186 protein-coding genes and 1 pseudogene (2 of these 187 only partly in view) are annotated in these 230686 nt (G+C 62.7%); 93 read left to right on the plus strand and 94 right to left on the minus strand.

What is annotated here, in order from left to right; all coding sequences use genetic code 11:
• The 6 genes and pseudogenes from J3P88_RS14080 to J3P88_RS14105 all read left to right on the plus strand — a co-directional run.
• On the plus strand, positions 1-101 hold the end of the coding sequence (locus J3P88_RS14080; RefSeq protein WP_186704873.1) for a rhomboid family intramembrane serine protease. The gene continues 772 nt to the left of window position 1, outside the view; only the last 101 of its 873 coding nucleotides appear in the window; the start codon falls outside the window, past its left edge; the stop codon is at positions 99-101.
• Between the two features lie 45 nt (positions 102-146).
• Entirely contained in the window at positions 147-407 is a 261-nt protein-coding gene (locus J3P88_RS14085) for a YeaC family protein (RefSeq protein WP_030142618.1), read from the plus strand.
• Positions 404-1234 carry a DUF2797 domain-containing protein gene (locus tag J3P88_RS14090; protein WP_186704875.1) on the plus strand — a complete coding sequence of 277 codons (831 nt, stop codon included), beginning with the start codon at positions 404-406 and terminating at the stop codon, positions 1232-1234. Before J3P88_RS14085 ends, J3P88_RS14090 begins: the two co-directional genes overlap by 4 nt.
• A gap of 13 nt (positions 1235-1247) precedes the next feature.
• The gene (gene pepN / locus J3P88_RS14095) at positions 1248-3905 is read left to right on the plus strand and encodes an aminopeptidase N (RefSeq protein ID WP_434575971.1); all 2658 of its coding nucleotides are present in this window, start codon (positions 1248-1250) and stop codon (positions 3903-3905) included.
• A 358-nt stretch (positions 3906-4263) separates the two neighbouring features.
• Positions 4264-5316: a WD40/YVTN/BNR-like repeat-containing protein gene (locus J3P88_RS14100; RefSeq protein ID WP_434575973.1), complete on the plus strand. Its 1053-nt coding sequence runs from the start codon at positions 4264-4266 to the stop codon at positions 5314-5316.
• A gap of 43 nt (positions 5317-5359) precedes the next feature.
• Positions 5360-7733, plus strand: a pseudogene (locus tag J3P88_RS14105) (efflux RND transporter permease subunit).
• A gap of 297 nt (positions 7734-8030) precedes the next feature.
• Here the strand turns inward: J3P88_RS14105 and J3P88_RS14110 are convergent.
• The 3 genes from J3P88_RS14110 to J3P88_RS14120 form a co-directional block, all read right to left on the minus strand.
• Positions 8031-12704 (minus strand): dermonecrotic toxin domain-containing protein, encoded by a 4674-nt coding sequence (locus tag J3P88_RS14110; RefSeq protein WP_434575975.1) that lies wholly within the window; start codon positions 12702-12704, stop codon positions 8031-8033.
• A gap of 113 nt (positions 12705-12817) precedes the next feature.
• A complete protein-coding gene (locus J3P88_RS14115) occupies positions 12818-13543 on the minus strand; it encodes a FadR/GntR family transcriptional regulator (protein ID WP_434575977.1) in 726 nt (241 codons plus the stop codon).
• Positions 13544-13797: 254 nt separating this feature from the next.
• A complete protein-coding gene (locus J3P88_RS14120) occupies positions 13798-15534 on the minus strand; it encodes an IlvD/Edd family dehydratase (RefSeq protein WP_434575979.1) in 1737 nt (578 codons plus the stop codon).
• A gap of 193 nt (positions 15535-15727) precedes the next feature.
• Here J3P88_RS14120 and J3P88_RS14125 point away from each other — a divergent pair, with 193 nt between their 5' ends.
• From J3P88_RS14125 to J3P88_RS14155, 7 genes are all read left to right on the plus strand, one after another.
• Complete coding sequence (locus tag J3P88_RS14125; RefSeq protein WP_434575981.1) at positions 15728-17050, plus strand: MFS transporter; 1323 nt, start codon at positions 15728-15730, stop codon at positions 17048-17050.
• A 206-nt stretch (positions 17051-17256) separates the two neighbouring features.
• On the plus strand, positions 17257-18249 hold the full coding sequence (gene araD1 / locus J3P88_RS14130) for an AraD1 family protein (protein WP_434575983.1): 993 nt from the start codon (positions 17257-17259) through the stop codon (positions 18247-18249).
• 12 nt (positions 18250-18261) lie between these two features.
• Positions 18262-19842, plus strand: coding sequence for an aldehyde dehydrogenase (NADP(+)) (locus J3P88_RS14135; RefSeq protein WP_434575985.1), 1581 nt, complete (start codon positions 18262-18264; stop codon positions 19840-19842).
• A gap of 237 nt (positions 19843-20079) precedes the next feature.
• Positions 20080-20376, plus strand: coding sequence for a DUF5629 family protein (locus J3P88_RS14140; protein WP_186704884.1), 297 nt, complete (start codon positions 20080-20082; stop codon positions 20374-20376).
• On the plus strand, positions 20363-21538 hold the full coding sequence (locus J3P88_RS14145) for a lactonase family protein (protein ID WP_434575987.1): 1176 nt from the start codon (positions 20363-20365) through the stop codon (positions 21536-21538). The genes J3P88_RS14140 and J3P88_RS14145 overlap by 14 nt, the downstream gene beginning before the upstream one ends.
• A gap of 156 nt (positions 21539-21694) precedes the next feature.
• Complete coding sequence (locus J3P88_RS14150; protein WP_018611529.1) at positions 21695-21874, plus strand: hypothetical protein; 180 nt, start codon at positions 21695-21697, stop codon at positions 21872-21874.
• A gap of 173 nt (positions 21875-22047) precedes the next feature.
• Positions 22048-22173, plus strand: coding sequence for a hypothetical protein (locus J3P88_RS14155; protein WP_272971873.1), 126 nt, complete (start codon positions 22048-22050; stop codon positions 22171-22173).
• 206 nt (positions 22174-22379) lie between these two features.
• On the opposite strand, the gene J3P88_RS14160 is transcribed toward J3P88_RS14155, so the two are convergent.
• Genes J3P88_RS14160 through J3P88_RS14170 form a run of 3 tightly spaced genes read right to left on the minus strand, consistent with a single transcriptional unit; the run spans position 22380 to position 27861 of the window.
• On the minus strand, positions 22380-22982 hold the full coding sequence (locus J3P88_RS14160) for a glutathione S-transferase (protein ID WP_434575989.1): 603 nt from the start codon (positions 22980-22982) through the stop codon (positions 22380-22382).
• Entirely contained in the window at positions 22979-26620 is a 3642-nt protein-coding gene (locus J3P88_RS14165) for an SbcC/MukB-like Walker B domain-containing protein (RefSeq protein WP_434575991.1), read from the minus strand. Before J3P88_RS14165 ends, J3P88_RS14160 begins: the two co-directional genes overlap by 4 nt.
• Entirely contained in the window at positions 26617-27861 is a 1245-nt protein-coding gene (locus J3P88_RS14170; protein ID WP_186704889.1) for an exonuclease SbcCD subunit D C-terminal domain-containing protein, read from the minus strand. Before J3P88_RS14170 ends, J3P88_RS14165 begins: the two co-directional genes overlap by 4 nt.
• 572 nt (positions 27862-28433) lie before the next feature.
• On the opposite strand from J3P88_RS14170, the gene J3P88_RS14175 reads away from it, so the two are divergent.
• From J3P88_RS14175 to J3P88_RS14215, 9 genes are all read left to right on the plus strand, one after another.
• A complete protein-coding gene (locus tag J3P88_RS14175; protein WP_434575992.1) occupies positions 28434-30824 on the plus strand; it encodes a type VI secretion system Vgr family protein in 2391 nt (796 codons plus the stop codon).
• A gap of 13 nt (positions 30825-30837) precedes the next feature.
• Entirely contained in the window at positions 30838-31602 is a 765-nt protein-coding gene (locus J3P88_RS14180) for a DUF4123 domain-containing protein (protein ID WP_434575994.1), read from the plus strand.
• A 120-nt stretch (positions 31603-31722) separates the two neighbouring features.
• Positions 31723-32235, plus strand: coding sequence for a DUF3304 domain-containing protein (locus tag J3P88_RS14185; protein ID WP_434576456.1), 513 nt, complete (start codon positions 31723-31725; stop codon positions 32233-32235).
• An 86-nt stretch (positions 32236-32321) separates the two neighbouring features.
• Positions 32322-32780, plus strand: a complete 459-nt coding sequence (locus tag J3P88_RS14190) for a DUF3304 domain-containing protein (RefSeq protein ID WP_434576458.1) — start codon at positions 32322-32324, stop codon at positions 32778-32780.
• Complete coding sequence (locus J3P88_RS14195; RefSeq protein WP_434575996.1) at positions 32768-35146, plus strand: T6SS phospholipase effector Tle1-like catalytic domain-containing protein; 2379 nt, start codon at positions 32768-32770, stop codon at positions 35144-35146. Before J3P88_RS14190 ends, J3P88_RS14195 begins: the two co-directional genes overlap by 13 nt.
• Entirely contained in the window at positions 35143-35406 is a 264-nt protein-coding gene (locus tag J3P88_RS14200) for a PAAR domain-containing protein (protein WP_434575998.1), read from the plus strand. Before J3P88_RS14195 ends, J3P88_RS14200 begins: the two co-directional genes overlap by 4 nt.
• A 140-nt stretch (positions 35407-35546) precedes the next feature.
• The gene (locus J3P88_RS14205; RefSeq protein WP_434576461.1) at positions 35547-36536 is read left to right on the plus strand and encodes a hypothetical protein; all 990 of its coding nucleotides are present in this window, start codon (positions 35547-35549) and stop codon (positions 36534-36536) included.
• On the plus strand, positions 36523-39900 hold the full coding sequence (locus J3P88_RS14210) for an ImcF-related family protein (protein ID WP_434576000.1): 3378 nt from the start codon (positions 36523-36525) through the stop codon (positions 39898-39900). Before J3P88_RS14205 ends, J3P88_RS14210 begins: the two co-directional genes overlap by 14 nt.
• 306 nt (positions 39901-40206) lie before the next feature.
• A complete protein-coding gene (locus J3P88_RS14215) occupies positions 40207-41790 on the plus strand; it encodes an ABC-F family ATP-binding cassette domain-containing protein (RefSeq protein WP_434576002.1) in 1584 nt (527 codons plus the stop codon).
• 34 nt (positions 41791-41824) lie between these two features.
• Here the strand turns inward: J3P88_RS14215 and J3P88_RS14220 are convergent, their stop codons facing one another.
• The 13 genes from J3P88_RS14220 to J3P88_RS14280 all read right to left on the minus strand — a co-directional run bounded on the left by J3P88_RS14220 (position 41825) and on the right by J3P88_RS14280 (position 57857).
• A complete protein-coding gene (locus J3P88_RS14220; protein WP_434576004.1) occupies positions 41825-43462 on the minus strand; it encodes a BatD family protein in 1638 nt (545 codons plus the stop codon).
• Positions 43459-45195 (minus strand): tetratricopeptide repeat protein, encoded by a 1737-nt coding sequence (locus tag J3P88_RS14225; protein ID WP_434576005.1) that lies wholly within the window; start codon positions 45193-45195, stop codon positions 43459-43461. Before J3P88_RS14225 ends, J3P88_RS14220 begins: the two co-directional genes overlap by 4 nt.
• Positions 45192-46271 carry a vWA domain-containing protein gene (locus J3P88_RS14230; RefSeq protein ID WP_434576007.1) on the minus strand — a complete coding sequence of 360 codons (1080 nt, stop codon included), beginning with the start codon at positions 46269-46271 and terminating at the stop codon, positions 45192-45194. The genes J3P88_RS14225 and J3P88_RS14230 overlap by 4 nt, the downstream gene beginning before the upstream one ends.
• Positions 46264-46758 (minus strand): DUF4381 domain-containing protein, encoded by a 495-nt coding sequence (locus J3P88_RS14235; RefSeq protein WP_186704893.1) that lies wholly within the window; start codon positions 46756-46758, stop codon positions 46264-46266. The genes J3P88_RS14230 and J3P88_RS14235 overlap by 8 nt, the downstream gene beginning before the upstream one ends.
• On the minus strand, positions 46755-47699 hold the full coding sequence (locus J3P88_RS14240; protein WP_434576009.1) for a DUF58 domain-containing protein: 945 nt from the start codon (positions 47697-47699) through the stop codon (positions 46755-46757). The genes J3P88_RS14235 and J3P88_RS14240 overlap by 4 nt, the downstream gene beginning before the upstream one ends.
• A gap of 9 nt (positions 47700-47708) precedes the next feature.
• The gene (locus tag J3P88_RS14245) at positions 47709-48668 is read right to left on the minus strand and encodes an AAA family ATPase (protein ID WP_039589986.1); all 960 of its coding nucleotides are present in this window, start codon (positions 48666-48668) and stop codon (positions 47709-47711) included.
• Positions 48669-49113: 445 nt separating this feature from the next.
• Complete coding sequence (locus J3P88_RS14250; RefSeq protein ID WP_434576011.1) at positions 49114-50829, minus strand: ATP-binding cassette domain-containing protein; 1716 nt, start codon at positions 50827-50829, stop codon at positions 49114-49116.
• 337 nt (positions 50830-51166) lie between these two features.
• Positions 51167-52030: a YcaO-like family protein gene (locus J3P88_RS14255; protein ID WP_434576012.1), complete on the minus strand. Its 864-nt coding sequence runs from the start codon at positions 52028-52030 to the stop codon at positions 51167-51169.
• 570 nt (positions 52031-52600) lie between these two features.
• Entirely contained in the window at positions 52601-53578 is a 978-nt protein-coding gene (locus tag J3P88_RS14260) for an NAD(P)-dependent oxidoreductase (RefSeq protein WP_186728545.1), read from the minus strand.
• 15 nt (positions 53579-53593) lie between these two features.
• Positions 53594-54892, minus strand: coding sequence for an MFS transporter (locus J3P88_RS14265; RefSeq protein WP_434576014.1), 1299 nt, complete (start codon positions 54890-54892; stop codon positions 53594-53596).
• Between the two features lie 85 nt (positions 54893-54977).
• On the minus strand, positions 54978-55958 hold the full coding sequence (locus J3P88_RS14270) for a sugar kinase (protein WP_434576015.1): 981 nt from the start codon (positions 55956-55958) through the stop codon (positions 54978-54980).
• Entirely contained in the window at positions 55951-56733 is a 783-nt protein-coding gene (locus tag J3P88_RS14275) for a sugar phosphate isomerase/epimerase family protein (RefSeq protein WP_434576017.1), read from the minus strand. The genes J3P88_RS14270 and J3P88_RS14275 overlap by 8 nt, the downstream gene beginning before the upstream one ends.
• A gap of 86 nt (positions 56734-56819) precedes the next feature.
• Complete coding sequence (locus J3P88_RS14280; protein ID WP_434576018.1) at positions 56820-57857, minus strand: LacI family DNA-binding transcriptional regulator; 1038 nt, start codon at positions 57855-57857, stop codon at positions 56820-56822.
• 233 nt (positions 57858-58090) lie between these two features.
• Here J3P88_RS14280 and J3P88_RS14285 point away from each other — a divergent pair, with 233 nt between their 5' ends.
• The gene (locus J3P88_RS14285; protein WP_434576020.1) at positions 58091-60244 is read left to right on the plus strand and encodes a WG repeat-containing protein; all 2154 of its coding nucleotides are present in this window, start codon (positions 58091-58093) and stop codon (positions 60242-60244) included.
• 206 nt (positions 60245-60450) lie between these two features.
• On the opposite strand, the gene J3P88_RS14290 is transcribed toward J3P88_RS14285, so the two are convergent.
• Positions 60451-60804 (minus strand): hypothetical protein, encoded by a 354-nt coding sequence (locus J3P88_RS14290; protein ID WP_434576022.1) that lies wholly within the window; start codon positions 60802-60804, stop codon positions 60451-60453.
• A gap of 429 nt (positions 60805-61233) precedes the next feature.
• On the opposite strand from J3P88_RS14290, the gene J3P88_RS14295 reads away from it, so the two are divergent.
• Positions 61234-66102: an NAD-glutamate dehydrogenase gene (locus tag J3P88_RS14295; RefSeq protein ID WP_434576024.1), complete on the plus strand. Its 4869-nt coding sequence runs from the start codon at positions 61234-61236 to the stop codon at positions 66100-66102.
• Between the two features lie 186 nt (positions 66103-66288).
• On the opposite strand, the gene J3P88_RS14300 is transcribed toward J3P88_RS14295, so the two are convergent.
• The 3 genes from J3P88_RS14300 to J3P88_RS14310 all read right to left on the minus strand — a co-directional run bounded on the left by J3P88_RS14300 (position 66289) and on the right by J3P88_RS14310 (position 68843).
• Complete coding sequence (locus tag J3P88_RS14300; protein WP_434576026.1) at positions 66289-66693, minus strand: cupin domain-containing protein; 405 nt, start codon at positions 66691-66693, stop codon at positions 66289-66291.
• Between the two features lie 301 nt (positions 66694-66994).
• The gene (locus tag J3P88_RS14305) at positions 66995-67288 is read right to left on the minus strand and encodes a putative quinol monooxygenase (protein ID WP_122566412.1); all 294 of its coding nucleotides are present in this window, start codon (positions 67286-67288) and stop codon (positions 66995-66997) included.
• Between the two features lie 121 nt (positions 67289-67409).
• Positions 67410-68843, minus strand: coding sequence for a PLP-dependent aminotransferase family protein (locus J3P88_RS14310; protein ID WP_434576028.1), 1434 nt, complete (start codon positions 68841-68843; stop codon positions 67410-67412).
• A gap of 195 nt (positions 68844-69038) precedes the next feature.
• Between J3P88_RS14310 and J3P88_RS14315 the strand changes: the two genes are divergently transcribed.
• Positions 69039-69479, plus strand: coding sequence for a carboxymuconolactone decarboxylase family protein (locus J3P88_RS14315; protein WP_186704905.1), 441 nt, complete (start codon positions 69039-69041; stop codon positions 69477-69479).
• Between the two features lie 136 nt (positions 69480-69615).
• Here the strand turns inward: J3P88_RS14315 and J3P88_RS14320 are convergent, their stop codons facing one another.
• Positions 69616-69957 carry a hypothetical protein gene (locus tag J3P88_RS14320; protein ID WP_434576030.1) on the minus strand — a complete coding sequence of 114 codons (342 nt, stop codon included), beginning with the start codon at positions 69955-69957 and terminating at the stop codon, positions 69616-69618.
• 205 nt (positions 69958-70162) lie between these two features.
• Here J3P88_RS14320 and J3P88_RS14325 point away from each other — a divergent pair, with 205 nt between their 5' ends.
• Genes J3P88_RS14325 through J3P88_RS14335 form a run of 3 tightly spaced genes read left to right on the plus strand, consistent with a single transcriptional unit; the run spans position 70163 to position 72316 of the window.
• Complete coding sequence (locus J3P88_RS14325) at positions 70163-70795, plus strand: secretin and TonB N-terminal domain-containing protein (RefSeq protein ID WP_186704980.1); 633 nt, start codon at positions 70163-70165, stop codon at positions 70793-70795.
• Positions 70792-71337 (plus strand): sigma-70 family RNA polymerase sigma factor, encoded by a 546-nt coding sequence (locus tag J3P88_RS14330; RefSeq protein WP_053119708.1) that lies wholly within the window; start codon positions 70792-70794, stop codon positions 71335-71337. The genes J3P88_RS14325 and J3P88_RS14330 overlap by 4 nt, the downstream gene beginning before the upstream one ends.
• A 37-nt stretch (positions 71338-71374) precedes the next feature.
• The gene (locus tag J3P88_RS14335; protein ID WP_411387500.1) at positions 71375-72316 is read left to right on the plus strand and encodes a FecR family protein; all 942 of its coding nucleotides are present in this window, start codon (positions 71375-71377) and stop codon (positions 72314-72316) included.
• A gap of 253 nt (positions 72317-72569) precedes the next feature.
• Here J3P88_RS14335 and J3P88_RS14340 read toward each other — a convergent pair whose 3' ends face one another.
• Positions 72570-73181: a PulJ/GspJ family protein gene (locus J3P88_RS14340; RefSeq protein ID WP_434576032.1), complete on the minus strand. Its 612-nt coding sequence runs from the start codon at positions 73179-73181 to the stop codon at positions 72570-72572.
• Positions 73178-73630, minus strand: coding sequence for a type II secretion system minor pseudopilin GspH (gene gspH / locus J3P88_RS14345; RefSeq protein WP_186704908.1), 453 nt, complete (start codon positions 73628-73630; stop codon positions 73178-73180). The genes J3P88_RS14340 and gspH overlap by 4 nt, the downstream gene beginning before the upstream one ends.
• A gap of 117 nt (positions 73631-73747) precedes the next feature.
• On the opposite strand from gspH, the gene J3P88_RS14350 reads away from it, so the two are divergent.
• Entirely contained in the window at positions 73748-74191 is a 444-nt protein-coding gene (locus J3P88_RS14350; RefSeq protein ID WP_434576034.1) for a type II secretion system protein N, read from the plus strand.
• Positions 74192-74322: 131 nt separating this feature from the next.
• On the opposite strand, the gene gspI is transcribed toward J3P88_RS14350, so the two are convergent.
• Entirely contained in the window at positions 74323-74697 is a 375-nt protein-coding gene (gene gspI / locus J3P88_RS14355) for a type II secretion system minor pseudopilin GspI (protein ID WP_434576036.1), read from the minus strand.
• A 148-nt stretch (positions 74698-74845) separates the two neighbouring features.
• On the opposite strand from gspI, the gene gspG reads away from it, so the two are divergent.
• From gspG to gspF, 7 genes are all read left to right on the plus strand, one after another.
• On the plus strand, positions 74846-75295 hold the full coding sequence (gspG, locus tag J3P88_RS14360; RefSeq protein ID WP_186704911.1) for a type II secretion system major pseudopilin GspG: 450 nt from the start codon (positions 74846-74848) through the stop codon (positions 75293-75295).
• 8 nt (positions 75296-75303) lie between these two features.
• On the plus strand, positions 75304-76290 hold the full coding sequence (gene gspK / locus J3P88_RS14365; RefSeq protein ID WP_434576038.1) for a type II secretion system minor pseudopilin GspK: 987 nt from the start codon (positions 75304-75306) through the stop codon (positions 76288-76290).
• The gene (gene gspL, locus J3P88_RS14370) at positions 76287-77459 is read left to right on the plus strand and encodes a type II secretion system protein GspL (RefSeq protein WP_434576040.1); all 1173 of its coding nucleotides are present in this window, start codon (positions 76287-76289) and stop codon (positions 77457-77459) included. Before gspK ends, gspL begins: the two co-directional genes overlap by 4 nt.
• On the plus strand, positions 77452-78021 hold the full coding sequence (gspM, locus tag J3P88_RS14375) for a type II secretion system protein GspM (RefSeq protein WP_186704914.1): 570 nt from the start codon (positions 77452-77454) through the stop codon (positions 78019-78021). Before gspL ends, gspM begins: the two co-directional genes overlap by 8 nt.
• Positions 78018-80384: a type II secretion system secretin GspD gene (gene gspD / locus J3P88_RS14380; protein ID WP_434576042.1), complete on the plus strand. Its 2367-nt coding sequence runs from the start codon at positions 78018-78020 to the stop codon at positions 80382-80384. The genes gspM and gspD overlap by 4 nt, the downstream gene beginning before the upstream one ends.
• 169 nt (positions 80385-80553) lie before the next feature.
• The gene (gene gspE, locus J3P88_RS14385; protein WP_186728561.1) at positions 80554-81972 is read left to right on the plus strand and encodes a type II secretion system ATPase GspE; all 1419 of its coding nucleotides are present in this window, start codon (positions 80554-80556) and stop codon (positions 81970-81972) included.
• The gene (gene gspF / locus J3P88_RS14390; protein ID WP_434576044.1) at positions 81972-83183 is read left to right on the plus strand and encodes a type II secretion system inner membrane protein GspF; all 1212 of its coding nucleotides are present in this window, start codon (positions 81972-81974) and stop codon (positions 83181-83183) included. Before gspE ends, gspF begins: the two co-directional genes overlap by 1 nt.
• Before the next feature lie 496 nt (positions 83184-83679).
• Here the strand turns inward: gspF and J3P88_RS14395 are convergent, their stop codons facing one another.
• The gene (locus J3P88_RS14395) at positions 83680-84186 is read right to left on the minus strand and encodes a toxin-activating lysine-acyltransferase (protein WP_434576046.1); all 507 of its coding nucleotides are present in this window, start codon (positions 84184-84186) and stop codon (positions 83680-83682) included.
• A 499-nt stretch (positions 84187-84685) separates the two neighbouring features.
• On the opposite strand from J3P88_RS14395, the gene J3P88_RS14400 reads away from it, so the two are divergent.
• Entirely contained in the window at positions 84686-85867 is a 1182-nt protein-coding gene (locus J3P88_RS14400; protein WP_434576048.1) for a substrate-binding domain-containing protein, read from the plus strand.
• Positions 85868-86146: 279 nt separating this feature from the next.
• A complete protein-coding gene (locus J3P88_RS14405; RefSeq protein ID WP_434576049.1) occupies positions 86147-98608 on the plus strand; it encodes a filamentous haemagglutinin family protein in 12462 nt (4153 codons plus the stop codon).
• Between the two features lie 288 nt (positions 98609-98896).
• On the opposite strand, the gene J3P88_RS14410 is transcribed toward J3P88_RS14405, so the two are convergent.
• The 3 genes from J3P88_RS14410 to J3P88_RS14420 form a co-directional block, all read right to left on the minus strand.
• Positions 98897-101470 carry a bifunctional diguanylate cyclase/phosphodiesterase gene (locus tag J3P88_RS14410; protein WP_434576051.1) on the minus strand — a complete coding sequence of 858 codons (2574 nt, stop codon included), beginning with the start codon at positions 101468-101470 and terminating at the stop codon, positions 98897-98899.
• Between the two features lie 107 nt (positions 101471-101577).
• The gene (locus tag J3P88_RS14415; protein WP_434576053.1) at positions 101578-102258 is read right to left on the minus strand and encodes a DUF2238 domain-containing protein; all 681 of its coding nucleotides are present in this window, start codon (positions 102256-102258) and stop codon (positions 101578-101580) included.
• Positions 102259-102269: 11 nt separating this feature from the next.
• Positions 102270-104069, minus strand: coding sequence for a thiamine pyrophosphate-requiring protein (locus J3P88_RS14420; RefSeq protein ID WP_186704922.1), 1800 nt, complete (start codon positions 104067-104069; stop codon positions 102270-102272).
• A 428-nt stretch (positions 104070-104497) separates the two neighbouring features.
• Between J3P88_RS14420 and J3P88_RS14425 the strand changes: the two genes are divergently transcribed.
• The 3 genes from J3P88_RS14425 to J3P88_RS14435 all read left to right on the plus strand — a co-directional run bounded on the left by J3P88_RS14425 (position 104498) and on the right by J3P88_RS14435 (position 106721).
• Positions 104498-104884, plus strand: coding sequence for an HvfA family oxazolone/thioamide-modified RiPP metallophore (locus J3P88_RS14425; RefSeq protein ID WP_072404447.1), 387 nt, complete (start codon positions 104498-104500; stop codon positions 104882-104884).
• A gap of 249 nt (positions 104885-105133) precedes the next feature.
• On the plus strand, positions 105134-105979 hold the full coding sequence (locus J3P88_RS14430) for an HvfB family MNIO-type RiPP peptide maturase (RefSeq protein ID WP_434576056.1): 846 nt from the start codon (positions 105134-105136) through the stop codon (positions 105977-105979).
• Positions 105972-106721 carry an HvfC family RiPP maturation protein gene (locus J3P88_RS14435; RefSeq protein ID WP_434576058.1) on the plus strand — a complete coding sequence of 250 codons (750 nt, stop codon included), beginning with the start codon at positions 105972-105974 and terminating at the stop codon, positions 106719-106721. Before J3P88_RS14430 ends, J3P88_RS14435 begins: the two co-directional genes overlap by 8 nt.
• A gap of 152 nt (positions 106722-106873) precedes the next feature.
• Here J3P88_RS14435 and J3P88_RS14440 read toward each other — a convergent pair whose 3' ends face one another.
• The 4 genes from J3P88_RS14440 to J3P88_RS14455 form a co-directional block, all read right to left on the minus strand.
• Positions 106874-107380, minus strand: a complete 507-nt coding sequence (locus J3P88_RS14440; RefSeq protein ID WP_434576060.1) for an HvfX family Cu-binding RiPP maturation protein — start codon at positions 107378-107380, stop codon at positions 106874-106876.
• A gap of 17 nt (positions 107381-107397) precedes the next feature.
• Positions 107398-108033, minus strand: a complete 636-nt coding sequence (locus J3P88_RS14445; protein WP_207965207.1) for a ferric reductase-like transmembrane domain-containing protein — start codon at positions 108031-108033, stop codon at positions 107398-107400.
• A 1113-nt stretch (positions 108034-109146) separates the two neighbouring features.
• Positions 109147-110457, minus strand: a complete 1311-nt coding sequence (locus J3P88_RS14450; RefSeq protein ID WP_411387406.1) for an ATP-binding protein — start codon at positions 110455-110457, stop codon at positions 109147-109149.
• Entirely contained in the window at positions 110454-111194 is a 741-nt protein-coding gene (locus J3P88_RS14455; RefSeq protein WP_003202589.1) for a response regulator, read from the minus strand. The genes J3P88_RS14450 and J3P88_RS14455 overlap by 4 nt, the downstream gene beginning before the upstream one ends.
• A gap of 224 nt (positions 111195-111418) precedes the next feature.
• Between J3P88_RS14455 and J3P88_RS14460 the strand changes: the two genes are divergently transcribed.
• From J3P88_RS14460 to J3P88_RS14470, 3 genes are all read left to right on the plus strand, one after another.
• The gene (locus J3P88_RS14460; RefSeq protein ID WP_186728570.1) at positions 111419-111682 is read left to right on the plus strand and encodes a DUF2790 domain-containing protein; all 264 of its coding nucleotides are present in this window, start codon (positions 111419-111421) and stop codon (positions 111680-111682) included.
• A 169-nt stretch (positions 111683-111851) separates the two neighbouring features.
• Positions 111852-113072: a cytochrome c biogenesis protein DipZ gene (locus J3P88_RS14465; protein WP_434576061.1), complete on the plus strand. Its 1221-nt coding sequence runs from the start codon at positions 111852-111854 to the stop codon at positions 113070-113072.
• Between the two features lie 330 nt (positions 113073-113402).
• On the plus strand, positions 113403-113732 hold the full coding sequence (locus J3P88_RS14470; RefSeq protein ID WP_053119980.1) for a hypothetical protein: 330 nt from the start codon (positions 113403-113405) through the stop codon (positions 113730-113732).
• A 4-nt stretch (positions 113733-113736) separates the two neighbouring features.
• On the opposite strand, the gene J3P88_RS14475 is transcribed toward J3P88_RS14470, so the two are convergent.
• The gene (locus J3P88_RS14475; protein WP_434576063.1) at positions 113737-115602 is read right to left on the minus strand and encodes a sigma-54-dependent Fis family transcriptional regulator; all 1866 of its coding nucleotides are present in this window, start codon (positions 115600-115602) and stop codon (positions 113737-113739) included.
• Positions 115603-115942: 340 nt separating this feature from the next.
• Here J3P88_RS14475 and J3P88_RS14480 point away from each other — a divergent pair, with 340 nt between their 5' ends.
• The 5 genes from J3P88_RS14480 to J3P88_RS14500 all read left to right on the plus strand — a co-directional run bounded on the left by J3P88_RS14480 (position 115943) and on the right by J3P88_RS14500 (position 121307).
• Positions 115943-117016, plus strand: coding sequence for an ATP-NAD kinase family protein (locus tag J3P88_RS14480; protein WP_411387409.1), 1074 nt, complete (start codon positions 115943-115945; stop codon positions 117014-117016).
• A gap of 2 nt (positions 117017-117018) precedes the next feature.
• Entirely contained in the window at positions 117019-117996 is a 978-nt protein-coding gene (locus J3P88_RS14485) for a thiamine pyrophosphate-dependent dehydrogenase E1 component subunit alpha (RefSeq protein WP_053119650.1), read from the plus strand.
• A gap of 34 nt (positions 117997-118030) precedes the next feature.
• A complete protein-coding gene (locus J3P88_RS14490; protein WP_186704933.1) occupies positions 118031-119047 on the plus strand; it encodes an alpha-ketoacid dehydrogenase subunit beta in 1017 nt (338 codons plus the stop codon).
• A complete protein-coding gene (locus J3P88_RS14495) occupies positions 119047-120159 on the plus strand; it encodes an acetoin dehydrogenase dihydrolipoyllysine-residue acetyltransferase subunit (protein ID WP_434576066.1) in 1113 nt (370 codons plus the stop codon). Before J3P88_RS14490 ends, J3P88_RS14495 begins: the two co-directional genes overlap by 1 nt.
• Positions 120160-120242: 83 nt before the next feature.
• Positions 120243-121307: a 2,3-butanediol dehydrogenase gene (locus J3P88_RS14500; RefSeq protein WP_434576464.1), complete on the plus strand. Its 1065-nt coding sequence runs from the start codon at positions 120243-120245 to the stop codon at positions 121305-121307.
• A gap of 64 nt (positions 121308-121371) precedes the next feature.
• Here J3P88_RS14500 and J3P88_RS14505 read toward each other — a convergent pair whose 3' ends face one another.
• The 17 genes from J3P88_RS14505 to J3P88_RS14585 all read right to left on the minus strand — a co-directional run bounded on the left by J3P88_RS14505 (position 121372) and on the right by J3P88_RS14585 (position 137271).
• Entirely contained in the window at positions 121372-121875 is a 504-nt protein-coding gene (locus J3P88_RS14505) for a DUF6644 family protein (protein ID WP_434576068.1), read from the minus strand.
• Positions 121875-122225, minus strand: coding sequence for a DUF6152 family protein (locus J3P88_RS14510; protein WP_186704935.1), 351 nt, complete (start codon positions 122223-122225; stop codon positions 121875-121877). The genes J3P88_RS14505 and J3P88_RS14510 overlap by 1 nt, the downstream gene beginning before the upstream one ends.
• A 27-nt stretch (positions 122226-122252) precedes the next feature.
• Positions 122253-122807, minus strand: a complete 555-nt coding sequence (locus tag J3P88_RS14515; protein ID WP_434576070.1) for a DinB family protein — start codon at positions 122805-122807, stop codon at positions 122253-122255.
• A 290-nt stretch (positions 122808-123097) separates the two neighbouring features.
• Entirely contained in the window at positions 123098-124015 is a 918-nt protein-coding gene (locus J3P88_RS14520; protein ID WP_434576072.1) for a dihydrodipicolinate synthase family protein, read from the minus strand.
• Between the two features lie 211 nt (positions 124016-124226).
• Complete coding sequence (locus tag J3P88_RS14525) at positions 124227-125255, minus strand: trans-3-hydroxy-L-proline dehydratase (RefSeq protein ID WP_434576074.1); 1029 nt, start codon at positions 125253-125255, stop codon at positions 124227-124229.
• A gap of 156 nt (positions 125256-125411) precedes the next feature.
• On the minus strand, positions 125412-126134 hold the full coding sequence (locus J3P88_RS14530; protein WP_092172955.1) for an amino acid ABC transporter ATP-binding protein: 723 nt from the start codon (positions 126132-126134) through the stop codon (positions 125412-125414).
• Positions 126127-126777: an amino acid ABC transporter permease gene (locus tag J3P88_RS14535; RefSeq protein ID WP_186704939.1), complete on the minus strand. Its 651-nt coding sequence runs from the start codon at positions 126775-126777 to the stop codon at positions 126127-126129. Before J3P88_RS14535 ends, J3P88_RS14530 begins: the two co-directional genes overlap by 8 nt.
• 9 nt (positions 126778-126786) lie before the next feature.
• Positions 126787-127452 (minus strand): amino acid ABC transporter permease, encoded by a 666-nt coding sequence (locus J3P88_RS14540; RefSeq protein ID WP_057452167.1) that lies wholly within the window; start codon positions 127450-127452, stop codon positions 126787-126789.
• On the minus strand, positions 127445-129223 hold the full coding sequence (gene lhpI / locus J3P88_RS14545; RefSeq protein WP_434576077.1) for a cis-3-hydroxy-L-proline dehydratase: 1779 nt from the start codon (positions 129221-129223) through the stop codon (positions 127445-127447). Before lhpI ends, J3P88_RS14540 begins: the two co-directional genes overlap by 8 nt.
• 10 nt (positions 129224-129233) lie before the next feature.
• Positions 129234-130052, minus strand: a complete 819-nt coding sequence (locus J3P88_RS14550; protein ID WP_186728578.1) for an ABC transporter substrate-binding protein — start codon at positions 130050-130052, stop codon at positions 129234-129236.
• Positions 130053-130285: 233 nt separating this feature from the next.
• Positions 130286-131035 carry an AraC family transcriptional regulator gene (locus tag J3P88_RS14555; protein WP_186704942.1) on the minus strand — a complete coding sequence of 250 codons (750 nt, stop codon included), beginning with the start codon at positions 131033-131035 and terminating at the stop codon, positions 130286-130288.
• A 354-nt stretch (positions 131036-131389) separates the two neighbouring features.
• Complete coding sequence (locus J3P88_RS14560; RefSeq protein WP_434576079.1) at positions 131390-132646, minus strand: FAD-dependent oxidoreductase; 1257 nt, start codon at positions 132644-132646, stop codon at positions 131390-131392.
• Positions 132643-132879 (minus strand): 2Fe-2S iron-sulfur cluster-binding protein, encoded by a 237-nt coding sequence (locus J3P88_RS14565; RefSeq protein ID WP_434576081.1) that lies wholly within the window; start codon positions 132877-132879, stop codon positions 132643-132645. Before J3P88_RS14565 ends, J3P88_RS14560 begins: the two co-directional genes overlap by 4 nt.
• 191 nt (positions 132880-133070) lie before the next feature.
• The gene (locus J3P88_RS14570) at positions 133071-134186 is read right to left on the minus strand and encodes an NAD(P)/FAD-dependent oxidoreductase (protein ID WP_434576083.1); all 1116 of its coding nucleotides are present in this window, start codon (positions 134184-134186) and stop codon (positions 133071-133073) included.
• Complete coding sequence (locus J3P88_RS14575) at positions 134183-135115, minus strand: 4-hydroxyproline epimerase (RefSeq protein ID WP_186704946.1); 933 nt, start codon at positions 135113-135115, stop codon at positions 134183-134185. Before J3P88_RS14575 ends, J3P88_RS14570 begins: the two co-directional genes overlap by 4 nt.
• A gap of 112 nt (positions 135116-135227) precedes the next feature.
• Positions 135228-135899: an FCD domain-containing protein gene (locus J3P88_RS14580; RefSeq protein ID WP_186704947.1), complete on the minus strand. Its 672-nt coding sequence runs from the start codon at positions 135897-135899 to the stop codon at positions 135228-135230.
• 205 nt (positions 135900-136104) lie between these two features.
• A complete protein-coding gene (locus tag J3P88_RS14585) occupies positions 136105-137271 on the minus strand; it encodes an MFS transporter (protein ID WP_434576085.1) in 1167 nt (388 codons plus the stop codon).
• A gap of 137 nt (positions 137272-137408) precedes the next feature.
• On the opposite strand from J3P88_RS14585, the gene J3P88_RS14590 reads away from it, so the two are divergent.
• Positions 137409-138800: a PLP-dependent aminotransferase family protein gene (locus J3P88_RS14590; RefSeq protein ID WP_434576087.1), complete on the plus strand. Its 1392-nt coding sequence runs from the start codon at positions 137409-137411 to the stop codon at positions 138798-138800.
• A 260-nt stretch (positions 138801-139060) separates the two neighbouring features.
• Positions 139061-141202: a TonB-dependent siderophore receptor gene (locus J3P88_RS14595; protein ID WP_434576089.1), complete on the plus strand. Its 2142-nt coding sequence runs from the start codon at positions 139061-139063 to the stop codon at positions 141200-141202.
• 67 nt (positions 141203-141269) lie between these two features.
• Here J3P88_RS14595 and J3P88_RS14600 read toward each other — a convergent pair whose 3' ends face one another.
• On the minus strand, positions 141270-142004 hold the full coding sequence (locus J3P88_RS14600) for an SDR family NAD(P)-dependent oxidoreductase (protein ID WP_186728586.1): 735 nt from the start codon (positions 142002-142004) through the stop codon (positions 141270-141272).
• Positions 142005-142441: 437 nt separating this feature from the next.
• Positions 142442-142648, minus strand: a complete 207-nt coding sequence (locus J3P88_RS14605; protein ID WP_025213530.1) for a tautomerase family protein — start codon at positions 142646-142648, stop codon at positions 142442-142444.
• 128 nt (positions 142649-142776) lie between these two features.
• Between J3P88_RS14605 and J3P88_RS14610 the strand changes: the two genes are divergently transcribed.
• Positions 142777-143700 (plus strand): LysR family transcriptional regulator, encoded by a 924-nt coding sequence (locus J3P88_RS14610; protein ID WP_434576092.1) that lies wholly within the window; start codon positions 142777-142779, stop codon positions 143698-143700.
• A gap of 185 nt (positions 143701-143885) precedes the next feature.
• On the opposite strand, the gene J3P88_RS14615 is transcribed toward J3P88_RS14610, so the two are convergent.
• A complete protein-coding gene (locus J3P88_RS14615) occupies positions 143886-144320 on the minus strand; it encodes a nuclear transport factor 2 family protein (protein WP_434576094.1) in 435 nt (144 codons plus the stop codon).
• A 283-nt stretch (positions 144321-144603) separates the two neighbouring features.
• Entirely contained in the window at positions 144604-145500 is an 897-nt protein-coding gene (locus J3P88_RS14620; RefSeq protein ID WP_434576096.1) for a LysR substrate-binding domain-containing protein, read from the minus strand.
• A 103-nt stretch (positions 145501-145603) separates the two neighbouring features.
• Here J3P88_RS14620 and J3P88_RS14625 point away from each other — a divergent pair, with 103 nt between their 5' ends.
• The gene (locus tag J3P88_RS14625) at positions 145604-146878 is read left to right on the plus strand and encodes a glucarate dehydratase family protein (protein WP_434576098.1); all 1275 of its coding nucleotides are present in this window, start codon (positions 145604-145606) and stop codon (positions 146876-146878) included.
• A gap of 369 nt (positions 146879-147247) precedes the next feature.
• Positions 147248-148432 (plus strand): porin, encoded by a 1185-nt coding sequence (locus J3P88_RS14630; RefSeq protein WP_434576100.1) that lies wholly within the window; start codon positions 147248-147250, stop codon positions 148430-148432.
• A gap of 239 nt (positions 148433-148671) precedes the next feature.
• On the opposite strand, the gene J3P88_RS14635 is transcribed toward J3P88_RS14630, so the two are convergent.
• The 11 genes from J3P88_RS14635 to nirS form a co-directional block, all read right to left on the minus strand.
• Entirely contained in the window at positions 148672-150168 is a 1497-nt protein-coding gene (locus J3P88_RS14635; RefSeq protein WP_434576102.1) for a cytochrome D1 domain-containing protein, read from the minus strand.
• Positions 150165-151007 (minus strand): uroporphyrinogen-III C-methyltransferase, encoded by an 843-nt coding sequence (gene cobA / locus J3P88_RS14640; RefSeq protein ID WP_434576104.1) that lies wholly within the window; start codon positions 151005-151007, stop codon positions 150165-150167. The genes J3P88_RS14635 and cobA overlap by 4 nt, the downstream gene beginning before the upstream one ends.
• Before the next feature lie 40 nt (positions 151008-151047).
• Positions 151048-152226, minus strand: coding sequence for a heme d1 biosynthesis radical SAM protein NirJ (nirJ, locus tag J3P88_RS14645; RefSeq protein WP_434576106.1), 1179 nt, complete (start codon positions 152224-152226; stop codon positions 151048-151050).
• The gene (gene ahbB, locus J3P88_RS14650) at positions 152220-152846 is read right to left on the minus strand and encodes a siroheme decarboxylase subunit beta (protein ID WP_411387432.1); all 627 of its coding nucleotides are present in this window, start codon (positions 152844-152846) and stop codon (positions 152220-152222) included. Before ahbB (J3P88_RS14650) ends, nirJ begins: the two co-directional genes overlap by 7 nt.
• Entirely contained in the window at positions 152821-153264 is a 444-nt protein-coding gene (locus J3P88_RS14655) for an Lrp/AsnC family transcriptional regulator (RefSeq protein WP_434576108.1), read from the minus strand. The genes ahbB (J3P88_RS14650) and J3P88_RS14655 overlap by 26 nt, the downstream gene beginning before the upstream one ends.
• Positions 153257-153769, minus strand: a complete 513-nt coding sequence (gene ahbB / locus J3P88_RS14660) for a siroheme decarboxylase subunit beta (RefSeq protein WP_434576109.1) — start codon at positions 153767-153769, stop codon at positions 153257-153259. Before ahbB (J3P88_RS14660) ends, J3P88_RS14655 begins: the two co-directional genes overlap by 8 nt.
• Positions 153766-154224, minus strand: a complete 459-nt coding sequence (locus tag J3P88_RS14665) for an Lrp/AsnC family transcriptional regulator (RefSeq protein ID WP_434576111.1) — start codon at positions 154222-154224, stop codon at positions 153766-153768. Before J3P88_RS14665 ends, ahbB (J3P88_RS14660) begins: the two co-directional genes overlap by 4 nt.
• Before the next feature lie 2 nt (positions 154225-154226).
• Entirely contained in the window at positions 154227-155405 is a 1179-nt protein-coding gene (locus J3P88_RS14670; protein WP_434576113.1) for a cytochrome D1 domain-containing protein, read from the minus strand.
• On the minus strand, positions 155402-155731 hold the full coding sequence (locus J3P88_RS14675) for a c-type cytochrome (protein ID WP_434576115.1): 330 nt from the start codon (positions 155729-155731) through the stop codon (positions 155402-155404). The genes J3P88_RS14670 and J3P88_RS14675 overlap by 4 nt, the downstream gene beginning before the upstream one ends.
• 180 nt (positions 155732-155911) lie before the next feature.
• Positions 155912-156220: a c-type cytochrome gene (locus J3P88_RS14680; protein ID WP_186632792.1), complete on the minus strand. Its 309-nt coding sequence runs from the start codon at positions 156218-156220 to the stop codon at positions 155912-155914.
• A 24-nt stretch (positions 156221-156244) separates the two neighbouring features.
• A complete protein-coding gene (gene nirS, locus J3P88_RS14685) occupies positions 156245-157924 on the minus strand; it encodes a nitrite reductase (protein ID WP_186704968.1) in 1680 nt (559 codons plus the stop codon).
• Between the two features lie 268 nt (positions 157925-158192).
• Here nirS and J3P88_RS14690 point away from each other — a divergent pair, with 268 nt between their 5' ends.
• From J3P88_RS14690 to J3P88_RS14715, 6 genes are all read left to right on the plus strand, one after another.
• Positions 158193-158927 carry a CbbQ/NirQ/NorQ/GpvN family protein gene (locus J3P88_RS14690; RefSeq protein WP_371856181.1) on the plus strand — a complete coding sequence of 245 codons (735 nt, stop codon included), beginning with the start codon at positions 158193-158195 and terminating at the stop codon, positions 158925-158927.
• On the plus strand, positions 158911-159495 hold the full coding sequence (locus J3P88_RS14695) for a cytochrome c oxidase subunit 3 family protein (protein WP_186704969.1): 585 nt from the start codon (positions 158911-158913) through the stop codon (positions 159493-159495). The genes J3P88_RS14690 and J3P88_RS14695 overlap by 17 nt, the downstream gene beginning before the upstream one ends.
• Before the next feature lie 12 nt (positions 159496-159507).
• Complete coding sequence (locus tag J3P88_RS14700) at positions 159508-159753, plus strand: cytochrome C oxidase subunit IV family protein (RefSeq protein WP_186704970.1); 246 nt, start codon at positions 159508-159510, stop codon at positions 159751-159753.
• Between the two features lie 328 nt (positions 159754-160081).
• The gene (locus J3P88_RS14705) at positions 160082-160522 is read left to right on the plus strand and encodes a c-type cytochrome (RefSeq protein ID WP_003202495.1); all 441 of its coding nucleotides are present in this window, start codon (positions 160082-160084) and stop codon (positions 160520-160522) included.
• A 3-nt stretch (positions 160523-160525) separates the two neighbouring features.
• Positions 160526-161953, plus strand: a complete 1428-nt coding sequence (locus J3P88_RS14710; protein ID WP_186705766.1) for a cbb3-type cytochrome c oxidase subunit I — start codon at positions 160526-160528, stop codon at positions 161951-161953.
• A 178-nt stretch (positions 161954-162131) separates the two neighbouring features.
• Positions 162132-163970: a nitric oxide reductase activation protein NorD gene (locus J3P88_RS14715; protein ID WP_434576118.1), complete on the plus strand. Its 1839-nt coding sequence runs from the start codon at positions 162132-162134 to the stop codon at positions 163968-163970.
• Between the two features lie 4 nt (positions 163971-163974).
• Here the strand turns inward: J3P88_RS14715 and J3P88_RS14720 are convergent, their stop codons facing one another.
• The gene (locus J3P88_RS14720; RefSeq protein WP_186729263.1) at positions 163975-164175 is read right to left on the minus strand and encodes a protein DnrP; all 201 of its coding nucleotides are present in this window, start codon (positions 164173-164175) and stop codon (positions 163975-163977) included.
• On the minus strand, positions 164172-164855 hold the full coding sequence (locus J3P88_RS14725; protein WP_186705769.1) for a Crp/Fnr family transcriptional regulator: 684 nt from the start codon (positions 164853-164855) through the stop codon (positions 164172-164174). Before J3P88_RS14725 ends, J3P88_RS14720 begins: the two co-directional genes overlap by 4 nt.
• A 665-nt stretch (positions 164856-165520) precedes the next feature.
• On the opposite strand from J3P88_RS14725, the gene J3P88_RS14730 reads away from it, so the two are divergent.
• Entirely contained in the window at positions 165521-166711 is a 1191-nt protein-coding gene (locus J3P88_RS14730) for an NnrS family protein (protein ID WP_434576121.1), read from the plus strand.
• A 25-nt stretch (positions 166712-166736) separates the two neighbouring features.
• On the plus strand, positions 166737-167174 hold the full coding sequence (locus tag J3P88_RS14735) for a hypothetical protein (protein WP_434576123.1): 438 nt from the start codon (positions 166737-166739) through the stop codon (positions 167172-167174).
• 135 nt (positions 167175-167309) lie between these two features.
• On the opposite strand, the gene ytfE is transcribed toward J3P88_RS14735, so the two are convergent.
• Positions 167310-167984, minus strand: coding sequence for an iron-sulfur cluster repair protein YtfE (gene ytfE / locus J3P88_RS14740; protein ID WP_186705772.1), 675 nt, complete (start codon positions 167982-167984; stop codon positions 167310-167312).
• Between the two features lie 160 nt (positions 167985-168144).
• Here ytfE and norR point away from each other — a divergent pair, with 160 nt between their 5' ends.
• The 7 genes from norR to ubiT all read left to right on the plus strand — a co-directional run bounded on the left by norR (position 168145) and on the right by ubiT (position 174990).
• A complete protein-coding gene (gene norR, locus J3P88_RS14745; RefSeq protein ID WP_186705773.1) occupies positions 168145-169677 on the plus strand; it encodes a nitric oxide reductase transcriptional regulator NorR in 1533 nt (510 codons plus the stop codon).
• Between the two features lie 215 nt (positions 169678-169892).
• Positions 169893-170540 (plus strand): pyridoxamine 5'-phosphate oxidase, encoded by a 648-nt coding sequence (pdxH, locus tag J3P88_RS14750; protein ID WP_434576125.1) that lies wholly within the window; start codon positions 169893-169895, stop codon positions 170538-170540.
• 221 nt (positions 170541-170761) lie between these two features.
• Positions 170762-171316: a molybdenum cofactor biosynthesis protein B gene (moaB, locus tag J3P88_RS14755; protein WP_434576127.1), complete on the plus strand. Its 555-nt coding sequence runs from the start codon at positions 170762-170764 to the stop codon at positions 171314-171316.
• A complete protein-coding gene (locus J3P88_RS14760; protein ID WP_434576129.1) occupies positions 171313-172548 on the plus strand; it encodes a molybdopterin molybdotransferase MoeA in 1236 nt (411 codons plus the stop codon). The genes moaB and J3P88_RS14760 overlap by 4 nt, the downstream gene beginning before the upstream one ends.
• Before the next feature lie 81 nt (positions 172549-172629).
• Positions 172630-173625, plus strand: coding sequence for a ubiquinone anaerobic biosynthesis protein UbiU (ubiU, locus tag J3P88_RS14765; RefSeq protein WP_053119545.1), 996 nt, complete (start codon positions 172630-172632; stop codon positions 173623-173625).
• Positions 173626-173635: 10 nt separating this feature from the next.
• Positions 173636-174526, plus strand: a complete 891-nt coding sequence (locus J3P88_RS14770; RefSeq protein ID WP_186705777.1) for a U32 family peptidase — start codon at positions 173636-173638, stop codon at positions 174524-174526.
• The gene (gene ubiT / locus J3P88_RS14775) at positions 174520-174990 is read left to right on the plus strand and encodes a ubiquinone anaerobic biosynthesis accessory factor UbiT (protein ID WP_092347921.1); all 471 of its coding nucleotides are present in this window, start codon (positions 174520-174522) and stop codon (positions 174988-174990) included. Before J3P88_RS14770 ends, ubiT begins: the two co-directional genes overlap by 7 nt.
• Before the next feature lie 219 nt (positions 174991-175209).
• Here the strand turns inward: ubiT and J3P88_RS14780 are convergent, their stop codons facing one another.
• The 5 genes from J3P88_RS14780 to J3P88_RS14800 all read right to left on the minus strand — a co-directional run bounded on the left by J3P88_RS14780 (position 175210) and on the right by J3P88_RS14800 (position 180855).
• Entirely contained in the window at positions 175210-176514 is a 1305-nt protein-coding gene (locus J3P88_RS14780) for an MFS transporter (protein WP_434576132.1), read from the minus strand.
• Between the two features lie 492 nt (positions 176515-177006).
• Positions 177007-177393 carry a putative zinc-binding protein gene (locus J3P88_RS14785; RefSeq protein ID WP_434576134.1) on the minus strand — a complete coding sequence of 129 codons (387 nt, stop codon included), beginning with the start codon at positions 177391-177393 and terminating at the stop codon, positions 177007-177009.
• An 85-nt stretch (positions 177394-177478) separates the two neighbouring features.
• The gene (locus J3P88_RS14790; RefSeq protein WP_186729269.1) at positions 177479-178156 is read right to left on the minus strand and encodes a Crp/Fnr family transcriptional regulator; all 678 of its coding nucleotides are present in this window, start codon (positions 178154-178156) and stop codon (positions 177479-177481) included.
• A 255-nt stretch (positions 178157-178411) separates the two neighbouring features.
• A complete protein-coding gene (narL, locus tag J3P88_RS14795) occupies positions 178412-179059 on the minus strand; it encodes a two-component system response regulator NarL (protein WP_186705780.1) in 648 nt (215 codons plus the stop codon).
• The gene (locus J3P88_RS14800) at positions 179056-180855 is read right to left on the minus strand and encodes a HAMP domain-containing protein (protein WP_186705781.1); all 1800 of its coding nucleotides are present in this window, start codon (positions 180853-180855) and stop codon (positions 179056-179058) included. Before J3P88_RS14800 ends, narL begins: the two co-directional genes overlap by 4 nt.
• Before the next feature lie 307 nt (positions 180856-181162).
• Between J3P88_RS14800 and J3P88_RS14805 the strand changes: the two genes are divergently transcribed.
• The 11 genes from J3P88_RS14805 to J3P88_RS14855 all read left to right on the plus strand — a co-directional run bounded on the left by J3P88_RS14805 (position 181163) and on the right by J3P88_RS14855 (position 195964).
• Complete coding sequence (locus J3P88_RS14805) at positions 181163-182464, plus strand: MFS transporter (protein ID WP_434576137.1); 1302 nt, start codon at positions 181163-181165, stop codon at positions 182462-182464.
• Positions 182442-183839: a NarK family nitrate/nitrite MFS transporter gene (locus J3P88_RS14810; RefSeq protein ID WP_434576139.1), complete on the plus strand. Its 1398-nt coding sequence runs from the start codon at positions 182442-182444 to the stop codon at positions 183837-183839. The genes J3P88_RS14805 and J3P88_RS14810 overlap by 23 nt, the downstream gene beginning before the upstream one ends.
• A 64-nt stretch (positions 183840-183903) precedes the next feature.
• Positions 183904-187677: a nitrate reductase subunit alpha gene (locus J3P88_RS14815; protein WP_434576141.1), complete on the plus strand. Its 3774-nt coding sequence runs from the start codon at positions 183904-183906 to the stop codon at positions 187675-187677.
• A 1-nt stretch (position 187678) separates the two neighbouring features.
• Positions 187679-189217, plus strand: a complete 1539-nt coding sequence (gene narH, locus J3P88_RS14820; protein ID WP_186705785.1) for a nitrate reductase subunit beta — start codon at positions 187679-187681, stop codon at positions 189215-189217.
• 2 nt (positions 189218-189219) lie between these two features.
• Positions 189220-189975, plus strand: a complete 756-nt coding sequence (narJ, locus tag J3P88_RS14825; RefSeq protein ID WP_186705786.1) for a nitrate reductase molybdenum cofactor assembly chaperone — start codon at positions 189220-189222, stop codon at positions 189973-189975.
• Positions 189968-190648 carry a respiratory nitrate reductase subunit gamma gene (narI, locus tag J3P88_RS14830; protein WP_186705787.1) on the plus strand — a complete coding sequence of 227 codons (681 nt, stop codon included), beginning with the start codon at positions 189968-189970 and terminating at the stop codon, positions 190646-190648. The genes narJ and narI overlap by 8 nt, the downstream gene beginning before the upstream one ends.
• Before the next feature lie 10 nt (positions 190649-190658).
• The gene (locus J3P88_RS14835) at positions 190659-191612 is read left to right on the plus strand and encodes a peptidylprolyl isomerase (protein ID WP_434576144.1); all 954 of its coding nucleotides are present in this window, start codon (positions 190659-190661) and stop codon (positions 191610-191612) included.
• 25 nt (positions 191613-191637) lie between these two features.
• The gene (gene moaA, locus J3P88_RS14840) at positions 191638-192630 is read left to right on the plus strand and encodes a GTP 3',8-cyclase MoaA (RefSeq protein WP_186705789.1); all 993 of its coding nucleotides are present in this window, start codon (positions 191638-191640) and stop codon (positions 192628-192630) included.
• Positions 192631-193063: 433 nt separating this feature from the next.
• Positions 193064-195079: a ribonucleoside triphosphate reductase gene (locus tag J3P88_RS14845; protein WP_434576147.1), complete on the plus strand. Its 2016-nt coding sequence runs from the start codon at positions 193064-193066 to the stop codon at positions 195077-195079.
• A gap of 31 nt (positions 195080-195110) precedes the next feature.
• Positions 195111-195272, plus strand: coding sequence for an anaerobic ribonucleoside-triphosphate reductase (gene nrdD, locus J3P88_RS14850; protein ID WP_030137643.1), 162 nt, complete (start codon positions 195111-195113; stop codon positions 195270-195272).
• Positions 195269-195964, plus strand: coding sequence for an anaerobic ribonucleoside-triphosphate reductase activating protein (locus J3P88_RS14855; protein WP_225917587.1), 696 nt, complete (start codon positions 195269-195271; stop codon positions 195962-195964). The genes nrdD and J3P88_RS14855 overlap by 4 nt, the downstream gene beginning before the upstream one ends.
• 256 nt (positions 195965-196220) lie before the next feature.
• Here J3P88_RS14855 and J3P88_RS14860 read toward each other — a convergent pair whose 3' ends face one another.
• The 4 genes from J3P88_RS14860 to J3P88_RS14875 are packed head-to-tail and all read right to left on the minus strand — an operon-like array spanning position 196221 to position 199330.
• On the minus strand, positions 196221-197588 hold the full coding sequence (locus J3P88_RS14860) for a 4Fe-4S binding protein (RefSeq protein ID WP_434576150.1): 1368 nt from the start codon (positions 197586-197588) through the stop codon (positions 196221-196223).
• On the minus strand, positions 197576-198430 hold the full coding sequence (locus J3P88_RS14865; protein ID WP_434576152.1) for an FTR1 family iron permease: 855 nt from the start codon (positions 198428-198430) through the stop codon (positions 197576-197578). The genes J3P88_RS14860 and J3P88_RS14865 overlap by 13 nt, the downstream gene beginning before the upstream one ends.
• 22 nt (positions 198431-198452) lie before the next feature.
• Entirely contained in the window at positions 198453-198797 is a 345-nt protein-coding gene (locus tag J3P88_RS14870; protein ID WP_434576154.1) for a cupredoxin domain-containing protein, read from the minus strand.
• Between the two features lie 2 nt (positions 198798-198799).
• On the minus strand, positions 198800-199330 hold the full coding sequence (locus tag J3P88_RS14875; protein WP_434576156.1) for an iron transporter: 531 nt from the start codon (positions 199328-199330) through the stop codon (positions 198800-198802).
• 204 nt (positions 199331-199534) lie between these two features.
• Between J3P88_RS14875 and J3P88_RS14880 the strand changes: the two genes are divergently transcribed.
• Entirely contained in the window at positions 199535-199762 is a 228-nt protein-coding gene (locus tag J3P88_RS14880) for a DUF3079 domain-containing protein (RefSeq protein WP_186705795.1), read from the plus strand.
• 158 nt (positions 199763-199920) lie between these two features.
• Here J3P88_RS14880 and J3P88_RS14885 read toward each other — a convergent pair whose 3' ends face one another.
• The 3 genes from J3P88_RS14885 to J3P88_RS14895 form a co-directional block, all read right to left on the minus strand.
• Positions 199921-201660, minus strand: a complete 1740-nt coding sequence (locus J3P88_RS14885) for a dipeptidase (protein ID WP_434576158.1) — start codon at positions 201658-201660, stop codon at positions 199921-199923.
• A 318-nt stretch (positions 201661-201978) separates the two neighbouring features.
• Positions 201979-203979 carry a peptidase U32 family protein gene (locus J3P88_RS14890; protein ID WP_434576160.1) on the minus strand — a complete coding sequence of 667 codons (2001 nt, stop codon included), beginning with the start codon at positions 203977-203979 and terminating at the stop codon, positions 201979-201981.
• Between the two features lie 118 nt (positions 203980-204097).
• Positions 204098-205666, minus strand: coding sequence for a sensor domain-containing diguanylate cyclase (locus J3P88_RS14895; RefSeq protein ID WP_434576162.1), 1569 nt, complete (start codon positions 205664-205666; stop codon positions 204098-204100).
• Positions 205667-205793: 127 nt separating this feature from the next.
• Between J3P88_RS14895 and J3P88_RS14900 the strand changes: the two genes are divergently transcribed.
• On the plus strand, positions 205794-206252 hold the full coding sequence (locus J3P88_RS14900; RefSeq protein WP_434576164.1) for a metallophosphoesterase family protein: 459 nt from the start codon (positions 205794-205796) through the stop codon (positions 206250-206252).
• Between the two features lie 4 nt (positions 206253-206256).
• Here the strand turns inward: J3P88_RS14900 and J3P88_RS14905 are convergent, their stop codons facing one another.
• From J3P88_RS14905 to J3P88_RS14915, 3 genes are all read right to left on the minus strand, one after another.
• Positions 206257-207159, minus strand: coding sequence for a sugar phosphate isomerase/epimerase family protein (locus J3P88_RS14905; RefSeq protein ID WP_434576166.1), 903 nt, complete (start codon positions 207157-207159; stop codon positions 206257-206259).
• 152 nt (positions 207160-207311) lie between these two features.
• Positions 207312-208481 (minus strand): Gfo/Idh/MocA family protein, encoded by a 1170-nt coding sequence (locus tag J3P88_RS14910; RefSeq protein WP_434576168.1) that lies wholly within the window; start codon positions 208479-208481, stop codon positions 207312-207314.
• An 18-nt stretch (positions 208482-208499) separates the two neighbouring features.
• Entirely contained in the window at positions 208500-209423 is a 924-nt protein-coding gene (locus J3P88_RS14915) for a TIM barrel protein (RefSeq protein ID WP_434576170.1), read from the minus strand.
• A 127-nt stretch (positions 209424-209550) separates the two neighbouring features.
• Between J3P88_RS14915 and J3P88_RS14920 the strand changes: the two genes are divergently transcribed.
• On the plus strand, positions 209551-210603 hold the full coding sequence (locus J3P88_RS14920; RefSeq protein WP_434576172.1) for a LacI family DNA-binding transcriptional regulator: 1053 nt from the start codon (positions 209551-209553) through the stop codon (positions 210601-210603).
• Positions 210604-211490: 887 nt separating this feature from the next.
• Here the strand turns inward: J3P88_RS14920 and J3P88_RS14925 are convergent.
• Positions 211491-212585: an alkene reductase gene (locus tag J3P88_RS14925; protein WP_434576174.1), complete on the minus strand. Its 1095-nt coding sequence runs from the start codon at positions 212583-212585 to the stop codon at positions 211491-211493.
• 51 nt (positions 212586-212636) lie between these two features.
• Positions 212637-213476 carry a pirin family protein gene (locus tag J3P88_RS14930; RefSeq protein ID WP_186705805.1) on the minus strand — a complete coding sequence of 280 codons (840 nt, stop codon included), beginning with the start codon at positions 213474-213476 and terminating at the stop codon, positions 212637-212639.
• Between the two features lie 123 nt (positions 213477-213599).
• On the opposite strand from J3P88_RS14930, the gene J3P88_RS14935 reads away from it, so the two are divergent.
• The 6 genes from J3P88_RS14935 (at position 213600) to J3P88_RS14960 (ending at position 219751) form a co-directional block, all read left to right on the plus strand.
• Positions 213600-214514, plus strand: a complete 915-nt coding sequence (locus J3P88_RS14935; RefSeq protein WP_434576176.1) for a LysR family transcriptional regulator — start codon at positions 213600-213602, stop codon at positions 214512-214514.
• Between the two features lie 430 nt (positions 214515-214944).
• Positions 214945-216270, plus strand: coding sequence for a flavin-containing monooxygenase (locus J3P88_RS14940; protein ID WP_434576178.1), 1326 nt, complete (start codon positions 214945-214947; stop codon positions 216268-216270).
• Positions 216270-216680, plus strand: a complete 411-nt coding sequence (locus J3P88_RS14945) for a RidA family protein (RefSeq protein ID WP_003201555.1) — start codon at positions 216270-216272, stop codon at positions 216678-216680. The genes J3P88_RS14940 and J3P88_RS14945 overlap by 1 nt, the downstream gene beginning before the upstream one ends.
• A 10-nt stretch (positions 216681-216690) precedes the next feature.
• Positions 216691-217365 (plus strand): DUF1028 domain-containing protein, encoded by a 675-nt coding sequence (locus J3P88_RS14950; RefSeq protein ID WP_186729291.1) that lies wholly within the window; start codon positions 216691-216693, stop codon positions 217363-217365.
• The gene (gene argE / locus J3P88_RS14955) at positions 217358-218527 is read left to right on the plus strand and encodes an acetylornithine deacetylase (protein ID WP_434576181.1); all 1170 of its coding nucleotides are present in this window, start codon (positions 217358-217360) and stop codon (positions 218525-218527) included. Before J3P88_RS14950 ends, argE begins: the two co-directional genes overlap by 8 nt.
• Positions 218528-218770: 243 nt before the next feature.
• Entirely contained in the window at positions 218771-219751 is a 981-nt protein-coding gene (locus tag J3P88_RS14960; RefSeq protein ID WP_434576468.1) for an ABC transporter substrate-binding protein, read from the plus strand.
• 714 nt (positions 219752-220465) lie between these two features.
• Here the strand turns inward: J3P88_RS14960 and J3P88_RS14965 are convergent.
• From J3P88_RS14965 to J3P88_RS14985, 5 genes are all read right to left on the minus strand, one after another.
• Positions 220466-221377, minus strand: coding sequence for a LysR substrate-binding domain-containing protein (locus J3P88_RS14965; RefSeq protein ID WP_186705812.1), 912 nt, complete (start codon positions 221375-221377; stop codon positions 220466-220468).
• Between the two features lie 211 nt (positions 221378-221588).
• Positions 221589-222791, minus strand: coding sequence for an NAD(P)/FAD-dependent oxidoreductase (locus J3P88_RS14970; RefSeq protein ID WP_434576183.1), 1203 nt, complete (start codon positions 222789-222791; stop codon positions 221589-221591).
• 236 nt (positions 222792-223027) lie between these two features.
• A complete protein-coding gene (locus J3P88_RS14975; RefSeq protein WP_186705814.1) occupies positions 223028-223402 on the minus strand; it encodes a response regulator transcription factor in 375 nt (124 codons plus the stop codon).
• 101 nt (positions 223403-223503) lie between these two features.
• Positions 223504-224148, minus strand: coding sequence for a response regulator transcription factor (locus J3P88_RS14980; RefSeq protein WP_434576185.1), 645 nt, complete (start codon positions 224146-224148; stop codon positions 223504-223506).
• Positions 224145-225596: a sensor histidine kinase gene (locus tag J3P88_RS14985; protein ID WP_434576470.1), complete on the minus strand. Its 1452-nt coding sequence runs from the start codon at positions 225594-225596 to the stop codon at positions 224145-224147. Before J3P88_RS14985 ends, J3P88_RS14980 begins: the two co-directional genes overlap by 4 nt.
• 678 nt (positions 225597-226274) lie before the next feature.
• Between J3P88_RS14985 and J3P88_RS14990 the strand changes: the two genes are divergently transcribed.
• The gene (locus J3P88_RS14990) at positions 226275-227216 is read left to right on the plus strand and encodes a LysR family transcriptional regulator (RefSeq protein WP_434576187.1); all 942 of its coding nucleotides are present in this window, start codon (positions 226275-226277) and stop codon (positions 227214-227216) included.
• A gap of 25 nt (positions 227217-227241) precedes the next feature.
• On the opposite strand, the gene J3P88_RS14995 is transcribed toward J3P88_RS14990, so the two are convergent.
• Positions 227242-228252: a GlxA family transcriptional regulator gene (locus J3P88_RS14995; RefSeq protein WP_434576473.1), complete on the minus strand. Its 1011-nt coding sequence runs from the start codon at positions 228250-228252 to the stop codon at positions 227242-227244.
• 150 nt (positions 228253-228402) lie between these two features.
• On the opposite strand from J3P88_RS14995, the gene J3P88_RS15000 reads away from it, so the two are divergent.
• The 3 genes from J3P88_RS15000 to J3P88_RS15010 form a co-directional block, all read left to right on the plus strand.
• Complete coding sequence (locus J3P88_RS15000) at positions 228403-229395, plus strand: helix-turn-helix domain-containing protein (RefSeq protein WP_186729295.1); 993 nt, start codon at positions 228403-228405, stop codon at positions 229393-229395.
• Positions 229396-229465: 70 nt separating this feature from the next.
• On the plus strand, positions 229466-230398 hold the full coding sequence (locus tag J3P88_RS15005; protein WP_186705817.1) for a SphA family protein: 933 nt from the start codon (positions 229466-229468) through the stop codon (positions 230396-230398).
• 12 nt (positions 230399-230410) lie between these two features.
• Positions 230411-230686: the 5' end (the start) of an MFS transporter gene (locus J3P88_RS15010; RefSeq protein WP_434576189.1), read on the plus strand. The gene runs 981 nt beyond the window's last position; 276 of the gene's 1257 nt are visible here — the first part of the coding sequence; the start codon lies at positions 230411-230413; the stop codon falls past the right edge of the window.

Here is a 230686-nt window from a genome sequence, read left to right on the forward strand (position 1 = left end):
TTGGTGAGATCGCCAACGCGGCTCACGTCGGCGGGCTGCTCGTCGGCTGCTTCACTGGGTTATTGGGCGGGCTGTTCGCTCGCCGTAAAATGGCCCTTTGACCGGCGCCTGTGTCTTTTGAGAATGCGCGATTGCGCGGAGAACCCATGTCTTCCTTCAACGAAATGATCCAGAACATCACCCCCGACATCTACCGCAGCCTGAAGCTTGCCGTGGAAATCGGTAAATGGGCCGATGGCAACAAGCTCACCGCCGAGCAGCGCGAACTGTCCTTGCAGGCGATGATCGCCTGGGAAATCCAGAACCTGCCCGAAGAAGAGCGCACCGGCTACATGGGGCCGCAGGAGTGCCAGTCGAAAGCCACCGAAGTGCCGAATATCCTGTTCAAGTCGGACGCCATCCATTGATCGAGATTGGCCGCGGTGCAATCAGCAAGATGTCGGCGCGCCTTGACGGGCCGACTGTTCAATACGCCTTTCGCCTGGGCGAGGTCGAGGTGCCGGTCAATCCATTGATCGGCAGCACGATCCGCCTGGAATACCTCGGTGCGATCCACTGCACCCATTGCGGGCGCCGGACCAAGACCAGCTTCAGCCAGGGTTATTGCTACCCGTGCATGACCAAGCTGGCCCAGTGCGACCTGTGCATCATGAGCCCCGAGCGTTGCCATTTCGACGCCGGCACGTGCCGTGATCCGGCCTGGGGCGAGCAGTTCTGCATGACCGATCATGTGGTCTACCTGGCCAACTCCTCGGGCGTGAAAGTCGGCATCACCCGTGCCACCCAGTTGCCGACCCGCTGGCTCGACCAGGGCGCGAGCCAGGCGCTGCCGATCCTGCGCGTCGCCACCCGCCAGCAGTCGGGCTTCGTCGAAGACCTGTTTCGCAGCCAGGTAGCGGACAAGACCAACTGGCGCGCCTTGCTCAAGGGCGACGCGGCGGCGGTGGATTTGCCGGCGATCCGCGACGCGCTGTTCGACAGCTGCGCCCAGGGATTGCAGGGCTTGCAGGAACGATTCGGCCTGCAAGCGATCCAGACCATAGCGGACGTCGAACCCATCGAGATCCGTTATCCGGTGGAGCAATACCCGACCAAGATCGTCAGCTTCAACCTGGACAAGAACCCGATCGCCGAGGGCACGCTGCTGGGGATCAAGGGCCAGTACCTGATTTTCGACACCGGCGTGATCAACATTCGTAAATACACGGCCTACCAGCTCGCCGTGCATCAGTAGAAGGATTCGACCCATGCGCACCGAACAACCGAAGATGATTTACCTCAAGGATTATCAGGCCCCCGAGTACCTGATCGACGAAACACACCTGACCTTCGAGTTGTTCGAGGACCACAGCCTGGTCCATGCGCAACTGGTGATGCGCCGCAACCCCGAGCGCGGCGCCGGGCTGCCGCCGCTGGTGCTCGATGGCCAGCACCTGGAACTGGTCTCGCTCAAGCTCGACGATGCCGACCTGGGGCAGGGCGACTATCAGGTGGACGACAGTCACCTGACGTTGCAGCCCAAGGCCCAGGCCTTTACGCTCGACACCACCGTGCGGATCCACCCGGAAACCAACACCGCCCTGGAAGGCCTGTACAAGTCCGGCAGCATGTTCTGCACCCAGTGCGAGGCCGAAGGGTTCCGCAAGATCACTTATTACCTCGACCGCCCGGACGTGATGAGCAAGTTCACCACCACCGTGGTGGCCGAGCAGCACAGCTATCCGGTGCTGCTGTCCAACGGCAACCCGATTGCCAGCGGCCCCGGCGAAGACGGCCGGCACTGGGCGACCTGGGAAGACCCGTTCAAGAAACCGGCCTACCTGTTTGCCCTGGTGGCCGGTGACTTGTGGTGCGTCGAAGACACTTTCACCACCCTGAGCGAGCGCACCGTGGCGCTACGCATCTATGTCGAGCCGGAAAACATCGACAAGTGCCAGCACGCCATGACCAGCCTGAAGAAGTCGATGCGCTGGGACGAAGAGGTGTACGGGCGCGAGTACGACCTGGACATCTTCATGATCGTCGCGGTCAACGATTTCAACATGGGCGCCATGGAGAACAAGGGCCTCAACATCTTCAACTCCAGCGCCGTGCTGGCCCGCGCCGAAACCGCCACCGATGCCGCGCACCAACGGGTCGAAGCGATCGTTGCCCACGAGTATTTCCACAACTGGTCGGGCAACCGCGTGACCTGCCGCGACTGGTTCCAACTGTCGCTCAAGGAAGGCTTCACGGTGTTCCGCGACGCCGGGTTCTCGGCGGACATGAACTCGGCCACCGTCAAGCGTATCCAGGACGTGGCCTACCTGCGCACCCATCAGTTTGCCGAAGACGCCGGCCCGATGGCCCACCCGGTTCGCCCGGACAGCTTCATCGAGATCTCCAACTTCTACACCTTGACCGTGTACGAAAAGGGCTCGGAAGTGGTTGGCATGATCCACACGTTGCTGGGGCCTGAGGGCTTTCGCAAGGGCAGCGACCTGTACTTCGAGCGCCACGACGGCCAGGCCGTGACCTGTGACGATTTCATCAAGGCCATGGAAGATGCCAATGGCGTCGACCTGACCCAGTTCAAGCGCTGGTACAGCCAGGCCGGCACACCACGCCTGGCGGTGAGCGAGTCCTACGACGCCGCCGCCAAGACCTACAGCCTGACCTTCCGCCAGAGCTGTCCGCCGACCCCGGACAAGATGGAAAAACTGCCGTTCGTGATTCCCGTGGAGCTTGGCCTGCTGGACAGCCAGGGCGCCGAGATCCCGTTGCGCCTGGCCGGTGAAGCGGCGGCAAACGGTACGTCCCGGGTCATCTCGGTGACCGAGGCCGAGCAGACCTTCACCTTCGTCGATATCCCTGAACAACCGCTGCCTTCGTTGCTGCGTGGGTTCTCGGCGCCGGTGAAACTGAGCTTCCCGTACAACCGCGACCAGTTGATGTTCCTGATGCAACACGACAGCGACGGCTTCAACCGGTGGGATGCCGGCCAGCAGTTGTCGGTGCAGGTGTTGCAGGAACTGATCGCCCAGCATCAGCAGGGCGCCAGCCTGACGCTGGATCCGCGCCTGGTCAGTGCGCTGCGCAGCGTACTGTCGGACGAATCCCTGGACCAGGCCATGGTCGCGGAAATGCTCTCGCTGCCAAGCGAAGCCTACCTGACGGAAATCAGCGAAGTGGCCGACGTCGAGGCGATCCACGTCGCCCGTGAGTTCGCCCGCCAGCAGTTGGCCGAGAACCTGTTTGAAGGCCTGTGGCTGCGTTATGAAGCCAATCGCGACCTGTCGAAACGCACGCCATACATGGCCGAGGCCGAGCATTTCGCCCGCCGCGCGCTGCAAAATATTGCGTTGTCGTATCTGATGCTGACCGACAAGCCGGAAGTGCTGAGTGCGACCTTGGAACAATTCGACACCGCCGACAACATGACCGAGCGCCTGACTGCGCTGGCGGTGCTGGTCAACTCGCCATTCGAGACCGAGAAGGCCAAGGCACTGGAAGTGTTCGCGGAAAACTTCAAGGGCAATCCGTTGGTCATGGACCAGTGGTTCAGCGTCCAGGCCGGCAGCCCATTGCCGGGTGGGCTGGCGCGGGTCAAGGCGCTCATGGAGCACCCGGCGTTCAACATCAAGAACCCGAACAAGGTGCGGGCCCTGATCGGTGCGTTTGCCGGGCAGAACCTGATCAACTTCCACGCCGCTGACGGCTCGGGTTATCGCTTCCTGGCGGACCTGGTCATCCAGCTCAATGGCTTCAACCCGCAGATCGCCTCGCGACAACTGGCCCCGCTGACCCGCTGGCGCAAATACGACAGCGCCCGCCAGGCGCTAATGAAAGCCGAGCTGGAACGCATCCTCGCGTCCGGCGGGCTTTCCGCCGATGTGTTCGAGGTGGTGAGCAAGAGCTTGGCATAAACAGGCTTGGCGCTGCCTTTTGTGGCGAGGGAGCTTGCTCCCGCTGGCCTGCGAAGCAGGCCCGATCTTGATTCATTTCGCCAGAGAAGGCGTGCGAACCAAGATCAGGGAGTCCTTCGGCCTCCAGCGGGAGCAAGCTCCCTCGCCACATCCATCACCCTCACGAATGTCTTCTGATTCACCCTTGATCGATATCCCCCCGGTTAACAAAAGATAACGCGGCGTCGATTGTCAGACCTTTCGAAAGCCCGATAGGATAACGCCAGCTTCCGAAGTGGCTCTAGATTGCAGGTTTCAGGACTATGCTCCAAGACCGGCAACGTACCAAGCCATAACAATAATAATGGGGGAAAGGTCTATGAATGAGCCTGTCATGGCTGTGGGCCGCTGCCGGCCGCCGCTGCTGCGCAGAGTCGCGCTGCTGGCTTCGGCGCTGTCGCTGCTGGGCTCTGCGCTGTTGTCGGCGCCGGTGATGGCCGTTGCGGCGTCGACGTCCGATGTCATCTATTCCGTCGAATCGGCCAAGGCCAGCAAAACCCTGATGCTTGATGTGGCCCATGCCGGGCAGCGCCTGGTGGCGGTCGGTGATCGGGGGCACATTGTCTATTCCGATGACCAGGGCACTTCCTGGACTCAGGCCAAGGTGCCGACCCGCCAACTGCTCACCGCAGTCTTTTTCGTTGACGACAAGCACGGCTGGGCGGTGGGGCACGACGCGCAGATCCTCGCCAGTGTTGACGGCGGCAGCACCTGGACCAAGCAATTCGAAGACCTCACCCGTGAAGCGCCGCTGTTGGATGTCTGGTTCAAGGACGCCGGCAATGGTTTTGCCGTGGGTGCGTATGGCGCGTTGTACGAGACCACCGACGGCGGCAAGCACTGGGAAGACGCCAGCGACCGCCTCGAAAACGAAGACCAGTTCCACCTCAATGCGATCGCGGCCGTGAAAGACGCCGGGCTGTTCATTGTCGGCGAGGCCGGCAGCATGTTCCGCTCCGCCGACTGGGGCCAGACCTGGGAAAAGGTCGAAGGCCCGTACGAAGGCTCGCTGTTCGGTGTCATCGGTACCGCCCAACCTTCGACGCTGCTGGCCTACGGTTTGCGCGGCAACCTGTACCGTTCCACCGATTTTGGCGGCACCTGGGAGCAAGTCGAGCTCAAGGCCGCCCGTGGAACGCTGGAGTTCGGCCTGTCCGGCGCCACGTTGCTGGCGGACGGTTCCATCGTGATTGTCGGCAACGGCGGCAGCGTGGTGCGCAGCACCGATGATGGCGAGACCTTCAGCGTGTTCAACCGCCCGGACCGAATCTCCGTGGCGGCCGTCACGGCGGCAGGCAATGGCAACCTGATCCTGGCAGGGCAAGGCGGCGTGCGCGCCACCACGTCCACCGGCGCCGAACTGAGCAAATGAGTCAGGCCTGCGAGACGGGCATAAAAACAAGAAGGCGGACCCCATGAGCAGTCATCACCAAGACAAGGCAACGTTTCTCGAGCGCCTGATTTTCAACAACCGCCCGGCAGTAATCGTCATTTGCCTGCTGGTCAGCGTTTTCCTGTTCTGGCAGGCCACGCTGATCCGTCCCTCCACCAGTTTCGAAAAAATGATTCCCCTCGAGCATCCTTTTATCGAGAAGATGCTTGAGCACCGCAACGACCTGGCGAACCTGGGCAACACGGTGCGTATTTCCGTGGAAGCCACTAACGGCGATATTTTCTCCAAGGACTACATGGAGACCCTGCGCCAGATCCATGACGAGGTGTTCTACATCTCCGGTGTCGATCGTTCCGGGCTCAAGTCGTTGTGGAGCCCCAGCGTGCGTTGGACCGAAGTGACGGAGGAGGGCTTCGCCGGCGGCGAGGTGATCCCCCAGAGCTATAACGGCTCGGCCGACAGCCTCGACCTGTTGCGCAACAACGTGCTCAAGTCCGGCCAGGTCGGGCCTGGTGGCCAACGACTTCAAGTCGAGCATCATCGATATCCCATTGCTGGAGTCCTATCCCGACCCGCAGGACCAGGGCAAGTTGCTCGCCCTCGACTACCGCAAGTTCTCCCATGAGCTTGAAGAAAAGATTCGAAACAAGTTCGAAGCCCAGAACCCGAATGTGCAGATCCATATCGTCGGCTTCGCCAAGAAAGTCGGCGACTTGATCGACGGCCTGGTCATGGTGGTGCTGTTCTTCGGCGTGGCCTTCGTCATCACCTTGGTCCTGCTGTACTGGTTTACCAACTGCATGCGCAGCACCGTTGCGGTGCTGAGCACCACCCTGGTGGCGGTAGTCTGGCAGTTGGGGCTGATGCATGCGGCCGGCTTTGGCCTTGACCCGTACTCGATGCTGGTGCCGTTCCTGATCTTCGCTATCGGCATTTCCCATGGCGTGCAGAAGATCAACGGCATCGCCTTGCAGTCCAGCGAGGCGGACAATGCCCTGACGGCGGCGCGGCGTACCTTCCGCCAGTTGTTCCTGCCGGGGATGATCGCGATCCTGGCGGATGCCGTGGGCTTCATCACCTTGCTGATCATCGACATCGGCGTGATCCGTGAGCTGGCCATCGGCGCCTCCATCGGCGTGGCGGTGATCGTGTTCACCAACCTGATCCTGCTGCCGGTGGCGATCTCTTACGTCGGCATCAGTAAGCGGGCGGTCGAGCGCAGCAAGAAAGACGCGACCCGTGAACACCCGTTCTGGCGCCTGCTGTCGAGTTTCGCCAGCGCCAAGGTTGCGCCGGTGTCCATTGCCCTGGCGGTGATCGCCTTTGGCGGTGGCCTCTGGTACAGCCAGAACCTGAAGATCGGCGACCTGGACCAGGGCGCGCCGGAACTGCGTCCGGATTCGCGCTACAACCAGGACAACAATTTCATCATCAGCAACTATTCCACCAGTTCCGATGTGCTGGTGGTGATGGTCAAGACCAAGGCCGAAGGCTGCTCGCGCTATGAGGCCATGGCACCGATCGACGAGCTGATGTGGAAGATGCAGAACACCGAGGGGGTGCAGTCGGCGATTTCCCTGGTGACCGTGTCCAAGCAAATGATCAAGGGCATGAACGAGGGCAACCTGAAATGGGAAACCCTGTCGCGCAACCCTGACGTGCTGAACAACTCCATCGCCCGGGCCGATGGCCTGTACAACAACAGTTGCTCCCTGGCGCCGGTGCTGGTGTTCCTCAACGATCACAAGGCCGAGACCCTGGACCGCGCGGTGAAGGCGGTGCAGGATTTTGCCAAGGACAACAACCGCGAGGGCCTGGAGTTCATCCTGGCTGCCGGTAACGCCGGCATCGAGGCGGCCACCAACGAGGTGATCAAGGAATCGGAACTGACCATCCTGATCCTGGTGTACATCTGCGTGGCAACCATGTGCATGATCACCTTCCGTTCCTGGGCGGCGACGCTGTGCATCGTGTTGCCGCTGGTGCTGACCTCGGTGCTGGGCAACGCATTGATGGCGTTCATGGGCATTGGCGTGAAGGTCGCGACCTTGCCAGTGGTGGCCCTGGGCGTGGGCATAGGCGTGGACTACGGCATCTACATCTACAGCCGCCTGGAAAGTTTCCTGCGGGCCGGCTTGCCGTTGCAGGAGGCTTACTACCAGACGCTGAAATCCACCGGTAAAGCCGTGTTGTTCACCGGCCTGTGCCTGGCGATTGGCGTGTGCACCTGGATCTTCTCGGCGATCAAGTTCCAGGCCGACATGGGGCTGATGTTGACGTTCATGTTGCTGTGGAACATGTTCGGCGCGCTGTGGCTGCTGCCGGCACTGGCGCGGTTCCTGATCAAGCCCGAGAAGCTGGCGGGGCAGAAGGGCAATTCATTGTTTGCCCATTGATGGATGGGCAGGACCTGCCCGGCACAGCCCTGGTGGCGACCCCATGTGGGAGCGAGGTTGCTCGCGATAGCGGTGTGACAGTCAATGAAGGTGTTGAATGTCCGTCCGCCATCGCGAGCAAGCTCGCTCCCACAGGCTTTTTGTCGCTCAGGTACTGATCATTCCTGCCTAAACACACCCTCTGTGGCGAGGGAGCTTGCTCCCGCTGGACTGCGAAGCAGGCCCCTCGGGCGGTCGCTGCGCAACCGAGCGGGAGCAAGCTCCCTCGCCACGATCACACCCGCTTGAAGTGAACCATCAGGGCGCCAACGGCAGAAACTTGTCGCGGGCCAAGGATTTGCCAATCTGCCCGCGATGCACGTTCACCACCGCATAGGGGCTGTCCGCCTTGGCGAGCAGCGAATGATAGTGCTCCCGACGCTGCTCCTTGGTCTTGAGATGGGCGACGCTGTAATCGGCTTTCAGTGTCCCGGCGGTTTCGTAGTGAAAGTGCGCGTACCAGAGGGGGAAGCCGTTACGGTCGTTGATCGCGTATTCCTGCAGGAAGTCCTTGCGAGTTCCTTTCAAGGCTTTGCGTTCGCCCAGTCGCGCAACTTGTATCAGGTTCTTTTCGAACAGGTAGCGAAGGTTGCCATCGGTGGGAGGCAGTTGCAGGCTCAGCTCGGTGCGCAGGGCGCTGCCCTTGGCCTTCAGGTGGGTGATGGCATCTGCCAGCTGTTTGACCAGCGCCTGTTCAGCGGCAGTCGCCGGTGTTTTCGACAACATCAGGGCGCGATCCAACTCCTCTGCCAGTTTTGCGAATCTACTCGCCTCGTTGTTCATGATCTCCTCGATTTCCTGAGGATGACGGCAACGTTTTTTGTAGCCTTCAGCCCGGCGCAAGCGTTCATCCAATTCATCGAGCAGTTTTTGGGCGTCAGCCTTGATTGCCTTGACCTGTCGAGTGCTTGGGGAGGGCGCTGGGCGGCGTACTTCGATGACATCCCAGACATCGTCATGACGCGAATAGGACGCCAGCACGGTGTCCTCGACCTGGGAGCGCAGCTCGACGACGTCGATCGGCATGCTCTCGTCGGCTGGTTTCAGATCACCGATCAGCACACCGTTTTTGCGGGTATTGATCACTTTTTTTCGAAGGCGCCCGGTAGCCGTTCCGGTGTGCTGGGGCGGTCGCTTGCGTGGGTTGGGCTCAGGCTTGACGGCGGCGGCCAGTTGGCGGGAAGCGTCCTGGTAGAGACTGTCGAGCACCTTCAGCAGCCGGTCGAAATGAAATTCGTCAATGTCGTCCGCGTAAAGCGTCTTTATGCCGTGCAAGGCGTCCAACGTCTTGCCGTATTGTTCGCTCAGGCTTTCCAGGACCTCGAACTGTTCCGACGGGGAGAGTTCATACAGGTCCAGGTCGGCGTGCGAGCGTACCTGTACGGCCACGGAACCAAGGATGCGCCGCAGGCTATCGGGCAAATCGCCGTTGGGGTTTTTGATCGCCAGCATAGGCAGTGTCGACAATTGCATGGCTTTTGATGCTAACGAATTCCTCTCATCCAACGGTCGGTCGCGGGTGAGGCGTTCGTATGCGCGAGCGCCTGCGGAATCCAGATTCAGTAGTTTTTCCAGGTATTCGTCTTTGAGGTCCAGCCAGTGAATCGAACGATCAAGGAGCTCACTCGAGCTATCGAGGAACTTCAGATAACCAGGCAAATTCGCGACCACAAGCTCTGTGGCAGTCTCATTCGAGAATTGACGATTAGCAATGATCAAGGCTCGATGCTCGGCGTCAACGATCAGGAAGGCCTTGCGGGCGTTGTTGATCACATTCTCCATTAGCCCGCGGATGCTTGGGGTGGGTAGGTCGATGCCCAACCGGGCGCGTTCCGGCGCGCTGTCCAGCAGTTTGAGGTAACCGTCAGTCTGCGCGTTGAGCAGGTCGTAAAACACCTTGCGTCTTGGCGCGCGCTGCTCCTCGGTATACGTGCTGTCTTGCTCGAGCCGGACCATGACCTGTTGGGCTACGTCCAGGGCCTTTTGCCGTTCGGCCTCCTGGGCCATGTGCGTCTTCAGTTCATTAACCAATTCGATTGTTCTTTCTACGTTGAGGCGCCGCTGTTCGGCCATTCGTCTGGGAGGCATTCCGCCGCGCAAGCGCAAACCCAAATCCAGCGACCAATGGCCCTGATTGTCCGATTGCAGCTGTGGTCCCCCTCCTGACGGGGCCCGGGGATCGACGATCGTTACACTGCCGTCCGATTCCGTGCTGACGCTATACAGGTTGCGGTCCACCAGGGCGTGCCATTTGTTGTCGATGACGTACAAGCCGGTAAACGGGCCATTTTCAATCGGTTCGGGCAGTGATGCGGGGCGTGGTACCTGCATGCGTCGCAACTGGGCCGACTGCTCCGGTGTCAGTCGATGACGGGCGCTGGCAAAGCTGAGGTCGAGCGTGCGGCTGGCGGCCACGGATTGTTCGCCGGGCAAGGCAATGGGGCCTTCCTGAATGTTCGGCAGTTCCGGCGCGGGCCATTGCTCGGCAAGGAGGCGCGGCGCGGGGGCACGCATTGCCTGGTCCCTGACTCGTACGGGCACGGCGGGGCGAGAGGGCACTGCGGCCGAGGGAAGCTGAGCCACGAGCATCACCAGGTTGACCAACAGGTCGACAGCGGCGAGTTCACGGGTCGCCGAGTCTTCACTGAGCAGCGCCGGGATGTCTTGGCTGGCGCTGGCCATCAGGCTCCATAGCCAGGCACTGGCCATGGCTGGGCCACGCAGTAACGGAAACAACAGGGTGTTGAACAGCAGGCTGCCGCCCTTGAGGTACACGGCCCAGCGGCTTTCGCTGTTGGACACTGCGGATCGGTCGGCCTGGGTCACCAGGGCCCGGGCATTGCAGCCGTAGAGGTACTGCATCAACTCGCCTTTATGCAGGTATTGCAGCAACTCATCATTGGCGCCGTCCATAGCCAGTGTCGCCGGAGCGGGTTTTTCAGGAGCACTGAATTCGTCGCCCTGGAAAAAACGCACGATGTGCGGTTCCAGGAAGCCACCATTGGCATAGACCGGGCGAGCGTCGTCGGACAGCCAGGTCAAGATGCTGTCCTGCAAATCCCCACCGCTGACGACAGCCTGCAACAGTGCTTCTCGGGTAGTGAACTCCGTCAACGCGGGCGCATACAAGGGGCGATACAAAAGGTGCGGCCCCGTGTTGATGTCTTGTGCTTCGACGATGAACATGTTGGTCACAAGGTCGGGGCGAGCCTGGGGCTTGCGCAGGAAAGCCAGGTGCCGAATGACCACGGGGCGGCCGTCCACCTGCCGACCCTCGGCGTCGGGCTGCAGCAGCGCCTCGATCAGTCGCAGCCCTTGGCGGGTCATGCCATTTTTTTGGTTGAGCATGTCCAGCAGCGCCTCAAGGGGCAACTGCGCCGGGATCTGCTCGGCAAACATACGTTGATATTCCTGCGCCTGGAGCGAATCGCCCAACAACTCCTGTTGCAGGTAGCGAGGGTATGTGGTGCCGATATCGACTTGCTCGATCAGCCCGTCCTTGCGAGTAATGAAGTCCAGCGTCAGCCATACAGGCAACGCCAGGCCCTGGCGATGGCTGAGCTGCACATGTCCACTGGGGCGTGCGACGAGATTGTCGATGGCCAGCCGAGTGAGGCTCATCGTTCGTTTCTCGCTGATGCCGGCCGTTCCGGGGAACCCTGCAGAGACGGTAAAAGTCAGTTCCACATCGTCGGGTTGGAAGTAGCTGGGGGGTGTCTTGGCCGGGCTGCTGTCGTTGGCCTTGTGCATCTGGGTGAGTAAAGCGTCTGTCGTGAATGCCTTGATGTCACTCAGATGGGTTCGGCCCTGATCGCGCTTCTTGACGCTGGCCAGCGCCAGACTGTAGCGCTGGAACCGGGTCTGGTCGACGAGGGAGGCCTTTTTCAACCAGTCGGGGAGCAGTGGCTTGAGTCGTGTCGAGGTTTCAGGCGTGAGGCGCGGTGCGCCGTCCAGATAACGGGCCGGGCCACTCAGCTCGTCATAGAGTGCGTCGAGGCTTTGCAGGCCAATACGCGAGGGCAATTGCACCGCCTTCAAGTCGGCCAGCTGCTGCTCCAGGATACTGGCGGCTTGGGTGTCGAACACATTGCCGCTGATTTCGTAGCGCCGGCAGGTGAGGGTATCGACCACGTAGCGGCTGGCGATCTGTTCACGCCAATGGTGATGGAAGGCTTCCATGGAAGCGAAGGACTGCACGGGGCTGCCAGGGTTGCAAAGCAGGATGATGAGCCCGTTAGGGGTGTAATGAAGCAAGAGGATATCGTTGCTCGGCAGGATCGTGCTGCTGGCGCCTTGGGTGAGCGTGCTTTCCAGGCTGTAGGCGTAGACGGGAGAGGTATTGCGGCTGAAACGTGCGGCACGGTCGGGCCAGCGGGCGATTTGATCCAGGGTTTCACGGGCCGGCTCAGTGAGGCCTGGCTGTTGCAGCGCGCGGATCTGCAACAGGTTATGGAGGGTGTCGCTGAGCCATTGCCAACGGCTGGCGGGCGTGGCGTGGGTGCTGATATCGGCGTTCCAATAACGGGTCAATGCGTCTTCCAGCACGATCGGTATACGCCAGGGCAACTCTAGCAATAGCTTTTCGAGGACCTTCATGTCCGGTTTCTGAGTGCCTGACCACAGACGCTGTGGAGGGACGTCGGAAAGATAACAGTCAAGGTTGCCCCGTGGACTGAGATCCAAGGGCGTACCGAAGGCCAGGTAATCGAGCACCAGCGGCATGAAGGGCTGAAAACTCCAGCTGCGGGCAGTTGCATCCGGTACGGCGAGGCGTGTCTTGGAGAGGTCGATAATCAGCGACGGGTACTGGGCCTTGATGGCCTGCTCAAGTGTTCGCTGCGCGATCTGCGCGAACGTTGGACGATCGGCGAATTGCCGACTGACATTTTGTGCAAGCGCAGAGAGACTGTCGACTGGGGTGGGTGAGGTCATGAGAAATCCTTTTCCTGAACGCGTGGCCGTCGGAATGACGACCAGCGTCGAGTGTCAGGATTTCCGTCTTCTGTGGGCGGTATATAGATACCACCCGTTGAGCGAGGATGGTGTCAGGCCTGAACGGGATCGTTGCCCAGCACTACATTCAACGCGCTGCGGGCATCGTCCAGTTGCACCAGCGTGGCATGGCGGGCGCCGAGGGCGTCGCGGTTCTCGATGGCAGTGAGGATCGCCTTGTGCCGTGGCATCGCCAGTTCATGCAGGTTGGGCCGCTGGTTGGAATGCTTGAGGGCTTCGGCGATGGCCACCGACAACATGTTGCAGAGGTTGGCGAGCAGGTCGTTGTGGGTGGCTTCGGCGATGCGGCTGTGGAAGTCCAGGTCCGGTTGCAGCAGGGCTTCAGGTGTCGGGGCCGCCTCCATGCGCTGGTAGGCTTCGTTGATGGCAGCGATGTCCTCGTCGGTGGCGAACTGGGCGGCGAGGGCGGCGGCGGCCGGTTCGATGATGCTGCGCACGCTGGTCAGCAGGCTGAAGAATTCGTTCTGCGGACTGCTCTGCATCAACCAGTGCAGGACGTCCGGATCGAGCATGTGCCATTCACGGCGGGCCTTGACCACCGTCCCCACCCGCGGACGCGAATACACCAGGCCCTTGGCGACCAGCACTCGCGTGGCTTCGCGCAGCACCGGGCGGCTGACCGCATACTCTTCGCACAACAAGGCTTCGGCGGGCAGTTTATCGTCCGGTTTGAAACGCCCGGAGACGATCTGCATGCCCAGTTCCTGGACGATGCGCGCGTGCATGCTTTTGCGGTCGGAGGGTTTGCGGTAATCCATGGGGCGCTGCGCGATCCTGTGGGAGGGGAGTGTTGCGCATGATAGCAGGCGCGGCGATGGCGGGTCGCTAATGCGATTTTTGATTTGGATACAGACCCATTGTGGGAGTGAGCTTTTTGTGGGAGCTGAGCTTGCTCGCGATGAGGCACTTCCAGTCAACATCTCTGCTGTCTGTTACACCGCTATCGCGAGCAAGCTCTGCTCCCACAAAAGCTCAGCTCCCACAAAGCTTGCTCCCATAAGGGAGATTTGGGTCAGTGAGAGTGACGCGGCACCTCGGCGCCGCGACAGCCCACCAGGAAGTCGAAGTCGCAGCCCTGGTCCGCTTGCAGCACATGGTCGATGTACAGCTGGCGGTAGCCACCCACCAACAGCTGCTGCGGTGGCGCAAGGTCGGCCAGGCGCGCGGCGAGTTCCGCGTCGGGGATGTCCAGGTGCAGGCGGCCGCTGGCGCAGTCGAGCTCGATCCAGTCGCCTTCTTTTACCGCTGCCAACGGTCCGCCGGCGGCGGCTTCCGGCGCCACGTGCAGCACTACGGTGCCGTAGGCGGTGCCGCTCATGCGTGCGTCGGAAATCCGCACCATGTCCGTCACACCCTGGGCCAGCAGCTTGGCCGGCAAGCCCATGTTGCCCACCTCGGCCATGCCCGGATAACCCTTCGGCCCACAGTTTTTCATCACCAGGATCGAGTTGGCGTCCACGTCGAGCTCGGGGTCGTTGATCCGTGCCTTGTACTCGTCGAAGTTTTCGAACACCACGGCACGGCCGCGATGCTGCATCAGCTCAGGCGTGGCGGCGGAAGGCTTGAGCACCGCGCCCAATGGCGCCAGGTTACCCCGCAGTACGCAGATACCACCGTCGGCGCGGATCGGGTTGTCCAGGGTGCGGATGACTTCATCCTGGCCGTAGATCGGCGCGTCCTTGGTGTTGTCGCCGAGGCTCTTGCCGTTGACGGTCAAGGCGTTCGGATGGGGAATCAGGTTCGCTTCGCCAAGGCGCCGCAGCACGGCGGGCAGGCCGCCGGCGTAGTAGAACTCTTCCATCAGGAAGCGCCCGGACGGTTGCAGGTCGACAATGGTCGGCATGCCACGGCCGATGCGGGTCCAGTCGTCCAGGTCCAGTTGCACGCCGATGCGTCCGGCAATGGCCTTGAGGTGGATCACCGCGTTGGTCGAGCCGCCAATGGCCGCGTTGACGCGGATCGCGTTTTCGAAGGCTTCCTTGGTCAGGATCTTCGACAGTTTCAGGTCTTCACGGACCATTTCCACCGCACGCATGCCGGACATATGGGCCAATACATAACGACGGGCGTCCACGGCCGGAATCGCGGCGTTGTGGGGCAGGGAAGTGCCGAGGGCTTCGGCCATGCACGCCATGGTCGAGGCCGTGCCCATGGTGTTGCAGGTACCGGCCGAGCGGGACATGCCGCCCTCGGCCGCGAGGAAATCATCGATGGTGATGGTGCCGGCCTTGACCTGCTCGCTCAATTGCCAGACCACGGTGCCGGAGCCGATGTCCTGGCCTTTGTGCTTGCCGTTGAGCATCGGCCCGCCGGTCACGACGATGGCCGGTACATCACAGCTGGCGGCGCCCATCAGCAGCGCCGGGGTGGTCTTGTCGCAACCGGTGAGCAGCACCACGCCGTCGATGGGGTTGCCGCGAATCGCCTCTTCCACGTCCATGCTCGCCAGGTTGCGGGTCAACATGGCGGTGGGCCGCAGGTTCGATTCGCCGTTGGAGAACACCGGGAATTCCACGGGGAAGCCCCCGGCCTCGATCACGCCGCGCTTGACGTGCTCGGCGATCTGCCGGAAGTGCGCGTTGCATGGCGTCAGCTCCGACCAGGTGTTGCAGATACCGATGATCGGCTTGCCGTGGAACTGATGGTCGGCGATGCCCTGATTTTTCATCCAGCTGCGGTACATGAAGCCGTTTTTGTCGGCGGTGCCAAACCATTGGGCCGAGCGCAGGGAGGGTTTCTTATCAGACATGATCGATTCTCTTATTGTATGACTATATTGTTCTAGCTGAAGCGTAACATAAGCGCAATTTGTGCGGTTTGGAAGTGTTGTTGGGTAAATAGTATTACTATATAGTCCGATTCAACGGAGGGATTGTCCTGGCGGTCATTCGCGAGAGAAATCCCCCGAGGTTCTATAACAACAACAATCGGAGACCGGTCCCATGAGCCAGGAACTGCGGCTTATTCGTCGCATCACCCTCAAACTGATTCCCTTCCTGATCCTGCTGTACCTGATCGCCTACGTGGACCGCTCTGCGGTGGGCTTTGCCAAGCTGCACATGGGCGCCGACATCGGCATCGGCGACGCGGCCTACGGCCTGGGCGCCGGGCTGTTTTTCATCGGTTATTTCCTGCTGGAAATCCCCAGCAACCTGATGCTGGAACGCTTCGGTGCCCGGCGCTGGTTCGCCCGGATCATGATTACCTGGGGCGCCATCACCATCGGCATGGCCTTCGTGCAAGGGCCATACAGCTTCTATGTGATGCGCTTTTTGCTGGGTGCGGCCGAAGCCGGGTTCTTCCCGGGCGTGCTGTACTACATCACCCAATGGTTCCCGGTGCGCCATCGCGGCAAGATCCTGGGGCTGTTCATTCTCTCCCAACCCATCGCGATGATGATCACCGGCCCGGTGTCCGGCGGCTTGCTGGGCATGGACGGGATCCTTGGCCTGCATGGCTGGCAATGGCTGTTCATTGTCATCGGTCTGCCGGCAGTGCTGTTGACCTGGCCGGTGCTGCGCTACCTGCCGGATGGCCCGCAACAAGTGAAATGGATGGACCAGGCCGAGAAGGACTGGCTGGCCGGTGAGCTGAAAAAAGACCTGGAGGAATACGGCCAGACCCGCCATGGCAATCCGCTGCATGCCCTCAAGGACAAGCGTGTGTTGCTGCTGGCGCTGTTCTACCTGCCGGTGACCTTGAGCATCTACGGCCTGGGCCTGTGGTTGCCGACGCTGATCAAGCAGTTCGGCGGCAGCGATCTGGTAACCGGTTTCGTGTCATCGGTGCCTTACATTTTCGGCATCGTCGGCCTGCTGATCATTCCCCGCAGTTCCGACCGCTTGAACGACCGCTACGGTCACCTGGCCGTGTTGTACGTGCTGGGCGCCATCGGCCTGTTCCTCAGCGCCTGGTTGTCGGTGCCGGTGTTGCAATTGGCGGCGCTGTGCCTGGTGGCGTTCGCGCTGTTTTCCTGCACGGCGGTGTTCTGGACCTTGCCGGGACGGTTCTTTGCCGGCGCCAGTGCGGCGGCGGGCATCGCGCTGATCAACTCGGTGGGCAACCTGGGTGGCTACATCGGTCCGTTCGTGATCGGTGCGCTGAAGGAGTACACCGGCAACCTGGCTTCAGGGCTGTATTTCCTGTCTTGTGTGATGGTGTTTGGCTTGGTGTTGACGGGCGTGGTCTACCGCCTGCTGGAGCGCAAGCATGTGTTGCCGCCGGATCAGTTTGCCGCCAGCGCCCGGGGAGCGACACGTACCTGAACTTATTGCAATTGTGGACGAGAGCTTTTGTGGCGAGGGAGCTTGCTCCCGCTCGACTGCGCAGCAGTCGCAAAACACGCGCTGTGTTTTGCCTGAATGAACGCGGCGCCTGGAGTTGGGGGTGCTTCGCCCCCCTAGCGGGAGCAAGCTCCCTCGCCACAAAAGCCTGCTACGCCTATTCAAGTTTTGCTTACAAGGAGAAAGATATGCGTTTAGTTCAGTTCGAATTGAGTAACGGCGAACGCCGCGTCGGTGTGGTCGAGGGCGATCAGGTGCGCGAAGTGCAGGGCGCCGGCACCGTGCGCGAGCTGGCGCTGGCGGCCATCGAGGCGGGTGTGAAGCTTGAGCAGCAGGTCAACGGCCTGGGCCTGGGGGCGAGCCATGACTACGCGCAGTTGCTCGGTGAGCTGCGCATCCTGCCGCCGCTGGATCACCCGGACCCGGCGCACCTGTTGGTCAGTGGCACCGGCCTGACCCACCTGGGCAGTGCCTCGGCCCGGGACAAGATGCACCAACAGGCCGGTGACGAAGCGACCATGACCGACACCATGCGCATCTTCAAGTGGGGCGTGGAGGGCGGTAAACCCCAGCCCGGGCAGGCCGGTGTGCAACCGGAATGGTTCTACAAGGGCGACGGCAGCATTGTCGTCCGTCCGGGCCAGCCGTTTCCGTTGCCGCCGTTCGCCGAAGACGCCGGCGAAGAGCCGGAAATCAGCGGCCTGTATGTCATCGGTCACGATGGCAAGCCGTATCGCCTGGGCTTTGCCGTGGGCAACGAGTTTTCCGACCACGTGATGGAACGCAAGAATTACCTGTACCTGGCCCATTCGAAATTGCGCAGTTGCAGTTTTGGCCCGGAACTTCGCGTGGGTGAACTGCCTCAACATCTGTCCGGGACCAGTCGTATCCTGCGCAACGGCGAAGTGTTGTGGCAGAACGAATTCCTCAGCGGCGAGGCGAACATGTGCCACAGCCTCGAAAACCTGGAATTCCACCACTTCAAATACAGTCAGTTCCTGCGCCCGGGGGACGTCCACGTACACTTCTTCGGCACCGCGACGCTGTCGTTCGCCGATGGCATCCGCACCCAGCCGGGGGATGTGTTCGAAATCAGCCAGGCGGAGTTCGGCGCGCCGCTGGTCAACGGTATTGCCCCGGTGGACGCGGTGTTCAATCCGGGTACTATCGGCACACTTTAAAGGAGACTTGCGATGAACCAGATCCTTGGCCACAACTACATCGGCGGGGCGCGCAGCGCGGCCGGCCAGACCCGCCTGCAGAGCGTCGACGCCAGCACCGGCGAGGCCTTGCCCCATGCATTCGTCCAGGCCACGGCCGAAGAAGTCGATGCCGTCGCCAAGGCCGCTGCCACGGCATACCCGACCTATCGCAGCCTGAGTGCGGCGCGTCGGGCCGAGTTCCTCGAAGCCATTGCCGATGAACTGGACGCCTTGGGCGATGACTTCGTCGCCGTGGTCTGCCGTGAAACCGCGCTGCCAGCGGCGCGGATCCAGGGCGAGCGTGGGCGTACCAGCGGCCAGATGCGTTTGTTCGCCAAGGTCCTGCGTCGTGGTGATTTCTACGGCGCGCGCATTGACCGCGCCTTGCCGGAGCGCACGCCGCTGCCGCGTCCGGACCTGCGCCAGTACCGCATCGGCCTCGGCCCGGTGGCGGTGTTCGGCGCCAGTAACTTCCCCCTGGCATTCTCCACCGCCGGTGGTGATACCGCAGCGGCGCTGGCCGCCGGTTGCCCGGTGGTGTTCAAGGCCCACAGCGGCCACATGGCCACGGCAGAACACGTCGCCGACGCGATCATTCGCGCCGCCGAGAAAACCGCGATGCCGGCCGGTGTGTTCAACATGATCTATGGCGGTGGCGTCGGCGAATGGCTGGTCAAGCATCCGGCGATCCAGGCCGTGGGTTTCACCGGTTCCCTCAAGGGCGGGCGTGCCCTGTGCGACATGGCGGCCGCGCGGCCCCAGCCGATCCCGGTGTTCGCCGAAATGTCGAGCATCAACCCGGTGATCGTATTGCCCCAGGCGCTGGAAACCCGCGCCGAAAGCATCGCTCGCGACCTGACCGCCTCGGTGGTGCAGGGCTGCGGCCAATTCTGTACCAACCCGGGCCTGGTGATCGGCATTCGCTCGCCGCAGTTCACCGCCTTCACCCAACAGGTGGCCGCGCTGATCGGCGACCAGTCTGCCCAGACCATGCTCAACGCCGGCACGCTGCAAAGCTACGGCAAGGGCCTGCAAAAGCTGCTGGCGCACCCGGGCATCGAACACTTGGCCGGGCGCGATCAACAGGGCAACCAGGCCCAGCCGCAGTTGTTCAAGGCCGACGCCAGCCTGTTGATCAACGGTGACGAGGCGCTGCAAGAAGAGGTCTTTGGGCCGACCACGGTGTTTGTCGAAGTCGCCGACCAGGCGCAACTGACCGCCGCGCTGAACGGCCTGCACGGCCAACTCACCGCGACGATGATTGGCGAACCGGCAGATTTCGAACAGTTCGGCGAACTGACGCCGTTGCTGGAGCAGAAGGTCGGCCGCATCTTGCTCAACGGTTATCCAACCGGCGTCGAGGTGTGTGATTCGATGGTGCACGGCGGGCCTTACCCGGCGACGTCCGATGCCCGTGGCACCTCGGTGGGTACATTGGCGATCGATCGCTTCCTGCGTCCGGTGTGCTTCCAGAACTACCCGGACAGCCTGTTGCCGGAACCACTGAAGAACGCCAACCCGTTGGGGATCCAGCGGTTGGTGGATGGGGTGCCGGGGCGCGAGGCGCTCTGAGGGTTGCGGTGAGGCAGATGCATTCAAGTTGAATGTGTCGGCCTCTTCGCGAGCAAGCCCGCTCCCACAGGGGATCTCTAGTGAATGCAAAATTTGTGTTCGCTGAAAATCCAACTGTGGGAGCGGGCTTGCTCGCGAAGGCGATCTACCAGTCTAAGTTGCTTTCGAACCTTATGGCCCAAGGCCCACTCCCACATTGAGTTATCATGGCACTTTCCCAATGACCGACTGATCACCATGACTGCCGTAACCGACACCCTGCTGCACGCCCTCGAACATTGCGACATGCTGATTATCGATGGGCTGCATGCATTCGATTTCTCCCTCGACGAGCAAGATCAGTTGCACGTCGAGTGCATGAACGGCCGCACCCTCGAACATTGGCGTTTCACACCGGCGCAGATGCAGGCCGCGACCTTCGACAAAGCCCTGAAGCGTTGGATCATCACCAGCGATTCGGGCGATCACCACCTGGAATGCGTGGAAGCCACCAGCGGCCACGACGATGAGGACTCCGATCATGAAGATGCGTAGTTTCTGGCCCTTGTTGATGGCCGGCAGCGTGGGCGCCATGGGCGTCCAGGCCGACACCAGCGAGCACCACCAGTTGTTGGTGGGTTCCTACACGGCGGGCCAGAGCCAAGGCATCTACCGGTTGCAGTTCGACAGCCGCACCGGCCAGATCGACGCCAACCCGTTGCAAGTGATCAAGACAGACAACCCTTCATGGCTGACCCTGTCCAAGGACATGACCCGGCTGTTCGTGGTCAACGAAAACGGGCCGGGCCAGGAAGACCCGGTGGGCAAGGTCAGCAGCTACGCCATCGACCCGAAGACCCATGCCATCAGCCTGATCAACCAAATGCAATCCCTGGGCAACGAACCGACCCATTCGAGCTTGAGCCACGACGGCCAGCATTTGTTGGTCAGTAACTATTCCGTGCTGGAAAACCCGGGCGGCACTTTGGTGGTGCTGCCGGTGGGGGCGGACGGCAAGCTGGCGCCAGTGGTCCAATCGGGCAGCCATCAGCCGAGCCGGGTCAATCCCGAGCGGCAGAAATCCGCTCATGTACATTCCGCGGTGCCGTCACCAGACGGCAACTATGTGTTCGCCAATGACTTGGGGGCGGACAAAGTGTTTGTCTACCGCTACAACCCCAAGGCCAATCCCGAACTGCCGTTGACGCCTGCCGATCCGCCCTTCGTGCAGTTGCCGCCGGGCAGCGGGCCGCGCCATCTGTTGTTCAGTGGCGATGGCAAGCACGCCTGGCTGACTATGGAAATGAGCGCCCAGGTCGCGGTATTCGATTACCGGGACGGCCGCCTGACCCAGCGCCAGCTAGTCGATCTGGCCGACGGCAAACCCCAGCCGGGTAAGGCAGCGGCAGCGTTGCATGCGTCCAAGGACGGCAAGTTCCTGTACGTCAGCAATCGTGGCACCACCAACGAAATGCTGGTGTTCGCTGTCGACCCGGCTTCTGGCACCTTGAAAGAAGTGCAACGACGCTCCGTCGAGGGTGATCACCCCCGGGAGTTCAGTCTCGATCCAAGCGAAAAATTCGTCCTGGTCGCCAATCAGAAAAGCAACCAGATCGTGGTTATCGAGCGCGACCCAAAGACCGGCCTGCTGGGCAAAACCGTTCAGAAACTGCCCATGGATGCGCCAAGCGATGTGAAATTCCTGGTGGGTCAATAACGCTCAGGCCCCGATTTCAGGGGCCTTCGCCGTTGTATCAACAAGACTGATAGTCGCTAGTATTACAAAGCATTTCAAGGCGAGACGCCTCGGCGCGTAAGTTTGCTTCACGGCCCCACCGGGCAAATCAGCCAACTGAATCCGAGGATTACCGCCATGAACCTGAATCTTTTTTCCGTGATCGCCGCTTCCGCCATCTCCGCCACCGTGGCATTGCCAGCCAGTGCCAGCATCGAGATCAGTGACAAGAAAAACCGCACCCAGAGCTACACCGAGAAGTACCTGCAACAAAGCGCCAACTTCTATGCGGCGCTGGACCACAAGACCCAACACTGAATAATGCTGACCCTTGAAGCCTGCGATCTTTTCGTTTCCTACCTGGATCCCGGGGGAGAGAAAAGATCGCAGGCTTCGTGCGTAGGGTTGAAAATCACCGTTGTGATATCACATGGCCATGTGTTTAAATTTGACGCTCGTTAATTGACTCCTTACCAATAAGGATCGACACCATGGCGATGCGTCTGGCAGTGATGCTGCTGTTCCTCTATTCCACCCCGATTGTCTCGGCGGCCCAGCCCGTTCCCGGTGAGCTGGAAGTCGCCCGTGAGCGATTGTTGAGCTTGTTGGGCGACTGATTGGATCAGACAGCAATGGGCTGCATGATTGCCTTTGTGGCGAGGGAGCTTGCTCCCGCTCGATTGCGTAGCAATCGCTAAAAGGGTGGCTGCTGCGCAGCCCAGCGGGAGCAAGCTCCCTCGCCACGAAAGCCCCCTTAGCCACAAAAGCCCCTCTTAGCCATAGAAGCTCATTACCCAAAAAAAAGCGCTAACTGGGCAAATGGTTACTTGGCCATGATCGCCACGAACAGCTCGGAATCCAGAAACCCCTGCAGCCAATCCTGTAGCCGAGGATAGGGCGCCTGGGCAAACCAGTCGCGGTCGACATGGGCGAACTGCCGTATGAAGGGCAGCACGGCCACGTCGGCCAGGCTCGGGTGCTCCGCCGCCAGGAATGGCCGGGCTTCAAGCAATGCCTCCAGTCTGCGCAGAAAATTTTCACCCTCGCTACGGTAATGTTCCTTCGAGTACTCGGGATGGCGTTCGGGGTATTTGTAGCGATTCAAGTGCAGCTTGAACACCCGGTCGTTTTCCTCGACCAACGCCGCTGTCAGCGCCTGACCTTCGGGGTCGTCCCGTAGCCTCCAGTCTTGCGGATCATGCAGGTCCAAGGCCCAGCCCATGATCTCCAGGCTTTCATCGATCACCCGGCTATCGACTTGCAGCACCGGCACCGTGCCTTTGCTGGAGAGGGCGAGCATCTCGGCGGGCTTGGCCTTCAGGCTGACTTCGACAATCGTCACCTCGACCGCGCTGTAGCGCAAGGCCATGCGCGCCCGCATCGCGTAGGGGCAGCGGCGGAAGGAGTAGAGCGTGGCGCGACTCATTTCACCTCCACCGTGCTCAACCCGTTACCCTGGCGCCGCACCTGGATCTGCACCGGGATCCGCTCGTGCATTTCCTGCACGTGGGAGATCACCGCGACCTTGCGACCTTGGGCCTGCAAACCGTCGAGGGCGTCCATCGCCAGTTGCAGCGATTCGGGGTCGAGACTGCCGAAGCCTTCGTCGATGAACAGCGATTCGATCTTCAAGGTGCTGGACGCCATCGAGGCCAGGCCCAAGGCCAGGGCGAGGGAGACCAGGAAGGTTTCGCCGCCGGACAACGAATGCACCGAGCGCAGTTCGTCGCCCATTTCCGTGTCCATCACCAGTAACCCGAGCATGCTGCCGCCGCGCTTGAGCCGGTAGCGGCGCACCAGTTGCCGCAGTTGGGCATTGGCGTGGTGCACCAGCAAGTCGAGGTTGTAGGCCTGGGCCAGCTTGCGGAAACGATCACCGGTGGCCGAGCCGATCAGGGCATCGAGGCGTGCCCAGCGCTGGTATTCGGCGTAGGCCTGGTCGATCTGCTGGGCCAGGGCCTGGTTGGCGTTCTGCCGGCGCTGGTCCTCGGCCTGTTCGGCGCGCAGTTCGGCGCAAAGCTGTTCGCTGGCGGAGAATTGCGCTTGCAGCTCGGTAAGGGCTTCGGCGAGTTGCTCGGCGGCCAGGTTGCCGTTGTGCTGGGCCTGGTGATTGTGCAGGCGTTGCTCGCGCTCGGTGAGCAGGACGCGGGCCTGTTCGATGGCTTTTTCGCTGTTGAGCAAGCGCTGGCGCAACTGGCTGACCTGTTGTTCGTCCAGGCCGAGCAGGGTTTGGAGGGCGGCATCGTCTAGTTCAGGATGGCCGTTGCGCCACTGCGCGATACCTGTATCCAGGGTCTGAAGTTCATGGTCCAGGGATTGTGCCTGTTCCTGGCGGGCCTTGAGTTCGGCGGCCAGTTGCACGAGGTTGTTGCGCAATTGCTGCAACTGCTGATTGGCCGCTGCCTCGGCCTCCCGGGTCTGTTCGAGGCTCTGGTCGAGTTGTTGCTGCCAGTGTTCGGCGCTGATGTGCTCACCGAGCAGTTGCGCGATTTTTTCCTGGCCGGCCTGCTGTTGCTCGCTCAAGGTGCTGAATTGCACGCGGGCCGCGTCCAGTTGCTGGACGCGAGTCTGCTGGCGGTCCTGTTCTTTTTCCAGGGTCTGCTGGCGCTGGAGCTGTTCGCCCAGTTCGTCGCGTTGCTGGTCCAGTTGCGCCAGGCGCTGGGCGATCTGCTGGTCGAGCTGCAAGAAGGTCGCGGCGGGATCGCTGCGCAACGCCTGCAAGGTGTCCGCCGGCAGCAGGGTGCTGAAGTGGCTCAATTCCTCGTCCAGGCGCTGGCGGTCGCGGGCCAGCGCTTGCTGCTGGTTGTCCAGGTGCTGTGAAGCCTGTTGGCTGGCGACTTCGGCCTCGCGCAGGCGCTGGCCCATCCGGGCGGCGTCTTGCTGCAGGGTCAGCAGGGCGGCTTGCCGTTGTTCGTCCTGGCTGATGTGCTGGTGCAGTTGGCTGTTCTGCTGGGCCAGCCAGGCGTCGCGCTTGCTCGAGTCCTGGGCCAGCAGTTGCGCCGACAGCGGGTGGGCTTCCAGGCTGGGCGCCAAGCCCTGTTGCTGGCTGGCGAGCTGCTCCTGCTGCTGTTTGAGCTCCTTGAGCTGGGCCATGACGCCGCTGTACTGCGCCCGTAGCTCGATGACTTTTTCATTGAGCAGTTCGACGGCTTTGCGGGCGTTGGCCTCTTCGGATTCATCGAAGCGCCCGAGGTTTTCCAGCAGGGCTTCGGGTTGATGATAAGGATGCTCGACGCTGCCGCACACCGGGCAGGGTTGCTTGTCCTGCAACTGGGCGCGCAGTTGCTCGACGCTTTCGCTGCGGGCCAGGCGCTGGCGTGCCAGCAGTTCGCGGGTCACGGTCAGGGCCTGCTCGGCGATGGTCAGCTCGGCCTTGGCTTCGCCGCCCTCACGCACCAAGCGGTCACGTTCCTGCAACGCTTGTTGCTGGCGTTGTTCGAGCTCGGCGCCGCGCTTGTCCAACTCTTGCTGGCTGACCCATAGCCGGGTCAGTTCTTCGAACGCGCGCAGTTGCTTGCGGTTGTCTTGCAGCAGGTTGCCGAGCAATTGGATCTGTTCGGCCACCGCGTCGGGCTCGGCGCCCGCTTCCTTGTACAGTACCTCGAGGTCTTGCTGGCGGCTGGCCAGTTCTTCGGCGGCGCGGGCGGCGCTGTGTTCCAAGGTGGCGAGTTCGGCCTGGCCCTGGTTCAGGCGATTGCCGATCAGCATCAGTTGTTGGAGGCGATCGCGATAGGCGTTCCAGGCGTCGCTCAGCGGCGCCAGGTGGGTGCTTTGCTCAAGTTCGCCGGCGATGCGCTGCAAGCGCTCGGCCACCTGTTTTTGCTGATCGAGCAAGGTGTCGATGGTGCGCTGGCCTTCGGTGCACGCCTGTTGTGCCTGTTCCTGGCGCTCGGCGGCCTGGCTGGTGTCCTTGGCGAGGCGGGCCAGGCTGCTTTGCTCTTCAAAGGCCTGGCGCAGCAACGGCGCGCAGTCGCTGCTTTGTTGCCGGGCTGCGGCCTGTGCCAGTTGCGCGGCGTCCAGGCTTTTTTCCAGTTCGGCCTGCTGGTGATGCAAGTCGATTTGCTGTTGGGTGAGCTGCTGAATCTGCGCGGCCAACGGGTCGAGCTGTCGGCGCAGTTCTGCCTGGCGGATGAATTGATGGCGCTGGGGTGCCAGTTGTTCCAGGCGGGTCAGTTTCAGGCGTTTGTCGGCCAGGGCGTCCCAATCGACCTGGGCCTGTTGCAACTGCTCGGCGGCGCTGGCGTGTTCGTCCTGCAACTGGCGCAGGTCCCGCAGCCAGGTGTGTTGCTGTTCCAGTTGCTTGAGCTGCGCCTGCTGGGTCTTGAGCTGCTGCTGGGCGTCGTTGAAGCGCTGGTCCAGCTCGGCCCGGGCTTCGGGAGCCAGCGGTGTGACGCCGCTGGCCTGGTCTTGCAATTGCCGGTGGCTGTCCTTGGCTTGTTTGGCCTTGTCGAAGGCGCGGCGGCCTAGGCGGGTATACAGGGCGGTGTCGGTGAGTTTTTCCAGCAGTTCGCTGCGGTCGTTGTCATCGGCCTTGAGGAACGCGCTGAACTCGCTCTGGGCCAGCAACACGGCGCGGGTGAACTGCTCGAAGTTCAGGCCCAGGGCGGCTTCGAGCTGGGTCTTGTATTCGCCTTTCTGGCTCGCCAGCAGTTGATCGTTGTCCAGGTCCCGCAGGCTCTGGCGGCTGGCTTGCAACTTGCCGCCGGCCTTTTCCCGGGCGCGATTGGCTTCCCAGCGGGCCCGATAGCGGCGCCCATCGATGCCACGAAAATCCACTTCGGCAAAACCGTCGCCGGTGCCACGGCGCAACAGCGTGCGCGGGTCGCCCGTGGCGATCTCGCCATCGACGTCCGGCACCTTGGCGTCGCGCCCGGTGTTGTTGAGGCGCGGCACGGCGCCGAACAGCGCCAGGCACAAGGCGTCGAGCAGCGTGCTCTTGCCGGCGCCCGTGGGGCCGGTAATGGCGAACAGGCCGGCGCTGGCCAAGGGCTCGGCGGTGAAATCGATTTCAAAAGGCCCGGCCAGGGACGCCAGGTTCTTGAGGCGGATCGCGAGAATCTTCATGGCTGCTCGCTCTCCATCTGCACGTCTTGCAACAGCACGGCAAAGTCCTTGAGGGTTTGTTCATCCACTTCGTTGCCGTAGGTGTCCTGCCAGGCGCGGCTGAACAGTTCCTGCGGGCTGAGCTGATCCAGCTCCACCAACGCACCGTCGTCATCGGCGCCGCCAGTGCCACCGTTGCCGGCGTACTCGGCGCCAATCCGTACCAGGCGCACGGCCTTGCCTTGCAACGCGGTTTCAACCTGGTGGCGCAGGTCTGGCTGTGGTTCGTCGAGGCGCACCCGTACCTCCAGCCAGGGTTGGCGCTGGATGTCGGCCAGCAGGTCGATGTCAGGCAATTCCTTGAGTTGCCCGAGTATATCGGCCAAGGGCGCCGGACCCAGGCGTTGCAGGTTGACGGCCCGAGGAATCAGGCGTGGTTCGACCTTGACCAGCGTCTCGCCGTCCAGCGTGACGTCGAGAATCTGGTGCTGGTAGCCAATCTCCGAGAACGACAGTGGGATTGGCGAGCCGCTGTAGCGGATACGTTCTTCACCGTTGACCTTCTGCGGCTTGTGCAAATGGCCGAGGGCGACGTAGCTGATGCTCGGGCCGAACAGGCTGGCGGGCAGGGCCTCGGCGTTGCCGATGATCAGGCTGCGTTCGGAATCCTCGGACACCGAACCGCCGGCCATGTGCGCATGGCTGACGGCGATCAGCGCCTGGCCTTTCTTGCGCTTGCTGTTGGCGGCAGCGATCAGCCACTCGTGCACCTGGCCGATGCCCCGCAGGTAGTCATCGCCCAGTTGCGCGCCGGTGACTTCCGCGGGGCGCAGGAACGGCAGGGCCAGGCACCACGCCTTGACCTTGCCCTTGGCATCGGGCAGCGGCAATAACAGCCGCTCGACGTCCAATTGGCCGTCGTCCAGCCACAGCACCCGGCCCAAGGCGTGGGTGCGCAAGCGGCGCATCAGCGGCGCGGGCAATTCGATGCGCGAGCCGGAGTCATGGTTGCCGGCGATCATCACGATGGTCAGGTTGGCGTTTTGTTCATGGGCGCTGACGATGAAATCGTACAGGCGTTCCTGGGCTTTGACCGGCGGGTTGACGGTGTCGAAGATGTCACCGGCGATCAGCAGCACGTCGGGCTTTTCCTGGCTCAGCTGACGCAGCAGCCAGTCGAGGAAGCAGGCGTGTTCGAAATCGCGTTCCTGGCCGTGCAGATTTTGCCCCAGGTGCCAGTCGGAGGTGTGAAACAGACGCAAGGTGAACTCCAGGAAACAGATGATGGCCGCGGTGAAGAGGAGGGCGGCTAAAAGAGGGAGAGTTTACTGGGAAACGGGGGGGAGGACTTGTTCAACTTCGTTGGATGTACGACCGGATGGATTGGCAACTGAATTGTGGCGAGGGGATAAATCCCCCTAAGCGCTAGCCAACCCCTTGCCCCACAACTCGTCTGACTGATATCCCTGTGTGTTTCGCGGGGCTTCACGTAGGACATCACTAAAACAGTCCTATTGTTCAAGGCTCTCCAATAGCGACATTTTTTGCGCCGTGTGGGCAGTTTCCTAAGAAATTGCGCCCCACCCTATAGGACTCTTCCCAAACGTCGCCGAACCCGACGCGAAAAGATGGAACCATCCTTTGAGCTGGTTCACGCTGATCTCCCTTGAAACTAATTCCTGCACAACAACGCAGGCAGCAAGGGAAGTCATGCCAGCAAACCGCTCTGAAAGACGCAAAGTCGATTTCAATCAAAACAACGCCGACAAGGTTTTGTCCCCATTACCTCCCCACCTTAGACAAGCGGCGGGAAACACCCGGGGAGATCGGCAACATGTCTAGCCAACACCCCATCTTCTTCGACCACAGCCGCCACACCCTGAGCGTCTACAACCTCCAGGCCCGCCTCGACGTCCTGGCCTTCGCCGGCGAAGAACACCTGAGCCGCCCCTACCATTACCGCATCGAGTTCACCTGCACCGAGCGCGACCTGGCCCCCACCGACCTGCTCAACCAGGACGCCCATTTCAGCCTGTACCCGATGCCGCCACCGCCGACGCCCAAGGGTTTCAAGCCCCCGGTGATCAAGCCATTGCGCTCCTTCCACGGTGCGGTCACCGAGTTCAAGCGCCTGTCCGGTTCACACGACGAAGCCCGCTACGAAATCACCCTGCAACCACGTTTCGCGCTGCTGGACCGGGGCAAACAGTTCCGCATCTACCAGTACCAATCGGTACCGGAGATCGTCGAGCACATCCTGCGCACGCGCCACGATTTCCTCGGCCAGCACTTTTATTTCAACGTGGTGCGCAAATACCCCCGCCGCGAACAGGTCATGCAATACGACGAAAGCGACCTGGCGTTCATCGAGCGCCTGCTGGCCGAGGTCGGCATCTGGTATCGCATCGTCAGTGACGATCGACTGAGCATCGACGTGGTGGAGTTTCACGACGACCAACGCCACTACCAGCGCGGCGTCGAGTTGCCGTGTCGCCCGTTGTCAGGCTTGACCAGCAATGGACAGGACGCGGTCTGGCAGCTGCAAACCGCCCATCAGGTGGTGGAAAAACACATCAACTTTCGCGCCTATAACCACCGCGAGATCTACGCCTACCTTGACGGTGAAGTCGACCACACCCGACGCGCCAAGGGCACCTACGGCGAGGCCTATCACTACGGCGAACCCTACACGGTGCTGGGCGACCGCTACGCCCTGGACGAAGACCTGCAAAGCGAAAGTGGGTTTTTCTACGCACGCCTGCGCCACGAACGCTACCTCAACGACCAGGTCCGCCTCAGCGGCACCACCACCAGCGCCACCCTGGCGCCGGCGCAACTGCTCAAGATCACCGGCGGCGCACCCCAGGCCTTTGATCCCGGCGCGGTGATCGTCGGCCTGCGCACCGAAGCTGCCCGCGACCGCAGTTTCATCGCCACTTTCCAGGCCATTCCCTATTCGGAAACCGTGTGCTTTCGCCCGGCGCTACTGCCCAAGCCACGCATCAGCGGCACCATCCCCGCCCGTATCAACCACCCGGAAACCAACCCGCCGTACGCCGACCTCGACTTCGAAGGCCGTTACAAGGTGCGCTTTCTGTTCGACCGCGACACCTGGGAATCCGCCCGCTCAAGCGCCTGGCTGCGCCTGGCCCGGCCCTACGGCGGCGACACCCACGGCCTGCACTTTCCGCTGCAGGCCGGCACCGAAGTGGCGGTCGCCTTCGAACAAGGCGACCCCGACCGCCCCTACATCGCCCACGCCCTGCACGACAACGAACATCCCGACCTGGTCACGGCGCGCAATGAAAGACGCAACGTGTTGCGCACCCCGACCAACAACAAGTTGCGCATGGACGATACGCGGGGGCAGGAGCACGTCAAGCTCAGTACCGAGCACAGCGGCAAGAGCCAGTTGAACCTGGGGCATCTGGTGGATGCCGAGCGTAAGAAACGAGGGGAAGGGTTTGAGTTGCGCACGGATGGCTGGGGGGCGATTCGGGGTGGCAAGGGTGTGTTTATCAGTGCGGATGAGCAGGTCAAGGCCAAGGGCGACGTCCTGAGCATGGACCCGGCCAGCGCCCAAGTCGAAGGCGCCAAACAACAGATGGCCGACTGGCAAGACATCGCCCAGGCCCATCACAGCCGCAAGCCCGACCTGGGCGGCTTGCAGCAATTTCAGGCCGATGCCAAGGACCTCAAGGCCGCCGCCATCCTGCTCAGCGCCCCCAAGGGTATCGGCGCCGTCACCCCGGCCAGCTTGCTGCTCAAAAGCGGCGACGCGCTCTATCTACAAAGCCAGGACCAAATCAACCTCGCCGCCGGCAAACGCCTGTCGGTCCATGCCAACCAGGGCATCTCGCTGCTCGCCCAGCAGGAAGGCATGCGGCTGGTCTCCGGCAAGGGGCCGCTGGAGATCGAATCCCATGGCGATGTGCTGGATATGAAAGCCCAGCAGGACATCAGCGTGCAGTCGGTGCAGGGGCATGTGCAGGTGACGGCGAAGAATGGCATCACGTTGGCTTGTGGGGGCGGGTTTATACGGATTAACCCAAGCGGCGCCATCGACATCCATAGCCCCGGCAAGCTGAACCTCAAGGGGCAACACGTTTGGGAGTTGCCTGCCGGGCAAAGCTTTGCGTTGGCGGATTTGCCGCAGTCGGTGTGTAAGGAATGTCTGGAGAAGGCTCGTAAAAACGCCGTCGGACTCTTGCCGCGCGAAGGTTAAAAACAAGGAAAACATGTACATGGCAACGCCAAGCGAATGGCAAGAACAGATTGAACACGTTTGCATCACCGCGGACATACAGCGCGTCGACCTGCTGCTGGACCAGGGCGCCTGGGACAGCTGCGCCGTACCGGCATTGAAGCAACTGAGGCCGGAGGTTCCATGGCATTCACTGTTCGCCGGTACACCGGAGGAAAACCTGCTGGAACAGGCACCGCTGTTGATGCGGCTGGATCTGGGCCATTGGCAGCATCGCGCCTGGCTGGAACAACTCATGACTCACTGTGCAGCCGACGCCCGGCTGTTGGTCGCGATCTCACCGTTGTCCTTCGACATCCTCAGTCAGGCCCTGCAAGCCCTGTCCCAGATGAAATGGGGCGGGCAGCCCGGCTTGTTGCGGTATTACGACCCGCGCATCTTTCCGTTGTTGGTGTCGTCCATCTTGAACGACGAACAGCGAATCCAATACCTGCTACCGGTCAGTTACTGGAGCTGGCTGGATCGGGACGGCCAGCCGCAATGGCGACGGGGCGCAAGCCAAGCGCGGAACAGCATCGACATTCAACCCCTCGTCGAACTGAGCGATGAGCAATGCGACCTGATCGGCTGCATCTCCGATGCGCAGCAGCTGTTGAATAGTGGGCGATTTGACCAGCTTGAGGAAAGTAAAGAGCAGCGGTTCGCTTTGTTGTATCGGTTGGTCGTGCGGGCAAGTAAAGAGAATTACTTTGGAAAACTCAGTGAGTACGTGGAGCGATGTGTGCTTCCTGACTCTTAATGAGCCGAATTGGCATTGTTCGAGATAGAACTTTGCCAAAAGATCGTATGAAAAATGTTCGAACGATGCAGGTTTTCCTGCGGTTTGAATAAACAAAAGGACTTTGCCATGAGGCGATTGATGTTAAGGAAGATGATGGTGCGAGGCCTTTATGCCTTGCTTGGAGTGATGTTGTATGGGTGTTCTTCTGCCGATAACGAGATGGCAGGAGGGAACATTGAGGCCGTCAACCATACGCGAAATGCCATTAATTGGTTGTCCGTCAATGGTTATAGGGCTGATGGAGGGGGAGGCAGTTCTTGTTGCGTCATCATGCCGACGAAGTGGCGTCCCGGTTTGAAAGCTCATATTGAGTGGGAGGTTGATACAGATCCTTACGCATATTCGAAGTGGCCTCCATTGGGGACTGATGGTTATCGAGCGGCTCAAGTAAAACATAAAGCCAACTATCAGCATCACAGTGCCACGATAGAAATTCCGGAGTGGCCGGGAACGGACTCCTGTGGTTTGAAAGTCCATTTCCTAGTTTGCAATCAAATCAAAGTCACTACTTCCTGCTGGGGGTACGGCTCACCCCATAATCCTATTAAAGAGCCTCTGGAAATGAAGGAGCCCGCTGTATGCCCGAAATAGAAAACAACTTGAAGGCGGACAAAGGGCCGAGGCGATCGACGCTCAGGAAGGTGGCGCTGCGTGGGCTATATGCCTTGTTGGGATTGATGTTGTATGGGTGTTCTTCTGCCGATAACGAGATGGCGGGAGGGAACATACAAGCTGTTAACCATACGTTAAATGCCATTAACTGGTTGTCCGTCAACGGTTACAGGGCTCACGGAGGGGGGGGCAGTTCCTGTTGTGTCATCATGCCGACGAAGTGGCGTCCTGACTTGAAGGCTCATATTGAATGGGAGGTTGATCCAAATCGACATGCAAAATTGCCTTCGGTTACTTCAATTGAGTTTCGAGAGGCATATGCTAAACATTCAGCGAACTATCAGCGCCACAGCACCACGGTAGAAATTCCGGAGTGGCTGGGAACCGAGCGCTGTGGTTTAAGTGTGCATTTTTTGGTTTGCAATCAAATTAAAGTCACGAGCTCTTGTTGGTCGTACTATTCACCCAATTATCCTATTAAAGAACCCTTGGAAATGAAGGAGCCCGCTGTATGTCCGAAGTAAAAAATAATAATTCGAAGGCTAAGGCCTGGGCGCCGCCAGTCTTTCCTGTTGGTGGACGCCTGCCCGCAGAGATTCGAAATGTGAGCGATAACCACGATAAGCAAACCACAGAGGAAAATCGTTTCCGCCAGAAGACCAACGCCAGGGGACAGAAACAGCACTCGGCGTGCTGCCATAGTTTGCACATCAGCCTGTTTTTTGATGGTACCAACAATAACGAGGACAACGATACCAAGAAGGGACATCCCAGTAATATTGCCAAGTTGTTTCATGCCTCGCTCCAAGGTCCAAAGGCTATGCAAAACGGCTATTTCTCCTACTACATGCCCGGCGTCGGCACCCCCTTTCCGAAAATCGGCGAGCTGGACTACAGCGAGGATGGGCTGAAATACGCCACCGGTGGAGAAGACCGCATCAACTGGGCCTTGGTGCAGGTCGCGAGTGCGTTGTCTTTTGCATTGACCAGAAACGGAGTCGATGACGTCGTTGCCAAAACCAAGGTTGAGTCGATGAGCACCTCCAAAGGCCCGATGATGAGCATCTTCGGCGCCGGTCGGCGGCGCCAAGTCATGAAAGGTCTACTGGAATCGCTGAGGCCTCATGTCCCCAGAGCTAGACCTGAAGTGCTTGGCGTCAAGCTCTTCGTTTACGGCTTCTCTCGCGGGGCAGCGGAAGCACGCACCTTCGTAACCTGGCTGAGCCAACTGTTCGACACGCCGGACGGGGCCGAAAATCCGGAACAGACATTACTCGGCCTGCCGGTGAGCATCGAGTTCCTCGGTCTGCTCGATACCGTGGCCTCGGTGGGCATCGCCCATGTCACGCCATTTTTCGCCGGGCACATGGACTGGGCCGACGACACCCAGTTGTTGCCGGACGCGAAGACGTTCCCGGAATTCGTCAAATGCTGCCGGCACTTCGTCGCGGCCTTCGAACAGCGCGCCTGCTTCCCGTTGGACTCGGTCCGCAACGAGGACGGCAACTACCCGCGCAACACCTATGAAGTGGTGTATCCCGGCGTGCACTCCGACGTCGGCGGTGGTTATCCGCAAAATGATCAGGGCAAGGCGCGCGGTGGTACGGACGAATTGGTGTCGCAGATCGTCCTGCACGATCTGTATGCCGCCGCCTTCGCCGCCGGTGCGCCGTTGCAGGTACCGGAAGCGGTACTGCCTCGAAGTTTAGTGCCGGAAAAATCATGGCGTGAAATGGGGCCACAGACGTTGGGAGAATTTGTGGTCAATCAGCAAGTCATCGAACGCTTCAACGCCTGGCACCACCAAACCCTGCAAACAGTCCCGCCCGAGGATCAAGACAGCATCCCCACCGATGGCTACCACCCGCAGCTACTCACCACCACCGTCGAAGACACCCTGGCCGATCAACTGGGCTGGATCACCGGCTGGCGCATCGGCCGCTATGCCAATGACCTTGAGAAAGTTGACGACGGTTATCGATACAACGACAGCTACAAGCACCAACCTTTCTTCAAGGAGGCCATTGAAGTCACCGCCTATGACACGGACGAGCAGCGCAGCGCTTATGAAGAAGCGAAACGGATCGCGCTGAAAAACCGCCAGAAGGAACCCGCAGCGGCGATGAATCATCCCGGCCCGCCGATCTATGAGCCGCAGATTGACCAGACCCAGCTCAGCCAGGCCGCCACCGAGTTCAAGCACGACTACCTGGATATCGGTCGCAAGCAGACCAGTTGGTCGGGCAAATTCCTGGATGTGGTGGTGCGCGATTCGGTTTACCTGCTCAACGAGAACGACGAGGTGCGGGATCACGCCAGCATCAAGGCGGCGGGCGAGCAGCGCTACAAACAGCTATTCCATGACAAATTCGGTAGGCCCAGCCGGGACCCGGGCTTGGCACTGTTGGTGGCGTTGTTCGACGACCATATCCACGACTCGCGGGCCTGGTTCATGCACGACAAGCTGGCGTCCCGCGAGCTATGGGCCGGCTACTTCTTCTATCGCATGACCTATTTCGGCAACGAGAACAGCCGAGACTTGTCCCCGGTAGTCGTGGCCGGACGGATGCTGGGCGTGGCGGTGCTGGCGGGCGCCACGGTGTATGGCATCAAGCGCGGCGGTGCATTGGACGCCTTGGGTGGGCTGACGGCCGGCATGGGAGCGGCGACCATCGGTTACCGGGTGGTCGATAAGGTCACTGGCGCCGTGGTGCCGTTCTTGCCGGGTGCGGAAGAGATCTTGCAGCCGACGCGCCATATCGGTCAGGTGGTCATTGAGCAGAAGAAACAGATCGCCCTGGACGATTATCTGCAGCGTATGGAACGGACCGACGAAATGCTGCGTCTGGCCGGAAGCCTGGTGGAGCCGGATGGCGAGGTGATCTCATGATGCCTTTGATACGTGTAGGCGACCCGCTGCATCCCTTCGGTGGCGAAGTGCTGGAAGGCTGCTTTCTAGCACTCGGGCAACCGATGGCATCCGTTGGGGATAAGGTTCGCTGCGATTTGCATGGCGAGAACCGCATCGCCCAAGGCGCGGCGGGGTACAGCATCAACGGCACGCTGTTGGCCCTGCACGGGTATCGCTGTGAATGTGGTTGTACGTTGGTCAGCACGTTGGCGCTGTCGATGATGTCGGTGACGCCATGAACCGTGCGCCGTGCTACCCGCCGCTCGCCGAACCAGGGGAGCCGCGCTGGCGCCGTTGGTGGCTGGCGCTGCCGCTGCTGTGGTGTGTGCAGTTGGCGGTTTTGTTGACGCTTTGGCCCGAGGATCAACCTCGCTTGGAGCTGTGGTTGTGGAGCGCCGTGTTGCCGCTGGGTTGGGCGCTGGCCTTGGCGCTGCGTGTATTGCCGTGGCAGATCGGCTTGTTCAATCGTGATGTATTTCGTCGCACCCAGCATGACAACACCCAACGCTGGTGGCGCTGGCGAAGCCTGGGGTTGCCGGTGGAGCAGGTGCTGTTGTTGGGGCCGGCTGGGGATGATCAAGAACATTACCAACGCCTGATGGAAAACACGTCCTCGCCTCCGTCGCTGGCAGCCCCCGATGCGTCAGCGCCCGCTCGACGTTGCCCCGTGATACTGGGTAAGACCGTCGAACGCGCTCCAGCGCTGGCGCAACACTTGGCCCGGTTGGTCCTGGGGCTTGACGCGGTAGCGGAGCGCTGGCCGAGGTTGCGGGCGATTGCCTGGGTGGGCGACGAAAGCGCCCGAACTGCCTTCGAGAAGATGCTGGAAGACAACGGCACCGTGCCGCCCAAGGTGCGTTTGCCCTTGCAGGACCTGGCTGACCTGGACGAACTGATCGACATCTTCAATCACGAATGCCGTAAGCCGGACGATTGGCTGCTGTGCGCTGGAGTGATGTCGATGCAGAGCGCCGAAGAAGCAGTGCCGCCCGGCGAAGGCGGCTTCGTCTGGCTGGTGAGTCGGCAGGGGCAACAGCTGTTGCATCGAGGCGAATACCTGTTGCGTGAAATCAACGAGCCGCCCGCTGACCTCTGCGCACAGATGCAGCGGTATGCCGGGCTGCAAACACCGCCGCCGACGTGTCTGGCCATGGATCAGGCCAGTCAGGAGGCTTTCGTGGGTGGTTGGTCGGCGGTAGAGCATCAATTGGCCGGGCATTGGGGCGCCTTGGCGCAGCTGGCGCCGTTCATCGGCATGTCGTTGGCGTTGTTGCAGGCAAAGGAGGCTGGGCAGCCCTGTGGCTGGCTGAGCCAGGATGCGGAAAAACGATTGGCTATAGGAGTGGCAAAGCCTTATGGAAATGAATAACGGCGAGCCCAAGGGCTCATTGATCGGGTTGGGATCGGGCTACCTCCTGGTCATGACGTTCATGGTCATACTCGGTTGCCTACTGTATCGCCTGGCTGGCCACCACTTGGGTTGGCCGCCAGTACCGCTCCAGCAATTGACGTTGTGGGGACTGGGCGCATGGTTGGCGCTCGTTTTGTTCTGCCCGACGATTCTGTTGGCCTGGGATCGTTTGGCGGTACGCCAGGCGCAGCGGACCACGCAGGGCAGCCATGGCGGCACTTCCAGCTCCCGATTGAATCCGCAACCTGATTCGAAAGACGACGAAGAAAAGTTGATCAGGCTCCGCGAACACCTGCGCTTCCAATACGGCCCCCTCTGGCGCCACAAAGTCCGCCTCCTGCTCATCGTCGGCGAACCCGCCCAGATCACCGCCATCGCCCCCGAACTGGAAAAAAAGAAATGGCTTGAAGGCGAACGCACCGTGCTCCTATGGGGCGGCGGCCTTCAAGAAAAATTGGAAACCCCGCTGCTGAACCAATGGCTCACCCTGCGCCGTGGCCGGGCGTTCGATGGGGTGGTCTGGGCGTTGGACAAACCTCAAAGCACCGACGACGCGGCGATGGCCAAGGCCTTGCGGCACTTGCACGACTTGGCGCGGCGGGTGCGGCGGCAGTTGCCCTTGCACCTGTGGCAGGTCTGCGAAAGCGCCTGGCCGCAGGACGGGCGCGAGACCCAACCGGTGGGCTGTTTGTTGCGCTCGCCGGTCACGGCGCCGATGTTGGAGACGAACCTGCACAACCTGCTGGGCCCCTTGCGCCATGAGGGGTTGGAGCAGATGCAGGTCAACAAGCAGATGCACCACGATTTCCTGCTGCGCCTGTCCCGGGATCTGAAGGTCGAGGGCATTGCCCATTGGCGTCAGGCGTTGGCGCCGTTGTGGGGTGGGATGAACCCGGGCGTGCTGCTGCGCGGGCTGTGGTTCAGCTTGCCGCTGCCCGTGGCGCACAGCAGTGAAAACCTGCACTTCTGGTGGCCGGATCCGGCCTGGCATGGCGTGCAGCGCGACAAGGCGGTCGGCGCTCGCCTGGGCTGGGGCGTACCGCGAGTCGCTTATGCGCTGTTCATGGGCCTGGCATTGGTGGGCATCGCGGGGACGGTGCTGTCCTTCGTGAGCAATCGGGCGCAGATCGTCCAGGTGCAGTCGGTGTTGGCGACGTTGCGGCAATCGTCCCAGGGCGATGAACACCTGTTGGCACTCAATGAACTGGTGCACCAGTTGGCGCGGCTGGATCACCGTGTCGTGCACGGTGCGCCGTGGTACCAGCGCTTTGGTTTGAACCGCAATGAAACATTGCTCGAAGCGCTGTGGCCCCGTTACGTCGAAGCCAATAACCGCCTGGTCCGCGACCCGGCGGCGGCCCGTTTGCGCGAGCAATTGAGCGCGTTGGTCCAGCTCGCGCCAGGCAGCCCCGAACGCATCGAGCGCACCCGTGACGCCTACGATCAGCTCAAGGCGTACCTGATGATGGCGCGCCCGGAAAAAGCCGAGGTGGACCTGTTGGTCAAGACCCTGGGCCACGTCGATCCCACGCGTGACGGCATCTCTCCTGGTTTTTGGCAAACTTTCGCACCGAACCTGTGGCAGTTCTATGCCGAGCAATTGCCCGCGCACCCGGACTGGCGCATCGAGGCCGACCCACGTTTGGTGGCGCAGGTGCGCCAGGTGTTGCTCGACCAGATGGGCCAACGCAACGCCGAGGCCAGCCTGTACAAACGCGTGCTCGACGAGGCCGCCCAGCATTATCCGGCCCTGGGCCTGCAACAGATGGTCGGCGACACCGAGGCTGCCGCGCTGTTTTCCAGCAAGGCCAGCGTGCCTGGCGTGTTCACCCGCCAGGCCTGGGAGGGCCAGGTGCGCCGGGCCATTGATGAAATCGCCCAGGCGCGCCGTGAAGAAATCGACTGGGTGCTCAGCGACAAACCTGGCGATGTCGATGGCCGCTTGACCCCCGAGGTGCTCAAGGCACGCCTGACCGAGCGTTATTTTCAGGATTACGCCAGCGCCTGGCTGAACTTCCTCAACAACCTGCGCGCGCGTCAACCCAAAAACCTGGACCAGGCGATCGATCAATTGGCGCTGATGAGCGACACCCGCCAATCACCGCTGATTGCGCTGATCAATACTCTGGCCTACCAAGGGCAGGCCGGCACTCGCGGTCAGGCCTTGAGCGATTCGCTGATGAAGTCGGCGCAAAAGCTGATCGGACCGGACAAGGCGCCGGTGATCGATCAACTGGCGGATTTGTCGAGCGGCCCCCTGGACGCGACGTTCGGGCCGTTGTTGGCGCTGCTGGGCAAGGGCGTCGAAGGTCGTAACGCCAGCGATGGCCTGAGCCTGCAGTCCTACCTCACCCAAGTGACCCGCGTGCGCCTCAAATTGCAACAGGTCAGCACCGCCACCGACCCGCTGGAGATGACCCAGGCCTTGGCGCAAACGGTGTTCCAAGGCCGCGGCATCGACCTGACCGACACCCAATCCTATGGCCGGCTGATGGCCGCCAGCCTCGGCGCGCAATGGGCCGGCATCGGCGAGACGCTGTTCGTGCAACCGCTGGAACAGGCCTGGCAGCGCGTCTTGCAACCGTCAGCGGCGGGCCTCAACAGCCAGTGGCAACGCTCGATCGTCGCGCATTGGAACACCGCCTTCACCGGCCGTTATCCGTTCGCAGCGACCGCCAGCGACGCGTCGTTGCCGATGCTGGGGCAAATGATCCGCGCCGACACGGGGCGCATCGAACGCTTCCTGCACAGCCAGTTGAGCGGCGTGCTGCGCAAGGAAGGCAATCGCTGGGTGGCCGATCCGCGCCATGGTCGAGGCTTGCGGGTCAACCCGCAGTTCCTCGCGGCAATCAACCAACTCGGCGACTTGGCCGACGTGCTTTTCACCGATGGCAACCTGGGCCTGAGTTTTGAACTGAGCGGCAAAGGCGTGCGCGATGTGGTGCAGACCACCTTCATCCTCAACGGCGAAAAACACGAGTACTTCAACCAGAAGGAACGCTGGCAGCGCTTCGGCTGGCCGGGGCGCAGCGATTACCCCGGCGTGAGCCTGACCTGGACCAGCGTCCACACTGGCGAGCGATTGTTCGCGGATTACGCCGGCACTTGGGGGCTGATCCGCTTGCTCGAGCAGGCCACATTCACCGCACTGGACGACGGCGACAGCCGCTACCGCATGGTGCTCAAGGCCCCCGATGGCCTGGGTTTGACCTGGCACCTGCGCACCGAGCTGGACGCCGGGCCGATGGCGTTGCTCAGGTTGCGGGGGTTTACGTTGCCGGGGCAGGTGTTTCTGGAGGGGCGCGGGGCTGCGGGGGGATAGCCGGGCAACCTGAACCGCCTGACTAACGGTGGATCTGGGCACGGATTGTTCGATGCACGAAACGACGGTGCGGGCGATGTAGAGCTGTCGGGCGTGAGTTTGCTCAAGTTATGTCGGGCAATTGGCTGCTTTGTGGTGGAATCTGTCCGTGTTTGTCGCTATTGGAGTGCCAAAAATGAGGCCCGTCTTGCCTACCCGCACGGTTTGGCGGCCCGTGCCGTAGTTCAAGCATGGTGAACCTTACTGGCACCGCAAACATCAGGGAACGATTCAGGGCCCATCGGGCCGATTGTCCAAGGAGGCTTCATGACCCAACGATTACTCCAACTTGACCAAGTGTCGTTCAATCTGCCCGACGGGCGCGTTCTGTTCGATCACTTGAACCATGCCTTCAGCGCCAGAGCCACAGGCATCGTGGGAGCCAATGGCTGTGGCAAGTCGTTGCTGGGTCGGCTGCTGACGGGGGAACAACGGCCCTCCAGCGGCACCGTCCGTCGAGAAGGACGGGTTTACGCCGTGGCGCAATTACTGGAACCCGAGCGCTATCCCAGCGTCGCCGCGCTGGCCGGGGTCGACCACATTCTGGCGGCACTGGATCGCATTGCTCAAGGTAGCGTCGACGATGACGACCATTCGCTGGTGGTCGACCAATGGGATTGCGCAGCACGCCTTGAGGCGCAACTGCAGCAGATCGGCCTGGGTCACCTGAATGCCCATGCATGCACCGATGCACTCAGTGGCGGCGAACGGCAACGGGTGGCGCTGCTGGGGGCGTGGTTATCCAGGGCTGACTGGCTCATTCTGGATGAGCCCAGCAACCACCTGGATATGGATCAGCAACACAAGCTTGCGCAGCAGATCGATCGCTGGCCCAACGGCCTGGTGCTGATCAGCCACGACCGCGAACTCCTGGAGCACGTGAACGAAATTGTCGAGCTTTCACCGTTGGGGGTGGGGGTTTATGGCGGCAGCTACAGTCAGTATGCGGCGGCGCGCGAGCAGGAGCAGCAGTCGTTCCAGTCGGCGTTGCAAGGGGAGCGGGCGCAGGCCAAGCGTGAGCAACGTGAGATAATCATGCAGATGGAGCGGCAGCAACGGCGCAATGCCCGAGGCGATCGCCAAGCCCGTGACGGTAATCAGACCAAGCTGATTACCAACGCCCAGAAAGAGCGCAGCGAAAACAGCCAGGGGAAATTGCGCCTCAATCAACAGGTAGCCCGTGAGCAGCAGCAACGACGAATTGCCGAGGCTCGTGCGCGGTGTGCGCCGGAGATTCAGCGCATGATGCTGTCCCCGGAAAGCACGGTGCCCAACGGCAAGCTGATATTGCAGCTCAATGACATCGTATTGCCGTTCGGTTCCGTTGCGCCCGTCAATCTGACGTTGACGGGGCCTATGCGCCTGGCGGTTCTGGGCGCCAACGGTAGCGGGAAATCTACCCTGCTGCGGGTCATCGCCGGTCAACTGCCGGCGCAGGAAGGTGAGCTGATACGCAGTTGCCTTATCGGGTGGTTGGATCAACATGCTGGATTGCAGTATCCCGACCGCACGCCAGTGCAATGGCTCCACGAGAGCAATCCCCAGTTGCCCGAAGCCGAGGCGCGAACCCGGTTGGCGCAGTTGGGCATTGATGCGGATCGGGCGATGCTCAAAACCTGTCAATTGAGTGGTGGCGAGCGCTTGAAAATAGCCCTCGCGGCACAGCTGTATTCCCAGTGGCCGCCACAACTGCTGTTGCTGGACGAACCGGACAACCATCTGGACTTGCCCAGTCGAATCGCGCTTGAGCAAATGCTCAACCAGTACCAAGGTTCATTGATCGTGGTTTCTCACGACAGTACTTTTCTACAGGCCATTCATCTGGATGCCGAGCTCGATCTCAACCTCTAGACGCGTTTTGATTCATTGTCTGACCTTATTGAAATCACTTCGGATAAAGCGGCGGCAACTCACTGTCGCCCAGTGGGTCCTGGGAGCGGTCTGCGGTGGGAATGGTACGAATGGCCCGCCACAAGTCTTCGCCTTGCCAATGCTGGCCGGTCTCGCTGTAGAGCGCGCCGTTGAGACCGTCCAGGGCGTCGGACAGCGGCACGAAACGCGCCGCCATGTCGGCCAGGGTTTCCGGCTGTTGGCGGGCCCAGGCGTCCAGGGCTTGGCGGGTGGCGTGGGAGTCGTTGGCCAGGCAGGCACGCTTGAGGTCGTCCAGCAGGGTGCGCGGGCTCGGTCCGGCTTGGGTCGAGCGCAGGATCGCCGGCTGCCAACGGGCGCGCCACCACAAGCCGAAGCCGAGCAGTGTCGTGCAGGCCAGGATCAGGCTGCTCAGTTGCCAATACCACAGGGTCTCACTGTCCACCGTGGTCACGATCTGTGTCGTGCTGGCCGGCGTATCCACCATCAGGCTCGGATTGTTCGCCACTTGCAGGGTCCGCGCCGGGAGGCTGGTGCGGTCCAGGTGATCCTCCAGGGTGTTCCACCAGACCACTTCCACCGGTGGCAGCTCGATGGTGCCGCTGCGGTTGGGCACCAGTGCCTCGCGGTCCTCGCGGCTGCCCACCAGCCCGCGTTCACTGCTGCGGCTGCTGAGGACCGGTTGGTCTGGATAACGCCGCAGGCCATTGATCTCGGTGGCCGGCAACGGTGGCAACTGGGCGCTGGCCAGGCCTTCGGCTTCCAGGGTCAGGCTGCGGGTCAGGGAATCGCCGACCTGGCTGTGGGTCGGCTCCGGACTCCAGCTTTCACTCAACGACAGGCTGCGTGCCGGCAGCCAGGGCACGTCGGCCGGGTAGCTGGCCGGCTTGGGTTTGACGCTCAGCAGCAGTTGCTCGGAGCTGACCCGCATCAATTGGCCGGGCTTGGGGCCTGAAGGGGCGGCGTCCTGGGTCACCGGTTCGACCAGGGTGGCACTGAAGGTCTGGGCCGGAATCGTCAGCTCGCCGCTGCGCTGCGGGTAGATGCCATAACGCAGTTCGATGACGCCGTGGCGTACATCGTTGATGACTTTTTCGTAGGTGCGCGATTCACCCAGTTGTTCGGTGCGCGCATCGGGGATGTGCAGCGGCGTCAGGCTGCTGTCGTCATACAGCGACACCGAATGGTAGATGCGCAGGGTCAGGATCGCTTGGGCCTGCACATACACGTCGCGCTGGTCGAGGCTGGCCTCGATGAACACTGGCGCCAGGGTTCCCGAGGCGTTGCGGGTTTCGCTTTCGATGACTTGCAGGGTGATCGGCTGGGTGCTCACTTCGCCCAGTTGCAGCGGCGGAATGACCACGGTGCCGCTTCGACGTGGCAGCAAGGTGATGATCCAGCGGGTGGTGGCGCGGTTCTCGCCGTCGAGGGTCGTCAACTGATTGACCTGGCGGGTGCCGCGCACATCGAACAAGGCCTGGAGCGGGCCCAGGTCGGGTTTGCCGAACAACGTGGCGTCATTGGATTCCAGGGTCAGTTCCACCGTTTCCCCGGAGTTCAGGCGGCTGCGGTCCACACTGGCCGTCAGCTGTGCAGCCTGGGTTCCAGAGGCCCAGAGCAGCAACACGAGGAGGTAGGCGGTGAAGCGGGTCATGGGGTTTTTCCCTGGGCCTGATGGCTTTGCTGTTCATACCAGAATTTACGCCTGAGCAGCTCGCCGGGGTTATCCGGGATCTGGCGCAACCATTGTTCCATGGCCTGGCGTTGTTCTTCTTCATTGCGCTGGCCGCCGGCGGGACGCAGCGGCGGCGTGGTGGTCTGTTCGTCAGGCAGCTCGCTGCCCGGCACATCCTGGGCGGTGGGCGGCTGTGCGGCCCGTGGGGGCTGGGATTCGTCCGGCGTCGCGGTGGTCTCGGTGGATGGCTGTCCCGGTTCGGAAGACTGGCTCGTCGAAGTGCTATCCGACGCTTGCTCGGAGGGGGCTGGTTCCTCGTTTTCCGCGGGCTTGGGCTCTGGCGCCGGTGGTGCCTGCTCCTTCAACAGGCTCTGCACCAGCGCCTTGTTGGTCTGGGCCGGGCGCAGGTCGGGTTGCAATTCCAAGGCTTGTTCGTAGGCATCCAGTGCGGCCTCCAGCTCACCGCTCTTGGCCAGGGCGTTGCCACGATTGTAGTGGGCACGGGCGTCGTTGCCTTCGGCGAAGCGCCGGGCGGCTTCGCTGTATTGACCGGCTTCGTACAGGGCGACGCCTTGCCATTGGCTGTCCTCGAAGCGGGCGGCGGCTTCGGCGGGGCGCTTTTGCTTGAGCAAGTGCTGGCCCTGTTGATCGGCGCGCAACCACAGGTCCTGGAATTCGAAGGCGTGGCCGGTTTGCGGCAACACGAACAGCAGCGGCAGGCAGAACAGCCAGCCGCGACGTCCGGCGCAGGCGGCCAGCAGCAATAATGGCAGGAGCAGCCAATAACCCTGGTCGGCCCAGGTGTCCAGGCGCAACGTCTGGCCGTCACTGCGCAGATGGCGAGGACCGTCCAGCAGGCCCAGGCCGCGCAGGTCGCTGTCGTCAAGCCGCGCCGGTCGGTAGCGGCCATCCAGTTCGTTGGCGAAGGCCTTGAGGCCCGGGCTGTCCAGGCGCGGCACCAGGATCGAACCCTGGGCATCCTTGAGGTAACTGCCATCTTCCTGGGCCACCGGTGCGCCTTCCCGGGTGCCGATGCCCAGCATCAACCATTGCGTGGCGGAACCGTCCAGGACTTGGCGGATGCCTTCACGTTCCTGTTCGTTCAACGACGAACCGATCAGCAGGATCCGACCGTGGCCGAGTTCACCCTGGTCCAACAGGGCCATGGCCTTATGGACCGCCAGGTCGGCGCGATGACCGCCTTGGGGCATGATCGACGGCGCGAGGGCTTCGAGCAGGTTGGCGCTGGTGGCCAGGTCGTCGGACAGCGGCACCAGCGTGTGGGCGCTGCCGGCATAGACAATGATCGCGGTTTGGGCATCGCTGCGGTTCTGCAGCAGGTCCAGCAACTTGCGCCGGGCCTGTTCCAGGCGCGTCGGCGGGACGTCGGTGGCGAGCATTTCCGGGGTCAGCTCCAGTATCACCACCAGCGGATCGGCGGGTTTCTGGCTGGTCTGCTCGACCCGCGCCCAGCTCGGCCCCAGCAACGCCAGCACGATCAACAGCCAACCCAGTCCCAGGGCGATCCATGGCAGCCGGCTTTCCCGACCCGTGCCACCGCTGAGCAGCACGGCGTGGAAGGCCGGGGGCAAGATCATCTGCCAGCGGCCCACTCGCTTCTGTCGATGCCACAGTTGCCAGAGCAACCAGCCCAGCAACGGCAGCAGCAACACGAACCAAGGGCGCAGCCAGTGTGGCCAGAGGGCGATCATCGACGCCTCCGCAAGCGCAGCCGCTTGAGCCGTTGACGCCACTCGGTGTGTTGGGTCGGTTTGAACAGCGCCTGGTTGAGCAGGCGCTGCAGTGGATTGTCCGGCCAGCGCACCCGGGCCGCCAGCAGCACGCTCAGCAACAGCGCAACGGTCAGGGGCCAGTGATACAGCGCCAGGGCAGGGCGCGCTTGGGTCGGTTGCTGGGTCACCGGTTCGAGCTGGTCGAGGGTGGTCTTGATCGCCAGCAGTTGCTCACCATCCTGGGCGCGGAAATAACGACCGCCCGTGACCTGGGCAATGTCCTTGAGGGTCGGCTCGTCGAGGTCCAGGCTCGGGTTGACGCCGAGGAAGCCCGCCGTGCCGCTTTGTTCCGGGTCGGCACCGATGCCGATCGGGTAGATTTTCACGCCTTCGTCGGCGGCCAGCTGCGCCGCAGTCAATGGATCGATTTCGCCGCCGTTGTTGGCACCGTCGGTGACCAGGATCAACACGCGACTGTGGGCCGGACGCTGGCGCAGGCGCTTGAGGGCCAGGCCGATGGCGTCGCCAATCGCGGTATTCTTGCCGGCGATACCGATGCGCGCCTCGTCGAGCCAACGCCGCACGGTGCGACGGTCGAAGGTCAGCGGCGCCTGCAAGTAGGCCTGGCTGCCAAACAGGATCAGGCCGACCCGGTCACCTTCGCGGCCTTCGAGAAAATCCCCGAGCATGTGCTGGACCAGCGTGAGGCGGCTGACTTCTTCGTCCTTCCACTGCATGTCGGGAAAGTCCATGGAACCCGAGACGTCCACCGCCACCAGCAGGTCGCGACCGCTGGCGGCAATGGGCAACGGTTCCCCCAACCACTGCGGCCGGGCGGCGGCGATCAGCAACAGCAGCCAGAGCAGGATAAAGGGTGCCTGTTGTCGCCAGGTCGGCAGATTGGCCCGGGCCCGACGGCCCACCAGGCCTTCCAGGTCACCGAGGAAACTGACCTTGAGCGCCGGCTCGCCGCTGTCGGCCGCCGGCAGCACCAGGCGCATCAGCCAGGGCAGTGGCAACAGGGCGAACACCCACGGCCAGGCGAATTCAAACATGTTTGCGAATCCAGATTTCCACCGCCTGGGTCAGGCCGGCGATGGCTTTGTCGTCGAGCTTGCATTCGGGCTTGTAGGCGCCTTCCACCAGTACCATCCAACGCGTCAGGCCGGCGGCCGGGCAACGGTTGTCGAGGAAGGCCAGCCATTTGCGCCCGTTGAGGGTGTGGCTCTGGCTGTAGGGATAGTGATTGCGACACAGGCGCTTGAGCAACCCGTTGAGCTGCTGCAGCCAGGCACCGGCCGGCGCGCCGTCGTAGGGTTTGGGCAGCCGGGCGAGTTCGGCCAGGGCGGCCACGCGCACCGGGTCCAGGGGTTGCTCATTGCGGTCCGTGGTGCGCTTGGCGGGAATGAAGCGGCGCAAATGCCACAGCCCCAGACCCAACAGCGGCAACAGCACCAGCAGCAACCACCAGCCCGGCGCGGGTGGCCAGAAGCCGATGGGCGGTGGCGCCATCAACGGTTGCAGTTGATCGAGACTGCTCATCGGCTTTTCCCGGCCCGCTTGGGGTTCAGGTATTCGCGCAATTGCTCGACCATGTCACCCTGGGTGCTCAGGGGCATCATCAGGATTCGCAGCTTCTGCGCCAGCAGCTCCCAACGTTCCTGGCGACCGTCGGCCTGGGCGCGATAGGCCTGGCGCAACTCGACATTCAGGGTGTCGAGCTCCAGTTGGGCATCGCGCTGGGCGAAGCGCAGCAAGCCGGCGGCGGGCAGGGCGTGGTCCAGTGGGTCCGACAGCGGCAGCAGCAACAGGTCGCAATGGCGCGACAGCAGGCTCAGTTGCTGCTCGGCGCTGTCGGACAAGGCGCGCTCGTCGCAAATCACGATCACCAGGCTGCCGGGCCGCAGCACTTCCCGGGCTCGACGCAGGGCGATGCCGAACGAGTCGCGATCCGGCTCGCCCTCGGTGTGCAGCGATTGGTTGACCCGCACCAGCCGGTTGAGCAATTGCAGAAGGCTCTGTTTGCTGCGCCGTGGCTTGACCTCGTAATGGGTGTTGTTGCCGAACACCAGGCCGCCGACCCGGTCGTTGTGCCCCAGCGCGGCCCAGCCGATCAGGCTGGCGGCCTGGGCGGCGAGCACCGACTTGAACATCAACCCCGAGCCGAAGAACAGCCGGTGGCTTTGCTCGATCATGATGAAGATCGGCCGCTCGCGTTCTTCGTGGAACAGCTTGGTGTGGGGCTCCTGGGTCCGGGCGGTGACGCGCCAGTCAATGGTGCGCACGTCGTCGCCGGCCTGGTAGACCCGCACCTGGTCGAAATCCACCCCGCGTCCACGCAGCTTGGAGTGATGCAGGCCGATCAGCGGGCTGCGTTGGCCTGGTGTCGAGAACAATTGCACCTCGCGCACGCGATGGCGCATCTCGATCAGCTCCGAAAGGCTGACGCGGATGCCCGGTGCGGGCGCCAGGGGGTTATTCATGACGCATGCTCAAGCGACAGCGACGACGTCGAGAATCCGCTGCACGACCCGGTCCTGGTCGATGCCGGCGGCCTCGGCTTCGAACGACAGGATGATGCGATGGCGCAGCACGTCGAACAGCACGGCCTGGATATCTTCCGGGCTGACAAAGTCGCGTCCGGCCAGCCAGGCATGGGCGCGGGCGCAGCGGTCGAGGGCGATGGAGCCCCGCGGGCTGGCGCCGTAGGCGATCCACTCGGCCATCTCCGGGTCGAACTTGGCGGGGTTGCGGGTGGCCATGATCAGTTGCACCAGGTATTCCTCCACGGCGTCGGCCATGTACAAGCCGAGGATTTCCTTGCGTGCGGAGAAGATCGCCTGCTGGCTCACGCGACGTTCGGGCTTGGTCTCGCCGTTCAGCGCTTCACCCCGGGCCTGCTGGAGAATGCGGCGTTCCACGGCGGCATCGGGAAAACCGATCTTGACGTGCATCAGGAACCGGTCGAGCTGGGCTTCGGGCAGCGGGTAGGTGCCTTCCTGCTCGATCGGGTTCTGCGTGGCCATCACCAGGAACAGCGGCGACAGCTCATACGTGCTGCGCCCGACACTGACCTGACGCTCGGCCATGGCTTCGAGCAGGGCCGACTGGACCTTGGCCGGGGCGCGGTTGATTTCATCCGCCAGCACCAGGTTATGGAAGATCGGCCCTTGCTGGAACACGAAACTGCCGGTTTCCGGCCGGTAGATTTCGGTGCCGGTGATGTCGGCAGGCAGCAGGTCAGGGGTGAACTGAATGCGATGGAACTGCGCTTCGATGCCCTCGGCCAGCTCTTTGATGGCCTTGGTCTTGGCCAGCCCGGGCGCACCTTCCACCAGCATATGACCGTCGGCGAGCAGGGCGATGAGCAGGCGCTCGATGAGTTTTTCCTGGCCGAGAATCTGCGTTGAAAGAAAGGTTCGCAGCGCCAGCAGCGCTTCACGATGTTCCATCGATGACTGTTCCTGGAAAGGGTGGCCCCAGGCGTTCGGATAACGCCGGGGCTGGGGGCGTTACTTTAATGCATGGCAGGGGGTGGCGACTAACGGGATTTTGTCTGGTGTGCGGATTTGTGATCGGTTTGGAGTCGTTGTGGGAGCGGGCTTGCTCGCGAAGACGCAGTGTCAGACAACATTTTCGTCGACTGACACACCGCTTTCGCGAGCAAGCCCGCTCCCACAGGGATCTGTGGTGTACACCCGAGATCAGTGTGGGAGCCGAGCTTGCTCGCGATGATGGCGGCACATCCAGCATCGTCGTCCCAGGCAGACTGCCATCGCGAGCAGGCTCGCTCCCATAGGAGATCTGCGGCATATGCGAATCCTGAGGCCACTCCAAAACAACTGTGGGAGCCGAGCTTGCTCGCGATGACGGCGGCACATACAACTCCAATCTTCGCTAGTTTTGCATCCGAATCTCATCCACCAGCAGCTTGATTGCTGGTCTGTCGACCAGCTCCCGCCACGGACCATCCTCCACGATTGCCCCAGCATGCATCACAATGACCCGGTCAAACCGATGCAGGTGATCAACGTCGTGGGTGACACATATCAATCCCTGCCCGGCAAAAACCTCGAATAACAGGTCCCAAAGGGGCGTGGTCAACCTGGGTTCGATGGATGCGCTTGGCTCGTCGAACATATTGAATTTTCCAGGCTTGTTGATCAGGCGCAGTAGCGATAGGCGTTTGGCTTCGCCTCCGGAGATATTCGATGCATTTTCGCTGACCTGCCGTGTAGCCACGATCTCATCCAGTTCCAGTTGTCGTATGGCTCTGGATAAAATGGGCGATGCGCTGCTTCCGAACAGAACCGATTGTTCAAAAGAGCCTTCCAGGAACCGTGGTTGTTGGGGGCAGTATCTCAAGGCGCCCAAGTGAGCTTGACCGGTCAAAAATGAGACCGGTACCGAGTCGATACTCAGTTGGTCACGCATTGATGCATCAAGCCCGGCGAGGACTTCCAGAAAAGTGGTTTTGCCTGCGCCGCTAGGGCCCGTAACAGCCACTGACTGCCCTTGGGCAAATGCCAGGGAGCGCTTGATCGACAGGCGAAGCGGTCCCGTTCCCGTCACTTCGCAGGGGCCGAGTTCCAGAACTGAGGACCGCTGGAAATCAACCCAGGCCAGCCGATTGCTGCGATCGAAATCCGGAAGCGATAGCAGACCCTGAAATTGACGCTGGTCTGCAAGAAACTGATCGAGAACACGATACCCTTCAGTCAAGGTTGAAATACTGAGCAGGTAGCTCCCCGCGATTGAAAAAATGGCAACCAGCTGCCCGACACTGATACTGGGCTGGCCCGAAAGCTGGTCCACGACGCCCCAGTAGAGCAATCCCCCAGTGGAAAGACTTACGAACAGTATCTTGGCGGTGCTCAGCAGGCCGCCAGATGATGCCGTAGTCACTGCGGCGTTGGCATAACGTCCGAACGCCGCGTTCAACGGGTGCAGGGCAGTAGGTACGGCACTTTCCAGTTTTATGATTTTTCCCGCGTTGAGGGTGTTGTAGAGGTGAGCGCTTAATTCATCTTCCTGTTCATTGACTGCGTCGATGTGCTTTCTCCGCCATCTGATGATTTTATGGGTGGCAGCCAGATAGATAATTCCGAACGCAGTCATGCTCAAAAAAATTTCACCGCCTCCAATGTAAATAAAAGCAGTTCCAACAACTATGAATTCCAAAAGTACGGGAAGTGCAATGGTCACAATGAAAGTGAGTAGTTGTTCGTGCGCAGTAATTCCGCGCTCGACCGATTTGATGAAATGGCCGATTCTCCAGGAGTTGAATGACGAAAACTCTTTGCCGATGAGTTCTGTGATCCACCCAATGGAAGCGTTCATGATAATGTTTTGTACCAACTTAGACAGCGAGTGGATTTGCAGAGGAGTGATGGCGGCATGAATGCATCCCGCGGCAATCAGGCCTGCCGTCAGTGCGAGCAGGGTGCTGGATGCTGGATTTACATTGCCTTGCAGCGTGTCGATGATGGTTCCGAGTAATAGCGGAGGGGCAAGTGTAATCAGTTTAAGTGCGATGATGGTGATTATAGTTATCATCAGAAGTTTGGTGTGTTTTTTATAGGCGCTTTTTATCATTGCCCTAATGCTGTGCATGTACTCGCTCCTGGTTGCTTTGTGTTCGATAGTTCAACCGCGTAATACGTACTGAGGCACCACCAGGCGACCGTTTCTAATGATGTTGAAGCGCTCAAGTCCTGGGATGTAGATTTGAGTGACGATGCTGTTGCCTGAAAAGCGAGCCACCGTTCGGTGGAATATTTTCATTCTTTTGCTTGATAGGTTTTTTTGCAGTTTTTCTAATTGTTCGGAGACTGTCGGGGAGTCGATATGTGCAGGGGAGTCAATTGTGGGAGGTGTCGCTCTTATGAGTGGTGCGAAGTCAATCAAGTGTTTCAGATGCCTTGATTTAGATAATAGGTCAAAGGTTTCTCTATCTATGGATAGCGACATCATATAAGTCCTCGGACTGGAACTGTTCAGTAACTGCCCTTTGGATTGCAGTATGGATTTCAAGCGAGCATCCGGAACCGATGGGTGAAAGATGGTGACCTCCAGGGCCCGCCTTGGGAAATGCCACTGCAAAATAAACTGACAGTACGTCCTTGATGATGATCACTTGCAGTTTGTTCACTGACGCCAAGGCGGCGGGGTGGCTCCTCAGCGCTGTTTGGAGCAGCGCGGCAGAAGGTGTGTATAGTTTCATTGCCGGACCGAGGCCGCAGACAGTCATGTAGAGAAGAGACAGGATATGCCTCTCGATTGTTTCGTGGGCACCATGTAACAGTGCTTCGTTCTCTGTGCAACCAAAAGCAATTCCTGAATTTGATGAGTAGCGAGATAGAAAGCGCAGTGCGGAATTCGAATCTTCGTGGATGTTTTGTGTCGTTTCAGGGCATAGAAGGACGCACGGCGCGAATAGCTCTTCATTATTGTTGAGCGAGGTAAGTCTGAAACATTCGATTAATTTTTCGGTGTGAGGCAGGCTGGTAAAGATTCCATCGTCTGTAACTGCTTTTTGAGTAGCTATCTTATCGGAGCGGTATCGTATGGGAGCATCAGCAAGAGGCTGAAACGTGCTGAAGTGTTCAATGCTTTCTGCCAGCGCGCCTATTAGTGAGTCAGGCCCCTTGCCAGCCCCCGATTCAACGAGATTATCGTTGCCATCAAACAGTTCGGCAGTCGCCACTAGCTTGGATGGTGTCGTGTACCGTGTTACGGCACTGAGGCCCAGTGCATGGAGCGTGGACATTATATTGAATAGCGCTTCGGTGGGTGATAGTTCTCGTTCTGACATGTGGGTCTCCTTTAAAGGATGCCGAAAGGAGATCCTTTCGGCATCTGTTCGCCGATATTTAATCGGTCACTGATTTAGTTAGTCAGCGACGCAAAAAAATCGGCTTCCGTTGCGAGGAGATCCTCAGAAAGCCCTAATGCCTGTGGCAGGCCAAAAAAGGTGTTATTTATTTCAGAGCGTTTTCTGCCCATGTCGATTTACTCCAATGTAGTTAATGAGCGTCGCGACGCGAGCGCCCAACTTTGCGTGTGTTCGCAAGTGATTAATTAATAACATTGGGGTTGGGTGAAGGCTATTGCGCGACTTCCGAGGCTGACGTAGGTTCGTTCTTGCCGTTGAGTAGGAGGGGAGTGTAGGAATGTAGCTGCTTTGTTGAAAGTGTGGTTTCTCTCTACTGTTTTCGCCGTTTGGGATGTTTATATTATTTTAAGAAAGGATCAAAAGGGTTATCTGGCAGCGGTGTTTTAAGGCGGGTGCGCCCGGAAAGAGGTTGTGTTGCCTGCACCTCTAAATGAACACAGTTGCCATCGCGACCCTGCTCGCGATGGCCTATTCGAAGGCGGCAACATGTCAGCCTACCCACGCCCCCGCATTCACCAGATTCACCGGCCGCTCCCCCGCCAACGCCGCCAACAGGTTGTCCACCGCACAGCGTGCCATTGCCTCCCGGGTCTCATGGGTGGCCGAGCCCATGTGCGGCGTCGCGACCACGTTGTCCATCTGCAACAGCGGCGAATCGGCATTCAAGGGTTCGCGCTCGAACACATCCAGCCCCGCGCCACGGATCTGCTGGTTGCGCAGGGCTTCGATCAACGCCGCTTCATCCACCACCTTGCCCCGGGAAATATTGATGAAGATGCTCTCGGGACGCATCTGCGCGAACGCTTGGGCGCCGATCAGCCCGTGGGTCTCGGCTGTCAGCGGCAAGGTCAGGCAGATGAAATCCGCCTGCTGCAACAGCGTTTCGAGACTGCAATAACGTGCGCCGAACCGCTGCTCGACCGCAGGCTTGGGCGAATGGCTGTGGTAGAGCACCGGCATACCGAAGCCGAAGTGCCCGCGCTGGGCCAAGGCTTCGCCGATGCGCCCCATGCCGATGATGCCCAGGGTCTTGCCATGGACGTCGGTGCCGAAATGCTGGGGGCCGATGCTCTGTTGCCACCTGCCTGCGCGGACCTGATTGGCCAGCTCCACCACGCGCCGGGCGGTCGCCAGGATCAGCGCGAAACCGGTGTCTGCGGTGGTCTCGGTCAACACGTCCGGGGTATTGCTGAGCAGGATCCGGCGTTCGGTCAGGTAATCGATGTCGTAGTTGTCGACCCCCACCGAGACGCTGGCGATGGCTTGCAGGTTCGGCGCCAGGTCCAGCAGCGCCGCGTCGAGCTTGAGGCTCGCGCCCAGCAGGCCGTGGGCGCTGGGCAGGGCGTCGCGCAGTTGTGTCAGGCCCTGGGCGTCGAGGCGTTCGATGAGCGTGACTTGGGCCTGGGCTTGCAGGCGTTCCATCAGTTGCGCTGACAGTTTTTTGTACAACACCACGTGCTTTTTCATGGGATGGGTCTCGATTCAGGAACGGGCGGGCGCCGGGTTGGGCGTCGCGGGGTGGGAGACGGTCCGGTCGCTGGCGCCAGGCTTGAGGGCGAGGGTCAGGACCACCGACAGCAGCAACGCACCGCTCATCAGCAGGAAGGACATGCCGGGGGAGCCAGTGGTGCCGTTGAGGTAGCCCACCAGGTACGAGCCGCCGAACGAGCCCAGCGCGCCCATGCTGTTGATCAAGGCCATGGCACCGCCGGCGACATTGGCCGGGAGGATTTCCGGAACGATGGCGAAGAACGGCCCGTACGGCGCATACATGCAAGCGCCGGCAATCACCAGCAAGCCATAGGACCACCAGAAGTGCTCGGCCCCCAGCAGGTAGGAGGCGTAGAACGCGATGGAGGCGATCAGCAGCGGCGGCCAGACGAAACGCTTGCGCTTCTGCGCCTTGTCCGACGCCCAGGACACCACCAGCATGCCGATCACCGCCGCCAGGTACGGCAAGGACGACAGCCAGCCGGCCTCGACCATGTTCATCTGCAGGCCGGCCTTGAGGATCGACGGCAACCACAGCACAAACCCATAGACGCCGATGCTCCAGCAGAAAAATTGCAACGCCAGGATGATCACCTTGGGCGAGCGGAAGGCCTCGGCGTAGTTCTTCACTGCTTTGATGCCGACCTGTTCGGCCGCCAAGGCACTTTCCAGGTCGTGTTTTTCCTGGTCGTTGAGCCACTTGGCCTGGGCCGGGCGATCATCGGCCAGGCGCCACCAGACAAAGGCCCAGAGCACCGCCGGCAAACCTTCGATGATGAACATCCAACGCCAGTCGAATTGCTGCACCAGGTAACCCGAGACCACGGACATCCACAGCATGGTCACCGGGTTGCCAAGGATCAGGAAGGTATTGGCGCGCGACCGTTCGGCCCGAGTGAACCAGTGACACAGGTACACCAGCATCGCCGGCATTACTGCGGCCTCGACCACCCCAAGCATGAAGCGGATGACGATCAGCCAGTAGGCGTTGGAGACCATGCCCGTCAGGGTGGCCAGTGACCCCCAGAGGATCAGGCTGACGAAGATCAGCTTCTTCACGCTGTGCTTTTGCGCGTAGATCGCCCCGGGTATCTGGAAGAAAAAGTAGCCAAGGAAAAACAGTGCGCCCAGCAGCGACGATAGTCCTGGGGTGATCATGAGGTCCTCGGCCATGCCCGAGGCGGCGGCGAAGCCATAGTTGGCCCGGTCGAGGTAGGCCAGGCTGTAGGTGATGAACACGATGGGCATGATGTACCACCAGCGGCGGGTGGCGAGGTTGAGCGTTTGCATGTCATTGACTCCTGAGCTTGTTGTTTTTGTTGCAGCAGGTGCGTTTGTGGTGGCTTTATCGCGAGCAAGCTCGCTCCTACAGGGACTAACCCGAACCCATGTGGGAGCGAGCTTGCTCGCGATGGGCGGTTTCAAATTCAGCCAATAGCTCAAGGCGCGTCGGCAACCCCTCCATGTCCCCGCGGCTCTGCACCGCGCGGCTGCCAATCCAGTTGGCGCGCTGCACGGCCGCGGTGATGGCCTGGCCTTCGAGCAATGCGCTGATCAAGCCGACGGCGAAGCCATCCCCGGCGCCCACGGTGTCGATCACCTGGGTTACCGGCACGCCGGCAATGACGCCTTCGTCCAGCGGCGTGCGGTAATAAGCGCCGTCCGCGCCGAGCTTGATCACGACGATTTCGGCGCCTTGGTCCAGGTAGAACGCGGCGATGTCAGCCGGATCGTCGAAACCCGTCAGCAGCCGGCCTTCGCCGAGTCCCGGCAAGACCCAGTGGGCGAGGGCGGCGAGGCGATTGATTTCAGTGATCATCATCGACTCGCTGCGCCACAGGCTTGGCCTCAGGTTGGGGTCGAACGACAGGCTGCGGCCGGCCTCGCGCATACGGGTCATCAGCTCAAATGACATCTCGCGGGCCTTGTCCGACAGCGCCGGGACGATGCCAGTGGCGTGCAAGTGGCGGGCGTCAAGCAACGCCGGGGCGATGGAGTCGATGGACAGATGACTGGCCGCCGAACTGCGCCGGAAATACTCGACTTGCGGGTCGCTGCCATCAACCGTAAGGGATTTGAACTGGAAGCCGGTGGGGTGCTCCGGGTCGACCGCCACATGGCGACAATCCAAGCCTTCGTTCTCCAGCGTCTGCGTCACGAAGCGTCCCAGGGAATCGGCGCCGACCCGGCTTAGCCACGCGACCTTGAAGCCCAGTCGCGACAGCCCGATGGCCACGTTGCTGTCGGCCCCGGCGATACGCTTATGAAACTGGTCGACACTGGCCAAGTCACCGCGCTGATCCGCCACCAGCATCGCCATGGTTTCGCCGAACGACAACACATCGAATTCAGACATGGACAGGCTCCCGGCGCGATTGCCCGAGACGGGACAGGGTGGCGACATGGCGGGTGGTCAATTGCAGCAAGTCATCGCCTTGCAACGGATACTCGGCGGCGCGCATGACGCCGGCAGGCATGTGCTTGAGCAGTTGTTCCCACAGATGCAGATCGGTCATGGCCGGAGGCGCGGCGACGAGTTTGCCGTCGGCGCGCCGGGCCACGGCCTTGCAATGCACATAGGCCACATACCGTCCGAGTTGTCGGGCGGCCACGGCGGCCGATTGGTCCTGCCATTGCCAGTTGCCGATGTCGAAGGTCATGGCAACGGGCAACCCTTGGTATTCGACGGCGGTGAAGAACCGTTGCAACGGTTCGATCCGCCCGCCTTGCAAGGTCTGGTCGTTTTCCACCAATAACTGCACCGGGCTTGCGGAGAGCACCTGGGCCAATGCCGACAGGTCATTGGAGTCGGTGAAGTGACCGAGGGAGACTTTCAGCCAGGTCGAACCGAACGCCTCGGCGCGTTGCAGGGCGAGTGCCAGGGCAGGGTTGGGCATGGGCTGGCCGGCGAGCCACAGCTCCAGAGGCGACGAGAAGATACTGTGCAGGCCCCGGGCCCGGGCAGCGACGGCCAGTTCCGCAGGGTGTTCGGTGGTGAGCAATTCTTCGCGCCATTCGATGCGCGAAGCACCGGCGGCGGCCAGCAGATCGATGAAGCTGCCTTGGCCATGCTGGCGCACCAGGTCGGCGCCGTAGCTGGAAAGACTGATGGAGACGGGTGGGGTGTGCATTGTTGTTGTACCTCTGAAACCGGTTTCAGTTTTGTGCAAAAAAAGGTGGTTTGCTTTAGGGCCTCATCGCGAGCAGGCCCTCACCATCACCGACCATTCCCAAGCGTCGACCCACGCTCAATCAACCGCGCCGCAAAATCCAGGGTCCGCACCGGCCCGTTGTCACCCCGCAAGCGCTTGAGCAGGCATTCGAACGCGCTGGCGCCGATCTCCGCGGTCGGTTGGGCCAGGGCCGTGATGCCGCTGCCTACCAACGGGTACCAATCCAGGTCATCGAGGGCGAGCAGGCCCACATCGTCGAACAAGTGACAACCCAACTCGCGCAACACCGTCGTGGCGGCCAGGGCGGCAATGCCATTGGCGCAGAACAATGCCTTGGGGCCTGGGCCTGGGCCTGGGCCCGGCTGCGCAAGAAAGGTCTTGATGCGCGTGGTCAACTGATCGGAGGTTTCCACCACGGTGCCGGCCAGGGCAGGGCGCCGTTGGAGGCCGGCCTTGAAACTCTCGACCCGCTCGATCCGCGAGCTGGTGCCGTCGAACGGCTCGGTTACCAGCAACAGATCGCGGTAGCCCCGTTGTTCGAGGTGATCGAGGGCCATTTCGATGGCCGCCGGGTTGTCCAGCCCGACCAGGTCGCTGTCGAGCCGATCGACCTTGCGATCTACCAGCACCAGCGGCATTTCGCTGCGCAACTCGAACAGCTCGTCGCGGTGATGCCCCAGGGTGTTCACGATCAACCCTTCGATGTTGTAGGCGCGCAGCAGCGCCAGGTGCTGGCGTTCCTGCTCGTCATCGCGGTCGGTGTTGCACACCACCAGGCTGTAGCCATGGCGACGGCAGGCGGTTTCCACGCCATGCATCACGGCAATCGAATAAGGGTTGCGGATATCGGCCACCAGCATGCCGATCAGGCGTGTGCGCCCGCGCTTGAGGCCGCGGGCCATCTGGTTCGGCCGGTAGCCCAGTTCGTTGATGGCCTGCTCGATGCGCCGGGCGATGGCTTCGGAGAGCAGGGCACGGTCTTCGCCAATGAAACGCGAGACGCTGGCCTTGGAGACCCCGGCGCGTTCGGCAACGTCGAGCATGGTCACGCGGCTGCGCTGGGCGGCGGAGAAAGAATTCACGGATTGAAACCTGCTTATTGGATTTATTAGTGGCTCTGAAACCGGTTTCAGGAAACACCAGAACCCAATCAGTCGCCAAGAGCGAAATGTCAGAGGCACGACCGGCGGCTGTTTCACATCAGTCGCACGGTGACGCCGATTCATCAGCGCCGGGCCACCCGGCCGATTTGCAGCACGCCAGGCCGTGTGGTTAGCTGCCTGCCTTCCCCAGCCCTTTGACGACCGAACCCACCATGACCTTTACCCAGCCTCGTTTGAGATTGCTGTTGATACTGAGTGTGACCTTGTTGGTGGTGGGCTTTACGTCCTACATCCTGTTTCGCCACAGCGGCGCGCCAGCCGATGAAGGCTTCGCCGCCGAGCAATTGAACGAAGGGGGCATGGAAGACATCGGCACGTTGGCACTGCCGGAGGTGGAGAAACGCCTCAATTATTTGATCCAGGACACCGGTGAAACCCTCAGGTCCCTGGAGCGGGTCAGCGACGTGCAATTGAGCCTGACTGTCGAGACGACCGAGCCTGCCGGCGAACAGCCGTTGCAATACGAGCCGCTGTTCGTCCCGTTCACCAGCGCGCAACTGAAAGCTGAATTGGCGTCGATCCAGGACCTGCGTTTTGCTCAGAAACTGTTCGCCGACGGTTCCGAAGTGCGGCTCGATACCAGTCGCCTCGATCCTCTTTGGAAGCGCGCCGCCATGCCGGATGAGCCGACGGCCGAGCAGTATTTGCCGCAGCGCTTGGTTTTTCGCGATGGCAGCGAAAAAACTTTCGCCGAGCTCAAGGCGCCGCCCAAGGTCGAGTCCGACGACATGATCGCATCCCATGACGCCTTCGCACTTGCGGTGAACAAACCGCTGGCGAGTCTCGGCTTGACAGTCGCTTACCGCAGCTATCCGGCGTTCAGGAAAGTGGTGCTGGACAAGGACCAGCCGAAGGTGACCCTGGACGACGGCCAGTCCTTCCAGCTCACGGCCCTGGGTGATGGCAGCGCTTCCGTGCGCTTGAGTACGCTGAAATTGTCGACCTTCGTGGTGCAAGGGCTGGACGATGGAGGCAGGGCGCTCTACAGCAACGGGAACAGCTCCCGGGCGTTCCCCTCCGAGGGCGATATCGCGGCATTGCAGGACTATTACAACGCGCTGCTGCAGACCAAGGACGACCTCGAGCAGCTCAAGACCGGCCAAGCGGTGCAACAGCAACTGGAGCGCGTGACCGAGGCGCTGGTCGCTCAGGCGGGGCCGTTGCAGAACACCGAGGTCGACTACCGATTCGAGGCCACCCCGCAACGCATCGTCATCCATGTACTCGATCCGATGGAAGACAACCGCGTTGAGTTCACCCAGGTCGACAACGTCCTGGCAGCCCAAGCACGGTACATCGCCCAGGACCGCAAGGCCGAGCGCTATGGCTTCATCGACCAGGCCGGCCAATGGTTGATCAAACCCCGTTGGGTGCAGGTGCAAGACAGCCCGGTGGCCGATACCTACACGTTGTTTTACCCGGAGAAGTCCAGCGACCCGGAATCGGAGTGGCAGGCGTTGCGCAGCCAGCTCGCCTATTTCCCCGCCGGTAGCAACAAGCTCGTCGACCTGCCGTTCGAACACATCACCGAGGCGCTGAGCAATGGCCTGCTGTTGGTGGAGCGTGAAACCAACGGCCCTTATGGGCTCTACGATGCCAGGCATCATCGGTTTGTGTTGCCGATGAAATTCGTCAACCCCACCGTGACCGATAACCTGTTCATCGCCCGTCTCGGCAAGCGAACTGATCTCATGGAAGGCCTGTACGGCGCTTATACCCTGGACGGCAAGGAGATCCTGCCGACGCAATTCTCGGGCCTCGAGCACAGCGCGGGTCTGCTCTACGCCAGCTCGGCCGATCGGAGTCGTGAGGATGTTTTCGACCTGGAAGGCAAACGGATCAACCTCCCAGGTTACAACGTGATAGGCCGGTTTGTGGGGCAGCAGCCGCTGTTGGTGCAGGACACCAAAAGCAGGAAGTTCGCCTTTATCGATCGCCAGGGCGCGCGGCTACCGATCAAGTTGCCTTATGACGAAGTGACGCCGTTTTCCAACGGCATGGCGGTGGTCGGGCGCGATGACAGCTACGGTGCCATCGACATGGCGGGCCGCTTGCAAGTGCCACTGGATTACCAGCAGATCAACGCGTTCCAGACCCGTTATGCAGCGGCCATCCGGGCGGGTGGGGGGACCTCGCTGGTCTTGATCAGCCAGGACAACAAGGTGATCAAGGCGCTGGGGTCCTACACCAGCATGAAGGTGCCGGATAACGGCAATGAGGCCCGTTACTATGTGAGGGACCCGAAGAACGATGACGAGTATCTGGTCTATGACGCCGATGGCAATCTCGTGAAGAAAGACGAATAACCGCTGGTGCACTGAACCTGTGGCGAGGGAGCTTGCTCCCGCTCGACTGCGCAGCAGTCGCAAGGCGGCCTATGTAGCTTGCCCATCACATCGCAGCGCCTGGTTTTGGGGTTGCTGCGCAACCCAGCGGGAGCAAGCTCCCTCGCCACGGGGTGCCTTTGGATCAGGGGTGGCTGATGCCACAGGAGCGTGTTCGTGTCCGGATCTCAGAGCTGGCTTATATAGGTCCCCGTCCCCTTGAGGATGTTCTGCAACGTCAGTTCCACTTCCGCCAGGTCCGCCGCACCGGTGCCGTGGATGATCTCCAGCACATCGTCGCCATTCAACGCATCGGCATCCGCCGGGGCAATCTCAATCAGCAGGCGGGTCGGGCTGAGCGTGACCCTGACGCCGTCCAGGGTCGAAGGCTCTCCATCCAAGGCGATTTCCAGTTCGTCTTCGTCGGGGTAGCGCGTCATCAGGAACATTTCGCCCTGGGCGCTGTGGCAGCAGAGCATGGCCATGTTGTCTTCTTCGTCGTCGCACGGGTTGGCGATCAGAAGGGCGGTGGTCATTTGCATGGTGATGCTCCAGGATCGAGTGCACCGACGGGGTGCAAAAAGTGGATTTTGCCAGCCTGAAGGATTTTCTGCTGGTTTACCGCCTCGGGGTGCCGTTTGGTCCCCAGCCTGCTAGGGTTGTTCGGTGCGCACCGGCTGTTTAGCTAGCCGATGACCGAATATGTCGCAGCGCTGCAAGCAGGCAGGATGTCGCACTCGTTAAGCTGCGCAACGGATGTGCACCTGCAAAGTCCACCCCGGGGTGATTTTTGCAGGTGTCCATGACATGAAATTACATGGAAAAGGATGTGACCTGCCGGTCCTGTCCAGCTTCACCCACCTGTCATCCTGTTTCCTCTGCCCGAGAATCAGGAACGGGATGGCCGACGGCCCCGAAAGGGGTTGCACGCGACGCTACCATCAATAACAAGCCCAAGCGGAGTACCACAGATGGCGTTCTTCACCGCAGCCAGCAAAGCCGACTTCCAGCACCAACTGCAAGCGGCACTGGCGCAGCACATCAGTGAACAGGCACTGCCACAAGTGGCGCTGTTCGCTGAACAATTCTTCGGCATCATTTCCCTCGATGAACTTACCCAGCGTCGGTTGTCCGACCTCGCCGGCTGCACCCTGTCTGCCTGGCGCCTGCTTGAGCGCTTCGACCACACGCAACCGCAGGTGCGCGTCTACAACCCCGATTACGAACGCCACGGCTGGCAGTCGACCCACACGGCCGTGGAAGTGTTGCACCACGACCTGCCGTTCCTGGTGGACTCGGTCCGCACCGAGCTGAACCGTCGCGGCTACAGCATCCATACCCTGCAAACCACCGTCCTGAGCGTGCGTCGCGGCAGCAAGGGCGAGTTGCTGGAGATCCTGCCGAAGGGCACCCAGGGCGACGACGTGCTGCAAGAGTCGCTGATGTACTTGGAAATCGACCGCTGCGCCAACGCCGCCGAACTCAACGTCCTGAGCAAGGAACTTGAGCAAGTGCTGGGCGAAGTGCGCGTGGCCGTGGCCGATTTCGAACCGATGAAAGCCAAGGTCCAGGAAATCCTCGACAGCCTGGACAGCAGCGCCTACGCCATCGACGCTGATGAAAAGAGCGAGATCAAGAGCTTCCTGGAATGGCTGGTGGGTAACCACTTCACCTTCCTGGGCTACGAAGAGTTCGTGGTGCGCGACGAGGCCGATGGCGGCCACATCGAGTACAACCCCGATTCGTTCCTCGGCCTGACCAAGTTGCTGCGCGCCGGCCTGACCGCCGAGGACCTGCGCATCGAAGACTACGCCGTCAACTACCTGCGCGAACCGACGCCGCTGTCGTTCGCCAAGGCCGCGCACCCGAGCCGCGTGCACCGTCCGGCCTACCCGGACTACGTGTCGATCCGTGAAATCGACGCCAACGGCAAGGTCATCAAGGAATGCCGCTTCATGGGCCTGTACACCTCTTCGGTGTATGGCGAGAGCGTGCGGGTCATCCCGTACATCCGCCGCAAGGTCGCGGAAATCGAGCGTCGCTCGGGCTTCCAGGCCAAGGCGCACCTGGGCAAGGAACTGGCCCAGGTGGTCGAAGTGCTGCCTCGCGACGACCTGTTCCAGACCCCGGTGGACGAGCTGTTCAGCACCGTCATGTCCATCGTGCAGATCCAGGAACGCAACAAGATTCGTGTGTTCCTGCGCAAAGACCCGTACGGCCGTTTCTGCTACTGCCTGGCCTACGTGCCGCGTGATATCTACTCCACCGAAGTGCGCCAGAAGATCCAGCAAGTGCTGATGGATCGCCTGAAGGCCTCGGACTGCGAGTTCTGGACCTTCTTCTCCGAGTCCGTACTGGCCCGCGTGCAGTTGATCCTGCGGGTGGACCCGAAGAACCGCATCGACATCGACCCGTTGCTGCTGGAAAAAGAAGTCGTGCAGGCCTGCCGCAGCTGGAAGGACGACTACGCCAGCCTGGTCATCGAGAGTTTCGGTGAAGCCCAGGGCACCAACGTGCTGTCGGACTTCCCGAAAGGCTTCCCGGCCGGCTACCGCGAGCGCTTTGCCGCGCACTCGGCCGTGGTCGACATGCAGCACCTGCTGAGCCTGAACGAAAAGAATCCGCTGGTGATGAGCTTCTACCAGCCGCTGGGCCAGGTTTCCGGCCAGCGCGAGCTGCACTGCAAGCTGTATCACGCCGACACGCCGCTGGCGCTGTCCGACGTGCTGCCGATCCTGGAAAACCTCGGCCTGCGCGTGCTGGGTGAATTCCCGTACCGCCTGCGCCACACCAACGGCCGCGAATTCTGGATTCATGATTTCGCCTTCACCGCCGCCGAAGGCCTGGACCTCGACATCCAGCAACTCAACGACACCTTGCAGGACGCCTTCGTCCACATCGTGCGTGGCGATGCCGAGAACGATGCGTTCAACCGCCTGGTGCTGACCGCCGGCCTGCCATGGCGCGACGTGGCATTGCTGCGTGCCTACGCTCGTTACCTGAAGCAGATCCGCCTGGGCTTCGACCTGGGTTACATCGCCAGCACCCTGAACAACCACACCGACATCGCGCGCGAGTTGACCCGGTTGTTCAAGACCCGCTTCTATCTGGCGCGCAAGCTCAGCGGCGATGACCTGGAAGACAAGCAGCTGCGCCTGGAGCAAGCGATCCTCTCGGCCCTCGACGAGGTGCAGGTACTCAACGAAGACCGCATCCTGCGTCGTTACCTGGACCTGATCAAGGCGACCCTGCGGACCAACTTCTACCAGACCGACGCCAACGGCCAGAACAAGTCCTACTTCAGCTTCAAGTTCAACCCGCACTTGATCCCGGAACTGCCGAAGCCGGTGCCGAAGTTCGAAATCTTCGTCTACTCGCCACGGGTCGAAGGCGTGCACCTGCGCTTCGGCAACGTTGCCCGCGGTGGCCTGCGCTGGTCCGACCGTGAAGAAGACTACCGCACCGAAGTGCTCGGCCTGGTAAAAGCCCAGCAAGTGAAGAACTCGGTGATCGTGCCGGTGGGCGCCAAGGGCGGCTTCCTGCCGCGTCGCCTGCCACTGGGCGGCAGCCGGGACGAGATCGCGGCCGAGGGCATCGCCTGCTACCGCATCTTCATCTCGGGCCTGTTGGACATCACCGACAACCTGAAGGACGGCGCGCTGGTACCGCCGGCCAACGTCGTGCGCCATGACGACGATGACCCGTACCTGGTGGTGGCGGCGGACAAGGGCACTGCGACCTTCTCCGACATCGCCAACGGCATCGCCATCGACTACGGCTTCTGGCTCGGCGATGCGTTCGCCTCCGGCGGTTCGGCCGGCTACGACCACAAGAAAATGGGCATCACCGCCAAGGGCGCGTGGGTCGGTGTGCAACGTCACTTCCGCGAGCGCGGCATCAACGTCCAGGAAGACAGCATCACCGTGGTGGGCGTCGGCGACATGGCCGGCGACGTGTTCGGCAACGGCTTGTTGATGTCCGACAAGCTGCAACTGGTCGCGGCCTTCAACCACCTGCACATCTTCATCGACCCGAACCCTACGCCTGCCAGCAGCTTTGCCGAGCGCAAGCGCCTGTTCGACCTGCCGCGTTCGGCCTGGACCGACTACGACGCCAGCATCATGTCCGAAGGCGGCGGTATCTTCTCGCGCAGCGCGAAGAGCATCGCGATTTCGCCACAGATGAAAGAGCGCTTCGACATCAAGGCCGACAAACTGACCCCGACCGAACTGCTGAACGCCTTGCTCAAGGCGCCGGTGGACCTGTTGTGGAACGGCGGTATCGGTACCTACGTCAAGGCCAGCAGCGAAAGCCACGCCGATGTCGGCGACAAGGCCAACGACGCGCTGCGCGTGAACGGCAACGAACTGCGCTGCAAGGTCGTGGGCGAGGGCGGCAACCTGGGCATGACCCAACTGGGTCGCGTCGAGTTCGGCCTCAATGGCGGCGGTTCCAACACCGACTTCATCGACAACGCCGGTGGCGTGGACTGCTCCGACCACGAAGTGAACATCAAGATCCTGCTCAACGAAGTGGTGCAGGCCGGCGACATGACCGACAAGCAACGCAACCAGTTGCTGGCGAGCATGACCGACGAAGTCGGTGGCCTGGTGTTGGGCAACAACTACAAGCAGACCCAGGCCCTGTCCCTGGCGGCACGCCGCGCCTTCGTGCGGATCGCCGAATACAAGCGCCTGATGAACGATCTGGAAGCCCGGGGCAAGCTGGACCGTGCCATCGAGTTCCTGCCGACGGAAGAGCAACTGGCCGAACGTGTCGCGGCGGGCCATGGCCTGACCCGTGCCGAACTGTCGGTGCTGATCTCCTACAGCAAGATCGACCTCAAGGAAGCGCTGCTCAACTCCCTGGTGCCGGACGATGACTACCTGACCCGTGACATGGAGACGGCTTTCCCGCCAACGCTGGTGAGCAAGTTCTCCGAAGCCATGCGTCGTCACCGCCTGAAACGCGAGATCGTCAGCACCCAGATCGCCAACGACCTGGTCAACCACATGGGCATCACCTTCGTCCAGCGGTTGAAAGAATCGACGGGCATGAGCCCGGCGAACGTGGCCGGTGCCTATGTGATCGTTCGGGACATCTTCCATCTCCCGCACTGGTTCCGTCAGATTGAAGCCTTGGACCACCAGGTCTCGGCCGACGTGCAACTGGAGCTGATGGACGAGCTGATGCGTCTGGGCCGTCGCGCCACGCGCTGGTTCCTGCGCAGCCGCCGCAACGAGCAGAACGCTGCCCGTGACGTCGCTCACTTCGGTCCGCACCTGGCCGCGTTGGGCCTCAAGCTCGACGAACTGCTGGAAGGTCCGACCCGCGAAGGCTGGCAGACCCGCTACCAGGCCTACGTGGCCGCCGGCGTGCCGGAGCTGCTGGCGCGCATGGTTGCCGGCACGACGCACCTGTACACCTTGCTGCCGATCATCGAGGCGGCTGACGTCACCGGTCAGAACGCCGCCGACGTGGCCAAGGCTTACTTCGCCGTGGGCAGCGCCCTGGACATCACCTGGTACCTGCAACAGATCAGCGCACTGCCGGTGGAAAACAACTGGCAGGCACTGGCCCGTGAAGCGTTCCGTGATGATGTCGACTGGCAACAGCGGGCAATCACCATCTCGGTCCTGCAAGAGGGCGATGGCGCCCAGGACGTGGAAACGCGCCTGGCACTGTGGCTGGAGCAGCACCGCGAGATGGTCGAGCGCTGGCGCGCCATGCTGGTGGACATCCGTGCTGCCAGCGGTACCGACTATGCCATGTACGCGGTCGCCAACCGCGAGCTGCTGGACGTGGCAATGAGTGGTCAGGCGGTCGTGACGGCCAACTGATCCGACGTTGAATGAAAAAGCCCCGCATTGAGAGATGCGGGGCTTTTTTTGTTTTTAAGATCCACTGTGGGCCCCTGTGGGAGCGGGCTTGCTCGCGAAAGCGGTGGGTCAGTCAACAACGCTTAGACAGGGAAACCGCTTTCGCGAGCAAGCCCGCTCCCACAAGGGGGACTGCGTCTAGGCGAGTTAGTTTTTCAACGGAATCAACACCGCCTCATCCTCGCCCATCACCATGAACACCAGCAATTTAGCCGGTTGGCTCGCGCTGGCGTTTTTCGACACCAGGTGCTCGGAACCCGCCGCTTCATACCAGAATTCCCCGGCTTTGTAGGTCTTCGCCGCCTCGCCCTTGACCTGGGAAGTGATGGCGCCTTCGAGTACATAGGCCATGGCCGTGCCCTCGTGCTTGTGGGCAATGGACGCTTGGCCGGGGGCGTAGTTGACGGTCAGCATCATGGTTTTTTTACCTGGAACATTTTTCAGCATTTGCTCCTGCAGCACCGTGACCTTCTCCGAAGGCGCGGCTTCGTGGGCGTAGGCCTGGGTAATGGGCAGCAGGCTGAGGGCGGCGAGCAGACAGAGTGTTTTCATGGGGATGGCCTATTTGGTTTCGAGTGATTTCGCGCTGGCGCGGCGATGGACTCACCCTAAGCCCCGAGGCGGGGCAAGCAAACGTCCAATCTTTCGGAAGGTGGGTAGACCAATTGGCTGGGTCGATGAAGCCATTGGCCGATGGAGCTTTTGTGGCGAGGGAGCTTGCTCCCGCTGGGTGGCGAAGCCGCCCCAACACAGGCGGCGCATTCAATCAGAGTCTTGCGTCTGCTGCGCAGCCGAGCGGGAGCAAGCTCCCTCGCCACAGGGTGAAGTGCTTGGCAGGAATAGATTCGTGGTCTCAGACAATCGGAAAACTATTGAAATCCACGCTTCGAGCCAGGCGGTTGTCGATCAGGCTGATGAAACCTTGCACTTCCGGGCAGTTGAAGTGGGCTTGCATGGCCGCTTCCGATTGCCAGCGGGCACTGACGTTCCAGCGGTCGCCATCGTCGGGGCAACGGTCGACCAGATAGGCATCGCAGCCGGGCAGGGCGCGCAAGGTCTCGACGATTTGCTGCAATTGCCGGCCCAGTTCTTCCGAGCGACCGGCGGCGGCTTGCACCTGTACGGTATTGATCACTTGGCGAGACATTGTTCAGGCTCCTGAATCAAGTCGGACGGTGGTTATTCACGATCAATGACACCCGTGCAGGATAGGCCTGGCGGCGCAAGGCTCAAACAGCCAATGGGCGGATAAATGCCCAGTCCAATTCTCAAGCCACCTGCTGCAGAATGTCGCGCAAGCGGTCCAGGGCGACATCGATGTCCAGGGTTTCGATCGCACCGAAACCGAAGAACAGGCCCGGTCGCACAGGCACGTCGTTGAAAAACCCCTCGAGGCTGTAGAGCCCGACCTCGGCTTTTTTCGCCAGCTCGATCACCAGCGCCAGGTCCATCGGCACCTTGCACAACACCGCCATATGAAAGCCCGCGGTGGTCGGCACGGCCTCGAACCAGGGCGACAAGTCCCCGGCCATGCGCGCCAGGATCCGCTCGCGGCGCCCGGCATACAGGGTGTGGCAGCGGCGGATGTGCTTGAGCAGGCAGCCTTCGGCGATGAATTTCGCCAACGCCCACTGGGGCAGGGTGGAGGTGTGCTGGTCGGTGAGGCGCTTGGCCAGGATCACCGCTTCAAGGATCGCCGGCGGCAGGATCGCATAACCGAGTCGCAGCTCCGGCAACAGGGTCTTGGAGAAGGTGCCGACGTACGCCACGATCCCGCGTTCATCCAGGCTCTGCAACGAATCGGCGGGCCGCCCTTCGTAGCGGAATTCGCTGTCGTAGTCGTCTTCGATGATGATCGCCCCCAACTCATAGGCCCGCGCCAGCAACGCCTCGCGACGGGCCTGGCTCATGGGCATGCCCAGGGGAAACTGGTGAGAGGGCGTCACGTAGATCAACCGCGTGCCGTCGGGGATCAGGTCCACCCGCAGGCCTTGATCGTCCACCGGCACCCCGGCCACCGTGGCGCCCTGGGAGCCAAACAGCAACCGCGCCGGCGGATAGCCGGGGTCTTCCATGGCCACCAGGCTGCCGGGACGGGTCAACACCCGCGAGATCAAGTCCAGGGCTTGCTGCGCGCCGTTGCACACCACGACGTCTTCGTCCTGGCAACTGACCCCGCGGGAAAACGCGATATGCCGGGCAATGGCATTGCGCAGCGCCGGCAGGCCTTCGGGCTGGCTGTAGAAGCCCTTGGCGCTGGCGATCTGGCGCAGCGCGTGGGCGGTGCAGCGCCGCCAGTCGTCCAGCGGAAACTGCCCTTTGCCGGTGGCGCCACCAATGAAGTCGTAGCGCAACGCACCTTCGAGGGTGGGATGGCGCATCAGGTCGGGCATGGTGCGCCAGGCCTCGACGACATCGGCACCGGCCAGTTCGCGGTGGCTTTGCTTGCGTACCACTTTGGCGGGCCGCGCATTGACGTAGGTGCCTTTGCCGATAATGCCAGTGAGGAAGTTTTCGTAGGTCAGTTGGGCGTAGGTGTCGGAAACGGTCTTGCGCGAAACACCCAGTTGCTCGGCCAGCAGGCGACTGGGCGGCAGCTGGGTGCCGGCGGCCAGGCGGCCGCTCTCGATGGCACTGCGCAATTGTTGATACAACTGGCCCGACAGGTCCTTGCGGCCGTTGATGACAACATGAAGTTCCATACCCGCAAGCTCCTGGGCGATTGTTCGGCGGCCAGCGTCAAAAGCGCAAGATTACCCGCATTGTGCGATTGCGTTGAAGTTGCGTGGGGAAAATCCCGTCGATTGGACTTGTCTCCGGTTTTTTCGCCGAATTGGACCTGTCATTGACCGACCCCAGGGCCTACCGTGGAACGCTCGAACGCCACGGAGCCCGCCATGAGCCCGCGTCTGGATTACTACGCTGCATCCCCCGGGGCGATGAGGGCCATGATCGGCCTGGAAGCCCTGACCAGTCGCCTGAGTATCGAACCGGCGCTGCTGCACCTGATAAAGATCCGCGCTTCGCAACTCAATGGCTGCGCCTTCTGCACCGACATGCATTCGGTGGAGGCGCGACGCCAGGGCGAGACCGAACGGCGGCTCTACGCGGTGGCGGTATGGCGCGACAGCGGTTTCTTCACGGCCCGCGAACGGGCCGGCCTGGCCTGGACCGAGGCGGTGACGCTGTTGGCGCAAAGCCAAGTCCCCGACGACGTCTACGCCCAGGCCCGGGCCTGCTTCAGCGAGGAGGAACTGGTGGACCTGACCCTGGCGATCAGCACCATCAACAGCTGGAACCGGCTGGCGGTGAGTTTTCGCCAGAGCCCGGGTGGCTGACTATCTGGATCAGGCTCTGAAGTGATCCCTGTGGCGAGGGAGCTTGCTCCCGCTCGGTTGCGCAGCGACCGCAAAATCTTGGGGCCGCTTCGCAGCCCAGCGGGAGCAAGCTCCCTCGCCACAAAAAGCAGTGTCGTTATTTGGGCAGCGGTGAGGTGTTGGCCGGCACCGGCGGCCGCTGGGGCTTGACCGAGGTGCCAAACGTATTGCCCATGCGCACCCCCGTGGCCGCCGGGGTCGCCAGGCCGACGCTGTTCGGCGCGCGTTCGTTGACTGGCACGTTCATGGTCTCCTGGGCCCGTTGCGCTGCGGTTGCGGCCTCGGGGTCATTACCCATCTGCCGGCTCAGGCAGTTGTAGTCGGGCGTCTTGTAGCCACCGACGGTCACCTCGATACAGCCCGGGGCTTCTTCGCCCTGGGCCCAGGGCATGGCCAAGAGCAACCCGAGGCCTGCCGCCATTTTCGTCCACTGTTTCATCACCGACCTCCTGGTCCGCCATGCAAGACGGTTCGTTGTCAGGGCATCAGTCTAGTGCGGCCTGGAGGATTTGTATCAGTTGTCATACGACATTCATAAACACCCCTCAGGATGACGATTTTCAACGGATACGTCAGTCGTGCAGCAGGGCAGAGCCGAGGGCGGACGAGGACGTGGATTGACCGGGGCGCCCTTGGGGTGGCTGGTGGTGTTGCTGTGTCTGCTGAGTGCGCCGGCCCAGGCAGTCGACTGGGTAGAGCTGGACATCGCGCCCCAGGAATTGACCACGGCGCTGGAACAGTTCAGTCGTTTTACCGGCATGGCCGTGCTGGTTGACCAGCAGCTATCGGACCAGCGCCATACGCTGGGCGTGCGGGGGCGGTTCACGCCTTCCGAAGGGTTGCGGGTGTTGCTCAGCGGCACCGGGCTGGCGGCGCATTATGCCCGGGCGGATGCGTTTACGTTGCAGCCGGTGCGGGTCCGCGAGGTGCCGTTGCCTGCCGGCGTAACCCCGGGCTTGGGCGACAGCAATTACGCAGCCGCCATCCAGACGGTCATACAGCGCAATTTATGTGGTTCACCGTTGACCCGCCCGGGCAGTTTCCGGGCGGTGCTGCAAATGTGGATCGGCCGGGACGGCGTGGTCCAGCACAGCCGCCTGGTCAGTTCCACGGGCGACCTGATGCGGGACAAGGCCTTGGTCGATAGCTTGCAGAACCTCAGGATCGACCGCCCGGCGCCCAGTTCGCTGCGCCAGCCGGTGACCCTGCTTTTGTTACCCGACTCATCAGGAAGAAGCATGGAATGCACAACAGGGGAAGGGGTGCCCGGGCGATGAAAGACATCGGCCGCAGCCCGTTGGTGAAGCTGTTCCTCACCTCCTATGAGGATTTCCGGGTGCGCTTGCGCCGGCGCCTGGGTTCCGAGGAGCTGGCCAACGACGTGCTGCATGAAACCTACCTACGGGTCGATCGGATGGTCGACACGTCGGACATCGCCCAGCCCAATGCCTATTTGTATCGCATGGCCCTGAACATTGCCGCTGACCGTCGGCAGGCCGATGCACGCTTGCTCACGGGGGATGAAATCGAGGAGTTGCTGCAGGTCTCGGATGAAGCGTTGGACCCGGCACGGGTGGTGGGTGGGCAGAAGGAGTTGCAGACGTTGCTCAAGGCCTTGTACGAACTGCCGGCGCGGCGTCGCAGGATTTTCATCGCCGCCCGCCTGGAAGAAGCGCCGCACTTGGAAATCTCCCAGCGCTTCGGTATCTCCACCCGTATGGTGGAGAAGGAAATCAAGGCGGCGCTGGGGCATTGCGCCCTGCGCCTGGAAAGAAAAGTTATTCAGCGGTTCGGTCCCGGCGCGGGAAAACCGTCTTGAGAGTAGAGACCCGACCCTTTCATGAGTGTGTGTGCGCTTGAACATCTTCAGCATCGCTTCCCCTGACGCCACGCCCCAGGCCCGATTGGCCAGCGAGGCCCGAGATTGGCTGATCCTGCTGACCTCGGGACGTGCCACCGTGGCCGATGCCAGGGCCTTGCGCCAATGGTGCGGGCAAAGCCCCGAGCATGCGCGGGCTTTTGAGCAGGCCAAGGCACTGTGGCAGGGGCTGCAACCCGCCGCCACCGCATTGCAGGCGCCCCGGCATTTCGGCCGGCGGGCGTTGTTGGGTGGGGCAATCGCTGCATCGGCGGCGTTCCTGTTGATCCGCGCCACGGTGCCCGGCGGTGTCTCCGGGCTGGGGGCCGACTACGTCACCGACGTCGGCGAACAGCGCCGGGTGGAACTGGCCGAGGGCGTCAGCCTGGAACTCAATACCCAGACTCGCCTCAGTCACCGTTCGCTGGCCGATGGCGGGCAAGGGTTGGAATTGCTCAGTGGCGAGATTGAAGTGCAGGGGCACAGTGCCCAGGTGGTCAGCGTCCAGGCCGGCGCCGGTTGGATCAGCGCCGCCCGGGCACGCTTCAACATCCGCTACACCGACCAGAGCGTCTGCGCGACTTGCCTGGAGGGCGTGGTGCAGGTCGAGGTGCAAGGCCAGCGGTTTCGTTTGGAGCCGGGCATGCAGTTGACCTACGACCCGCGCCAGGTGGGCACTCCCGAGCGTGCCGATGTGTCGGCGGCCGTTGCCTGGCGTGAGCAGGTCTTGGTTTTCAACGATGCGACCCTGGCCAGCGTCATCGATGAAATCAACCGCTATCGCCCCGGCATGTTGCTGCTGCTCAACCGCGAGCTGGGCCAGCGCAAGGTCCAGGCACGCTTTCGCCTCGACCAACTGGCGGGCGTGGCGCTGTTGATCCGCGATGCCTACGGCGCCAAATGTACCGAATTGCCGGGTGGGGTGGTGGTGCTGAGCTGAGCCTCGCGGTGCCTGGGCGAGCCTCATCGCGAGCAAGCCCGCTCCCACAGTGGATTTGTGTTGTGCCCAAATCTTGGGTTCATTCAATAACCCTGTGGGAGCGGGCTTGCTCGCGAAGGCGGCATCACAGTCGACATTGATGTCGAGCCTACAGGCCTCTTCGCGAGCAAGCCCGACATTGATGTCGAGCCTACAGGCCTCTTCGCGAGCAAGCCCGCTCCCACAAGGACCAGTGCTAGGGTCCAATAACTACCTACTCCAGCGGTCCAAGCACCTGTCGATAGATTTCAGCCCCCTGAGGCGTCTGGCGAGTCAGGCTGATCTCGATGCCCGCGGGGTTTTCCTGGCGGTTGCCGCTGAGTTTGCGCCAGCCTTTTTCCGTGTCCCAGTACCGCAGCCCGGCGTCGCTGACGTCGCTGAGCACCGCCACGCCCGGGCCGGGTGCGGGCAGGGGGTAGCGATTGCGGGCCTGGCCTTGGGCGCGGTAAAGCGTGTCGCCCTTGAGCCACCAGCGCACCCGTTGCAACTCGCCTTCCTGGGCCGCCGCCACGCGGATCACATCCAGGCGAAAGCCCCGGCCCTCGGTGCTGCGCACGGTGAAGGCGGGTGGGGCGGTGGAGGGCTCGTCGTCGACGCCGGGTTTGACCGGTTCACTCAGCTCGATGCTGGCGCGCAGGTCGACGTCGCGCTCCAGTTGATTCAAGACCCGCAGCAACGCTTCGGTCTGTTCGGTGCTGGCCTGCAAATGGCTGTCGGCCCGAGTCACGCTGTCCAGCCCGCGCCAGGCGATCAGGCTGACCACCGCCATCAGCAGGATCGCCACCATCACTTCCAGCAAGGTGAAGCCGGTCTCCCGCGCGCTCATTGGAGTTGCACCCGCCCGGCGGCACTGCGTTGCACGGTGAGACTGTTCTGGCCGTCCGACAAACGGATCTGCAAGGGTTCGCCGATCCATTCGGCATTCAGCACGACCCGCTGCCTGGGCTCCACGCGAACCTCCATCGACGGGCTCTGCCAGCGCCGACGACGCAGTTGCGGGTCGTCCTCGAAGCGATCGGCCCCAGTGCCTTGATCCGCGCGGCGACTGAAGCCAAAGCCCTTGGCGTCCCAGCGCCAGGTAATCGGCCGCCCGTCGGTTCGGGCTTCGGTCTGGGCCAGTTGCAACAGCTGCACCAGTCGTTCGCCATCCTGGCGTAGCAATTTCAACGGGTCCGGCTTGATGCTCAGGCTTACGGCGGCGCTGGCGATGCCGACAATCACCAGCACGACCATCAGTTCGATCAGGGTGAAACCGCGTTGCTTGCCGAGGTTCATGGGCGCTCCTTTGCGTGAGCCTCATCCTGCACGGCGAAGATGATAAGGATGTGAAATAAAACGGAGAGAATTGCCGCGTACGCTGCAAGCTGGAATCAAGACAAGGAGATTCAGGCCATGGCGTTCATCGAGCGTGTATCCCCGGCGCAAATCGTCCAGGTCGTGGGCTTGTTGGCGGCGTTGGCCGGGGTGGCGACCTGGTCGTCGCTGCTGCTCACGTCGGCCGAGTCGCGCACGCCGGACGTCGCCCCGCAACGCATGGCCGAGCGTTCCGATAACCCGGCGCTGCAATGGTTCTCCAACCAACCGGCACCGGTGGACATCAAGGTCAGCGGCGTGATGGCCGGCAGCCACGCTTCCGTGGCGATCCTCAGCCTCAACGACGGACCGCCGCGCAGTTTCCTGGTGGGTGAGCGCGTGGCCCAAGGGGTACGCTTGGTGGCGATCGAGGCGCAGGCGGTGGTCATCGAACGCGGCAACGAACAGACCCGACTGGTCCTGGCGCGGTTGCCGGATTCAGTGAGTTTGCCCTCGCTGACCCACTCCGAAAACCAGCGCTGACCTGTGGCGAGGGAGCTTGCTCCCGCTCGGTTGCGTAGCGACCGCAGGATCTTGGGGCCGCTTCGCCCGAGGCGTCGGACCGGCCCAGCGGGAGCAAGCTCCCTCGCCACAGGGGATCGCATTGCCTCTCCTTATTTCTCCCGGCTGACCAACGTCTCCAATCGAGCCAACGGCGGTGCTTCACGCGTGCGGTCCGACACGCTCAGTTCAACCCGCAGCAACCGACCGTTTTCCGCCGGCCGCAGGGTCTGTTCGCAGCGCAGCCGCAAGCGCCCCTGGTCGCACTCGAACACTTTCGAGCCCGGGGCAAAACCGCCTTCCAGACGCAGTTGTGCCAGTTGGCTGCGGGCGGTGAGCAGGGCGATGGATTTGTCTCGCAGCAAGCCGCTGCTCTGGGTCATCACGGCGGCCACGCGCACGGCGGCCGACATGGCCACGGCGATGATCGCCAGGGCCACCAGCACTTCGATCAGGGTGAAGCCGGCTTGCGGAGCAGGGCGTGGCATGACACGGGCTCTAGAGCGAGGGCAGCCTTCAAGGCTAGCCGGCGTTCGTGACCGATTGACGACGCAAGCTCCTGAGCAATTTCAATATCACTGACATATTTTCTTGCAACACTGCGCCTCGAATCGAATCCAGCGAAGGACCGTCGAGATGCAGATTGCCCGTTACAACGCCCGTTCCCAAGGCCCTCGTGGGCAGTTGGGTTTCACCCTGATCGAAATCATGGTCGTGGTGGTGATCCTCGGCATCCTGGCGGCGATGGTGGTGCCCAAGGTGCTTGACCGTCCCGACCAGGCGCGGGCAACGGCGGCGAAACAGGACATTGGCGGCCTGATGCAAGCCTTGAAGTTGTACCGCCTGGACCACGGCAGTTACCCGAACATGAACCAGGGCCTCAAGGTGCTGGTGGAGAAACCGGCCGATGCGAAAAACGGCACCTGGCGCTCCTACCTCGAACGCCTGCCCAATGATCCGTGGGGACGCCCTTACAACTACCTCAACCCCGGTGCCAACGGTGAAGTCGATATATTTTCCCTGGGGGCCGACGGCCAGCCTGACGGCGACGGCGTGAATGCCGACATTGGCTCCTGGCAGTTATAAGGGCCGTGATGCGAACGGATTCGCCCCTCGCGGCGAAGCAGCGCGGCATGGCGGTGATCAGTGCCTTGCTGATCGCCGCTGTGGTGGCGGTGATCGCCGGGGGCATGTTGACCCGCCAGACCCTGTTCACCCGCAGCCTGGAAGCGGAGCAGTTGCGCGTCCAGGGTACGGCGCGCTTGCAGGGCGGTTTGCAACTGGGTCGCCAACTGCTCTGGGACGCTCGTCAGCGCGATCCCCTGACGCGTTTCGGCCAACCTTGGGCGAAACCCATCGTGATGCCGGGTTCGGATCAAATCGACACGCCGTTCGAAGGCCAGTTGGAAGACGAACAAGGCAAGTTCAACCTGCGCAACCTCGTCGCCAATGAGCGCGTGGACGAGGAACAAGTGCAAGCGTTCGAACGCCTGTGCCAGCAGTTGGGTGTGGCCGCGACGGTCCGTACGCGCATCGTCGAACGGGTGGTCGAGGCGTATCCGCGCTTGTTGAATCCGCAGCGGTCGGACCAGGCACCACAGGGCAATACCTTCGACAGCGGCCGCGAAACGTCGCCGTTGGCCGCCAACAAGCCGCTTTCACCAACGCGCCCGATGCTGCGCACCTTGCAAGACTTGCGCAGCGTCAAGGGCGTCACCCCTCGGTTGCTGGACACCCTGGCGCCGTACGTGACGATCTTGCCGGCCAACACCTGGATCAACGGCAACACCGCCAGCGCCCCGGTGTTGGCCGCCTACGTGCCGGGGCTGTCGCTGCAACGGGCCGAGGCGCTGGTCAGGGAACGCGACGGTGGCCATTGGTTTATCAACCGCGGGGACTTCGTCAATCGCCTGCGCATGCCCGAATTGGACACCGCCAACGTCAAGGTCGGTATCACCAGCGACTGGTTTCGCCTGAGGGGCCAGGCGCGCAGTGGTCAGCGCCGGGTCGAACTGGAGGCGTTGCTGCAACGCAGCGAGGACCGCTTGCCCCAGGTGATCTGGTCAAGGGTGGGCGTATGACCCGCTTGCGCATTGGCCTGGCGCCGCTGGGCAGCCTGGATCTCGACAGTGTGGTGGCGTTTGCCTGGCTGGATCGCCAGGGCCAGGTCCGCGAGCAAGGCCAAAGCAGCCTGCGGGCGTTGGGCCAGGGCAGTAAAAATCTATCAGTGGAATGCTTCCTTCATCCCCGCGACAGCTTGCTGACCCGCCTGGAGTTGCCGCTGTTGCCGGCGGCCAAGATCACCGCAGCGGTGACGTGCGCGGCCCAGGCCTTGATGCTCGGTGCCAGCGAACAGATGCAGGTGGCCCACGGTCCGCGTGACGTCGACGGGCAGGTGCAGATCGCCTGGCTGGACCGTGAATCCCTCGCCCACCTGGGGCGGCTGGTGCAGCAGGCCGGTTTGAAGCTAAGTGGCCTCTACCCGGCGGCCTACGCCTTGCCGGTGCTGCCGGGGCCGGTGGCCTGTATCGAGGACGATCATCTGCTGGTGCGCCATGGCCTGCAGCACGCCGTGGTGCAACCGTTGCAGGAGGAGGCGCTGGACGAGTGGCTCCTGGAAATGGGGAGCGGGCTGCATTGGGTGGGCAAAGTTCCACCGCAATCTTCCCTCGACCCCTTGGCTGACAGCCAACGCTGGATTGGCCCTGCGCCGGGTTGGGGCTTGCATGCCGGCCTTTCCCGCAGCGCGGCCGAGCGCGGTGGTTGGGGGCGGGCGGCGGCAATCTGCGCGATAGCGCTGGCGGTGTGGGTGGTCGGGCTGAACCTCTACGCCGCCCGCGAAGCGGCCCAGGGCCAACGGCTCAAGGCGCAGATGAGCCAGCGAGTGAAGCAGGCGTTTCCCGAATTGCCGGTGATTCTCAACCCGCTGCAGCAGGCGCGCCAGCAAATCGCAGCGCGCCAGAGCGGCGCGGCGACTGACCCGGCCCAACGCTTTGCCAGCCTGGTGCAGCAGGCGGGCAGCGCCATGCCGTTCATGAGCGGCAATGTCCAGGCGCTGGCGTTCGAGAACGGTGAGTTGCGCCTGAATGTCGTGGCCGAGGCGCAGAAGCCCGCCGCCGACGATGATTGGAAAATCCCCCTGGCCCAGGCCGGCATCGACATCGCCGCCGTCGACCAGGGCTGGGTCCTACGCGTGGCTCCAGCGGGCCAGGACGCCCCCGACGAAACCCCGGAAGCCGACGATGAATAAGCACTCCCTGGCCCTGGCGCGGGTCCGTTGGCAAACCTTTCGCACGCAATTGCGCACGTTCTGGCAGGGGCTTGCCGCCCGCGAACAAGCCGCCGTGGCCCTGGCTGCGCTGGTGCTGGGTGGCTGTCTGGTCTGGCTCGCACTGATCCAGCCGCCGCTGAAGACCATCGCCTATTGGCAAGCCGAAACCCCGAAGCTGCGCTCACAGACCGAAGCCCTTGAGGTGCTGTTGCGTGACGTCGCGGGGCCTGCCCAAGACCAGCCCCTCGAAGCCGCCTTGCGCCAGAGCCTGGACGCCAGCGGCTTGAGCCAGCACTACCAATTGCAAATGTCCGAGGGCCCCGGTGCCTGGCAGCTTACGTTCGACCAGGCCCCGGCGGAGGCGGTCATCAGTTGGCTGCTGGGTAACCCACGGCAATTCTCCCTGGAGGTGATCGAGGCTCGTTTGCAGCGTTCCGTCCCGGCCAATACCGACACCCTCGACAACCACGACAACAGCGCCGGCACCTTGTCCGGAACCGTTCGTATGGATCAGGCGCACAGCGCTAAGGAAGCTTCATGAAAGGGGCCCGATACCCACGTCATTGGCGCAAGGCTGCACCGCTGTTGTTGCTGGCGTTGAGTGCCTGCAACAGCACGCCGCCCGCGTCGCAGCCACCGTTGCTGGTGGACAGCGAACTGGGGATTCCGTTGGGAAGTACCCAGCGCAGCGGCGATGCATTGCTCGATCGCCAGCGGGCCCAGGACGGGCGTGAACGCAAGCCGGCAGTGCGGCATCAAGTCGACCTCACCGCCCGTGCCCGAGAGCCGCGCGGCAATGCGTCGGCGCGCACGCCCCTGGGGGATCAACCGGTGACGCTGAATTTCGTCGAGGCGGACATCCAGGCGGTGGTGCGGGCCTTGTCCCGTTCCACCGGCCAACAGTTCCTGGTGGACCCGCGGGTCAAGGGCAACCTGACGCTGGTCTCCGAGGGCCAGGTCCCGGCCCACCAGGCCTACGACATGCTGCTGGCCGCGCTGCGCATGCAAGGTTTCAGCGTGGTCGACGTCGGCGGCGTGGCCCAGGTGGTGCCGGAGGCGGATGCCAAGCTGCTGGGTGGGCCGATCTACAGCGCCGACAAACCGGCCGGCAACGGCATGCTGACCCGCACCTTCCGCCTGCAATACGAAAACGCCGTGAACCTGATCCCGGTGCTGCGCCCGATCGTGTCGCCGAACAACCCGATCAATGCCTACCCGGGCAATAACACCATTGTCGTCACCGATTACGCCGAGAACCTGTCGCGGGTGGCGCAGCTCATCGAAGGCATCGACACCCCAAGCGCCATCGACACCGACGTGGTGCCCATCCACAACGGCATCGCCGTCGACATCGCGCAAATGGTCTCTGACCTGCTGGAAACCCAGGGCGGCGACCAGACCCAGAAGATCAACGTGATCGGCGACCCGCGCTCCAATTCCATCATCATTCGCGCCGGCAGCCCCGAGCGCACGGAGCTGGCGCGCAACCTGATCTACAAACTCGACAACGCCCAGAACAACCCGAGCAACCTGCACGTGGTGTACCTGCGCAACGCCCAGGCCGGCAAACTGGCCCAGGCCCTGCGCGGCTTGCTCACCGGGGAAAGCGAAGGCGAGGGCAACGACAACTCGCGCTCGGTGCTCAGCGGCATGGGCGCCAGCACCAACGGCCAGGGCGGGCAGGGCAGCAGTGGCGACGGCACCAGCAGCACCACCAGCGGCAGTGTGTCGAGCAGCGGCAATGGCTACGCCCAGGGCAGCAACGGTTCCCCCAGCACGACGTCGACGAACAGTGAGCAGGGCACCGCCTTCAGCGCCGGCGGCGTGACCATCCAGGCCGACGCCACCACCAACACCTTGCTGATCTCCGCGCCGGACCCGCTGTACCGCAACCTGCGGGAAGTCATCGACCTGCTGGACCAGCGTCGCGCCCAAGTGGTGATCGAGAGCCTGATCGTCGAGGTCGGCGAGGACGACGCCAGCGAATTCGGTGTGCAATGGCAGACCGGCAACCTTGGCGGCAGTGGCGTGATCGGCGGGGTCAATCTCGGCGGCACGGGGCTCAACCTCAATGGCAAGACCAGCATCGACGTGTTGCCCCAGGGCCTGAACCTGGGCTTGGTCAACGGCACCGTGGACATTCCCGGCATCGGCAAGATCCTCGACCTCAAGGTCCTGGCCCGGGCCTTGAAGAGCAAGGGCGGCACCAACGTGCTGTCGACGCCGAACCTGCTGACCCTGGACAACGAAGCGGCGAGCATTTTCGTGGGCCAGACCATTCCGTTCGTCAGCGGCAGCTATGTCACCGGCGGGGGCGGTACCAGCAACAACCCGTTCCAGACCGTGACCCGTGAAGAGGTGGGCTTGAAGCTCAACGTCCGGCCGCAGATTTCCGAAGGCGGGACGGTCAAGCTCGATATCTATCAGGAAGTCAGCAGCGTCGACAACCGCGCTTCGAGTACCACGGGCATCGTCACCAACAAGCGCGCCATCGACACCAGCATCCTGCTCGACGACGGGCAGATCATGGTCCTGGGCGGGCTGCTGCAGGATGGTTACAGCCAGAGCAACGACGCGGTGCCTTGGCTGTCGACGATTCCCGGGATCGGCGCGCTGTTTCGCAACGAACGGCGGCAGGTCACCAAGACCAACCTGATGGTGTTCCTGCGGCCCTATATCATCCGCGACACGGCGGCGGGGCGCGGCATCACCCTCAATCGCTACGACTTCATGCGCCGCGCCCAGGGCCTGTTGCAACCGGAGCGCAGCTGGGCACTGCCGGACGTCCAGGCGCCGCAACTGCCGGCCTCGGCCCGGGCGATTCCGGGCGCCGCGCCGGTGAGCTTGCAAACGCCCAGGGCGGTGATCAAGGCGGTGCCGGCAACGGAGCCGGTAGGACAATGAGCACCGTGGCGAGGGAGCTTGCTCCCGCTGGGCTGCGCAGCAGACCCGAAACCTGGCGCCTCGGTGCGTCAGGCAGATCGCATTCAACCTGTTTGGGGTCGCTTCGCAACCCAGCGGGAGCAAGCTCCCTCGCCACAGGAGCCATGTCAGTCAGAGAGGAGGTGTCGGCATGACCACCCTCCCATACGCCTGGGCCAAGGCCCAGCGCCTGGTGTTGCGCCAGTCCGAAGACGGCGCGGTGTTGATGGTATGCCCGTCCACGCCGGGCTGGTCCATCAGTGAAGTGCGCCGTCAGTTCGGTGAGGTGCGGCTGGAACGGGTGCGCGACGATGAACTCGACGGCTTGCTCAACAGCGCCTATGCCGACACCGGCAGCGCTGCCGCAGTCGTGGGCGCGGCGGAAAACGAAGTCGACCTCGACCGGCTGATGCAGGACATCCCCGAGATCACCGACCTGCTGGACACCCAGGACGGCGCGCCGGTGATCCGCATGATCAACGCCTTGCTGACCCAGGCTGCCCGGGACGAGGCCAGCGACATCCACATCGAACCCTACGAGAGCCATTCGGTGGTGCGCTACCGCGTCGACGGCACCCTGCGGGATGTGGTTTCGCCGCGCAAGGCCCTGCACGGCGCCCTGGTGTCGCGGATCAAGATCATGGCCCAGCTCGACATCGCCGAAAAACGCCTGCCCCAGGACGGCCGGATCGCCCTGCGCGTGGCCGGGCGCCCGATCGATATCCGCGTCTCGACGGTGCCCACCGGCCATGGCGAGCGGGTGGTGATGCGCTTGCTGGACAAGCAGGCCGGACGCCTGCAGCTGGAAACCCTGGGGATGGACCCGGGCGTGCTGGGCAAGCTCGATCACCTCATCCGCCAGCCCCACGGCATCGTCCTGGTCACCGGCCCCACCGGCAGCGGCAAGACCACCAGCCTCTACGCCGCCCTGGCCCGGCTGGATGCCAGCGTGCACAACATCCTCACCGTGGAAGACCCGGTGGAGTACGACTTGCCAGGCATCAGCCAGATCCAGGTCAACGCCAAGATCGACATGACCTTCGCCCTGGCGTTGCGGGCGATCCTGCGCCAGGACCCGGACATCATCATGATCGGTGAAATCCGCGACCTGGAAACCGCGCAAATCGCCGTGCAGGCCTCCCTGACCGGTCACTTGGTGCTGGCGACGTTGCACACCAACGACGCGGTGTCGGCCATCAACCGCTTGATCGACATGGGCGTCGAGCCATTCCTGCTGGCCTCGTCGATGCTCGGCGTGCTGGCCCAGCGACTGGTGCGCAGGCTCTGCCCGCAGTGCAAGCAACCCGACCCGGCGACGCCCGGCACCTGGCGTCCGGTGGGGTGCCCAACGTGTAACCAGACCGGCTACAGCGGCCGCACGGGTATCCATGAATTGTTCTGCATTGACGACGACATTCGCACGCTGATCCACCAAGGGGCAGGGGAGCAGGCACTGCGCGCCGCCGCCCGCCAGGCTGGCATGTTCAGCATGCGCGAGGACGGCGAGCGTTGGGTGCGCAGTGGCACCACGGCCCCTGAAGAAATCCTGCGCGTAACACGGGACGCCTGATGAATCGCTACCGTTTCGAGGCCGCCGACGCCCAGGGCAAAATCGAGTCTGGACACTTGGAAGCCGACAGCCAAGGCGCCGCTTTCAACCTGTTGCGCAGTCGCGGCTTGACCGCCTTGCAGGTGCAGCTCGAGCGCAACACGGCGCAGACCAGCGGCGGTGGTTTGTTCAGCGCCAAGCTTTCGGACAACGACCTGGCCTGGGCTACCCGCCAACTGGCGAGCCTGCTGGGAGCCAGCCTGCCGCTGGAAGCGGCGTTGAGCGCCACGGTGGAACAGGCCGAGCGCAAGCACATCGCCCAGACCCTGAGCGCGGTGCGCGCCGATGTGCGCAGCGGCATGCGCCTGGCCGAAGCCCTGGCGGCGCGGCCGCGGGACTTCCCAGAAATCTATCGAGCGCTTATTGCCGCGGGCGAAGAGTCCGGCGATTTGGCCCAGGTGATGGAGCGGCTGGCCGACTACATCGAGGAACGCAACAACCTGCGGGGCAAGATTCTCACGGCGTTCATCTATCCCGGGGTGGTGGGGCTGGTGTCGGTCGCCATCGTGATTTTCCTCCTCAGCTATGTGGTGCCCCAGGTGGTCAGCGCATTTTCCCAGGCCCGGCAAGACCTGCCCGGGCTGACCGTGGCGATGCTCACCGCCAGTGACTTCATTCGCGCCTGGGGTTGGTTGTGTTTTGGGGTATTGGCCGGGGGCTTCTGGAGTTGGCGGCTGTACCTGCGCAAACCGGCGGCACGGTTGAACTGGCACGCGCGGGTGTTGCGCCTGCCGCTGATCGGGCGTTTTGTACTGGGCCTCAACACCGCGCGGTTTGCTTCCACCCTGGCGATTCTTGGCGGCGCCGGGGTGCCGTTGCTGCGAGCCCTCGAAGCGGCGCGCCAGACGTTGTCCAACGACCGCCTGAGCCAGAGCGTCAGCGAGGCCACGGCCAAGGTCCGCGAAGGGGTCAACCTGGCGGCGGCGCTGCGGGTGGAAAAAGTCTTCCCGCCGGTGCTGATCCACCTGATCGCCAGCGGCGAGAAAACCGGCTGCCTGCCACCGATGCTCGAACGCGCCGCGCAAACCCTGTCCCGCGACATCGAGCGCCGCGCCATGGGCATGACCGCACTGTTGGAGCCGCTGATGATCGTGGTCATGGGCGGCGTGGTGCTGGTCATTGTCATGGCTGTATTGTTGCCGATCATTGAGATCAACCAGTTGGTTCAATGAATCGTCAACGCTGAAACTACGCTCCGGTCGCTCCAAGACCACCAAAACCACCAAAACTTCCTGCTGGAGGTATTCCAGCGACAGGAATCTGACTCCTAGGCATCGGCTTGACGTTGGAGAGGCCACCCACAAAGTTACCCATCGCCCCGCCTACAATGCCACCCACTGCGGCGCCTGCGCCTCCGAATCTACTTCCAACACCTGCTCCGATTGACGCTCCTACCGTTTCTGCTGAGACAACGGTGTTGCCTGTGCCGAAAATCATAAGTTGTTCTTCTTCGGTGAGATCTCTCATGTCGATGTCCTGCCTTTAAATGAATAAATTTCAGTTATGTTTGTTTTGATCTTTTTTGATTAATTCCAAAAAAACAAAATGATGCATGTACTGCAAGTCCAATGACCAAGCCTTTAATGTATAAATTTAACTCCCAGTGATCAGCGATCACACCTATAGAAATGCCGAACAATAATGAAACTAGAATGGCAATTATTTTTTTCATGAGATTGATACGCTCAGCCCGTCCGTCGATGATTTCGACAGGCTATAGCATCTGGTTTTCTTGATTGTGAAATCAAAGTTCCTGCGTGCCCAAAATACTTGAGGGATATTGTTCCTTCGAAATATTGTCTTTAAGGTACTGATGGCATCTTTAGCGCCGCCACTGGGAAAACAAAAATCGATTATCCACGTCCGCCCCCCTTCATTCCATTCCGACGGGTGCAGCAGAAAGTTGGGATCCGTCAGCATTCGCTGCTCAGCATCCGGTGCTAGATATGCCCACGTAACATAGCCCATAGGCCTTGCTGTGGAGTCAAAGAAAAACACAATCTGCTGATGATCAATCGCGGGTACCAACCAAAAATGCAGTGTACGCATCTGAAACGTATGAGAACGGCTACACATGAACATAATCAAGTTGGCATAGCCGAGTGCTGCGGCCTTCTTTTCAATAGTGTTGTTTAGGCACTGAGTAACCAGACGAAAACGGTTTGTCATTGACATGAAAAGGCTCCTAGCCTTAGTGACTCCATCCGACGCTCCCGGATGCCACGAGAATTCCAGCTGCACAAGCATGGTGGAAACTATTGATGGATACATTAGCGTCGAAAACCGATTGCTGACGACCCTACAGGTGTAGGGGTTCATCGTTAAGTTTTTTCCTGTATAGCCTCACCTCCCGAGCCTTCCCGTTGCCGAACTCGGGTTCCTCGTTCTGTCATCTTCCGCCGCCCGGCAACCGTGCGCCGCCACCTCCACGGCCAGCCCTTGCCGTCCTCCTGGAAAATCCGCCTGGATGCCCGGTCCAGAGCCCTCGAACACCCGAGGAAAAAACTCGAAAAACAACCCTCGGCTCCCGAGGTTTTTTCCTTTATCTGTCACCGGAAGCTGCGAATTTCTAACCCATGGCCTCACCCCATCGCCATCGGCACAGGACCGAGCGCCATGACGGCAAGCATGCGTCACTCAACCTACGTACGAACACGACGAAAGGAGATTCTTCATGTTTAAGCGCACTATGATCGCAGCGTCCCTGGCAGTAGCCGCCCTGGCTTCGGCCCAATCGATGGCCGCGGTTGTCGGTGGCGGTGCCACCCTGCCTGAGAGACTCTACAACGGCGCTTCGCCTCTGCCACGTCTGTTGCCGACAGACTTCAGCTACACCGGTGTCGGCAGCGGCGCCGGCAAGACGGCTTTCCTGACCAACGCACCTGCTTCGATCAACCAGCCTGCCGGTACCCCGGTTGACTTCGCCGGTAGCGACTCGGTCATCAACCAGACTGACCTGACCAACTACAACAACGCCTTCGGTGCCACCTTCGGCAAACTGATCCAGATTCCATCGGTAGGCACTTCGGTCACCGTTCCGTACAAAAAAACCGGCACCACCACCCTGCAACTGACCGGTGCCCAACTGTGTGACATTTTCTCCGGCACCGTGACCACCTGGGGCCCGATCCTGGGTAACAGCGACGCCACCCCGATCAAGGTCATCTACCGTTCCGGCAGCAGCGGCACCACCGAATTGTTCGCCCGCTTCCTGAATGATTCCTGCCCTACCCAGTTCGGTGTCAGCAGCACCTTTACCACTGCCAAAGTAGGCGCCGAGCCTGCCAACTGGCAAGCCGTTGCCGGCAGTGCTGACGTGGTGACCGCGGTCAACGCCACCAATGGCGCCATCGGTTATGTCAGCCCTGACTTTGTTTCTCCCAACAACAACGCCGTGGTTGCTCGCGTCAGCAAGAACGCCGTAGCCGCCGGCACCGCGCCACTGCCAAGCCTGGCCAACACCACCGCCGCCCTGGGTACCGCGCCAATCCCGGCTACCGCTACCGATCGTGCCAACCCATTGAAGTGGGTGCCTACCTTCGGTTCCGCCGCCAATGACACCGCTGTTCCCACTGGTGCCAACCAGTACCCGATCGTGGGTTACACCAACCTGCTCGTGGGTCAGTGCTACAAGACCGCTGCCGATGCCACCGCCATCCGCAACTTCCTGACCAGCCTGTACACCGGCACCAAAAACACCGTCATCAACGCCCACGCCTTCGCCATCGTCCCTGGCACCAGCGCCACACCGACCAACCTGGCTGGCGAAATCAAGAAAACCTTCCTCGACAACGCCTATGGCGACGGCCTGGATATCGCCAACATCAGCGTCTGCAACGGCAAAGGTCGTTTGTAAGCCGCACGCAGGAAGCCGCTCAGGCCGCAGGATGTGGCCACTCTGAAAACAGCATCGGTAGCGGCCAGGTTGGCGCTGCCGATGTTGTTTTTCTGCGCCTGGAAACCGTGCGCGCGTCGCTGTTCCGGAGGATTTCGCTGCCCGGCCAGCACGCAGATGAACTTTGTATGACAAGCGTTCGGTCGCGCACCGTTGTAACCGCCTATCAGGTATCGATACGGCCACCTCGGGGCGGCTGTGTGACCTAACTCTGTGCTTTGGGAAAAGGATCGGATAGTGATGCGTCTGTCTAAAAAAACTTCGAAACCGACGCCTCGCGGCTTCGCCCCTGAATCCTCTCGCTCGGTACTGGAGCAGGGCGCGTTGTACCTGACCCCCCTGGCCCAGGCGATTGGCTTGCTGGTGCTCACGGGCACGGCCCAGGCCGCGCAGCCGGCGGCTTTCAGTTCGAGCTGGTTTGCCGCCAAGGGCGCGGCCCAGGCTACTCATGCCGCTCGCCCGGGCGGGCAGGTTCCAGGCGCGCCGCCACCGCTGGCGCAACAGCAGACGGCCAACCAGCAATTGCAGCGCTCGCTGAGCAACCTCAACAACACGGTGGCGGCGATCGCCGCGCAGCAGGCCTTGCAGGCGGCGGGCCGTGCGTCAGCCTTCGCCAACCCGCAAACCATTCATAACGGCCTGGGTGGCAATGGCCTGAACCTGGTGATCGGCGCCGATGGCAAACCGGTCTTCAGCAACGTCGAGGCGCCGGTGCAGACCGAGGCGGGCGGCAAGACCCAGGTCTCGATCAAGCAGACGGCCGACAAGGCGATCATCAACTGGGACACTTTCAACGTCGGGCGCGATACCACCGTCAATTTCCAGCAGAACGCCGACTGGGCGGTGCTCAACCGGGTCAATAACGCGACCTCGCCGAGCCAGGTCCAAGGTGCGATCAAGGCCAATGGCACGGTGTTGATCCTCAACCAGAACGGCATCGTTTTCAGCGGCAGCAGTCAGATCAACGTGCGCAACCTGGTGGCCGCCGCCACCGCGTTCGACGACAACCAGTTCAAGAACAATGGCCTTTACAGCCCCGGCGCGGCGCCGACCTTCACCAACGCCGGCGGCAAGGTGCGGGTCGAGCAGGGCGCGCGGATCGAAACCCACGCGCCTGCCAGCTCCACCGCCGGTGGCGGTTATGTGCTGTTGCTGGGCAACGAAGTGGACAATGCCGGGACCATCAGCGCCCAGAAGGGCCAGGTCGCGCTGGCCGCCGGCAGTGATTTCGTGATCAAGAAAGGCCAAGGCACCGACGGTAATGCGCAATCGTCGGTGCGCGGCAATCAGGTGGTCGCCAGCGGCACGGGCGAAGTCAGCAACAGCGGCCTGCTGCAGGCAGCATTGGGCGACGTGAGCCTGACCGGCCAGGACGTGCGGCAAAACGGCGTGGCGCTGGCCAGTACCTCGGTGGATTCGCGCGGCACCCTGCACCTGACCGCCAGTCGCAGCGTGACCCTGGGCGAGGGCGCCACCAGTGCGATCCTGCTCGATAGCAGCAGTGCCCTGGACAGCCAGCGCAATGGTCTGCTGCAACCGCCCAGTGCAAACACTTCGCCTATCGTCGCGGTCGACGGCTATCGCCGCGACCAGTCGTTGATCGCCATCGACAGCGCCGGCACCGTCGACTTCCAGAAAGGCTCGATCACCCTCGCCAGCGGTGGCCAGGTCGGCGTCCGCGCGACCCAGCGCAGTCGGGTCGGCGATGGCGCGGTCATCGACGTGTCCGGTGCGCTGGGCGTCAAGGTGGCGATGGAATCCAACAGCATCAAGATCAACGTCCAGGGCAACGAACAGCGCGACGCCCCCGGTAACCGCGACAAGGGCGGCCTGAACAGCAAGGACGTGTGGGTCGACACCCGCGACCTGGTGTTCGTGCCCGCCGGAACCAACGGCTACGCGACGGATCGCTGGTACACCGCCGGTGGCCTGCTGGAGGTCAGCGGCTACCTGGGCACCCGCGTGCACAGCGTGGGTGAGTGGATGGCCCAGGGCGGTACGGTGTCCTTCAGCGGTAACGATGTGGTGACGCAGAAGGGCTCGCAGATCAACCTGTCCGGCGGCACCCTCGATGTGCAGTCCGGCATGGTCAAGCAAAGCTGGCTCAAGGGTGCGAACGGGCGACTGTATGAAATCTCCAGCGCCCCTGGCGACATCCTCTATGAAGGGGTGTACCAGGGTTACGAGGATCACAGTACGCGTTGGGGCCAGAGCCGGTTCTACTACAGTCCGCTGATCGCACCCCGGGAACGTTTCGAGCAGGGCTACAGCGTCGGTCGCGATGCCGGCTCCCTGGTGATCGGCACGCGCAACGCCGTGCTGGAAGGCCAGGTGGTCGGCGACACCTTCCAGAGCGACCGCCAGGTGCAGGCCGCCCAGGTCGGGCTGGACGGTTACAACCAGTCGGCGAAGGCGGTGGCCCGTGGCGCGCAACTGATCGTTGGCAACTACGTGCCTTACTACGTGAAAAGCAGCGGTACCCTGCAATACGCCTTGCGCGCCAATGCCGGCACGCTGCAGGACATCGTCCTCGGGACCGAGGATCAATCCCTCGCGGCCGGAGTGGGGCTCCAGGACACCGTGGCTGAAGGGCGCGAAGGCCGCCTGTACCTGAACAGTGAACAGCTCAACGGCTTCGGCCTTGGCGCCGTGAAGATCGCCGCCACCGGCAGCATCAAGGTCGAAGGAGACCTGCAGGTCGCGCCGGCCGGCAGCATTACCCTGTACGGGCCGCAGGTCCAGGTCGACGCCAACCTGACGGCGCGGGGCGGCGAGATTGCCCTGGGCAACGTGTTGCAGCAAATCAGTGAGAGCGCCCGGATCGAGGACACCCGGATCGATGCCGTTGACGGCAGTCGCGCCGCCGTTCGCGTGGGCAAGGGCGTGACCCTCGATACCCGTGGCCTCTGGAGCAATCAACTGCACAATCCGAATGACAGCAGCGCGCTGCCGTTCCTCAATGGCGGCAACGTGTCCCTGCGCAGCAGCGGCGACCTGACGCTGGCGAGCGGCAGCCTGATCGATGTTTCATCGGGCGCCGCGCTGCTGGCCGATGGCAAGCAACGGGGTGGCAAGGGCGGTAACCTGACCCTGGCGGCCAACGCCAATACGTCCGCCGGCGAAGGGGTGCTGAGCCTCGACGGTGAGCTGCGCGGCCATGGGGTCAATGGCGGCGGACGCCTGAGCGTGCAGGCCGGCAAGGTGACCCTCAGCGACCACCCAGTGGCGGACGCCGACGCCGGCCTGGTGTTGGGCAATGACTTCTTCAACAAGGGCTTCTCGGCCTACGACATTACCGGTAACCAGGGACTGACCGTCAGCGATGGCACCCAGCTGGACGTCAGCATGCCGGTGTACCACTTCGGCGATAACCTTCAGGACGCAGCGACCGGCAGTGACCCGCAGACGCTGTTGTCGCTCTGGACCCCTGAGCTGTACCAGCAGGATGCGATCAAAGGCGTGTTGAGCCAGCGCAAGGGCGCGAACCTGAGCCTGCAGGCCGGCAGCATCCTGTCCACCGCCAGCGAGCGGGAAACGGCGGCGCTGGTGGTCGGTACGGGCGCGCGGATCAGTGTCGATCCAGGCAGCACTCTGAGCCTGGCCAGCGTTGGTCAGTTGAGCGTCGACGGGCAACTCGATGCTTGGGGCGGGAAAATCCTGCTGACCCAGATCAAGCCGGCGGGGTTGACGGATATTCCGGTGGTCGAACGTCCCCATCAGCGTTCGATCCTTTTGGGCGAACATGCACGGCTGGACGTCTCGGCCCGCGCGGTCACGGCAGTGGATGCCCAGGACCGGCGTTACGGCCGGGTGGATGACGCCGGCAGCATTGTCATCGGTGGCAGCGTCGACACCGACAAAGGCACGGCCAGCGCGCCGGACCTGTTCGTGGTGGTGAAGCAGGGCGCGCGGCTGTTGGCCAACGGCGCCCAGGCCGAGCTGGATATCCGTGGCCAAGGCGCCACGACGCTGAGCAGCGCGGGCGGCAGCATCGCCTTGAGTTCGAACAATGGCTTGCGTCTGGACGGCGAGTTCCAGGCGGCTTCCGGCGGTGTGGGCGCTGCCGGTGGCAGCCTGTCGGTGGCGCTGGAAACCCCGCTTTACGATCGCTCGACGGTGGACGATCAGGTGCGGGTGCCGCGTGAGTTGATCCTGTCCCGGGGCACCGGCAGCGCTGCCACCGATGGCCTGATGAGCTACGGCCAGGGCCGCCTGGACGTCGATAAAGTCAGCCGCGGTGGGTTCGCCAACCTGACCTTGCTCAGCAACGGCATCCTGTCGTTCGCCGGTGATGTGAACCTGAACCTGGCGCAGAGCCTGCAAATCTATACCGGCTCCCTGGCGCTGGCCGAGGGCGCGCCGGGTGACAGCCGGATAGCCTTGAACGCCCCTTATGTGCGTCTGGCCGGGGCCGCGGCGCGAGGCGCCGACGTGCATGTACGCCCGACTATCCAGGGTGGTCTGTCGGTGCAGGACAGTGCCGCCCAATTGCAGGTCAATGCCGATCTGCTGGACCTGCGCGACGTCTTGACCCTGGGCGCCCATGGCGTGCTGGCGCGCCAGCAGGGCCCGGCCCTGGAGGTCGATCGTCGCGGTTTTGCCCAGGCGCAGTTGAGCAGCCGGGGCGACCTGCGTTTTCTTGGCGGCTCGCCGCTGAATATCGAGAGTACGGCCACGCAACTACTCAGCAACGCCGACCTGACCCTGCTGGCTGCGCAGATCTATCCGACCACGGGGGCCACGGCGCGGGTCAAGACCACCGCCGATTCGACCCTGCGGATCGGGCGTACCACCGACACGTTGCCGGCCCAACCGTATTCGGTGTTCGGTTCGCTGAGCCTGGACGCCGGCACCTTATTGCAGGGCGGCGTGCTGCGGGCACCGTTGGGGCTGCTCAGCCTGGGCGAAGAAGGGGGCGATATCCAGACCTTGAAGTTGTTGCCGGGCAGTGTCACGTCGGTCAGCGGGGCCGGTTTGAACATGCCTTATGGCGGCACGGTCGACGGCTTGTCCTATCGCTACAACGGCAAGGACGTCCAATTGATCGGCGCGGGGGGCAGCACGTCGGTCAACGTGTTGTCGGTGGGCGTCTCGATGATCGGCCACAGCATCGACGTGCAACCCGGTGCGGTGCTGGATCTGTCCGGTGGCGGCGAATTGGCCGGTGCCGGTTTCATTTCCGGGCGGGGCGGCTCTACCGACGCGCGCTACAACCCGTTGGTGCAGATCGGTGCGGACGGTAGCCTGGTACTGCCGGGGTTGGACACCAACCCGGTGTACGCCATCGTCCCCGGCGACCAGCGCGGCTATGCGCCGCCGTCAGGGGAGGCCGGGGCGCGCGATCCGCTGATCGGCCAGCGCATTACCCTGGACGCGGGTGTTCCAGGCCTGCCGGCGGGCACCTACACCTTGCTGCCCTCGACTTATGCCTTGTTACCGGGAGCGTTCCGGGTCGAACTCAATGGCCTGGCTGGCAGCGGAAGAATGGCCAGCAGCCTGGCCATGCGCAACGGCTCCTGGGCCACCTCGGGAGGGTTGTCGATTGCCCATAGCAATATTCGCGATGCGCTGTCCAGCCAAGTGATCCTGACCTCGGCGGCCGTGCTGCGGCGTTATTCGCAATACAACGAAACCGGCTACGCAGCGTTCGCCAAGGCCGACGCCACGCTCAAAGGCGTGCCGCGGGCGATGATCGAGGCCGATGGCAAGACCCTCAAGCTCAAATTCAAAGGGGTGGGCGACCCTGCCGAGACGTTCCGATTCAACGGAACAGCCCGTTTCAAACCGGCCGAGGGCGGCCTGGGCGGCAGCGTCGGCATTTTCGCCGACGCCACCCGCCTCGAAGTGCTGCCGGTCGGCCAACAGGCCACGGCAGGGTTCGCCGGTGCCTCGCTCCATGATCAGGCGCTCAATGCTCTACAGGCTCCGCGCCTGTCGATCGGGATGCTGCCCGGCGTCATCTACGGCCAGGGCGGCAATCTGGTGACCTTCAACTCGACGCTGTCCGACATCGTTCTGCGCCAGGGCAGCAGCCTCAAGGCCGGTGAGGTGTTCCTTGCCACTAACGTCAAGGCCGGTGCCATCGTGGTCGAGCAGGGGGCAAGCATCAATACCCTGGGCCAAGGCAGCGCACCGTTCGATTCCCGCAGCGGTTTCGTCTACGACCCGGGCCTGAACAGCTTGCTGGCGGTGTCCAACGGCTGGCTCGATGTGCTGCCGCCCTCTGCGGGCGCTTCGGGAAGAGGTCCGGGCTCGATCCTGATCGGCCAATGCGACACCGGCCATTGCAGCGGCACCACCGAACTCTATTCCCAAGGCACCATCACCGCGGCGACCGACAATGCCTTCAACCTCGATGAGTCGGTGCGCTTCGGCACGCGCAACCTGACGCTGGCGGTGGGCGCGATCAACATCGGTTCGGCCCAGGCGCTGGCGGCGGCCCAACAACGCCAGGCGCTGCCCAAGGGGCTGACCCTCAACCAGCAGGTGCTTGACCGCCTGCTGCGCGGCGATCGCCTCAAGGGCGCGCCCGCCCTGGAAAACCTGGTGCTCAATGCCCGGGATTCGGTGAACTTCTACGAAAGCGTCGAGCTCAGCACCCTGGACCCCTTGACGGGCAAGTCCAGCCTCCAGCGGCTGGTCCTCGGCACGCCGGCGATCTACGGCTACGGCGCGGCCGGTGACCATGCCAGCATTCGCACCGGCACCCTGGTGTGGAACGGTGCGCTGACGCCGGCCGGCGCGCCGCTGCTGGCCGGACCTGGCAACGGCAGCGGGGTGCTGGATATCCAGGCCCAGGTGCTGGAATTCGGTTACGGCCCGAATGCCCAGGCCAACAACCTCGACAACCCGCAGCGCCTCACGCTGGGCTTCAGCCAGGTCAACCTCACCGCCAGCCAGCGCATCACCGCCAACCACAAAGGCGCGTTGCAGGTGTACCAGTCCCGTGGCGACTATGTCAGCGGCAAAGGCTACAGCTACAGCGGCGGCGACCTGCGGGTGAACACACCGCTGTGGACCGGCGAGGCAGGCTCGGTCAACCGCATCACCGCCGGTGGCGCGCTGACGGTGGCGGGCATTGCCGGGGTGTCGGCCGCAGCCGTCGAGAACGCGGCGCTGGGGGCTGAGTTGCAGCTACAGGCCGGCAGTCTGTTGCTCGACGGCACGGTCCGCCTGCCCAGCGGCAAGCTCACCCTCGGCGCCAGCGGTGACGTGGTGCTGGGTGACAACGCCCGGATCGACCTGGCCGGGCGCGAGGTGGTGCTCAACGATGTGCGCAAATACAGTTGGGGCGGTGATCTGTTTCTCGACAGCCGCACCGGCAATATCCGTCAGGCCGCCGGTTCGACCGTCGACCTCAGCGCCCGCAACAACCGCGCCGGCCTGCTCAGTGCGATCGCCCTCGACCCCGATGCCGGCCTGATCGACCTGCAAGGCCGCATCCTCGGTTCCGCCACCGGCACCTATAACGCCGGCGGCACCCTGGTGCCCTATGCCAGCGGCGCGGTGGACCTGCGCGGGCAAACCCTGGGGGATTTCGCTGCGCTGAACGGGCGGCTGAACCGTGACCAAGTGTTTGGCTCGCGCAGCTTCCAACTCAAGCAAGGCGACCTGGTGATCGGCAACGAACTCAAGGCCAATGCCATCAATGTCTCGGTGGACAACGGCAGCCTGACCGTGCTCGGCACTGTCGATGCCAGCGGGCAAGCGGTCGGGAGTATCCGTCTGGCGGCGAAACACGGGCTGACCGTCGCCGGCAGCGCGCTGCTCGATACCCACGGCAGCATTTTGCGGGTCGACAGCTACGGCAAAATCATCGACAGCCCCAACCGGGCGCTGATCGAACTCAACTCCGGGGACGGCCAGTTGACCCTGGCCCGCGGTGCGCGCCTGGACCTGCGCCACGGCACCGGGGCGCCGCTGGGCAATGGCCCGGGACAATATGACGGCCGGGCCCGTGGCACCCTGGAGCTCAATGCCCCGCGGCTGCGGGTCGATGATCCACGGTACGGCGATATCGCCATCGATGCCTCCGGCAACGTGTCGGTGCTCGGCGCGCGTTCCATCAACGTCAACGCGATCGCCCGCTACACCGATGCCCGTGACGGCACCGTGCCGGCGGTGGATGGGCGGCCTTATCAAGTGATCGATCAGCGATACCTGAACGACAAACACAATGACAGCGAGGCGTTCATCAAGGCCGCGCTGGTCAATGGCAATCTGCTCAACGGCAAACTGGCCGGGCTGAACAATGCGGCTTACGCCGATGCGCTGCACCTGCGGCCCGGCGTGGAAATCCTCAGCAAGACACCGGACGGCGACCTGGTAGTGGAGGGTGACCTGGACCTGTCCGGTTATCGCTACGCCAGCCTCAACCGTCATACGCAAAAGACCGATGTGTATGGCTCCGGCGAGGCGGGCAACCTGGTGGTGCGCGCCGGTGGCAACCTGAACATCTATGGCAGCATCAACGATGGTTTCGCGCCGCCAGACGCCGGCGACCCGACGTTGCGCACCGATGGCAATGGCTGGTTGCTGATCGCTGGGAAACAGCCGTTCGGTGCTGACCTGGTGGTGCCGGGTGCCGGTGTCGAATTGGCCGAGGGCACCCTGTATCCGGCCGGCAGCCTGCTCAACTATGACGTGCCCTTCAAGGGTGGCAGCCTGCCGGCGGGGCTTGAGCTGCCGACCACGCTGAGCCTGGGCGAGGCACTGAACCTGCCGGCGGGTACGCTGTTGCAGGCCGCCATCCGCGATGCCAGCGGCAACCTCCTGTATGCCGCCGGCGCCTTGCTCAAAGAGGCGGTCAGCTTGCCGGTCGACACGCGCCTGGAAGCCGGTACCCGCCTGCCGATGGGCATAACCGTCAAGGACGGCACCTGGCCCAAGGGGGTCGCAGTGCCGGGCAGCGGGCTGACGTTGCGTAGCGCCCTGGCGTTGGGCTCCGGCGCGCTGATTCCTTCCGGTACCGATGTCAAGCTGGCCGAGGGGGTCGACCTGATCGAATTGCGCCCGGTCGATAACGGTATCCAGGGCCGAAATTGGGCGGTCGCAAGCCTGCTGCCGGACGGCTCGCAATCCTGGTCGATGCGTTGGGTGGCGGGGGCCGATACCGAGGCGGCTGATACCCGCATCACCCGCCCTCATGCAGAGGCGGGCAATTTGCAATTGGCCGATGGGCATTACCTGGCCAAGCGCGAGCAGACCGGTGGCGGTGGCGGAGGGGGGGGCGGAACGGGGCTGGTTTGGGCGCCAGGCAGCAATATCGGCGTGCCAGGAGAGCCCGTACCACCCGATATGTTGGATTTTTGCACCTGGATTCCAGGTGAATGTATCCCAGCACCGCCCAAAACGGTTTTGGTCTGGTCTCCGACCAACAATTATGGTGTACCAGGGGAGCCTGTGCCGCCTGATGCGCTGGATTTCTGCACCTGGTTTCCTGACTGGTGCGTGTTGGCTGTGGTTCCCGACAACCCTCCGGAGCCGATCCGCACCAAGGTCACTCCCGGCAGCCAGCTGTTCAGCGTCTTGCGCACCGGGACCGGCGATCTGGAACTGCTCAGTGCCGGTGATTTCACTATGCGGTCGCTGTTCGGGGTCTACACCGCCGGCACCCAGTCGGCCTCGTTGGCGCCGGGCGCCAACGACCCCTATCAGCAGGCCCGTGGCCGACAACCCGATGGCAGTGTGCTGGGCACTGCGGGTGCCGCCTATGAATCGCTCACCACCGGTGGCGCTTACCAGGCCTGGTACCCGGAGCAAGGCGGTAACCTCAAGCTGACGGTGGGCGGTGACCTGCACGGCGATTCGTTCTCCAAGAGAAACGTCGGCAGTGGGGCACAGAACACGTCTGCGGCAATGGGCAACTGGTTATGGCGCCAAGGCACAGGCACCACGGCCGATCCGGCCGCGCAAATCCCTACCGCGTGGTGGATCAACTTCGGCACCTTCGCCCAGCAGCCTTCCACCGAGGCAGGAGATCCCTACCTGACGGGCTTTACCGGGATCGGCACGTTGGGCGGCGGCAACCTGAGCGTCGATGTGGGCGGCGACGCCGGCTTGATTTCCCAACAACTCGGTGTCCTGGGCGCCGATGTGGAGCGCAGCCAGGGGCTGGTGCTGGCCGTGGGCAGCAGTGGCCGGGTTGCCGCCGATGGCAGCCTGGTGTTGACCGGTGGCGGCGACCTGCGGTTGCGCATCGGCGGTGAACTCAACCCTTCCCAGGCGGCACGAGAGAGTGTCAGCGCGGCGGCTGATCTGAACGGGATGCTGGCCAACCTGCGCGGTTCATTGCAGTTGCAGGCTGGAGCGATCGGAGCGTTGGGCCTGACCTACGGCAGCTATGACGCTTTCCAGGATCCGAAAGAGTCTCGGGCCTATGACGCTTACGTTTCCACCATGGCCACCGCTCGCGGCGGCGTGACCCTGATGCCGGGGGATGCCGGCGTCAGCCTGGACAGCCGTGGCGACCTGGTGTTGCAGGGAGTGGGCGATCCGGGACGGGTGTTGATGCAGAACTCCACCGGCTACACCGACCGCGAAGGTGCCTATCGCAGTGGCGGCGGCCTGAGCCAATTCTCCCTGTGGACCGGCAATACCGCCATCGACCTGTTTAGTGTCGGCGGTAACCTGACGCCCATCGTCGCCATTGAAAAACTGGCCGGTCTCAATGCCTCAGTCTCCGGCGGACGTTTTGTCTACCCCTCGATCCTGCGGGCCGTCGCCGCCAATGGCAGCCTTTACTACGGACCATCGGCCCGTGGCGTCAGTGACGTGGCATCGGGGTTCTCGTTGATGACCGCGCCCTCGGCCAATGCCGAGTTGCAACTGATCGCCGCCGATTCGATTTATGCCGGCGGTTATGCGGTCACGCAGTCGGGGGCCGATCCGGCCCTGTTGTCCAGTCCGTTGCGCCCGGCCTTCGCCGGCTACAGCGGGATCAACAGCAATCCGAACTATGATAATTACGGCACTGGGGTCTATGTCGGGCCGAGCGAATTCCCGTTATTCAGTTTTGGCGCCAATACCTTCAGCGTCCAGCCGTATACCCGGCGCGAGCCGGTGCGTTTTTATGCGGTGAAGGGCGATATCGTCGGCCTGCGGACCGGCGAAGTGATTCGTTATCCAGCGTCGGGTGACGAGGTGCGCTACGAAGGCAGCGGCCCGCTGCGAGTGATGGCTGGGCGTGACATTGTCAACTCCGGCTTGCCGTTGAACACCGCGACTGATGTGCCTGCTGCCGTCAGTGGTTCGGCTGGCGGGCAATCCACCGGTAACTTGATCGTGCACAGTCGAAGCGATGAAATTTCCCAGGTTTCCGCGGGGCGTGACATCCGCCTGAGCACCTTTAATATTGCCGGTCCCGGCCTGCTGGAGGTCAGTGCCGGGCGCAACCTGTACGGGTCGGGCCCGGGCGTGGGGCAGTTGTACCAGGAGAGCGGCTTCAACAGCATTGGCAATGTCGACCCGGCGGCGCAGGTCCGTGACGGTGGCGCCTCGATCGCGCTGATTGCCGGGGCTGGCCCCCAGGGGCCGAACTATCGGGGTTTGCTGGCGCGGTACCTGCAACCAGGCGCGGCGCTGAAAGATTATCGCGGCGAACTCAACCAGTGGCTGAGTCAACGCTTCGGCTACAGCGCTGGCGAAGACCAGGCCCTGGCGTTTTTCGCCGGCCTGCCGACGGAACAGCAGAACGTCTTCGCCCGGAAGATCTACTTCGCCGAACTCAAGGCCGGGGGGCGTGAATACAACACCGTCGGTGGCGAGCGCAGTGGCAGTTACCGTCGGGGTCGCGAGGCGATCGAAGCGTTGTTCCCCAGCAAGGATGTGGCGGGCAACACCATTCGCTACGACGGTGACATCACGCTCTACGGCGGTTCGGGGATCCACACCGACTTTGGCGGCGATATCCAGGTGCTGACCCCGGGCGGGCAGCAGGTATTCGGGATCGAAGGTGACGCGCCACCGGCCTCGGCCGGGGTCATCACCCAAGGCCGGGGTGACATTCAGTTGTACGCCCAAGGCAGCATTTTGCTGGGCCAGAGCCGGATCATGACCACCTTTGGCGGTTCGATCCTCGGCTGGTCGGCCGGGGGCGATATCAACGCCGGGCGTGGTTCGAAGACGACGGTGGTCTACACGCCGCCAAGGCGCGTGTATGACACTTGGGGCAACGTCACCTTGTCGCCATCGGTACCGAGTACCGGCGCGGGTATCGCCACCCTCAACCCGATTGCCGAAGTGACGCCGGGAGACATCGACCTGATCGCGCCGTTGGGCACCATCGATGCGGGCGAGGCGGGGATCCGGGTGTCGGGTAACGTCAATATCGCGGCCTTGACCGTGGTGAACGCGGCCAACATCCAGACCCAGGGCAAGTCCACCGGCGTGCCGTTGGCGGCTTCGGTGAACACCGGGGCCATCACCTCGGCCAGCTCGGCGGCGTCTTCGGCGACGCAGGCGGCTGAGGATGTGGCCCGTCAGCAACAGAACGCCGCGCGGCAGAACCAGGCGTCGGTGTTCACCGTGCAGGTGGTGAGCTTTGGCTCCGAGCAACTGGCCCCGTCCCGCGATGGCGCCAGTCGCGAAGCCCCACGGGCCTACGACCCGGCCAGCCCGGTCCAGGTCCTGGGCGCGGGGCCTTTGGATGAACAGAGCCGCCAGCGGCTGACGGAGGAGGAGCGGGGGCGGTTGAGTTTGTAGGGGAATTCAGCTTGCGGTGATGTTGGCAGTGCCGCCGTCTTCGCGAGCAAGCCCGCTCCCACAAGGGGGGACTGCGGTGTTCATGAGCTTTTGCATGCACCGCAGGTCTCAGTGTGGGAGCGGGCTTGCTCGCGAAGACGGCGGCACAGCCAACATATATGCCAGCAGGTCCACCGCCTTCGCGAGCAAGCCCGCTCCCACAGGGTTATTGGGTGACCTTGAGGTTTGGGTACGACACAGGCCCCTTTGTGGGAGCGAGCCTGCTCGCGATAGCGGTGGAGCGGCGGGTTACAGCCACCTCGGCGTAGTGAAGAACGAGGCCATTTCCGAGCGGGGCAGTGCCGCGCCGAAGTAGGGACCTTGGACATGGTCGCAGGCCACGTTGCGCAGTTGGCTGAATTGCCGGGCGTTTTCGATACCCTCGGCGGTGACCATGAGCCCGACGCTGCGGCTCAACCGGATCATCGCCAGGACACCTTCCTTGTCGTCCTCCAGGCCCAACTGCGAGAGGATGTTGCGATCGAAGCGGATGCCATCGAACGGCTGGTCCAGCACCTCCCGCAGGGAGGCGATGTTGGTGCCGAACTTATCGATGTTGATCCGCACCCCAAGATCCTTGAGCGCATGGAGGGTGGCAGCGACGGCCTTGTGGTCGGCCAGCAGCACCCCTTCGGCCACTTCCAAGGTTAACCGGTGAGGCGCCAGGCCACTCGTTTCGAGCGACTCCTGCACCTGATTGAGCAGGAAGCTGCTGTTGAACCACCGGGGTGAAACCGCGAGAGAGACATTGACATCGCTCGGCCAGGTCACGGCTTCTTCACAGACGTTGATCAAGACCCAGGTGCCCAGTTCTTCCAACTGACCCGAGGTTTCGGCCACGGGGATGAAGTCGGCCCCACCCAGCTCACCCTTTTCGGGGTGGTGCCAGAAGATCTGGGCTTCGAAACCGTGCAGTTGCTCGGCGATCACGTCGAAGCGAGGCAAGTAGCGCAGTTCCAGTTGGTCGTGTTGCATGGCGTTGCGCAGTTGCTGCTCGTATTGCCGCCGGTCGCGGGCCAGGTTGCCCATGGCTTCCACATACACGCGCCAGGTGTTGCGGCCCGCCGCCTTGGCCGCATACAAGGCGATGTCGGCGTGGCGCAACAGCTCATCGGCCCGTTCGTCACCGGGCCGCGACCAGGCGACGCCGATGCTCACCCCCAGGTACAGCGTGTTGCCGTCCAGGTGCATGGGCCGTTGCATGCAGTCGATCAGTCGTGCACAGAGTTGATCGAGATCGTCGGGATCGCCGGGATCGGGCATGACAATGACAAACTCATCACCGCCCAGGCGCGCCACCAGATCGGTTCCACGGACGTTTTGCTGGAGGATATGCGCCACTTCCCTGAGCACTTTATCGCCCACGGCATGGCCCAGGGAGTCGTTGACCGGCTTGAATCGGTCCATGTCCAGGTTCAGCAGCACCAGGGGCGGGCGATCAGGTCGATCCAGGTGTTCGCGAAGGCAATCGAACAAACGGTTGCGGTTGGCCAGCCCGGTCAGCGGGTCATGCAAGGAGAGGTGCTTGATCTGGGCCAGCGCCCGCAACTCGTCGGTGATATCCGTGGCGGTGCCGCGAAAACCCAAGGTGCCGGCTTCGATGGCCCGTACCGACAGCTTGCAGGTGCGGATGCGCTGGTTGCGCGCGGTGTACTCGCACAGCAGCGGTGCCGAAGAGAGGCTGTTGGCGCCGCCGAGTAACCATTGGGCAATCGAGATCGAGCCGCCATGGGGGTGGAGCAGCCGGTGCAGCGGTTTGCCGAGCCATTCCGTGGGGCTGAAGCCGGTCACTTGTTCGAAGCGTTCCGACAGGTAGGTCAGCGTCCCGGTCGAGTCGACCTCCCACAACCAGTCGGAGGAGACTTCGGCAATGTCGCGGAAACGTTCTTCGCTGCGCTCCAAAGCCTTGCGGTGGGCCAGCAGGCTGGCGTATTGGCTTTCCTGGGCGCGCAGCATCGTCAAGGCGTGGCGCAGAACGGCCAGGGCCAGGATCGCCAGCACCAGTAACGCCACGGCCAGCAACGGCAGCAGGACTTTGCGCAGATCCTGGCCCGGGGTCTGCGGTCGCCACGCCAGGGCCTCTTGGGTCAGATCGTCGAGCAGCAACTGGGCGGTATCGGCGGGGCCCGGGGTCCTGGCGATATGGGCGTCGGGCAGGGCGAAGTCCCGCGCCAGGTTTTCCAGGGCGCCGGGGTCCAGGACCTTGACGAAGAGCATCAGGCTGGGCGGGCCGGGAATTTGCGCCACGCTGTTGTCCGTGCCAGTGGTGATGGCGGACACGGCGACAAACGCCGGAGCGTCGTCGTGGTGCAGCAGCTCGACGACCACTTCGTCGTGATTTTCCGCCGTGCTGGCTTTGTTCCGCAGTGCTCGCAGGTCGCCGGTCAGCCAGGTGTCGGCATCGACCTCGCTCATCTGGCCATCGATCACCGAATAAACGGTCTTGCCGGTCGGGGAAATGACAAATACCGCCTGGTAGCCATAGAGCGAAAACACGCTGCTGCCGACGTTTTCCTGGTCATAGGCCCATTCCTTGTCGACGTCGATATGCAGGTGCCGGTAGGCGTCGCTCCACTTGGAATAGTCGCTCAGGTCGCGGCCGATGCCGGTGCGGATGCCCTCGATGGCCCGTTGGGCGAAAAACAGGCTCTGTTCGCGGGCGCGCCGGTCCTGGGCCGCGGTGATGTTAATCAGCACGGCGATCGCCAGTGCGGACATGACAAACAGCAGGAGCATGATGGCCGGGAACGTGCGACGGGTGAAACTACGGGTTGGCGAGCCCGGGGAAAGGACAGTCGATTCATTGCCAGCATTTTCAGTCATAAAAAAGTCATCAGCCAAAAGCGATTTCACCCGCACCTGTCTTGTATCGGCGGGTGGGCTGATTTACTTAGTCGTGTTAACGAAGCAGCCGACAGACTGCGTTGTTGTCATGTGCGGGCCTTGAAGCGGGATGCCCATTGGAGGGCGACGTCCCGTTGGCGCAGGTAGCTGACCCCGGCGGCGGCCAGCAGGGCGATGAACGCGGCAAGCGCGGCCAAGGCCATGTCCTTCTGTGAATCCCACGGGTCCCGTTGGGCGCCGACAAAGGCCTTGGCGGTATCGCCGCCGATATAGGCACCGCCCAACCATTCAATGATCTCGTAAATGGCCGACGACGCGAGGATCAGGCTCCAGGCCAGCAAATAGCCCGTGAACCCCTTTGCGGGCATTACCCGCAGCAAAACCTCCCGCAGGGGATAGGCCAGCAGCAGGCCGTAGCTGAAATGCACCAGCCGATCGAATTGGTTGCGTTGGAACCCCATGAGCTGGTCCAGCGAAGGGCCCCCGGTCAAGGCCTGCCACCACTGGTTGTAGGGCACCTTGGCGTAGCTGTAGTGGGCGCCGATTTCATGGATGCAGAGAAACACGAACAGCAGTGTGGCGGACAGCCGGGAAAAGCTGAATCGCCGATGAACGGCCACCAGCACGACCAGCAACACAACCACCAGCAGGTTTTCCGCCAGCCAGTCGCTGCGTTTCAGGGGGGCGATGGCCAGCCAGCCCCAGACCACGCAGAACGCCAGCAGCAGGGACCTTTCATAGCGACGATGCAGCTCAACGGTGGGCATCGTGTCACGCCTCACTCTTTATCCGTGCGATGGCCCGGCAGCAGGCTGCTCAATACCTGCTTGGCGGTCTCCACCACGATGCCTCGCTCGTTCGGGTCGCCCTGGAGCAGGGTCGAGGCAAACTTCTTCGCCTGTTCCAGCTTGATGTGCGGCGGTAGCGGCGGCACGTCGGGGTCGGTGCGAAATTCGATCAGCACCGGACGATCCGCCGCCAGCGCGGTTTCCCAGGCCGTGGCCACGTCGTCTTCGTGCAACACGAGGATGCCCTTCAAGCCAATGGATTCGGCGAACAGGTGGTAGGGCACGTCGGGAATGTCCTGGGAGGCTTCGAATTTTGGATCGCCCTCCATCACCCGTTGTTCCCATGTCACCTGGTTCAAGTCCCGATTGTTGAACACTGCACAGATCCAGGTGCCGTTGGCCCAGGTGCGCCAGTATTTGGCGACGGTGATCAGCTCGGCCATGTTGTTCATCTGCATGGCGCCATCGCCTACCAGGGCGATCACTGGGCGCTGCGGATGGCAGAACTTCGCCGCGATGGCGTAGGGCACGGCGGCGCCCATCGACGCCAGGCCACCCGACAGCGAACACATCATGCCGCGCCGGATCTTCAGGTCGCGGGCGTACCAATTGGCGCAGGAGCCGGAATCGCAGGTGATGATGGCGTGCTCTGGCAGTCGCGGCGACAGCTCGAAGGTGACTCGCTGCGGGTTGATCGGTTTGGCGGCTACCAAGGCGCGTTTTTCCAGCGTGCGCTCCCAGCGTTCCCGCCAATGCTCGATTTTCTTGCGCCAGGTGCGGTCGGTTTTTTCTTCGATCAGCGGCAGCAGGGCGCGCAAGGTATCGACGCTGTCGCCGTGCAGGCTGACTTCCATGGGATACCGCAGGCTGAGCATGTCCGCTTGAATGTCGATCTGCACGCCCCGGGCCTGGCCTTCAGGGGGCAGGAACTCGGCATAGGGGAAGCCGGAGCCGATCATCAGCAGCGTGTCGCAGCCGGCCATCAGGTTGTCGCTGGGCTCGGTGCCAAGCAGGCCGATGGTGCCGGTGACCCAGGGCAGGTCATCGGGCACGGCGGCCTTGCCCAGCAAAGCCTTGGCCACACCGGCACCGAGTTTCTCTGCGATGGCGATGACTTCGTCGGTGGCGTGCAGCGCGCCGGCACCGACCAGGATGGCGACTTTCTTGCCGGCATTGAGCACCTCGGCGGCTTTGCGCAAGTCCTCTTCGTAGGGGACGACGCTGGGCTTGCGGTAGCCGACGCCGGAGTGAACGGTCCCGTGCTTGTGGCGCGGCGCGGTGTATTCCATGTCCTGGAGGTCGTTCGGCAGGATCAGCGCCGTGACCCGGCGTTCGCCCACCGCCGTGCGTACGGCGCGGTCGAGCAGGTGACGCACCTGGGCGGGTACGCTGGCTTGCTGCACGAACGCCCCGGCCACGTCCTTGAACAGGCTCACCAGGTCCAGTTCCTGCTGGTAATGCCCGCCCAGCGCGGCGCGGGCCTGCTGGCCGCTGATGGCGAGCACCGGCATGTGGTCCATTCGGGCATCGTAGAGGCCGGTCACCAAGTGGGACGCGCCGGGTCCGGAAGTGGCGATGCAGACCCCCAGTTCGCCGGTGAACTTGGCGTGGGCGCAGGCCATGAACGCGGCCATTTCCTCGTGGCGCGCCTGGATGAAGCGGATTTTTCCCTGGGCGCGGTTCAAGGCGCCAAACACGCCGTTGATGCCATCGCCCGGATAGCCATAGATGCGGCGAACCCCCCATTCATAAAGACGTTCCACCAGGAAATCACCGACGGTCATGCTCATGTCTGTCCCTCGTTTCGGGCCGCGGTCGCTCGGCGCGACGTGCAGCGGTTGACGTTCATACAGGACTTGACCGGTGCACGCCGTCCAAGGTTTCGATTTTTTCAACGCCAGGCGCGCGGCGTCAGCCTTGGGCCTGGCAATGTCAGGACGAACGACATCGCGGGCAAGCCTTGCTCCCACAGGGTTGATGCTCGAACTCAAAATACGCTGTTCACAGCTGATCCCTGTGGGAGCAAGGCTTGCCCGCGATGAGGGACGGCGTGTATCGCAGTGTGTACCGCGCAGGCCCGGATACATCTGCTTGACGAAGGACCGGGCCGGCGACACAGGCCGGATACACACCACCGATTAACTACGCCAGCCAGCCGGCCCCGAGCCTCGGTGCCGGTGACTGGCGGATTAATCGTCAATCGTCAGAGGAATACCTCATGCTCAACTTCTCCCGTCATTCATCCCTTGCACTTGGCCTGGCTTTGGTCGGTGGCCTGGGTCTCTCCACGGCGGCTTCGGCCTTGACCATGAACGACCTGGCCCAGGGCTACACCCTGGCGGCCGCCGATACGGTGAAGAAACCCGCCGAAGGCAAGTGCGGCGAAGACAAGTTCGCCAAGACCGATAAAAACCACGATGGCCAGGTCTCGCGCGACGAATTCATCGCCGCCGCACCGGAACGAGCCGCTGAGTTCGACAAGATCGACGCCAACCACGACGGCGGTATCTCGTTGCCGGAAGCCAAGCAATACCTGTCGGCCCAGGCGAAGACCGCGGAAGGCAAATGTGGCGAAGGCAAGTGCGGGGCGGCTATCGAGTCCTGATTCGCCCCCGGTGGTGAGCCTGATGCCTTGATGCCAGCCCACTGAAGCGGCGTCGAACAAAGGCCCCGTGGCGAGGGAGCTTGCTCCCGCTGGACCGGTCCGACGCTTCGGGCGCAGCAGGCCCAAAAAGCTGGGGCCGCTGCGCGACCCAGCGGGAGCAAGCTCCCTCGCCACGGGTGTTCGTCTTCCTGGCGTGCGATTGATGGTCTCATGAGGCTCACCACATCTCGTTTCCCCAGGAGATGTGTCATGTTGAATCTACCCCAACCCTCGGCAGGCCTTGGCCTGCGCCGGGCCTTGCTCGCTGAACTGCGCCAGGCACCGCCCGGGGATTTCGACTTTCTTGAAGTCGCTCCGGAAAACTGGATCGGCATCGGCGGCCCCCATGGCGCCGCCTTGCATTCGTTGGCCGAACGTTATCCGTTGACGTGCCACGGCCTGTCGTTGTCCCTCGGTGGGCCGGTGCCGCTGGACCTGGCGTTTCTCGGCCAGGTGCGTGCTTTCCTCGAGCGTTTCAAGGTGCCGGTGTACAGCGAGCACTTGAGCTACTGCGGCGACGAGGGGCATTTGTATGACCTCTTGCCGCTGCCCTTCACCGAAGAAGCGGTGCATCACGTGGCGGCGCGGATCCGTCAGGCCCAGGATGTGCTGGGACGCCGCCTGGCGGTGGAAAACGTCTCTTATTACGCCGCCCCCCAACAGGACATGAGCGAGCTGGAATTCACCCGGGCGGTGTTGCGCGAAGCCGATTGCGACCTGTTGCTGGACGTCAACAACGTCTACGTCAACTCGGTCAATCATGGCTTCGATCCCCAGGCATTCCTGGCGGGTCTTGAGCCGGGGCGGGTGGTCGCGATGCATGTGGCCGGGCACTATGACGAGTCCGACACGCTGAAAATCGACAGCCATGGCGCGCCCGTCAAGCCGGTGGTCTGGGCGCTGCTGGCCGAGGCTTATGCACGTTTCGGCGTACAGCCGACCTTGCTCGAACGGGACTTCAACTTCCCGCCTTACGCCGCCCTGGTGGCCGAACTGCAGACGATTCGCCAGTTACAGCACCAGGCCGTCACCTGGCAGGCGGTGACCCATGGCTGAGGCCCGGCAGACGCTGCATCAGCAGCAACAAGCGCTGACCCGCTACCTGCGCGACCCGGATCACTGCCCGATCCCGTCCGGCATGGACGCGGCGCGGGCCCAGGTGTATCGCGACCTGATCTTCGAGAATATGCGTGCGCTGCTCAGCGGCACCTTTCCCGTGTTGGTGAACCTGCTGGGACAGCACCCTTGGCGTGCCTGCGTGCGCCGATTCCTGCGGGAACATCGCTGTACCACGCCCAAGTTCGGTGAAATCGCCGGGGAATTCGTTGGCTACCTTGCAGACCATCCTTCGCCGGACTGGCCGCCGTTCGTGGCGGAGCTGGCGCACTACGAGTGGGTCGAGATGGCGCTGCTGCAATCCGAGGCCGAGCCGTTGCCGTCCCATGACGAGACGTCCTTGCTCGACTCGCCGCTGCGAGTCTCGCCCTTGGCCTGGCCGCTGGCGTACCAATGGCCGGTGCATCGCCTGGCGCCGAGTTATCAGCCCTCGGCACCACCGGCGCAACCGACGCTGCTGCTGGTGCGGCGAACGCCTGGTTTCGAGGTGCGTTTCTCCGAACTCAGCCCGTTGGCCTGGCGACTTTTGCAGCGCATCGAGGCCTATCCAGGGTTGACGGGGCGAGGGCAGTTGCTGGCGTTGGCGCGGGAGGCGGGGGTGGATTCGGCAGAATTCATGGACAACGCCGTGGCGCTGTTGCGGCGGATGCAGGAGGAAGGGGTTGTTGGCGTAGCGTTGTAATCTGCCATTGAAATGCTAACCCCTGTGTGGGCCTGCTGTGGGAGCAAAGCTTGCTCGCGATGGGTCGTCCTCGGTCTGACTGATTGACCGAGTCGTCTGTATCGCGGGCAAGCCTTGCTCCCACAGCAAGCTCGCTCCCACAAGGTTTTTTGTCAGGCCTTGTTTCGGCGATGCAGGCCAGCCCTCAGCACCGCATCCACACTCAACTTCCCAGCCCCTTGCAACAGCAACGGCAGCAAGGCCACCAGGTAGATCAGCGGCAGCTTGAAGTTGCCGTGTCCCTTGTTGGTAATCGCATAACCCTGGGCCAGTTCGCTCAAGCTCGACCAGTCCGCCGGCCAGTGCACGGCAGCGGTCGCCACCACGGTGACGACGATCAGCACCAGGGCCCAGAAGCGGGTACCCAGGCCGATCAACAGGGCGATGGCGCCGATCAGCTCGGCCCACATCGCCAGTTCCCAGTTCCATTGGGCCGGCACATGGTTGAACGGGAACGGGAAGGCAGACTGGATCTCGGCGAACCAGTTCGCGCCGTTCCATTTCTCCATGCCGGATTCGAAGAACTCCCAAGCCAGGAACAGGCGCAGGCCCAGCGGCGCCAGCCATGTCCCGAGGTTCTCGAGCGGCGTATGCAGTGTTTTCAAGGTATTTGCGTACATGATCGATCTCCCTGGGCTCAAGCCGCGTGTTGCGGCCGTTGGCGACGCTGGGTGGCCTGGGCCAGCTTGCCTACCAGGCGGACGGCGGTGGCGGCGCAGATCAGGCCGAAGGGCAGCACGTACCAGTCGCTCATGGGGATGCGTTTGAAGTTGGAATAGGCAAAGATCGCCGCCAGCACCCACATGCCGGTGACATGCAGGCGCTTCCAGGCCTTGAAACCGATCAGGCGCGTGGTGCTTTTGAACGAGGTCAGCGCCAGCAGCAGGATGAATACATACCCCACGGTGCCGGGCACGTTGCCGAGGGTGGTGCGGCCGGGCCAGAACTCGGTATTGAGCTGGCCGTAGGTGTAAATCAGCACGGCGTGGACCAGGTGGGAAAAGGCAAAGGCCAGTCCGATGAAGCGCCGTTCACGCACCAGCGCCCGGCTCAGGGGCGAGGGCACCAGCACCGCGAATGCCGAGGCGGTGAAGGCCAGCAGGAACAGGATGAACGACGAACGAGCCGTGGCGCGAATGGCGCTGCGCACGCCTTCGGTCAGGTCCGGGTTGAGTATCAGGATCAACCCGGTCATCAACAGCACCAGGGCGGCGAGCAGGCTGAACAGCGACCAGCCTTGGTAACGAAAGGGGGATGCGGTAGGGGTAGGCATTTGAAGGCTCCTTGGGTGTCGGGGGCCCGGTCGAGATAGTGCCGGGGTTGCGAGGGAGTCTTTCAAACCGGTGTAAGCGGGGTGTGTCCGCGGCGCAGCATTGTGCAAGTTCGTGTATGCCGATCATCCGCAGACACACTGGTATACAAACCGCTATCGCGAGCAAGCCCACAGGGGAGTTTGGGTAAGGCATCCCTATTTGCAACGTCACAGAACAGTGTGGGAGCGAGCCTGCTCGCGAATGCGTCAGGTCAGTTGAATGATGCTGGCTGACACACCGCTTTCGCGAGCAAGCCCGCTCCCACAGGGGGAGTTTGGGTAAGGCACCCCTATTTGCAGCGCTACAGAACAGTGTGGGAGCGAGCCTGCTCGCGAAGGCGTCAGGTCAGTTGAATGATGCTGGCTGACACACCGCTATCGCGAGCAGGCTCGCTCCCACAGGGGGAGTTTGGGTAAGGCATCCCTATTTGCAGCGCCACAGAACAGTGTGGGAGCGAGCCTGCTCGCGAAGGCGTCAGGTCAGTTGAATGATGCTGGCTGACACACCGCTATCGCGAGCAGGCTCGCTCCCACAGGGGGAGTTTGGGTAAGGCACCCTATTTGCAACGCCACAGAACAGTGTGGGAGCGAGCCTGCTCGCGAAGGCGTCAGGTCAGTTGAATGATGCTGGCTGACACACCGCTATCGCGAGCAGGCTCGCTCCCACAGGGGGAGTTTGGGTAAGGCACCCCTATTTGCAGCGCTACAGAACAGTGTGGGAGCGAGCCTGCTCGCGAAGGCGTCAGGTCAGTTGAATGATGCTGGCTGACACACCGCTATCGCGAGCAAGCTCGCTCCCACAGGGGGAGTTTGGGTAAGGCACCCTATTTGCAACGCCACAGAACAGTGTGGGAGCGAGCCTGCTCGCGAAGGCGTCAAGTCAGTTGAATGATGCTGGCTGACACACCGCTATCGCGAGCAGGCTCGCTCCCACAGGGGGAGTTTGGGTAAGGCACCCTATTTGCAACGCCACAGAACAGTGTGGGAGCGGGCTTGCTCGCGAAGGCGTCAGGTCAGTTGAATGGATGCTGGCTGATGCCCCGCTTTCGCGAGCCCGCTCCCACAGGGGTTGTGTCAGCTTGTGAGTGCCAGGCGCAATTCGGCGCAGAGCCCGCCGCCGTCGCGGTTGCTCAGGGTCAGTGAGCCACCCATGGCGATCGCCAGTTGCTGGGCGATGGCCAAGCCCAGGCCGGTGCCGCCGGTCTCCCGGTTGCGCGAGCTTTCCACCCGGTAGAACGGCTTGAGCACTTCGGCCAGTTCCTGCTCGCTGATCCCGGGGCCACGGTCCAGTACCTGGATCGCCAATTGCCCGTTGTCGGCCGGTTGCACCTGGATCTGCGCTGCGCCGCCGAATTTCAAGGCGTTGTCCACCAGGTTGATCAGTACCCGCCGCAGGGCATGGGGACGGGTGTCGATGACGGCGGCGTTTTTCCCGGACAGTTGTACGTCCTTGCCGGTGTCCTGGTAGTCGAACACCAGGCTGTCGAGGAACGCATCCAGGCTGATCCGGCAACTGGCCTCGGTGGCGCCGTGGATGCTGCGGGCATAGGCCACGCCTTCACGCACCAGGTGCTCCATTTCGCTCAAGTCGCTCCACAATTTGTCCCTTTCGATCCCTTCGTCCATGAATTCGGCGCGCAGCTTCATGCGCGTGATGGGGGTCTGCAAATCATGGGAAATCGCCGCCAGCAACTGCATGCGCTCCTTGAGGTAGGCGGCGATCCGGTCCTGCATGGCATTAAAGGCCTTGGCCGCATGCACCACTTCGGTCGGGCCTTTTTCGTCCAGGCGCACGCTATGGGCGTTCGGGTCGAGGGTTTCCACCGCCTGGGCCAGTCGGGTCAAGGGACCTACGGCGATGCGCACGGCCAGCCAGGTGCAGCCGATCAACAGGGCCAACTGCCCCAGCAACACCATTGGCAGCCAAGGGGAGAGGGGCGCCATTGCCGGGCGTACGTCGATGGTCAGCGGGCTGCCGTCCCCCAGGCGCAGGTGCGCCTGGTAATGCATGTTCGGCCCGGGAATCTGCTTGAAGGTCAGGCCATAGGCCTGGCCGATGGCTTCCTGGATCGAACTGACCGAGATCGGCGCGTCGGCCAAGTCCATCGGTTGGCCGGGCTGGCCCTCGTCGAGCAAATAGCCATAGTTGCGCCGGGCGAGTTTCGGCAGCCAGGCCTGGCGTTCGGCGGCAGGCAGGCGGTCGAGAATCGCCACGGAGGTCGAGACGTCGGTCTCCAGGTTGCCGAGCATGGTCGACTTGGCGCTCTGGTAGCGCTCGTAGTACTGGACGCCGAAAGACAGGCCCTGGGCCAGGATCAGGCCGATCAGGAAGATCAGCGACAGCCTCGAGGCCAGGGTCCGCGGCCAGCGAAGCGGCAGGTTCATACCGACGCCTCGAGGATCTCCACCGGCAGCGAGAACACGTAGCCTTCGCTGCGCACGGTCTTGATGTAGGCCGGTTCCCGGGCGTCGTCCAGCAGGCGCTGGCGCAGGCGGCTGACCAGTAGATCGATGGAGCGATCGAACAGGTCGGCGTCCCGGCCCTGGGTGAGGTTAAGCAACTGGTCGCGGTTGAGTACCCGTTGCGGATGATCGAGGAACACCCGCAACAACCGATACTCGGCGCCGCTCAAGGCAACCATGGTGCCGTCGGTGTCCAGCAGGTGGCGGGCGGTGGTGTCCAGGCGCCAGCGTCCGAACGCCAGCAGGCGACCGCTTTCGGTGACCACCAGATTGGGCGGCAACATGCGGGTACGGCGCAGCACGGCGTTGATCCGCGCCAGCAGCTCACGGGCGGCGAAAGGCTTGACCAGGTAATCGTCGGCGCCCATTTCGAGGCCGATGATGCGGTCGGTTTCGTCGTTGCGGGCGGTGAGCATCAGCACCGGCGTGGCCTTGTGCTTGCCGGCACGCAGTTCCCGGCACAGCACCAGGCCGTCATCGCCGGGCATCATGATGTCCAGCACGATCAGGTCCACCGGGGTGGTTTCCAGGAAGGCGCGCATCTGCCGGCCATCGGCGACAACGGTAGTGCGCAGGCCATTCTTCTTCAGGTAGTTGCCAACCAGCTCTCTGATCTCGCGATCGTCATCCACTATCAGCACGTGATCGACATGATCCATGGTGTCCCGCTCCTCGGCGTTTCGTTGTGAGCAGTCTACAGGCCCCGGCCAGCCCGGCTCGCGGCGGTTTGTATTGCAGTGTATCTGGCGCCTGACGGATACACAGCGATGCAAAAAGCCACCGGGCTCGATACAGACGCGATACCTGCGGGGCATTCAATGGCATCCATCGAGGCACACAACAGGCCTCGGCAGATAAAACCCCATTGAATCGAGGAATCGCCATGAACACCAAAGCCGTCTACGCCGCCTGCCTTTTTGCCGCGCTGAACATTTGCACCCTGTCGGCCCGGGCCGAAAGCAACGTGCAACCGCACACCTACACCTACGGCAGCCACCTGGACATCCAGAAGGTGCTTTCCCTCACCGAAGACACCGAGCCGACCTGCGGCGTGGTCAACGCCCACATGACCTACCTGGATTCGGCAGGCCACCAGCAGGCGCTGGACTACCGCAAGTTTTCCGATCACTGCAGCAACCAGAACTGACCTGCTTTTGTGGCGAGGGAGCTTGCTCCCGCTGGGCTGCGAAGCGGCCCCAAAAAAGCCGTGACAAACTCGGTGTGTCAGGCAAATACGGGGGGCTGCTGCGCAGCCCAGCGGGAGCAAGCTCCCTCGCCACAGGGGCTATGTAGGCCTTTTATTTTGAGGTGTTGCCATGCTTTTGATCGCTTTTCTCGGCGGGATCCTGACGATCCTCAGCCCCTGCATTCTTCCGGTGGTGCCGTTTCTGTTCGCCCGGGCCAATCGCTCCCGCAGCTCGGTGCTGCTGACCCTCGGCGGCATGGTATTGACGTTCGCCCTGGTCTCCAGCCTGGCGGTGGTCAGCAGCGAATGGGTGGTGCGCGCCAGCAGCGTCGGTCGGCAAGTCGCGTTGGTAGTGATGGGGGTGTTCGCCCTGTCGTTGATCTTCAGCCGGGTTGGTATCTGGCTGGCGCGGCCGCTGGTCAACTTGGGCAATCGCCTGGACGCTGGGGCCGGGCGGATGGCCGGGCCGGTGGGCTCGGTGCTGATCGGCGTTGCAACCGGGTTGCTCTGGGCTCCGTGCGCCGGGCCCATACTCGGGGTGATCCTGACCGGCGCCATGCTGCAAGGCGCCAGCGCGCAAACCAGCCTGTTGCTGCTCGCTTACGGCCTGGGCAGTGCCTTGTCCCTGGGCACGCTGATCCTGGCCGGGCGTGGTCTGGTCGGGCGCCTGAAGCTCTCGCTGCCGATGACCACCTGGCTGCGCCGTGGCACGGGGCTGGCGGTGTTACTGGCGGCCGTGGCGATCGGCACTGGGGCGGATGACCGCTTGTTGGCGGCGACTTCCTCCCAACAGTCCACCAGCCTGGAAAAAAGCCTGCTGGAGAACGTGCCCAAGGCCATCGACTACGTGGTGAGCAAGGCCGGCGCCAGTGCCATGCCGACCCTCGACGCCCAGGGCGCAATGCCTGCGCTGGACGGCGCGGTGCAATGGCTGAACTCGCCGCCGCTGAGCAGCGAGTCGCTGCGGGGCAAGGTGGTGCTGGTGGACTTCTGGACCTACGACTGCATCAACTGCCAGCACACCTTGCCCTATGTGAACGACTGGGCGAAAAAGTATGAAAAGGATGGGCTGGTGGTGATCGGTGTCCACACCCCGGAATACGGCTACGAGAAGATCATCGACAACGTCCGCGAGCAGGTGCGCAAGCTGGACATCCACTATCCGGTGGCGATCGACAATCAGTACGCGATCTGGCGCGCCTTCAACAATCAATACTGGCCGGCCCATTACTTCATCGATGCCAAGGGGCAGGTGCGCTACAGCCATTTTGGCGAAGGGCGTTATGGCGAGCAGGAGCAGGTGATCCAGCAGTTGTTGGAGGAGGCGAAGGCTAGCCGGATTGTTAACTAAACTCTTTAATTTCAATTGATTGAGATAATTTCTTCTGCTTGTTTCTAGTTTGGCGCGTCACTTGTGGACGAATGTCGCAGATGGCGAAGGCAAGCCGTCCCCGTGGCGAGGGAGCTTGCTCCCGCTGGGCTGCGAAGCGGCCCCAAAAAAGCCATGACAGACTCGGTGTGTCAGGCAAATACAGGGGGGCCGCTGCGCGGCCCAGCGGGAGCAAGCTCCCTCGCCACAGTGGGTTGCATGCGGATTCGATAATGGCCTGCAAATACTGGCCCCTTGCTCATCTGCAGAGAGGCAAACTTCTTTCCTTTCAGAAAGTTGGGCGACAAACCTATGCGTATTTCTATGTGGGTCGTAGCGACGTTTCTCTTGGCCGCCGTCTCGCTCGAGGCCCAGGCCAGGGCGCTGACGCAGAACCAGCAGTCAGTGTGCCGCTGGGGTTCGGACATCGCGGCGGGGGCGCAGGCGTCAAAGCTCTCTGGCGTCAGCCTGTACGGCGCACGCAAGAAGCTGCAGGTGCGCAAGTTTCCCCGGCCCTGGATGCGCATGACCGCCCTGGGCATTACCGAGCAGACCTACAACAGCGCTTCGCGTCTCAAACCCGCGGCGGTCAAGCAGACCTACTACGAGCAATGTGTCCGTCATGAGCTGGCGCGCCGCTAGGTGCTCAGGCGGGGCTGCGGCCTGGCATCTCGATGCCGTGCTGGTGTACCCGTCGATACAGGGTCGCCCGGGAAATGCCCAGGGCCCGGGCGGCGGCGGTGGGTTTCCAGCGGTGGCGCACCAAGGCATCGAGCAACGCCTGGCGTTCCGGGCTGGCGCTTGGCTCCGGCCCCTGATCGACGGCATGAGTGCAGTGCAACGACTCGGGCAGATGGCTGAGCTGGATCACGCTGGCTTCGCACACCGCGCAGGCATAGCGCAGCACATGGCGTAACTGGCGGACATTGCCCGGCCAGTGATAGCCGAGCAGGGATTCCAGGGCAGCGCCGCTCAACTGCACGGTTCCCCCGCACAGCGCGGACTCCTCGGCAAGAATCCGATTGATCAGCGCGAGCCGGTCGCTGCGGTCACGTAACGGCGGTAGCTGGAAACGCGCACCGCCGAGGCGGAAATACAAATCCTCGCGAAACTCGCCGGCGGCCACCAGCGTCTCCAGGTCGCGGTGGGTGGCGCAGATCACCTGAATGTCGACGGCCTTGCGGCGGGATGCGCCCAGCGGCGCCACTTCACCCTCGGCCAGTACCCGCAGCAGACGGGTCTGCAAGGCCAGCGGCATGTCGCCGATCTCATCCAGGAACAAGGTGCCGCCATCGGCCTGTTGCAACAGGCCCTGCATGCCTTTGGCCGAGGCGCCGGTGAACGCCCCGGCGACGTAGCCGAACAATTCGCTTTCGATCAGGCTTTCGGGAATGGCCGCGCAGTTCAGCGCCACGAAAGGGCGCTCGCGGCGCTGGCTGGCCTGGTGCAACTGGCGAGCGAAGACTTCCTTGCCGGCACCGGTTTCGCCCTGGATCAGCACCGGCAGGTTGCGATCCTTGACCCGCACCGCCAGGCGCAGGCTGTCGGCCAGGCGTGGATCGATTTCCAACGGGGTCATCGCCACCCGCGAACGTGAAACGGCCCGCTGGCGAGGCGCGCTCAAGCGTCCGTGCAGGGCGTGATCGAGCAAGCAGAGGCTTTCGTCCCGGGCACGGTGCAGCCGTTGCTGCTCGAACACCTGGCCGATGTGTTGCGGCACCTGCCCGTACTGTTGCAGCAGGTACTGGCGGGCAGCCGGGTTCAAGGCTTGCAGGCAACCGTCGTCATCCCAGGCGAACAGGAAGTCCGGCTGGCTGTCGACGTAGCCAGGGTTGCGATGGGCCCGCAGCACCCAATAGCCCTGGGCGCTGCTCATGAAAAACGCCTGTTCGATCTCCCGGGCGCTCTGCACCACCATTTGCCGGATCAGGTGCTGCGAGCGGCGATCATCCGGCGAGCGCACCGCCGAGACGTCCAGCACCCCGAGCAATTCACCCTGGGGGTCGAAGACCGGCGCGGCGGAACAGGTCAGGCCAATGAACGCCGCGCGGAAATGGTCGCGCTTGTGCACGGTCACCGGGGCCTTGGCCGTGAGCACCGCCGCCACGCCACACGTGCCTTCTTCGCCCTCCGACCAACAGGTGCCCAGGTACAGCCCGGCCTTGCGGCAGTCATTGCGGATCGAGGTTTCCACCCGGTAGTCGATGGTCTGGCCCTGGGCATCGGTCAGCAGTACGCAATAGTCGGCGTCGCGTACCCGGCCATGGAGGCGGGCCACTTCTTCGCTGGCGATGTTGAGGAACAGCTCGGAGCGCTCGCGGCATTGCTTGAGCACGTCCTGGGAGAGGATGCGCGGGCCCTGCAGCGAACCCGGGTCCAGGTGATGTTGCTCCAGGGAACGGCGCCAGGAGTCGAGGATCAGGTCCGGGACGGGCAATTGTGGCAATTGGCTCGCGTTTTTCACCACGCGGCTGACGCAATCCACGTGCGCCCGGGAGTGAGCGGAAAGCATGGGGCCTCCGATTCAGCTTCTTGTCGTTGTGCGCACATTAAGCGCCGTTCGCCGGGTGCAGACAAGCTCGACGGGTTGTCCGGGTGGCGTGAGACGCCACGTCTCAGTGTCTCGCCGCAACCTCGTGCAGGCTGACATGGGGCGTCTCACCGGGGCTCGGTCCGCTGCTTCGTCAATCACCTCGGGACCGCTCTGGTTCGGCCTTCTTGTAGGTTTTTCCCTCAACTGGCACCGCCCTTGCTCTGTCCCTGGAGCCCGCCCGACGGGCCTCCAATAATAACAACGAGGTGTCTATGTCTTCCTGCCCAGGCCGTTTGCCCGCACCGTCCACGGTGGCGCCATGAGCCGCCGACCCCTGACCGTGGGCATCATCGCCAACCCCGCCTCGGGCCGCGACGTGCGGCGCCTGACCGCCAACGCCGGGCTGTTTTCCAGTACCGACAAGGTTTCGGTGATCCAGCGCCTGCTGGCCGCGTTCGGCGCCACCGGCATCGAACAGGTGTTGATGCCCACCGACATGATCGGCATGGCCGCCGCCGTGCTGAAGAACAGCCATAGCCGCCAGGCCCGCAGCAGCCACTGGCCGGCCCTGGAATTCCTCGACCTGACCCTGCGCCAGACCGTCGAAGACACCCGCCGGGCCGCGCGCTTGATGGCCGAGCGCGAGGTGGCGCTGATCGCCGTGCTCGGCGGCGATGGCACCCACAAGGCGGTGGCCGCCGAAGTCGGCGACATCCCGTTGCTGACCCTGTCCACCGGCACCAACAACGCCTTTCCCGAGCTGCGCGAGGCCACCAGTGCCGGGCTGGCCGGTGGGTTGTACGCCAGCGGCCGGATCCCGGACGCGATCGGTTTGCGCCGCAACAAGCGCTTGCTGGTCTGCGACGCCGGACGTGGCTTGCGCGAAGTCGCCCTGGTGGACGTTGCCGTGTCGCCGCTGCGTTTTGTCGGCGCCCGGGCCATCAGCCGGGCCCAAGACCTGGCCGAAGTGTTCGTGACCTTCGCCGAACCGCAATCCATTGGCCTGTCGGCGTTGTGCGGCTTGTGGTTCCCGGTGTCCCGCCAGGCACCGGGCGGGGCCTGGATGCGCCTGGACCCGCAATCCCCCGAAGCGCTGCTGGTGCCGCTCGCCCCGGGCCTGTTGCAAGGCTGTGGGGTGCTCGCCGCCGGCCCTTTGGAACCCGGCGTCGCCCATGGCTTGTCGCTGTCCAGCGGCACCTTGGCCCTGGATGGCGAACGGGAAATCGAATTCAACGCCCACGACCGGCCCACGGTCACCCTCGATGCCGGCGGTCCGCTGAGCATCGACGTCAACGCGGTGCTGGCCTACGCCGCGCAACAACGCTTGTTGGCCATCGGCCGCGAGCACCCGCAACACCCTCTGAATCTTCAAGAAGACACCCCAGGAGAATAAAAATGTCGACACCGCTCACCCACGATCAACTGCTGCACGCCTACCAGGTGATGCGCACCATCCGCGCCTTTGAAGAGCGCCTGCACGTAGAGTTCGCCACCGGCGAGATCCCCGGTTTCGTCCACTTGTATGCCGGCGAAGAAGCGTCGGCCGCCGGCGTCATGGCCCACCTGGGCGATGACGATTGCATCGCGTCCAACCACCGTGGCCACGGCCATTGCATCGCCAAGGGCGTGGACGTCTACGGAATGATGGCCGAGATCTATGGCAAGAAAACCGGCGTCTGCCAAGGCAAGGGCGGCTCGATGCACATCGCCGATTTCGAGAAAGGCATGCTCGGTGCCAACGGCATCGTTGGCGCCGGTGCGCCACTGGTGGTCGGCGCGGCTTTGGCGGCCCGGCTCAAGGGCACCGACAGCGTCGCCGTGGTGTTTTTCGGCGACGGCGGCTCCAACGAGGGCGCGGTGTTCGAAGCCATGAACATGGCCTCGGTGTGGAACTTGCCGTGCCTGTTCATCGCCGAAAACAACGGCTACGCCGAGGCCACTGCTTCCAATTGGTCGGTGGCCTGCGATCACATCGCCGACCGCGCCGCCGGCTTCGGCATGCCCGGCGTGACGGTGGACGGCTTCGACTTCTTCGCCGTGCATGAAGCCGCCGGTGCCGCCGTCGAGCGCGCCCGTGCCGGGGAAGGACCGTCGCTGATCGAGGTCAAGCTGACCCGCTACTACGGCCACTTCGAAGGCGACGCCCAGACCTATCGCGCACCGGACGAGGTCAAGCATTTCCGCGAAAACCAGGACTGCCTGATGCAGTTCCGCGAACGCACCACCCGGGCCGGTTTGCTCACCGTCGAGCAGTTGGACCAGATCGACAAGGAAGTGGACCTGCTGATCGAAAACGCCGTGTACAAGGCCAAGTCCGATCCCAAGCCCTCTGCAGCGGACCTGCTGACCGACGTCTACGTCAGCTATCCCTGAACGCCCTCCTAAAACAAGAACAGAGAAATTCATCATGGCGAGAAAAATCAGCTATCAGCAGGCAATCAACGAAGCCCTGGCCCAGGAAATGCGCCGCGACGCCAGCGTGTTCATCATGGGGGAGGATGTGGCCGGTGGCGCCGGCGCCCCCGGTGAAAACGACGCCTGGGGCGGCGTACTTGGGGTGACCAAGGGCCTTTACGACCAGTTTCCCGGGCGCGTGCTGGACACGCCACTGTCGGAAATCGGTTACGTCGGCGCGGCGGTCGGTGCTGCCACCTGCGGCGTGCGCCCGGTGTGCGAACTGATGTTCGTCGACTTTGCCGGGTGCTGCCTGGACCAGATCCTCAACCAGGCGGCGAAGTTTCGCTACATGTTCGGCGGCAAGGCCTCCACACCCCTGGTGATCCGCACCATGGTCGGCGCCGGCCTGCGCGCCGCCGCCCAGCATTCACAGATGCTCACGTCGTTGTGGACGCACATCCCGGGGTTGAAAGTGGTCTGCCCATCATCGCCCTACGACGCCAAGGGCCTGCTGATCCAGGCGATCCGCGACAACGACCCGGTGATCTTCTGCGAGCACAAGTTGCTCTACAGCATGCAGGGCGAAGTGCCGGAAGAGCTCTACACCGTACCGTTCGGCGAGGCCAACTTCCTGCGCGACGGCAAGGACATCACCCTGGTGTCCTACGGGCGGCTGGTCAACACCGCGATGGACGCGGCGCGCAACCTGGCCGGGCGCGGCATCGACTGTGAAGTGATCGACCTGCGTACCACCAGCCCGCTGGACGAGGACAGCATCCTGGAAAGTGTCGAGAAGACCGGGCGCCTGGTGGTGATCGACGAGGCCAACCCACGCTGTTCCATGGCCACCGACATCTCGGCGCTGGTGGCGCAAAAAGCCTTTGGCGCACTCAAGGCCCCGATCGAAATGGTCACCGCGCCCCATACGCCGGTGCCGTTCTCCGATGCCCTGGAAGACCTGTACATCCCTGACGCGGCGAAAATCGAACAAGCCGTGCTCAACGTGATCGAGTGGAGCAAGCGCTGATGAGCCAGATTTTTACCCTGACCATGCCCAAGTGGGGCCTGTCGATGACCGAGGGCCGGGTCGATGCCTGGCTCAAGGAAGAGGGGCAGGCCATCACCAAGGGCGAGGAAGTGATGGACGTCGAGACGGACAAGATTTCCAGCAGCGTCGAGGCGCCGTTTTCCGGCATCCTGCGCCGGCAGATCGCCCGCCAGGACGAAACCCTGGCGGTCGGCGCCTTGCTCGGCATCGTCGTCGAAGGCGAGGCCAGCGACGCCGAGATCGACGCGGTCATCGAGCAGTTCCAATCCAACTTCGTGCCCGGCGACGCGGCTGATGAGGACAGTGGTCCGAAACCGCAGAAAGTCGAGTTGGACGGCCGGGTGATCCGCTATTTCGAGCGAGGCGAGGGCGGTACGCCGCTGGTGCTGGTGCACGGTTTTGGCGGCGACTTGAACAACTGGCTGTTCAACCATGAAGCCCTGGCGGCCGGGCGACGGGTCATTGCCCTGGACCTGCCGGGCCACGGCGAATCGTCGAAGACCCTGCAACGCGGCGATTTGGACGAGCTGAGCGGCGTGGTGCTGGCCTTGCTCGATCACCTGGACATCAACGCCGTGCACCTGGTGGGACATTCCATGGGCGGGGCAGTATCGCTGAACGCTGCGCGCCTGATGCCCCAGCGGATACGCTCCCTGACCTTGATCGGCAGTGCCGGCCTGGGTGCGCAGATCAACGGCAGCTACCTGCAAGGGTTCGTCGAAGCGGCCAACCGCAACGCCCTCAAGCCGCAACTGGTGCAACTGTTCTCCAATGCCGAGCTGGTCAACCGCCAGATGCTCGACGACATGCTCAAGTACAAGCGCCTGGAAGGTGTGGACGCGGCGCTGCAGCAATTGTCAGCGACGTTGTTCGCCGACGGTCGCCAGCAGGCGGACCTGCGGGAAGTGGTGCAGGCCGGCCACGTGCCGACCCTGGTGATCTGGGGCAGCGACGACGCAATCATCCCGGCGTCTCACGCCGAAGGGTTATCAGCGCGGGTCGAGGTGCTGGCGGGCCAAGGCCACATGGTGCAGATGGAAGCGGCCGAGCAGGTCAATCGATTGGTTCTTGAGTTCGTCGGACAGCACTGACCAAGCGGGCGGCGCTTGCATCGTCGCCCTATAAAAATTCTGGAGGCAACGCTATGAACGTTTCTATCAAGCCGACCCGCAGCATGCGCGCCGCCGTCTGGCATGGCCGCAACGACATCCGCGTCGAAGACGTGCCACTGCCGGTTTCGCCCCCCGCCGGTTGGGTGCAGATCCGCGTGCAATGGTGCGGCATCTGCGGCTCCGACCTGCACGAGTACGTGGCCGGGCCGGTGTTCATCCCGGTGGACGCGCCACACCCGCTGACCGGGATCAAAGGCCAGTGCATCCTTGGCCATGAGTTCTGCGGTGAGATCATCGAACTGGGTGCAGGCGTCGAAGGTTTCAGTGTCGGCGAGCCGGTGGCGGCGGACGCCTGCCAGCACTGCGGCACTTGCTACTACTGCACCCATGGGCTCTACAACATTTGCGAAAACCTGGCGTTCACCGGGTTGATGAACAACGGTGCGTTCGCGGAGCTGGTCAACGTCCCGGCGAACCTGCTCTACAAACTACCGGCCGATTTCCCCGCCGAGGCTGGTGCGTTGATCGAGCCACTGGCGGTGGGCATGCATGCGGTGAAAAAGGCCGGCAGCCTGCTGGGCCAGAACGTTGTGGTGGTGGGCGCCGGGACCATCGGTTTGTGCACGATCATGTGCGCCAAGGCGGCTGGCGCAGCCCAGGTGATTGCCTTGGAAATGTCCGGTGCACGCAAGGCCAAGGCCCTGGAAGTCGGGGCCAGCCATGTGATCGATCCGAACGAGTGCGACGCCTTGGCCGAAGTCCGTCGCCTGACCGCTGGCCTGGGGGCCGATGTCAGCTTCGAGTGCATCGGCAACAAGCACACCGCCAAGCTGGCCATCGACCTGATCCGCAAGGCCGGCAAGTGCGTGTTGGTGGGGATTTTCGAGGAACCGAGCGAGTTCAACTTCTTTGAGCTGGTCTCCACGGAGAAGCAAGTGCTGGGCGCGCTGGCCTACAACGGTGAGTTCGCCGACGTGATTGCCTTCATTGCCGACGGACGCCTGGACATCTCGCCGCTGGTGACGGGGCGCATCCAGTTGGAAGAGATCGTCGGGCAGGGCTTCGAGGAGTTGGTCAACAACAAGGAGCACAACGTGAAGATCATCGTGTCTCCCGCACGGATCTGAGGGCGCCCGGGTGGGCGATTTGGCGATGGCCGGCAATGGCCATCGCTTCTTTTTCAGGTGTGGTTCAGGTGTAGGCCAGCAGGCGGCCGCAGAGTATGACCACGATCCATAGGACGATGGAGACCAATGCCTGGGCCTTGGCCAGGCCGGGTGCCTTATGGCCGGTGTTCCATTGCTGGACGGAGCGGTAGGTGCCAACGTGGAACAGCAGGGCGTTAAGGCCCGCTGCCGCGATCAGGTACAGCTTGAGGATGAAGACGTTGTTGCCGGCAAAGTCATGGGGATGAGCACTGAACATCAGCAACCCCGCAGGCACGATCAGCAGCAGGGCCGCAATCGCCCAGGGCAGCAAGTGGCGGGCCAGGGCGGTCACGGCGATGCCCTTGGACAGCCCGAGGACGCGCAGGTCGAACATCACCACCGCGCCCACCAATATCGAAAAGCCGATGATGTGCACCACTTCCACCAGCGGATAGAACCACAGCTCGCTGCGCATGGCCAACGCCAGGGACGAATCGCCCAACTGGTCCATCCAGCCTTGGGGCGCGCCTGCCGGGGAGGCCTGCATCAGCGCAACTCGGTGGTCTTGCCGTTGATGGTGATGCGTTCGGCGCGCAATTCGTCGGGTTTGTTGCGGTTTGCATAGCCGACCACGGTGGCACTGTTACCTGCTTTGAGCATGTCCTTGCCCAGCCCGCGATTCTCCATGCGGGACGGCGGGGCCAGCACGACGGTCCAGGTTTTGTCGGTGGTTTGCAGGCGCACGTAGCCATGGGGATGGGAATAACCGGCTTCCTTTATCGTGCCGTCGAGCGTCAGGGGATTGCTGGCGTCGTATTCGCTCCAGCCGTGGTGGGCAAGGGCCGCCGTGGTGATCAGCATCAATGCCAAACCGATGCTACGAAGAATGAAATTCATGGCAAGGTCTCCTTTGAGGGGGGCGGATCAATCTGGCAGGTATTCGCGCCAGACCCGCCGTTCATCCAATTGAAGCAGTTGTTCCTCGTCGGTGCGAAACGGCCGGTCGCAGTCGAGAAAAAACTCATCGAGTTGTGGCGGCGCGACGTGGGTGGCGCTGAGCATGCCGTGGACCTGTCCACGATGATGGATCTGATGCTCGAACAGGTGCAACAGCAGCCGGTCGATTCGTTCACGCACTTGGCCGTCGGCTCGTACCAGGTCGACGGAGCGGGCCAGGTCTTTCTCTCGCAGGGCTTCGCAGAACGCCACCAGCCGCTGGTCGGTCTGGGTCTGGTTGTGCATCAGTTGGGTAAAGGCCAGGGTCTCGGAGAAGTCCTTGATCTGGCCGTCACGGTCGCCTTCCAGGGCGGTGAGGTAATAGCGGTCCACTTCCAGGATGTGGCAGAGCGTGGCTTGGATGGACGGGAAGAATCCCGTGCGCGGCGCCGCGTAGTCGGCCTCGCTCAACTGCGCGCAGGCGCCGAGCAGCCTGTGGTTGGCCCATCGATTGTTCAGGGCCTGGGCCAGGAAATAGTTCATGGGAACCTCCCTATCATCCGCCACAAACTCTGTGGGAGCGGGCTTGCTCGCGAAGACGGCGGTACATCCAGCATAGCCATGTCAGATAGACCGCTTTCGCGAGCAAGCCCGCTCCCACAGGTTGAGTCGCATGAGCTCACTATTGTGTATTCACCACAAGTCCCTGTGGGAGCGAGCTTGCTCGCGAAGACGGCGGTACATCCAGCATAGCCATGTCAGATAAACCGCTTTCGCGAGCAAGCCCGCTCCCACAGGGGGATCCTCAGATGCCTTGCGGGGTAGGTCAGGCCTTAAAGCCCCACATCCGGCAACACCGGCCGATTGGCCAGGGCCTTGGCCATGATCTGCTCCACATACACCCGGTCCGCGTCCGGCAGGGCCAGGCGCGGTGGGCGGGTGAGGGCGCTGCCGCGGCCGGCGATGGCTTCGCACAGTTTGATGCATTGCACCAGGTCGGCCTGGGCGTCCAGGTGCAGGATCGGCATCAGCCATTCGTAGATCGGCATCGCTTCGGCGAACCGTCCGGCGCGGGCCAGGCGGAAAATGGTCTCGCCTTCCTGGGGGAACACGTTGGACATGCCCGAAACCCAACCTTCGGCGCCCACGGCAAGGCTTTCCAGCACCACGTCGTCGAGACCGGCGAACAGCACGAAGCGATCGCCGACTTCATTGCGCACGTCGATGAAGCGCCGGGTGTCGCCGGAGGAGTCCTTGAAACACACGACGTTGTCGCAATCGGCCAGGGAAATCAAAATGTCCGGCGTCACGTCATTCTTGTAGATCGGCGGGTTGTTGTAGACCATCAGCGGTACGTCGGCATGGCGGGCCACGTAGCGGAAATGCTCGGCGGTCTCGAAGGGCTTGGAGCCGTAGACCAGCGCCGGCATCAGCATCACCCCGTCGACACCGACCTTGCGCACCGCGTTGGCAACCTTGGCGGCCTGCACGCTGGTGAACTCGGCCACGCCGCAAATCACCGGCACCCGGCCCTGGGAGGCGTCCACCGCGACTTCGGTCACGGCGATTTTTTCCTCGGCGCTCAGGGAGGTGTTTTCCCCCACCGACCCGCAGACCACCAGGCCGGAAACGCCATCGCGAATGACGTTGGAAATCACTTGGTGGGTTTTTTCCAGGTTGATGGAAAAGTCATCGTTGAATTGGGTGGTGACGGCAGGGAAGACGCCGCTCCAGTTGATGCGTTTGCTCATGGGTTGTCTCCGGTTATGGTATTTCATATACGTAGATAGAGTTGAGTCGATTACAGAGCTTTTGTGGCGAGGGAGCTTGCTCCCGCTGGGCTGCGAAGCGGCCCCAATGACTACCTGGCAACTCGGTGTGTCAGGCAAATCCAGAGGGCCGCTTCGCGCCCCAGCGGGAGCAAGCTCCCTCGCCACAGGGGGATGTGCAACGCTCAAGAAGTCATGCTCCGGGCCAGGTGTCCGAAAGCCGGTAGCCCTGGGGCCACGGATCGGCCGGGTCGAGCAGCAACTGATGGGTCCCGGTGATCCACGCTCGTCCGGCGATGCACGGGTAAATAGCCGGGCGTCCGGCCACCTCGGTCAGTGAGTCGATACGGCAATGGAATTCGGAACCGATGATCGAGCGGCCGATAAAACGCTCGCCTACCTGCATCAAGCCCTTGGCCTGCAACACCGCCATGCGCGCCGAGCAGCCGGTGCCGGTGGGGGAGCGGTCGATCTTGCCGGGCTGGATCACCACGGCGTTGGCGCCCGTGGCGATGCCGTCCTCACGGACAATGGGTGCGGCGATCTGGCAGAACGAGATGTGCGACCAGTCGGGGTTCAGCGGGTGCACGAAGCCCAGTTGTTCATTGGCGGCGCGGGTGATCTTCAAGCCCACGGCCACCAGTTCGGCGGCTTCATCGGGGCGGATGGCAAAACCCAGGCGCTGGGCATCGACGATGACAAAGCTGTCGCCGCCGTAGGCGGTGTCCACTTGCAACGAACCCAGGCCCTCGACTTCGATCCAGGCATCGAGGCGGTCGGCGAAGGAGGGTACGTTCTTGATCTCGACCCGTTGCACCTTGCCGTCGCGGCAGTCGGCCACGGCTTCGATCAGGCCGCCCGGGGCTTCCAGCACCAGGCGGGTCTGGGGTTCGGTCATTGGCAGGATGCCGCTGTCCAGCAACACGGTGGCGACGCACAGCGAGTTGGAACCGGACATCGGCGGCGTGTCGGCCGGTTCCATGATGATCCAGGCCATTTGCGCCCGCGGGTCCTTGGCCGGCACCAGCAGGTTGACGTGGCGGAACACCCCGCCGCGGGGCTCGTTGAGGACGAAGTTGCGCAGGGTCTGGTCCTGGGCGATCCAGCGTGACTGCTCCCACACCGTGGCGCCGGGGGGCGGCGCGACACCGCCGACGATCACATCGCCGACTTCGCCTTCGGCGTGGCAGCTGATGACATGGATGATTCTGGATGAGCGCATGGATCAAATCCTTGTGTTGTCTTGTAGGGCCTCATCGCGAGCAGGCTCGCTCCCACAGGGTTCTGTGGTGGACACTGATAGCAGGCCATTCCCATAGGAGAGGTGGCATACACAAAACCCATGTGGGAGCGAGCCTGCTCGCGAAGGGGCCATCCGCTATTTCACCGACTTGAGGAACGCCGCCGTCTCCGGCTGCACCGGATTGCCAATCACCTGGTCCGGCGGCCCGATCTCATGGACCCGGCCATTGCAAAAAAACGCCACGCGGTCGGACACGTCCCGGGCGAAGCGGATCTCGTGGGTCACCAGCACCATGGTCATGCCGTCCTCGGCGAGCATGCGCATGGTGTCCAGCACTTCGCCCACCAGTTGCGGGTCCAGCGCCGAGGTGGCTTCGTCGAAGAGCATGTAGTCCGGCGACATCGCCAATGCCCGGGCGATGGCCATGCGCTGTTGCTGGCCGCCGGAAAGCTTGCCGGGGAAGGCCTTGAGTTTGTCCCCCAGGCCCACGTGCTCAAGCTGTTTCACCGCCAGGGCCTCGGCGTCCTGTTTGCTTTTGCCCAACACCTTGCGCGGTGCCAGCATCACGTTTTCCAGCACGGTGAGGTGGGGAAAGGCGTTCCATTGCTGGAAGACGATGCCGATCTTTTGCCGCAAGCGATTGAGGTCGGTGGCGCGGTCATGGACCTCGATGCCGTCCACGCGGATGCTGCCTTTCTGGATCGGCTCCAGGCCGTTGATGCACATCAGCAGGGTCGACTTGCCAGAGCCGGAACCGCCGATGATCGACACCACTTCACCCTTGTCCACGGTCAGGCTCACACCCTTGACCACTTCCAGGTCACCGAAGGACTTGTGCACGTTCTCGATCTCAATCATTTTCCTGCCACCTTCTTTCCAGGCGTGCGCCGAGGCGGGCGACCACCAGGCTCATGACGTAGTAAATGAGGCCCGCGATGCACAGCACCAGCAGGGGTTCCTGAATGCGCGTGACGATGGTTTGCGAGGCCCGCAGCAATTCGACGATGCCGATCCACATCACCAGGGCAGTGTCCTTCATCACACCGAGCACGAGGTTCAGCCAGCCGGGAAACGCCACCCGCGTGGCAATCGGCAGGACGATGAAGCGCAGGTCCTGCCCATAGCTCAGGCCCAGCGATCGGCTGGCCCGGCGGGTGCTCAACGGCACCGCCAGCACGCCACCGCGGACGATCTCGGTGAAGTACGCGGCGGCGTAGATCCCCAGGACAATGCAGCCGACGGCAAACGCGCTGAGGTTCAGGCCGACGATGCTCTTGAGGGAGTTGAACAACACGAACTGGATCAGCAGCGGCACGCTGCGAAACACGTCCAGCAGCCAGGCCAGCGGCAGGCTGGCCCGGGGCAACAGCGCCCGCAACAGGCCGAACAGCAACCCGGCGAAGGTGCCCAGCAGGATCGACCACGCGGTCAATTGCACTGTGACCCAAGCACCCTCAAGCAGATACAACACGTCGTTAACGGTAAGGCTTGTAGAAAACATGACCCGCCCTCAATAACGAAACAGCCGCCAGGACAACAGCCGGGCCAACCCGACGATCAGCTTGGCGATCAGGTAGTACAGCAGCGCCGCGAGGGCGAAGTATTCGAAAGTGCGGAAGGTCTTGACGTTGTATTCCTGGGTCACGCCGGTGAGGTCGTTGTTCAGGCCGACCACCACACCCAGGGACGTCATCAGCACCGCCCAGACCATCTGGTTGGTCAGCGGGTAGAAGACGATGCGCAACAATTGCGGGACGATGATCATCCGGTAGGCCTGGAAGGCGCTCATCCCCAAGGAGCGGGCGGCGCGCATTTGCGTCCCGGGCACGGCCTTGAGGCCGCCGCGAAAGTTTTCCGCCAGGTAGCCGGCGTTGTTGAAGGTGATTCCGGCCAGCAAGGCCAGCCAGGAACTGACGTGCAGCCCGAGGGAGCCGAGGCCGAAGTAGAGGATGTAGATCTGGAACAGCGAGGGCGTGTTGCGAGCGATGGACACCCAGCCATTGCCCACGCCCCGCAGCAGGCGATTCGGGGCCTGGCGCATCACCGTCAGCACCAAGGCGATCAGCACGCCGAAAATCATCGACAGCGCGGCGGTCTCGAAGGTCACCCAGGCCCCGGCGAGCATGTCGGGCAGGGCGCGCAAGGCCGGGCGCCATTGGAAGCTGTAGTCAAACATGGGTCGGACTCCCCGTGCGGGCAGTGGGTTGCAGCCACGTCGGCGGCTGGCCGTGGGTCGCGGCAGTGCAGGCGGCCTCGACGCAGTCGGCGAGGGCGGCAAAATGCACCCCGCGACCGACCAGGCCCGGTGCGTAGTGGGCGTATTTGCCGGAGTTGGTCATCAACGTGGTGGCGTGGGGCGGGATCACCGGCTCACCCAACATGCACCAGCAGGTGTCGGTCACCAGCACCGCGCCGAAGGCTTCGATGGCAGTCAGGTATCCGGCTTTGCGCGCTTGTTCCAGCACTGCTCGGCCGCAGGTGATGGCCAGTACCACATACGGATGCTTGATCCGGCCCGCACACAAGTTCGCGAGGGCGGCGAATTCGCTGAGGGAGAAATGCGGATTGCCCAGGGAGACCACGTCCACCCAGTTGTCCCGGGCGCTGTTGAGCTCGCGCCAACTGGCAAGCAGGCTTGCGGCATCGACGCTTTCCTGCGGCAAGGTAACGTCCTTCTCCAGGACATCGGCAGGGTCGAGGGCTTCCGGTGTGACCCCGGCGATGTGGAACAACGGTGCGGCGCTGGTGGTGGCGAACGCGGCGCCGAAGGCCTTGAGATCGTCCAGGGTGGGCGCGGCGTGTTCCAGCCCACGTATCAGCGGAATACGCCGGCCCGCCAGGTTGCCGATGTGATAGCCCAGCAGCGGATAGAAACTGTCATCGACCTGACCCAGCGTCGGCACGTCGACGATCAGATGGGCCTTGCGCGAGTCGTCGAGATGGCAGCCGATCAACGGTGCCCGTCCGCACAGGGCGATGCAGATGTCGAGGAAGTCCGGGTACTTTTGCGTGCGCGCCCCCAGCACGCTGTTGGCGTAGACCACCGCGTTGGACTCGGCCCAGACGATTTGCTCGCCGGCCTTTGGTGCGGTCTCCAGCAGGTAGGGGGCGCAGGTGAAACTCAGTTGCGCGCCCATCGCCATGTAGGCATCGCCCAAGGCACTGGCCGGTTCGCCCAAGGCCGGATCGAAGCCCAGTTCCCGCCAGCGCCGCTGGTCCACGGAAATGGCGTTGAGGGTGGTGGGGACGCGCACCTTCGCCCCCCACTGCACCAGTTGTTCGGCAAAGCGCAGGCTGGCCGGGCCGGTATAGATGCAACCGTCGATGTGAGCCTGGGTCACGTCCAGCAACTGCGTGGCGCCCTGGATCTCGGCCATGCGCAGCACGATGTGCATCGCCACTTGGGCCGCCTTGCCGTGGGTACCGTCGAGCAATGCCCGGTCCTGTTCGCTCAGGTCCAGGGTTGAAAAAGTGGGTGGCGCCGACGGTGCTTGCGAACCTTGCCATCCGTCGTTCGGGCGGCGCCCGGTGAGGGTCAGGACGTCGCCTTCGAGGCGGACAAAACCCTGGCCACGCAGCCCATTGAAGGCCTCGTGTCCCACGCACAACACCGGCAGGGACCGCTGGAAAATCACCTGCGCCACCAGCACGCCCAGGGTCAGGATTTCATCGGCTTCGGCCAACACCAGTGCGGCGGGTGCGTGGCCGTTGCTGATCAGTTCCATCAAGACGCTGCTGCCGGTGCAGGAGCCGCGTCCGCTGGGAATCGCCAAGACGCGCCCGGCCAGGCGCTCGCCGCTCAAGGGGTGGTGGCGGTCGATGACCTCGCCACTGGCCGGATCGACCCCGCCCCAGAAACTCAGGCCCACCTCGGCGAACAGCAGGGCGCCCTGGGCGGCACCCTCCACCAGGCTGCGGCCTTTCACACGGACAGGCGTGCTTGGCATGGGCCGATCCTCAGTAGTAGACCTGGGGAACGGTCAGGTTGGCCGGCGGGATGTCGGTGCCGACCCATTTGACGAACAGCTCGTTGTAGCGACCCGTGCGCACCTGCTGGTTGACGAAGAGGTTGAGGTAGTTGAGCAGGCCGTACTCGCTGCGTTTGGCGCCGAGGGACACGTAGTCGATGACGTAGGGGGCGTCACCGGCAATCTTCAAGCCCTTGTATTTGCCCGACTTGAGGGTCGCGGCGGCGACGGTGTTGGTCACCACGGTGGCATCGATGTGTCCCTGGGCGACGGCCAGCAGGGTGTCGTTCTGCGATTGATAGGCGCGGAAGCTGCCGCTGCCCCAGCTCTTCTGGTCCTTCTCCAGGGCGATGGCTTCGTAGGTACTGCTGGTGTTGCCGAGTTTCTTGCCCTTGAGGTCGGCGTAGCTGTTGATACCGGTGTCGTCGCGGGTCAGCACCACCATCTGGAACGCGAAGTAGGGCACGGTCAGGCCGACGGTCTTGGCCCGCTCCAAGGTGTCGGAGGTGGAGGCGACGATGACATCGGCGCGGCCGGACAGCAGCGCGGGGATGCGGTCGGAGAACGGGGTTTCCACCACCTCGGCATCGACACCGAGGACCTTCGCCAGGTCGTGGCAATAATCCACGTCGAACCCCGCCGGTTTGTTGCTTTCATCGCGAAAGCCCATGGGTGGGAAGTCCAGGGTCACGGCGCAACGTAGCTTGCCGGAGCCGATGATGTCGTCGAGCTTGTCGGCGTGGGCGGGGGCCATGAAAAGCGGGGTGAGGACAACGCTGAGGGCTACGGCCAATGCAGGGTTTTTCATAAATGCCTCGCTGTCGAATAAATGCGGTGAGATATCGTATTGAGGATTTCGTATACGATATTAGATAAGCAATCAGCATGCCTGTTTTGACGTGAGGCGCGGTAATGGCATTGGAGGGTTGATCTAGAGGCATTTTCGCCGAGCGGTGGCGCATCAGGGCAAGTTGCTACGTTGGCTTGGGGTGTTACAGATGGGAGCAGCCATGGGATCCGACGCCCCATCAGGGAACACGATCAGCGCTGACTCTCACGGTATTGGCTCGGCGACAGGCTGGTCAGGGCCCGGAACTGGCGGCTGAAGGCGCTGTGGTCGGTGTAACCGCAGCGCAAGGCGATCTCGGTGATCGGCAGGTCCTGGTCGAGTAACAGCCGCGAGGCTTCCTCCAGGCGTGCCTTGTGGATCATCTGCCGAGGCGTGAGTTGGAAGATGCGTTTGCAGTGCCGCTCCAACTGCGCCACCGACAATTCAGCAATGGCGGTCAGCTCGGCAAGGCTGATGGAGCGGGCGAAGTGCTGCTTGATATGGGCGTCCACCGCCGCCAGTTTGTGAAACGCCGGGTGGCTCGATTGCGGCAGTTGCAGGTCGCGGGAAATGCCGGCCAGGCCGACGATCTGGCCGCTTGGGTCGTGCAGGGCGAGCTTGTGGGTCAGGCACCACACCGGTTGGTTGCCGTAATACAAATGCAGTTCGAGCTGGTCGGCCAACTCCCGCCCGCTGGCCAGCACCCGGCGATCCTGTTCGGTGTACAGCGGGCCGAACCGCTCGGGAAACACCTGCTCGGCAGTGAGACCGAGCAGGCCGCCACTGTGTTTGAAACCGCAGCGCCGGGCCAGGGTCTGGTTGACGAAGGCGTAGCGGGCCTGCCGGTCCTTGATGAAAAACACCACGTCGGCGAGGGTGTCCAGCAGCGGGGCGATGGGCTGCAGGCTGCGCAACAGGGTGTCGAGGTCGCAGGGGGCGAGGGAGGTGAGCGAGGGGTACATGGCGCCAGGTTCCTGAGGGGACTCAGGGATCATAGGGGCAAAGTCATCGAGGCAGGAAGCCCAGCTCCAACGCATTCTACTGTGGGAGCGGGCTTGCTCGCGAAAGCGGTGGATCAGTTAGCATCGATGCCGGATGTGCCGACGCATTCGCGAGCAAGCCCGCTCCCACATGGGGCCTGCGGGTGCCTGCAAAGTTGAAGTTCACCTCAAATCCCTGTGGGAGCGGGCTTGCTCGCGATGACGGCGGCACAGTCAACATCATCGCAAGCTGACTCACCGCTATCGCGAGCAAGCTCAGCTCCCACAGGGGATTTGTGGTGGGTGCAGGTCAGCGTGGGATATGTGTCGGGGTTGTCAGCTGGGAGGGGTTTCTTCCAGCTCCAGCAGGGTCTCGATTCGCGCCGGGCTGAAGGGCGGGCGAGGTGCCGGTGGTGTCCAGCCGAACAGGTGTTCCAGTGCGGCGCCGCACACTCGGCCTTGGCAGGCGCCCATGCCGCAGCGGCTGGCCAGTTTCGCTTCGCGCCAGTTTTCGTGGCCAACCAGTTCGCCATAAGGCACGTCTTCACAGCGGCAGACCAGGGTGTCGCCGCGGGCCAGGGACTTGAGCCGTGGATCGAGGGCGAAGGCCGTGTTCAAGGCCCGGGCGAAACCTTGCCAACGCGCGCGGCGAGGCCACAGCTGCTGGGCGGCTGCGCTATTGCCGACGGCGGCATGGCCGGCAATGGCGCCTTCCACCAGTGCCAGTTCGCTGCCGCCAAAACCGGTGCATTCCCCGGCGGCGTAATGGTCGTGACGCGTGGTCGCTTGCCAGGCGTCAACCGCCAGCGCCTGGTCTTCAACCGCGCAGCCCAGGGCCTGGCCTAATTGGGTATTGGGAATCAGCCCGAAGCCACAGGCGAGCCGGTCGCAGGCCAATTCAATCGTCTTGCCTTGCTGATGCAGGCGCACGCCCTCCAGCCGTTCCCGACCGAGCGCTTCCACCACATGGGTGTCGGTGCGGTAGTGCCGGTCGAACAGACTGAACGATTGGAACAACTTCCCCGGCCAGCGCGGCAGTTGCCCGGCGAAACCGGCGACGGCGCCGAAGCGGGCTTGCTCGGCGATGCGCAACACCTGTGCGCCTTGATGCTTCGCGGTGGCGGCGCTGGCCAGCAGCAAGGGGCCGCTGCCGGCGATGACCAGCCGTTCGCCGCGCACCGGCAAACCGCCCTTGATCAGCGCCTGCAAGCCGCCAGCACCGGTCACGCCGGGGAGGGTCCAGCCGGGGAACGGCAGCAGCAACTCACGGGCGCCGGTGCAGAGGATCACGCGTTCGTAGCGGATCTGCCAGCCTCGCTCGGCATCTTCCACCAGTAAGGTTTTATCCGCCGCGCAGGCGATTACGCGAGTGCCGGCATGGCAGCGGACGTTGGCACAGTTTCGCAGTTGATCGCGCAGGTGCCGGGCTGCGCTGGGCAGGCTGGCCTGGGGACCGTCGCGCCAGATTTGCCCGCCGGGCAGTGGGTTGTCATCGAGCAACACGATGTGTACGCCGCTGCTGGCCGCGGCGAGGGCCGCAGCCATGCCGGCGGGGCCGGCGCCGATGATCAGCAGGTCGGTGGCTTCGTTCATGGTCGGGTCTGCACCTGCATGCCATCGAGGCACAGGGTCTGGCAGGCCAGGCGGCGCCGGCCATCGATCAGCACCCGGCATTCCTGGCAGGTGCCCATGCCGCACAACGGCGCTCGACGCTGGCCGCTGACCGAGGTGCGGCTGCAACCGTCCGCGCCCAACGCCAATGCTGCCGCGACGCTGGTGCCGTTGGCAACCGAGAGCGGGTGGCCGTCCAGGAACACGTCAGGCATGGGGCGATTCCTCCTTGGCTAAGCGAATGTCTTGAGCACACCCAATACCTGTGGCGAGGGAGCTTGCTCCCGCTCGATTGCGTAGCAATCGCAAAAATGTCGGGTCTGCTGCGCAGCCCAGCGGGAGCAAGCTCCCTCGCCACAGGGGGGCAACCCAATCCCCGGCGCAAACAGGTAACGTGTGTCGGGCTTCAGGCATGGGCGGGTTCCCCCAGGAAACGCTGCGGCAGGTAAGGCTGCGCGGCCAGTGGCGAGGTTTCGTCGAACAACTGCGCCACCAGCAGGTCGGCGGTCGCGGGTGCCGTGGTGACGCCCAACCCCTCGTGACCCACCGCCAGCCACAGCCCCTTGCGCTGCGGATGTTGGCCCACCAGCGGCAAGCCGTCGGGGCTCGCCGCGCGAAAACCGGTCCAGGCCCGGATGCCGTGCAGATGCGCCAACCCAGGCATGTAGTCGACGGCGCGCTTGAGCATCTTCGCCAGCATCCAGCCTTCCACCTGCGGGTCAAGGGTGCCGAACTGCCGCGAGGCGCCGATGAATAATTGCCCGGTCGGGCGCGGCTGGATATTGCACGCCACCGACGGCCCGCTCGCGTTGTGGGCGCTGGTGACGTAGCCCAGCTCCACCAGGGTGTGGGTGACGGTGGCGGGGTAGCGGTCGGTGATCAGCAGGTGGCCCTTTTTCGGCTCGATGGGCAGTTCCGGGCACAACTCGGTGGCGTGGATACCATTGGCGAGCACCACCGCATCGGCGCTCAACCAACGCCCGTCGTCGAGGCGCACGCGAGTCCCGTCGACTGCGCTGACTTGTGCCCGCTGCTGGCGAATCTTGGGTGCGTCCAACATCCAGCGCGCGGCGGCCGGGGCGTAGAGGATGCCGTCGCCCTTGATCAGCAGTCCGCCTTCCAGCCCTGGGCGCAGTTCGGGTTCGCGCTGATGTAGTGCGGCGCGGCCAATCAGTTCACAGGCTTCGCCATGGGCCAGCAGGTTCAGGTATTTGCTGTGGGCTACCGCCATTTCCTCGGCATTGGCCGCCAGCCACAAGGTGCCGTTGTTGCGCCAGGCACAATCGGCGGGCAGGGCTGGCGCCAGTTCGCGCCAGCGTTGCAGGGAGTATTGGCTGAGGGCCAGTTCCGCGGGGTTGTCATCCAGCACCAACAAATGCCCCATGCCAGCCGCCGTGGCGCCGTGCCAACCGGCGTCCAGCACCAGCACGTTGACGTTACGTCGGGCCAGCGCTTGGGCGCAGGCCGCACCGATGATGCCCGCACCGATGATGATCACGTCGGCGACATGGCCCTCGCTCACAGACGAATGCCCCAGGCGAACGGGTCATCCGCTTCGATGATCAGGGTGGTTTCGGCGCTGATGTAGGCGCGACCGCGAATGGTCGGCACGATGCGCTCGCCCGCCTGTTCGTAGGAGCCTTCGAACTCGCTGCCAATGACACTGGCCTGGCGCCAGATCTGCCCGGGTTGCAGTTTTCCATCGGCCGCCAGGCACGCCAGTTTGGCGCTGGTGCCGGTGCCGCACGGGGAGCGGTCATAGGCCTTGCCCGGGCAGAGCACGAAGTTTCGGCTGTCCGCTTGCGGGTCGTCGGCGAACAGTTCGATGTGGTCGATCAGGCCGCCGTCCTCGCCGCGAAAACCCTGTTGCTCCAAGGCTTGCTGCACGGCGTAGGTGTAGGCGGTCAACGCGTCGAGGTTATCGCCGGCGACACGCTGGCCATGCTCGGCGATCAGGAAAAACCAGTTGCCGCCCCAGGCCACGTCGCCCACCACCGGGCCGATGCCGGGCACCTCCAAGGCCAATGCCTGGCGGTAACGGTAGGCCGGCACGTTGCGCACGCTGACCGAGCGGTCTTCGTGCAACGTGGCCTGTACCGTGCCCACCGGGGTTTCGATGTTGTGCACGCCGGGGCCGATCCTGCCCAGGTGGGCCAGCGACGCCACCAGGCCGATGGTGCCGTGGCCGCACATGCCCAGGTAGCCGCTGTTGTTGAAAAAGATCACGCCGGCACAGGCGCTCGGGTCCACCGGCTCACAGAGCAGCGCCCCCACCAGCACATCGCTGCCCCGGGGTTCGAGCACGCAGGCGCTGCGCCAGGCGTCGAACTCCGTGGCCAGGCGTTGCTTGCGCTCGGCCATGCTGCCCTGGCCCAGGTCAGGAAAACCGTCGGTGACCAGGCGGGTCGGTTCGCCGCCGGTATGGGAATCGATCACGGTGATGCGTTTCATGGGAGGGCCACGTCCGTTCAGATGAGTGACGGTAAGCGTGGCCCGCGCCAGGGGATGACGGCTTGAGGGTTTTAACGATCGCCGATGACGAAATCGGCACAGTACCAATGCATCAATGGCTGGAAGGCAGGAACTTGAACAAGGTTTCGCAGACTCCGGCGATGTGTTCGTCCAGCAGCGCCACGGCGCGCTCGACATCACCGGCGCGGCAGGCCTTGATGATTTCCCGGTGCTCGTGATCGGCACGGTCCTTACCGGCCGACAGGCTCATCTGCATGCGCAAGTACCGCTCCAGCTTGTCGTGCACCGAGCGGATCAGGCTCACCATGAAAGGCCGTTGCGCTGGTTCGTAGAGGCAGGCGTGCAGTTGCCAGTTCAGTTCGGCCCAGCGCCCGACGTCGTCTTCACCGATGAACTCCTGGCAGATGCTTTCGGCGCGGGCGAAGGTGTCTTCGGTCATGTTGGGAATCGCCAGGCGCAGGACTTTGTCTTCCAGGAGCATGCGCACTTCGAACATCTGCGCCAGTTCCGCCTCGGAAATGCGCGTCACCATCGCCCCGCGATTGCGCTGGAACATCACTAGGCCCTCGGCCTCCAGACGCTTGAGGGCTTCGCGCACGGGAATCTTGCTGACGTTGAACTGCCGGGCGATGTCATCCTGGCGAATCGGCTCGTCCTCGGCAAAATGCCCGGCCACGATGGCATCGCGCAGGTGGCGGGTGATGATTTCCGAGGTGGACGGGGTGTTGCCCAGGTCAGGCAGGTTGAACTTGGATAAAGTCACGGCAGCGGGTCGTTCGGCTTAGGTGGGGATATGGTATACGACTTTGCCGGGTGCGGTGTCGAGCTGTCCCAGGCTCCCTCAATCCTCCAGCCAGCCCCCTGTGGCGAGGGAGCTTGCTCCCGCTGGGCTGCGCAGCAGACCCGGGATTTTGCGATTGCTGCGCAATCGAGCGGGAGCAAGCTCCCTCGCCACAACGGTTTTTTGTTCAGCCTTGGGAAAAGTGGGCCATATCAGCCTCGGTCCGGACGATGCGCCATCCCGTGACAACCGCCCCCGCCAGCAGCGCCAGGCCGAACACGATCAACGCCACGTCAGCGCCAAAAGCGTCAGCCAGCAACCCGGTCACCACCACCGGGATGCTGAACCCGACATAGGCGAACAGGAAAAACCCGGCACTGACCCGGGCCTTTTCCGCCCCAGCCATGGCCGTGATGGCCGACAGCCCGCCCAGGTACAGGAAACCGTAGCAGGCGCTGCTGGCTCCCAATGCCCCCAGCAACACGGCGAACAGCGAGCCGACGCTCGCGCCCCAGGCCAGCAGCGCGTAGCTCGCGGGCAGGATCAACAGGCCCAGGCACGTCGCCCTGGCCGGTTGCAGGCGGCGCACCCAAGGCTGGAAGAGCAAGCCGCAACTGATGACCGTGAAGGTCGACAGGCCAGACCAGCGCTGCAAATCGTGGGTCGCCAGCACGGACGGCAATAGGGCGATGACCAGGCCCGACGTCGCCCAGGCCAACAGCATGGAAAAACTGTAGGGCAGGCTGCCAGCGGGAAACAACGGCAGGCGCAGCAGCGGCGCGTCTTTGGTTTTCAGCGCCGGGTCCGGGAGTCGCCAGACCACGACGATCGCCAGGGCGGCCAACGCGAGCTGCAACCAGAAGCTGCCGGGCGTGGCACTGTGGTGGACGAACAGGAACAGGCTGGTCAATGCTGCCCCCAGGCCAAAGCCCAGGGAGGTGCTGGCGGTCACCCGGTTGGCCGGTGCGCGGGTATCGCGGGTTGCCATGAGCTCGGCCATATAGGCGGTCGACGTGGCCGAGGCCAGCCCGGTGCCGACCCCCATCATCAGGCGCGCCACGCCCAGCGCCACCAGGTTCGGCCAGAGCAGGGTCACCAGCGTCGCCAGCATCGACAGCCCGAGGGCAACCAGGATCAACGGTTTGCGGCCGACCCGGTCGGCCAGCCCGCCGAACGCCAGCAGCACCGGGAGCACGCCCAGCACATAACCGGAGAACGCCACCGCCGTGGCCCCGGCCCCATAGCCGGACAACTGCGCATAGGTGGTGTACAGCGGTGCCTGCAGGTTGACCGCGAGGGTGATCAGGCAAAGACCGAAGGCCAGCCCCCAGGAATGTCGATGCGATGGGTTCAAGGGTGTTCCTTAAAGGGTGTGCAGGAAGTCCCGGGGACTATCACTGCCGGGCACAACGCAAACAAGGAACAGCCGCCAGCCATTTGTGTTTAACTGTTTTCCGGAAAATCGAGAACACTTGACCAAGAGTGCCCACCGTGGACCTGAAGATTGATCGCAACGTTGCCGAGCCGGTGATCCGCCAGCTCGTGACGCACCTCACGGGTTGGATCGACGCCCATGGCGTTCGCCCCGGCACACGAATGCCGTCGATTCGCCAACTGGCCCGGGAAAATAGCCTGAGCCTGTCGAGCGTGATCAAGGCCTACGACCAACTGGTGGCCAGTGGGGTGCTGGAGTCTCGGCATGGCGCGGGCTTTTTTGTCGCGCAACAGTTGGCCCGGCCGGTGCAACCGCCTCCTGATACGGATAACCCTTCGTGGCAGTTGTTCGACAATGAATCGACCCAGCTCAAGCTCGGTTGCGGCTGGCTGCCTGACGCCTGGCGCGACGACACCGACCTGGGCCAGGCGATCCGCCAAGTGGTGCGCAGCGACAACCACGCATTGTTCAACTACAGCACCCCGTTGGGCTCGCCTCATCTGCGCCTGCACCTGCAAAAACGCCTGGGCCTGATCGACATTCACGTCGACCCGACACAGATCATCACCACCCAAGGCGCCAGCCAGGGCCTCGACCTGCTGGTGCGAACCCTGCTCAAGCCCGGTGACCTGGTGCTGGTGGAAAGCCCCGGCTACTACAACCTGTTCAATTTGCTGAAATTGCACGGGGTGAAGACCGTGGCCGTGCCGAGAACCGCCCAAGGCCCGGACATCGCCCGCCTGGAAGAGCTACTCGGCGAGCACAAGCCCTCGTACTTCTTCATCAACAGCATGTACCAGAACCCCACCGGCACCAGCCTGGCGCCGAGCGTGGCCTACCGTCTGCTGCAACTGGCGACGGCCCATGACTTTCGCCTCATCGAGGACGACATCTATGCCGATTTCCAGAATGGCCCGACGTCGCGCCTGGCTTCCCTGGACGCACTGGACCGGGTGATCTACCTGGCGAGCTTTTCCAAGACGCTGTCCAGCTCGCTGCGCATCGGTTACGTGGTGGCCCAGCCCGACATCATCCAGCGCCTGGCCGAGGTCAAGATGGTGACCGGCATTGGTTGTTCATTGCTGGCGGAAAACGTGGTGGCGACGTTGCTGGCCAACGGTGCCTACCGCAAGCTGATCCAGCGCTTGCGCCAGCGCCTGAACAAGCAGATGGCAAGTACGCTGCGCCAACTGGACCCGGCCCACTGGGAGGTCTTTGCCGAGCCGATGGGGGGCCTGTTCATCTGGGCCAGGCCGCGCTGCCTGACGGCGCAGCGGGTGCAGCAGATCGCCCGGGAGCTGCAGATCCAACTGTCCCAGGGCTCGACGTTCCTGCCGCAAGGAGAGGTGTGTGATTGGCTGCGGTTGAATGTGGCCTATACCCAGGATGTACGTGCGCAGAGGTTTTTCCAGCGGGTCGAGGAGGAGTCGATTGCGCTGGGTCAGTAGGGTTTTGGGGAGATTGTCCTGGCGCCATCGCGAGCAAGCTTTGCTCCCACAGCGCAGAGCAGGGGCCAATCCCAAGACTTGTATCCACTAAAGATCCCTGTGGGAGCAAAGCTTGCTCGCGATGGCTGACTAAGCAGTCACAAAAACATCCGTCGTTAATGGGAATAGATATCAAACAACAATGAGTTACTGTATCTTTCGCGACACATTCTTGTCAGCCTCCCGATGTGGAGGCTTTTTTCCATTAGGATTGTGCATCGATGCGTCGGATTCTCGTTTCACTGTGTGTGCTCCAAGCTTATTCCATTCCCACCTGGGCCGAAGAGCCAATCCCTGCCAAGCCGGCCTCCCTGGAGTTGCAAGCCACCGATATCGTCGGCAATTCAGACTATGAAACGGCGCAGGGCCCGGTGAAGGGCTATCACGCCACCCGCTCGGCCAGTGCGACCCGTACCGACACGGCGATCCATGAAACCCCGCAATCCATTTCCGTCGTTTCCCGCGATGTCGTTGAAGACCTCAGTGCCACGCGCCTGCAAGACGCCCTCGATTACGCCGGCGGTGTAGGCCGGGCGAACAACTTCGGCGGCCAGGGCCTGACCACCTTCACTGTCCGCGGTTTCACCACCGGCGAGTTCTACCGCAACGGTTTCCCGATCAACCGTGGCTACCCGAACATGCCGGACGCCAACACCATCGAGCGCCTGGAAGTCCTGCGTGGCCCGGCCACGATGCTCTATGGCCGCGGCGACCCGGGCGGTACCTTCAACGTGGTGTCCAAGCAGCCGTTGGCCGAGCGCACGGTGACCCTCGGCAGCCAGGTCAGCGACCAGGGGATGCGTCGCGGCACGCTCGATGCGTCCGGTCCGTTGGACGAAGAAGGGCGCCTGGCTTATCGCCTGAACGTGGTGGGTGAGGGCGGCGATACGTTCCGCGACCACGTCGAGACCGAGCGTTACGGCATCGCGCCGGTGGTGAGCTGGCAGGTCAACGACACCACGCGCCTGACCTTCGAAGGCGATTTCATGCGCAACAATGCGCCGCTGGACCGTGGCTTGACCCATTACGCCGGCCAGCGTGGCACCGCGTCGCGGGATACCTTCTTCGGCGAGAAAGACGTGGGCAAGCTGCACAACGACAACAACATGCTGCAGGTGCGTTTCGAGCACATGCTCAACGACGACTGGACCCTGGCCGGCGGTACTCAATGGCTCGACGGCACCTTGCAGGGCAATGCCGTGGAGGGCAACAGCATCGGCGCCGATGGGCGTACCCTCAGTCGCAACTTCAACTACCGCAAGCTGGAATGGACCGACCGGGACACCCAACTCAACCTTACTGGGCATTTTTCTACTGGCGGGTTCGAGCATACGTTGCTGACGGGGATCGAGTATGAAGACTACGATTACCAGTCGATCATCCGGCGTTCCGCTGGCGGCACAGGTGCCTACCCGATCGATATCTTCGATCCGGTGCATGGCCAGCCACGCCCGGCATTGACGCGCAAGCCCACCGATGACCAGGAAAATCTCAAGACGTTTGGTGTGTTTGTCCAGGATCAGGTGGCGTTGACTGAGCGCCTGAAGGTGTTGGCAGGGGCGCGTTTCGAACATTTCGAGCATGAGTACGAATCCTTCGTCCCTCAGACTCGGCCCGGTAGCCGTAACTGGGACAAGACTGAAAATGCCGTCACTCCACGCCTGGGGGTGATCTACGATCTGACCGATACCGTGGCGGTCTATGCCAATACCGCCCGCTCGTTCAAACCCAACACCGGTGCCGCCCTTCAAGGCGGGGGATTCAAGCCGGAAGAGGGCAAGTCCTACGAAATGGGCGTCAAGTGGGAAGCCCTGGATCGTCAGTTGAGCGTCGACGCGGCGGTCTACCAGATTGAAAAGCGCAATGTGCTCACGCCCGACCCGTTGGATCCCACCTTCAACCTGGCCGCCGGGGAAGTGCGCAGCCGTGGCTTTGACCTGAACGTGGCGGGCAACCTGACGCCAGAATGGCGCGTGATCGGCGGTTATGCGTATGTGGATGCCGAAGTGACCAAGGACATCAATATCCCGTCCGGCACCCGTTTGCTCAACGTGCCCAAGAACTCCTTCAGCCTGTTGAACGTCTACGAGTTCCAGGACGGCGGCCTCAAGGGCCTCGGCCTGGGCCTGGGCGCCAAGTACGTCGATGAGCGGGCCGGCAATACGGCGGCCAGCACCTTTACCATGGACAGCTACACCGTCGTCGACCTGCTCGGCTACTACAAGGTCAATGAGCGGATCCGCCTCAACCTGGACCTGAAGAACCTGTTTGACGCCGACTACGAAGAAGGTGCATTCGGAGGCGTCTACGCCTACCCAGGCGCACCGCGAACCGTGCAGGCTGGTATCTCCTACTCGCTCTGAATCCTTTGCGTCACGAAAACCCCGAAGGCCTGGCCTCCGGGGTTTTTGTTTTTTGACACTTGCCTGTTTACCACTTGCCTGTGCTCATCCCGCCGTCCACCGGCAGTATCGCGCCGGTCGTGAAATCAGCACCCGCCAGGTACAACACGGCCTCGGCAATTTCCTCGATGGTGCCCACACGACCGGCCGGGGCCAGGTGGTTGAGGAAGTCGCGGTGCGCCGGGTCGTGCATCGGGGTGTCGATAATGCCAGGTGCGACGGCGTTGACCTTGATGTTGTGGGGCGACAGTTCCAGGGCCAGGGCGCGGGTCATCTGGTTGACGCCGCCCTTGATCAGCACCGGCAGTGCTGCGGGCACCTGGATGTTCGGTTGCAGGGCCACGGCAGCTGAAATGTTGATGATGAAGCCTTGCTGGCGCCCGATCATGTGCGCGGCAGCGGCCTGGCTGGCAAAGACGAGCCCCTTGAGGTTGGTGTCCAGCAGCGCGTCCAGGTCTTGGGGGCTGTATTCGACGAAGGGTTTTGGCAGGAAAAAACCGGCGTTGTTCACCAGCCCGTCAACGGCGCCGAACGCCTCGACGGCTTGGCTGATGAGGGCGGTTGAGGTGGCCGGGTCGGAGATGTCGCCAGCCACGCCGAGGAAACCGGCCGGGTGACCGAGCTCGGCGGCGGCAGCGTCCAGGCCGGACGGGGAGCGGGCATTGCCCACCACGTTGTAGCCCCGAGCGAGGAATGCCTTGACCAAGCCCAGGCCGATACCACTGGAAGCGCCGGTGATGATGACGGTTTTGTTGAGGCTCATGATTGACTCCTGATCACATTGAGTTGAACCGGTGCGCCTGTGTTGGCGGTGGTTGAGCTCAGGGTATTGATGCGCCAGGGTTTGATAAATAAGGCGTCTGGTACTTGAGTTGATACGTCATGTAATCAATCTCGAGCACCCATAAATCCCTGTGGGAGCGGGCTTGCTCGCGAAGGCGGTGTGTCAGCTACAGAGTTCTGACTGAAACTCTGTCTTCGCGAGCAAGCCCGCTCCCACAATGTTCCCGGCTGATCGCAAAATCCGCGTTCGCCAGCAATCCCTTGTGGGAGCGAGCCTGCTCGCGATAGCGTCAGGCCAGTCAGTATTGATATTGACTGACACACCGCTATCGCGAGCAGGCTCGCTCCCACAGGGTTGACGGGTTGGCAGGCAGAAAAAAGCCCGGTCAATCGGACCGGGCTCGCAAAGGTGGGGCCTTACTCCTTGGGAAGACTTCGATACTCAGTCGTCGTCATCCCCGCATATCCCCAATTATCCGTGTCGACTTCTTCGATCACGATATGGGTCAAATGCGGGTCCTTGCCCAGCACGCGCTGGAGGGTTTCGGTGATTTCGGAAATCACCTGGGCTTTCTGTTCACGGGTAACGCCGTCTCGGGTAATTCGCACATTGACGAAAGGCATGGTGCACTCCAGCGGGTGGGAAATGGACGCGGGACAACGCCCGCGTATTGCAAGGCCACTGTATTTATACGCCACGGACTGATAAACAGGCATTTGGAAACTTCAGTTGATACGCGGTGTAACGAATCATGAAGCGTCATTTCGAAGACCTGCAGTTGGGCAGCATAGAACTGTTCTGCCTCGCGGCGGAGGCGGGCAGTTTCACCGCGGCGGCGCAGTTGGCAGGCGTTACGCCTGCGGCGGTGAGCCGCTCGATCTTTCGCCTGGAAGAGCGCCTGGGCTCACGGCTTTTCGTGCGCACCACCCGCAGCATCCGCTTGACCGAAGCCGGCAGGACCTATTTCGAGCAATGCCGACAAGCGCTGACGCAACTGGTCGAGGCGCAACAGGAAATGATGGGCGCGCAATCGGTGCCGTCCGGGCAACTGCGCATCAGCCTGCCCACCACCTACGGTCACCATCGCATCCTGCCCTTGCTCCCGGCTTTTCGGGCGCTGTACCCGCAAGTGACGGTGGACCTGCACCTGAGCAATCGAAACATCGATTTTGTTGCCGAAGGGTATGACCTTGCCATCCGAGTGCGGGCCCAGCCCGACTCGTCGATGATCGCCCGGCTGCTGGAAGACGCGAAACTGGTGGTGGTCGCCTCCCCGGAGTATCTGCGCAAGGCTGGCACGCCGCAGGTGCTTGAAGACCTGGATGACCACGAGTGCATCCAGTTCGAACTGCCCAGCAGCGGGCGACGGATTTCCTGGCTATTCAATGTCGAGGGCAAGGAGAAGGAAGTGTTCGGGCAGGGCGGGTATTGCTGCTCGGATGATGTACTGGGCGGGGTGACGTTGGCCAAGCATGGCGCAGGATTGTTCCAGACCTACAAATTCATCGTGGAGCAGGAGTTGACCAGCGGGCAGTTGGTGGAGGTGCTAATGCCTTTCGCGGGACGTTCGCGTCCGTTCACCTTGTTGTATCCCCATGGGCGGTACGTGCCGCAGCGGGTGCGTGCGTTTGTGGATTTCCTGTTGCAGTACCGGGAGCAATGGGCCGCGACTTGAGGGAATACAAGCGGCGAGGGCAGCAATCCGTGGCGAGGGAGCTTGCTCCCGCTTGAGTGCGAAGCGCTCACAGAAAGGGCCGCTACGCAGCCCAGCGGGAGCAAGCTCCCTCGCCACGGGAATCACAGCAGCCTCAAGTGAACAGAGTTCCGCTTGCCACAGAGGTCTTCCCGGTCAACCCGCTATCAGAACCGAAACGCCTGACGCCCGATCAGCAGCCACTTGCCATTCTTCTGCTTCTGCCAGATCTGGAAGTTCTCGATTTCCGTCGGCACCACTTCAGTGCCCTTGAGCGCCTGGGCCGAGAAGTGATTGCGCACCAGCGCCACATCACCGGACAGAGTAATTTTCTGGTTCTTCATTTCCAGGGTCTTGAACGCACTCTTGCCCGTTTCGATGTCGGCGATGAAGGCTTTCTTGTCCTGAATGTTGCCGCTGGAGTGACCATAGGTCAGGTTCTCGGCGGCCAGTGCCTGGAGCTGGGGGATGTCTTTGTGCAGCATGGCTTGGGTCAGGTGGTCGACCGCCTGGGCCACTTCCTGCTCGGCCGACGAAGGGGCTGCCGCTGCGTAGCCGCTGAACAGGCACAAGAAGCTAATGACCAATGTCGCTTTTTTCATGGGATTTCCTTGTTGTTGTAGGTATTAGGAACGCGAGCGATGCGTGCTCGTCGGTCATCGTACAACTTGAAGTGAGGCGTTGGCAAACCAGCCGGTCGCACGGCTCAAGAGCGCTGACAATGTGGCGAGGGAGCTTGCTCCCGCTGGACTGCGCAGCAGCCCAAAAAACCTGCTCCCCATAAACCTGGCACACCTCGGTGTCAGCACCAGGGGCTGCTTCGCAGCCCAGCGGGAGCAAGCTCCCTCGCCACGGGTTTCACAGGCCACAGCTTTTGTGTAGGCCTTAAAGTCCTTCTCGAACCGCCCCCCGAATCCCTTCCAGCAACATGGTAAACGCCGGGTTGTCGTTATCCTCCCGCCACACCAGGTGCAACTCGCTCTGCACCCCTTCGCCCAAATCGATCTCGCGAAACACCACTTGCTTGAACACCACGCTGCTGGCGCAACGCGGTACCAGGGCCAGGCCCATGCCGGCGTTGACCAGGGCCAGGATGGTCAGCGACGACCCCAGCCATTGCACGAATTGCGGCGCGACCCGGGCCGAGCGGAGCATGCCGGTGAGCAGTTCGTTGAAGGGCGGGTAGGCGGCGTGGGAGTACATCAGGAACGGTTGCGCGTCCAAGTCGTGGACGCTGACGGATTCGGCGCTGGCCAGCGGATGACCGGCGGGCACCGCCAGCACGAAAGGTTCGCGCACCAGGCATTCGGTGGCGTAGCCGGTTTCCAGCAGCGGCGAGCGGACGATGCCCAGGTCGATGCGCCGGGCGCGCAGGGCTTCGTGCTGTTGGTAGGTGTTCATTTCCGCCAGGACGATTTTGACCTGGGGCTGTTTCAGCCGGGCCTCGGCAATCACCTTGGGCAGAAACTCGTACACCGCGCTGCCGACGAAGCTGATGGTCACCGAGCCGATGTCACCCTTGGCAAAACGTTTGGCGGCCTCGGCGGCCTGTTGCGCCTGTTCCAACAGGTTCTGCGCTTCGACGAAAAACGCCCGGCCGGCGGCGGTGAGCGCCACGCTGCGGGTGCTACGGGTGAACAGTTCGACCCCCAGGTGATGCTCCAGCAATTGGATCTGCCGGCTCAGCGGTGGCTGGGTCATGTTCAGGCGTTCGGCGGCACGCCGGAAGTTGAGTTCGGTCGCCACGGTGGTAAAGCAGCGCAACTGGGCCAGTTCAAACATTGATTCAATCCAGGTATCAATCAAGAGCCAAGTTAGATTAGACGGGAACAATTCGCCGCGTCCATCATCGTCCCTTTCCTCAACACTGATTGGGAGCCGCTATATGAAGATCAAACGCGTCACCGTCACCCCCATCGCTTTTCGCGACCCACCCTTGCTTAACGCCAGCGGTATCCATGAACCGTTCGCGCTGCGCTCGATCATCGAGATCGAGAGCGACAACGGCTATATCGGCCTGGGGGAGAGCTATGGCGATGCCCCGGCCCTGGCGATCCAGCAGCAATTGCAGAACCAGTTGATCGGCCTGGACCCGTTCAACCTCAACCAGTTGCGGGCCATCGTCCAGGCGACCGTCGCTGCGCAGAAGCCGGCCAGCGTCAGCGGTGCCGAACTGGCGCCGGGCTCCCACGCGAGCAAGGCGGTGAGCAATGCCTATTCGGCGTTCGAAGTGGCGTGCCTGGATTTGCAGGCCCATTACCTGAACGTGCCGTTGGTGGACCTGCTGGGCGGCGCGATTCGCGACGAGATTCCGTTCAGCGCGTACCTGTTTTTCAAGTACGCCGAGCACATTGATTCGCCGTACCCGGCCGACAATTGGGGCGAGGCGCTCAACGAAGAGCAGATCGTCGCCCAGGCCCGGCGGATGATCCAGGACTATGGTTTCAAGAGCATCAAGCTCAAGGCTGGCGCCCTCGATCCGGAGTATGAAGTCGCCTGCATCAAGGCGCTGAAACAGGCGTTTCCCGGCTACCCGTTGCGCATCGACCCCAATGGCAACTGGTCCCTGGAAACCTCGATTCGCATGGCCGAACTGCTGGGGGATGACCTGCAGTATTACGAAGACCCGACGCCGGGACTTGCGGGTATGTCCGAGCTGCACAAGCGCACGGGGTTGCCGCTGGCGACCAATATGGTGGTCACCGATTTCGATGAGTTCCGCCGCAGCGTGGCCCTGGACAGCGTGCAGATCGTATTGGCCGACCACCATTACTGGGGCGGCCTGCGGGACACCCAGGTGTTGGCGAAAATGTGCAGCACTTTCGGCCTGGGCGTGTCGATGCATTCCAACTCGCACCTGGGCATCAGCCTCATGGCCATGGCCCACGTCGCGGCCGCGGTGCCGAACCTCGACTATGCCTGCGACACCCATTATCCGTGGCAGGAGCCGGATGAAGAAGTGATCAAGGGCGGCAAGCTGCCGATTGTCGACGGCTGCGTGAAGATCACCCGGGCGCCTGGGCTTGGCTTGGAGCTGGACCGGGATCAGTTGGGTAAGCTGCATGAGCAATTTCTCAGTTGCGGCATTCGCCAGCGCGACGATGTGCGGCAGATGCAGCGTTACCGGCCGGATTGGAAGACCGTCAAGCCGCGGTTCTGAGCCGAAGGCGAGGGGCCTGCTGCGCAGGCCAGCGGGAGCAAGCTCCCTCGCCACAAAAGCTGGATCTGACTTCAATTTTGAGTGTGGGTGCGACCCCTGTGGCGAGGGAGCTTGCTCCCGCTGGGCTGCGCAGCAGCCCCAAACCAGCCAACTCACTATGACTGCCCAATGGGTTGATCCCTCCCAAGCCACCTTGCGGCCCACACCCAAAGTACCGCACCCGCCAGCCTCGCCGTCTTACACCCAAACTGCCGCGCCGGGCCGGCGCTGCCAAAGCATCCGCCAATCGCTCCCAAGGCAGCGTATGACGCGCCCTGGCGCCTTTCGATAATCGCCTCCGACATCCCGTCCCCTGTTGCGGAGCGCGCCATGCACAACAATAAAAATACCCGCCAACGTTTTTTGCCTGCGGTCATCGTAGGTGTTTCGAGCCTGGGCCTGACGCCTTGGGCCAACGCCGAAATCATGCTGTACGACAAGGACCAGACCACCTTTTCCACCGACGGCTACATCAACGCCTTTTACGTCAACAGCGACGTCGACCGCGCGGGTGAGCAGTACGACCGTCGGCAGGCGCGGGTCAAGATGGGCTTTTTGCCCAACTACCTGGGTTTCAACATGGGCAAGCAGGTCGATGACCTCAAGCTCGGCGCCCGGGCCTCGTTCTGGGTAACCATCAACGACAGCGAAACCAACGGCACCGACACCGCCATTGACGTGCGCCAGTTCTACGGCACCGTGGCCAACCCGGAGTGGGGCGAAGTGCTGATCGGCAAGGACTTCGGTCTGTTTGCCCGCTCCAACATCCTGCTGGACGAGCTGCTCGCCGGTTATGGCCAGGTCAGCGACACCCTGGGGCTGGTGGACGGCGGTGGCGTGTCGTTCGGCAACATTGGCAGCGGCTATCCGTACCCGTTCCCGACCTCGCAGATTACCTACCGCACGCCAGTGATGGATGGGCTGCGGGTGGCGGTGGGGATCATGGACCCGGTGGACACCAACGACAACAGCGCCACCGGCAAGGCCTATCAGGAAAACCCGCGCACCGAGAGCGAGATCACCTACCAGTTCGACCTGGGCGGGGCGAAGATCTACAGCTGGCTCAACGGCAGCTACCAGACTTCGGACAACACCGATTCCACGGTCGAGTCAGTGACCTCCAAGGGCCTGGGCTACGGCGTGCAGGCCAAGATGGGCGGGCTGTCGCTCACCGGTTCGGGGTTCCAGGCCAAGGGCATCAACCCGTTCTTCACCAACAACGCCGGTGAAGCCACCCTGCGCAATGTCGACAGCAAGGGCTACCTGTTGCAGGGCTCCTACAAGCTGGGCAAGAACCGCTTGGCGCTGTCCTACGGCAAGACCGATGACGACGGCAACGGCGTGGTGGGCAGTGGTGCCGATTACGAAACCCGTGGCATTGCGCTGTTCCATGACATCAACGACAACCTCAAGCTCGTGGCCGAGTACAACCAGTTCGAAATCAATGGCCACGATACGAGCGCCCAGAACGAAGATACCGACACGTTTGCGGTGGGGGCGGTGCTTACCTGGTGAGGGGAAAGTCCCTTTGGGCCTGGCACCGGGGTGGGTCAGGCCTGTTTTGGGGCTGCTGCGCAGCCCAGCGGGAGCAAGCTCCCTCGCCACAGGGTTGCGCTCGTACTCAAAAATGAAGTCGACCCCTGCTTTTGTGGCGAGGGAGCTTGCTCCCGCTGGGGCGCGTAGCGGCCCTGAGACCTGACACCCAGGTGTCTCAGAGCGGTTGATATTGGGGGCTGCGCATCAGCCCCTTTTTTTCAGTGCGACGTCCCCTCGGCAAACTCGATCTTGTTGCCGACGTTGTACTTGCCCGAAGGCTTGTTCATGGGCAGTCGCTTGATTTCCTCGAGGGTGTTGCTGTCGTAGACGATCAGCGCGCCATCGCTATCCCAGATGCTCAACAGCAAGTAGCGGCCATCGCGGGTGAACTCGACGTGGGCGGCGGTCTTGCCGGGCATGGGCCGCAGGGTGTGGGCGATTTCCAGGGTCTGTTTGTCGATCAAGTGAATGGCATCGTTGTCCGGGCCGAAGAACACATCGGTCCAGGCGTAGCGGGAGTTGGCGTGGCTGCGCAGGAAGAAACCCGGGCCCAGGGTGGGGATCTGCTTGATGACTTTCCAGGTGTCGAAATCGATCACCGAGATCAATCCCTTGCTGATGTTGGGCGTGGCGAACACCCAGTGCCCATCGCGTTTCCAATAGGTCCCCGAGCCCAGGTGCGGCATGCCCGGCAGCGCGATGTCAGTGACGATCCGCCCGGTGTCGAGGTCGATCACCTGGCCGCCCTGGGCCTTGCGGGAGGTGGCGAGCAACTGCCGGTAATCGGGCGAGAAGGAAAAATCATCGAGGTAATCCTCGGCCTCGATCCGTCGGGGCACGAAGTCCGGGTTCGGTCCGCTGGACAGTTCCCAGACCTCTTTCACGTCTTTCAAGGCCACGATGAAGCTGTTGCGCGGCGGCGCGGTATACACCGCACTGACCCGCGACGGCTGGCCGTTCAGGCCCACCGTTGCAACGGTCTTGACCAGTGACAGATCGCGGGCATCCAGCACCACCACATTGCCCGGCAGGGTGTTGCCCACCAGCACCCAGCGCCCGTCCTTGCTCACCGCCAGGTTGCGGGTATTGAGCCCGGCCCGCACCTCGGCGATCAGCGTGAGGTTGTGCAGGTCATACAGGCTGATCCAGCCGTCCCGGGAGGCGAAATAGACGAAGCGTCCGTCCGGGGAAAATTTCGGTCCGCCATGCAGCGCAAAGTGTGAAGCGAAGCGCGCCAGGACCTCGAAGCGATCACCGTCGACAATATCGACGTGATGATCGCCAGCCTCCACCACCACGAACAGGTTCAGCGGATCAGCGTGATGCTGGGGTTTATCGGGCAGGGTGGCGACATTCGCCAGCAAGCGATGACTGCGGCGGGTGTCGTCCTCGCTCCAGGTCGGTTCAACGGCGGGCGGACGTTGAAGGTAGTGGGTCAGGCCATCGATCTGCGCAGACGTCAGCACTGCGCCGAACGCCGCCATCTGGCTGGCCGGGCGTCCATGGGTGATCACCTGGCGGATTTCGTCGGGCTTGATCCGGCTCAGGCTTTGCGGCAACAGTGCCGGCCCGGCAGCACCGATGCGATTGACCCCGTGGCACTGCTGGCAGTGTTGCTGGTAGGTCTGTTCGGCAGACGCCAGGTCCGGTTCCGGCACCGTGGCGCCGTGGACAGTGCCGATCCACAGCAATGGGGCAAGCCAGCCGATTCTCATGAGGCGACCCTCGCGATATTTGGCTGGAGCGGTAGGGCCGGGTGCAGGCGGGCCGGATGCTCCAATACCTGATGGGCAAACAAGCCAACCACCTTGCCGATCACCGTCAAGGTCGGCAGGCCTTCGGCGCACGCCTGCGCCAGCTCCGGCAGTTGCTGGAGAGTACCGCGCAGGACCTGCTGGTCGGGGCGCGTGCCGTTGCTGATCAACGCCGCCGGCGTATCAGCCGCCAGGCCCGCCGCGATCAACTGCGTGGCAATGGTGCCGAGGTTCGACAAGCCCATGTAGAACACCAGGGTCTGGCTGTCATCCGCCAGGCTTTGCCAAGGCAAGTTCAAGTCGCCTTCGCGTTGCAAATGACCGGTGATGAAACGGCAGGAATTGACCAGGTCGCGATGGGTCAAGGGAATGCCGGCGTAAGTGCTGCACCCGGCAGCGGCGGTGATACCAGGCACGATTTGGCAATCGATACCCCGCGCCAGCAGATACTCCAGTTCCTCGGCGCCGCGACCGAAGATGAACGGATCGCCGCCCTTGAGCCGCACCACCCGTTGTCCCTGGTCGGCCAGGTCGGCCAGCAGTTCGTTGATCTGTGGTTGGGGCAGGCTGTGGCAGCCGGCCGCCTTGCCGACGTAATGCCGGGCGCACGTGAGTGGAATCAGACTGAGCAATTGCGCGCTGATCAAGCGGTCGTAGACCACCGCGTCGGCCTGCAGCAACAGGCTCCAGGCGCGCAAGGTCAACAGGCCCGGATCACCGGGGCCGGCGCCGACCAGGGCGACCTCGCCCGGTCTGAAGGGCGATTGCAGGGCAGCGGGCAAAACGATGGAGACAGGCATGGGACTTCCTTGGTTCGGTATCAGGTTCGCCGTCGGTTCATCAGGCGCAGGGCAGCGCAACGCTGGGGATCGGGTGCAGGCCAATTTCGTCATCGCTGAGGTGGCAGCCGGGGTCCTGGCCCCACAGGTCGCCGTCGGCCCAGGCGCGGGTGCGGGTATTGCCGTTGCAGATGTCCAGCCATCGGCATTGCCCGCAGCGGCCGCCCACGGCCCGGGGGTGTTCGCGCAGCTTCGAGAGCAGGGCATCGGGGCGCTCTGACCAGAGGGTCTTGAACGCTGTCTGGCGCACGTTGCCCACCGAGTGCTGCCACCAGTAGGTATCGGGGTGGACCTCGCCGGTATTGTCGATGTTGGCAATGCCGCTGCCCGAGGCATTGCCGCCCCAGGCCCGCAGCATCTGCTCCAGTGCGGCGTAGTGCTGGGGCAAGCGCCGGGATACCCAGTGCAGCAAGAGGATCGCATCGGCATCGTTGTTGCCACTGACGAAATCACTGTCGCGGCCCTGTTCGATGTCGCGCCAGGCCCGTTCGAAGATCAAGTCCATGGCCTCGCGGCTCATCTGCTGCTGGGCATCGAGCTTGCGACTGCGCTTGCCGCGGCCGCTGTAGTTGAGGTGCGACAGGTAGAATTTCTGTACGTCGTATTCATCCATCAAGTCCAGCAATCGTGGCAGCTGGGCATGGTTTTGCTGGGTGAGGGTGGTGCGCAACCCGACCCGGATCCCTTGTTCGCGGCAGAGCCGGATGGCCGCCATGGAACTGGCGAAACTGCCCTTGAGCTGGCGGAATTCATCGTGGGTCGCTTCCAGGCCATCGATGCTGATGCCGACGTAGTCGAAGTTCGCCGCGGCAATCAGTTCGATGTTGGTGGCGTCGATCAATGTGCCGTTGGTGGACAGGGCCAGGAAAAAACCTTTGTCGCGAGCATAGGCGCTGAGCTGGAACAGATCGTCGCGCAGCAGGGGTTCGCCGCCGGACAGGATCAGCACGCGCACACCGGCATCATGCAGGTCATCGATGACCTGGAGCGCCGCCGCTGTGTCCAGTTCATCGCGAAACACGCTGTCGGCGGATGTTGCGTAACAGTGCTTGCAGGTCAGGTTGCAACGCCTGAGCAAGTTCCAGATCACCACCGGCGGGCGCTGGCTGCCCGGTGGCGCGACGCGTGGGGCGGGGCAATGCCCGGCCAGGGCCCGCAGGTAGTGGCTGATCCTCAACATAAGTCGCTCCGTGGGAGCAAGGCTTGCCCGCGATGAAGCTGATGCCGCTCTTCAGAAACCGACGCCCCTGTTTCGCGAGCAAGCTTTGCTCCCACAGGCGACAGCCGCAGGCCGGTTTTTTTCAGGATACGGCTGCTCACCAGCATGTCGTCGGCGGCGCAGGCGTCCCCCAGCAAATAGCGCAGGTGTTCGCGGTAGCGGTCGATTTCGTCGCGGCTGCGGCCGTGGACCATGGCGAACAGGTTGTAGCGCCAACCGGGTCGGCGCGGGCGCCGATAGCAGTGGCTGACAAAGGGCTGTGCTCCCAGCAGGGCGCCGAGGCGTGCGATATCGGCATCGGCCACGTCCCACACCGTCATGCCGTTGTGGCGATAACCCAGGCGATAGTGATTGGGCACGGCGGCGATGCGCCGGATCGCGCCTTCGGCCTGCAGGCGCTTGAGCAGGTCGAGGGTGGATTCCACGCTCAAGCCCAGTTGTTCGGCCAGCCAGGCCCAGGGGTCTTCGAGCAAGGGCAGGCCGGCCTGGGTCAGTTCCACCAAACGCAGGGCCAAGGGCGTTTCATCCAGCCATGGCGGCGCTTGCCACAACGACTCAGACGGGGAAGTACAGGCCGACATGGTAGGTCTCCTCTTTGGGCAGGTTCAGCGGCACCAGGCCGGTCAGGTGCTCGATGCGCAGCAGGGTGTCGTTGATCGCCTGTTCGCTGGGGCAGGCGAGCACGAACCACATGTTCCAGATGTGTTCGCGGCGGTAGTTGTGGGCGACTTCGGGCATGTCCGCGAGCAGCTCGGCGATGGTTTCGAAGCGCGATTCGGGCACCGCCAGTGCCGCCAGGGTGAACGCACCGCCCAGGCGATCGATGTCGAACATCGGGCCGAAGCGGGTCAGCACGCCGTCGTTGAGCAGTTCATGCAGGCGGTCGAGCAGTTCGGTCGCATTGCTGTCCAGTTCCTCGGCCAGGGCCTGCCAAGGATGACGGACCAGTGGCAGGCCCAATTGCAGGCGATTGATCAGGCGCCGGTCGAGGTCATCCATCGCTGCGGGCTCCGACCGGTGCGGCGAAACGTCCGCCGCATTGCTTGAACAGGTGCGTGCTGAACAGCAGCTGGTGGGGCAGGTCGTCCAGCAGGTGTTCTTCCAGCAGCGCCTGGACCTGGGCCTCGACGCGGTCACGCTGGCGCCCGTGGATCATGCAGAACAGGTTGTATTGCCACTGGGGCAGGCGCCGTGGACGCTGGTAGCAAAGGCTGATGCCCGGGGCCTGGCCGAGGCGCCGACCGACTTCATCGACCAGGGCGTCCGGCACATCCAGCACCAGCATGGCGTTAGCGGCAAACCCCAAGGCGCGATGGTTGACCACCAGGCCGACACGACGGAACAGGCCCTGTTCATGCCAGCGCTGCACCTGTTCGAGCACTTGTGGCTCGCTGGCCTCGATCTGTTCGGCCAAGGCCTGGAAGGGACGAGATGTCAGGGGCAGGCCGGTTTCCAGCAGGCGGCGCAAGGCCAGTGACTGTTGTTCGCTCAGGGTGAGGTTCATGGGGTGGCCTCCAGGGCAAAGCCCAGGTCGATGCGGTAGGCGGTGAGCATGGGCAGGTCCAGGGGCGTGAGACCGGTGTCGTGTTCCAGTTCCTGGAGGATGTTGTCCAGGTGCGCCCGGTTGGGGCCGGTCAGCACGAACCAGAGGTTGTAGCGATGTTCCCGGGCATAGTTGTGATTGACTTCCGGGTATTGGCTGACGCGTGCCGCCACCTGGTGCAGGCGGTCTTCGGGCACGGCCAGGGCGACGAGGGTGCTGGCCCCGGCGCGGGTGTGTTCGAACACCGGGCCGACCCGCGATAAGGTCCCGGCCACGTGCAGGTGGTGCAGGCAATCGATGACCTGGGCTTCGCTGCAGCCCAGGGCCTCGGCCATGGCCCGATAGGGCTCGGCGCACAATGGCAGGCCATGCTGGAATCGATCGATCAGGCGCCGGGCCAGTGAGCTGGGTGTCATGGTCAGTACCCCGACTTGTGTGCGCGACTGCTGAAGAAAATGCCGCTCGGGCTCAGGGCCGGTAGGCTGCCCAGGCGTTCGAGCCGATACGGGTTCCAGACCTGGACCTCGCCACCGTCCCGGGCGGACAGCCACAACTGGTCACCCCGTGCGGTGAATTCCATGTGCAGCACCGCCGGGCCTGGCCGTAGGTCGGCGACGATGGCGTGGGTCTGGGTGTCGATGACCTGGACGCGGTCGTTGTCCGGATAAGCGAAGTTGACCCACAGTTGCCGGCCATCCGGTCGCGCCGTGACGAACACCGGTTGGCCGGCCACGGCGATGGCGTCGGTCTGCTGCCAGTCCTGGGCATTCATCACCAACACCTGGTGATGCCCGACGGCGGGTACGAAGGCTTGTTGGTCGGCCATGGCCCAGCCTTCCAGATGCGGCATCTTGTACACCGGCAACTTGTCCTGGCCGCGTCCGTAGTGCCCGAGCAGCCGTTTCACGCCGCGCTCCGGGTGCCAGAGGTCGAGCTGGGCCATGCCGTCCTCGCCGAACAGCCCGGCCATGTAATAACGCCCGTCGGGGGTGATCAGGGCGTCGTAGGGTTGCTGGCCGATGGCGGTGAAACGCTCGATGCGCGGGGTAAGGCCCTGGCTGAAGTCGGCGGTCCAGATCTCGCCGGTGTCGAACAGGCTGAACACGAAGCGTTGTCCCGGTGCATCCACCAAGCCGACCACGCGTGAACGTTTCTGGCCGCCGGGCAATGGCGTGGCCGGGATGTCGGCGACCTGTTCCAGGGTCTGGGCATCGAATACCTTGACGCCGCCGGGCTCGTAGTTGGAGACAGCGATCAGCTTGCCGTCCTGGCTGATTGCGCCGCCGATGCTGTTGCCGCCCTGGATGATCCGCCGCTCGATTTGTGCGCCCAGCAGGTCGACTTTGCTCAGGCCACCGTCGCGACCGAACACATAGGCGTAGCGCTGGTCGCGGGAGAACACCACCGAGGCGTGGGACAGGTCGCCTAGGCCTTCGACACGGCCCAGGGCGGTGCAGGTGTCACTTTCGATGATTTGCAGGCTGCCGCTGGCGCGTTCCACCACCACGCCCAAATCGCCGGTGCCGCGCAACGGTGTCTGGGCGCAACCGCAGAGCAGCAGGGCGATGGCCGTGGAGGACAGGAGAGAACGGATCATGGGGCGGGTTTTCCTTGAAGGAGCCGGTCCACCAGCCAGCGGATGTCGTCGGGTTCGAGCAGCGCGGCCCAACCGGGCATGGCGCTGCCGGGCCGGCCGAGGGTGACGGTGGCGATGAGGCTGTCGCGGGATTTTCCGGCCAGGGCTTCGTGGGTCAGGGGCGGGCCGAGGCCACCGGTCAGGTACAGGCCGTGGCAGGCGCCGCAATCCTGGTCCAGCAGGTGTTGCAGTTGGGCCTGGCGCTGGCTGTCGGGAGCGGCCAGCACACAGGCGGAGAAAACGAAGAGGAGGGCGGTTATCGAGGTGGTGAAGTGGTGTCGTTCCATGACGTCCTCCTGAACAAAATTGCACGGCTTTTGTGGCGAGGGAGCTTGCTCCCGCTGGGCTGCGCAGCAGCCCCTTGGGTTTGCCTGACACAGCGAGTCGTCAGGTTGCTATTTGGGGCCGCTTCGCAGCCCAGCGGGAGCAAGCTCCCTCGCCACAGGCATCAGGCAGATCCTGCCCAGTTATTTAAGGGTCAAGACCCACGCCGCGAGGATCTTGGCTTCTTCCTCTGTCACCGGGTTGGCCGGCATCGGCATCGGTCCCCAGTTGCCTTGCGTCCCTTCCTTGATGTGTTTGGCCAGTACCGCCTCGGCCCCCGCGACGCCGGCGTTTTTCGCCGCGACTTCCTTGAGCGCCGGGCCCACCACCTTGGTGTCGATGGAGTGACAGGCCGCGCAGGGCTTGCTCTTGAACAGGGTCGGGCCGTCTTGCGCCAAGGCCGGCAGGCTGTAGGCGGCCGTCAAGGCCAGTGCGATCAGAATAGGCTTCATGGTTTTTCCTCTTATTGATGGGGCTCAATAGATGTCGTGTTGGGTGTTGTAGACGTTGAATTTTCCGGTGGGGGTGATCAGACGCTTGTCCTTGATCACGTTCTTGACCTTGAGGGTCTTGTCGTCGATCACCACCAGTGCCGACTCGTCTTCCTGGCCGCTCCAGACCGAGAACCAGACCTCGTCGCCGGCCTTGTTGTATTCCGGTTGCACCACGCGCAACGCACCTTTTTTGATGCCGGCGTACTCGGCAATCGGCAGCACGGTGTAGCCGGCGTCAAGCTTGTCGATGTTGAACACCGCCACCGACTGGCTGAGCTTGGCGTCGGGGCTGAGGGTGGTGTCGACATACAGGTGGCGCGACGCGGGGTGGGTCTTGATGAACAGAGAACCGCCGCCTTGGCCTTGGAGCGAAGCGACCTGTTTCCAGGCGTATTGCGGATGCTTGACCGGGTCGGTGCCGATCAGCGAAACCCCGGCGTCACCCAAGTGACTGGTGGCCCACACCGGTCCATAGAGTGGATGGTTGAAGTTGGCGCCGCGGCCTGGGTGCGGGGTCTTGCCCACGTCCACCAGGGCGGTGAGCTTGCGTTCCTTGGAGTCGATCACCGCGACCTTGTTGGAATTGTTGGCGGCCGTCATGAAGTAGCGATGACTGCTGTCCCAACCGCCGTCATGGAGGAACGGTGCGGCGTCGATGCTGGTGATGGTGAGGTTCTTGATGTCCTGGTAGTTGACCAGCATCACCTTGCCGGTTTCCTTGACGTTGACGATGAACTCCGGCCACTCGTGGGAGGCGATGATCGCCGCGACGCGCGGCTCGGGATGGTATTGCTGGGTGTCGACGGTCATGCCCCGGGTCGAGACGATCTGCTTGGGCTCCAGGGTCTCGCCGTCCATGATGGTGAACTGCGGCGGCCAGTACGAACCGGCGACGGTGTACTTGTCCTCGTAGCCCTTGAATTTGGAGGTTTCCACCGAACGGGCCTCGATACCGACCTTGATTTCCGCGACCTTGGTCGGCTCTTTCGGCCACAGGTCGATCATGTCGATCTTGGCGTCCCGGCCGATCACCAGCAGGTAGCGCCCCGACGCCGAGATTCGCGAGATGTGCACCGCGTAACCGGTGTCGATCAGCTTGACGATTTTCTTGCTGTCACCGTCGATCAAGGCAATCTTGCCGTCGTCGCGCAGGGTGACTGAAAACAGGTTTTGCAGGTTGAGGTTGTTGAGCTGCTTGGTCGGGCGGTCCTCGGGTTTGACCAGGACCTTCCAGGTCTTGAGGGTTTCGGCCATGCCCCATTCCGGCGGCGTCGGCGGGGTGTGCTGGATGAATTTGGCCATCACCGTGATCTGGTCTTTGGTCAGGGCGTTGGAGGTGCCCCAGTTCGGCATGCCGGCGGGCGAGCCATAGGTGATCAGCGCTTCCAGGTAAGCCTGGCCGCGGGACTGGGTGATGTCGGGTGTCAGCGGCTTGCCGGTGGCGCCTTTGCGCAGGACCCCGTGGCAGCCGGCGCAGCGTTGGAAATAGATTTCCTTGGCCGAGTCGAAGTCGGCCTGGCTCAGGTCCGGCGCGCCTTCGGTCTTGACCACCCGGGGTGACTCCGGCGTGGTGGGTTGGTCGGCGAAGGCGTAGGGAGCAACCAGCGCTGTACACAGCGCCGTCACCCTCAGGGCCCACGTTTTTTTGTGGCTGATCAGCATTCCATTTCTCCTCAGGCATGACCCGCGCTGCGCTGTAAATGACGTTTGGCGCGCAGGTTCTTGGTGCGATGCAAGGCTATGCCCAGGGCGGTGGTGAGCCGCTTGACGGCGATCAAGTTTGCCGGCCGCCGCCCTTGCCAGGTTGTCGCAGGGCACCGTAGCGTGGCCGGCAATCGTGTTGTCTGATCAGGCCCTCGCCATGAACGCTATCCACACTTTGCAGCACCCCGACGAACCCTTTTATCAACCCCAGGACAACGAACAGGCGATGTTCGAACAAGCCTGGCATCACGGCATGCCGGTGCTGATCAAAGGTCCCACCGGCTGCGGCAAGACCCGTTTCGTCCAGCACATGGCCCACCGCCTGAAACTGCCGCTGTACACCGTCGCTTGCCACGATGACTTGAGTGCGGCCGACCTGGTGGGCCGTCACCTGATCGGCGCCCAAGGCACCTGGTGGCAGGACGGGCCCTTGACCCGGGCCGTGCGCGAGGGCGGCATCTGTTATCTGGATGAGGTGGTCGAGGCGCGCCAGGACACGGCGGTGGTGCTGCACCCCCTGGCCGATGATCGGCGTCAGTTGTACCTGGAGCGCACCGGCGAAGTGCTGCAGGCGCCGCCGTCGTTCATGCTGGTGGTGTCGTACAACCCCGGTTACCAGAACCTGCTCAAGGGCATGAAGCCCAGCACGCGCCAGCGTTTCGTGGCGATGCGCTTTGGCTATCCGGCGGTGGCCGATGAAGAACGCATCGTCGCCCGCGAGGCGGGGGTTGATCTGGCCCTGGCGGCCCAGGTGGTGCGATTGGGGCAAGCGCTGCGCCGGCTCGATCAGCATGACCTGGAGGAAGTCGCCTCGACGCGCCTGCTGATTTTCGCCGCGCGCATGATCGGCTCGGGCATGGACCCGCGCCAAGCCTGCCTGGCCTGCCTGGCCGAGCCGTTGAGTGACGACCCGCAGACCGTTGCCGCGTTGATGGATGTGGTCGATGTCCACTTCGGCTGAAACCGCTGGCGTGTCCCGGCGGTTGCCCGGGGATCTGGCGATGTGGTTTTTCATCCTCGCCGAGTTGTCGGTGTTCGCGCTGTTGATCCTGGCGTTCACCGTTGCCCAGGCGTTGCACCCGCAGATGTTCAGCGAGGGCCGGCAGTTGCTGGACCGGTCCACGGGCCTGGCGATGACCCTCAGCTTGCTCACCGCCGGCCTGTTCGCCGCCCTGGCCCAGGAGCAAGTCAGGCAGGACCGGCCGCGTCGAGCCGCGCTGTTGTTGTGCGGGGCGTTGTTGCTCGCTTGCGGTTATGTGGCGATCAAACTCACGGAGTATGCCCATCTCTTGGCGAACGGGCTGGGGATGGAGCACGACACGTTCTTCACCTTGTACTGGATCCTCACCGCGTTTCATTTCCTCCATGTGTTGCTGGGCATGGTGATTCTTGCCTGGCTGGCCGAGGGTTGCCTACGTCGGCGCTACGGTGCGCAGGAACACAGCGGGTTGGAGTCCGGCGTGTTGTATTGGCATATGGTCGATCTGGTCTGGGTGCTGTTGTTCCCAGTGGTCTACATCCTTGATTGAGCGGAGGTGCTCATGTCGGCTTCCCGTGTCTTGATCGCCTGCTGGATGGCGCTGGCTGTGCTGAGCAGCGGCACCGTCGCCCTCGGTCAGATCGCCGCCAGCGGGCTGGTGTCCATCGCCATCCTGGCGGTCGCGGTGACCAAGGCCTGGCTGATCGCCGACGGTTTCATGGAGCTGCGCCATGCGCCGCGGTTGTGGCGGTGGTTGGTGTTGAGCTGGGCGGTGGTGCTGGCGATTGCGATCTCGTTCGCGCTCTGACGCCCGACATTCCCCCCTGTGGCGAGGGAGCTTGCTCCCGCTGGGCTGCGAAGCGGCCCCAACAGCAACGACTCAATCCATCTGACACACCGCGCCAGCAGGTTTTAGGGTCGCTTCGCAACCCAGCGGGAGCAAGCTCCCTCGCCACAAAAGCTCATCTGCCTTTCTGGCAGTGTTGGAACACCCCAGCAAAACACAAAAGCTCACCCGCCTTTTCGGGCGGTGTTGGAACAACCCACCAAAACCATCGGAGATTCTTGATCGCCATCAAGCGGTTCCGGACCCCTGGCTTCCTAGAATGGTCACGCCAAGCAATGAGGAAGTGACCATGTCAGATACCTTCACCAAAGGCATGGCCAGGAATATTTACTTCGGGGGAAGCATCTTCTTCTTCCTGATATTCCTGGCCCTGACCTACCACACGGAACAGACCTTTCCCGAACGCAGCAACCAGGCGCAATTGACGGAATCGGTGATACGCGGCAAGGGCGTCTGGGAGCGCAACAACTGCATCGGCTGCCATACCCTGCTGGGCGAGGGCGCGTATTTCGCGCCGGAGCTGGGCAACGTGGTCAACCGGCGCGGTGGCGACGAGGCTTTCAAGCCATTCCTGCAGGCCTGGATGAAAATGCAGCCGCTGAACGTTCCGGGTCGTCGGGCCATGCCGCAGTTCAACCTGAGCGAGCAAGAGGTCGACGACATCGCCGAGTTCCTCAAGTGGAGCTCGAAAATCAACACCAATGGCTGGCCGCCAAACAAGGAGGGCTGAGAGATGAGCATGGCTAATCCGCATCTGAAATTCGCCTCGCAGGCCGTCGCCAAACCCTACTTCGTGTTTGCCCTGATGCTGTTCCTCGGGCAGGTGCTGTTCGGTTTGATCATGGGCTTGCAATACGTGGTCGGCGACTTCCTGTTCCCGCTGATCCCTTTCAACGTGGCCCGCATGGTCCACACCAACCTGCTGATCGTCTGGCTGCTGTTCGGCTTCATGGGCGCGGCGTATTACCTGATCCCGGAGGAGGCCGATCGCGAACTGCACAGCCCGAAACTGGCACTGTTGCTGTTCTGGGTATTCGCCGCCGCAGGCGTGGCGACGATCCTGGGCTACCTCTCGGTACCTTATGCGACGCTGGCGAAGTTCACCGGCAACGACTTGCTGCCGACCATGGGGCGGGAGTTCCTGGAGCAGCCGACGATCACCAAGATGGGCATCGTCGTGGTGTGCCTGGGGTTCCTCTACAACATCGGCATGACCTTGCTCAAAGGTCGCAAGACCACCGTCAGCATGGTGATGATGACCGGCCTGATCGGCCTGGCGGTGTTCTTCCTGTTCTCCTTCTACAACCCGGAAAACCTCGCCCGCGACAAGTTCTACTGGTGGTGGGTGGTGCATCTTTGGGTGGAAGGCGTCTGGGAATTGATCATGGGTTCGATGCTTGCCTTCGTCCTGATCAAGATCACCGGCGTGGACCGGGAAGTGGTGGAAAAATGGCTCTACGTGATCATCGCCATGGCACTGATCACCGGCATCATCGGCACCGGTCACCACTTCTTCTGGATCGGCGCGCCCGAGGTCTGGCTGTGGGTCGGTTCGATCTTCTCGGCGATGGAACCACTGCCGTTCCTGGCGATGGTGGTCTTCGCCTTCAGCATGGTGAAGAACCGCCGTCGGCATCACCCGAACCGCGCCGCGACCTTGTGGGCCAAGGGCACCACCGTCACCGCGTTCTTCGGCGCAGGGGTCTGGGGTTTCCTGCACACCCTGGCGCCGGTCAACTACTACACCCACGGTTCGCAACTGACCGCGGCCCACGGTCACCTGGCCTTCTACGGTGCCTACGCGATGATCGTGATGACGCTGATCAGCTACGCCATGCCACGCTTGCGCGGCTTGGGCGAAGCGGCGGACGAACGTTCCCAGCGGCTGGAGATCTGGGGCTTCTGGTTGATGACCCTGTCGATGGTGATGATCACCTTGTTCCTCACCGCGGCCGGTGTCGTCCAGGTCTGGTTGCAACGTTGGATGGAGGATGGCAGTGCCTTGCCGTTCATGGCGACGATGGATCATCTGAAGCCGCTGTTCTGGGCGCGACTGGTCAGCGGCGTCGGGTTCCTGGCCGGGCTGCTCTGCTACCTGTTCAGCTTCCGTCAACGTGGCCGCGCGGCCCTGCGTGCACCGGCGGCGGTGGTGCCTTCTTGAAAAGCCACCGCTGAACTCGTGGCGAGAGAGCTTTTGTGGCGAGGGAGCTTGCTCCCGCTGGGCTGCGCAGCAGACCCTTTTTGACGGGCGCTTCGCACCCAAGCGGGAGCAAGCTCCCTCGCCACAAAAGCAGTATGAGCCAGTCTCTTCACTGCAATGGGTTGATAGGAGAGTAACCATGGCATTCACCCTGGAGCTGGAAGAATGGGTCGGCAGTGTCTGGCACCGTTTCATCACCCGCCGGGCCAGTGCCGATTTTCCTGAAGCACGGGTCGAGCTAATCCCGCGGCAACGCTCGCTGCAGGTGCTGTTTCGCGCCACCGGCGGTGCCCCGCACCTGGGGCTGGAAGCGGTCAGTGACCGCGACCTGCTGCTGCGGCGCAACCTGATGCAGCAGATCGCCGGCACCTGCAAGCAAGTGCCCCTGGCCTGGTGCGACGGCGACAATCTGCGCTTGCCGGCGAGCCTGGCGGCGTTCCCCGATGTCGAGCTCAACCAAGAGTTGTATCGCTGGCTGGCCTTGCTGGCCGCGCAGTCGGGACCGATGAAGCATTGGGGTCGGGACAATCAGCGCTGGACCCTGGCGGTGTTGAAGCGCTACCCGGCGCTGCGCCCGCGCTACCGGCGACTGGTGGACGCGCACCTGTCCCTGCGCCCCGATCCGGCGACGCTCAACCCGGCCGAAGCCGCTTTGGAGCGGGCGTTGTGCCAAGCCTTGCGCGAACCGGGCAGCGTCGAACATTTTCCCCGCAGCGAGCGGGCCGCCTGGCCGTTGCCACTGTGGCTCTACCCACCCCAACACCTGGCCAATCCCCAGGCCGCCAACCTCGAGGAGTCCGAGCAATACCTGGCGACACCGCCCGGCGAACAACAGGGCGGCCGCAAGCGCGCCGAGCGAATCGATGACACCAGCCGTGACGGTGGCCTGCTGATCGTGCGCCTGGAAAACCTGTTCAGCTGGACCGAACATGTCGACCTGGATCGCTGGGCGGATGACCGCGAAGACCCGGACGCCGCTCGCGTCGCCGAGGACTTGGATCAGTTGACGCTTTCCCGCACCCGCGTGCGCAAGGGCGGTGGCTTGAAGCTGCACCTGGACCTGCCTCCGGCCGATGTGGACGACATCCCGTTGGGCGCGGGCATCCTGTTGCCGGAATGGGATTATCGCAAGCAACGCCTGCAGGACGACTTCGTCAGCCTGCAAACGTTCACCCCCCGCGATTGTCAGCCGCAGCCGCTGCCGGCACGCTTGCGAACCTCGGCCCAGCGCCTGCGTCGCCAGTTCGAACACTTGCGCAACGACCGCCAATGGTTGCGCCAGCAAACCCAAGGCTCGGAACTGGACCTGCAAGCCTGGCTGGATTTTCACGTCGAGCGCCAACATGGCCAATGCAGCGAACGCGGACTGTTCATGGACCAGCGCCAGACTCGCCGCGACCTGGCCTGCCTGCTGCTGGCCGACCTGTCGATGTCCACCGATGCCCACCTCAATGACGAGCACCGGGTGATCGACGTGATCCGCGACAGCCTGTTGCTGTTCGGTGAAACTCTGTCGGTGCTGGGGGATGACTTCGCGTTGTACGGGTTCTCGTCCCTGCGTCGCCAGCAGGTGCGCCTGCATGAACTCAAGGCCTTCAACCAGCGCTACGACGATCACACTCGCGGACGGATCCAGGGCCTCAAGCCCGGTTACTACACGCGCATGGGCGCAGCGATTCGCCAGGCCACGCAACGGCTGGCGGGCTGCAAGCGCCGGCGCAAATTGTTGTTGCTGCTCAGTGACGGCAAGCCCAACGACCTGGACCTTTACGAAGGACGCTACGGTGTGGAAGACACCCGCCAGGCAGTGCTGGAAGCCCGGCGCCAAGGGTTGACGCCGTTCTGCATCACCATCGACCGCGAAGCGGGGGATTACCTGCCGTACATGTTCGGGGCCAACGGCTACACCTTGATTCGCCAGCCCGAGCAACTGCCGCTGCGTCTACCGCAGTTGTACCGGCAATTGACTCAGGATTGAGGGTTCAGGCGATGCTGCGAGGCAGCCAGAAGAACATGACGATGCAGAAGATCGTCAAGCCGACACAGAACCAGGTGAAGCGCCGCAGCCGACGCTCGCCGGCCATCGCTGCTTCGGCGGGCAGGGGCATGCCGCACTGGCGACATTCGGTCGCATCGGCGGGATGGGCCTGTTGGCAATACAGGCAAGTGGGCTGCGTGCTCATTCGAATTGTTCCAGGCGCAGGCGATCGAGAATGGCGATCTGGCGACCGTCCTGGGTGATGATCTTTTCATCGATCAGGCGCCGGATGATCCGTGAAAAGGTTTCCGGCTGGATGGACAAGTGCCCGGCGATCAACTGCTTGGCCATCGGCAGTTCGAACTGACTGTCGACGGTTTGCAGGCGCACCAGTTGCGTCAACAGATAGCGCACCACGCGGTGCGTGGCGTTTTTCAGCGACAGGGTTTCAATCTCGTTGACCCGTTGGTGCAAACGCACGCAGAGCTTGCCGAGCAGGGCGAAGGTCAGCCGGCTGTTGCTTTGCAGCAGACGCATGTAGGTGGCGTTGGACAGCCGATATAGCTGGGTCGGGCCGACGGCTTCGGCGGACGCGACGTAGTTGGGCGTGTCCATCAACATCATGGCTTCGGCGAAGGTCTGGCGCTCGCCAATCACTTCGAAGACTTTTTCCTGGCCGTCCGGGGTTAGCCGGTAGATTTTCACCGCGCCGGAAATCACGAAGTAAAACGCCTGCGCCGGCTCTCCCTGACGGAACAGCGGATCGCCCCTGTCGATGCTCAGCAGTTGGCTGTTGCTCATCAATTCGTCGAGCTGTTCTTCGTTCAACGGCTCGAACAGATGATGGCTGCGCAGAATCTGGTGATGGACGCGGTGGAGCACCATGGCGTGGAATCCTTGTAAAGGCGAAAGAGGTGATCGGGGTCAGACCAGGCTCAGGGACAGGCCGCTGGCAAGCGCCACGACGCAGGTGAGCACGACGAACCAGGTGAGCGGCAGGACGACGGATTTCATGGAGGACCCCGGCAAAGAAAGGTGATGCCGTGCCTGAGCAAGAGCCGGGCCAGGCTTGGGGGCTTTGATTCATGGGGCGTTGGGGCTGGGTAGGGTAGAAATGACCCTGGGTCAATAGGGTAAAAATAACCGCGAAAGGGTCTTAAATACCCCGTTCAGCTACAGTCCCTGTGGGAGCACCATGCGGTACACATGAAAAATGATGGACCTGTGGCGAGGGAGCTTGCTCCCGCTCGGCTGCGAAGCAGTCGTAAATCGGCGGGTGCGGAGTGTCTGATGCTCTGCATTTGGCGGCTTTAGGGGCCGCTTCGCGGCCCAGCGGGAGCAAGCTCCCTCGCCACAGGTCTATTGAACAGCATTACTGAACTCCAACACTGACCCACTTCGGCAAGCCCCTTGCAAGTGCCTGTTCGAGACGGGAGGTCGCCGATGCGCTGGCTTGATCTGAGACAAGGCCGGCCGGCGTCGATAGCCGATCATTCGAACCCTGGTTTGTCGTCCCTCGCTGGCTGTCTGGCGAGGCAAAGGAGTGGTGTATGCAAGTGCTTGACCGTCGCAAGGCCATGGCCATCGCGCCGCTGTGGCGCCTGGCGTTTCGGCCGTTTTTTCTGGCCGGTTGTGTGTTGGCGTTGTTGGCCGTTCCTTTCTGGCTCGCGGCGTTTACCGGGCGGTTGTCGGCCTGGCAGCCGGCCGGCGGCTGGTTGGCCTGGCACCGGCATGAGCTGTTATTCGGTTTCGGCTTGGCGATCATCGCCGGGTTCCTGCTGACCGCGGTGCAAACCTGGACCGGCATCCCGGGGCTCAGCGGCAAGCGCCTGGCAACGCTGGCGTTGTTGTGGCTGGGCGCGCGGCTCGCCTGGCTGGTCGATGCGCCTTGGCCGTTGCTGGCGCTGCTGGAGTTGGGTTTTGCCCTGGCGGTCGCGGTGTTGATGGGCGTGATGTTGTGGCGCGTGCGGCAGAAGCGCAATTACCCGATTGTGCTGGTGTTGCTGCTGTTGGCCGCCGCCGACGGGTTATCCGTGTACGGCCTGGTGCAGCACAACGAGGGCTTGCAGCGCCAGAGCGTGCTCACCGGCCTGTGGCTGGTGGCGGCCATGATGGGCTTGATTGGCGGCCGCGTGATTCCATTCTTTACCCAGCGCGGCCTCGGTCGGGTCGAAGGCGTGGCCCCTTGGCCGTGGCTCGATCGCCTGTTGCTGGCGGGTGCGGCGCTGGTGGCGTTGTTGTATGCCTTCGGCCCGGCTCTGGCGGCCAGCGTCTGGGTTGGCCTGTTGTTCGCCGCGTTGGCGGTGGGGCACGGGATTCGACTGGTGCGTTGGCATGATCGGAATTTGTGGAGGGTGCCACTGCTGTGGTCGTTGCACCTGGCCTACGCTTGGCTGGCGGTGGCCTGCCTGGGCATGGCGCTGTGGCATTTCGGTGTGCCGGTGAGCCCGAGCCTGGCGGTGCACAGCCTGACCATCGGCGCCATGGCCGGTTTGATCCTGGCGATGATTGCCCGTGTCAGCCTGGGCCATACCGGGCGCCCCCTGGAGCCACCGGCGGGCATGACCCTGGCATTCATCCTGCTGAACCTGGCGTGCCTGAGCCGGGTGCTGTTGGTGTTGCTGTTGCCGTTGGCCGGGCTGTGGCTGGCGGCGCTGTGCTGGACACTGGCGTTTGGTTTATACGCCTGGCGCTATGGGCCGATGCTGCTCAAGGCCCGGGTGGATGGGCATCCGGGATGAGCCGGTTGGGCAGAGGGAATCGATAATGTACGGGGTCTTGCTTGTCACGCACCTGTTGGCGGCCATCGCCTTCATTGGCACGCTGTTTTTCGAGGTGTTCATCTGGCATGCCGCGCGCGGGCCTTTGACGCAGATCGTCAGGGACGGCGCTGACCAGGCGATCGCCCGGCGCTCGCGGCATGTGCTGCATGGCGTGGTGCTGGTGTTGTACGGCGCCGGCATGGCCCTGGCCTGGCAGCATCGCGGCGCATTGAGCCAGCCGTGGAGCAACAGCTTCGGTCTGTTGCTGAGCCTGAAGATTCTGTTGGCGCTGAGCATCATCGGGCATTACCTGTGGCTGGCGTACTGGCTCAAAAGCGGACACCTGACACCCAGCCGCGCCTGCTGGCTGCGGCGCAGTATCCTGGGGCACATGGTGCTGATCGTGGTGTTGGCGAAGGCGATGTTCTATTGGCAGTTTTGAGCAGAAGAGACAGCACTGAACCTCTGTGGGAGCGGGCTTGCTCGCGAAGACGGTGGATCAGTCAGTATTGATGTTGACTGACACGCCGCCTTCGCGAGCAAGCCCGCTCCCACAGGTGTGGTGTGCTGTTTGAGGTTAGTGAGCAGCCTTCATCGCATTGACGAACAACACATTGTTCTCCAGATGGATGTGCTGCATCAGGTCATCACGAAACTCCACCAGCCCGCGGTACAGGGCGCGCCAGGTGTTGCAGGCGTCGGAGGGTGGGGTGATCTGGTCGGTCAGGGCCAGCATGGTTTCCAGGGCGTCGCCGTGCTGGTCGTGTTCGTAGCGCAGTACCTGGATCGGCGCCGAGGCGCGTTCGCCCAGGCCTTGTTGCAGCATCGGGAACAGCACCTGTTCCTCCTTGAGCATGTGGCCTTCGAGTTCCTGATACATGTCCTGCAAGTGATCGGCCAGGCCGTTGGGGCAACTGGCCCGGGCGCCATGGACCGTCTCGACGCGCCGGGCCAGGCGGATCAGTTCCGGCAGTTGTTCGCGATGACGCGCGTGGTAGCGTTCCAGGATATGGGCGATCAACAATGCCTGGGGCTCGTTGCGCCAGTCATGGCCCAGCTCCCCGGCCGCTTGCAGGGTGCTGAGGGCGTCGGCGATCAGCAACGGATTCAAGCCTTTGCCCAGCGCCGCTTCGCGCAAGGATTTTTGCCCACCGCAACAGAAGTCGAGGTTGTAATGATGGAAGGTACGGGTTGCACCAGGAATGTCGCAGGCCAGTTGGCCGAGGCTTTGTTCCAGCAGATCGAGGTTCATCATGTTTCCTTGGGTTGAATCCCGGGAGGGACAGATGAGCGCTTCTTTGCAGCCGGCATGCCAGATTCAACTGATTGAAAACAAAGCACTAAATTATTGACAGGGTGATTGTCACCCTGACTGTGAAGGGTCAAACGAACCCTGGAGGGTCATCACTACCATGCTGCGTGAAAGCCTGGCCGCCGACCTGATCGTCGAGCTGCCCAATGCGGTGCGATTGCAGCGCCTGGTGCAGACCCTGCGCGAGTACTTCAACAGTGGCGCCGTGGGGCTGCTGCGCCTGGACGACGACAGCCTCAGGCCCGTGGCTACGGTGGGCCTGGTCCACGAAGCGCTGGGCCGGCGTTTCGTGATCGCCCAACATCCGCGCCTGGCGGCGATCATGGCCTCGCGCGAACCCACTTGGTTCGAGCCGGACAGCCGTTTGCCCGATCCGTATGACGGCTTGCTCGACCACCACGTCGGCGAGCCGCTGCCGGTGCATGACTGCATGGGCGTGAGCCTGTACGTGGAAGGCCGGCTCTGGGGCGCGATCACCCTGGATGCGCTGCACGCCGGCACCTTCGACAGCCGCGCCCGGGAGGAACTCAAGCGGTGTACGTTGCAGATCGAGGCGGCGGTGCGCGTCACCCGTCTCGAACAGGAAAACCGTAGCCTGCGGGCATCGCGCAGCGACCCGGCCGACTTGCGCCTGCCAGCCGAGGAGGGTGAGATCCTTGGGCGCAGCGAAGGCTTGCAGCAATTGCTCAACGAGCTGGATGTGCTGGCCGATTCCGAATTGCCGGTGCTGTTGCTGGGTGAGACTGGCGTGGGCAAGGAGTTGTTCGCCCGGCGGCTGCATCGCCTGTCCCGGCGCGGTCATAAGCCATTGGTGCAGGTCAACTGCGCGGCGTTGCCCGAGTCCCTGGCCGAAAGCGAGTTGTTCGGCCACGTCAAAGGCGCGTTTTCCGGGGCGACCACCGACCGCGCCGGACGCTTCGATGCGGCCAATGGCGGCACGCTGTTTCTCGATGAGGTCGGTGAGTTGCCGTTGAGCGTGCAGGCCAAGTTGCTGCGCACCTTGCAGAACGGCGAGATCCAGCGCCTGGGGGCGGACAAGCCGCTGCACGTCGATGTGCGGATCATCGCCGCCACCAACCGGCATTTGCCCGACAGCATTCGCGATGGGCTGTTTCGCGCCGACCTGTATCACCGGCTCTCGGTCTACCCGGTGCCGATCCCGCCGCTGCGTGAGCGCGGCCACGATGTGTTGATGCTGGCCGGGCACTTTCTCGAACTGAACCGCACGCGCCTGGGCTTGCGCGGCTTGCGCCTGTCACCGGCGGCCGAACAGGCGTTGCTGGCGTACAGCTGGCCTGGCAATGTGCGCGAGCTGGAGCATGTCATCAGCCGCGCGGCGTTGAAGCAACTGAGTCGTGGCGCCAGTCGCAGCCTGATCATGACCCTGGAGCCGCAGGTGCTGGACCTGGATGTCAATGCTAGCAGCAGCTCTGCACAGACGCTGCCGGAACAGGCCCTGCAAGCGTTGGAGGCGCCCGTGCAGCCCTTGAGCGAGGCGGTCGATGGTTGCCAGCGCCAGGCGATCCTCAAGGCCTTGGAACGTTGCGGGCAGAACTGGGCGGGGGCGGCGCGGTTGTTGGAGGTTGACCCGAGCAATCTGCATAAACTGGCGCGGCGGTTGGGGCTTAAGTAGCGGCAGACCGGATTGCCGCCTTCGCGAGCAAGCCCGCTCCCACATTGGATCTGTGATTGTCTTCAGTTTCCTGATCACCCCCAATCCCCTGTGGGAGCGGGCTTGCTCGCGAAGAGGCCGGCACATTCACCGCAAGAGCCCGCATTGACAACGATCAAGGCCAACCACCGCAGTCGACTCCACACTGGCCCAAACCCACAGTGGAGATCCCCCTCATGCCTCTTTCCCTGGCCAAGATGCGCCGCCAGTACACCCGCGATGGCCTGGACGAAGCCCAGGCACCAGACGATCCCCTGGCCCTGTTCGCGCTCTGGATGCAACAGGCCCGCGATACCGAAAGTCCGCCCGTGGAAGCCAACGCCATGGCCCTGGCGACGGTGGACGCCCAGGGCCGGCCTCACTGCCGGGTGTTGTTGCTCAAGGGGTTCGACGCCCAGGGCTTTTCGTTTTTCGGCAACTACGACAGCCTCAAGGGCCAGGACCTGGCGGCCAATCCCTGGGCCGCCATGACGTTTTTCTGGCCGGGGCTGGAACGGCAAGTACGCATCGAAGGACCGGTCCACAAGCTTGATCCTGCGCTGTCGGATGCCTATTTCGAATCCCGTTCCGTAGGCAGTCGCCTGGGGGCCTGGGCGTCGCCACAAAGCCGCCCATTGCCGGATCGGGCCGCGCTGGAAACCTTGCTCACGCAGACTGAACGACGCTTCGCCGATCAGCCTGTGCGGCGCCCTGGGCATTGGGGCGGCTATTGCCTGCAACCGCAGCGGCTGGAGTTCTGGCAGGGCCGCGCCGACCGTTTGCATGACCGTCTCGACTACCGCCTGCAGGATGGCGCCTGGCAGCGCAGCCGCCTGGCACCCTGAATAGGTGCCTTTGTAGGAGCTGCCGAAGGCTGCGATCTTTTGATCTTTCGCTTGAAACTCAAGCGGCCCGGGAAAGATCGCAGCCTCGCTTCGCTCGTCAGCTCCTACTGGGACAGGATCGTTCTTGCATGAGGTGCCAAGGGAGGTACCTCCAAGGAGGAATAGGCCCGGCAACGATTGCGGTTCAGGCTGGGCCATCTTTTCTGACAGGACGGCTGATCATGGCCCATCTGACGCAACGCCACTTTCAACCGCTGAACATCGCGGTCCTCACCATCAGCGACACCCGCACCTTTGACACTGACACCTCGGGCCAGACCCTGGCGGACCTGCTGCAAACCGCCGGGCACGCGCTCATTGACCGGGGGCTGGTGAAGGACGATATCTACCAGATCCGCGCCCAGGTCTCCCAATGGATCGCCGACCCCAAGGTCCAGGTGGTGTTGATGACTGGCGGCACCGGTTTCACCCCGCGGGACAACACGCCCCAGGCGGTGGCACCGTTGCTGGACAAACAGGTGGACGGTTTTGGCGAGTTGTTCCGCCAGGTGTCGCTGGCGGAGATCGGCATGTCCACACTGCAATCGCGCGCCTTGGCGGGCATGAGCAATGGGGTGCTGGTGTGCTGCTTGCCGGGTTCGCCGGGGGCGTGCCAGACCGGTTGGGAGCAGATCCTCGCCGGGCAATTGGATAGCCGCACCGGCCCATGCAATTTCACCCCGCACCTCAAGCCCCAGGACGGCATCGCCCCGACGGCGTGCGAGACGCGCTCGTGAGCGGCCGGGTGTGCGACAGCGGCGTGCTGATGCCGGTGGATGAAGCGATCCGGCATCTGCTCGACCAGGCGCCGCCGCCACCGCCCGTGCAACGGGTCGCCCTGGACCAGGCCCTGGCGCGTGTGCTGGCTGCTGACATTATCTGCCCGATGAACCTGCCGGCCTGGGACAACAGCGCGATGGACGGCTATGCCCTGCGGGCCGCTGACCTGCCGGTGGAGGGCGGCCACCTGCTGTTGGCCGGGCGCATCGCCGCCGGTGACCAGCCGGGCGAGACGTTGCAGGCCGGGCAGGCCGTGCGGATTTTTACCGGCGCGCCGCTGCCACCGGGTGCCGACACGGTGGTGCCACAGGAAAGCTGTCGCGTCGATGGCGAGCGGGTCTGGTTGCCGTCGGTCAATGGCGGCGACCATGTTCGCAAGGAAGGCGAGGAGCTGCGTCGAGGCGACCGGCTGCTCGAAGCCGGTACGCGCTTGCGCGCCCAGGAGTTGGGTTTGCTCGCCGGTGCCGGCGTCGGCCAGGTGGACGTTTATCGCCCCTTGCAAGTGGGCTTGCTCAGCAGCGGCGATGAGCTGCGCGAACCGGGCGAGCCATTGGCGCCAGGACAGATCTACAACAGCAATCGCCACAGCCTCGCCGCGCTGTTGCGCGGCTGGGGTGTCGAGGTGCATGACTTCGGGGTCATGCCCGATCGGCTATTGGCCAGTCGACAGGCATTGCGCCTGGCCGCAGCCGAATGCGATGTGCTGATCACCTCGGGTGGTGTCTCGGTGGGGGAAGAGGATCACCTCAAGCACGCTATCGAAACCTTGGGCAGCATCGACCTCTGGCGCCTGGCGATCCAGCCGGGCAAGCCCCTGGCCTTTGGCGATGTGGAAGGCAAGCCTTGGATCGGGCTGCCGGGCAACCCGTCGGCGGCGTTGATTACCGCGCTGATCGTCGTGCGGCCGTTCCTGTTCCGGGCCCAGGGCATGAACGATGTCCTGCCGGTGCTGTTGCAGGTACCGGCCGGGTTCGACTGGCTCAAGCGCAACCGTCGCCGGCAATACCTGCGAGCCCGATTGGTTGCAGGCATAGATGGCCAGTTGTGTGTCGAACTGCATCCCCAGCAAAGTTCAGCGATGCTGACCGCCGCCTGTTGGGCCGATGGCCTGGCTGTGGTCGAGCGTGAGGCGCTGGTGCACAAGCACGACCGGGTGCTGTACCTGCCGTTCGCGAGCCTGATGCATTGACGGCAATTGATTGCCGTCAAGGTCGCCGCCGGCTGGCTGGCTAGACTGGCGGCGCCCTTAGTTTTCTCACGAGGTTGCCCCATGCAACTGGTTTGCCCGGCAGGGAATCTGCCTGCCCTCAAAGCGGCGGTGCGCCAAGGCGCCGATGCCGTCTATGTTGGCTTTCGCGATGACACCAATGCCCGGCACTTCGCCGGGCTGAACATGGACGACAAACAGTTCGATGCGGCTGTCGCACATATCCGCCAGCACCAACGCAAGCTGTACGTGGCGGTCAATACCTACCCGCAACCCAAGGGCTGGGAGCGCTGGCAACGGGCCGTGGACCGTGCCGCCGATTTCGGCGTGGATGCCCTGATCGCCGCCGACCCCGGCGTGCTCAGCTACGCCAGCCAGCGCCATCCTCGGTTGGCGCTGCACCTTTCCGTACAGGGCTCGGCCACACACGCAGCCGCCCTGGCTTTTTACGCCCAGCGCTACGACATCCGCCGTGCGGTACTGCCGCGGGTGCTGTCCCTGGCCCAGGTGCGGCAGGTGGCGGCGGGCAGCCCAGTGCCGATCGAAGTCTTCGGTTTCGGCAGCCTGTGCATCATGGCCGAGGGCCGTTGTCATTTGTCTTCCTACATCACCGGCGAATCGCCGAACCTGTGCGGCGTCTGTTCGCCCGCCAAGGCCGTACGCTGGAGCGAAGACGCCCAAGGCTTGAGCGCGCGCTTGAGCGAAGTGCTGATCGACCGCTACACCCCTGAAGAACCGGCCGGTTATCCGACCCTGTGCAAAGGCCGCTTCCTGGTCGGCGGCAAGCGTTTCCACGCCCTGGAAGAACCCACCAGCCTCGACACCCTCGACCTGCTGCCGGAACTGACGGCCATCGGCGTCGAAGCGGTGAAGATCGAAGGGCGCCAACGCAGCCCGGCCTACGTCGAGCAAGTGACCCGGGTCTGGCGCGCCGCACTGGACGCCCACCAGGCCGCGCCGCAACGGTTCCGCGTGCGGGAAGAATGGCGCCAGGTGCTGGCCGGTTTGTCCGAAGGCAGCCAGACCACCCTGGGTGCCTACCATCGATCATGGCAATGAAGGAGGCCAGATGAAACTCAGCCTGGGACCGGTCCTGTTTTACTGGGACAAAGCGCAACTGGGGAATTTCTACGCCGAGATGTCGGCCTTGCCGCTGGACGTGATTTACCTGGGGGAAACCGTGTGTTCGAAACGCCGGGCGTTCTCCCTGGATCAGTGGCTGGGGTTGGCGCGCGAGCTGCAAGCGTGCGGCCAGGCACAGATTGTGTTGTCGAGCCTGACGCTGATCGAAGCGGCCTCGGAGCTTTCTTCGCTGCGACGCCTGTGTGACAACGGCCAATTGTTGGTGGAAGCCAACGACATGGGCGCGGTGCAGTTCATGGCCGAACGCAAGCTGCCTTTCGTTGGCGGCCCGGCGCTGAACTTGTACAACGGCCACGCCCTGGGGCAATTGCTCGACAGCGGCATGATCCGCTGGGTGCCGCCCGTGGAGTGCTCGGCGGCGCTGATCGGCGACGTGCTGGAGCAAGTGCGGGACATGGGCCGTGAAGTGCCCGAAGTGGAGATTTTTTCCTATGGTCATCTGCCCCTGGCGTACTCGGCGCGCTGCTTTACCGCCCGGGCCGAGAACCGACCCAAGGACGACTGCCAGTTCTGCTGCATCAACTACCCCGACGGCCTGGCATTGAGCAGCCAGGAAGGCCAACAGTTGTTCACCCTCAACGGCATCCAGACGATGTCCGGCGAGGTGACGAACCTGCTGGCCGATTACACCGCGCTGCAGGCCTGTGGTGCCGACGTTCTGCGCCTGAGCCCGCGCGCCCAGGGCATGGCCGAAGTGGTCACGGCTTTCGACAAGGTTCGCCAGGGCGAAGCACCACCGTTGTTCGTGGAAGGATGCAATGGTTACTGGCACGGCCATGCCGGCATGTTGAAGGTAGAGGAGGCGGGCTTGTGTTGAGTCCGAAGAAGTGGGTGCTCAAAGGTGCTGATCGCTTGCTGCCGCTGGTGGGCAAGGTGCCGTTCGTGGTGCAGCGACTGGCGTTGCAGCAGGCGCTCAATCGCTGCCTGGCCGAGCCGTTGCGCGACGGTGGTTTCGATGTACTGCGTGGGCGCTGGTTGTGCCTGCGCGTGCCTGACCTGAAGTTGTGCTGGTACCTGACCCTGGCCCGGGATGGGTTGCGCATCGCCGAACGGGCCGAGGCCCAGGTCACCATCAGCGGCAACTGGCGCGAGTTCCTGTTGCTGGCCAGCCGTCAGGAGGATCCGGATACGTTGTTCTTTCGTCGTCGGTTGGTGATAGAGGGGGACACCGAGTTGGGGCTGGCGTTGAAGAACTTGATCGACAGTCTTGATCCGGAGGTGTTGCCGCCGTGGCTTTGGCGCAATCTGGAAAGGGCGGGGAAGGGGTTGGCGGCGGTCTGAGAGGTTGAGTTGCTTTGATCGACGCAGATCCAGTGTATAGCTTGCCTGCGATATAGGTGGCCTCATAGCCGGCCTGGCTCTTGCGGATGTACCCCATCCATGTGGGAGCCGAGCTTGCTCGCGATGGCGGCCTGACAGCCGACCTGTCTCTTGCGGATGTACACAGATCTCCTGCGGAGCTGCGGCTGTGATCTTTTGATCTTGGTACGGCGAGGCACGTCAGTGCGCAAACGCTTTAGGGTATTTGTCCAAATAGGCATCATTGAGCTGCGTATCCTGGGAACGCATGAAAGTTTTAAAGTCGGGTACCAGAAAGACCAGCAAAGACAACAGCAGTACCATGGCGCCCAGCAGCGTGATTGTCAGTGCAACCCCCAAAGAGGCGATCAGGGTGTTCATCGCGAAACTGCCCAAGGGGCTGGCCGCCGCAGACAGAAATGAAACCGTTGCAAAAATCCGGTTGCGATGGAGCTTTGGCGTTGCCAGCAACCTCACAGCGGAAGTGGGGATGTTAATCAACATCAGGCCGACGCCGCCGCAGAAAAAGGCCGCGGGCACGATGAACGACGATGAAACGGTCCCGACCACTACAAGGTTGCACCCCAGCAATGCGAAACCTGCGGACACACACATGTCACGGGGGACCCGATCGGATAACCAGCCGATGATCTTGTAACTGCCCGCCAGAATGCCCAGCCCGAAGCACGAATCCAGAAGACCGATGTAAGTGACCGGGTACTGGATGACTTCCTTTACATACAGTGGGATCAGGATGGTGAAGAACGGAAACAGGGCAAAGTTGATCAGCATTGCAATGATGGCCAGGTAAAATTCGACTTTCACTCCGTAAACTACTTTGAAGCCGGAATAGATCATGCTAAAGCCGCTGGCACCCGGGGCTTTTTCGCCTTGGTCAGTGGCGCCGATGGGGCTCGGGATGGTCGCGATCAACGCCCCGGCGATGAGAATTGCAAAAAAATCGGCGGCAAAGGCGAACGTGATACCGAATCCGTAAATCAACCCGCTGGCCAGTACCGGCCCCAGCAGAATGGAAAAGGACGACATCACGCTTTTGGTCCGAAAGGCCAGGGAGACTTTATCGTCGTCTGCAAACAAAGGAATGATCGACGCCTGGAGAGGGTCGCGTACGCCGACAATCGCACTGCTGATCATCATCAGCGCGCCAACCGTCCAGGGGTTGAACGACCCCGTGGCGGACAGCACCACCATCAACAGCGCCGTCAGCAGGCTGATCCATGAGGCCAGCTTGATGATCAGGATTTTGTTGTACTTGTCCCCCAGCCATCCCAGCAGGGGTTTGGCTAACACCTCCGTCGCGATGGAACAGGCAATCATGTTGGCGAAATAGAGCGCGGAGCCTGTTTCCTGCAAGGTCCACCAGGCCACCGCCAGTTGATTGCACCTTCCCCCGAGAACCATCAACAAAAAGCTGAACTGCACTTTCAGAAGACGCCGGTCGATGCCGGGAAAGCCCCACGTAATGCCTGAAAAATTTGCACTCATTGACGTACCTTTGATCCTCCGGAATTCCAATACGGTCCTACCAAGTTGTGTCTGTCACTCGGGTAATACCCAGGCGTGGGCTATATCGTTGACGATGATTTTTTGCAGGTGGTGGAGATCGCGCCAACGGAATATTACTTTCAAGATGTTGCGGCTTTACATCATCGCGAAGAGGTGGCGATTTTTCTGAAATGTTAGTCGTGCTGGTTGTGGGAATGAGCTTACTGATCCTTAGGAAAGGTATGTTGTTGTCGCAGGATGGATCTTGGAAGTTTCTGTAAGTTATTTCTGAAATATATTAAGTTCTTGGCGCGTTGTCTCAGACAAGATTAGGTTTGCAGTATCAGTTGAGCTGATTTCAAAAAATTGAATCAGCAAGTGCGTTCTAACGGACATACGGAGGCTACAGGTTTTAGGACCGCTCGCGGTCCAGCGGGAGCAAGCTCCCTCGCCACAGGTTTTGGTGTTCGACACTAGAACCTGTTCGCCTTCTCAAGCCGTCTCGGTGGCTTCGATCATCTGGCTTTCAATCAGCCGCTTGATCTCCTCGAACAACTCGTCACTCTGCTCCTCGGTACAATCCTCGCCGTTGCGTTTGCGCAAACCGTGGTGACTGAAGATCAGATGCACATCGGCGTGCAAGTCGTGCTGGTTCAGGCAGCTTTCGACGCATTGCAGCGGGCAGCCATCCAGCGCCAGGATTCGCCGTCCCGAGCGCGCTTTTTTGACCAGCGCTGCCACATGTCCGCCGACCCCGACGATGCAGGACATTTCGGCCAGGCCGCTGCGATCCAGGCGCAGGGCCAGGGTATTGGCCAACTGCGCGACATTCGAGCAGCCGGAGCAGGAGTAGACCAAGGGAAGGCTTGAATTGGACATGGGGGTTCTTCTCTGATAGACGCTGCCAGTGTGCGAGGCCGGCAATAGCACGCCTTGACCATGGTCAAATCTGAGACTGGCTCGGCTACTGTTGGTAAGCAGTCAGCTCTTCTTCAGCTAGGATACGAATGTTGCGCCGCTCCATAGCAATCAACCCCCCATCCACCAACCGATGAAGAATCCGCGAAAACGTTTCCGGCTGAATCCCCAGCTTGGAAGCCACCAGCCGCTTCGACACCTGCAACACCACCTGACCATCCCTTGGATCTCGCTCCTGCAACAGGAAATTGATCACCCGCCGACTGGCACTGGCCAAGGTCAAGTTATCGATATCCTTGAGCCGCTGGTGCAAATGGATACTCATGCTCGCCAGGATCGCCAGGCAAACCTTGGGCTGGTCCTCCAGGGCCTTGCGATAATGCGTGCCCTCGATACTCACCAGCACACTGTCCTTGATCGCCGACGCGCTGACCGGGTAGCAACGGGCCTGGCTGAACAGCAGGGCCTCGGCGAAGGTCTGGCCGGGCTGGATGATTTCCACCAGGTTTTCCTGGCCCTCGCCGGTGACCCGGAACAGCTTGATCTGGCCACTGACCAGCAAGAAAAAACGCTTGGCCGGATCGCCCTGGTGCATGAGCGTGCTGTTGCAGGCCAGGCGCTTGAGCACGGCCAGGTTGCAGACGTCCTCGAATACCCGCTCCGGCAATTGGCTGAACAGGTGATGACGACGCAACAGTAAAACGATGGAAGGGTGGGTCAGCATGGCGTACCTCCGCGTGCCGTCATGGTAGAGCCCAAATCGCAGTCGGCCTATGCCTCGGCAGGCCTACCTCGGAAGAGGGATGGGGAGCGGCCATGCCAGTCAAATCAATGCCTGCAGAACACAGATCCTGTGGCGAGGGAGCTTGCTCCCGCTGGGCTGCGTAGCAGGCCCCAAAAAAACAGGGCCGCTGCGCGCCCCAGCGGGAGCAAGCTCCCTCGCCACGGGTTGTGTGTTAATTCATGGGTTCCAGGGGGCTCAGCCGGCCCCGCGCAAATGCTCCATCGCCCACACCGCCGCTTCCACCCGCGAACGCAAGCCGAGCTTGTGCAGCAGGTTCTTCACATGGACCTTGACCGTGCCTTCGGTGATGCCCAGCTTGTGGCCGATGACCTTGTTGCTGTAGCCGCCGGCGATGGTCTTGAGGACCTGGCGTTCGCGTTCGGTCAGTTCCACATCGGCCTGGCGCGGTGGCGAGCGCAGGGCCTGGGCCATGACGCGGGTCAGGCCGGGGCTGATCACCAGGGCGCCGTTGAGGGCGTCGCGGATGTACTGGATCAGCAACTCAGGCTCCATGTCCTTGAGCAAGTAGCCGTTGGCGTCCAGGCGCAGGGCGTCGCGGATGTCGTCCTCGGCATCGGACACGGTGAACAGCAGCACCTTGCCGGTGTAGTGCATGGCGCGCAGGCGGCGCAGGGTCTCGATGCCGTTCATCTGCGGCATGTTGTTGTCCAGCAGCACCAGGTCGGGCTGGAGCGGTTCGATCAGGCTCAGGGCTTCTTCGCCGTGGCTGGCTTCGCCGACGATGTGCAAATCGTCTTCGAGCTCAAGCATCTGGCGGATCCCGCGACGCATCATCGGGTGATCGTCGACCAGGAGCAGGGTGTGGCGCAGGGGGGCGTTCATGTTGCGAGGCCTTCGGTGGGGTGGCCCAGGAATTCCGGTTGGAAATGCACCTGGATACGGGTGCCCTGGGGTGTACGTGAATGAATCTGCAGTTGGCCATGCAGGCTGCGGGCCCGTTCGTTCATGATGTTCAGGCCATGGTGCTCGCGCTGGTCGACCTCGCCGCTGAAACCACGGCCATCGTCTTCAATCGACAACCGCACGGTCTCGCCTTCCTGGCGCAGTTCGAGCCAGGCGTTTTCGGCATGGGCATGGCGCAGGCAGTTGGACAGGGCCTCGCGGGTGATCTGGAGGATGTGGATCTGTTCGCTGGCCGACAGCTCGAAGGCCAGGGTGTCGATGAACAGGTGCACCTGGAAATCCCCGCGGTTGGAGAATTCCTCGGCGGTGTCCTTGAGTTCCTGGACCAGGCCGTCATCACGGATCTGCAGGCGGAAGGTGGTGAGCAGCTCACGCAATTGCCGATAAGCGTTGTTCAGCCCCTCGCGCAGCTCGCCGGTGACAGTCTCCAGGGTCTGCACCGGTTCGCCGCGACGCATCAGCGTCTGCATGCGGCTGACTTGCAGTTTCATGTACGACAAGGCCTGGGCCAGGGAGTCGTGCAGCTCCCGGGCGATGATCGTGCGCTCGTCGAGCAGCAGCAGGCGATGGTCCTGTTCGCGCTGGCGCTTGAGGGACAGCGAGGTGCCGATCAGGTTGGCCAGGGCCTGGATCAACGCAGTTTCCCAGGGTTGCGCCGCGTGGCCATCGACGAAATGCGCCTTGAGCTCACCCAGTTCGGTACCCTGGTTGCTGATGCTGAAGGCCTGTGGGCGCGCGGCGTTGTGTTTGTGGCAACTGGCGCAATCGCTGCTGGCGCAAACCTGGCGGCTGGCGGCGCCGTGCAAGGCCAGCAGGTGCTTGGCCGGGGCCTGCAATTGCCCTTGCAGGCACAGCGTCAGGCGCAACCCCGGCAGGCGCTGCTGGAAGCGCCGGATCAACTCATCCAGGCCTTCGGCATTGGCCTGGCGCGTCGCCAGGCTGCGACTGCTCTGGTAGAGCAATTCGAGGGCGGCATTGGCCTGTTGCAGGTTCAGGGTCTTTTGTTGCACCTGGGCTTCCAGGGTGCGGTGGGACTGCTCGATGGTCTCGGCCATGGTGTTGAAACTGGTCGCCAACTGGCCCAGTTCATCCTCGGACTGATGGTTGACCCGCACCTGGAATTCGCCACGACGAAAGCGCTGGGTGGCGTCCACCAGTTCCTGCAAGGGCGTGACCACGCCGTACTGCAATTCATACAGGCCGATCAGCAGGATGATCATGGTGCTGAACAGCGCGATGCCCTGGATCGCCTGCTGCCAGCCTTGTTTGTGTTCGCTCTGGCGTTGCAGCAGGGTGACGAACTGGTCCAGCTGCTCCACGAAAGAGCTGGCGCTGCTTTGGAAAAACGCTGAATCGCCACGTTCGATGGCCGGACGCAAGGTCTGGTTCCAGCGCTGCATGAGGTCGCGATAGCTCTTGTGCAACGAGGTTTCCGGCCCGTCTTCCAGCACGGCGCGCAGGGCCGGGCTGTCGAGGCGTTGTTGCAGGCTGGCGATGATCGCCGGGATGTCGTCGTTGGCCCCAGCCGCCAGTTTCCAGCTCAGGTGGTAGGTTTCCATGCGCACGGAACCGGCGGTGTTGATGGCGGCAGCGTCGCCCTGGCTGAACCAGGCGATCAAGCCGGCGCTCAAGGAACTGGCCAGGGCCAGGATGGCGATCAGGATCACCGCCAGCCCGGCGCGAGCGGGCAGGGAACTGCGCAGCCAACGCATCATTGACGCGGGCCTGCGGGGCAAAACGTTGAAGCGAGCATAGCGGGCGCCCTGGACCTGGGATGTAGCAGCCGATCCTGGGCGCACTACCTCTAAAGAGTTGTCGGCCGTTCCGTTTCCATAAAAGCCTCGGCCAACGTCATCAAGATATTGATAAACAAAGGGTTTCATCGATATCAAGGACTACCTCCTTGGAGGTAGACGGGCCAAGCATAGGCCTGTACCGCCCCGGGGCACGTTGACCCAGGTCAAGTTTTCGCAGGGTTCGTATCACTAGGCTGCGCTCATCGAACTGACGGAGTGCCTCGTAATGCGAGCACAAGTGCAACAAGGGCTGGTACTAGGGATGAGTACCTTGGCCTTCACCGTGTGCTTCATGGTCTGGATGATGTTTGCCGTGCTCGGCGTTCCGATCAAGGAATTGCTGGCCCTCAACGAAACCCAATTTGGCCTGTTGGCCGCCACGCCGGTACTCACCGGTTCTCTGGTACGTTTGCCCCTGGGGCTTCTGACCGACCGCTTTGGCGGACGGATCGTGTTCTTCCTGCTGATGCTCGCCTGCGTGTTGCCGCTGTACCTGATCACCCTGGCCACGGCCTATTGGCAGTTCCTGGTGCTGGGTCTGTTCGTCGGCCTGGCCGGCGGCTCGTTCTCGGTGGGCATCGCCTACGTCGCCAAATGGTTCGACAAACAGAACCAGGGTTTCGCCATGGGCGTGTTCGGCGCCGGCAACGCCGGTGCGGCAGTGACCAAGTTCCTCGCCCCAGCCTTGATCGCGTTCGGCACCTGGCACCTGGTGCCGAAGGTGTTCAGCGCGATCCTGTTCATCACGGCATTACTGTTCTGGTTTCTCACCGCCGAGAAAAAAGAACACCAAAGTGCCGGCGGCGCCACGCTGCGTGAGCAACTCAAGTCACTGAAAGATCCTGCGGTGTGGCGCTACTGCCAGTACTACTCGATCGTGTTCGGCGGCTACGTGGCCCTGGCGTTGTGGATGACCAAGTACTACGTGCAGGAATACGGCTTCAGCCTGCAAAGCGCGGCGCTGTTGGCGGCGTGTTTTTCCTTGCCCGGTGGCGTGCTGCGGGCCGTCGGTGGCTGGATGTCCGACCGTTGGGGCGCCCAGAGCGTGACCTGGTGGGTGCTGTGGGTGAGTTGGATCTGCCTGTTCCTGCTGTCCTATCCGCAAACCCAGCTGCAAGTGCAAACCGTCAACGGCATCGTTGATTTTCACATCGGCCTCAACGCCACGCTGTTCACCGTGCTGCTGTTCGTGATGGGCATCGCCTTCGCGTTCGGCAAGGCCTCGGTCTTCAAGTACATCGCCAACGACTACCCGCAGAACATGGGCGCGGTGTCCGGCATCGTCGGCCTGGCCGGCGGCCTGGGTGGTTTCGTGCTGCCGATCATGTTTGGCGCCCTGGTGGACCTCACCGGCGTGCGCTCGTCCTGCTTCATGTTGCTGTACGGCGTGGTCTGGGTCTCGTTGATCTGGATGTACCTGAGCGAAGTGCGCAAGCGCCCGCTGCTGGGTAAACAACCGCCGGCCAGCCAATCCCCGTTTTCCAGCATTGCCCAAGGAGAAGAACATGTCCGTTCTGCAAACGCCTGAAAAGGGCCCGGTCATTCATGACTGGCGCCCGGAAGACCCGGCCTTCTGGGGCCGCAGCGGCAAACAGACCGCCCGGCGCAACCTGTGGATCTCCATCCCGGCGCTGCTGTTGGCCTTCGCCGTGTGGATGGTCTGGAGCACGGTGATCGTGCGCCTGAACGCCATCGGCTTCAGCTTCAGCACCGACCAGCTGTTCTGGCTGGCGGCGTTGCCGGGGCTGTCTGGCGCGACCTTGCGCATCTTCTACTCGTTCATGGTGCCGATCTTCGGTGGCCGTCGCTGGACCGCGCTGAGCACCGCGTCGTTGCTGATACCGGCCTTGTGGATGGGCTTCGCGGTGCAGGATTCGGCCACGCCTTATAGCGTGTTCGTGCTGATCGCATTGCTCTGCGGTTTCGGTGGCGGCAACTTCGCCTCGAGCATGTCCAACATCAGCTTCTTCTACCCGAAATCCCAACAGGGCACCGCCCTGGGCCTGAACGCCGGGCTGGGCAACCTCGGTGTGTCGGTGATGCAGTTCAGCGTGCCGCTGGTGATTTCCTTCGGTGTGTTCGGCTTCATGGGCGGCCAACCCCAAGTGCTGGCCGATGGCAGCTCGCTGTGGTTGCAGAACGCCGGTTTCATCTGGGTGCCGTTCATCCTCGCCGTGACCGTGATTGCCTGGTTCGGCATGAACGATTTGTCCAGCGCCCGGGCTTCGTTCAGCGAACAGGCGGTGATTTTCAAGCGCAAGCACAACTGGCTGATGTGCTGGCTGTACCTGGCGACCTTCGGCTCCTTCATCGGTTTCTCTGCCGCGTTCCCGCTGCTGATCAAGACCTCGTTTCCTGAAGTGATCGCCCTGAAATTCGCCTTCCTCGGCCCGCTGGTAGGCGCCTTGGTGCGGCCGCTGGGCGGCTGGCTGGCGGACAAGCTCGGCGGTGCGAAAGTCACCCTGTGGAACTTCGTGTTGATGATCGTGATGGTGTTCGGCGTCTTGCACTTTCTGCCAAAAGGCGGCGAGGGCGGCAGCTTCTACGGCTTCCTGGGCATGTTCATGTTGCTGTTCATCACCACCGGCGTGGGCAACGGTTCGACCTTCCGCATGATCCCGGTGATCTTCCGCACCCTGCATGAGAAAGCCGCCCTGGGCAAAAAGCCCGAGCAGCGCGAGCAGGCCCTGAAGAATGCCGGCAAGGAATCGGCTGCCGTGCTGGGCTTCAGCTCGGCCATGGGCGCCTTCGGAGCCTTCTTCATCCCCAAATCCTTCGGCACTTCGATGGCCCTGACCGGCGGCCCGGAGATGGCCTTCTACATGTTTGTCGGCTTCTACCTGAGCTGCATCGTGGTGACCTGGTGGTGGTACGCCCGCAAAGGCGCGGCGACCCCCTGCTAGACGAATTCAACTATTGCGTGGGCGGGGCGCAGACCCCGCGGAGCAAGCCTGAGAGGAAGACATTGTGAGTCATTTACTGGATCAACTGCGGTTCTTCAACCGCAAGCAAGGCGAGTTTTCAGACGGCCACGGCGAGACCCGCAAGGAGTCCCGCGACTGGGAAAACGTCTACCGTTCCCGCTGGCAGTACGACAAGATCGTGCGTTCCACCCATGGAGTGAACTGCACCGGTTCGTGCTCGTGGAAAATCTACGTCAAGAACGGCCTGATCACCTGGGAAACCCAGCAGACCGACTACCCGCGCACCCGCAACGACTTGCCTAACCACGAGCCACGCGGCTGCCCTCGTGGCGCCAGCTACAGCTGGTACATCTACAGCGCCAATCGGCTCAAGTACCCGAAGATCCGCAAGCCGTTGCTCAAGCTCTGGCGCGAAGCCCGGCAGACCTTGTCGCCGGTGGAAGCCTGGGCCAGCATCGTCGAGAACAAGGCCAAGGCCGACTCGTACAAGAGCAAGCGCGGCATGGGCGGCTTCATTCGTTCCAACTGGGAAGAAGTCAACGAGATCATTGCCGCGGCCAACGTCTACACCGTCAAGGAACACGGCCCGGACCGGGTGGTGGGCTTCTCGCCGATCCCGGCCATGTCGATGGTCAGTTACGCCGCCGGCTCGCGCTACCTGTCGCTGATCGGTGGCGTGTGCCTGAGCTTCTACGACTGGTACTGCGACTTGCCGCCAGCGTCGCCGATGGTCTGGGGCGAGCAGACCGACGTGCCGGAATCGGCCGACTGGTACAACTCCAACTACATCATTGCCTGGGGCTCCAACGTCCCGCAGACCCGTACCCCCGACGCGCACTTCTTCACCGAGGTGCGCTACAAGGGCACCAAGACCGTGGCGATTACCCCGGACTATTCGGAAGTCGCCAAGCTCACCGACCTGTGGCTCAACCCCAAGCAGGGCACCGACGCCGCGCTGGCCCAGGCCTTTAACCATGTGATCTTCAAAGAATTCCACCTGGACAAGCCGAGCGCCTATTTCACCGAATACGCCAAGCGCTACACCGACCTGCCGGTGCTGGTGATGCTCAAGCCGATGCTCGGCGCAGCGCCGGGCGCCGGTTACCAGCCGGACCGTTTTCTGCGGGCCAGCGACCTGACCGACAACCTCGGCCAGGACAACAACCCGGAATGGAAAACCATCGCCCTGGATGCCGCCGGCGAACTGGTGTCGCCACAAGGCTCCATCGGTTATCGCTGGGGTGAGAAGGGCAAGTGGAACATCCTGCCCCGTGAAGGCGGTGAGGGACGTGAGATCGACCTCAAGCTGAGCTTGATCGGCGGCGACGTCGCCGAGGTGGCGTTCCCGTACTTCGCCGGCGAAGCCCAGGAGTACTTCCAACACGTGGCCGGCGACGCGGTGCAGTTCCGGCGGGTGCCGGTGCACAGCGTGGTGCTGGCCGATGGCAGCGTAGCGAAAGTCGCCACGGTGTTCGACCTGTCGGCGGCCAACCTGGCGATCGACCGTGGCCTGGGCGGCGCCAACGTTGCCAGGGACTATGACGACGCCTCGGTGCCCGGCACCCCGGCCTGGCAGGAGCAGATTACCGGTGTGAGCCGCGAGAAGGCGATCCAGATCGCCCGCGAGTTCGCCGACAACGCCGACAAGACCCGTGGACGCTCGATGATCATCGTCGGTGCGGCGATGAACCACTGGTACCACATGGACATGAATTACCGCGGGCTGATCAACATGCTCATGCTCTGCGGTTGCGTTGGCCAGACTGGCGGCGGCTGGGCCCACTACGTCGGCCAGGAAAAACTCCGTCCGCAATGCGGCTGGCTGCCCCTGGCCTTTGGCCTGGACTGGAACCGTCCGCCACGGCAGATGAACGGCACCAGCTTCTTCTACGGCCACAGTTCGCAATGGCGCCACGAGAAGATGAGCATGCACGATGTGCTCTCGCCTCTGGCCGATAAGTCGCAGTTCCCCGAGCACGCCCTGGACTACAACATCCGCGCCGAACGCGCCGGCTGGTTGCCCAGCGCGCCACAGCTCAACACCAACCCGCTGAACATCTGCCGCGATGCCGCCGCCGCTGGCCTTGATCCGAAAGACTACGTGGTCAAGTCGCTGCAGGACGGTTCACTGCGTTTTGCCTGCGAGCAGCCGGACAGCCCGGTGAACTTCCCGCGCAACATGTTCATCTGGCGTTCCAACCTGCTCGGGTCTTCGGGCAAGGGCCACGAGTACATGCTCAAGTACCTGCTCGGTACCAAGAACGGCGTGATGAACGAAGACATCGGTCATAGCACCGAGTGCAAGCCCACCGAAGCCGAATGGGTCGACGAGGGCGCCATTGGCAAGCTCGACCTGGTGACCACCCTGGACTTCCGCATGTCCTCGACCTGCGTGTATTCCGACATCGTCTTGCCGACCGCCACCTGGTACGAAAAAGACGACATGAACACCTCGGACATGCACCCGTTCATTCACCCACTGTCGGCCGCCATCGATCCGGCCTGGGAATCACGTTCGGACTGGGAAATCTACAAAGGCATCGCCAAGGCGTTCTCGGCCATGTCGGTCGGTCACCTCGGCGTCGAGAAAGACCTGGTCACCGTACCGTTGATGCACGACAGCGTCGGCGAACTGGCCCAGCCGTTTGGCGGCACCGACTGGAAGAGCGCCGGCGTGGCCCCGCAACCGGGCAAGAATGCGCCAAACCTGCAAGTGGTCGAGCGTGACTACCCGAACATCTACAAGCAGTTCACCTCCCTGGGCCCGATGCTGGAAAAACTCGGCAACGGCGGCAAGGGCATCAACTGGAACACCGACACCGAAGTGAAATTCCTCGGTGAGCTGAACCACAAGGAAGTCGACGCGGGCATCAGCCAAGGCCGGCCAAAAATCGACAGCGCCATCGACGCCGCCGAAGTGATCCTGTCCCTGGCCCCGGAAACCAACGGCCATGTCGCGGTGAAAGCCTGGGCAGCATTGTCGGAATTCACCGGCATCGACCACAGCCACCTGGCGGTGTCGAAGGAGCACGAGGCGATTCGCTTCCGTGACATCCAGGCCCAGCCGCGCAAGATCATCTCCAGCCCGACCTGGTCCGGCCTGGAAGACGATCACGTGAGCTACAACGCCGGCTACACCAACGTTCATGAGTCGATCCCATGGCGCACCATCACCGGCCGCCAGCAGTTCTACCAGGATCACCCGTGGATGCAGGCGTTCGGCGAGCAACTGATGAGTTACCGGCCGCCGGTCAACACCCGCACCATCGAAGGCGTGAAGGGCAAGCGCAGCAATGGCGAGACCGAGATCGTCCTGAACTGGATCACCCCGCACCAGAAGTGGGGCATCCACAGCACCTACAGCGACAACCTGTTGATGCTGACCTTGAGCCGTGGCGGACCGATTGTCTGGCTCTCGGAGATCGACGCCAAGCGCGCCGGGATCGAGGACAACGACTGGATCGAATGCTTCAACGCCAACGGCGCGCTGACCGCCCGGGCGGTGGTCAGCCAGCGGGTCAAGGAAGGCATGGTGATGATGTACCACGCCCAGGAACGGATCGTGAACGTGCCGGGTTCGGAAACCACCAAGACCCGTGGCGGCCACCACAACTCGGTGACCCGCGTGGTGCTCAAGCCCACCCACATGATCGGCGGCTACGCCCAACAGGCCTACGGCTTCAACTATTACGGCACGGTCGGTTGCAACCGCGACGAATTCGTCGTGGTGCGCAAGATGGTCAAGGTCGATTGGCTCGACGGTTCCAGTGGCGATGATTTGCCGCGTCCACTGCCGACTGATATCGAGGAGAACTGAGATGAAGATTCGCTCACAAATCGGCATGGTCCTGAACCTGGACAAATGCATCGGCTGCCACACCTGCTCGATTACCTGCAAGAACGTCTGGACCAGCCGTGAAGGCATGGAATACGCCTGGTTCAACAACGTCGAATCGAAGCCGGGCATCGGCTATCCCAAAGAGTGGGAAAACCAGGACAAGTGGAAGGGCGGCTGGGTGCGCAACGCCGACGGCTCGATCAACCCGCGCATCGGCGGCAAGTTCCGCGTGCTGGCGAACATCTTCGCCAACCCGGACCTGCCGAGCCTGGACGATTACTACGAGCCGTTCGACTTCGACTACCAGCACTTGCACACCGCACCGCTGGGCGAGCACCAACCCACCGCGCGCCCACGCTCGGTGGTGTCGGGCAAGCGCATGGAGAAGATCGAGTGGGGCCCGAACTGGGAGGAAATCCTCGGTACTGAATTCGCCAAGCGGCGCAAGGACAAGAACTTCGACAAGATCCAGGCGGACATCTACGGCGAGTACGAAAACACCTTCATGATGTACCTGCCGCGCCTGTGCGAGCACTGCCTGAACCCGGCGTGCGCGGCATCGTGCCCGAGCGGTGCGATCTACAAGCGCGAGGAGGACGGCATCGTCCTCATCGACCAGGAGAAATGCCGCGGCTGGCGCATGTGCATCAGCGGCTGCCCGTACAAGAAGATCTACTTCAACTGGAAGAGCGGCAAGTCGGAAAAATGCATCTTCTGCTACCCGCGCATCGAAGCCGGGATGCCGACCGTTTGCGCCGAAACCTGCGTCGGTCGGATTCGCTATCTCGGTGTGCTGCTGTATGACGCCGACCGCATCAGCGAAGTGGCGAGCACCGCCAACGAGCAGGACCTGTACGAGAAGCAACTGGAGATCTTCCTCGACCCGAACGACCCGGCGGTGATTCGCCAGGCCCTGGCCGATGGCGTGCCGCAGTCGGTGATCGATTCGGCCCAACGTTCGCCGGTCTACAAAATGGCCGTGGACTGGAAACTCGCACTGCCGCTGCACCCGGAATACCGCACCTTGCCGATGGTCTGGTACGTGCCGCCACTGTCGCCGATCCAGAACGCTGCCACGGCTGGCACGGTGGGTATGAACGGTGTGATCCCTGACGTCGACAGCCTGCGGATCCCGCTGCGCTACCTGGCGAACATGCTCACCGCCGGCGATGAAAAGCCGGTCAAGCTTGCGCTCAAACGCTTGCTGGCGATGCGCGCCTACAAACGGGCCGAGCAGGTCGACGGCGTGCAGGACCTGCAAGTGCTGGCTGACGTCGGCCTGAGCGTTAACCAGGTGGAAGAGATGTACCGCTACCTGGCCATCGCCAACTACGAAGACCGTTTCGTGGTGCCGAGTGCCCACCGCGAAGACGCCATGAGCGACGCGTTCGCCGAGCGCTCCGGTTGTGGTTTCAGTTTCGGCAGCGGTTGCAGCGGCAGCTCCGACACCAACATGTTCGGTGGCAAGAAAGCCAACCGCCGCGACGTGATCAAGACCGTACAGTTGTGGGAGGAATGAGCATGCGCATTCTCAAGGTGATTTCGTTGCTGCTCGATTACCCGACCGAGACCCTGGTGGCCGGTCGCGACGAGCTGGAGCAGGCCATCGTGCAGGCGCGGGAAATCAGTCCCGCCCAGCGTGCCGGTTTGTTCGAGTTGCTGGAGCTGGTCTGCGGCCAGGACCTGATGGATGGCCAGGAGCACTACGGTGCGCTGTTCGGCCGCGGTCGTTCACTGTCGCTGCTGCTGTTCGAACACGTCCATGGCGAGTCCCGCGACCGGGGCCAGGCCATGGTCGACATGATGGCCCAGTACGAAGAAGCCGGGTTCGCCATCGGCGTCAAGGAACTGCCCGACTACATCCCGCTGTACCTGGAGTTTCTCTCCACCCGCGAAGACTTGGAGGCCCGCGAGGGCCTGGCCGATGTGGCGCACCTGCTGGCCTTGCTCGCGGCGCGCCTGGAGGAGCGTGAAAGCGCCTACGCCAGTTGCTTCCGGGCCTTGTTGCAGATCGCCGGGACAGAACCCCAGGCGGCGGTGGCCGAGATGCTCGAACAGGTGAAGGCCGAGCATCGGGATGACTCCCTCGAAGCCCTGGACAAGGTCTGGGAAGAAGAGGCCGTGGATTTCATGAAGGCCGAGCAGCAGGACCGCTGCAGTTCGATGCCAAGCGCGCCGGGCAAGGCCCGGGACGAAAGTGCAGTGCCGCTGCACTGGGTGGATTTTCAGCATGAAGGGCGGGCCGCAGCGCCTGCCGGGGAGGTGGGCAATGTCTAAATGGGATCTGTTGTTGTTCGGGGTCTACCCCTATGTCGCTTTGGCGATTTGCCTGCTCGGCAGTTGGGCACGCTTTGATCTGTCCCAGTACACCTGGAAGGCCGGTTCGAGCCAGATGCTGAACAAGCGCGGCATGCGCGTGGCCAGCAACCTGTTTCACATCGGTGTGCTGTTCGTGCTGGCCGGGCATTTCGTCGGGTTGCTGACGCCTTCGGCGGTTTATCACCACTTCCTGAGTACCGAGAACAAGCAGTTGCTGGCGATGGTTTCCGGCGGTTTCTTCGGTGTGCTCGGCCTGATCGGTTTGCTGATGCTGCTCAACCGGCGCCTGACCGACCCACGGGTGCGCGCCACCTCCAATGTGTCGGACATCCTGGTGCTGGTGGTATTGCTGGTGCAGTTGGTGTTGGGGCTGATGACCATCGTCGCATCCACCGCCCATATGGACGGCTCGGTGATGGTGATGCTGGCCGACTGGGCCCAGAACACCGTGCTGTTGCGCCCGGTTGAAGCCGCGACCTCGATCGCGCCGGTGGGCCTGGTCTACAAGCTCCACGTGGTGCTGGGCCTGACGCTGTTCGTGCTGTTCCCGTTCACCCGTCTGGTCCACATCGTCAGTGCGCCGGTCTGGTACCTGGGGCGTCGTTATCAAATCGTTCGGCAGAAGTTCTGAGGAGAAGATCATGGCGAGTGGATGCGGATGTGGCGGTGGTAGCGGGGGCGGTGGTTGCGGTTCCTCGGCAAAAGTGCCGCCGGTGGTTGATGTGGAGCCGGTTGGGGCGGTGCAGTTCGAGCCGGCCCAGGCGGGGCCGGTGGCAGAGGATGAAGCGCCACAGCTGATCGCCAGCAGTGAGCAGGAGTGGCCGATCATCAGCGTCAACGGGGTGTCGATCGCCCCGCAGGCGATGGCCCAGGAGCTGCAATATCACCCGGCTGACAGTCGCGAGGAGGCGGTCTACCAGGCCGCTCGGGCGCTGGTGATTCGCGAATTGCTCCAGCAGCGCATCGCCGAGCTGGGCCTGGCGTTGCAGGTCGGTGCCGGAGAAAACGAAGAAGAAGCGGCGACGCGGCTGTTGCTGGAACGTGAGGTGCAGGTGCCGCAGTGCGACGAGGCCACCTGCCTGCGTTACTACGAAAGCAACCGCGCTCGCTTCCACAGCGCGCCATTGCTGGCGGTGCGGCACATCCTGCTCGAATGTGCGCCGGACGATGCCGAGGCCCGCAGCCTGGCCCATGTCCAGGCCGAGCTGCTGCTGGAACGGTTGGACCAGTTCCCGGGCAGCTTCGCCGAGCTGGCACTGAAGTATTCGGCGTGTCCATCCAAGGAGCAGGGCGGCTCGTTGGGGCAGATCAGCAAGGGCCAGACCGTGCCGGAGCTGGAGCGCCAGTTGTTCACCCTGCCGGCGGGCCTGGCCAGCAAACCGCTGGAAAGCCGTTATGGCTGGCACGTGATCAGCATCGACCAGCGCATCGATGGCCAACCATTGCCGTATGAGGCGGTGGCGACGGCGATTCGTACCCAGTTGCAGCAGGGCGTTTGGCAAAAGGCGCTGGTGCAGTACCTGCAAACCCTGATCGGTGCGGCGGACATTCGCGGCATTCACCTTCAGGGCGCCGACTCGCCGCTGGTGCAGTGAGCACGGGCTCAATCGGGAGATTTACATGAACGCGGTGTTGCAGGACGGGTTTGGGCGCCAGATCGATTATTTGCGGATGTCGGTGACCGATCGTTGTGATTTTCGCTGTGTGTATTGCATGGCGAAAAACATGACCTTCCTGCCGCGTCAGCAAGTGTTGACCCTGGAGGAATTGCAGCGCCTGGCGCGGCTGTTCGTCGGCCTGGGGGTAAAGAAAATCCGCCTGACCGGTGGCGAGCCGCTGATCCGTCCGGGCATCGTCGGGCTGTGTCGCGACATCGCGGCATTGCCCGGCCTGCGGGAACTGGTGATGACCAGCAATGGCTCGCAGCTGGGACGATTGGCCCAGCCCCTGGTGGACGCTGGGGTCAAGCGCATGAACATCAGCCTCGACAGCCTGGACGGCGAGCGTTTTCGGGCGATCACCCGTAACGGCGATCTGGACCGGGTGCTGGCCGGCATCGACGCGGCGAAGGTCGCTGGGTTCGAGCGGATCAAGCTCAACTGCGTGGTCATGAAAGGGCGCAACTTCGATGAAGTCCCGGCGTTGGTGCAGTACGCCATCGATCAACGCATCGACATCAGCTTCATCGAGGAAATGCCCTTGGGCGAGGTGGGGCGTTCCCGGGGCGAGTCGTTCTGTTCCAGCGATGAGGTGCGGGCCGAGATCGCCCGCCATCATCGCCTGCTCGACAGCGCCGAGAGCAGCGGCGGACCGGCGCGTTATGTGCGCCTGGCGCATCATCCGCAGACCCGCATCGGTTTCATTTCGCCCAACACCCATAACTTCTGCGCCAGTTGCAATCGCGTGCGCATGACCGTCGAAGGGCGCTTGCTGCTGTGCCTGGGGCAAGAGGACTCCCTCGACCTGCGGGGCTTGCTGCGGCGTTATCCGCTGGACGATCAGCCGATCATTCAGTCGATCAAACAGGCACTCAAGGGCAAGCCCTTGCAGCATGACTTCAGCCCTGGCGGGGAAGTACAGATCGTCCGGTTCATGAACATGAGTGGTGGTTAGCAGAAGGGGGGCTGTTATGAATAGAAATCCCACAGTTACCCCGAAACTCCTGTGGGAGCGGGCTTGCTCGCGAAGGCGGTGGGTCAGCTTGCATGGATGTTGAATGTGCTGGCCTCTTCGCGAGCAAGCCCGCTCCCACAGGGGGATTTTGGGTGAATTCAGATCCTGCAGTCACTCCGAAACCAATGTGGGAGCGAGCTTGCTCGCGATGACGGCGGTCCAGTCAACATTGATGTCAACTGATCCACCGCTATCGCGAGCAGGCTCGCACACAGGAGATTTTTGGTGCCCATAAAATGACCTTTCAAGGCTGATGGCAGTCGCTCCCGATTCTTGATGCCGATCAATTGCAACCCTGCGTTTTGTCCGTACTCTTCACTGCATATTGTGTTCATAGATCTCAAAAAACCTATATGTAGTGTCTGGAGCCAAAATGCAGAGCACGTTGATCTCAGTAGGCTGTAACCGCTTGCACAAGCGCGATGGCAGTGTGGTCGCCTTTGATGCGGACAAGATCCGCCAGGCGTTGATCGCCGCTGGCAAGGCTACCGGCGAATACGCCGAAGCCGAGGCCGAAGGCTTGCTTGAGGCGGTATTGGCGCGGTTGGAAGGGCAGACTCGGTTGAATGTCGAGCAGATCCAGGACCGGGTCGAGCGTGTGCTGATGGACGCCGGGTACTTCCTGTCCATGCGCGCCTACATCGTCTACCGCGAGCAGCACGGACGCCTGCGTCGGGATCGCCGTACGCTGGTGGAAGTCGCCACGTCGATGAACGAATACCTGGATCGTGAAGACTGGCGCGTGCAGGCCAACGCCAACCAGGGTTATTCCCTGGGCGGGCTGATCCTCAACGTGTCGGGCAAGGTCACCGCCAACTACTGGCTCGACGAAGTCTACAGCCAGGCCATCGGCGAGGCGCACCGCGAGGCAGACCTGCATATCCACGACCTGGACATGCTCGCCGGCTACTGTGCCGGTTGGTCCTTGCGCACCTTGCTGCACGAAGGTCTCAACGGCGTGCCCGGGCGGGTCGAGGCTGGGCCGCCCAAGCACTTGAGCAGTGCCCTGGGCCAGATGGTGAATTTCCTCGGCACCCTGCAAAACGAATGGGCCGGTGCCCAAGCGTTCAGCTCGTTCGATACCTACCTGGCGCCCTATGTGCGCAAGGATCAGCTCAGCTACGACGAGATTCGCCAGTCGTTGCAGGAGTTCATCTACAACCTCAACGTACCGTCGCGCTGGGGCACGCAAACCCCGTTCACCAACCTGACATTCGACTGGGTCTGTCCCCAGGACCTGCGTGAGCAGATCCCGATCATCGGCGGCGAAGAAATGCCGTTCGCCTACGGTGACCTGCAAGCGGAAATGGAGTTGATCAACCGCGCCTACATCGAGGTGATGCAGGCCGGCGATGCGAAAGGCCGGGTCTTCACTTTCCCGATCCCAACCTACAACATCACTCACGACTTCCCGTGGGACAGCGAGAACGCCGACCGGCTGTTCGAAATGACCGCCCGCTACGGCTTGCCGTATTTCCAGAACTTTCTCAATTCGGACATGCAACCCAACCAGGTGCGCTCGATGTGCTGCCGCCTGCAACTGGACGTGCGCGAGCTGCTCAAGCGCGGTGGCGGCTTGTTCGGCTCCGCGGAACAGACCGGCTCCCTGGGGGTGGTGACGATCAACTGCGCGCGCCTGGGCTACCTGTACAAAGGCAACACCAGTGGGTTGCTGCAACGCATCGATACCCTGATGGAACTGGCGAAAGAGAGCCTGGAGGTCAAGCGCAAGGTCATCCAGCATCACATGGATGCTGGCTTGTATCCCTACACCAAGCGCTACCTGGGCACGTTGCGCAATCACTTCTCCACCATTGGCGTGAATGGCCTTCACGAAATGCTGCGCAATTTCACCGATGACCAGGAGGGCCTGCACACCGAACAGGGCCGGGCCTTCGCCCTGAAACTGCTGGACCACGTGCGCGCCACATTGCTGCGTTTCCAAGAGGAAACCGGCCACCTCTACAACCTCGAGGCCACGCCCGCCGAAGGCACCACGTACCGCTTCGCCAAGGAAGACCTCAAGCGTTACCCGGATATTCTGCAGGCCGGCAGCTCGGTCGCACCGTACTACACCAACTCCTCGCAACTGCCGGTGGGCTTCACCGAGGATCCGTTCGAAGCCCTGGAGCTGCAAGACGAACTGCAATGCAAATACACCGGCGGCACCGTGTTGCACCTGTACATGGCCGAGCAGATTTCCTCCACCCAGGCCTGCAAGCAACTGGTGCGCAAGGCCCTGGGACGTTTCCGCCTGCCGTACCTGACCATCACGCCGACCTTTTCCATCTGCCCGGTGCACGGCTACTTGGCTGGCGAACACGAGTTCTGCCCGAAATGCGACGAGGCCTTGCTGCTGCAACAGCAGTCGGCAGGCAGCGTTCACTGATCCGATCCATCGACCGTTAGGAGCTTTACCCATGAGCGCAGTACAAACGATTCCACAGGCACAGCGTCAACGTTGCGAAGTCTGGACCCGGGTGATGGGTTATCACCGCCCGGTGGCGGCCTTCAACCCGGGCAAGCAGTCCGAGCACCGCGAGCGGGTGCACTTCACCGAACGCGCGGCCGGGCGTCCATGAGTCGAGTGCTACGGGTCGGGGGCATGGTGCCCCTGACCACCCTCGATTACCCGGGCCAACTGGCCTGCGTGCTGTTTTGCCAGGGGTGTGCCTGGCGTTGTCGTTATTGCCATAACCCGCAACTGATCCCGCCGCGCGGTAGCGAAGAGGTGGATTGGTGCCGGGTGTTGGCGTTTCTGCAACGCCGGCAGGATCTGCTCGACGCCGTGGTGTTCAGCGGCGGCGAGCCAACCTTGCAGGACGGCCTGGGGCCGGCCATGGAAGAAGTGCGGCAGATGGGTTTTCGCATCGGCCTGCACAGCGCTGGCATCAAGCCGGCGGCCTTCGCCAAGGTGGTTGGGCAAGCCGATTGGGTGGGCTTCGACGTCAAGGCCTTGCCCGAAGACGCCCTGGACGTGACTCGGGTCGAAGGCAGCGGCGCCGCCAACTGGCGCAGTCTTGATCATTTGCTGGACAGCGGCGTGGACTATGAATGTCGCACGACGGTGCACTGGCATCTGTTCGACCCCGAACGGTTGCTGACCCTGGCCCGGCGCCTGAACGAGCGTGGCGTCAGCCGCTTTGCCGTGCAACTGGTGCGCACTGCCCGGATGCTTGATCCCCATCTTTCCAGCGTCTCGGCGCAGGCCTTGCAGCCTGAGCTGTGGGCGGCCATGCGCGAGTTGTTTCCTTCGTTTGTGTTGCGCAGTTGAGTGGTGGATAGCGGTGGGTCTGCTGGCAGGGATGTCGTCTGACACGCCCCCTTCGCGAGCAAGCTCGCTCCCACAGGGATCTGTGGTGAATACAAATTCAACAATCACCCCGAAACCATTGTGGGAGCGGGCTTGCTCGCGAAGGCGGTTTGTCAGTCAATGTATATGTAGCTGACCCGACGCATTCGCGAGCAAGCCCGCTCCCACAGGGGAATTGTGGTGGGGATGGCTTTTGTGATCCCCCGCAATCCCTCGATCACCAACCCCAGAATTGCAACCACCAGCCATACCCCACCCAGCCGCTGGCCAGGACCAGGCAGGCCATGGCGGGCAAGCGTCGGATCGGCGATGCCACGCTTGCCTGCAGGCGCTTCCAGCCCAGCCACAGGCTCCAGGCGATCGCTGCCGTTAAAAGCGCGGCCCGGGCCGGCGTTACCCACTCCAGCAACAGGCCTTCATAGCGCAACAACTTGACCGTGGTTGCCGACAAACCGAGGAACAACCCGGCACCGCCAAGGGGCGTCAGGGTGAGGGCCAGGGGCTGGTAGTTTGTCGTGTCGCCTGAGAGCCATGCGGCCAGGCGCATGAGAAACAGCAACGAAGTGCCCATCAGCAGCGCACTCAGGCCCAGGTACGCGACGATGCAAAAGCCGTCGAGCCAACTGAAACTGTCATTGAGGTGCGGGTAGTGGGTCAGCAACCACCAGGGCGCGTTGTCCTGGAGTGCCCAGAGCCAATCGTGACTCACCAGCCATTGGGCCAGGCTTTGCTTGAGGTTGATGAACCAAGGGCTGACGGTCCACTGGAACGCGCCCATGGCCAGGCCGATGACACCGAACAGCAGCAGGCGAGCGTCCCAGGGGGAAAGTGTGTTGGCCGTCGCCTGGAGAATTTCCGCGTTGCTGGAGCGGGCAATCAGCCGTACCGCGTCGCGCTGGCCGCTGCAACGACCACAGGCGTGGCAATCGGCTGCGCCGCGCAGGCGACGGATGTCCAGCAGCGGTGCGCAGTTGGGGGGCGGGCGCCGGGGCGGCGGGTTTTCCAGCCAGCGTTGTTCATCCACCTGAAAGTGCACCGGCGCCAGGCGAGCGAGCAGGGCAAACACACCGCTGACCGGGCACAGGTAACGGCACCACACCCGCTTGCCCCGGGCGAACAACAGGCCGACGATCACTGCGGCGACGGTCGAGCCGCCGAGGATCAACAGCGCTGCCTGGGCATAGTCGTACACGCTGATCAACTGGCCGTAGACCGTGGTCAGGCAGAACGCCAAAGTCGGCCAGCCAGCCCAGCGCACCCCGCGCGGCACCCCGAGGCCCTTGCCGTACTGGCTGGCCCATTCGCTCAAAGCGCCTTCCGGGCACAACACGCCACACCAGAGGCGACCGAACAGCACGATCGACAGCAACACGAACGGCCACCAGATGCCCCAGAACAGGAACTGCGCCAGCAGCGTCAGGTTGTCCAACAGCCGCGCCTGGCTATTGGGCAATGGCAACATGGCCGGCACCACCAACAGCACCGCGTAGAACAGCACCACCGCCCATTGCACCGCACGAATTGCCGAGCCATGGCGACGCATGCCGTCGCCCAGGCGTTGGAGCCAGGGGTTCAGGTCGGGCATGGCAGGGTTTCCGCCTTACGTGGTCGCAACCAACCCGCGACCACTCCCCAATAGCCCAGCCACACCAGCAACGTCATCGCACTCGGACTGGCGCGATACCCAGCGAAATCCGCCAGGAACCCACCCAAACCGTGGCCGTCGTCGAGGAGCGCACTGCTGTCCCACAGCGCGTCGCCAATGCCGCGATACACCGCCTCGGGCCAATCCATCGCCAGCAATTGCCCGCCGACCCGCTCGAAGGCGCTGACCAGCAGTGCCGCGCCCAACAGCAGCAGGATCGTTTCGCTGATGGCAAAAAAACGCGGCCACGAGATGAACCGGCGACTGCTGTGCAGCAGGGAGACGGTCAGCAGCGACAACACCAGCCCGGCCAGTGCGCCCACGGCGAACAAGCCCAATGGCGGCCCCTGCAGGCGCGCACCGGCGCCATACAGGAAGACCACGGTTTCACTGCCTTCGCGGCTGACGGCGAGCAAGGCCAGGACCAACAGGCCCAGGCCACCCTGGCGGCCCAGGCGCTGGTCGGCGTGGCGTGTCAGGTCATGCTTGAGCGTCCGTGCGTTTCGGTGCATCCAGCCGACCATCTGCACGATCAGCAAGCTGGCGACCAAGGCCAACGCCGCCTGGAACCATTCACTGGTGGTACCGCTCATGGCCTCGCCGGCGAGCAGGATCAGGCCGGCCAGCACGCCGGAAAGCAGCAAGCCCAACGCCGCGCCGGCCCATACATAACGTCGCAGTTGGCTGGCCTGTTGCTGCTGGCTGACCCAGGCCTGGAGAATCCCGATCACCAACAATGCCTCGACGCTTTCGCGCCAGACAATAAACATCGATTGAGTCATGCTAACGCCTCCTGCTGGCCGATTACCGGGCGAGAATCCCGCCCTCGGGCAGTTGCGGATTGAATTCGTCGAAAAACGGGTAGTGCCCAGGGCGCAGCGGATGAATGACCACGAACGTCGTAACACCGGGCGAGAGCACTTTCTCGACGCGCAATGGCGTGCTTTCGAACTCCGCCGGGCCCTGGCCGACATTTTTCAACACGATCTTGAAACGTTGCCCGGCCGGTACTTCCAGTTGCGGCGGCGTAAAATGCCCGTCGCGGATGCTCAATTCATAAGTGGGCAGTTCGGCCTGGGCGATGGATGGCAGCAGCAGACCGACCAGCGTCAGCCAGGCTAGGCAGGACAGCCAGGATCGGTGGTTCATGTTCAGTACCCGCCTTTTTTACCGACCCCGGCGTAGACGAATTCGTAGTGCAGTTCGCAGCGTTCGAACCACGGCGCCACGCCGGTTTCCTTGTCGGTATGACGACCGAGGGAGGCGTGGCCGCCCGGTGGCAGGACGGTGAAGGTCAATTGATATTTGCCAGGGCCGAGCAGCTTGACGTTGTCGCCGTAGTGCGGCCCGTCGTTGGCGACCATGGCGTGGAAGTCGCCCTTGAGCGCGGTGTCGTTGCCTTGTTTCTTCAGTTGGAACGACACGTTCAGATAAGGCACGAAACTGCCTTCCTGGAAGCCTTGCTGGTTGTCCGCGGTGGCGCGGATGTCGGCTTCCAGGTGCACGTCGGACTCGGCCGTGGCGCGCATCATCCCGGCGGGGGCCATTTCGATCGGTTGCAGGTACACCGCGCCGACTTCCAGCCCCGGGCACAGTTGCGGTTCGCCGATGGGGTATTCCTTGGCCTGGGCTAATGTTGGCAGCAACAGCAGGGCGAGGGACAACGGAGCAAGGGTACGCATGATGACTTCCTGGTTGGCTAAAGGATGGCGCCGAGTCTAGGAAGCTTCGCTGCGAATAATAATGATTCTTGTCAATTTTCAGCGTGAATTTTTGATCGGTGAACGTCAGTTCGTTCCCGTGCGGCTGTTCTTGATCAGGATCAAGGGCGGCAGTGGCCCGCCGGAGTAGGGTACGGGTACACCCATTGGTTATGCGGGGGCCTCATGGCAAAGCCGTTTCCCATCAGTCCCAAGCATCCCGAGCGCATTTGCTGGGGGTGTGATCGTTACTGTCCGACCAGTGCGCTGGCCTGCGGCAACGGTGCCGATCGCACGATGCACCCGGCCGAGATGATCGGCGAGGACTGGTACCTGCATGGGGATTGGGGGCTGGAGTTGGTCGACGTTACCGCGAAGGTCATCGATCCAAGCGCTACTCACCTGAAGGAATAAGGTGAAGGAATAAGGGTAAACCTGTGGCCAGAGATTGCTCCCGCTGGACTGCGCAGCAGTCCCAAAAAACTTGCGGTCGCTGCGCAACCGAGCGGGAGCAAGCTCCCTCGCCACAATGATCACCCACAGGCCTTGATAACCGTCTCGCTCAGGGCCGATCAGAGCTTCGGCAACTGCCCGATCCGCCCCATCATCTCGGTCACGATCTGCAAGTCCAGCAGGAACTGCTCCACCGTCTTGAACTCATTGTCGTTGTGCCCGGTGTACTTGACGTTGGGCATCGCCAGGCCGAATTGCACGCCGTTGGGCAGGTCATGGACCGAGGTGGCGCCGGCGGAAGTGCCGAACGTGTGTTCCATGCCCAGGTTCTCCGTGGCGACGGCCAGTAGCGCCTTGACCCATTCACCTTCGGGATTTCGGTACATCGGTGCGTCGATAGTGTTGTCGAAGGCTACGGCGACCTGGGACTTCTTGGCCCAGGCGGAGAGCTTATCGTTGATTTCAGTCTTCAGCGTTTCGGTTGGCTTGCCCACCGGCACCCGCAGGTTGACCGCCAGCTTGAAGGTCTGCTCATCCATGCCGACGTAGGTCAGGGACGCGGTCAGCGGCCCCATGAATGCATCGGAGAAGCCAATCCCCAGCTTGTTGCCCAGATAGTCCAGCCCCCAGTTGTCGGCGGCGTAGCGGGCGGCGTCGGTGATGTGGTTGTGCTTGAGGGCGACCTTGCCGTCGAGACCGTTGATGAACACCAGCATTCTGGAGACCGGGTTGACGCCTGATTCGGGCTCGGAGGAGTGGGCCGAAACGCCAGTGAAGGTCAGCTTGACCGCGTTGTCGGCCACTGCGCTTTTTACCTCAAAGTCGCCGCCATTGGCCTTGGCGAATTCGGTGCCGGCCTTGAGCAGGTTCGCTGCCAGATCTGTGGGCTTGTCGGTCACGAAGGTCGCCACCGAGGTCGACGGGATCTGGTTGGTCGCCATGCCCCCCGTCAACGCGATGATTTCGGCGCCCTTGCCCTGGGCCGCGCGGCGAGGGAAGTTGGCCATGACCGTGCCGTAGCCTTTCTCGGCGATCACCACGGGGTAGCCGCCATCCAGCGCCAGGTTGTAATTGGGCGTCGGGTTGCGTTCGAAATAATAGGGGATGGCGTCGCCGGTGGTTTCTTCGGTGGTGTCGACCAGCAGCTTGAAGTTGCGCGCCAGCGGCAGTTTTTCTTCCTTGATGATTTTCATGGCGTAGAGCGTCACGACGATACCGTTCTTGTCGTCCTCGGTACCGCGGCCATACATGCGATCACCCACCAGGATGACCTTGAACGGATCGAGGCGCGTACCGTCTTTCAACACCCAGTTCTCCGGCGTGACCGGGACCACGTCGGCATGGGCGTGGATGCCAACGACTTCATCGCCGCTGCCTTCTAGGGAAATCTCATAGACGCGGTTGTCGATGTTGCGGAAGTTCAGGTCGAAGGATTCGGCGAGGCGCTTGATCTCGTCGGCGATCTTGAGGAATTCCGGGTTCTCGTGCTGGGCAACGCCGTCCTTGCGATAGGTCGGGATGGCGACCAGTTCCTTCAGCGTCTCGGTGGCGGCTTCGCCGTATTTCACCCGAGCGTAAAGGCCCAGCAAGCGGTGGATTTCGTTCTGTTGTTCAGCGGTCAGCGTCTTGTTGTCTTGGAAGGCGCTGATGGCCGGGCCGAGGTCGGCGGTTTTGGCCAGGTCGCTCTTGGCGACCTCTCCAAGGAAGTGCCTGAAATCCTTGACGGAGGTGTCGGAGAAGGTTTTGACGATGGCCGCGCTTTGTTGTGCGGTGATGTTGGCGCTGGCCGACATCGCGAATGACGGCAGGCTGGACAGTATGAGGGTGGCAATGGCAAGACGCTTGAACGGGAAGTTCATGGTGGCAGGCATTCCTTTGCAGGGGAGAAGTGTCGTTTGATGGAAACAATCACTTACAACCTAACACCATGAGCGCGCGGCGGGGGAGCCCCTTGAACACGATTTGTCGCCCGGAAAAGCGAAAACGACGTAGAAATGAAACATCCATTCCAAGCACCGATACTCTGTGTGGGAGCGGGCTTGCTCGCGAAGAGGCCAGCACATTCAACATCATCGTTGACTGTTATGCCGCCTTCGCGAGCAAGCCCGCTCCCACAGGGACCTGTGGTGGATGCATGTTTTGTGAACGCCCGAAACCCAATGTGGGCGTGCTATTGCTTAATGCGGTGCGCGCGGGATCGTCTTGAGCAGGTCTTCCGGGCTGATATGGCCTACCACGGGCTGCGCCGTGCTGCCGGGCAATGGCAGGTCGAGGATGTGGCCCTTGATCTTGCCGACCACGTGCATCTCGCAAGGTTTGCAGTCGAACTTCAGCGTCAGCACTTCATCACCGTGGATCAGCTGCATCGGCGCGACCTTGGTGCGCACGCCGGTGACGCCCTTGGCCTGCTTGGGGCACAGGTTGAACGAGAAGCGCAGGCAGTGCTTGGTGATCATCACCGGCACTTCACCGGTTTCCTCGTGGGCCTCGAAGGCCGCGTCGATCAGCTTGACCCCGTGGCGATGGTAGAAGTCCCGGGCCTTCTGGTTGTAGACGTTGGCCAGGAACGACAGGTGCGACTCCGGGTACACCGGTGGCGGGCTGGTCTCGGCCTTGCGGCCACCGCGTGGGTGGGCCTTGATGCGGGCGGCGGTCAGGGCTTCGATGGCTTCGCGGCGCAACGCCTTGAGCTGCGAGTTGGGGATGAAGAACGCCTGGGGCGCATCCAGCTCGATGGCGGTGGCGTGGTATTCGGTGGTGCCCAGTTGACCGAGCAGGTCGTGCAGTTGCTCCAGGGCCTGTTCCGGCTTGTTCGCCAGGCCGAACGGCCCATCGAGGGCAACACTGGCGCTAATGCCTTCTTCGCTGGTGGCGGTCAGTTCCAGGCGTTCTTCACGCAGGCACGCCACCCAGGCCAGGCCGACCCGACGCTCGGAAGAGGTCTTGAGCAATGCTTGCTGCCAATTGTGGTCCAGGTTGCGGCTCAACGGATGGTTGGGGCGCAACTGGTACATACCGGCTGGCATCTCGTTGGGTTCGACGCGGTAGCGGTAACGCTTCTGGCCATCCTCTTCGAACTCACCCTTGGGCTCGGCGATGTTGGCGCGGAAACCGACGACTTCGCGCTTGACCAGCACGTTGAGGCCGTCGCCGTTGGACAGTGGATCGAAGGTCACCACTTGCAAGTCGCGCTTGCCGACTTTTTCCACCACGCCCACCGGCACGCCGGTGAAGGTCGGCGAGTCGAAGGCGCCGATGTCGATCTTGCGCTCGCTGACGAAATAGTCGGTGCTGCCACGGTGGAAGGTCTTGTCCGGGTCGGGAACGAAGAAGTGTGCGGTGCGGCCGCTGGACGCACGGGCCAGGTCCGGGCGGTCTTCAAGGACATCGTCCAGGCGCTGGCGGTAATAGGCGGTGATGTTCTTCACATAGCCCATGTCCTTGTAGCGCCCTTCGATCTTGAACGAACGCACGCCGGCTTCGACCAGGGCGCGGATGTTGGCGCTCTGGTTGTTGTCTTTCATCGACAGCAGGTGTTTTTCATAGGCGACCACCCGGCCCTGGTCGTCCTTCAAGGTGTAGGGCAGGCGACAGGCCTGGGAGCAGTCGCCACGGTTGGCGCTGCGGCCGTTCTGGGCGTGGGAGATGTTGCACTGGCCGGAAAAGGCCACGCACAACGCGCCGTGGATGAAGAACTCGATGGCCGCATCGGTCTCGTCGGCGATGGCGCGGATCTCCTGCAGGTTCAGCTCACGGGCCAGGACCAGTTGCGAGAAACCGGCCTGGTCGAGGAACTTGGCCCGGGCCAGGGTGCGGATGTCGGTCTGGGTGCTGGCGTGCAGCTCGATGGGCGGGATATCCAGCTCCATCACCCCCAGGTCCTGGACGATCAACGCGTCGACGCCGGCATCGTACAACTGGTGGATCAGCTGGCGGGCCGGCTCCAGTTCGTTGTCGTGCAGGATGGTGTTGATGGTCGTGAACACACGGGCGTGGTAGCGGTGGGCGAATTCCACCAGCCGGGCGATATCGCCCACCTCGTTGCAGGCGTTGTGACGTGCGCCGAAACTCGGGCCACCGATGTACACGGCGTCGGCGCCATGCAGGATGGCCTCGCGGGCGATGGTCACGTCGCGGGCGGGGCTGAGCAATTCCAGATGATGTTTGGGCAAGGACATTTGTTTTTAGTCAGGCTGGTCACGGTCGAAGCGCGCATTGTAGCCGCCAGGCGCCTCGCCGGCACCTGTGGACTTGGGTTTGCACGATTCTGACCGATGCGCGGCGCTCTCGCGGCGTTCACCCCGACGTCGTGCCAGCGCTGCACCAACGGTTTCGCCCGGTGTTTTTCGCCAGGTACAAGAAGGCGTCCGCGGCCTTGATCAGCACCGCCGGGGTTGCATCCTCGTCGCTCGGCTGGCTGGTGGTGATGCCGGCGCTGATGGTCACGATGCCCAGGGGATGATCGCCATGTTCAATGTTCAAGGCCCTGACGGCTTCGAGGATTTGCTGCGCGACCTTGGCCGCCCCGGCACTGTCGGTGTTGGGCAACAACACGGTGAACTCTTCACCGCCGTAGCGCACCGCGAGGTCGCCCGGCCGCTTGATGGTCTGCCCGATCGCGTCCGCAATCGCCCGCAGGCAATCGTCGCCGGCGGCATGGCCGTACCGGTCGTTGAAACGCTTGAAGTAATCCACATCCAGCATGATCAGGGCCAGGGATGAGCCCTGGCGCCTGGCCAGGCGTAGTTCATCGGCCAGGGCGATGTCCAGCCGCCGGCGGTTGCCCAGCCCGGTCAGGCTGTCGGTCAGCGCCATGTCGCGCATGGCCTGGTGGGCACTGCGAATCTGCTTTTCCATGGTCATGCGGTAGCGCAGCTGGCTCAACACGATGAGCCCGAAGCCCACCAGGATCGCAATGAGGAAAATCAGCACCAGGCCGGTCTTGAGCAGGTCCCGGCGCCAGGGCGCGATGATCGACTCGCGGGACAAGCCGGTTTCCACCACCAGCGGATACGTGGTCAAGGCCCGGTAGCCATACAGGCGCTCGGTATCGTCGACGACGGCCCTGGCTTCGGCAACCCCTTGGTTGGAGGTGGGTAAATGCTCCCTGAAGATCACGCTGTTGACGAGGCTCTTGCCAATCACCGAGGCGAGGAAGGGACGTCGGACCAGGATCGTTCCGCTGCGCTTGGCCAGGACCAGCGCGCCTTTGCCATCGATTTTGAAGTCGCCGTAGTAGTCGACGAAATAGCTGACCTTCACGGTCCCCAGCATTACGCCGGCAAACGAGCCATCGGGGTTGTTCAGGCGGCGGGAAATAGGAATGATCAGGTCGTGGGTGGAACGGCTCTGGACCACGTCACCGATGCGCACGCCTCGATCCTCATGGGTGCGATGGTATTGGAAGTAGTCACGGTCGGCGTTGTTCGCCATTTCCGGGATGACTTTCTTGTCCGTCACCAGCCATTGGCCGTCCGGGCCGTAGATAAATAGCCCGTGCAATTGCGGCATGATCGCGGCCTGTTGCACCAAGAGCTTATGGATGCGCGGGACGTCCATGTTCTGCAGGCCATCGCCCTCCACCCGTTCGGCGAGGGCGGCGGTGACCACATCCACTTGTCGAATGGTGTCTTCGGCGTGCTGGGCCGTCGCCCGTGCCAGGTTCGTCACCGAGTCCCGGGCAGACGCAAACGCGGCACGGTAATCGCGCCAGGTTCGCCAGCCTTCGACGGCCAGGAAGGCGATGACGACCACCAGCATGAAACTCACCGTCAGCCGAAATGCAGCTCCGGCCCGCACAGCCTGCTGGGAGAAGGCTTCATCCGGGCTTTCGATCTTGGGCTCTGGCTGCTTGCGTCCGAGCATTCACATATCCTTTCCACGACGGGTCTGCGCCTTTCCAGGCGTAGCCTATCCTATTCGATTTCAGCACGTTAGCTAACTGCGACGAGTCAGGTATAACCGGCGACACACGATCGAGGAGAAAGGTTTCGTGAAAATTGGCGTGATTTCGGACACCCACGGCCTGCTGCGCCCTGAAGCGCTTGCGGCGCTGCAAGGCTGTGAGCGGATCATTCATGCGGGTGATATCGGCAGCCCGGAAATCCTCGATGCCTTGGCTTCCATTGGCGAGCTGCAGGTGGTGCGTGGGAACAACGATCTGGACGCCGAATGGGCGGGACACCTTGCCGATTGCCTGCAATTCGACTTGGAGGGATGGCAGGTCCTATTGGTCCATGACATCGCGGACGTGCCGGCGCCACTCGACCCGGGCGTGCGGCTGGTGATCACCGGCCATTCCCATAAGCCGCTGATCGAGTGGCGTGGCGAGCGGCTCTATCTCAACCCAGGCAGCGCCGGCCGGCGACGGTTCAAGTTGCCGGTGACGCTGGCGCTGCTGGAGGTGAGCGAACAAGCGATCGAGCCGCGGATCGTGCCATTGCTCCCGTGACGGTCTACCTGAAGTACTTGTCCACGTAGGCCTGTATTTCCTTGCGCATGAAACGCCCGGATTCGTCCGCCCGTTCTTCCCAGCCGAACACGCATGCGGTGACGATGCCGTCGAAGCCAGTCTTGGCCAGTTCGCTGAAAAACAGGTCCCAGTCGATCTCGCCCTGGTGCATGTCCATGTGTTGGTGGACGGTGACCTTGGCGCCCGGGGGGTTGACGATGTAGCGCAGGCCGGACGAGGCCTTGTGGTTGTAGGTGTCGGCGATGTGGACATGGGCGATCATCGACCCGGCCTCGGCGATCATGGCTCGCATGTCGTCGCCGAAGTAGAAGGTGTGCGGCGTGCAGTACAGGAACTTGACGTTGTCCGAACCAATGGTCTTGAGCATGTCGAGGGCCGGGTGCAGGGTTTCGCACCAATCCTCCGGGTGAGGCTCGACGTTCAGCGTGACCCCCTCGCTTTCCAGGATCGGCACCAGTTCCTCCATCGAACGCCACCACGCCGCTTCGCTCGATTCGTGGCTGTGCACGCCACCGCAGCAACTGACTTTATGCCCACGATCAGGCGACGGCCCACGGCCAAACTCCGAATTCATCGTCGTGCAGCCCATGTCCACGGCGACCTGGATCGCCTCCTTCCAGTAGTTCACCGCTGCCCGGCGTTCGTCTTCATGGGGGCTGGCCCAGCGGTACATCGGCAGCAGCGAGGCCAATTGCAGGTCGTGGTCGCGCAGGGCTTTCTTGAACTCGGCGATGCGCTCCTTATGGGCGCGGGGGCGTACCCACCAGGGCAGGAAGTCCTCCCGTGGCGACAGTTCCAAGTACTCGAAGCCGAGCTCGGCGGTCTTGCGGCACAGGTCCGGCAGGCTCAGGTGGCGATGCATGTAGGGGTCGAGGGCGATTTTCATTGTTGTTCTCCATTGTGCAACGTTCATTACCTGTGGCGAGGGAGCTTGCTCCCGCTGGGGCGCGAAGCGGCCCCCTTTTTGGGACTGCTGCGCAGTCCAGCGGGAGCAAGCTCCCTCGCCACAGGGGTATTGCGTTGACTGAATTACCGGGATCAATACGCGACCCAGGCGGCATCGTTGTTGGCGGACTCCACACAGCGCTCGACCCAGCGCACACCTTCCACACCCGCATTGATGTCGGGGTAGCGCAGGGCAGCCAGCGTCTCGGCATCACCGCGGTTGGCTGCATCCATGGCCAGGGCGAAGCGGCGATAGAGGTTGGACCAGGCTTCGAACAGCCCTTCGGGATGGCCGCCACCGATGCGGTCGTCCTGCCGCGCGTCGGGGTGCAGGTAGCCCATGCCGCGCTCCAGGATCTGCGCGGGTTGGCCCTGGATCTCGACGCTCAGTTGGTTGGGCCGCTCGTCCCACCATTCCAGGCTGGCACGGGCGCCGATCACGCGGATCTTCTGCCCGTGCATCGAACCGGCATTCACCGCGCTGGACCAGACCATGCCCATGGCGCCGTCTTCGTATTCCATCAAGGTGTAGGCGTTGTCTTCCAACGGCGCGCGGCTGGCGACGAAGCTTTGCCGGCTGCACATCAAGCGTTTGATCTTCAGATCAGGCAGCATCACCTTGGACAAATACAACGGGTGCGTGCCGACGTCACCCAGTACGTAGCTGGGCCCGGCCTGGCGCGGGTCGACGCGCCACTGGGTCGCCTGGTTCCCGGCCTCCACCGGCGCGCTGTGAAAACCATGGGCGAACTGCATGTGCACCATGCGGATCTCGCCCAGCTCCTGGGCCGCGATCATCGCCCGGGCCTGTTCGATCAACTGGTGCCCGGCGTAGCCGTAGGTCAAGCCAACGATGCGCCCCTTGGCGTGCGCCAGGCTGCGCAGGGCCTCGGCCTGTTCGAGGGTAAAGCACAGCGGTTTTTCGCAGACCACATGCAGTCCGGCTTCCAGGGCGGCGTGGGTGATGGCGTAGTGGGTGCCGTTGGGCGTGGCGATCGACACCGCTTCAATCCCATCGGAACGTTGCGCCTCCAGCTCGAACAGACTCAGATAATCCGGATAGCAGCGCTCGGGGTCGATGCCCAACTGCTGGCCAAAGACTCGGCCCCGGGTGGGATCGATATCCAACGCCGCGGCGACCAATTCGAAGTTCCGGTCGCGCAGGGCGGCCGAGCGATGGATGTAGCCGATCTGGCTGTGTTCGCCGCCACCGACCATGGCCCAGCGGATGGGGCGCGTGAGGGTTTTGCTGCCGTTGATCATGTCGTTGTCCTTGTGTGATCAGAAACCAATGCCGGCCAGGTAGGCGCGACTGGCGGCCACGTCGTCGAGGCTGCTCCCGGCGTTGCGTGGGTCGCGTTCCTGTTCGACGGTGATGCAGCCCACATAACCCAATTCATGCACGAGGCTGTGCAGCGCCGGGTAATCGATGACACCGCGCCCGATAGGGCACATCACGCCCCAGGCGCAGGCGGCGAAAAAACGGAGGTGTTCGTTCAGGACCTGATCGAACACCATAGGGTCGATGTCCTTGAAGTGCAGGTAATCCAGGCGATGGGCGTAGGTGCGCAGCGACGCGACCGGGTCCATGCCGGCGTAGTACAGATGCCCGGTGTCCAGGCACAGCCCGGCGACTTCATGGGGTATGTCGTCCACCAGGCGCGCCAACTCGTCGGCGAACTCGATGTATCCACCCGCGTGAGGATGGATGACGGCGCGAATGCCGTATTGATGCCAGGCGATGTCGGCGATGGCGCGGATGTGCGCCATCATTGCGTTCCAGCGTGCATCGTCCAGGCGCGGGGCGCGGTCCGAATGGCCGGCTGCGTAGTCGCGCACTTCGTGGCCCCAGTCGATGATCACCAGATAGGGCCCGGCATGGCGCTGGCCGGCTTGCTGTTCCATGGGCGGCAGTTGTTTGAGCAGCGTGCAGATTTCATGGGTCTGGCGCAGCAGTCCGGGCAGGTTGGCGGGGCTGACGAGGTCGTCGAAGATCGTCCCGGCGACCACCTGCAGACCCTGTTCGAACAAGGCGGGGCTGACGGTTTCGGCGTCTAGCGGCAGGTAACCGTACGGCCCCAGCTCGATCCCGCGATAGCCGGCCTCGGCCGCATCCCCAAGCACCCGCCGCCACGGAGGCAGGAAAGGGTTCTTGACGTCGTCGACGCCCCAGCAGCAGGGCGCGGTGCAGATATGGATCGTCATGGGGCACTCCGGCTGTGTTTGTTTTTATGTGCTTGGCCTGATGCTATTGAGTTGTCGGAAAGGGGGCCATGGGGCGATGGCTTAATCTGTCAAAACCCCTCATGATGCCGAACAGAGGTGTCAAAACATGTCAGAACGCCGCCGTAAACTGCGTCCCACCATGGCCGATGTCGCTCGGGAGGCGGGGGTCAGCCTGTCCACCGTCGACCGGGTGCTGAACCTTCGCGCCGATGTGCGTGCCGATACCGCCCAACGCATCGCCGCGGCTGCCGCGCGGTTGGGGTTCCATGCCAAGGGTGTGATCGAACAACGGGTGCTCAACGACCGCCCGACCTTGCGGCTTGGCTTCTTGTTGCAAAAAAGCGGCGTGCCTTTTTACCAGGGGCTCGCCCATGCGCTATCGAACGCCGCCGCGACCTGCACGCGAGCACGGATCCGCGTGGTCATTGGTTACCTGGACGATCTCGACCCGGTCATCGTCGCGCAACGCATCCTGGCCCTGCGTGATCAAGTGGACGGCCTGGGCGTGGTGGCAGTGGACCATCCACGGGTTCGGGAGGCGGTTGCGAAATTGCGCGAGACGGGCGTTTCGGTGGTGGCGTTGCTGTCGGAGCTGTCCAGCGCCAGCGGCACGGGGTACGTCGGGTTGGACAATCGACTCACCGGTCGCACGGCAGGCTGGTTCATCAGCCGCTTGGCGAATCGACCTGGCCCCGCGGCCGTCATGCTCAGCAGCCAGCGTTTCCAGTGCCAGGAACTCTGTGAGCTGAGCTTTCGCAGTTACCTGGCCGAGCATTCCAGCGAATGGGAGTTGCTCGCGTCGCGCTTGACCCTGGAGGACGATGAATTCGCGTATGGCAATACGCTGGATTTGCTGACAGCCGAGCCCGACCTGGCCGGGCTGTATGTGGCCGGTGGCGGCATCGCCGGCGTGTTGCGTGCCTTGCGCAGCCTCCAGGCGCAGCAGCTTCGCCTGCCCGTGGTGGTGTGCCACGACCTGACGCCGTTGACACGCGAGGCGTTGAAGACGGGGTTGGTTCAGGCGGTGCTGTCTCATCCTGTCGTGACCATGGCCGAACAGGCGGTAGAAGCACTGGTCGAGGCGGCGACAGCCACGCCACCAGGCTCGGCGCCGAGACGGGTGGTGCCGCTTCAGATTGATGTGTCGGAAAGCACTTGAGTTCCCGCTGCATTCTGAGCCACCGCTATCTCAACATCATTGTTGACTGACATCCCGCTTTCGCGAGCAGGCTCACTCCCACAGGGAGTTGATGGTGAATGTGAATTCTGCGGTCAACCGGCAACAGTGTGGGAGCGAGCCTGCTCGCGAAGGCAATTCCAAATTCAACATCATCATTGACTGACAATCCGCTATCGCGAGCAGGCTCGCACAGGGAACTGATGGTGAATGCAGATCTTGCGGTCAACCGGAGATCTTGTGGGAGCGAGCCTGCTCGCGAAGGCAATTCAAAATTCAACATAGTTGTTGGCTGACATTCCGCTTTCGCGAGCAAGCCCGCTCCCACAGGGGATGGGTGGTGAATGCAGGTCTTGCGATCAACCGGAGATCTTGTGGGAGCGAGCTCGCGAAGGCAATATCAAATTCAACATCATTGTTGACTGACATCCCGCTTTCGCGAGCAAGCTCGCTCCCACAGGGGTTGGCGGTGAATGCAGGTCTTGCGGTCAACCGGAGATCTTGTGGGAGCGGGCTTGCTCGCGAAGGCAATATCAGATTCAACATCATCCTTGACTGACAATCCGCTTTCGCGAGCAAGCCCGCTCCCACAGGGGTTGGTGGTGAATGTAAATTCTGCGGTCAACCGGAGATCTTGTGGGAGCGGGCTTGCTCGCGAAGACAATATCAGATTCAACATCATCCTTGACTGACAATCCGCTTTCGCGAGCAAGCCCGCTCCCACAGGGGTTGGTGGTGAATGTAAATTCTGCGGTCAACCGGAGCTCTTGTGGGAGCGAGCTTGCTCGCGAAGGCAATATCAGATTCAACATCATCCTTGACTGACAATCCGCTTTCGCGAGCAAGCTCGCTCCCACAGGTCTCGGGCATTACGCCTCTTGGCCTGCTTGAGCCCCGGCCAAAGTCGGATAGTCCGTATAACCACGCTCGTCGCCCTGATAGAACGTCGAGGCGTCAGGAGTGTTCAGCGCCTGGCCCTGTTTGAACCGTTCCACCAGGTCCGGGTTCGCCAGGAACGGCGTGCCGAACGCCACCAGGTCCGCTTCGCCACGGCTGATGGCCGTGGCGGCGCGTTCGGCGCTGTAGCCGCCATTGGCAATGTACGTCCCGCCGAAGCGACGCTTGAGTTCCAGGAAGTCGAACGAGCCTTCGCCCAATTCCACGATGTGAAGGTAGGCGAGGCCATAGCGGCTGAGCATCCTGGCCGTGTAGTCAAATGTTGCTTGCGGGTTGCTGTCGCTCATCGAGAAGTAACTGAAGATCGGCGACAGGCGTACGCCGACACGGCTGGCGCCGAAGACTTCGATCACCGACTCGACCACTTCCTTGAGGAAACGGGCGCGATGCTCGACCGAACCGCCGTAGGCATCGGTGCGTTGGTTGGTGCCGTCACGCAGGAACTGATCGATCAAATAGCCATTGGCGCCGTGGATCTCCACGCCGTCGAAACCGGCCAGCTTCGCGTTGACGGCGGCCTGGCGGAAGTCGGCGACCACGCCGTGGATTTCATCGAGTTCCAGCGCCCGTGGCAGTTCGTAGGGCTTGGGGCCTTCGGGGGTATAGATCTCGCCATCGGCCTTGATCGCCGAGGGGGCGACGGGTTGGGCGCCGTTGACTTGCACCAAAGGATGGGAAAGACGGCCCACATGCCAGAGCTGCAAAAAGATCTGCCCACCCTCGGCATGGACCGCATCGGTCACCTGTTTCCAGCCGGTGATCTGCTCAGGGGTAAAGATCCCCGGCGTTCTCAGGTAACCCTTGCCCTGGGCCGACACCTGGGAGCCTTCGCTGATGATCAGGCCGGCGCTAGCCCGTTGGCTGTAGTACTCGGCCATCAAGGGCGTGGCGGCATCGCCAGCGCCTGCACGGCTGCGGGTCATCGGCGCCATGACCATGCGGTTTTTCAGGGGCAGCTTGCCGACTTGAGTACGGGACAACAGAAGATCGAGACCGATGTCAGTCATGATTCACCTCTAAGGGATCGGGTATGAATGAGGGATTGAGTCGAGGGTCGGTCAGGCCAACCGACCCTCTTGTTGCAAAAGGGCGCCGATGCGCTGGATTTCTTTCTCGCCTTTTTCCAGGGCGGCCTCGCTGGTGTGCACCGAGTAGTAGCCCATCACCAGGCCATGGGGATGCTTGACCGCCGAACCGAGCACAAAGGAAGTCGCGCCCCGGGCAACGATGTCGATGGCCGCGCCGGATTCTTCGAACACCACCATTTCCCCGGCATTGACCTTGCCGTTGGCGCTGAGGCCGCCGCTGTTGACCGCCAGCCAGGCGACGGTATGCCCGGCCGGCGGCGTGTAGCGCCAGTGCTCGTTGTCCTGCAACTGCACGGCGAGGTAATTCATGCCTGCCGGGGAGGCGACGCTGCTGCGGGCTGCGCCGTATTCGCCAAGCAACACCAGCGCCGGACCTTCACGGGGAATCTCGGAAGGGGCCAGGTAGACGCTGCGGGCCGGAGAATTTTCTTCTGCCGCCGGCAGCGCAACCCAGAGCTGGAAGCCTTGGATCGGCGAACCCGCAACCGGTCGAGCGGTGTGCCATACGCCGTTGCCGGCCTGCATCCACTCCATGCCGCCGCTGGGCAGGGTGCCGGACTGGCCGGTGGTGTCTTCGTAGATCACTTGGCCTTCGATCATGTAAGTCAGCGTGGCGATCCCGGAATGCGGATGCATGCCGAAACCTCTTTGCAGGGCATCGGCGTTGAAGGCGAAGTGATCGAGAAACACGAATGGCTTGCAGAGCTGGCCCAGGTCGCCGGGGCTCATGAGCCGGGTGATTGGCCCATGGCTGCTGCCAGCAGTGCGATGGACGATGGCGCGGGGTGGCGCTGCGACGATGCTGTTCATGGGATTTGCCTCCGAATCATGGGCGTTGGACCTCGATGGGCGAAGGATAAGTGCCTGCCAATGGTTTGATTAGTCGATACAATCGGATTGAACTCATCCATAAATCGAAGGAATGTGCGCGCCATGCTCGATCTCAACGATGTTGCGCTGTTCGTCCAGGTGGTTCGCAGTGGCAGCTTCGCTGAAGCGGCCAGGCGGCTGGGCATGCCTTCGAACACGGTCAGCCGACGGGTCCAGCAGTTGGAGGCGCAGTTGGCGTCACGACTGCTGCAGCGCTCGACCCGCAAGCTCACGTTGACCCATGCGGGCCAGGGATTCTATGAGCGTTGCGTGGACGCTGTGGACGGCTTGATGGACGCAGGGCAGGAACTGATGATGGACGGCGAAGCGCCTAGTGGCCTGGTGCGCATTGCGGCGATGGCGGATTTTTTCGATTTCTTCCCGATGGAGTGGGTGGCCGACTTTTTAGCCGCGCATCCGCGAGTGCAACTTGATTTCGTGCTCAGCGATGCCCGGGTCGACCTGATTGCCGACCGCATCGACGTGGCCTTTCGCGGCGGTCCGTTGCAGGACTCGGGGTATGTCGGTCGCCAACTGCTCAGCAATGACGGCGACGGCATGGTTGCCAGTCCTGCCTACCTTGCCGCACGTGGCGCACCGCGTTCGCTGCAGGACCTGGCTCACCACGACGGCGTGAGCTTCGCCCAGCCCAGCGGCCTGACCGACTGGCGATTCGTCGGTCCGGGCGGCATTGAGGAGCACGTGCAGATCGCCAGCCGATTCCACGCCAACACCGCCCAAGCGTTGCGCCGGGCGACCGTCGCCGGCCTGGGCATCGCCGTGTTGCCAGGGGCGCTGAGCCGCCTCGACCTGGAAGCCGGAAGGCTGGTGCGGGTGCTGCCGCAATACCAACGCATCGGCTTCGGCCTGAATGTGCTCTATCCGAGCCGGCGGCAGTTGCCGCTGGCGGTTTCGGCGTTCATCGGGTTGGTGATGGAGAAGCTGGAACTCAAGGCGTTTCCGGCGCGGATGCAGTGAGTGAGTCACTCAGGCCGGCGTCGTGGCGGGATAAGCCATTGTCTGCCGCACCGGAATACCGTGGCGAGGGAGCTTGCTCCCGCTGGCTGCGCAGCAGCCTAAAAAAGCTGAACGCTATCCGCCTGACTGGCCGCGGTGACGGGTTTGGGGCCGCTGCGCAGCCCAGCGGGAGCAAGCTCCCTCGCCACAGGTTCCCGTTATCAAGTCCAAATGAGACGCGCCTTGTTGCCGTGACCATCCCACCCGCGCAGTAGCCCATTTTTTTCCTTCCCAGCAACGACAAAAACCCTCGTTTCGCAAATCCCCGCCTGCCAACACAATCGCCTCGACACCTCATCTCGATCACCGCAACCGCAGAACAACAAGAAAACCAAACCCGAGGCGGCGCCATGCCCGCCTGAATCAAACCTACTGCCGGAAGTGCACAGACATGCCCGATGAAACCCTACGTATCGATACGCTTGTGATAGGCGCCGGCCAGGCCGGCGTGGCCATGAGTGAGCACTTGAGCCGTCAAGGTGTGCCTCATCTCGTCGTGGAGCGAAGCCGCATTGCCGAGGCCTGGCGCACGGCGCGTTGGGATTCCCTGGTGGCCAACGGGCCGGCCTGGCATGACCGCTTCCCAGGGTTGGAATTCGAAGGGCTCGACCCGGATGCCTTCGCGACCAAGGACCAAGTGGCCGATTACTTCGAAGCCTATGCCCGTAAGTTCAACGCACCGATCCGTACCGGCGTGGAAGTCAGGGGCGTCGAGCGTAATGTCGGCCGGCCGGGCTTCACTGTCGAAACCTCCGAAGGCCAGATCGAAGCGATCCATGTGGTGGTCGCCACCGGGCCTTTCCAACGGCCGGTGATTCCACCGATTGCGCCGGATCTGACGTCGGTCACCCAGCTTCACTCGGCCCAGTATCGCAACCCCGGGCAATTGCCCGAAGGGGCCGTGTTGGTGGTGGGTGCCGGGTCGTCGGGGGTGCAGATCGCCGATGAGCTGCAGCGCGCCGGCAAGCAGGTCTATCTCTCGGTGGGTGCCCACGATCGTCCGCCACGGGCCTATCGCAATCGCGATTTCTGCTGGTGGCTGGGCGTGTTGGGCGAGTGGGATGCGGAGGCGGTCAAGCCGGGCAAGGAGCACGTCACCATTGCGGTGAGCGGTGCCCGAGGCGGCCATACCGTGGATTTTCGCCGGTTGGCCCACGAGGGCATCACCCTGGTGGGGCTGACCCAATCGTTCAACGGCAGCGTGGTGACCTTCGAACCGAATCTCGCCGAAAACATCGCTCGTGGCGACGAAAACTACCTGGCGCTGTTGGATGCCGCCGACGCCTACATTGCCCGCAACGGCCTGGACCTGCCCCTCGAACCTGAGGCCCGTCACTTGCTGCCCGACCCGCAATGCCTGACCCAGCCGATCCTGGAACTGGACCTGTTGGCCGCCGGCGTGACCAGCGTCATCTGGGCCACCGGCTACTCGGTGGATTACAGCTGGCTGAAGGTCGACGCCCTCGGCGCCAATGGCAAGCCTCGCCATCAACGCGGCGTTTCCAGCGAGCCGGGCCTGTATTTCGTCGGCTTGCCCTGGCTGTCACGTCGAGGCTCGGCGTTCATCTGGGGTGTCTGGCATGACGCCCGGCACATTGCCGACCACATCGTGAAGCAACGCATTTACCTCGCCTACCAAGATGCCGCCCAGCGCCAGGCCCCGGCACTCGGTAGTGATTCGCACCGTTCGAAAACCAGTCTCTCGGGAGTCCGCTGATGCCTACTCACACACGTATTCGCATGTTCAACACCAAGGACACCTACCCGAACCAGACGCTGGACAACGACCTGTGCCAGGCCGTGCGCGCCGGCAACACCGTCTACGTGCGCGGCCAGGTTGGCACCGACTTCAACGGTCAACTGGTGGGCCTTGGCGATCCCCGCGCCCAGGCCGAGCAGGCCATGCGCAACGTCAAGCAATTGCTGGAAGAGGCCGGCAGCGACCTGAGCCACATCGTCAAGACCACGACGTACCTGATCGATCCGCGTTATCGCGAGCCGGTGTACCAGGAGGTCGGCAAGTGGCTCAAGGGCGTGTTTCCGATTTCCACCGGGTTGGTGGTCAGCGCCTTGGGCCAGCCACAGTGGCTGATGGAAATCGACGTGATCGCGGTGATCCCTGAATAAGGAGCGGAGCATGACCTTTTCCATCGTTGGACGCTGTGCCGAAACCGGCCAGTTGGGCATCGCCATCAGCTCCTCAAGCATTGCCGTCGGCGCCCGGTGCCCCTGGTTGCGAGCGGGGGTCGGCGCGGTGTCGAGTCAGAACATTACCCTGCCGGCCCTGGGGCCGCAGGTGCTCGATGAACTGGCCGGTGGCCAGGTGGCGCAAGCGGCGCTGGAGCGGATCCTGGGGCGTAACGGCTACAGCCAATACCGCCAGGTGGCGGTAATCGATGCCGAGGGCCGCACGGCGATGTTCAGCGGCGAACATACCTTGGGCACTCACAACGCCGTGGCCGGTGAGCAATGCGTGGCGGCCGGCAATCTATTGGCCAACGCTGCGGTGATCGAGGCCATGGTCACCGCCTTCGAGCAGGGCGGTGGCTGCCTTGCATCACGCTTGATGAGTGCGTTACAGGCCGGGCAGGCGGCGGGCGGGGAGGCTGGGGCGGTGCATTCGGCAGCGCTGTCGGTGGTCGATGACCTGACGTGGCCCGTCGTCGATTTGCGGGTGGACTGGGCCGAGGAAAACCCCATCGGCGAGTTGGAAAAGCTCTGGCTCGCCTATCAGCCGCAACTGCAGGATTACCTGACCCGCGCGCTCAACCCGACCCTGGCGCCGAGTTATGGAGTGCCGGGTGATGAGTGAGCTGCGCAGCCGGGCGTTGCTCGAACGGTTGGTGGGCTTTGCCACGGTCAGCCGCGATTCGAACCTGGCCTTGATCGAGTTCGTGCGCGACTACTTGCAAGGGCTGGGCGTGGATAGCGAGCTGATCTACAACGCCGAGGGAACCAAGGCGAACTTGCTGGCGAGCATTGGCCCGTCGGTGCCCGGTGGCGTGGTGTTGTCCGGGCACACCGATGTGGTGCCGGTGGACGGGCAGGCCTGGACGGTCGATCCGTTCCGACTGACCGAGATAGACGGAAAATGGTTCGGGCGCGGTACGGCGGACATGAAGGGATATCTGGCTTCGGTGCTGGCGGCGGTGCCGATGTTTCTGTCCAGCCCGCTGAGCCGGCCGGTGCACCTGGCGTTTTCCTATGACGAAGAGATCGGTTGCCTGGGCGTGCGCAGCCTGTTGGAGGTGTTGCCACAACGCATCCCTCAACCGGCCTTGTGCCTGATCGGCGAACCCACCCAACTCCGACCGGTGTTGGGGCACAAAGGCAAGTTGGCGATGCGTTGCCATGTTCGAGGCGCGGCCTGCCATTCGGCCTATGCACCTTACGGTGTCAACGCCATCGAGCAGGCCGCGCGCCTGATAGGTCGACTGGGCGAGATCGGTGCAGAGCTGGCCGAGCCGTCACGGCACGACCCACGCTTCGACCCGGCGTTTTCCACGGTGCAGGTCGGGGTGATCCAGGGCGGTACGGCATTGAACATTGTTCCGGCCGATTGCCGTTTCGACTTCGAAGTGCGCGCCTTGCCGGATTTCAATCCGCACGTGGTGGTCGAGCAATTGCAAGGTTATGCGCGACAGACCCTGCTGCCGGCGATGCAGGCGGTGGCGGGGGATACGGCGATCCGTTTCGAGCCGCTGTCGGCCTACCCGGGCCTGGCCACTTCGCCTGAAAGCGCGGCCGCCCAATTGGTTGCGCGACTGTGCGGCAGCGACGCTTTCAGCACCGTCGCCTTTGGCACCGAAGGCGGCCTGTTTCACCAGGCCGGCGTGCCGACGGTGGTCTGTGGCCCCGGCAGCATGGACCAGGGGCACAAGCCCGACGAGTACGTGAGCGTTGAACAAATGGCTGCCTGCGATCGCTTGATGGATCGGTTGGCGAGCTATCTCAGTGAACCCAATGGTCCGTGACCAGGAGATGCCGAGGTGAACGATTTCCGTTGCAGGAAAATGCTGGCGGCCCGTCATGCCGCCATCAACGAATGGGCCGACCAGAGCCTTATTGCTGTAGACCACACCGCCCGCGCTTACGGCCACCCTTGAGTCCCGTCGCCGGCTCGTGCGGGCGAGCCGGCATTTTCGAGGAACCGCTCCATGTCCAGATCCTTGCGTTGCAATATTGCGTGTGCATTGGCGTTGTTGAGTTCCAGCGTCATGGCCGCGCCCCAGAGCTTGACCGTGATTTCCTTTGGCGGTGCCACCAAGCAGGCCCAGGACAAGGCCTACTTCCAACCCTTCAACGCCAGCGGTGCAGGAAGCATTGTGGCCGGCGAATACAACGGTGAGCTGTCGAAGATCAAGGCGATGGTCGCGGCCGGTCACACCAGTTGGGACGTGGTCGAAGTGGAAAGCCCGGAGCTGTTGCGGGGCTGTGAGGAAGGCTTGTTCGAAAAGCTCGACCTGACAGGCCTTGGCGACCCGGCGAACTATGTGCCGGGTGCGCTCAATGAGTGTGGTGTCGCCACCTATGTGTGGTCGATGGTCCTGGCCTATGACCAGACCAAGCTCGCCAAGGCACCCAGGTCCTGGGCGGATTTCTGGAACGTCGCCGAGTACCCGGGCAAGCGCGGCCTGCGCAAGGGGGCCAAGTACACCCTGGAGATCGCCTTGCTGGCCGATGGGGTCAAGTCCCAGGACTTGTACAAGGTGTTGAACACTCCCCAAGGCGTATCCCGGGCCTTCGCCAAACTGGACCAGATCAAGCCGAACATCCAGTGGTGGGAGGCCGGCGCGCAACCGGCGCAATGGCTGGTGGCGGGGGACGTGGCGATGAGTGCGGCCTACAACGGGCGTATCGCGTCGGCGCAGAAGGAAGGCATGAAGTTGAGCATTGTCTGGCCCCAGAGCCTGTACGACCCGGAGTACTGGGCCGTGGTCAAGGGCACCCCGAACAAGGCCCTGGCCGAGCAGTTCATTGCCTTTGCCAGCCAGCCGCAGGCCCAGAAGGTATTTTCGGAAAACATCCCTTATGGGCCGGTGCACCGCAAGACACTGGCGTTGTTGCCGACGGCGGTACAGGAACAGTTGCCCACCGCCGAGGCCAACCTGGCTGAAGCCCAAGCCGTGGACGCGGAATTCTGGGTCGATCATGGCGAGGAACTGGAACAACGGTTCAATGCCTGGGCGGCTCGCTAGACAGCGAACCGCGCTTTTGACGAGCCCCGCTTTGTGTATGGCGGGAGAGTGGGTGGGGCATTCAAACCCCATTCACTTGCAAAGACCGACCTGTGGCGAACACAGCCTTTTTGTGGCGAGGGAGCTTGCTCCCGCTGGGCTGCGCAGCAGCCCCAACGCGTTCACCGCGGTGTGCCAGGTTGATTGGGTCAGCTTGTTTTGGGGGCGCTTCGCACCCCAGCGGGAGCAAGCTCCCTCGCCACAGGGTCTAGTGTTTGACTGGGCGGTGGTGTGGGTTATTCAAAATCCATTATTGGCGACCACCAACCTGTGGCGAACCCCGTTTTTTTGTGGCGAGGGAGCTTGCTCCCGCTGGGCTGCGCAGCAGCCCCAACGCGTTCACCGCGGGGGGGCAGGTTGATTGGGTCAGCTTGTTTTGGGGGCGCTTCGCCACCCCAGCGGGAGCAAGCTCCCTCGCCACAGGGTCTAGTGTTTGACTGGGCGGTGGTGTGGGGCATTCAAACCCCATTCACTTGCAAAGACCGAACCTGTGGCGAACACAGCCTTTTTGTGGCGAGGGAGCTTGCTCCCGCTGGGCTGCGCAGCAGCCCCAACGCGTTCACCGCGGTGTGCCAGGTTGATTGGGTCAGCTTGTTTTGGGGGCGCTTCGCAGCCCAGCGGGAGCAAGCTCCCTCGCCACAAGGATTAATGTCTGGCGGGGTGGTGGCATGGGCATCAGGCCAGCCATTGCTTGAACTGTTCTTTGCAGTAATCCACGAACAATTGGGCCGGTTTGGTCAGGTGGGCGCGCTTGAGCCAGCCGGCCACCAGCGCCGAACCGGTCACGTCCTCGGCGATGTCGACGCACACCAGGTGCTGCCCGTCGTAGGTGCAGGTGGAGTGCGGGCGGGTCACCAGTACGGCGAAGCCGAAGGACTGGCCGACCATGCCTCGGACCATCTCGATGGACGGCGAGCTGAACACAATGTTGGGCGTCAGGCCCAGCTCTTCGAAGATGCTCACGAAGTAGGTGCGACTGGGCTGTACGTCCAGCAGGATCATCGGTTCGAGGGCCAGGTCACGCAGCGACACCTGGGCCTGATCGGCGAAGCGATGGCCCGCCGGCAACAGCGCATAGGGGCGTTGCGGTGCCGTCAGTGCTTCGGTCTCGATGGTGCTGTCGAGGTCGTGTTCATAGAAGATCGCCAGGTCGAAACGCCCCCCCGTCAGGCCTTGTACCAGCTCCTGTTGTTCGCCATCCTGTACGCGAATTTCCACCCCGGGAAAGCGCTCGCGGAAACCGGCGATCAGCCGCGGCAGGTAGAGCGGGGCGACGGTTTCGAAGCAGCCGATGTCGATCTGCCCGCTGACCACGTCGTTGTCGGCCAGCGCGTTCTGCTCGAACTCCCGGGCCATGCGCAACAGCTCCTGGGCCTTGCGGTAGAAACGCGCGCCACCGGGCGTCAACGATACGCCCTGGGCGTGATGACGAATGAGCAGTTGCACGCCGAAACTGTCTTCCAAGCCCTTGATGGCGGTGGCGATCGACGGTTGGGCGATGTACAGCTTGCGGGACGCTTCAGCGACGCTGCCACATTCGACGGTGGTGACGAAGTACTTCAGCTGACGCAAGGAATAGGACGCCACGGCACACCTCGATCCGGATGATTTCTGCCTACCTTACCTTGTGCACAAGGCGTAAGGGGCGGGCATTGCTACGGATTTTGCTGGGCAGTGACGATATTCAACCTGGCTTGGGGACGTGCGCCTAAAAAAAACGCCTGCCCAAGTATCGTTGGCAGGCGTCCGGGAAAGACCGGCGCAGAAAGGAGGGACTGGCCGGGGTCGGATACGGGGCTCAGGCCACCGGAATCGATGGGTCGGCCGCGGCCAGGGCGGCCGCGCGATCAGCCGCCGGCGGATAGATCCACACGGTGTTGATCTGGGTCTTGAGCTCCTTGGCTTCTTGCCCGACCAATTTGAGTTGGCGATCCCAGCCTTCGGTATACACCGCGCCCCAGGCACCGAGGTCCAGGCAGGTCACGTACTTGGGTTGGCTGTAGGCTATCGGCGCGACGCCCAGCAAGTCGGCCGCGACGTTATTGCCGGCATAGCGGCCCAGGGCGATGGCGTGCTGGCAGGACATCGCGGCGTAGTTGCCCAGGGTGTCGGTGGCGGCGTAGGCCACGTCACCGGTGGCAAATATGTCGTTCTGGCCCAGGACTTTCAGGTTGGCATCGACGTGCAGGCGACCCTGGCGATCACGGGTGCCGGGAACCTGCTGGGTCAGCGGACTGGCGCGGAACCCCACGGTCCAGATCACGGTATGGGACTCGATACGCTGGCCGCTCGACAGGGTAACGCCACCGGCATCCACCGACTCGACCGAGGCGTTGAGGACCCATTCGATACCCAGGTGCTCGGACGCTTCGACAATGGACGGACGAATACCGTCGCCCAACGCTGCGCCGATCTGCGGTCCGCGATCCACCACGATGACACGGATGTCCGCGTCCTCGCCGAGGACAGCGCGCAGGCGTGCGGGCATTTCGGTGGCGGTTTCGATCCCGGTAAAGCCGCCGCCAGCCACCACCACCGTGTTGCGGGCCGGGCTGTCTGGCAGATTTTTCAAGGATTTGAGGTGGGCCTCGAGACGGGTGGCCTGTTCGATTTCATCAACGTCGAAGGCGTGCTCGATCATGCCTTCGAGGTCAGGGCGAACCAGTTGGCTGCCCGCCGCGAGCACCAGGCGGTCGTAGCCCAGGGTGCCCTGGGTGCCGAACACATCCACGTAGCCAACCCGCTTATTGTCGACATCGATACTGCTCGCCGAGCCTTGGACGAATTTCACGCCCACCGCGTCGAACAGGTCACCCAGCGGTGCGGCCATGGTATGGACGTCTGGCTCGTAGAAGCGAGGTCGGATGCGCAGTTCAGCCTGGGGGGCCAGGACGCTGATCTGCACGTCATTGCGATCGTGTTGGTCCAGTAGGCGGGCGGCGCTCAATGCGCTCCAGACTCCGCCGAAACCTGCGCCAACAACCAGAATATGTTGTTTCATGATGAGCTCCCGAAGACAAAATCGATACGTTGATTTGTTTAACTGTTTCAGCGTGACCGTGTCGCGAACTACTCCAAAAATGCCGGGCTTCAATGAATTGATATCGAGCACATTCAGTTTCGGTTCGCTGTGGGAAAGCTTATTGGCAGGACCTGTGTTTAACACTTCTACATAAGGTCATCGGGGCTATGCCTGGGTAGGGGTGATCTATACGAAGGTATGAAGGGGCGCAGTGGTCAAGCAGACCGGGTGAGTACCGACTCGATGCAGGCGATCAACTCAGCGCAGTCAAAGGGTTTCGGGAAAAATGCCACTGGCTTGGGTGCAGCAACGCTGACACGAGGGGGGACGCCGGGATATCCAGTGATGAAGATGATCGGGATAAGAATGCCCAGGGTCGCCAATCGATCGTACATTTGAATACCGGTCATGCCGGGCATTTGAACATCCGATATCAGGCACGCCGTGCTTTCAAGTTCACCAAAAGATAGAAAATCCAAGGCGCTGGCGTATGTTTTAACTTGGTAACCATGGGAACGTAACAAGCCATCCAATGCAATTCGAACTGACTCATCGTCATCAATGATTGAAATAATTGCCGTGTTGGACATGTCGATACCTGGAGGTGATATCAGGTAGCCATAAAGGCGCCCGTGTCACTGCAAGATACGCCGTCCGATGGTTCCGCCAAGTATACGTGGGTATGAACTTTCTAATGCTTGCCGCGCAGTTCCAACACCTGGGCCATGCGCACCAGATCGGCGAACGAGCGCGCGCACATCTTGCGCATGGCCTGGCCGCGGTGAATTTTTACGGTGATTTCACTCAAGCCCAGTTCCCCGGCGATCTGCTTGTTCATCAGGCCCGACACCGCCAGCGCCATGACCTGCTGTTCCCGGGGCGTCAAGGTGGCGTGACGGTCAAGCACTTGCCGATGGCCGCGTTCGGACTCGCGCCGCTGGCGGTCCTGGTGATGGGCGGCGGTCACGGCGTCGATCAGGTCTTGTTCGCGGAACGGTTTGGCGAGGAAGTCCACGGCACCGGCTTTCATCGCCCGCACGGTCATGGCGATGTCACCGTGACCGGTCATGAACACGATCGGCAATAGAACATTGGCGGCGGCCAGCTGCCGTTGGCAATCCAGGCCGCTGGTACCTTGCAGCCGGACATCCAGCACCAGGCAACTGGGCACGTCTGGCCTGGGATGGCCCATGAACTGCGCGACCGAACCGAACAGATGGACCTGCAGGCCGATGGAGCGCAGCAGGCTACCAAGGGATTGGCGCAGCGGTGCGTCGTCGTCAACGATATAGACGATGGGGCCGTTGTCGATGACCGGGCTCGTTATGGCGTTCATTGGCTGCTTGCCGACAGAGCGGTGCAAGTGAGCCGTGGCAGCGCGAACCTGAACGAGGTGCCTTGGTCGGCCTCGCTGGTCGCCCAGATCCTGCCGTCATGGAAGTCGATGATGGAGCGGCAGATGGAGAGGCCCATCCCCAGGCCGTTTTCCTTGGTGGTAAAAAACGCATTGAACAATGACGGCAGGACCTCGGGCGCAATGCCGGTTCCGTGGTCGGTCACCTCCAGCAGCACTTCGTCATTCTCCGTCCAGGTGCGTATGTGCAGAGTTCGTTCGTGGACCTTGACCCCATCCATGGCGTGGCAGGCATTGATGATCAGGTTGATGATCACTTGCTGCAGTTGTACCCGGTCCGCGCTGATCCGGCCATCGGGCGCTGCCAGGTCCACCTTCGTCCGGACTTTATGATGCGCCAGTTGCTGCTGGACCAGGTTCAGCGTCTCGCGAACGATGTCGTCCAGTCCCTCGGGTTGGCGCAACGGATCGCACTTGCGCGACAGCGCCCTGATACCGCTGATGACCTCGCTGGCGCGACAGCCGTTGGCGACGATCCGATCGAGACAATCCAAGGCTTCCCCAAGGTCCGGCTTGGGGCGTTCGAGCCACCGGCGGCAGGCCTCGCCGCTGCTGGTGATGGCCGTCAGCGGCTGGTTGACCTCGTGGGCAATGGACGCGGCCATTTCCCCCAGGGAGGTCAAGCGCGTGACGTGGGCCAGTTGGCTCTGGGCGCGGAACAGCGCTTCTTCGGCCTGCTTGCTGGCCGTCACGTCCATGAGTGCGCCGAGGTACTGGCATCGGCCGTGTTGGAGCAACAGGGGGCTGGCGATCATGTGGATGTGCTTGATGCGTCCATCCGGCATCAGCAGGCGTAGCTTGACCTCGATCTGCGGTTCGCCAGCGGCGGCCTGTAGGAAAACCCCACGAGCCAACTCCAGGTCTTCAGGGTGGGTGCGCTCGAGCATCATCGACACTGTCGGTGTCTTGTTGGGCGGGTACTCGAAGATCCTTGCCGACTCTAGCGACCAGGACAGCGCTTGCCGATCACCGCGAAAGCCCACACTGCCGGTCTGGCTCAGGCGCTGGGCGCCGATCAGGTAGACCTCGTTGTGCCGTAGATTGTCGCAAGCCCGCTTGCTGCGCAAGGCCAGGAAGGCGATCGCCGACAATGCAGTCAGGCAGCGGAAGAAGCCGGTGGTCGATTCCCAGCGGTGATAGCCGCCGTTGTACAAGAACATCGCGGTGAGCAGGCCCATGCACATCAGCGCGACGGTGATCACCAGGTTGATGGAAAACAGGTTGGCTGCCATTAACAACAAGGTGATGTACAGCAGGGTCGGGGCCAGGTCGGAATGGGTTTCGGAATTGATGATGAAAATCCCGCAGGCCACCACCAGGCCCACCGCCCAGCCCAGGGCATTGACCAGTGGGTGGGTGCTGATGCCCATCGACGGCCGAGACCCACCCTGGCTTGGCGTGTATCGCAGGCTGTCATAGACATGCTTGAGCATCGCGGAGGGTAGGGGCACGCTGGCAGACCTTCTGTTATTACATGGTCTCGCTCTGGGATGTCGGGGGCAGAGCATCGGTTCGTATCTTACGAAGCGCCGCTTTGCTTGAGGTAGGACATAAAACCCTGAAATTCCGCCAGGCCGTGACAAAGAGGGGGCCGCTGCGCGGCCCAGCGGGAGCAAGCTCCCTCGCCACAAAGTGCACTGTTCGCCACAGGTTGGGGGCGCAAATAATGGGATTTGAACAATCCACGCCATCGGCCAACAAAACACAAACCTGTGGCGAGGGAGCTTGCTCCCGCTGGGGTACGAAGCACCCCCAATCCAAGCGGACTGGATCAACCTGGCACACCGCGTTGACAGTGTTGGGGCTGCTGCGCAGCCCAGCGGGAGCAAGCTCCCTCGCCACAAAGGCAGGGGGCGTCCGGCGTGGGTGTATACCGAAGTATCAATGGCATGGCCCAAAGGGTGAGACGAGTGTCCCCACGTACAACAGACCGGGTGCGCCGCGGGGATTACGCTTTCAACACCTCGTCGCCGCAGGCCTTGATGGAGGACGCAGGCGATGAACGTGTCCACTCCTGACTCAATGGCCTGGTGCCTGGGGCGACGACTATGATGAACAGAAATGACCTGCGTCGTGCTGACATCAACCTGCTGGTGGTCTTCGAAACCATGATGCACGAGCGAAACGTGACCCGCGTCAGCGAAAAGCTGTTTCTCGGTCAGCCAACGATCAGCAGCGCCCTGGCGCGGCTGCGGTTGATGTTCGATGACCCCTTGTTCATCCGTTCCGGACGGTTGATGGAGCCGACCTCCCGGGCGCGGGAAATCTTCTCCAATCTGTCACCGGCCCTGGACGGCATCGCCGCTGCCTTGAGCCGTTGCCAGGCATTCGAGCCGGCCACCAGCGAGGCGACCTTCCATGTCGGCCTTTGCGATGACGTCGAGTACGCGTTGCTGCCGGAGCTGTTGCGCCGCCTGCGGGTCGAGGCACCTGGCACCACCTTGGTGGTGCGCCGGGCCGATCAATGGCAGGTATCCCAACTGTTGGCCAGCGGCGAGATTTCCTTGGGCATCAGCCCAACCCTGGAACTGCCGGCCAATGCCCGGCGCAAGACACTGCGGCCAATTCGGCCGATGCTGTTACGCGCCGACTCGCAGCCCGGCGAACTGACCTTGGACGAATTCTGCCGTCGGCCCCATGCCGTCGTGTCGTCCATGGGCAATGTCATCGATGATTCGGACCGCGCGTTATGCCTGATGGGCCGCCAGCGCCGGGTGGTCTTGACCGTGCCGCAGTTCAGCGCCTTGCCCATGCTGTTGGCCGAGAGCGATATGATCGCCATCGTGCCGGATTACGTTGCCCACGCCATGGCTGTGACGACCGGCATGCGCGCGCAAGCGGCCCCGATCTGCTTGCCCCAGCACGCGCTTTCCATGGTCTGGCGCGGCGCCTCGCACAATGATCCGGGGGAGCGTTGGTTGCGTTCCCGTTGCAGCGCGCTCCTGGCCGAGCAGGGCGAGTCGCAGGAGGGATCCAGGCAAGTGGCCTGACAGGACGACGCCGCAGGGCTCGCGCTCAGCGGGAAAACCGGTTGCGATACTCCCGGGGCGAAATCGACAGGTGGCGCTGGAAGGTGTGGCGCATTCGTTCCTCGTCCCCGAAGCCGCAGGCGCAGGCAATCTGGTCGATGTTTCGCTGGGAGTCTTCGAGCATTCGACGCGCGGCTTCAAGGCGGAACATTTCCACGGCTTTGGCCGGGGTTCGCCCGGTGTGGCGTTTGTAGACCCGGGCAAAATTGCGTGGGCTCATCCTGGCTTGGCGGGCCAACCGCTCGACGGTGAGGTCATTGTCGTCCAGGTGTTCGGAGATCCAGACGTGCAACTCGTCGAACCCGGCGCTCTCCTGCATCTGCAATTGCAACAGTTGGCTGAACTGCGCCTGCCCGCCGGGGCGCTTGAGAAACACCACCAGCTCACGGGCCACCTGCAAGGCCACGTCGCGACCGCAGTCGGCTTCGACCAATGCCAGGGCCATGTCGATGCCGGCGCTGACCCCGGCCGAGGTCCACACGTTGCCCTGCTGGATGAAGATCGCATCGAGGTCCACCTCGATCGACGGGAACCCACTCTTGAGCATCTCGCACATGGCCCAATGGGTGGCGGCCCGGCGTCCGTCCAACAACCCGGCCTGGGCCATGAGGAAGGTGCCGCTGCACACCGATGCGGTGCGCCTGGCCTGGGCCGAAGCATCGCGCAGCCATTGCACCAGGTCGACACAGTCGATCATTGCCTGCCGTATGTCCGGTGCACCGGGGACGATCAGGGTGTCGATGAGCGTCCCATCAAGTTCATGCAGGGCACGGGTAGCCACGACCAGGCCCTCGGCGCTTTGCATCAACCCGCCTGCCAGGCTGGCGGTGTGCATGGCGTAGCCGGGCAGGCCGCGTTCGGTCATGGCTTTGGTGGCGGCCCAGAACACGGTCTGGGCGCCGGTCAGGTCCAGCAGGCCCATCTGCGGGTAGGCGAGGAATACCAAAGTGCGCGGTTGGCAAATGGACTCGGCGACGATGCCGATATCCAGGGTCATTTCGTTCATGATCGCTTCGCGCTGGATTTTTGTCAGGAGAGGTGAAGGAGTCTATCCGTTTTCGGCACAATTGAACGAGTGGCCTGCCAGGCGGAATGGAACTTGCCTGGGTTTGATCCATAAGCCCTGGAATCATCAAAGGTCGGGTCAATGAACAATGACAACATGGCGCAGCCCGTGGTCTCGTCGGATGGGTTGCCGATGCTGCCGATCAATCGGTTTCGCACCACGGACATCGACGAGCACGCCCGGAACATGGGCGGTTGGCAGGTTTGCTATGACCAGTTGACCCCCGGGCGCTTCGACGGTGAATTGATCGAGTTCCGCTCGGAGTGGATGCAGCTGGTGCGCGACCGCTCTAACCAGGCCCTGACCAAGCAAGGCATGGCCTGGGAGGGGTCCATCACTTTCAGCGTGCCGCTGAGTGCGGACGGGCCGGTCTTTTGCTCCGGGCACCCGATTGTCGAGTCCAGCCTGTTGGTTGCCCGTGGCCATAACCTGCCTGAGCTGCGCACGCCTCAACATCTGGACCTGCTCGGTGTCGCCATCGACGAGCAGGCGTTGGAGCATGTGCTGGAACGACAGGGCAGTCGCTTTCGAATTACCGATCTTCCCAAGTGTTACCGTCTCGGCAACTCGACGTTGCCCGCCGAGCTTACGGCGTTGTTCGATGAGCTTGAAGGCGGCGAGCAGGGGCGTGACTCGTTACTGGGTTACGAGTCGATCCGCCGTGGCCTGCGTGACACGGTGATGCTGCACATACTGGAACTGGTGGCACCGGATGAGGCGCCGCCGCTCAACCCCACGGCGCGCAAGCGCATGGTCGACCGCGCTCGGGAATATGCCTTGACCCATGTCGATGAGCCGCTGTCGATCCTCGACCTGTGCAACCACATCGGTGCCAGCCGGCGAAAACTGCAGTATTGCTTCCAGGAGACGCTGGGCATCAACCCCGTGGCCTATTTGCGGGCGTTGCGCCTCAATGCCGTGCGTCGTGAACTGCGCAGCGGCGGCCATGCCCAAGGTGTACAGGAGGTGGCGGCACGGTGGGGCTTCTGGCATTTGAGCCGGTTTTCCAGCGACTATCGAGTGCTGTTCGGCGAGACACCTTCACAAACCCTGCGTCGCACGCATCTGTGCTGAAAACGGATAACGGCTGACTGGCCGGCTCCCTAGGATGACCCCTACACCACATGGTCGGGAGGGGCATTCGATGAATCAGAAGAATAAAACCAACGTCTTGCGCTGTACTGGGTTAACCCTGGGATTGATCGCTGTCTGTAGCGCTGCCCATGGCACCGAAAACGGTGCGCCGACCACGGCGTTCGGGGTCTACGACTTCGGCGCGGGGATGATGCCGCCGGCCACGCCCTTTGGCACCGTCGGCCTGCGCACCGCGTTCTACTCGGCCAACGTGCAGAAGGATCGTCACGGTAAGTCCGTGGACAACAATTTGTCCCTGGATATCTTGTCCCTCGGCGTCGCCTACATGCACATGACCGATTACACCGTGCTGGGCGCCAAGTACGGCTTCGGCGCCGTCGTGCCGTTCTTCCAGATGGACGCCTCGGTACGGGTGCAGACACCCATCGGCCCGCTGGACCTGGAAGCCGATCCGTTCCGCATGGCCGATATACAGGTGCTGCCGGTGATCCTGCAGTGGACCTTGTCGCCGAACCTGTTCGTCAACGCCCAGTTCCAGATCCAGGCCCCCACGGGCGACTACGACAAGGATCGCTTGATCTCACCGGGTCTCAACCACTGGACCTTCTCACCGATCCTCAACGCCACGTACATCTCCGACAGCGGTTTCGAGGTGTCTTCGAGCTTCGAAGCCGACATCAATACGCGCAACCACGCCACCGACTACAAGAATGGCGTCGAGTACCGTCACGAATTCGCCGTGGGCCAACACGTCGGCCCATGGACCGTCGGCGTGGGCGGTTTTTACTACCGGCAATTCACCGACGACGATGCGCCGGGCCTGGAAGCGGGCAATCGCGCCCGGGTGTTGGCGGTCGGGCCGGCGGTTAGCTACTTCAAGCCCGGCATACCCCCGGTGTGGCTGCACGTCTACAAGGAGCTCGATGCGCGAAACCGCGCCGAGGGCTACACCACGGCGCTGCGTATTTCTCACAGTTTCTAAAAGAGGCTCGCCATGAACCAGTCAAATTCCGTTTCACCGGCGGCCACTCCGTCGCGCCAGGCCGGTTGGCGCGAAGGCGGGGTGCTGATGCTGGGCAGCAGCCTGACGATCATGGGCGCGGTAATGGTCACGCCCATCCTGCCCAGGTTGGGCGCCGAATTCGGCCCCTTGGAACCGCGGGCCGATCTGCTGGTGCCGTTGGCGATCACCGGCCCGGCCCTGGCGATTGCCGTGTGCGCGCCTTTGGCGGGCTGGTTGGCCGACCGGGTCGGGCGCAAGGCCTTGCTG

Source organism: Pseudomonas sp. Z3-6, from assembly GCF_051131985.1.
In the GTDB taxonomy this organism is placed as follows: domain Bacteria; phylum Pseudomonadota; class Gammaproteobacteria; order Pseudomonadales; family Pseudomonadaceae; genus Aquipseudomonas; species Aquipseudomonas zanjanensis.

Bases quoted from the DNA above. Each gene is read 5' to 3' on its own strand.
- J3P88_RS14705 (WP_003202495.1), top strand. From the start codon at position 160,082: ATGTCAGATACCTTCACCAAAGGCATGGCCAGGAATATTTACTTCGGG.
- J3P88_RS14525 (WP_434576074.1), bottom strand. From the start codon at position 125,255: ATGCGCTCATCCAGAATCATCCATGTCATCAGCTGCCACGCCGAAGGC.
- J3P88_RS14475 (WP_434576063.1), bottom strand. From the start codon at position 115,602: ATGCTTTCCGCTCACTCCCGGGCGCACGTGGATTGCGTCAGCCGCGTG.
- J3P88_RS14880 (WP_186705795.1), top strand. From the start codon at position 199,535: ATGGCAAAGCCGTTTCCCATCAGTCCCAAGCATCCCGAGCGCATTTGC.
- J3P88_RS14695 (WP_186704969.1), top strand. From the start codon at position 158,911: ATGTCCACTTCGGCTGAAACCGCTGGCGTGTCCCGGCGGTTGCCCGGG.
- J3P88_RS14140 (WP_186704884.1), top strand. From the start codon at position 20,080: ATGACTGCCGTAACCGACACCCTGCTGCACGCCCTCGAACATTGCGAC.
- gspE (WP_186728561.1), top strand. From the start codon at position 80,554: ATGACCACCCTCCCATACGCCTGGGCCAAGGCCCAGCGCCTGGTGTTG.
- J3P88_RS14855 (WP_225917587.1), top strand. From the start codon at position 195,269: ATGAGTCGAGTGCTACGGGTCGGGGGCATGGTGCCCCTGACCACCCTC.
- J3P88_RS14805 (WP_434576137.1), top strand. From the start codon at position 181,163: ATGCGAGCACAAGTGCAACAAGGGCTGGTACTAGGGATGAGTACCTTG.
- J3P88_RS14915 (WP_434576170.1), bottom strand. From the start codon at position 209,423: ATGACGATCCATATCTGCACCGCGCCCTGCTGCTGGGGCGTCGACGAC.
- J3P88_RS14430 (WP_434576056.1), top strand. From the start codon at position 105,134: ATGTTGAATCTACCCCAACCCTCGGCAGGCCTTGGCCTGCGCCGGGCC.
- J3P88_RS14980 (WP_434576185.1), bottom strand. From the start codon at position 224,148: ATGAACGCCATAACGAGCCCGGTCATCGACAACGGCCCCATCGTCTAT.
- J3P88_RS14150 (WP_018611529.1), top strand. From the start codon at position 21,695: ATGAACCTGAATCTTTTTTCCGTGATCGCCGCTTCCGCCATCTCCGCC.
- J3P88_RS14155 (WP_272971873.1), top strand. From the start codon at position 22,048: ATGGCGATGCGTCTGGCAGTGATGCTGCTGTTCCTCTATTCCACCCCG.
- moaA (WP_186705789.1), top strand. From the start codon at position 191,638: ATGAACGCGGTGTTGCAGGACGGGTTTGGGCGCCAGATCGATTATTTG.
- J3P88_RS14810 (WP_434576139.1), top strand. From the start codon at position 182,442: ATGTCCGTTCTGCAAACGCCTGAAAAGGGCCCGGTCATTCATGACTGG.
- J3P88_RS14985 (WP_434576470.1), bottom strand. From the start codon at position 225,596: ATGGGCATCAGCACCCACCCACTGGTCAATGCCCTGGGCTGGGCGGTG.
- J3P88_RS14245 (WP_039589986.1), bottom strand. From the start codon at position 48,668: ATGGAACATCGTGAAGCGCTGCTGGCGCTGCGAACCTTTCTTTCAACG.
- J3P88_RS14995 (WP_434576473.1), bottom strand. From the start codon at position 228,252: ATGACCCTGGATATCGGCATCGTCGCCGAGTCCATTTGCCAACCGCGC.
- J3P88_RS14735 (WP_434576123.1), top strand. From the start codon at position 166,737: ATGTACGGGGTCTTGCTTGTCACGCACCTGTTGGCGGCCATCGCCTTC.
- J3P88_RS14970 (WP_434576183.1), bottom strand. From the start codon at position 222,791: ATGAAACAACATATTCTGGTTGTTGGCGCAGGTTTCGGCGGAGTCTGG.
- J3P88_RS14665 (WP_434576111.1), bottom strand. From the start codon at position 154,224: ATGACACCCAGCTCACTGGCCCGGCGCCTGATCGATCGATTCCAGCAT.
- J3P88_RS14615 (WP_434576094.1), bottom strand. From the start codon at position 144,320: ATGAAAAAAGCGACATTGGTCATTAGCTTCTTGTGCCTGTTCAGCGGC.
- J3P88_RS14670 (WP_434576113.1), bottom strand. From the start codon at position 155,405: ATGATCCGTTCTCTCCTGTCCTCCACGGCCATCGCCCTGCTGCTCTGC.
- J3P88_RS14310 (WP_434576028.1), bottom strand. From the start codon at position 68,843: ATGGAACTTCATGTTGTCATCAACGGCCGCAAGGACCTGTCGGGCCAG.
- J3P88_RS14540 (WP_057452167.1), bottom strand. From the start codon at position 127,452: ATGTTTGACTACAGCTTCCAATGGCGCCCGGCCTTGCGCGCCCTGCCC.
- araD1 (WP_434575983.1), top strand. From the start codon at position 17,257: ATGCGTTTAGTTCAGTTCGAATTGAGTAACGGCGAACGCCGCGTCGGT.
- J3P88_RS14905 (WP_434576166.1), bottom strand. From the start codon at position 207,159: ATGAAAATCGCCCTCGACCCCTACATGCATCGCCACCTGAGCCTGCCG.
- J3P88_RS14250 (WP_434576011.1), bottom strand. From the start codon at position 50,829: ATGCACAGCATTAGGGCAATGATAAAAAGCGCCTATAAAAAACACACC.
- J3P88_RS14860 (WP_434576150.1), bottom strand. From the start codon at position 197,588: ATGCCCGACCTGAACCCCTGGCTCCAACGCCTGGGCGACGGCATGCGT.
- J3P88_RS14210 (WP_434576000.1), top strand. From the start codon at position 36,523: ATGGAAATGAATAACGGCGAGCCCAAGGGCTCATTGATCGGGTTGGGA.
- gspD (WP_434576042.1), top strand. From the start codon at position 78,018: ATGAAAGGGGCCCGATACCCACGTCATTGGCGCAAGGCTGCACCGCTG.
- J3P88_RS14945 (WP_003201555.1), top strand. From the start codon at position 216,270: ATGCCTACTCACACACGTATTCGCATGTTCAACACCAAGGACACCTAC.
- gspK (WP_434576038.1), top strand. From the start codon at position 75,304: ATGCGAACGGATTCGCCCCTCGCGGCGAAGCAGCGCGGCATGGCGGTG.
- argE (WP_434576181.1), top strand. From the start codon at position 217,358: ATGAGTGAGCTGCGCAGCCGGGCGTTGCTCGAACGGTTGGTGGGCTTT.
- J3P88_RS14560 (WP_434576079.1), bottom strand. From the start codon at position 132,646: ATGAACGAAGCCACCGACCTGCTGATCATCGGCGCCGGCCCCGCCGGC.
- nrdD (WP_030137643.1), top strand. From the start codon at position 195,111: ATGAGCGCAGTACAAACGATTCCACAGGCACAGCGTCAACGTTGCGAA.
- J3P88_RS14395 (WP_434576046.1), bottom strand. From the start codon at position 84,186: ATGTCAATGACAAACCGTTTTCGTCTGGTTACTCAGTGCCTAAACAAC.
- J3P88_RS14550 (WP_186728578.1), bottom strand. From the start codon at position 130,052: ATGAAAAACCCTGCATTGGCCGTAGCCCTCAGCGTTGTCCTCACCCCG.
- J3P88_RS14715 (WP_434576118.1), top strand. From the start codon at position 162,132: ATGGCATTCACCCTGGAGCTGGAAGAATGGGTCGGCAGTGTCTGGCAC.
- J3P88_RS14990 (WP_434576187.1), top strand. From the start codon at position 226,275: ATGATGAACAGAAATGACCTGCGTCGTGCTGACATCAACCTGCTGGTG.
- J3P88_RS14230 (WP_434576007.1), bottom strand. From the start codon at position 46,271: ATGTTTGAATTCGCCTGGCCGTGGGTGTTCGCCCTGTTGCCACTGCCC.
- pepN (WP_434575971.1), top strand. From the start codon at position 1,248: ATGCGCACCGAACAACCGAAGATGATTTACCTCAAGGATTATCAGGCC.
- J3P88_RS14300 (WP_434576026.1), bottom strand. From the start codon at position 66,693: ATGAAAACACTCTGTCTGCTCGCCGCCCTCAGCCTGCTGCCCATTACC.
- J3P88_RS14145 (WP_434575987.1), top strand. From the start codon at position 20,363: ATGAAGATGCGTAGTTTCTGGCCCTTGTTGATGGCCGGCAGCGTGGGC.
- J3P88_RS14195 (WP_434575996.1), top strand. From the start codon at position 32,768: ATGTCCGAAGTAAAAAATAATAATTCGAAGGCTAAGGCCTGGGCGCCG.
- J3P88_RS14635 (WP_434576102.1), bottom strand. From the start codon at position 150,168: ATGAGAATCGGCTGGCTTGCCCCATTGCTGTGGATCGGCACTGTCCAC.
- J3P88_RS14315 (WP_186704905.1), top strand. From the start codon at position 69,039: ATGAGCCCGCGTCTGGATTACTACGCTGCATCCCCCGGGGCGATGAGG.
- J3P88_RS14115 (WP_434575977.1), bottom strand. From the start codon at position 13,543: ATGGATTACCGCAAACCCTCCGACCGCAAAAGCATGCACGCGCGCATC.
- J3P88_RS14435 (WP_434576058.1), top strand. From the start codon at position 105,972: ATGGCTGAGGCCCGGCAGACGCTGCATCAGCAGCAACAAGCGCTGACC.
- J3P88_RS14925 (WP_434576174.1), bottom strand. From the start codon at position 212,585: ATGACTGACATCGGTCTCGATCTTCTGTTGTCCCGTACTCAAGTCGGC.
- J3P88_RS14190 (WP_434576458.1), top strand. From the start codon at position 32,322: ATGTTGTATGGGTGTTCTTCTGCCGATAACGAGATGGCGGGAGGGAAC.
- gspH (WP_186704908.1), bottom strand. From the start codon at position 73,630: ATGAACCTCGGCAAGCAACGCGGTTTCACCCTGATCGAACTGATGGTC.
- J3P88_RS14405 (WP_434576049.1), top strand. From the start codon at position 86,147: ATGCGTCTGTCTAAAAAAACTTCGAAACCGACGCCTCGCGGCTTCGCC.
- J3P88_RS14485 (WP_053119650.1), top strand. From the start codon at position 117,019: ATGTCGACACCGCTCACCCACGATCAACTGCTGCACGCCTACCAGGTG.
- J3P88_RS14575 (WP_186704946.1), bottom strand. From the start codon at position 135,115: ATGAAACGCATCACCGTGATCGATTCCCATACCGGCGGCGAACCGACC.
- J3P88_RS14495 (WP_434576066.1), top strand. From the start codon at position 119,047: ATGAGCCAGATTTTTACCCTGACCATGCCCAAGTGGGGCCTGTCGATG.
- J3P88_RS14605 (WP_025213530.1), bottom strand. From the start codon at position 142,648: ATGCCTTTCGTCAATGTGCGAATTACCCGAGACGGCGTTACCCGTGAA.
- J3P88_RS14420 (WP_186704922.1), bottom strand. From the start codon at position 104,069: ATGAGCATGACCGTCGGTGATTTCCTGGTGGAACGTCTTTATGAATGG.
- J3P88_RS14085 (WP_030142618.1), top strand. From the start codon at position 147: ATGTCTTCCTTCAACGAAATGATCCAGAACATCACCCCCGACATCTAC.
- J3P88_RS14515 (WP_434576070.1), bottom strand. From the start codon at position 122,807: ATGAACTATTTCCTGGCCCAGGCCCTGAACAATCGATGGGCCAACCAC.
- J3P88_RS14680 (WP_186632792.1), bottom strand. From the start codon at position 156,220: ATGAAGCCTATTCTGATCGCACTGGCCTTGACGGCCGCCTACAGCCTG.
- J3P88_RS14960 (WP_434576468.1), top strand. From the start codon at position 218,771: ATGGCCGCGCCCCAGAGCTTGACCGTGATTTCCTTTGGCGGTGCCACC.
- narJ (WP_186705786.1), top strand. From the start codon at position 189,220: ATGCGCATTCTCAAGGTGATTTCGTTGCTGCTCGATTACCCGACCGAG.
- norR (WP_186705773.1), top strand. From the start codon at position 168,145: ATGCTGCGTGAAAGCCTGGCCGCCGACCTGATCGTCGAGCTGCCCAAT.
- J3P88_RS14180 (WP_434575994.1), top strand. From the start codon at position 30,838: ATGTACATGGCAACGCCAAGCGAATGGCAAGAACAGATTGAACACGTT.
- J3P88_RS14530 (WP_092172955.1), bottom strand. From the start codon at position 126,134: ATGATTGAGATCGAGAACGTGCACAAGTCCTTCGGTGACCTGGAAGTG.
- J3P88_RS14675 (WP_434576115.1), bottom strand. From the start codon at position 155,731: ATGGAACGACACCACTTCACCACCTCGATAACCGCCCTCCTCTTCGTT.
- cobA (WP_434576104.1), bottom strand. From the start codon at position 151,007: ATGCCTGTCTCCATCGTTTTGCCCGCTGCCCTGCAATCGCCCTTCAGA.
- J3P88_RS14890 (WP_434576160.1), bottom strand. From the start codon at position 203,979: ATGTCCTTGCCCAAACATCATCTGGAATTGCTCAGCCCCGCCCGCGAC.
- J3P88_RS14270 (WP_434576015.1), bottom strand. From the start codon at position 55,958: ATGTCTGAATTCGATGTGTTGTCGTTCGGCGAAACCATGGCGATGCTG.
- J3P88_RS14165 (WP_434575991.1), bottom strand. From the start codon at position 26,620: ATGAAGATTCTCGCGATCCGCCTCAAGAACCTGGCGTCCCTGGCCGGG.
- J3P88_RS14930 (WP_186705805.1), bottom strand. From the start codon at position 213,476: ATGAACAGCATCGTCGCAGCGCCACCCCGCGCCATCGTCCATCGCACT.
- J3P88_RS14520 (WP_434576072.1), bottom strand. From the start codon at position 124,015: ATGAGCAAACGCATCAACTGGAGCGGCGTCTTCCCTGCCGTCACCACC.
- J3P88_RS14100 (WP_434575973.1), top strand. From the start codon at position 4,264: ATGAATGAGCCTGTCATGGCTGTGGGCCGCTGCCGGCCGCCGCTGCTG.
- J3P88_RS14425 (WP_072404447.1), top strand. From the start codon at position 104,498: ATGCTCAACTTCTCCCGTCATTCATCCCTTGCACTTGGCCTGGCTTTG.
- J3P88_RS14845 (WP_434576147.1), top strand. From the start codon at position 193,064: ATGCAGAGCACGTTGATCTCAGTAGGCTGTAACCGCTTGCACAAGCGC.
- lhpI (WP_434576077.1), bottom strand. From the start codon at position 129,223: ATGCCAAGCACGCCTGTCCGTGTGAAAGGCCGCAGCCTGGTGGAGGGT.
- J3P88_RS14730 (WP_434576121.1), top strand. From the start codon at position 165,521: ATGCAAGTGCTTGACCGTCGCAAGGCCATGGCCATCGCGCCGCTGTGG.
- J3P88_RS14655 (WP_434576108.1), bottom strand. From the start codon at position 153,264: ATGGATGACCTCGACCGGCGCCTGATCAATCGCCTGCAATTGGGCCTG.
- J3P88_RS14710 (WP_186705766.1), top strand. From the start codon at position 160,526: ATGAGCATGGCTAATCCGCATCTGAAATTCGCCTCGCAGGCCGTCGCC.
- J3P88_RS14285 (WP_434576020.1), top strand. From the start codon at position 58,091: ATGACCTTTACCCAGCCTCGTTTGAGATTGCTGTTGATACTGAGTGTG.
- J3P88_RS14410 (WP_434576051.1), bottom strand. From the start codon at position 101,470: ATGACTGAAAATGCTGGCAATGAATCGACTGTCCTTTCCCCGGGCTCG.
- J3P88_RS14480 (WP_411387409.1), top strand. From the start codon at position 115,943: ATGAGCCGCCGACCCCTGACCGTGGGCATCATCGCCAACCCCGCCTCG.
- J3P88_RS14555 (WP_186704942.1), bottom strand. From the start codon at position 131,035: ATGTACCCCTCGCTCACCTCCCTCGCCCCCTGCGACCTCGACACCCTG.
- J3P88_RS14340 (WP_434576032.1), bottom strand. From the start codon at position 73,181: ATGAGCGCGCGGGAGACCGGCTTCACCTTGCTGGAAGTGATGGTGGCG.
- nirS (WP_186704968.1), bottom strand. From the start codon at position 157,924: ATGCTGATCAGCCACAAAAAAACGTGGGCCCTGAGGGTGACGGCGCTG.
- J3P88_RS14800 (WP_186705781.1), bottom strand. From the start codon at position 180,855: ATGATGCGTTGGCTGCGCAGTTCCCTGCCCGCTCGCGCCGGGCTGGCG.
- pdxH (WP_434576125.1), top strand. From the start codon at position 169,893: ATGCCTCTTTCCCTGGCCAAGATGCGCCGCCAGTACACCCGCGATGGC.
- J3P88_RS14415 (WP_434576053.1), bottom strand. From the start codon at position 102,258: ATGCCCACCGTTGAGCTGCATCGTCGCTATGAAAGGTCCCTGCTGCTG.
- J3P88_RS14620 (WP_434576096.1), bottom strand. From the start codon at position 145,500: ATGTTTGAACTGGCCCAGTTGCGCTGCTTTACCACCGTGGCGACCGAA.
- J3P88_RS14350 (WP_434576034.1), top strand. From the start codon at position 73,748: ATGGCGTTCATCGAGCGTGTATCCCCGGCGCAAATCGTCCAGGTCGTG.
- J3P88_RS14500 (WP_434576464.1), top strand. From the start codon at position 120,243: ATGCGCGCCGCCGTCTGGCATGGCCGCAACGACATCCGCGTCGAAGAC.
- gspM (WP_186704914.1), top strand. From the start codon at position 77,452: ATGAATAAGCACTCCCTGGCCCTGGCGCGGGTCCGTTGGCAAACCTTT.
- J3P88_RS14460 (WP_186728570.1), top strand. From the start codon at position 111,419: ATGAACACCAAAGCCGTCTACGCCGCCTGCCTTTTTGCCGCGCTGAAC.
- J3P88_RS14440 (WP_434576060.1), bottom strand. From the start codon at position 107,380: ATGTACGCAAATACCTTGAAAACACTGCATACGCCGCTCGAGAACCTC.
- ubiU (WP_053119545.1), top strand. From the start codon at position 172,630: ATGCAACTGGTTTGCCCGGCAGGGAATCTGCCTGCCCTCAAAGCGGCG.
- J3P88_RS14450 (WP_411387406.1), bottom strand. From the start codon at position 110,457: ATGAACCTGCCGCTTCGCTGGCCGCGGACCCTGGCCTCGAGGCTGTCG.
- gspG (WP_186704911.1), top strand. From the start codon at position 74,846: ATGCAGATTGCCCGTTACAACGCCCGTTCCCAAGGCCCTCGTGGGCAG.
- gspI (WP_434576036.1), bottom strand. From the start codon at position 74,697: ATGCCACGCCCTGCTCCGCAAGCCGGCTTCACCCTGATCGAAGTGCTG.
- J3P88_RS14295 (WP_434576024.1), top strand. From the start codon at position 61,234: ATGGCGTTCTTCACCGCAGCCAGCAAAGCCGACTTCCAGCACCAACTG.
- J3P88_RS14465 (WP_434576061.1), top strand. From the start codon at position 111,852: ATGCTTTTGATCGCTTTTCTCGGCGGGATCCTGACGATCCTCAGCCCC.
- J3P88_RS14865 (WP_434576152.1), bottom strand. From the start codon at position 198,430: ATGACTCAATCGATGTTTATTGTCTGGCGCGAAAGCGTCGAGGCATTG.
- ahbB (WP_434576109.1), bottom strand. From the start codon at position 153,769: ATGAACCTCACCCTGAGCGAACAACAGTCACTGGCCTTGCGCCGCCTG.
- J3P88_RS14770 (WP_186705777.1), top strand. From the start codon at position 173,636: ATGAAACTCAGCCTGGGACCGGTCCTGTTTTACTGGGACAAAGCGCAA.
- J3P88_RS14610 (WP_434576092.1), top strand. From the start codon at position 142,777: ATGAAGCGTCATTTCGAAGACCTGCAGTTGGGCAGCATAGAACTGTTC.
- J3P88_RS14920 (WP_434576172.1), top strand. From the start codon at position 209,551: ATGTCAGAACGCCGCCGTAAACTGCGTCCCACCATGGCCGATGTCGCT.
- J3P88_RS14135 (WP_434575985.1), top strand. From the start codon at position 18,262: ATGAACCAGATCCTTGGCCACAACTACATCGGCGGGGCGCGCAGCGCG.
- J3P88_RS14225 (WP_434576005.1), bottom strand. From the start codon at position 45,195: ATGATCGCCCTCTGGCCACACTGGCTGCGCCCTTGGTTCGTGTTGCTG.
- ytfE (WP_186705772.1), bottom strand. From the start codon at position 167,984: ATGAACCTCGATCTGCTGGAACAAAGCCTCGGCCAACTGGCCTGCGAC.
- J3P88_RS14630 (WP_434576100.1), top strand. From the start codon at position 147,248: ATGCACAACAATAAAAATACCCGCCAACGTTTTTTGCCTGCGGTCATC.
- J3P88_RS14690 (WP_371856181.1), top strand. From the start codon at position 158,193: ATGTTCGAACAAGCCTGGCATCACGGCATGCCGGTGCTGATCAAAGGT.
- J3P88_RS14445 (WP_207965207.1), bottom strand. From the start codon at position 108,033: ATGCCTACCCCTACCGCATCCCCCTTTCGTTACCAAGGCTGGTCGCTG.
- J3P88_RS14470 (WP_053119980.1), top strand. From the start codon at position 113,403: ATGCGTATTTCTATGTGGGTCGTAGCGACGTTTCTCTTGGCCGCCGTC.
- J3P88_RS14725 (WP_186705769.1), bottom strand. From the start codon at position 164,855: ATGGTGCTCCACCGCGTCCATCACCAGATTCTGCGCAGCCATCATCTG.
- J3P88_RS14330 (WP_053119708.1), top strand. From the start codon at position 70,792: ATGAAAGACATCGGCCGCAGCCCGTTGGTGAAGCTGTTCCTCACCTCC.
- J3P88_RS14835 (WP_434576144.1), top strand. From the start codon at position 190,659: ATGGCGAGTGGATGCGGATGTGGCGGTGGTAGCGGGGGCGGTGGTTGC.
- J3P88_RS14600 (WP_186728586.1), bottom strand. From the start codon at position 142,004: ATGAGCCTCAACAAAACCGTCATCATCACCGGCGCTTCCAGTGGTATC.
- nirJ (WP_434576106.1), bottom strand. From the start codon at position 152,226: ATGTTGAGGATCAGCCACTACCTGCGGGCCCTGGCCGGGCATTGCCCC.
- J3P88_RS14185 (WP_434576456.1), top strand. From the start codon at position 31,723: ATGTTAAGGAAGATGATGGTGCGAGGCCTTTATGCCTTGCTTGGAGTG.
- J3P88_RS14895 (WP_434576162.1), bottom strand. From the start codon at position 205,666: ATGCTCGGACGCAAGCAGCCAGAGCCCAAGATCGAAAGCCCGGATGAA.
- J3P88_RS14400 (WP_434576048.1), top strand. From the start codon at position 84,686: ATGTTTAAGCGCACTATGATCGCAGCGTCCCTGGCAGTAGCCGCCCTG.
- moaB (WP_434576127.1), top strand. From the start codon at position 170,762: ATGGCCCATCTGACGCAACGCCACTTTCAACCGCTGAACATCGCGGTC.
- narL (WP_186705780.1), bottom strand. From the start codon at position 179,059: ATGAACGCCCCCCTGCGCCACACCCTGCTCCTGGTCGACGATCACCCG.
- J3P88_RS14875 (WP_434576156.1), bottom strand. From the start codon at position 199,330: ATGCGTACCCTTGCTCCGTTGTCCCTCGCCCTGCTGTTGCTGCCAACA.
- J3P88_RS14785 (WP_434576134.1), bottom strand. From the start codon at position 177,393: ATGTCCAATTCAAGCCTTCCCTTGGTCTACTCCTGCTCCGGCTGCTCG.
- J3P88_RS14320 (WP_434576030.1), bottom strand. From the start codon at position 69,957: ATGAAACAGTGGACGAAAATGGCGGCAGGCCTCGGGTTGCTCTTGGCC.
- J3P88_RS14125 (WP_434575981.1), top strand. From the start codon at position 15,728: ATGAGCCAGGAACTGCGGCTTATTCGTCGCATCACCCTCAAACTGATT.
- gspL (WP_434576040.1), top strand. From the start codon at position 76,287: ATGACCCGCTTGCGCATTGGCCTGGCGCCGCTGGGCAGCCTGGATCTC.
- J3P88_RS14120 (WP_434575979.1), bottom strand. From the start codon at position 15,534: ATGTCTGATAAGAAACCCTCCCTGCGCTCGGCCCAATGGTTTGGCACC.
- J3P88_RS14935 (WP_434576176.1), top strand. From the start codon at position 213,600: ATGCTCGATCTCAACGATGTTGCGCTGTTCGTCCAGGTGGTTCGCAGT.
- J3P88_RS15005 (WP_186705817.1), top strand. From the start codon at position 229,466: ATGAATCAGAAGAATAAAACCAACGTCTTGCGCTGTACTGGGTTAACC.
- J3P88_RS14490 (WP_186704933.1), top strand. From the start codon at position 118,031: ATGGCGAGAAAAATCAGCTATCAGCAGGCAATCAACGAAGCCCTGGCC.
- J3P88_RS14265 (WP_434576014.1), bottom strand. From the start codon at position 54,892: ATGCAAACGCTCAACCTCGCCACCCGCCGCTGGTGGTACATCATGCCC.
- J3P88_RS14625 (WP_434576098.1), top strand. From the start codon at position 145,604: ATGAAGATCAAACGCGTCACCGTCACCCCCATCGCTTTTCGCGACCCA.
- J3P88_RS14940 (WP_434576178.1), top strand. From the start codon at position 214,945: ATGCCCGATGAAACCCTACGTATCGATACGCTTGTGATAGGCGCCGGC.
- narI (WP_186705787.1), top strand. From the start codon at position 189,968: ATGTCTAAATGGGATCTGTTGTTGTTCGGGGTCTACCCCTATGTCGCT.
- J3P88_RS14255 (WP_434576012.1), bottom strand. From the start codon at position 52,030: ATGTCAGAACGAGAACTATCACCCACCGAAGCGCTATTCAATATAATG.
- J3P88_RS14510 (WP_186704935.1), bottom strand. From the start codon at position 122,225: ATGAATTTCATTCTTCGTAGCATCGGTTTGGCATTGATGCTGATCACC.
- J3P88_RS14305 (WP_122566412.1), bottom strand. From the start codon at position 67,288: ATGTCTCGCCAAGTGATCAATACCGTACAGGTGCAAGCCGCCGCCGGT.
- J3P88_RS14290 (WP_434576022.1), bottom strand. From the start codon at position 60,804: ATGCAAATGACCACCGCCCTTCTGATCGCCAACCCGTGCGACGACGAA.
- J3P88_RS14275 (WP_434576017.1), bottom strand. From the start codon at position 56,733: ATGCACACCCCACCCGTCTCCATCAGTCTTTCCAGCTACGGCGCCGAC.
- J3P88_RS14215 (WP_434576002.1), top strand. From the start codon at position 40,207: ATGACCCAACGATTACTCCAACTTGACCAAGTGTCGTTCAATCTGCCC.
- J3P88_RS14885 (WP_434576158.1), bottom strand. From the start codon at position 201,660: ATGAACTTCCCGTTCAAGCGTCTTGCCATTGCCACCCTCATACTGTCC.
- J3P88_RS14780 (WP_434576132.1), bottom strand. From the start codon at position 176,514: ATGAGTGCAAATTTTTCAGGCATTACGTGGGGCTTTCCCGGCATCGAC.
- J3P88_RS14565 (WP_434576081.1), bottom strand. From the start codon at position 132,879: ATGCCTGACGTGTTCCTGGACGGCCACCCGCTCTCGGTTGCCAACGGC.
- J3P88_RS14220 (WP_434576004.1), bottom strand. From the start codon at position 43,462: ATGACCCGCTTCACCGCCTACCTCCTCGTGTTGCTGCTCTGGGCCTCT.
- J3P88_RS15000 (WP_186729295.1), top strand. From the start codon at position 228,403: ATGAACAATGACAACATGGCGCAGCCCGTGGTCTCGTCGGATGGGTTG.
- J3P88_RS14720 (WP_186729263.1), bottom strand. From the start codon at position 164,175: ATGAGCACGCAGCCCACTTGCCTGTATTGCCAACAGGCCCATCCCGCC.
- J3P88_RS14700 (WP_186704970.1), top strand. From the start codon at position 159,508: ATGTCGGCTTCCCGTGTCTTGATCGCCTGCTGGATGGCGCTGGCTGTG.
- J3P88_RS14870 (WP_434576154.1), bottom strand. From the start codon at position 198,797: ATGAACCACCGATCCTGGCTGTCCTGCCTAGCCTGGCTGACGCTGGTC.
- J3P88_RS14160 (WP_434575989.1), bottom strand. From the start codon at position 22,982: ATGAGTCGCGCCACGCTCTACTCCTTCCGCCGCTGCCCCTACGCGATG.
- J3P88_RS14790 (WP_186729269.1), bottom strand. From the start codon at position 178,156: ATGCTGACCCACCCTTCCATCGTTTTACTGTTGCGTCGTCATCACCTG.
- narH (WP_186705785.1), top strand. From the start codon at position 187,679: ATGAAGATTCGCTCACAAATCGGCATGGTCCTGAACCTGGACAAATGC.
- J3P88_RS14260 (WP_186728545.1), bottom strand. From the start codon at position 53,578: ATGAAAAAGCACGTGGTGTTGTACAAAAAACTGTCAGCGCAACTGATG.
- J3P88_RS14175 (WP_434575992.1), top strand. From the start codon at position 28,434: ATGTCTAGCCAACACCCCATCTTCTTCGACCACAGCCGCCACACCCTG.
- J3P88_RS14595 (WP_434576089.1), top strand. From the start codon at position 139,061: ATGCGTCGGATTCTCGTTTCACTGTGTGTGCTCCAAGCTTATTCCATT.
- J3P88_RS14535 (WP_186704939.1), bottom strand. From the start codon at position 126,777: ATGTTTTCTACAAGCCTTACCGTTAACGACGTGTTGTATCTGCTTGAG.
- J3P88_RS14975 (WP_186705814.1), bottom strand. From the start codon at position 223,402: ATGTCCAACACGGCAATTATTTCAATCATTGATGACGATGAGTCAGTT.
- ahbB (WP_411387432.1), bottom strand. From the start codon at position 152,846: ATGTCGGCCTGTACTTCCCCGTCTGAGTCGTTGTGGCAAGCGCCGCCA.
- J3P88_RS14950 (WP_186729291.1), top strand. From the start codon at position 216,691: ATGACCTTTTCCATCGTTGGACGCTGTGCCGAAACCGGCCAGTTGGGC.
- J3P88_RS14505 (WP_434576068.1), bottom strand. From the start codon at position 121,875: ATGCAGGCCTCCCCGGCAGGCGCGCCCCAAGGCTGGATGGACCAGTTG.
- J3P88_RS14235 (WP_186704893.1), bottom strand. From the start codon at position 46,758: ATGAGCAGTCTCGATCAACTGCAACCGTTGATGGCGCCACCGCCCATC.
- gspF (WP_434576044.1), top strand. From the start codon at position 81,972: ATGAATCGCTACCGTTTCGAGGCCGCCGACGCCCAGGGCAAAATCGAG.
- J3P88_RS14110 (WP_434575975.1), bottom strand. From the start codon at position 12,704: ATGACCTCACCCACCCCAGTCGACAGTCTCTCTGCGCTTGCACAAAAT.
- J3P88_RS14240 (WP_434576009.1), bottom strand. From the start codon at position 47,699: ATGAATAACCCCCTGGCGCCCGCACCGGGCATCCGCGTCAGCCTTTCG.
- J3P88_RS14455 (WP_003202589.1), bottom strand. From the start codon at position 111,194: ATGGATCATGTCGATCACGTGCTGATAGTGGATGACGATCGCGAGATC.
- J3P88_RS14910 (WP_434576168.1), bottom strand. From the start codon at position 208,481: ATGATCAACGGCAGCAAAACCCTCACGCGCCCCATCCGCTGGGCCATG.
- J3P88_RS14200 (WP_434575998.1), top strand. From the start codon at position 35,143: ATGATGCCTTTGATACGTGTAGGCGACCCGCTGCATCCCTTCGGTGGC.